The sequence below is a fragment of the Avrilella dinanensis genome, from assembly GCF_002807015.1.
Taxonomy (GTDB): Bacteria; Bacteroidota; Bacteroidia; order Flavobacteriales; family Flavobacteriaceae; genus Flavobacterium; species Flavobacterium dinanensis.
In genome coordinates this window covers 1,725,570-1,956,255 of sequence record NZ_NIPO01000001.1, presented here as the reverse complement: position 1 = coordinate 1,956,255, position 230,686 = coordinate 1,725,570, and the positions used below count along the sequence as shown (strand labels likewise).

233 protein-coding genes, 5 tRNA genes, 1 rRNA gene and 2 pseudogenes (2 of these 241 only partly in view) are annotated in these 230,686 nt (G+C 37.9%); 95 read left to right on the top strand and 146 right to left on the bottom strand.

Annotated elements, in window-relative coordinates; genetic code table 11:
* The 41 genes and pseudogenes from CDL10_RS09440 to rpsL form a co-directional block, all read right to left on the bottom strand.
* Positions 1–229 carry the 5' end (the start) of an acyl-CoA dehydrogenase gene (locus tag CDL10_RS09440; protein ID WP_100678300.1) on the bottom strand. It extends 911 nt beyond the left edge of the window, so only the first 229 of its 1,140 coding nucleotides appear in the window; its start codon is at positions 227–229; its stop codon lies beyond the left edge, outside the window.
* Positions 230–244: 15 nt separating this feature from the next.
* Entirely contained in the window at positions 245–1,084 is an 840-nt protein-coding gene (locus tag CDL10_RS09435) for a helix-hairpin-helix domain-containing protein (protein ID WP_100678299.1), read from the bottom strand.
* A complete protein-coding gene (locus tag CDL10_RS09430) occupies positions 1,074–2,348 on the bottom strand; it encodes a DUF2851 family protein (protein WP_100678298.1) in 1,275 nt (424 codons plus the stop codon). Before CDL10_RS09430 ends, CDL10_RS09435 begins: the two co-directional genes overlap by 11 nt.
* A gap of 102 nt (positions 2,349–2,450) precedes the next feature.
* On the bottom strand, positions 2,451–2,852 hold the full coding sequence (locus CDL10_RS09425) for a hypothetical protein (RefSeq protein ID WP_100678297.1): 402 nt from the start codon (positions 2,850–2,852) through the stop codon (positions 2,451–2,453).
* Positions 2,853–2,973: 121 nt separating this feature from the next.
* Positions 2,974–3,951: pseudogene (locus CDL10_RS09420) on the bottom strand (PLP-dependent cysteine synthase family protein); the annotation flags it as partial.
* A 100-nt stretch (positions 3,952–4,051) separates the two neighbouring features.
* Positions 4,052–6,100 carry a putative porin gene (locus CDL10_RS09415; RefSeq protein ID WP_100678296.1) on the bottom strand — a complete coding sequence of 683 codons (2,049 nt, stop codon included), beginning with the start codon at positions 6,098–6,100 and terminating at the stop codon, positions 4,052–4,054.
* 228 nt (positions 6,101–6,328) lie between these two features.
* Entirely contained in the window at positions 6,329–7,621 is a 1,293-nt protein-coding gene (eno, locus tag CDL10_RS09410; protein WP_100678295.1) for a phosphopyruvate hydratase, read from the bottom strand.
* 96 nt (positions 7,622–7,717) lie between these two features.
* Positions 7,718–8,311, bottom strand: coding sequence for a hypothetical protein (locus CDL10_RS09405; RefSeq protein ID WP_100678294.1), 594 nt, complete (start codon positions 8,309–8,311; stop codon positions 7,718–7,720).
* Between the two features lie 118 nt (positions 8,312–8,429).
* Entirely contained in the window at positions 8,430–9,542 is a 1,113-nt protein-coding gene (gene carA, locus CDL10_RS09400; RefSeq protein WP_100678293.1) for a glutamine-hydrolyzing carbamoyl-phosphate synthase small subunit, read from the bottom strand.
* An 89-nt stretch (positions 9,543–9,631) separates the two neighbouring features.
* On the bottom strand, positions 9,632–10,144 hold the full coding sequence (gene rplQ / locus CDL10_RS09395; RefSeq protein ID WP_100678292.1) for a 50S ribosomal protein L17: 513 nt from the start codon (positions 10,142–10,144) through the stop codon (positions 9,632–9,634).
* A gap of 32 nt (positions 10,145–10,176) precedes the next feature.
* On the bottom strand, positions 10,177–11,169 hold the full coding sequence (locus CDL10_RS09390) for a DNA-directed RNA polymerase subunit alpha (RefSeq protein WP_100678291.1): 993 nt from the start codon (positions 11,167–11,169) through the stop codon (positions 10,177–10,179).
* 24 nt (positions 11,170–11,193) lie between these two features.
* Positions 11,194–11,799 carry a 30S ribosomal protein S4 gene (gene rpsD, locus CDL10_RS09385; RefSeq protein WP_100678290.1) on the bottom strand — a complete coding sequence of 202 codons (606 nt, stop codon included), beginning with the start codon at positions 11,797–11,799 and terminating at the stop codon, positions 11,194–11,196.
* Positions 11,800–11,882: 83 nt separating this feature from the next.
* The gene (gene rpsK, locus CDL10_RS09380; protein ID WP_100678289.1) at positions 11,883–12,266 is read right to left on the bottom strand and encodes a 30S ribosomal protein S11; all 384 of its coding nucleotides are present in this window, start codon (positions 12,264–12,266) and stop codon (positions 11,883–11,885) included.
* 12 nt (positions 12,267–12,278) lie between these two features.
* Entirely contained in the window at positions 12,279–12,653 is a 375-nt protein-coding gene (rpsM, locus tag CDL10_RS09375; protein ID WP_100678288.1) for a 30S ribosomal protein S13, read from the bottom strand.
* A gap of 2 nt (positions 12,654–12,655) precedes the next feature.
* A complete protein-coding gene (gene ykgO / locus CDL10_RS09370) occupies positions 12,656–12,772 on the bottom strand; it encodes a type B 50S ribosomal protein L36 (RefSeq protein ID WP_100678287.1) in 117 nt (38 codons plus the stop codon).
* Between the two features lie 12 nt (positions 12,773–12,784).
* Positions 12,785–13,000, bottom strand: coding sequence for a translation initiation factor IF-1 (infA, locus tag CDL10_RS09365; protein ID WP_010519234.1), 216 nt, complete (start codon positions 12,998–13,000; stop codon positions 12,785–12,787).
* A 7-nt stretch (positions 13,001–13,007) separates the two neighbouring features.
* On the bottom strand, positions 13,008–14,354 hold the full coding sequence (gene secY / locus CDL10_RS09360) for a preprotein translocase subunit SecY (protein ID WP_100678286.1): 1,347 nt from the start codon (positions 14,352–14,354) through the stop codon (positions 13,008–13,010).
* A 14-nt stretch (positions 14,355–14,368) separates the two neighbouring features.
* Complete coding sequence (gene rplO / locus CDL10_RS09355; RefSeq protein ID WP_100678285.1) at positions 14,369–14,821, bottom strand: 50S ribosomal protein L15; 453 nt, start codon at positions 14,819–14,821, stop codon at positions 14,369–14,371.
* Positions 14,822–14,832: 11 nt separating this feature from the next.
* A complete protein-coding gene (rpmD, locus tag CDL10_RS09350) occupies positions 14,833–15,012 on the bottom strand; it encodes a 50S ribosomal protein L30 (RefSeq protein WP_100678284.1) in 180 nt (59 codons plus the stop codon).
* Between the two features lie 11 nt (positions 15,013–15,023).
* Positions 15,024–15,548 carry a 30S ribosomal protein S5 gene (gene rpsE / locus CDL10_RS09345; RefSeq protein WP_100678283.1) on the bottom strand — a complete coding sequence of 175 codons (525 nt, stop codon included), beginning with the start codon at positions 15,546–15,548 and terminating at the stop codon, positions 15,024–15,026.
* A gap of 6 nt (positions 15,549–15,554) precedes the next feature.
* On the bottom strand, positions 15,555–15,908 hold the full coding sequence (rplR, locus tag CDL10_RS09340; RefSeq protein ID WP_100678282.1) for a 50S ribosomal protein L18: 354 nt from the start codon (positions 15,906–15,908) through the stop codon (positions 15,555–15,557).
* Between the two features lie 10 nt (positions 15,909–15,918).
* Positions 15,919–16,461, bottom strand: a complete 543-nt coding sequence (gene rplF / locus CDL10_RS09335; protein ID WP_100678281.1) for a 50S ribosomal protein L6 — start codon at positions 16,459–16,461, stop codon at positions 15,919–15,921.
* 18 nt (positions 16,462–16,479) lie between these two features.
* Positions 16,480–16,878, bottom strand: coding sequence for a 30S ribosomal protein S8 (gene rpsH / locus CDL10_RS09330; protein WP_100678710.1), 399 nt, complete (start codon positions 16,876–16,878; stop codon positions 16,480–16,482).
* Positions 16,879–16,941: 63 nt separating this feature from the next.
* The gene (gene rpsN, locus CDL10_RS09325; protein WP_100678280.1) at positions 16,942–17,211 is read right to left on the bottom strand and encodes a 30S ribosomal protein S14; all 270 of its coding nucleotides are present in this window, start codon (positions 17,209–17,211) and stop codon (positions 16,942–16,944) included.
* 5 nt (positions 17,212–17,216) lie between these two features.
* The gene (gene rplE / locus CDL10_RS09320; RefSeq protein ID WP_100678279.1) at positions 17,217–17,768 is read right to left on the bottom strand and encodes a 50S ribosomal protein L5; all 552 of its coding nucleotides are present in this window, start codon (positions 17,766–17,768) and stop codon (positions 17,217–17,219) included.
* A gap of 2 nt (positions 17,769–17,770) precedes the next feature.
* On the bottom strand, positions 17,771–18,091 hold the full coding sequence (rplX, locus tag CDL10_RS09315) for a 50S ribosomal protein L24 (protein ID WP_100678278.1): 321 nt from the start codon (positions 18,089–18,091) through the stop codon (positions 17,771–17,773).
* A gap of 11 nt (positions 18,092–18,102) precedes the next feature.
* On the bottom strand, positions 18,103–18,471 hold the full coding sequence (gene rplN / locus CDL10_RS09310; protein ID WP_100678277.1) for a 50S ribosomal protein L14: 369 nt from the start codon (positions 18,469–18,471) through the stop codon (positions 18,103–18,105).
* Between the two features lie 2 nt (positions 18,472–18,473).
* Positions 18,474–18,731 carry a 30S ribosomal protein S17 gene (gene rpsQ / locus CDL10_RS09305; protein ID WP_100678276.1) on the bottom strand — a complete coding sequence of 86 codons (258 nt, stop codon included), beginning with the start codon at positions 18,729–18,731 and terminating at the stop codon, positions 18,474–18,476.
* Between the two features lie 12 nt (positions 18,732–18,743).
* Positions 18,744–18,941, bottom strand: a complete 198-nt coding sequence (gene rpmC / locus CDL10_RS09300) for a 50S ribosomal protein L29 (protein WP_100678275.1) — start codon at positions 18,939–18,941, stop codon at positions 18,744–18,746.
* Positions 18,942–18,954: 13 nt separating this feature from the next.
* Positions 18,955–19,374, bottom strand: coding sequence for a 50S ribosomal protein L16 (rplP, locus tag CDL10_RS09295; RefSeq protein ID WP_100678274.1), 420 nt, complete (start codon positions 19,372–19,374; stop codon positions 18,955–18,957).
* 19 nt (positions 19,375–19,393) lie between these two features.
* Entirely contained in the window at positions 19,394–20,113 is a 720-nt protein-coding gene (rpsC, locus tag CDL10_RS09290; RefSeq protein ID WP_100678273.1) for a 30S ribosomal protein S3, read from the bottom strand.
* An 8-nt stretch (positions 20,114–20,121) separates the two neighbouring features.
* A complete protein-coding gene (gene rplV, locus CDL10_RS09285) occupies positions 20,122–20,532 on the bottom strand; it encodes a 50S ribosomal protein L22 (RefSeq protein ID WP_100678272.1) in 411 nt (136 codons plus the stop codon).
* 9 nt (positions 20,533–20,541) lie between these two features.
* On the bottom strand, positions 20,542–20,820 hold the full coding sequence (rpsS, locus tag CDL10_RS09280; RefSeq protein ID WP_100678271.1) for a 30S ribosomal protein S19: 279 nt from the start codon (positions 20,818–20,820) through the stop codon (positions 20,542–20,544).
* Between the two features lie 13 nt (positions 20,821–20,833).
* Positions 20,834–21,658 (bottom strand): 50S ribosomal protein L2, encoded by an 825-nt coding sequence (gene rplB, locus CDL10_RS09275; RefSeq protein ID WP_100678270.1) that lies wholly within the window; start codon positions 21,656–21,658, stop codon positions 20,834–20,836.
* A gap of 5 nt (positions 21,659–21,663) precedes the next feature.
* A complete protein-coding gene (gene rplW / locus CDL10_RS09270) occupies positions 21,664–21,951 on the bottom strand; it encodes a 50S ribosomal protein L23 (protein WP_100678269.1) in 288 nt (95 codons plus the stop codon).
* A gap of 8 nt (positions 21,952–21,959) precedes the next feature.
* Positions 21,960–22,589, bottom strand: a complete 630-nt coding sequence (gene rplD / locus CDL10_RS09265; RefSeq protein ID WP_100678268.1) for a 50S ribosomal protein L4 — start codon at positions 22,587–22,589, stop codon at positions 21,960–21,962.
* Positions 22,589–23,206 carry a 50S ribosomal protein L3 gene (gene rplC / locus CDL10_RS09260; RefSeq protein WP_100678267.1) on the bottom strand — a complete coding sequence of 206 codons (618 nt, stop codon included), beginning with the start codon at positions 23,204–23,206 and terminating at the stop codon, positions 22,589–22,591. The genes rplD and rplC overlap by 1 nt, the downstream gene beginning before the upstream one ends.
* Before the next feature lie 97 nt (positions 23,207–23,303).
* Positions 23,304–23,609 (bottom strand): 30S ribosomal protein S10, encoded by a 306-nt coding sequence (gene rpsJ / locus CDL10_RS09255; protein WP_100678266.1) that lies wholly within the window; start codon positions 23,607–23,609, stop codon positions 23,304–23,306.
* A gap of 11 nt (positions 23,610–23,620) precedes the next feature.
* Positions 23,621–25,756: an elongation factor G gene (gene fusA, locus CDL10_RS09250; protein ID WP_100678265.1), complete on the bottom strand. Its 2,136-nt coding sequence runs from the start codon at positions 25,754–25,756 to the stop codon at positions 23,621–23,623.
* A 13-nt stretch (positions 25,757–25,769) separates the two neighbouring features.
* The gene (gene rpsG, locus CDL10_RS09245; RefSeq protein ID WP_100678709.1) at positions 25,770–26,246 is read right to left on the bottom strand and encodes a 30S ribosomal protein S7; all 477 of its coding nucleotides are present in this window, start codon (positions 26,244–26,246) and stop codon (positions 25,770–25,772) included.
* A 118-nt stretch (positions 26,247–26,364) separates the two neighbouring features.
* Positions 26,365–26,748, bottom strand: coding sequence for a 30S ribosomal protein S12 (gene rpsL / locus CDL10_RS09240; protein ID WP_100678264.1), 384 nt, complete (start codon positions 26,746–26,748; stop codon positions 26,365–26,367).
* A gap of 160 nt (positions 26,749–26,908) precedes the next feature.
* On the opposite strand from rpsL, the gene CDL10_RS09235 reads away from it, so the two are divergent.
* Complete coding sequence (locus CDL10_RS09235) at positions 26,909–28,564, top strand: BamA/TamA family outer membrane protein (protein ID WP_133119483.1); 1,656 nt, start codon at positions 26,909–26,911, stop codon at positions 28,562–28,564.
* A gap of 2 nt (positions 28,565–28,566) precedes the next feature.
* Here the strand turns inward: CDL10_RS09235 and CDL10_RS09230 are convergent, their stop codons facing one another.
* Entirely contained in the window at positions 28,567–28,998 is a 432-nt protein-coding gene (locus CDL10_RS09230; protein ID WP_133119482.1) for a hypothetical protein, read from the bottom strand.
* Between the two features lie 197 nt (positions 28,999–29,195).
* Between CDL10_RS09230 and CDL10_RS09225 the strand changes: the two genes are divergently transcribed.
* Both CDL10_RS09225 and CDL10_RS09220 read left to right on the top strand, forming a co-directional pair.
* Positions 29,196–30,134 (top strand): 2-hydroxyacid dehydrogenase, encoded by a 939-nt coding sequence (locus CDL10_RS09225; protein ID WP_100678261.1) that lies wholly within the window; start codon positions 29,196–29,198, stop codon positions 30,132–30,134.
* A gap of 38 nt (positions 30,135–30,172) precedes the next feature.
* Complete coding sequence (locus tag CDL10_RS09220) at positions 30,173–30,505, top strand: TM2 domain-containing protein (protein ID WP_100678260.1); 333 nt, start codon at positions 30,173–30,175, stop codon at positions 30,503–30,505.
* Between the two features lie 197 nt (positions 30,506–30,702).
* Here the strand turns inward: CDL10_RS09220 and CDL10_RS09215 are convergent, their stop codons facing one another.
* A complete protein-coding gene (locus CDL10_RS09215) occupies positions 30,703–31,836 on the bottom strand; it encodes a DNA polymerase III subunit (protein WP_100678259.1) in 1,134 nt (377 codons plus the stop codon).
* Positions 31,837–32,170: 334 nt separating this feature from the next.
* On the opposite strand from CDL10_RS09215, the gene CDL10_RS09210 reads away from it, so the two are divergent.
* From CDL10_RS09210 to CDL10_RS09200, 3 genes are all read left to right on the top strand, one after another.
* Complete coding sequence (locus CDL10_RS09210; RefSeq protein ID WP_100678258.1) at positions 32,171–33,361, top strand: phosphoglycerate kinase; 1,191 nt, start codon at positions 32,171–32,173, stop codon at positions 33,359–33,361.
* Between the two features lie 16 nt (positions 33,362–33,377).
* Complete coding sequence (locus CDL10_RS09205) at positions 33,378–34,835, top strand: lytic transglycosylase domain-containing protein (RefSeq protein WP_100678257.1); 1,458 nt, start codon at positions 33,378–33,380, stop codon at positions 34,833–34,835.
* A gap of 122 nt (positions 34,836–34,957) precedes the next feature.
* Positions 34,958–35,944, top strand: a complete 987-nt coding sequence (locus CDL10_RS09200) for a DUF4837 family protein (protein WP_100678256.1) — start codon at positions 34,958–34,960, stop codon at positions 35,942–35,944.
* Between the two features lie 116 nt (positions 35,945–36,060).
* Here the strand turns inward: CDL10_RS09200 and CDL10_RS09195 are convergent, their stop codons facing one another.
* Entirely contained in the window at positions 36,061–36,624 is a 564-nt protein-coding gene (locus CDL10_RS09195; RefSeq protein ID WP_100678255.1) for a CvpA family protein, read from the bottom strand.
* 59 nt (positions 36,625–36,683) lie between these two features.
* On the opposite strand from CDL10_RS09195, the gene CDL10_RS09190 reads away from it, so the two are divergent.
* Complete coding sequence (locus tag CDL10_RS09190; protein WP_100678254.1) at positions 36,684–37,043, top strand: hypothetical protein; 360 nt, start codon at positions 36,684–36,686, stop codon at positions 37,041–37,043.
* 61 nt (positions 37,044–37,104) lie between these two features.
* Positions 37,105–38,124: a phenylalanine--tRNA ligase subunit alpha gene (pheS, locus tag CDL10_RS09185; RefSeq protein WP_100678253.1), complete on the top strand. Its 1,020-nt coding sequence runs from the start codon at positions 37,105–37,107 to the stop codon at positions 38,122–38,124.
* Positions 38,125–38,285: 161 nt separating this feature from the next.
* Here pheS and CDL10_RS09180 read toward each other — a convergent pair whose 3' ends face one another.
* The 6 genes from CDL10_RS09180 to CDL10_RS09155 all read right to left on the bottom strand — a co-directional run bounded on the left by CDL10_RS09180 (position 38,286) and on the right by CDL10_RS09155 (position 43,070).
* Positions 38,286–39,062 carry a TPM domain-containing protein gene (locus CDL10_RS09180; protein WP_100678252.1) on the bottom strand — a complete coding sequence of 259 codons (777 nt, stop codon included), beginning with the start codon at positions 39,060–39,062 and terminating at the stop codon, positions 38,286–38,288.
* The gene (locus CDL10_RS09175) at positions 39,063–39,500 is read right to left on the bottom strand and encodes a TPM domain-containing protein (protein WP_100678251.1); all 438 of its coding nucleotides are present in this window, start codon (positions 39,498–39,500) and stop codon (positions 39,063–39,065) included.
* A 19-nt stretch (positions 39,501–39,519) separates the two neighbouring features.
* Complete coding sequence (locus CDL10_RS09170; protein WP_100678250.1) at positions 39,520–40,104, bottom strand: LemA family protein; 585 nt, start codon at positions 40,102–40,104, stop codon at positions 39,520–39,522.
* Between the two features lie 9 nt (positions 40,105–40,113).
* The gene (locus CDL10_RS09165; protein ID WP_100678249.1) at positions 40,114–40,443 is read right to left on the bottom strand and encodes a MerR family transcriptional regulator; all 330 of its coding nucleotides are present in this window, start codon (positions 40,441–40,443) and stop codon (positions 40,114–40,116) included.
* A 143-nt stretch (positions 40,444–40,586) separates the two neighbouring features.
* Positions 40,587–40,913: a phosphoribosylpyrophosphate synthetase gene (locus CDL10_RS09160; RefSeq protein WP_100678248.1), complete on the bottom strand. Its 327-nt coding sequence runs from the start codon at positions 40,911–40,913 to the stop codon at positions 40,587–40,589.
* A gap of 3 nt (positions 40,914–40,916) precedes the next feature.
* Positions 40,917–43,070 (bottom strand): M3 family metallopeptidase, encoded by a 2,154-nt coding sequence (locus CDL10_RS09155; RefSeq protein ID WP_100678247.1) that lies wholly within the window; start codon positions 43,068–43,070, stop codon positions 40,917–40,919.
* Positions 43,071–43,193: 123 nt separating this feature from the next.
* Here CDL10_RS09155 and CDL10_RS09150 point away from each other — a divergent pair, with 123 nt between their 5' ends.
* The 4 genes from CDL10_RS09150 (at position 43,194) to CDL10_RS09135 (ending at position 46,714) form a co-directional block, all read left to right on the top strand.
* The gene (locus tag CDL10_RS09150) at positions 43,194–44,381 is read left to right on the top strand and encodes a PepSY-associated TM helix domain-containing protein (RefSeq protein ID WP_207760150.1); all 1,188 of its coding nucleotides are present in this window, start codon (positions 43,194–43,196) and stop codon (positions 44,379–44,381) included.
* 70 nt (positions 44,382–44,451) lie between these two features.
* Positions 44,452–44,862, top strand: coding sequence for a BrxA/BrxB family bacilliredoxin (locus tag CDL10_RS09145; RefSeq protein ID WP_100678246.1), 411 nt, complete (start codon positions 44,452–44,454; stop codon positions 44,860–44,862).
* An 80-nt stretch (positions 44,863–44,942) separates the two neighbouring features.
* A complete protein-coding gene (locus CDL10_RS09140) occupies positions 44,943–45,674 on the top strand; it encodes a lysophospholipid acyltransferase family protein (protein ID WP_100678245.1) in 732 nt (243 codons plus the stop codon).
* Between the two features lie 35 nt (positions 45,675–45,709).
* Positions 45,710–46,714: an acyl-ACP desaturase gene (locus tag CDL10_RS09135; RefSeq protein ID WP_100678244.1), complete on the top strand. Its 1,005-nt coding sequence runs from the start codon at positions 45,710–45,712 to the stop codon at positions 46,712–46,714.
* Between the two features lie 54 nt (positions 46,715–46,768).
* On the opposite strand, the gene porT is transcribed toward CDL10_RS09135, so the two are convergent.
* Entirely contained in the window at positions 46,769–47,485 is a 717-nt protein-coding gene (gene porT, locus CDL10_RS09130; protein WP_100678243.1) for a type IX secretion/gliding motility protein PorT/SprT, read from the bottom strand.
* The gene (ubiE, locus tag CDL10_RS09125; protein WP_100678242.1) at positions 47,482–48,213 is read right to left on the bottom strand and encodes a bifunctional demethylmenaquinone methyltransferase/2-methoxy-6-polyprenyl-1,4-benzoquinol methylase UbiE; all 732 of its coding nucleotides are present in this window, start codon (positions 48,211–48,213) and stop codon (positions 47,482–47,484) included. Before ubiE ends, porT begins: the two co-directional genes overlap by 4 nt.
* A gap of 269 nt (positions 48,214–48,482) precedes the next feature.
* On the opposite strand from ubiE, the gene CDL10_RS09120 reads away from it, so the two are divergent.
* The 4 genes from CDL10_RS09120 to alaS all read left to right on the top strand — a co-directional run bounded on the left by CDL10_RS09120 (position 48,483) and on the right by alaS (position 53,392).
* On the top strand, positions 48,483–49,022 hold the full coding sequence (locus CDL10_RS09120) for an RNA polymerase sigma factor (protein WP_317045746.1): 540 nt from the start codon (positions 48,483–48,485) through the stop codon (positions 49,020–49,022).
* The gene (locus CDL10_RS09115) at positions 49,006–49,662 is read left to right on the top strand and encodes a hypothetical protein (RefSeq protein WP_100678240.1); all 657 of its coding nucleotides are present in this window, start codon (positions 49,006–49,008) and stop codon (positions 49,660–49,662) included. Before CDL10_RS09120 ends, CDL10_RS09115 begins: the two co-directional genes overlap by 17 nt.
* Positions 49,643–50,662, top strand: a complete 1,020-nt coding sequence (locus tag CDL10_RS09110) for a hypothetical protein (protein WP_100678239.1) — start codon at positions 49,643–49,645, stop codon at positions 50,660–50,662. The genes CDL10_RS09115 and CDL10_RS09110 overlap by 20 nt, the downstream gene beginning before the upstream one ends.
* Before the next feature lie 93 nt (positions 50,663–50,755).
* Positions 50,756–53,392 carry an alanine--tRNA ligase gene (gene alaS / locus CDL10_RS09105; RefSeq protein WP_100678238.1) on the top strand — a complete coding sequence of 879 codons (2,637 nt, stop codon included), beginning with the start codon at positions 50,756–50,758 and terminating at the stop codon, positions 53,390–53,392.
* Positions 53,393–53,626: 234 nt separating this feature from the next.
* On the opposite strand, the gene CDL10_RS09100 is transcribed toward alaS, so the two are convergent.
* On the bottom strand, positions 53,627–56,020 hold the full coding sequence (locus CDL10_RS09100; RefSeq protein WP_100678237.1) for a zinc-dependent metalloprotease: 2,394 nt from the start codon (positions 56,018–56,020) through the stop codon (positions 53,627–53,629).
* A gap of 131 nt (positions 56,021–56,151) precedes the next feature.
* Between CDL10_RS09100 and CDL10_RS09095 the strand changes: the two genes are divergently transcribed.
* Both CDL10_RS09095 and CDL10_RS09090 read left to right on the top strand, forming a co-directional pair.
* Positions 56,152–57,087 (top strand): bifunctional riboflavin kinase/FAD synthetase, encoded by a 936-nt coding sequence (locus tag CDL10_RS09095; RefSeq protein ID WP_100678707.1) that lies wholly within the window; start codon positions 56,152–56,154, stop codon positions 57,085–57,087.
* On the top strand, positions 57,074–58,456 hold the full coding sequence (locus CDL10_RS09090) for an HTTM domain-containing protein (protein WP_100678236.1): 1,383 nt from the start codon (positions 57,074–57,076) through the stop codon (positions 58,454–58,456). Before CDL10_RS09095 ends, CDL10_RS09090 begins: the two co-directional genes overlap by 14 nt.
* On the opposite strand, the gene CDL10_RS09085 is transcribed toward CDL10_RS09090, so the two are convergent.
* The 3 genes from CDL10_RS09085 to CDL10_RS09075 are packed head-to-tail and all read right to left on the bottom strand — an operon-like array spanning position 58,356 to position 60,394.
* Positions 58,356–59,168 (bottom strand): UDP-2,3-diacylglucosamine diphosphatase, encoded by an 813-nt coding sequence (locus CDL10_RS09085; RefSeq protein ID WP_100678235.1) that lies wholly within the window; start codon positions 59,166–59,168, stop codon positions 58,356–58,358. The genes CDL10_RS09090 and CDL10_RS09085 overlap by 101 nt on opposite strands.
* Entirely contained in the window at positions 59,169–59,621 is a 453-nt protein-coding gene (locus CDL10_RS09080) for a 6-pyruvoyl trahydropterin synthase family protein (RefSeq protein WP_100678234.1), read from the bottom strand.
* Positions 59,622–59,632: 11 nt separating this feature from the next.
* Positions 59,633–60,394 (bottom strand): enoyl-CoA hydratase/isomerase family protein, encoded by a 762-nt coding sequence (locus tag CDL10_RS09075; protein WP_100678233.1) that lies wholly within the window; start codon positions 60,392–60,394, stop codon positions 59,633–59,635.
* 100 nt (positions 60,395–60,494) lie between these two features.
* Between CDL10_RS09075 and CDL10_RS09070 the strand changes: the two genes are divergently transcribed.
* The 3 genes from CDL10_RS09070 to dnaG all read left to right on the top strand — a co-directional run bounded on the left by CDL10_RS09070 (position 60,495) and on the right by dnaG (position 65,273).
* Positions 60,495–61,943 (top strand): hypothetical protein, encoded by a 1,449-nt coding sequence (locus CDL10_RS09070; RefSeq protein WP_100678232.1) that lies wholly within the window; start codon positions 60,495–60,497, stop codon positions 61,941–61,943.
* A gap of 56 nt (positions 61,944–61,999) precedes the next feature.
* Positions 62,000–62,839, top strand: a complete 840-nt coding sequence (locus CDL10_RS09065; RefSeq protein WP_100678231.1) for a porin family protein — start codon at positions 62,000–62,002, stop codon at positions 62,837–62,839.
* 448 nt (positions 62,840–63,287) lie between these two features.
* A complete protein-coding gene (gene dnaG, locus CDL10_RS09060; RefSeq protein ID WP_100678230.1) occupies positions 63,288–65,273 on the top strand; it encodes a DNA primase in 1,986 nt (661 codons plus the stop codon).
* A 99-nt stretch (positions 65,274–65,372) separates the two neighbouring features.
* Here dnaG and CDL10_RS09055 read toward each other — a convergent pair whose 3' ends face one another.
* Positions 65,373–65,642: a helix-turn-helix domain-containing protein gene (locus tag CDL10_RS09055; protein WP_100678229.1), complete on the bottom strand. Its 270-nt coding sequence runs from the start codon at positions 65,640–65,642 to the stop codon at positions 65,373–65,375.
* Between the two features lie 187 nt (positions 65,643–65,829).
* Between CDL10_RS09055 and CDL10_RS09050 the strand changes: the two genes are divergently transcribed.
* The 6 genes from CDL10_RS09050 to CDL10_RS09025 all read left to right on the top strand — a co-directional run bounded on the left by CDL10_RS09050 (position 65,830) and on the right by CDL10_RS09025 (position 72,048).
* Positions 65,830–66,150, top strand: a complete 321-nt coding sequence (locus CDL10_RS09050; protein ID WP_100678228.1) for a hypothetical protein — start codon at positions 65,830–65,832, stop codon at positions 66,148–66,150.
* A gap of 51 nt (positions 66,151–66,201) precedes the next feature.
* Entirely contained in the window at positions 66,202–67,029 is an 828-nt protein-coding gene (locus CDL10_RS09045) for a GLPGLI family protein (protein ID WP_100678227.1), read from the top strand.
* A gap of 56 nt (positions 67,030–67,085) precedes the next feature.
* A complete protein-coding gene (locus CDL10_RS09040) occupies positions 67,086–67,856 on the top strand; it encodes a GLPGLI family protein (protein ID WP_100678226.1) in 771 nt (256 codons plus the stop codon).
* On the top strand, positions 67,856–70,507 hold the full coding sequence (locus CDL10_RS09035; RefSeq protein WP_133119481.1) for a TonB-dependent receptor: 2,652 nt from the start codon (positions 67,856–67,858) through the stop codon (positions 70,505–70,507). The genes CDL10_RS09040 and CDL10_RS09035 overlap by 1 nt, the downstream gene beginning before the upstream one ends.
* 149 nt (positions 70,508–70,656) lie before the next feature.
* Positions 70,657–71,316, top strand: coding sequence for a hypothetical protein (locus CDL10_RS09030; protein WP_100678224.1), 660 nt, complete (start codon positions 70,657–70,659; stop codon positions 71,314–71,316).
* 15 nt (positions 71,317–71,331) lie between these two features.
* Complete coding sequence (locus CDL10_RS09025; RefSeq protein WP_100678223.1) at positions 71,332–72,048, top strand: hypothetical protein; 717 nt, start codon at positions 71,332–71,334, stop codon at positions 72,046–72,048.
* A 131-nt stretch (positions 72,049–72,179) separates the two neighbouring features.
* On the opposite strand, the gene hppD is transcribed toward CDL10_RS09025, so the two are convergent.
* From hppD to CDL10_RS09010, 3 genes are read right to left on the bottom strand one after another with little or no spacing between them, the layout of a single operon-like run.
* A complete protein-coding gene (gene hppD, locus CDL10_RS09020) occupies positions 72,180–73,343 on the bottom strand; it encodes a 4-hydroxyphenylpyruvate dioxygenase (protein WP_100678222.1) in 1,164 nt (387 codons plus the stop codon).
* 48 nt (positions 73,344–73,391) lie between these two features.
* On the bottom strand, positions 73,392–73,751 hold the full coding sequence (locus tag CDL10_RS09015; protein WP_100678221.1) for a four helix bundle protein: 360 nt from the start codon (positions 73,749–73,751) through the stop codon (positions 73,392–73,394).
* Between the two features lie 57 nt (positions 73,752–73,808).
* On the bottom strand, positions 73,809–74,966 hold the full coding sequence (locus CDL10_RS09010) for a homogentisate 1,2-dioxygenase (protein WP_100678220.1): 1,158 nt from the start codon (positions 74,964–74,966) through the stop codon (positions 73,809–73,811).
* Between the two features lie 316 nt (positions 74,967–75,282).
* Here CDL10_RS09010 and CDL10_RS09005 point away from each other — a divergent pair, with 316 nt between their 5' ends.
* From CDL10_RS09005 to CDL10_RS08980, 6 genes are all read left to right on the top strand, one after another.
* Positions 75,283–77,211 (top strand): peptidylprolyl isomerase, encoded by a 1,929-nt coding sequence (locus CDL10_RS09005; protein ID WP_100678219.1) that lies wholly within the window; start codon positions 75,283–75,285, stop codon positions 77,209–77,211.
* Between the two features lie 167 nt (positions 77,212–77,378).
* On the top strand, positions 77,379–77,753 hold the full coding sequence (locus tag CDL10_RS09000; RefSeq protein WP_100678218.1) for a helix-turn-helix domain-containing protein: 375 nt from the start codon (positions 77,379–77,381) through the stop codon (positions 77,751–77,753).
* 154 nt (positions 77,754–77,907) lie between these two features.
* On the top strand, positions 77,908–78,663 hold the full coding sequence (locus CDL10_RS08995) for an SDR family oxidoreductase (protein WP_100678217.1): 756 nt from the start codon (positions 77,908–77,910) through the stop codon (positions 78,661–78,663).
* A gap of 69 nt (positions 78,664–78,732) precedes the next feature.
* On the top strand, positions 78,733–79,080 hold the full coding sequence (locus CDL10_RS08990) for a DoxX family protein (RefSeq protein ID WP_100678216.1): 348 nt from the start codon (positions 78,733–78,735) through the stop codon (positions 79,078–79,080).
* Between the two features lie 92 nt (positions 79,081–79,172).
* The gene (locus CDL10_RS08985; RefSeq protein WP_100678215.1) at positions 79,173–79,550 is read left to right on the top strand and encodes a GxxExxY protein; all 378 of its coding nucleotides are present in this window, start codon (positions 79,173–79,175) and stop codon (positions 79,548–79,550) included.
* Between the two features lie 77 nt (positions 79,551–79,627).
* Entirely contained in the window at positions 79,628–80,059 is a 432-nt protein-coding gene (locus CDL10_RS08980) for a nuclear transport factor 2-like protein (RefSeq protein WP_100678706.1), read from the top strand.
* Between the two features lie 208 nt (positions 80,060–80,267).
* On the opposite strand, the gene CDL10_RS08975 is transcribed toward CDL10_RS08980, so the two are convergent.
* Positions 80,268–80,612: a hypothetical protein gene (locus CDL10_RS08975; RefSeq protein WP_100678214.1), complete on the bottom strand. Its 345-nt coding sequence runs from the start codon at positions 80,610–80,612 to the stop codon at positions 80,268–80,270.
* A 187-nt stretch (positions 80,613–80,799) separates the two neighbouring features.
* Between CDL10_RS08975 and CDL10_RS08970 the strand changes: the two genes are divergently transcribed.
* Positions 80,800–81,138, top strand: a complete 339-nt coding sequence (locus tag CDL10_RS08970; RefSeq protein ID WP_100678213.1) for a single-stranded DNA-binding protein — start codon at positions 80,800–80,802, stop codon at positions 81,136–81,138.
* Positions 81,139–81,488: 350 nt separating this feature from the next.
* On the opposite strand, the gene CDL10_RS08965 is transcribed toward CDL10_RS08970, so the two are convergent.
* Positions 81,489–84,293, bottom strand: coding sequence for a T9SS type A sorting domain-containing protein (locus CDL10_RS08965; RefSeq protein ID WP_100678212.1), 2,805 nt, complete (start codon positions 84,291–84,293; stop codon positions 81,489–81,491).
* Between the two features lie 121 nt (positions 84,294–84,414).
* Here CDL10_RS08965 and CDL10_RS08960 point away from each other — a divergent pair, with 121 nt between their 5' ends.
* Positions 84,415–85,275 carry a glycosyltransferase family 2 protein gene (locus CDL10_RS08960; RefSeq protein WP_100678211.1) on the top strand — a complete coding sequence of 287 codons (861 nt, stop codon included), beginning with the start codon at positions 84,415–84,417 and terminating at the stop codon, positions 85,273–85,275.
* 185 nt (positions 85,276–85,460) lie between these two features.
* On the opposite strand, the gene CDL10_RS08955 is transcribed toward CDL10_RS08960, so the two are convergent.
* Positions 85,461–87,479 carry a M3 family metallopeptidase gene (locus CDL10_RS08955; protein WP_100678210.1) on the bottom strand — a complete coding sequence of 673 codons (2,019 nt, stop codon included), beginning with the start codon at positions 87,477–87,479 and terminating at the stop codon, positions 85,461–85,463.
* A gap of 121 nt (positions 87,480–87,600) precedes the next feature.
* Here CDL10_RS08955 and CDL10_RS08950 point away from each other — a divergent pair, with 121 nt between their 5' ends.
* The 4 genes from CDL10_RS08950 to CDL10_RS08935 all read left to right on the top strand — a co-directional run bounded on the left by CDL10_RS08950 (position 87,601) and on the right by CDL10_RS08935 (position 91,517).
* Entirely contained in the window at positions 87,601–88,332 is a 732-nt protein-coding gene (locus tag CDL10_RS08950; RefSeq protein ID WP_100678209.1) for an SIMPL domain-containing protein, read from the top strand.
* Positions 88,333–88,661: 329 nt separating this feature from the next.
* Complete coding sequence (locus tag CDL10_RS08945; protein WP_100678208.1) at positions 88,662–89,531, top strand: sce7726 family protein; 870 nt, start codon at positions 88,662–88,664, stop codon at positions 89,529–89,531.
* On the top strand, positions 89,513–90,454 hold the full coding sequence (locus CDL10_RS08940; RefSeq protein WP_100678207.1) for a sce7725 family protein: 942 nt from the start codon (positions 89,513–89,515) through the stop codon (positions 90,452–90,454). The genes CDL10_RS08945 and CDL10_RS08940 overlap by 19 nt, the downstream gene beginning before the upstream one ends.
* A 52-nt stretch (positions 90,455–90,506) precedes the next feature.
* Positions 90,507–91,517: an RES domain-containing protein gene (locus CDL10_RS08935; RefSeq protein ID WP_165773001.1), complete on the top strand. Its 1,011-nt coding sequence runs from the start codon at positions 90,507–90,509 to the stop codon at positions 91,515–91,517.
* Positions 91,518–91,524: 7 nt separating this feature from the next.
* On the opposite strand, the gene CDL10_RS08930 is transcribed toward CDL10_RS08935, so the two are convergent.
* Entirely contained in the window at positions 91,525–92,166 is a 642-nt protein-coding gene (locus CDL10_RS08930) for an RteC domain-containing protein (RefSeq protein ID WP_207760149.1), read from the bottom strand.
* Between the two features lie 114 nt (positions 92,167–92,280).
* On the opposite strand from CDL10_RS08930, the gene CDL10_RS08925 reads away from it, so the two are divergent.
* Together CDL10_RS08925 and CDL10_RS08920 are read left to right on the top strand one after the other, a co-directional pair.
* Entirely contained in the window at positions 92,281–92,529 is a 249-nt protein-coding gene (locus CDL10_RS08925; protein WP_207760148.1) for a helix-turn-helix domain-containing protein, read from the top strand.
* On the top strand, positions 92,529–93,422 hold the full coding sequence (locus CDL10_RS08920) for an integrase core domain-containing protein (protein WP_100678205.1): 894 nt from the start codon (positions 92,529–92,531) through the stop codon (positions 93,420–93,422). The genes CDL10_RS08925 and CDL10_RS08920 overlap by 1 nt, the downstream gene beginning before the upstream one ends.
* 21 nt (positions 93,423–93,443) lie before the next feature.
* Here the strand turns inward: CDL10_RS08920 and CDL10_RS08915 are convergent, their stop codons facing one another.
* Positions 93,444–93,653: a hypothetical protein gene (locus tag CDL10_RS08915; protein ID WP_100678204.1), complete on the bottom strand. Its 210-nt coding sequence runs from the start codon at positions 93,651–93,653 to the stop codon at positions 93,444–93,446.
* 58 nt (positions 93,654–93,711) lie between these two features.
* Between CDL10_RS08915 and CDL10_RS08910 the strand changes: the two genes are divergently transcribed.
* The gene (locus CDL10_RS08910; protein ID WP_100678203.1) at positions 93,712–93,894 is read left to right on the top strand and encodes a hypothetical protein; all 183 of its coding nucleotides are present in this window, start codon (positions 93,712–93,714) and stop codon (positions 93,892–93,894) included.
* A gap of 126 nt (positions 93,895–94,020) precedes the next feature.
* Here CDL10_RS08910 and CDL10_RS08905 read toward each other — a convergent pair whose 3' ends face one another.
* From CDL10_RS08905 to CDL10_RS11535, 7 genes are all read right to left on the bottom strand, one after another.
* Entirely contained in the window at positions 94,021–96,066 is a 2,046-nt protein-coding gene (locus CDL10_RS08905) for a heavy metal translocating P-type ATPase (RefSeq protein ID WP_100678202.1), read from the bottom strand.
* Positions 96,067–96,127: 61 nt separating this feature from the next.
* Positions 96,128–96,550, bottom strand: coding sequence for a Fur family transcriptional regulator (locus tag CDL10_RS08900; protein ID WP_100678201.1), 423 nt, complete (start codon positions 96,548–96,550; stop codon positions 96,128–96,130).
* Between the two features lie 11 nt (positions 96,551–96,561).
* Positions 96,562–97,842, bottom strand: a complete 1,281-nt coding sequence (locus CDL10_RS08895; protein WP_100678200.1) for an efflux RND transporter periplasmic adaptor subunit — start codon at positions 97,840–97,842, stop codon at positions 96,562–96,564.
* 8 nt (positions 97,843–97,850) lie between these two features.
* Positions 97,851–102,209: a CusA/CzcA family heavy metal efflux RND transporter gene (locus CDL10_RS08890; protein WP_100678705.1), complete on the bottom strand. Its 4,359-nt coding sequence runs from the start codon at positions 102,207–102,209 to the stop codon at positions 97,851–97,853.
* Between the two features lie 133 nt (positions 102,210–102,342).
* Entirely contained in the window at positions 102,343–102,723 is a 381-nt protein-coding gene (locus CDL10_RS08885; RefSeq protein WP_243389324.1) for a DUF6660 family protein, read from the bottom strand.
* A gap of 645 nt (positions 102,724–103,368) precedes the next feature.
* On the bottom strand, positions 103,369–103,971 hold the full coding sequence (locus CDL10_RS08875; RefSeq protein WP_243389323.1) for a LinF: 603 nt from the start codon (positions 103,969–103,971) through the stop codon (positions 103,369–103,371).
* Entirely contained in the window at positions 103,965–104,138 is a 174-nt protein-coding gene (locus CDL10_RS11535; protein ID WP_243389322.1) for an aminoglycoside 6-adenylyltransferase, read from the bottom strand. The genes CDL10_RS08875 and CDL10_RS11535 overlap by 7 nt, the downstream gene beginning before the upstream one ends.
* Before the next feature lie 309 nt (positions 104,139–104,447).
* On the opposite strand from CDL10_RS11535, the gene CDL10_RS11420 reads away from it, so the two are divergent.
* Positions 104,448–104,609: a hypothetical protein gene (locus tag CDL10_RS11420; RefSeq protein ID WP_165773000.1), complete on the top strand. Its 162-nt coding sequence runs from the start codon at positions 104,448–104,450 to the stop codon at positions 104,607–104,609.
* 58 nt (positions 104,610–104,667) lie between these two features.
* A complete protein-coding gene (locus CDL10_RS08870; RefSeq protein ID WP_100678704.1) occupies positions 104,668–106,233 on the top strand; it encodes a recombinase family protein in 1,566 nt (521 codons plus the stop codon).
* Here the strand turns inward: CDL10_RS08870 and CDL10_RS08865 are convergent.
* Positions 106,193–106,265: transfer RNA gene (locus tag CDL10_RS08865), tRNA-Met, on the bottom strand. The two genes, CDL10_RS08870 and CDL10_RS08865, sit on opposite strands and share 41 nt — an antisense overlap.
* A gap of 112 nt (positions 106,266–106,377) precedes the next feature.
* On the opposite strand from CDL10_RS08865, the gene era reads away from it, so the two are divergent.
* The 3 genes from era to CDL10_RS08850 all read left to right on the top strand — a co-directional run bounded on the left by era (position 106,378) and on the right by CDL10_RS08850 (position 111,596).
* Positions 106,378–107,262: a GTPase Era gene (era, locus tag CDL10_RS08860; protein WP_100678197.1), complete on the top strand. Its 885-nt coding sequence runs from the start codon at positions 106,378–106,380 to the stop codon at positions 107,260–107,262.
* Positions 107,263–107,312: 50 nt separating this feature from the next.
* Positions 107,313–108,623, top strand: coding sequence for a ribosome biogenesis GTPase Der (gene der, locus CDL10_RS08855; RefSeq protein ID WP_100678196.1), 1,311 nt, complete (start codon positions 107,313–107,315; stop codon positions 108,621–108,623).
* A 207-nt stretch (positions 108,624–108,830) separates the two neighbouring features.
* Positions 108,831–111,596 (top strand): outer membrane beta-barrel protein, encoded by a 2,766-nt coding sequence (locus CDL10_RS08850; protein ID WP_100678195.1) that lies wholly within the window; start codon positions 108,831–108,833, stop codon positions 111,594–111,596.
* Between the two features lie 110 nt (positions 111,597–111,706).
* Here the strand turns inward: CDL10_RS08850 and CDL10_RS08845 are convergent, their stop codons facing one another.
* The 9 genes from CDL10_RS08845 to CDL10_RS08805 form a co-directional block, all read right to left on the bottom strand.
* On the bottom strand, positions 111,707–112,108 hold the full coding sequence (locus tag CDL10_RS08845) for a hypothetical protein (RefSeq protein ID WP_100678194.1): 402 nt from the start codon (positions 112,106–112,108) through the stop codon (positions 111,707–111,709).
* Between the two features lie 72 nt (positions 112,109–112,180).
* On the bottom strand, positions 112,181–112,789 hold the full coding sequence (locus CDL10_RS08840; RefSeq protein WP_100678193.1) for a YiiX/YebB-like N1pC/P60 family cysteine hydrolase: 609 nt from the start codon (positions 112,787–112,789) through the stop codon (positions 112,181–112,183).
* Positions 112,790–112,800: 11 nt separating this feature from the next.
* Entirely contained in the window at positions 112,801–113,508 is a 708-nt protein-coding gene (gene truB / locus CDL10_RS08835; RefSeq protein ID WP_100678192.1) for a tRNA pseudouridine(55) synthase TruB, read from the bottom strand.
* Positions 113,509–114,324, bottom strand: coding sequence for an undecaprenyl-diphosphate phosphatase (locus tag CDL10_RS08830; RefSeq protein WP_100678191.1), 816 nt, complete (start codon positions 114,322–114,324; stop codon positions 113,509–113,511).
* Positions 114,325–114,342: 18 nt separating this feature from the next.
* On the bottom strand, positions 114,343–114,582 hold the full coding sequence (locus CDL10_RS08825) for a DUF3098 domain-containing protein (protein ID WP_100678190.1): 240 nt from the start codon (positions 114,580–114,582) through the stop codon (positions 114,343–114,345).
* A gap of 1 nt (position 114,583) precedes the next feature.
* Positions 114,584–115,459 (bottom strand): cell division protein FtsX, encoded by an 876-nt coding sequence (locus tag CDL10_RS08820; protein ID WP_100678189.1) that lies wholly within the window; start codon positions 115,457–115,459, stop codon positions 114,584–114,586.
* A 123-nt stretch (positions 115,460–115,582) separates the two neighbouring features.
* Positions 115,583–115,864 carry a hypothetical protein gene (locus CDL10_RS08815; protein WP_100678188.1) on the bottom strand — a complete coding sequence of 94 codons (282 nt, stop codon included), beginning with the start codon at positions 115,862–115,864 and terminating at the stop codon, positions 115,583–115,585.
* 123 nt (positions 115,865–115,987) lie between these two features.
* Positions 115,988–116,821, bottom strand: coding sequence for a hypothetical protein (locus tag CDL10_RS08810; RefSeq protein WP_100678187.1), 834 nt, complete (start codon positions 116,819–116,821; stop codon positions 115,988–115,990).
* A 9-nt stretch (positions 116,822–116,830) separates the two neighbouring features.
* Positions 116,831–117,661, bottom strand: coding sequence for a CvfB family protein (locus tag CDL10_RS08805; protein ID WP_100678186.1), 831 nt, complete (start codon positions 117,659–117,661; stop codon positions 116,831–116,833).
* 189 nt (positions 117,662–117,850) lie between these two features.
* On the opposite strand from CDL10_RS08805, the gene CDL10_RS08800 reads away from it, so the two are divergent.
* Positions 117,851–118,321: an META domain-containing protein gene (locus CDL10_RS08800; protein ID WP_100678185.1), complete on the top strand. Its 471-nt coding sequence runs from the start codon at positions 117,851–117,853 to the stop codon at positions 118,319–118,321.
* Positions 118,322–118,388: 67 nt separating this feature from the next.
* Here the strand turns inward: CDL10_RS08800 and CDL10_RS08795 are convergent, their stop codons facing one another.
* From CDL10_RS08795 to CDL10_RS08770, 6 genes are all read right to left on the bottom strand, one after another.
* The gene (locus CDL10_RS08795; RefSeq protein ID WP_100678184.1) at positions 118,389–119,108 is read right to left on the bottom strand and encodes a GIN domain-containing protein; all 720 of its coding nucleotides are present in this window, start codon (positions 119,106–119,108) and stop codon (positions 118,389–118,391) included.
* A gap of 5 nt (positions 119,109–119,113) precedes the next feature.
* The gene (locus CDL10_RS08790) at positions 119,114–119,461 is read right to left on the bottom strand and encodes a hypothetical protein (RefSeq protein WP_100678183.1); all 348 of its coding nucleotides are present in this window, start codon (positions 119,459–119,461) and stop codon (positions 119,114–119,116) included.
* Positions 119,462–119,466: 5 nt separating this feature from the next.
* The gene (locus tag CDL10_RS08785; protein WP_100678182.1) at positions 119,467–119,661 is read right to left on the bottom strand and encodes a hypothetical protein; all 195 of its coding nucleotides are present in this window, start codon (positions 119,659–119,661) and stop codon (positions 119,467–119,469) included.
* Positions 119,662–119,749: 88 nt separating this feature from the next.
* On the bottom strand, positions 119,750–120,658 hold the full coding sequence (locus CDL10_RS08780; protein WP_100678703.1) for an NAD(P)/FAD-dependent oxidoreductase: 909 nt from the start codon (positions 120,656–120,658) through the stop codon (positions 119,750–119,752).
* 88 nt (positions 120,659–120,746) lie between these two features.
* On the bottom strand, positions 120,747–121,370 hold the full coding sequence (locus CDL10_RS08775; RefSeq protein ID WP_100678181.1) for a class I SAM-dependent methyltransferase: 624 nt from the start codon (positions 121,368–121,370) through the stop codon (positions 120,747–120,749).
* A 10-nt stretch (positions 121,371–121,380) separates the two neighbouring features.
* The gene (locus CDL10_RS08770; RefSeq protein ID WP_100678180.1) at positions 121,381–121,626 is read right to left on the bottom strand and encodes a hypothetical protein; all 246 of its coding nucleotides are present in this window, start codon (positions 121,624–121,626) and stop codon (positions 121,381–121,383) included.
* Positions 121,627–121,727: 101 nt separating this feature from the next.
* On the opposite strand from CDL10_RS08770, the gene CDL10_RS08765 reads away from it, so the two are divergent.
* Both CDL10_RS08765 and CDL10_RS08760 read left to right on the top strand, forming a co-directional pair.
* Entirely contained in the window at positions 121,728–122,114 is a 387-nt protein-coding gene (locus tag CDL10_RS08765) for a Fur family transcriptional regulator (protein WP_100678179.1), read from the top strand.
* Positions 122,115–122,205: 91 nt separating this feature from the next.
* Entirely contained in the window at positions 122,206–122,697 is a 492-nt protein-coding gene (locus CDL10_RS08760; protein ID WP_100678702.1) for a DinB family protein, read from the top strand.
* Positions 122,698–122,791: 94 nt separating this feature from the next.
* Here CDL10_RS08760 and CDL10_RS08755 read toward each other — a convergent pair.
* The 5 genes from CDL10_RS08755 to tamL all read right to left on the bottom strand — a co-directional run bounded on the left by CDL10_RS08755 (position 122,792) and on the right by tamL (position 127,625).
* A tRNA-Leu gene (locus tag CDL10_RS08755) sits at positions 122,792–122,877 on the bottom strand.
* A 13-nt stretch (positions 122,878–122,890) separates the two neighbouring features.
* Positions 122,891–122,963, bottom strand: a tRNA-Gly gene (locus CDL10_RS08750).
* 127 nt (positions 122,964–123,090) lie between these two features.
* Positions 123,091–123,954, bottom strand: coding sequence for an acetyl-CoA carboxylase, carboxyltransferase subunit beta (gene accD / locus CDL10_RS08745; RefSeq protein ID WP_100678178.1), 864 nt, complete (start codon positions 123,952–123,954; stop codon positions 123,091–123,093).
* A gap of 14 nt (positions 123,955–123,968) precedes the next feature.
* The gene (fbaA, locus tag CDL10_RS08740; RefSeq protein WP_100678177.1) at positions 123,969–125,036 is read right to left on the bottom strand and encodes a class II fructose-bisphosphate aldolase; all 1,068 of its coding nucleotides are present in this window, start codon (positions 125,034–125,036) and stop codon (positions 123,969–123,971) included.
* A 48-nt stretch (positions 125,037–125,084) separates the two neighbouring features.
* A complete protein-coding gene (gene tamL, locus CDL10_RS08735) occupies positions 125,085–127,625 on the bottom strand; it encodes a translocation and assembly module lipoprotein TamL (protein WP_243389321.1) in 2,541 nt (846 codons plus the stop codon).
* A 26-nt stretch (positions 127,626–127,651) separates the two neighbouring features.
* Between tamL and CDL10_RS08730 the strand changes: the two genes are divergently transcribed.
* The gene (locus CDL10_RS08730) at positions 127,652–128,377 is read left to right on the top strand and encodes a TrmH family RNA methyltransferase (RefSeq protein WP_100678176.1); all 726 of its coding nucleotides are present in this window, start codon (positions 127,652–127,654) and stop codon (positions 128,375–128,377) included.
* A 19-nt stretch (positions 128,378–128,396) separates the two neighbouring features.
* Here the strand turns inward: CDL10_RS08730 and CDL10_RS08725 are convergent, their stop codons facing one another.
* From CDL10_RS08725 to hemA, 9 genes are all read right to left on the bottom strand, one after another.
* Positions 128,397–128,789 (bottom strand): c-type cytochrome, encoded by a 393-nt coding sequence (locus tag CDL10_RS08725; protein WP_100678175.1) that lies wholly within the window; start codon positions 128,787–128,789, stop codon positions 128,397–128,399.
* Between the two features lie 77 nt (positions 128,790–128,866).
* Positions 128,867–129,865, bottom strand: a complete 999-nt coding sequence (gene hemB / locus CDL10_RS08720) for a porphobilinogen synthase (protein WP_100678174.1) — start codon at positions 129,863–129,865, stop codon at positions 128,867–128,869.
* A gap of 38 nt (positions 129,866–129,903) precedes the next feature.
* Positions 129,904–130,842, bottom strand: a complete 939-nt coding sequence (locus tag CDL10_RS08715; protein WP_100678173.1) for a DUF4421 family protein — start codon at positions 130,840–130,842, stop codon at positions 129,904–129,906.
* Positions 130,830–131,735, bottom strand: coding sequence for an oxygen-dependent coproporphyrinogen oxidase (gene hemF / locus CDL10_RS08710; protein ID WP_100678172.1), 906 nt, complete (start codon positions 131,733–131,735; stop codon positions 130,830–130,832). Before hemF ends, CDL10_RS08715 begins: the two co-directional genes overlap by 13 nt.
* Before the next feature lie 44 nt (positions 131,736–131,779).
* A complete protein-coding gene (locus CDL10_RS08705) occupies positions 131,780–132,139 on the bottom strand; it encodes a hypothetical protein (protein ID WP_100678171.1) in 360 nt (119 codons plus the stop codon).
* A 144-nt stretch (positions 132,140–132,283) separates the two neighbouring features.
* A complete protein-coding gene (hemE, locus tag CDL10_RS08700) occupies positions 132,284–133,318 on the bottom strand; it encodes a uroporphyrinogen decarboxylase (protein ID WP_100678170.1) in 1,035 nt (344 codons plus the stop codon).
* 78 nt (positions 133,319–133,396) lie between these two features.
* Complete coding sequence (locus CDL10_RS08695; protein WP_100678169.1) at positions 133,397–134,071, bottom strand: uroporphyrinogen-III synthase; 675 nt, start codon at positions 134,069–134,071, stop codon at positions 133,397–133,399.
* 125 nt (positions 134,072–134,196) lie between these two features.
* Positions 134,197–135,120 (bottom strand): hydroxymethylbilane synthase, encoded by a 924-nt coding sequence (hemC, locus tag CDL10_RS08690; protein ID WP_100678168.1) that lies wholly within the window; start codon positions 135,118–135,120, stop codon positions 134,197–134,199.
* Entirely contained in the window at positions 135,120–136,346 is a 1,227-nt protein-coding gene (hemA, locus tag CDL10_RS08685; protein ID WP_100678700.1) for a glutamyl-tRNA reductase, read from the bottom strand. The genes hemC and hemA overlap by 1 nt, the downstream gene beginning before the upstream one ends.
* Before the next feature lie 258 nt (positions 136,347–136,604).
* On the opposite strand from hemA, the gene CDL10_RS08680 reads away from it, so the two are divergent.
* Positions 136,605–137,462 carry a helix-turn-helix transcriptional regulator gene (locus tag CDL10_RS08680; RefSeq protein WP_100678167.1) on the top strand — a complete coding sequence of 286 codons (858 nt, stop codon included), beginning with the start codon at positions 136,605–136,607 and terminating at the stop codon, positions 137,460–137,462.
* 1 nt (position 137,463) lies between these two features.
* Here the strand turns inward: CDL10_RS08680 and CDL10_RS08675 are convergent, their stop codons facing one another.
* Positions 137,464–138,726 carry a MutS-related protein gene (locus CDL10_RS08675; protein ID WP_100678166.1) on the bottom strand — a complete coding sequence of 421 codons (1,263 nt, stop codon included), beginning with the start codon at positions 138,724–138,726 and terminating at the stop codon, positions 137,464–137,466.
* A gap of 326 nt (positions 138,727–139,052) precedes the next feature.
* Here CDL10_RS08675 and CDL10_RS08670 point away from each other — a divergent pair, with 326 nt between their 5' ends.
* The 8 genes from CDL10_RS08670 (at position 139,053) to CDL10_RS08635 (ending at position 152,615) form a co-directional block, all read left to right on the top strand.
* Entirely contained in the window at positions 139,053–141,104 is a 2,052-nt protein-coding gene (locus CDL10_RS08670; RefSeq protein WP_100678165.1) for a dipeptidyl-peptidase 3 family protein, read from the top strand.
* 264 nt (positions 141,105–141,368) lie between these two features.
* Positions 141,369–142,520 carry an efflux RND transporter periplasmic adaptor subunit gene (locus tag CDL10_RS08665; protein ID WP_100678164.1) on the top strand — a complete coding sequence of 384 codons (1,152 nt, stop codon included), beginning with the start codon at positions 141,369–141,371 and terminating at the stop codon, positions 142,518–142,520.
* Positions 142,521–142,530: 10 nt separating this feature from the next.
* Positions 142,531–145,674, top strand: coding sequence for an efflux RND transporter permease subunit (locus tag CDL10_RS08660; RefSeq protein ID WP_100678163.1), 3,144 nt, complete (start codon positions 142,531–142,533; stop codon positions 145,672–145,674).
* Positions 145,667–147,064, top strand: a complete 1,398-nt coding sequence (locus CDL10_RS08655; protein WP_100678162.1) for a TolC family protein — start codon at positions 145,667–145,669, stop codon at positions 147,062–147,064. The genes CDL10_RS08660 and CDL10_RS08655 overlap by 8 nt, the downstream gene beginning before the upstream one ends.
* Before the next feature lie 257 nt (positions 147,065–147,321).
* Positions 147,322–151,824 (top strand): DNA polymerase III subunit alpha, encoded by a 4,503-nt coding sequence (dnaE, locus tag CDL10_RS08650; protein WP_100678161.1) that lies wholly within the window; start codon positions 147,322–147,324, stop codon positions 151,822–151,824.
* Between the two features lie 58 nt (positions 151,825–151,882).
* Positions 151,883–152,242 (top strand): thioredoxin, encoded by a 360-nt coding sequence (gene trxA / locus CDL10_RS08645; protein ID WP_262483261.1) that lies wholly within the window; start codon positions 151,883–151,885, stop codon positions 152,240–152,242.
* A 157-nt stretch (positions 152,243–152,399) separates the two neighbouring features.
* Positions 152,400–152,473 (top strand) — tRNA-Asp (locus tag CDL10_RS08640).
* A 68-nt stretch (positions 152,474–152,541) separates the two neighbouring features.
* Positions 152,542–152,615 (top strand) — tRNA-Asp (locus CDL10_RS08635).
* A 319-nt stretch (positions 152,616–152,934) separates the two neighbouring features.
* Here the strand turns inward: CDL10_RS08635 and CDL10_RS08630 are convergent.
* Positions 152,935–154,332, bottom strand: coding sequence for a sigma-54-dependent transcriptional regulator (locus CDL10_RS08630; protein WP_100678159.1), 1,398 nt, complete (start codon positions 154,330–154,332; stop codon positions 152,935–152,937).
* Between the two features lie 182 nt (positions 154,333–154,514).
* Here CDL10_RS08630 and galE point away from each other — a divergent pair, with 182 nt between their 5' ends.
* Complete coding sequence (galE, locus tag CDL10_RS08625) at positions 154,515–155,522, top strand: UDP-glucose 4-epimerase GalE (protein WP_100678158.1); 1,008 nt, start codon at positions 154,515–154,517, stop codon at positions 155,520–155,522.
* Between the two features lie 100 nt (positions 155,523–155,622).
* Here galE and CDL10_RS08620 read toward each other — a convergent pair whose 3' ends face one another.
* A complete protein-coding gene (locus CDL10_RS08620) occupies positions 155,623–155,844 on the bottom strand; it encodes a T9SS type B sorting domain-containing protein (RefSeq protein ID WP_100678157.1) in 222 nt (73 codons plus the stop codon).
* 59 nt (positions 155,845–155,903) lie between these two features.
* Here CDL10_RS08620 and rrf point away from each other — a divergent pair.
* Both rrf and CDL10_RS08610 read left to right on the top strand, forming a co-directional pair.
* A 5S ribosomal RNA gene (gene rrf, locus CDL10_RS08615) occupies positions 155,904–156,015 on the top strand.
* A gap of 413 nt (positions 156,016–156,428) precedes the next feature.
* The gene (locus tag CDL10_RS08610; protein ID WP_100678156.1) at positions 156,429–157,505 is read left to right on the top strand and encodes an endonuclease/exonuclease/phosphatase family protein; all 1,077 of its coding nucleotides are present in this window, start codon (positions 156,429–156,431) and stop codon (positions 157,503–157,505) included.
* Between the two features lie 107 nt (positions 157,506–157,612).
* Here CDL10_RS08610 and CDL10_RS08605 read toward each other — a convergent pair whose 3' ends face one another.
* Both CDL10_RS08605 and CDL10_RS08600 read right to left on the bottom strand, forming a co-directional pair.
* Positions 157,613–158,011 carry a VOC family protein gene (locus CDL10_RS08605; protein ID WP_394363833.1) on the bottom strand — a complete coding sequence of 133 codons (399 nt, stop codon included), beginning with the start codon at positions 158,009–158,011 and terminating at the stop codon, positions 157,613–157,615.
* A 176-nt stretch (positions 158,012–158,187) separates the two neighbouring features.
* A complete protein-coding gene (locus CDL10_RS08600; RefSeq protein WP_100678155.1) occupies positions 158,188–159,435 on the bottom strand; it encodes an ABC transporter permease in 1,248 nt (415 codons plus the stop codon).
* Positions 159,436–159,581: 146 nt separating this feature from the next.
* Here CDL10_RS08600 and purH point away from each other — a divergent pair, with 146 nt between their 5' ends.
* The 6 genes from purH to rodA all read left to right on the top strand — a co-directional run bounded on the left by purH (position 159,582) and on the right by rodA (position 166,829).
* Entirely contained in the window at positions 159,582–161,114 is a 1,533-nt protein-coding gene (purH, locus tag CDL10_RS08595) for a bifunctional phosphoribosylaminoimidazolecarboxamide formyltransferase/IMP cyclohydrolase (protein ID WP_100678154.1), read from the top strand.
* A 168-nt stretch (positions 161,115–161,282) separates the two neighbouring features.
* Entirely contained in the window at positions 161,283–162,311 is a 1,029-nt protein-coding gene (locus CDL10_RS08590; RefSeq protein ID WP_100678153.1) for a rod shape-determining protein, read from the top strand.
* Positions 162,312–162,319: 8 nt separating this feature from the next.
* Positions 162,320–163,153, top strand: a complete 834-nt coding sequence (mreC, locus tag CDL10_RS08585; RefSeq protein ID WP_100678152.1) for a rod shape-determining protein MreC — start codon at positions 162,320–162,322, stop codon at positions 163,151–163,153.
* On the top strand, positions 163,146–163,652 hold the full coding sequence (locus CDL10_RS08580) for a rod shape-determining protein MreD (RefSeq protein ID WP_100678151.1): 507 nt from the start codon (positions 163,146–163,148) through the stop codon (positions 163,650–163,652). Before mreC ends, CDL10_RS08580 begins: the two co-directional genes overlap by 8 nt.
* Positions 163,649–165,568 (top strand): penicillin-binding protein 2, encoded by a 1,920-nt coding sequence (gene mrdA, locus CDL10_RS08575; RefSeq protein ID WP_100678150.1) that lies wholly within the window; start codon positions 163,649–163,651, stop codon positions 165,566–165,568. The genes CDL10_RS08580 and mrdA overlap by 4 nt, the downstream gene beginning before the upstream one ends.
* Positions 165,569–165,572: 4 nt before the next feature.
* On the top strand, positions 165,573–166,829 hold the full coding sequence (gene rodA / locus CDL10_RS08570; RefSeq protein WP_100678698.1) for a rod shape-determining protein RodA: 1,257 nt from the start codon (positions 165,573–165,575) through the stop codon (positions 166,827–166,829).
* A 7-nt stretch (positions 166,830–166,836) separates the two neighbouring features.
* Here rodA and miaA read toward each other — a convergent pair whose 3' ends face one another.
* The 10 genes from miaA to CDL10_RS08520 form a co-directional block, all read right to left on the bottom strand.
* Entirely contained in the window at positions 166,837–167,754 is a 918-nt protein-coding gene (gene miaA, locus CDL10_RS08565) for a tRNA (adenosine(37)-N6)-dimethylallyltransferase MiaA (RefSeq protein ID WP_100678149.1), read from the bottom strand.
* Positions 167,747–168,610 carry an ion transporter gene (locus CDL10_RS08560; RefSeq protein WP_100678148.1) on the bottom strand — a complete coding sequence of 288 codons (864 nt, stop codon included), beginning with the start codon at positions 168,608–168,610 and terminating at the stop codon, positions 167,747–167,749. The genes miaA and CDL10_RS08560 overlap by 8 nt, the downstream gene beginning before the upstream one ends.
* Positions 168,588–169,895 (bottom strand): exonuclease domain-containing protein, encoded by a 1,308-nt coding sequence (locus tag CDL10_RS08555; RefSeq protein ID WP_100678697.1) that lies wholly within the window; start codon positions 169,893–169,895, stop codon positions 168,588–168,590. The genes CDL10_RS08560 and CDL10_RS08555 overlap by 23 nt, the downstream gene beginning before the upstream one ends.
* A gap of 104 nt (positions 169,896–169,999) precedes the next feature.
* Positions 170,000–170,824 carry a PDDEXK family nuclease gene (locus tag CDL10_RS08550; RefSeq protein WP_100678147.1) on the bottom strand — a complete coding sequence of 275 codons (825 nt, stop codon included), beginning with the start codon at positions 170,822–170,824 and terminating at the stop codon, positions 170,000–170,002.
* A complete protein-coding gene (locus tag CDL10_RS08545) occupies positions 170,824–171,840 on the bottom strand; it encodes a DNA cytosine methyltransferase (protein WP_100678146.1) in 1,017 nt (338 codons plus the stop codon). The genes CDL10_RS08550 and CDL10_RS08545 overlap by 1 nt, the downstream gene beginning before the upstream one ends.
* A gap of 39 nt (positions 171,841–171,879) precedes the next feature.
* A complete protein-coding gene (locus CDL10_RS08540; RefSeq protein ID WP_100678145.1) occupies positions 171,880–172,542 on the bottom strand; it encodes a YggS family pyridoxal phosphate-dependent enzyme in 663 nt (220 codons plus the stop codon).
* A gap of 9 nt (positions 172,543–172,551) precedes the next feature.
* Positions 172,552–173,763, bottom strand: coding sequence for a DUF1015 domain-containing protein (locus CDL10_RS08535; RefSeq protein ID WP_100678144.1), 1,212 nt, complete (start codon positions 173,761–173,763; stop codon positions 172,552–172,554).
* 132 nt (positions 173,764–173,895) lie between these two features.
* Positions 173,896–174,786 (bottom strand): 3-hydroxyacyl-CoA dehydrogenase family protein, encoded by an 891-nt coding sequence (locus CDL10_RS08530; protein ID WP_100678143.1) that lies wholly within the window; start codon positions 174,784–174,786, stop codon positions 173,896–173,898.
* 173 nt (positions 174,787–174,959) lie between these two features.
* Positions 174,960–176,552 carry a peptide MFS transporter gene (locus tag CDL10_RS08525; protein WP_100678142.1) on the bottom strand — a complete coding sequence of 531 codons (1,593 nt, stop codon included), beginning with the start codon at positions 176,550–176,552 and terminating at the stop codon, positions 174,960–174,962.
* A 54-nt stretch (positions 176,553–176,606) separates the two neighbouring features.
* Entirely contained in the window at positions 176,607–178,778 is a 2,172-nt protein-coding gene (locus CDL10_RS08520; RefSeq protein ID WP_243389319.1) for a S9 family peptidase, read from the bottom strand.
* Between the two features lie 326 nt (positions 178,779–179,104).
* Between CDL10_RS08520 and CDL10_RS08515 the strand changes: the two genes are divergently transcribed.
* Genes CDL10_RS08515 through CDL10_RS08505 form a run of 3 tightly spaced genes read left to right on the top strand, consistent with a single transcriptional unit; the run spans position 179,105 to position 181,634 of the window.
* Positions 179,105–181,003 (top strand): LysM peptidoglycan-binding domain-containing protein, encoded by a 1,899-nt coding sequence (locus CDL10_RS08515; RefSeq protein ID WP_165772999.1) that lies wholly within the window; start codon positions 179,105–179,107, stop codon positions 181,001–181,003.
* A 2-nt stretch (positions 181,004–181,005) separates the two neighbouring features.
* On the top strand, positions 181,006–181,410 hold the full coding sequence (locus CDL10_RS08510) for an OsmC family protein (RefSeq protein ID WP_100678139.1): 405 nt from the start codon (positions 181,006–181,008) through the stop codon (positions 181,408–181,410).
* Positions 181,398–181,634 (top strand): DUF3820 family protein, encoded by a 237-nt coding sequence (locus CDL10_RS08505; RefSeq protein WP_262483256.1) that lies wholly within the window; start codon positions 181,398–181,400, stop codon positions 181,632–181,634. The genes CDL10_RS08510 and CDL10_RS08505 overlap by 13 nt, the downstream gene beginning before the upstream one ends.
* A 43-nt stretch (positions 181,635–181,677) precedes the next feature.
* On the opposite strand, the gene CDL10_RS08500 is transcribed toward CDL10_RS08505, so the two are convergent.
* From CDL10_RS08500 to CDL10_RS08465, 8 genes are all read right to left on the bottom strand, one after another.
* A complete protein-coding gene (locus tag CDL10_RS08500; RefSeq protein WP_100678138.1) occupies positions 181,678–182,100 on the bottom strand; it encodes a DUF2147 domain-containing protein in 423 nt (140 codons plus the stop codon).
* A 2-nt stretch (positions 182,101–182,102) separates the two neighbouring features.
* Positions 182,103–182,993 carry a YihY/virulence factor BrkB family protein gene (locus CDL10_RS08495; RefSeq protein WP_100678137.1) on the bottom strand — a complete coding sequence of 297 codons (891 nt, stop codon included), beginning with the start codon at positions 182,991–182,993 and terminating at the stop codon, positions 182,103–182,105.
* A 12-nt stretch (positions 182,994–183,005) separates the two neighbouring features.
* A complete protein-coding gene (gene nadC, locus CDL10_RS08490) occupies positions 183,006–183,869 on the bottom strand; it encodes a carboxylating nicotinate-nucleotide diphosphorylase (RefSeq protein WP_100678136.1) in 864 nt (287 codons plus the stop codon).
* Positions 183,870–183,918: 49 nt separating this feature from the next.
* Positions 183,919–184,524, bottom strand: coding sequence for a hypothetical protein (locus CDL10_RS08485; RefSeq protein WP_100678135.1), 606 nt, complete (start codon positions 184,522–184,524; stop codon positions 183,919–183,921).
* A gap of 74 nt (positions 184,525–184,598) precedes the next feature.
* On the bottom strand, positions 184,599–184,994 hold the full coding sequence (locus CDL10_RS08480) for a hypothetical protein (RefSeq protein WP_133119480.1): 396 nt from the start codon (positions 184,992–184,994) through the stop codon (positions 184,599–184,601).
* 185 nt (positions 184,995–185,179) lie between these two features.
* The gene (locus CDL10_RS08475) at positions 185,180–185,854 is read right to left on the bottom strand and encodes a LytR/AlgR family response regulator transcription factor (protein WP_100678133.1); all 675 of its coding nucleotides are present in this window, start codon (positions 185,852–185,854) and stop codon (positions 185,180–185,182) included.
* On the bottom strand, positions 185,851–186,852 hold the full coding sequence (locus CDL10_RS08470; RefSeq protein ID WP_100678132.1) for a sensor histidine kinase: 1,002 nt from the start codon (positions 186,850–186,852) through the stop codon (positions 185,851–185,853). Before CDL10_RS08470 ends, CDL10_RS08475 begins: the two co-directional genes overlap by 4 nt.
* On the bottom strand, positions 186,852–187,808 hold the full coding sequence (locus CDL10_RS08465; protein ID WP_100678131.1) for an isopenicillin N synthase family dioxygenase: 957 nt from the start codon (positions 187,806–187,808) through the stop codon (positions 186,852–186,854). Before CDL10_RS08465 ends, CDL10_RS08470 begins: the two co-directional genes overlap by 1 nt.
* Before the next feature lie 227 nt (positions 187,809–188,035).
* On the opposite strand from CDL10_RS08465, the gene CDL10_RS08460 reads away from it, so the two are divergent.
* Positions 188,036–189,163 (top strand): TlpA disulfide reductase family protein, encoded by a 1,128-nt coding sequence (locus CDL10_RS08460; RefSeq protein WP_100678130.1) that lies wholly within the window; start codon positions 188,036–188,038, stop codon positions 189,161–189,163.
* Between the two features lie 69 nt (positions 189,164–189,232).
* Positions 189,233–190,408 (top strand): GlmU family protein, encoded by a 1,176-nt coding sequence (locus tag CDL10_RS08455; protein WP_100678129.1) that lies wholly within the window; start codon positions 189,233–189,235, stop codon positions 190,406–190,408.
* Here CDL10_RS08455 and CDL10_RS08450 read toward each other — a convergent pair.
* Both CDL10_RS08450 and CDL10_RS08445 read right to left on the bottom strand, forming a co-directional pair.
* Positions 190,403–192,253, bottom strand: coding sequence for a BamA/TamA family outer membrane protein (locus tag CDL10_RS08450; protein ID WP_207760146.1), 1,851 nt, complete (start codon positions 192,251–192,253; stop codon positions 190,403–190,405). The two genes, CDL10_RS08455 and CDL10_RS08450, sit on opposite strands and share 6 nt — an antisense overlap.
* A gap of 2 nt (positions 192,254–192,255) precedes the next feature.
* Positions 192,256–192,699 (bottom strand): DUF4268 domain-containing protein, encoded by a 444-nt coding sequence (locus CDL10_RS08445; protein ID WP_100678695.1) that lies wholly within the window; start codon positions 192,697–192,699, stop codon positions 192,256–192,258.
* A 99-nt stretch (positions 192,700–192,798) separates the two neighbouring features.
* Between CDL10_RS08445 and CDL10_RS08440 the strand changes: the two are divergent.
* Positions 192,799–193,056, top strand: a pseudogene (locus CDL10_RS08440) (DUF1456 family protein); the annotation flags it as partial.
* 19 nt (positions 193,057–193,075) lie between these two features.
* Here the strand turns inward: CDL10_RS08440 and CDL10_RS08435 are convergent.
* From CDL10_RS08435 to CDL10_RS08420, 4 genes are all read right to left on the bottom strand, one after another.
* Positions 193,076–193,426: a DUF488 domain-containing protein gene (locus tag CDL10_RS08435; protein WP_100678126.1), complete on the bottom strand. Its 351-nt coding sequence runs from the start codon at positions 193,424–193,426 to the stop codon at positions 193,076–193,078.
* A 2-nt stretch (positions 193,427–193,428) separates the two neighbouring features.
* A complete protein-coding gene (gene ric / locus CDL10_RS08430; RefSeq protein WP_100678125.1) occupies positions 193,429–194,151 on the bottom strand; it encodes an iron-sulfur cluster repair di-iron protein in 723 nt (240 codons plus the stop codon).
* Positions 194,152–194,297: 146 nt separating this feature from the next.
* Positions 194,298–195,491, bottom strand: a complete 1,194-nt coding sequence (gene sucC / locus CDL10_RS08425; protein ID WP_100678124.1) for an ADP-forming succinate--CoA ligase subunit beta — start codon at positions 195,489–195,491, stop codon at positions 194,298–194,300.
* A 77-nt stretch (positions 195,492–195,568) separates the two neighbouring features.
* Complete coding sequence (locus CDL10_RS08420) at positions 195,569–197,056, bottom strand: aminotransferase-like domain-containing protein (RefSeq protein ID WP_100678123.1); 1,488 nt, start codon at positions 197,054–197,056, stop codon at positions 195,569–195,571.
* A gap of 156 nt (positions 197,057–197,212) precedes the next feature.
* Between CDL10_RS08420 and CDL10_RS08415 the strand changes: the two genes are divergently transcribed.
* Positions 197,213–198,193, top strand: coding sequence for a LuxE/PaaK family acyltransferase (locus tag CDL10_RS08415; protein ID WP_100678694.1), 981 nt, complete (start codon positions 197,213–197,215; stop codon positions 198,191–198,193).
* Between the two features lie 77 nt (positions 198,194–198,270).
* Positions 198,271–199,299 (top strand): T9SS type A sorting domain-containing protein, encoded by a 1,029-nt coding sequence (locus CDL10_RS08410; protein ID WP_100678122.1) that lies wholly within the window; start codon positions 198,271–198,273, stop codon positions 199,297–199,299.
* A gap of 76 nt (positions 199,300–199,375) precedes the next feature.
* On the opposite strand, the gene CDL10_RS08405 is transcribed toward CDL10_RS08410, so the two are convergent.
* Positions 199,376–200,227 (bottom strand): OmpA/MotB family protein, encoded by an 852-nt coding sequence (locus tag CDL10_RS08405; RefSeq protein WP_207760145.1) that lies wholly within the window; start codon positions 200,225–200,227, stop codon positions 199,376–199,378.
* Positions 200,228–200,338: 111 nt separating this feature from the next.
* On the bottom strand, positions 200,339–202,240 hold the full coding sequence (locus tag CDL10_RS08400; RefSeq protein WP_100678120.1) for a S9 family peptidase: 1,902 nt from the start codon (positions 202,238–202,240) through the stop codon (positions 200,339–200,341).
* A gap of 191 nt (positions 202,241–202,431) precedes the next feature.
* Between CDL10_RS08400 and CDL10_RS08395 the strand changes: the two genes are divergently transcribed.
* The 3 genes from CDL10_RS08395 to CDL10_RS08385 all read left to right on the top strand — a co-directional run bounded on the left by CDL10_RS08395 (position 202,432) and on the right by CDL10_RS08385 (position 204,428).
* The gene (locus CDL10_RS08395; protein WP_100678693.1) at positions 202,432–203,133 is read left to right on the top strand and encodes a DedA family protein; all 702 of its coding nucleotides are present in this window, start codon (positions 202,432–202,434) and stop codon (positions 203,131–203,133) included.
* 3 nt (positions 203,134–203,136) lie between these two features.
* Positions 203,137–203,826 (top strand): monofunctional biosynthetic peptidoglycan transglycosylase, encoded by a 690-nt coding sequence (gene mtgA, locus CDL10_RS08390; protein WP_100678119.1) that lies wholly within the window; start codon positions 203,137–203,139, stop codon positions 203,824–203,826.
* Positions 203,827–203,909: 83 nt separating this feature from the next.
* On the top strand, positions 203,910–204,428 hold the full coding sequence (locus CDL10_RS08385; RefSeq protein ID WP_100678118.1) for a hypothetical protein: 519 nt from the start codon (positions 203,910–203,912) through the stop codon (positions 204,426–204,428).
* 50 nt (positions 204,429–204,478) lie between these two features.
* Here the strand turns inward: CDL10_RS08385 and trmD are convergent, their stop codons facing one another.
* The gene (gene trmD, locus CDL10_RS08380; RefSeq protein WP_100678117.1) at positions 204,479–205,153 is read right to left on the bottom strand and encodes a tRNA (guanosine(37)-N1)-methyltransferase TrmD; all 675 of its coding nucleotides are present in this window, start codon (positions 205,151–205,153) and stop codon (positions 204,479–204,481) included.
* A gap of 145 nt (positions 205,154–205,298) precedes the next feature.
* On the opposite strand from trmD, the gene CDL10_RS08375 reads away from it, so the two are divergent.
* From CDL10_RS08375 to CDL10_RS08345, 6 genes are all read left to right on the top strand, one after another.
* Positions 205,299–205,643 (top strand): hypothetical protein, encoded by a 345-nt coding sequence (locus CDL10_RS08375; protein ID WP_133119478.1) that lies wholly within the window; start codon positions 205,299–205,301, stop codon positions 205,641–205,643.
* 87 nt (positions 205,644–205,730) lie between these two features.
* The gene (locus CDL10_RS08370) at positions 205,731–206,741 is read left to right on the top strand and encodes a TQO small subunit DoxD (protein ID WP_100678115.1); all 1,011 of its coding nucleotides are present in this window, start codon (positions 205,731–205,733) and stop codon (positions 206,739–206,741) included.
* A 183-nt stretch (positions 206,742–206,924) separates the two neighbouring features.
* A complete protein-coding gene (locus tag CDL10_RS08365) occupies positions 206,925–208,016 on the top strand; it encodes a sensor histidine kinase (RefSeq protein ID WP_100678114.1) in 1,092 nt (363 codons plus the stop codon).
* Positions 208,009–208,686 carry a response regulator gene (locus CDL10_RS08360; protein WP_100678113.1) on the top strand — a complete coding sequence of 226 codons (678 nt, stop codon included), beginning with the start codon at positions 208,009–208,011 and terminating at the stop codon, positions 208,684–208,686. The genes CDL10_RS08365 and CDL10_RS08360 overlap by 8 nt, the downstream gene beginning before the upstream one ends.
* A 419-nt stretch (positions 208,687–209,105) precedes the next feature.
* Complete coding sequence (gene tatA, locus CDL10_RS08350) at positions 209,106–209,285, top strand: twin-arginine translocase TatA/TatE family subunit (protein ID WP_100678111.1); 180 nt, start codon at positions 209,106–209,108, stop codon at positions 209,283–209,285.
* 5 nt (positions 209,286–209,290) lie between these two features.
* Complete coding sequence (locus tag CDL10_RS08345) at positions 209,291–211,252, top strand: KUP/HAK/KT family potassium transporter (protein ID WP_100678110.1); 1,962 nt, start codon at positions 209,291–209,293, stop codon at positions 211,250–211,252.
* 151 nt (positions 211,253–211,403) lie between these two features.
* On the opposite strand, the gene CDL10_RS08340 is transcribed toward CDL10_RS08345, so the two are convergent.
* From CDL10_RS08340 to CDL10_RS08330, 3 genes are read right to left on the bottom strand one after another with little or no spacing between them, the layout of a single operon-like run.
* Positions 211,404–212,894, bottom strand: coding sequence for a malate:quinone oxidoreductase (locus CDL10_RS08340; RefSeq protein ID WP_100678109.1), 1,491 nt, complete (start codon positions 212,892–212,894; stop codon positions 211,404–211,406).
* Between the two features lie 23 nt (positions 212,895–212,917).
* Entirely contained in the window at positions 212,918–213,346 is a 429-nt protein-coding gene (gene ruvX, locus CDL10_RS08335) for a Holliday junction resolvase RuvX (protein ID WP_243389318.1), read from the bottom strand.
* Positions 213,336–214,511, bottom strand: a complete 1,176-nt coding sequence (locus tag CDL10_RS08330) for an AIR synthase related protein (protein ID WP_100678108.1) — start codon at positions 214,509–214,511, stop codon at positions 213,336–213,338. Before CDL10_RS08330 ends, ruvX begins: the two co-directional genes overlap by 11 nt.
* 291 nt (positions 214,512–214,802) lie before the next feature.
* On the opposite strand from CDL10_RS08330, the gene CDL10_RS08325 reads away from it, so the two are divergent.
* A complete protein-coding gene (locus CDL10_RS08325) occupies positions 214,803–215,411 on the top strand; it encodes an LURP-one-related/scramblase family protein (RefSeq protein ID WP_133119477.1) in 609 nt (202 codons plus the stop codon).
* Between the two features lies 1 nt (position 215,412).
* On the opposite strand, the gene CDL10_RS08320 is transcribed toward CDL10_RS08325, so the two are convergent.
* The 5 genes from CDL10_RS08320 to CDL10_RS08300 form a co-directional block, all read right to left on the bottom strand.
* Positions 215,413–216,708: an anthranilate synthase component I family protein gene (locus CDL10_RS08320; protein WP_100678106.1), complete on the bottom strand. Its 1,296-nt coding sequence runs from the start codon at positions 216,706–216,708 to the stop codon at positions 215,413–215,415.
* Complete coding sequence (locus CDL10_RS08315) at positions 216,701–217,240, bottom strand: NADPH-dependent FMN reductase (protein WP_100678105.1); 540 nt, start codon at positions 217,238–217,240, stop codon at positions 216,701–216,703. The genes CDL10_RS08320 and CDL10_RS08315 overlap by 8 nt, the downstream gene beginning before the upstream one ends.
* The gene (locus tag CDL10_RS08310) at positions 217,230–218,264 is read right to left on the bottom strand and encodes an RluA family pseudouridine synthase (protein ID WP_243389317.1); all 1,035 of its coding nucleotides are present in this window, start codon (positions 218,262–218,264) and stop codon (positions 217,230–217,232) included. Before CDL10_RS08310 ends, CDL10_RS08315 begins: the two co-directional genes overlap by 11 nt.
* Before the next feature lie 10 nt (positions 218,265–218,274).
* Positions 218,275–218,895 (bottom strand): PASTA domain-containing protein, encoded by a 621-nt coding sequence (locus CDL10_RS08305; protein ID WP_100678104.1) that lies wholly within the window; start codon positions 218,893–218,895, stop codon positions 218,275–218,277.
* Between the two features lie 70 nt (positions 218,896–218,965).
* Positions 218,966–220,387, bottom strand: coding sequence for a protein adenylyltransferase SelO (locus CDL10_RS08300; protein WP_100678103.1), 1,422 nt, complete (start codon positions 220,385–220,387; stop codon positions 218,966–218,968).
* 72 nt (positions 220,388–220,459) lie between these two features.
* Here CDL10_RS08300 and CDL10_RS08295 point away from each other — a divergent pair, with 72 nt between their 5' ends.
* From CDL10_RS08295 to CDL10_RS08280, 4 genes are all read left to right on the top strand, one after another.
* The gene (locus tag CDL10_RS08295) at positions 220,460–221,443 is read left to right on the top strand and encodes a D-alanine--D-alanine ligase (RefSeq protein WP_100678102.1); all 984 of its coding nucleotides are present in this window, start codon (positions 220,460–220,462) and stop codon (positions 221,441–221,443) included.
* A 2-nt stretch (positions 221,444–221,445) separates the two neighbouring features.
* Positions 221,446–221,898: a pantetheine-phosphate adenylyltransferase gene (coaD, locus tag CDL10_RS08290; protein ID WP_100678101.1), complete on the top strand. Its 453-nt coding sequence runs from the start codon at positions 221,446–221,448 to the stop codon at positions 221,896–221,898.
* A 3-nt stretch (positions 221,899–221,901) separates the two neighbouring features.
* Positions 221,902–222,285: a VOC family protein gene (locus CDL10_RS08285; protein ID WP_243389316.1), complete on the top strand. Its 384-nt coding sequence runs from the start codon at positions 221,902–221,904 to the stop codon at positions 222,283–222,285.
* Positions 222,286–222,372: 87 nt separating this feature from the next.
* Positions 222,373–222,582, top strand: a complete 210-nt coding sequence (locus CDL10_RS08280) for a hypothetical protein (protein ID WP_133119476.1) — start codon at positions 222,373–222,375, stop codon at positions 222,580–222,582.
* A gap of 16 nt (positions 222,583–222,598) precedes the next feature.
* On the opposite strand, the gene CDL10_RS08275 is transcribed toward CDL10_RS08280, so the two are convergent.
* The gene (locus CDL10_RS08275; protein ID WP_133119475.1) at positions 222,599–223,213 is read right to left on the bottom strand and encodes a hypothetical protein; all 615 of its coding nucleotides are present in this window, start codon (positions 223,211–223,213) and stop codon (positions 222,599–222,601) included.
* Between the two features lie 4 nt (positions 223,214–223,217).
* Positions 223,218–224,672, bottom strand: a complete 1,455-nt coding sequence (gene rpoN / locus CDL10_RS08270) for an RNA polymerase factor sigma-54 (protein WP_100678098.1) — start codon at positions 224,670–224,672, stop codon at positions 223,218–223,220.
* Positions 224,673–224,889: 217 nt separating this feature from the next.
* Here rpoN and CDL10_RS08265 point away from each other — a divergent pair, with 217 nt between their 5' ends.
* The 4 genes from CDL10_RS08265 to CDL10_RS08250 all read left to right on the top strand — a co-directional run bounded on the left by CDL10_RS08265 (position 224,890) and on the right by CDL10_RS08250 (position 228,415).
* Entirely contained in the window at positions 224,890–225,258 is a 369-nt protein-coding gene (locus CDL10_RS08265; RefSeq protein ID WP_243389315.1) for a hypothetical protein, read from the top strand.
* A gap of 108 nt (positions 225,259–225,366) precedes the next feature.
* Positions 225,367–226,191: an MbnP family protein gene (locus CDL10_RS08260; RefSeq protein WP_100678096.1), complete on the top strand. Its 825-nt coding sequence runs from the start codon at positions 225,367–225,369 to the stop codon at positions 226,189–226,191.
* 223 nt (positions 226,192–226,414) lie between these two features.
* Positions 226,415–227,467, top strand: a complete 1,053-nt coding sequence (locus tag CDL10_RS08255; RefSeq protein WP_317045745.1) for a cytochrome-c peroxidase — start codon at positions 226,415–226,417, stop codon at positions 227,465–227,467.
* 6 nt (positions 227,468–227,473) lie between these two features.
* Complete coding sequence (locus CDL10_RS08250) at positions 227,474–228,415, top strand: transporter family protein (RefSeq protein WP_100678094.1); 942 nt, start codon at positions 227,474–227,476, stop codon at positions 228,413–228,415.
* A 123-nt stretch (positions 228,416–228,538) separates the two neighbouring features.
* Here the strand turns inward: CDL10_RS08250 and asnS are convergent, their stop codons facing one another.
* Together asnS and CDL10_RS08240 are read right to left on the bottom strand one after the other, a co-directional pair.
* Positions 228,539–229,972, bottom strand: a complete 1,434-nt coding sequence (gene asnS / locus CDL10_RS08245; protein WP_100678093.1) for an asparagine--tRNA ligase — start codon at positions 229,970–229,972, stop codon at positions 228,539–228,541.
* Positions 229,973–230,201: 229 nt separating this feature from the next.
* Positions 230,202–230,686, bottom strand: the end of a protein-coding gene (locus CDL10_RS08240; protein WP_100678092.1) for an AMP-binding protein. Its footprint extends 568 nt past the window's final position; 485 of the gene's 1,053 nt are visible here — the last part of the coding sequence; its start codon lies beyond the right edge, outside the window; the stop codon is at positions 230,202–230,204.

Genomic DNA, 230,686 nt, shown 5'->3' with positions numbered 1-230,686 from the left:
AGATTTCTTCCACTACCGTGATATATTCGTGATAACCCAATCCGGAACCACCCAATTCTTCAGGAACCAATACGCCCATAAAGCCCATTTCGCCTAACTTATGGAAAAGCTCTACCGGAAAAATCTGTGATTCGTCCCATTCCATGATGTTCGGACGGATATGTTGTTCTGCAAAATCTCTGATAGACTGTGCTATCATCTTCTGTGTTTCGTTGTATGAAAAATCCATATTTGTAAATTATCTTTATTTAGAAGTCCCCAAATATAAACTAATTATCTCAAATTTGTCAAGCGGAAAGCCGGGAATCTGTCGTAAATCTTTTTCTTCTATTGGCTTATCCTGCTTACTGCGGTACACAACGATACTTCTGGCGATTTTATAATTAACATAAGGAATTTGTTGTAAATCATTGATGTTTGCCCGATTCAGGTCTATTCTTTGAATTGTCGGTCTTTTAGTTATATGAAAATTTTTCTCTAACAAATCATATACATTTGAGGGTAGATTTTCGATAAACCGAAATTGTTTTATACTGACAAATTCGCCAAATTTATCCCGTTCAGCAATAATTTTTCGGGCAGAATAATCTCCGATTCCGCTGATGGTTATCAAATCTTCATATGAAGCCGTATTGATGTCTTTCCGAATAATTTTCGTTTCCGTTTTCTGTTTATCCGGACGGGCAAAATCCGGAAATTTAAAATATTGTTGATATCTGCCTAACCATTCGTCTGATACTTGGGTAATTTGTTGAAATTCTTTAGCCGAATTCACATATTTTCCTTGTTCTCTGAAACGATGCAAGCGGTCGATTTGCTCTTCCGACATGCCCAGAACATAGCCACGGTAATCGGTAATAAAATTCGGATTGAACGAAGTCAGGACAAATTCCCTCGATTTTGCCAAGCTATCTAATTCTTTCTCTATCCGCAACATCTCCGCCCGGTCAATGTTTTTCATTGTAGGTTTTGGATTCCGCAAAAAATACAACCCGATTTGCAAAGCAGCAATCACAACAATTAAAGAAAATATCGCCATTCGTTGCGATTTCGTATAATATGGGAAAATCCGCTTACCGCTCATGATTCAGGATTTGGTTTCCGATTGCACAATGCAGACAGCGTTTCGGGTCGCAGTAATTTTGTTTAAGATGAATCAGCGTTTGTGAATCTAAAGCACTTTCGACCGGAACGGCTAATTTCTCAAAAAGTTCAACGATATGATTTTTTTCGGGCATCAAATGCCTATAAGCCTCGATGATATCTTCAAAATCGGTTTCACCGGTGTAACTTCTATGCACAAACCGAAAAGGAAAAACGGTATTAATCAACAATAAATCAATAAAATTCGGCGTCAGTTTTTTGGTACTTTTTTGGCTTTCTTTGCCTAAAACAAAATGAGTTTTCCAATAATCTGAAGGCGAAATTTGCAAATTTTTGACCCAACGCTCAGCACGAATCGGCTCGACCACCAACTCATGAAACAAATGTTCATTCTGATGTAGCAACTGTGCCAGCTGAGCCAAACGAATGGTCGGAAAATTAGGCGGACGCAACCGGAAAAATTGTGGCTTTCCTGATAAATTATCCTCCAATTGGTGTTTGACTTTCAAATATTCATAAGTTTTTCGCAACTTTTCGGTGTATTCGTCCGATGAATTATCCAGCAAATTCGCCATTCCGAAAAACAATGCTTCGAGGTGTTGCACTTCGTGCCGTTCTTTTTGAATAACCGAAAAAGGAATTCGTTCCGCCAATTCTGCGAAATATTTTCCGTTGGCTTTCAAACCAAAATTCCTGACCACAAATTGATAAAAAACTTCTTCCCAATGATGGTTGGTCGCCAGCAGTTTCTCTTTCATCGGTTCGGATTTATATGCCAATCGCTCGACCAGCAACCGCTCTTTCCAGGATAACCAAACAATCGGTTTGATGTCAGAAATAAACGACTCGCAGTTCAAATATTTTTTGGTCTGAAATAGATTTCGGTAATTCTCAAACGCTTTTTTATTAACATATTCCGACAAAACCAAAGTAGGCAAAAGCGTTTCGTCTTTGCGGAAAATCGGCACATCATCTTCCCAGACAACATGCAGAATCACATTGTCATAAGCCGCATCTTTTTCGTGATTATGCCCATACCAACTTGAGCTTTTTATGTGCATTTCGACATTGCCAGCCCATAATTGCCCGTCAATCCGGATTCTGGCATTAAAGAAATCCGGTCCGTCGGTTTGTAAGTAATCGCCAAAGTGAATAATCTCCACCGGCTTGTTATCTGTGGTAAGCATCTGGCACATCGCCATAGCCTTATTCCTCCACACATAATGCAGAAAATCCTCTTTCATAGCTAAAGATTTCGTATAAAATTATAAATTTTTATGAATTAACCAAAAAAAACCTTCCAAAAAAAATCTGGAAGGTTTGTAATAAATAGGGCAATTATCTTATTATTTCTCGCTTTTCTTCACGTCCATTACCGGCAATAATCCGTCTGACGGAATGTAGATAATTTGCGGCAAACTGCCTTTATCTGCCAGTTTCTCCAACGTGCGGATAAACAGATACTGGTTGTAGGTTTCGTTCAACGTTCCGTTTTCCACCTGCATGGCTTCTGCCATTCCTTTTGCTCTTTCGATTTCTGCCTGAGCATTAAGTTTTTCAGCTTCCAAACGGGCTTTTGCTTCTTCGACCAAGATTTTACGGTTTTGCTCGGCTTTTGCCATTTCTGCCTTACCTGCCATTTCCTGTTGCCATACATTATATTTCGGTAATCCGAACATTAATCCGGCAATAATAAGAATACCAAAGATTAAAACGCCTATTACGGCTGATACATTGATTGTTTTCATCTGTTTATATTTATTGTTTTTTTATGGTCAGATGGAATGCCTTAATTATCATTTTCGGTTGGTTTGCTAATCCTGTGATAGGCATTTCATCGTTTTTTTATTTATTATTAGACAATAGTTAATCCAAATATCCCATTTCTTTCATCCAGTCGTCATTAAAGATTTTGGCTACATACCGCGAGCCTGAATCATGGAACAAAACTACGACTACATCATCAGGTTTGAAATGTTCCTTAAACTGTAAAACACCTTTAATCGCCGAACCTGCCGACATACCAACAAACAACCCTTCTTCTTTTGCCAAACGACGTGTGTAAACCGCGGCGTCTTTGTCGGTTACTTTTGTAAAGCCGTCGATGATAGAGAAATCTACATTTTCGGGCAGAATGTCCTCGCCGATTCCCTCAGTTACATATGGATAAATTTCATTTTCGTCAAAAACACCGGTTTCGTGATATTTTTTAAACACCGAGCCATAAGTATCGACTCCCCATATTTTCACATTCGGATTTTGTTCTTTCAAGTATTTCCCGATTCCGGATATGGTTCCGCCAGTTCCTACACCCACTACAAAATGCGTTATGCGACCTTTGGTTTGCTCCCAGATTTCGGGACCAGTTTGCTCATAGTTTGCCTGTGTGTTGGACGGATTGTCGTATTGATTCACATACCACGAATTAGGCGTTTCTTCCGCCAATCGCTTAGAAACCGAATAATACGAACGTGGGTCTTCTGGTTCAACATTGGTAGGACAAACCACCACTTCTGCTCCGACAGCCCGCAGAATATCCATTTTTTCTTTGGATTGTTTGTCTGAGATTACGCAAATCAGTTTATAACCTTTCACAATGGCTGCTAAAGCTAAACCCATTCCGGTGTTGCCTGATGTACCTTCGATGATAGTTCCTCCCGGCTGTAAACGCCCGTCTTTTTCGGCATCTTCAACCATTTTTAAAGCCATGCGGTCTTTACAGGAATGCCCCGGATTAAAATACTCAACTTTTGCCAATACCTGACAAGGCAGTTCTTTGGTAATATGATTGATTTGCACCAAAGGCGTGTTACCAATGGTTTCCAATATATTTTTTGCGTAGTTCATCATCTTATGCTTTAATGTGGGCAAAGGTAATAAGAATCTGCTTAAATTCCTCTTTCGGTTATTTTATGCGTGGTTTTTACTTCAGAATAAAGGATTTTTCTTAACTAAAGAAATCCCATATTATCCCGATGCGGATTGTCATATCACGGTACGGATAACCCGGTGCAGCGTAATGCTTGTTCTTTTTCATCAGTTTCTGGTTGAAGTTTTCAACTTTAAGAAACACCCTCGCTGTACGGATTTTGGCATTAAAGAAAAAATCCAGCACCGGGTAATTCCCAATTTTGCTGTGAGTTTGGGTATAGAAATCTCCGATAACCGGCAGATAACCGTCTGCATAATATTCAGTAAAATACTGGAAAGTAAAACCTGTTTGCAGAAACAATGCTTTGTCAAACCAATAGTCGGAATAATAAAGCGTGTTTCTTATTGTAAACTTAGGCAGGTTCAACACGCTTTCTTCTTGTGTAACCACCTGATACAATACGGTATTATCTAAAGCGAATTTCCCGAATGTAAATTCCTTCTGTAATCTGATTCCCAGATAATTTATCGCTTTGCTGTATTGTTTTGGAGCGAGAACAACCTGACGGATTCTGTTTTGGTCATCAACCGGAGGATTATCCAGGCTAAAATACACTTTGTCGTGCAACAGCTGATAATCGGCACCGATATTCAACCAAGGTGTTTGAATATTCGCCTGCAAACGATTAATCTTTTCGTTGTTGAATTCGTTGTACCAATTGTATTCCACATAGTTACTCTGGAAAAGCTGTTGGGTAAAACGAGGTTGCTTACTGATGAATTCATACTTTGCCAAAACCTGTATTTTTTCCCAAGGCTGATAGGCAAATAATCCGCTCAACTCGCTCAACGTGTTGCCTACTATGGATTGACGAGCAGAAAAATCGGCATCTACTTTACTGGTTCTCAACTGATAATTACCGACTACGCTAATCATATCGACCTGCAACGAATTGGGTACTAAGACTTCACCGCTTTCGCCAAGCATTTGAGAATGATAGTAATAATTATAACCAAAATGTTCTATTCCGAAAGACAATTCGCCTAATTTACCATTATCGTAACTCAATGCCAATTGATTGTAAAGGTTCCGGTTACGCACTTTGTCATTGATGTTACTGGAAAAACTTTTGCCATAATAATTTTCAATCCGGTTAGATTCCGGCTGGGTTCCGTCGTTTTCTGTAAAATAATTATCGGGATTGGTATTGCCCTGCGTGAAGGAATTGGTCAGATATTCATAGCGAAAAACATGTTTCAATGCCATAGCATTATCATTTTCGGTTTGAACAAAATTAAACCGATGCTGTAAATATCCTCTGAATCCTTTATACAAGGAAGTGGCATCTCTGAAAAACACGTTTAAACGTTCACGGTTGGAATAAATATCCTCGCTACTGAGGAACAAATCCAGGTCGGTAATTCCGCCGTTTTCCTGTGTAGAAATATCCTGAACGGCAATATGCGTTTTCAGTCGGTATCTATTGTTTTTAGAGAGATAAGAACCACCTATTTTGAAATTTCCGTTACTCGTCAGTTGGTTGATATATCTTCCGTTGGAACGAAGTCCTTTGTAGCCGATAAAAACATTCAACTGTTCGTTTAAATTGGTGGTAAAAAGAGCGTCTAAAGTCTGTCCTTGCTGAATTGCCGAACGGTAATACAACTCAGACGCTGGCGTGGGAACATGATAATAATTGACATCTTCCGCCTGCTGATAGGCAAACTGTCTTGCTCCAAACCCGATAACGGGATAAGCCTGATACTGCCTGATACCGAAATCTAATGTATTGTAGGTTTGTCCGTCGTTGGCAAAAGGCAGCAATCCGAATTCATCTCTGCGAAGATAATTGACTGCGTAGTGTTTTTGAATGGTCAAAGTCGTGTCGAAAGTCGTCAGATAATCCTGATAATCTTTGATTAAATAGCTTTCTATCGGCGGGATACTGTCTTGCAGTTGCGTCCGGATTCCTTTTACGCTATCTGTGCGAATGGCATTATTCCCGAATTGTATTCCTCTTGATTCTACTTTCTGTAAATCAGTTCCGCCAACGCCTCGCAACGGTTTTCGCTGAGCAAAAACCGAAACAGACATCAACAAAAAAATAAGCAGCCATTTTTGCATAGACCATTTTTTTACAAAGGTAACTTTTTTCTGTAATGTTAGAGGTCAATAGATAATATTCAAAACGTTGAATTCAACGATATTTTGAATTCAACGTTTTATTCGTCATGCTGTAAGCATCTTTACAGAGATTCCTACGGAATGACAAGCGTCATGTTTAAATACCTTTACAAAGTTTAAAAACACATAATTATTATGACCTCAAAAAATTAAATAGACTCTTTACTATTATCTACTTACTTTAAAAGCTTTTTCCTGCGGATAGTATGCCACGTCACTCAATTCCTCCTCGATGCGAAGCAACTGGTTATATTTTGCCATACGGTCTGAACGTGACGCCGAACCGGTTTTGATTTGTCCGCAATTTAACGCCACCGCCAAATCAGCGATAGTATTGTCTTCGGTTTCGCCTGAGCGGTGTGACATCACTGAGGTGTATCCGGCACGATGAGCCATTTCTACTGCCGCAATGGTTTCTGTGAGCGTGCCAATTTGATTTACTTTAATCAGAATAGAATTTGCCGTATTTTCATTGATTCCTTTTTCCAAGCGGCGAACATTGGTTACAAACAAGTCGTCGCCTACCAACTGCACATTATTTCCGATTTTATCTGTCAATGATTTCCAACCTTCCCAATCGTCTTCCTGCATACCGTCTTCGATAGAGATAATCGGGTATTGCTCACAAAGCTGTGCCAGATATTCCGCCTGTTCTTCAGCAGTACGCACCACGCCTTTGTCACCTTCAAATTTGGTATAATCGTATTTTCCGTTTACATAAAATTCAGAAGCGGCACAATCCAAAGCAATCATAATATCTTCCCCGAAAGTATATCCGGCATTTTCCACCGCTTTTTTGATGCTGTCCAAGGCATCTTCGGTTCCGTTCAATGTCGGAGCAAAACCACCTTCATCGCCTACTGCCGTGCTCAGATTCCGGTCGTGTAGCACTTTTTTCAAATGATGAAACACTTCTGTTCCCATCTGTAAAGCTTTGGAAAAATTATCGGCTTTTACAGGCATAATCATAAATTCCTGAAACGCAATCGGTGCGTCGGAGTGTGAACCTCCATTGATGATATTCATCATCGGCACCGGTAAAGTGTTGGCAGATACTCCGCCAATGTAGCGATACAACGGCAGTCCCAGCTCGTTAGCTGCAGCTTTGGCAACCGCCAGAGAAACACCCAGAATAGCATTCGCTCCGAGGTTGGATTTATTTGGTGTACCATCAAGGTCAATCATCACCTGATCGATGGTATTTTGTTCAAAGACACTATGCCCTACAATGTTTTCTGCAATAATGGTATTTACATTATTTACCGCATTCAATACGCCTTTACCCATGAAATTTTTTCCTCCGTCTCGAAGTTCAACCGCTTCATGTTCTCCGGTAGATGCTCCGGAAGGGACTGCTGCCCTGCCCAATATGCCGTTTTCTGTAACTACATCTACTTCAACGGTCGGATTTCCGCGTGAATCCAGAATTTGTCTGGCGTGAATTTTTATAATGGTGCTCATCTAAAATTGTGTTGTATGATTTAGTTCTGCAAATGTAATTATTTTTTTGGTTTTTAATCTTAGGCAGACGGATTTCAGCCATCAGAATTTGAATAGTTATTTCAAGCCGGTCTGGCAAGTTTTATAACATAACTTTGTTTGAGAAAGGTTATTCACGAACCTTATTTCCAAACACTCTTTTTCTAATTCTTTTGACAGAATATCTTTTACCTGAGTTACGAGTTCGCTGGCGTCGTATTCCTGACCGCCAGACCAACCTTCCGGGCATTTCATAAACGGAAATTCTGGTTTGGCAGGATACGGAATAACTTCAATAGGTGTTTTGGTTTGGGCATTCCAAAATACTAAATCTGTGATGAACATTTTTGTGTTTATATGATTCAATTTGTATGTGACCAGATTTACTTCCGGAGCATTTTCCTCCTTTATAAATTTATAGCCATCGATTAAGCCTTTAACTTCATTGTCAAATTGTTCTAGAATCTGAATATTTTGGTTCAGGTCAGCTATTTTATTCGTTTCAAATAATGGTATGGTATCTGTCCTGATTGTATCAAAAAAATTAATATTAGAAGCAAAATTAGTAATCGCTTCCTCGCTCAATATCGGCTCTTCTATTTTTTCTGTTTGTTCATTTTTACAAGAATAAAAAACGGCAAAAATGGTTAATAAAACAACTATTTTTTTCATGATATTTATTTTTATTCTTCACAATATCGCAACAATTATGAGTTAAAACAAATTTTTAGAAAAAAACAACTTACAGAAAAACAAAAAAACCGGAATTTCTTCCGGCTTTACATATTATTTACCCTTGTTTTTGTGCTTTCATATTTTCTACAAAATCATCAAACAAATAACGGGAATCATGTGGTCCCGGACTGGCTTCTGGATGGTATTGTACCGAAAAGACCGGTTTGTTTTTCAACCGGATTCCTGCCACGGTATTATCGTTGATATGGTAGTGAGAAATCTCTAAATCAGCGTGGTTTTCGACCTCTTCACGCACTACGGCAAAACCGTGATTCTGAGAAGTGATTTCGCCTTTTCCGGTGTTGATGTTCATTACCGGATGGTTGATTCCGCGGTGGCCGTTAAACATTTTATAGGTGTTCACGCCATGAGAAAGTGCGATGAGCTGATGTCCCAGACAGATACCGAAAACCGGCTTGCTTGACTGGATAATTTTGGTTACTTCTTTAACCACCTCGGTCAGCGGCTGCGGGTCGCCCGGTCCGTTAGACAAGAAATATCCGTCCGGATTAAAGCTGTCGAGTTGCTCTTTGGTGCTGTTGTATGGAAATACTTTGACATAACAATCTCTTTCTGCCAGACATCTCAATATGTTTGTTTTGATACCAAAATCCATCGCAGCAACTTTGTAAGTCGCATTTTCTTCTCCGAAGAAATAAGGTTCTTTGGTAGAAACTTTTGACGCCAATTCCATACCCTCCATACTTGGCACTTCTGTCAATAATGCTTTCAACTCTTCCACAGACTTTCCGTCGGTAGAAATGACAGCATTCATCGCACCGTTATCGCGAATATGGGCAGTTAATGCTCTGGTATCAACATCAGAAACGGCAACCAATCCTTTTTTCTCAAAATAATTGTACAAAGAATCTGTGGCCGCGGGTCTGGAATAGGTATAGCTAAAGTTCCGGCAAACTAAACCTGCTATCTGAATGTCTGACGAATCGGTATCGACATCGGTTACGCCATAATTCCCGACATGTGCAGTGGTCGAAACCATGATTTGTTTGTAATAAGACGGGTCTGTAAAAATTTCCTGATAGCCGGTTACTCCGGTATTGAAACATATTTCCCCGAAAGTTGTTCCTTCAATACCTACTGATTTTCCGTAGAAGATAGTACCATCTTCGAGTAATATAATCGCTCTTTTTCTGTGTTGGTATTTCATATCTTATTTTTGATTGTTCAAATTTTGGCAAAAAAAAGGACAAACATTAATTGCGTTTGCCCTTTTCTTATTTTAAAAACCAATAATCATTATTCTTTGGTTTCTTTAGTTTCAGTATCGTTTGCTTCTTCTACTTTGTTTTCCACTTCAGTAGTTTCGGCTACAACTTCTTCTGTTTTTGTAGATTTTCTTCTACCTCTACGTGTTGTTTTCTTCGCTTCTTTTTTGTCAGCGTTGTACAACTCGTTGAAATCTACGAATTCAATCATTGCCATCTCAGCGTTGTCGCCAAGACGATTCCCTAATTTGATGATACGTGTGTATCCTCCCGGACGATCACCCACTTTTGGAGCAATTGTTCTGAACAACTCAGTAACCGCATGTTTATCTCTTACATAAGAGAAAACTACTCTTCGGTTATGTGTGTCGTCAGTTTTCGCTTTGGTCACCAAAGGTTCAACGAATTGCTGAAGAGCTTTAGCTTTGGTCAAAGTAGTATTGATACGTTTGTGTTCAATTAATGAACTAGACATATTTGCCAACAACGCACGTCTGTGTCCGGTTTTTCTTCCTAGTTTATATACTTTTTTTCCGTGTCTCATTTTCTTTTGGAATTAGGACTTTATAGTCCAACTTATTCTTTATCTAATTTATATTTTGAGAGATCCATTCCGAAATCTAATCCTTTGACTTCAACAAGTTCTTCCAACTCTGCCAAAGATTTTTTTCCGAAGTTTCTGAATTTCATCAAATCGCTTCTGCTAAATGTTACTAAGTCGCCTAAAGTATCTACTTCGGCTGCCTTCAAACAATTTAATGCTCTCACAGACAAGTCCATATCAACTAGTTTAGTTTTCAATAGCTGTCTCATGTGTAATGATTCTTCGTCGTAAGAATCTGATTGAGCAATTTCGTCAGCTTCAAGTGTTATTCTTTCGTCAGAGAATAACATGAAGTGATGAATCAATGTTTTGGCTGCTTCAGTCAAGGCGTCTTTTGGGTGGATTGACCCGTCTGTAACAATGTCTAAAACCAGTTTTTCATAGTCTGTTTTTTGCTCCACACGATAGTTTTCGATTGCGTATCTAACGTTTTTAACAGGAGTGTAAATAGAATCTACGAAAATTGTTCCAATAGGAGCGTTGGCTTTTTTATTTTCTTCGGCCGGAACGTATCCTCTACCCTTTTCTATGGTAAGTTCCATAGATAAATTTACTTTTTCTTCCAGGTTACAAACCACTAAGTCGGGGTTAAGCACTTGGAATCCTGAAATAAATTTTTGGAAATCACCAGCAGTAAGCTGATTTTTACCTGAAAAAGAAATGCTTACCGATTCATTATCTACATCATCGATTTGTTTTTTCAAACGAATCTGTTTTAGATTCAGAATGATTTCGGTTACATCTTCAACCACTCCGGCAATAGCAGAGAACTCATGCTCAACGCCTTCAATTTTTACAGATGTGATGGCGTATCCCTCAAGGGACGACAAGAGAACTCTTCTCAGTGCATTACCAACGGTCAACCCATATCCTGGTTCAAGAGGTCTGAATTCGAATTTCCCCTTAAACTCAGTTGAGTCAATCATGATAACTTTATCGGGCTTTTGAAAATTAAATAATGCCATATTGTTTAGACTAAATGTCAATTATTATTTGTTGTATAACTCTACGATTAGCTGTTCATTGATGTTTTCAGGAACTTGTAATCTTTCAGGTATGTTCACGTATGTACCTTCTTTAGTGTCATTATTCCATGTTATCCACTCATATACTTCGTTGGAAGCGGAAAGAGCGTTTTGGATAACTTCTAATGTTTTAGATTTTTCGCGGACAGCTACTTTGTCTCCGGCTTTCAATTGGTATGACGGAATGTTTACTACTTCTCCGTTCACAGTAATGTGTCTGTGTGATACCAACTGTCTTGCACCGCGTCTGCTTGGAGCAATTCCCATACGATAAACTACGTTGTCTAATCTTGACTCACATAGTTGAATCAATACTTCACCTGTAACTCCTCTTGCTGCAGATGCTTTTTTGAAAAGACCACGAAATTGTTTTTCCAATATTCCGTAAATTGCTTTTGCTTTTTGTTTTTCCTGCAACTGAATAGAATATTCAGATTTTTTACCTCTTTTACGAGCCAAACCATGTTGTCCCGGAGGGTAATTTTTTCTTTCGAGTGATTTGTCATCACCAAAAATCGGTTCACCGAATCTTCGGGCGATTTTAGTTTTTGGACCAGTATATCTTGCCATTTTAAAATTAATTTAGACAGGGATTATGAATTCAGGTCAATCCTCCGATAATCTTAATCCTGTCTGGTTTATACTCAAATAAATTATACTCTTCTTCTTTTAGGAGGACGACAACCGTTGTGCGGAAGTGGTGTTACATCGATAATTTCAGTAACTTCTACTCCACTATTATGAATTGAACGGATAGCTGATTCTCTTCCGTTACCCGGACCTTTAACGTACACTTTTACTTTTCTCAATCCTGCTTCGAATGCTACTTTTGTACATTCTTCGGCTGCTAACTGAGCTGCGTATGGTGTATTTTTCTTAGAACCTCTGAATCCCATTTTACCGGCAGATGCCCAAGAAATCACTTCTCCTTTTTTGTTTGTCAAAGAGATGATAATATTGTTAAAGGTAGCACTGATGTGTGCCTCGCCTGTAGCTTCAATAACAACTTTGCGTTTCTTTGTATTTGCTTTAGCCATATTTACTACTTATTATTTAGTTGCTTTTTTCTTGTTAGCAACAGTTTTTTTCTTACCTTTTCTTGTTCTTGAATTGTTTTTAGTGCGTTGTCCTCTCAATGGCAGACCAATTCTGTGTCGGATACCTCTGTAACAACCGATATCCATCAAACGTTTGATGTTCAATGAAGTTTCTGAACGCAATTCTCCTTCAATAGTGTAGTGAGATACTGCTTCACGAATTCCGGCGATGTCATCATCATTCCAGTCTGTTACTTTTTTATCTTCACTAACGTTTGCTTTTGCTAAAATCTCTTTTGCTCTGCTGGAACCAACTCCGTAGATGTATGTTAAAGCGATGATTCCTCTTTTATTTTTAGGTAAATCTACCCCTGCTATTCTTGCCATAATTACCCTTGTCTTTGGTTAAATCTAGGATTTTTTTTGTTTATTACGTAAACTCTTCCTTTTCTACGTACCACTATACAATCGGCACTTCTCTTTTTTACTGATGCTCTTACTTTCATTATTTTTCAGCTTTAATATCTATATGTTATACGTGCTTTGGTCAAATCGTAAGGACTCATTTCCAACTTTACTTTATCGCCGGGCAAAAGCTTAATGTAGTGCATTCGCATTTTCCCCGAAATATGTGCAGTTACTATGTGACCGTTTTCTAATTCTACCCGGAACATCGCATTTGACAATGCTTCAATGATGGTTCCGTCTTGTTCTATTGCTGGTTGTTTTGCCATAAATCAATTATAATGACCTTCTGTTTTTTCCTGTTCTCATCAATCCATCATACTGTTTATTAAGCAAGTACGAATTTACCTGTTGAATGGTATCTATCGCAACACTTACCATAATCAATAATGATGTTCCTCCATAAAACATTGCCCAACCTTGTTGAACGCCGAGCAAAGATACGGCAATTGCCGGAAATATTGCAACAAAAGCTAAAAACAATGAACCCGGAAATGTAATTAAAGACATTATTCTGTCCAGATAGTCTGCTGTATCGGCACCAGGTCGTACACTTGGAATAAATCCTCCGCTTCTTTTCAAATCATCTGCCATCTTGTTTGTCGGTACAGTAATTGCTGTATAGAAATAGGTAAAGATGATGATCAATAAAGCGAAAACAACATTGTATTCCCACCCGAAAATGTTACCGAACGTATTAGAAATATACTGTGCAGTATCGGAAGATGATAGTCCTGCTAATGCAGGCGGTACAAACATAATTGCCTGAGCAAAGATGATTGGCATTACTCCCGAAGCATTCACTTTGAGCGGTATCCATTGTCGGTTACCTGACACTGATGCGGCATCATAAGTTCCGGACGCACTGCGTCTTGCATATTGCACCGGAATTCTGCGTACTGCTATGGTAAGGTAAACACATGCCAGAATAAGTAGTAACCAGATAATGATTTCTAATACAATCATCATGGCTCCTCCGTTTCCTCCGGCAGCAGTTCTGGTTTGAATTTCCTGTACGAAAGAGATAGGCATTCTTGCTATAATCCCTACCATGATGAGTAGTGATATACCGTTACCGATTCCTTTGTCAGTAATTTTCTCTCCCAACCACATCGCAAAAACAGTACCTGTTGTCAAAATCAACACTGATGAGAATAAGAACGAAAATGAGTTAAACCCGAGCAAAAATGCGTCGGAAGGTAACTGTGCATATAGGTTATAGATATATGCAGGACCCTGAACCAAGGTAATAGCAATGGTTAGCCACCTTGTGATTTGGGTCATTTTTTTTCGTCCGCTTTCTCCGTCATTCTGTAGTTTTTGCAGATACGGTACAGCGATTCCCATCAATTGAACAATAATGGATGCAGAGATATAAGGCATAATCCCTAATGCAAAAACAGAGGCTTGCGAAAATGCTCCTCCGGTAAATGCGTCTAATAATGCACCCAAACCTTGTTCGGTTTGACTTGACAGGCCTTGTAATTTGGTCGCATCTATACCTGGCAAAGTTACTTGTGCACCGAAACGATACACAAGTAACAATCCGAGTGTGAATAAAATTTTATTCTTTAACTCTTCAATTTTCCAGATATTAGATAATGTTTCAAAAAACTTCTTCATAAGTTTTAAAGATATTATACGGTTACTGCTTCTCCACCTGCGGCTTCAATAGCTGCCTTAGCCGAAGCAGTAAATTTGTGAGCTGTTACTTTCAATTTTGTTTTTAGCTCTCCTCTACCTAAAATCTTTACTAAGCTATTTTTTGAAGTAATTCTGTTGTCCACTAAAGTTTCGATATCAACAGTATCAGTGATGATTCCGTTGTCAACCATAGACTGTAATGTGTCTAAGTTGATTCCTACATACTCTACTCTGTTAATATTGTTGAAACCGAATTTTGGTAATCTACGTTGTAAAGGCATTTGCCCTCCTTCAAAACCAATTTTTCTGGAATATCCTGAACGTGACTTGGCTCCTTTGTGACCTCTTGATGCTGTGCCACCTTTTCCGGAACCTTCTCCTCGTCCTAATCTTTTATTTTGGTTGTGTGTAGAACCTTCAGCTGGTTTTAAGTTGCTTAAATTCATTATTCGTTATTTTAATTAGTTTCAACAGAAACTAAATGTTTAACTTTATTTACCATTCCTTGAATTGTCGGCGTATCATCATGCTCAACAACTTGTCCGATTTTTTTTAATCCTAAAGCTGCCAAAGTTCTTTTTTGGTTTTCAGGACAATTAATCTTACTTCTGACTTGTTTTACTCTAATTTTTGACATAACGCTTACAATTAAGATTTAAACACTTGTTCCAATGTAATCCCTCTTTGTTTTGCGATGGTAGCTGCACTACGCATATTCAACAAAGCATCGAAAGTAGCTTTCACTACGTTGTGAGGGTTTGACGAACCTTGAGATTTTGTCAATACATTATGAACCCCTGCTGATTCTAACACGGCACGTACTGAACCACCTGCAATCACCCCGGTACCTTTCGATGCCGGCATTAAAAGAACTCTCGCTCCGGAGTATTTTCCTTTTTGTTCATGCGGGATAGTTGAGTCGTGTAATGGCACACGTACTAAGTTTTTCTTAGCATCTTCCACGGCTTTAGCAATCGCTTCAGAAACATCTTTGGATTTACCCAATCCGTGTCCTACCACTCCATTTCCGTCACCTACAACTACAACGGCAGCAAAACCAAAAGCTCTACCTCCTTTTGTTACTTTGGTAACGCGGTTTACACTAACCAAACGGTCTTTAAGTTCAAGTCCGCTGGGTTTTACAAATTCTACGTTTTTATAACTTTTAAACATAATTTCTTAGAATTTTAAGCCGGCTTCTCTTGCACCGTCTGCTAATGATTTAACTCTTCCGTGATACAGATATCCACCTCGGTCGAAAGATACTTTTTCGATTCCTGCTTTCAGGGCTTTTTCTGCGATGGCTTTGCCTACTGCTACTGCCATTTCGGTTTTAGTCCCCTCAGCATTAACCTCTTTGTCTCTTGATGAGGCAGCTGCCAATGTCACTCCGTTCACATCATCTATGATTTGTGCATAGATTTCTTTATTACTTCTGAATACAGACAAGCGTGGTCTTTCGGCTGTACCGTCCACTACTTTTCTAATTCTGTATCTAATGTTTTGTCTTCTTTCGGATTTCTTAAATGCCATAACTCAAATTTTAAGCTGATTTACCTGCTTTTCTTCTTAGTTGTTCTCCAACAAATTTAACTCCTTTTCCTTTGTATGGCTCAGGCTTACGGAAAGATCTGATCTTTGCTGCAACCTGCCCTACCAATTGTTTGTCGGCAGAAGACAATTTCACGATTGGGTTTTTCCCTTTTTCTGAAACTGTTTCTACTTTCACTTCAGGAGCAATCTCAAGAACGATATTGTGAGAGAATCCCAATGCCAAATCTAATTTCTGACCTTGGTTTGAGGCACGATAACCTACTCCAACCAATTCGAGTTCTTTTGTAAATCCTTCTGATACACCCACAATCATATTGTTGATAAGACTTCTGTACAAACCGTGCTTAGCTTTGACTTGTTTTACTTCAGATGGTCTTTCAACGATTACGGAACCGTCTTCTACTTTCACGCTTACGTCGTCGTAAGATTGTGAAAGCTCTCCTAATTTTCCTTTAACCACTACTTGGTCTGCAGTAACTTCTACAGTTACTCCTTCCGGTATAGCGATTGGATTATTTCCTATTCTTGACATTTCTTAAGTCTTTATATTTTAGTATACGTAACAAACAACTTCTCCTCCAACATTAAGCTGTTTAGCTTTTTTACCGGTCATCAACCCTTTTGAGGTTGACACAATAGCGATACCTAATCCGTTAAGGATTCTTGGTAAATCTGCAGAGGAAGAATATCGACGCAAACCTGGTTTACTGATTCTTTGAATTTCTCTGATAACAGGCTCTTTAGTGTCTTTGTCATATTTCAAAGCGATTTTGATGACACCTTGTACGGAAGAATCATCAAACTTGTAGCTCAAAATATAGCCTTGTTCGAACAAAATTTTTGTGATTTCTTTTTTGAAATTAGATGCTGGGATTTCGACCACTTTGTGGTTTGCTCTCGATGCATTTCTAATTCTTGTCAGATAATCTGCAATTGGATCTGTATACATAAAAAATGATTTGCGGTTATGGTTTTCAATTTTTGAACCTTTAACCAATTAAAATTTAATTTATTACCAGCTTGTTTTTCTAACTCCTGGTATAAGTCCTTGATTAGCCATTTCACGGAAAGTTACCCTTGAGATACCAAATTGTCTCATATAACCACGTGGTCTTCCTGTTAATTTGCAACGGTTGTGCAAACGAACCGGAGAAGCATTTTTTGGTAATTTTTGTAACCCTTCGTAATCGCCGGCTTCCAAAAGAGCTTTTCTTTTAGCTGCATATTTAGCAACCAATTTTTCTCTTTTTGCCTCGCGGGCTTTCATTGATTCTTTAGCCATATCTCTTAGTTCTTTTTAAATGGTAATCCTAACTCTGCTAATAATGATTTTGCCTCTTGGTCTGTATTAGCACTTGTTACAAAGGTAATATCAAAACCGGCAATCTTATTTACTTTGTCGATATCAATTTCAGGGAAAATGATTTGCTCGGTAACTCCAAGGTTGTAATTTCCTCTACCGTCGAAACCGTTAGCTTTAATTCCGCCGAAATCTCTTACGCGTGGTAAAGCAGAAGTTACTAAACGGTCTAAAAATTCGTACATTCTTTCTCCTCTAAGCGTAACTTTTGCTCCAATTGGCATTCCTTTTCTTAGTTTGAAAGTTGCTACATCTTTTTTAGACAAAGTCGCTACGGCTTTCTGTCCTGAAATTTTAGTCAATTCATCTACTGCGTAATCTACTAATTTCTTATCAGATACGGCAGCACCTACTCCTCGGCTGATAACAATTTTTTGCAACTTTGGAACTTGCATTACGTTGTTGTAACCGAATTCTTCTTTTAGAGCTGCGATTACGCGCTCGTTATATTCTTGTTTAAGTCTTGGTAAGTAAGCCATAACTATAATTCTTGATTAGATTTTTTAGAAACTCTCACTTTTTTATCGCCTTTTACCTCAAAGCCTACACGTGTAGGTTGTTTGGTTTTCGGGTCAATCAACGCTACATTGGAAATATGTACCGGAGCTTCTTTTTTAACTATACCTCCCTGAGGGTTGCTTGCACTTGGTTTAACGTGTTTGGAAACTACGTTGTAACCTTCTACGACAACCTTGTTCTCTTCTTTCAATACGCGTAAAACCTTACCTTCCACTTTGTCTTGACGACCTTTTCCGGTAACGATTCTCACGGTATCTCCTGTTTTTATCTTTAGCTTTGCCATCGTATATTGATTTAAAGCACTTCTGGTGCTAGTGAAACAATCTTCATGAATTGTTTATCACGAAGTTCTCTTGCCACAGGTCCAAAAACACGAGTTCCTCTCATTTCGCCTGCTGCGTTTAACAATACACATGCATTATCATCGAAACGGATATAAGAACCATCAGCTCTTCGTACTTCTTTTTTGGTACGAACAACTACTGCTGTTGAAACAGTTCCTTTCTTAACGTTTCCGTTTGGTGTAGCTTCTTTTACAGTAACCACAATTTTATCTCCGATAGACGCATATCTACGTTTTGTACCTCCTAACACACGGATTGTCAATACTTCTCTTGCCCCGGTGTTATCTGCTACTTTTAATCTTGATTCTTGCTGTACCATAATTATTTAGCTCTTTCAATGATTTCAACTAATCTCCAACATTTGGTTTTTGACAATGGTCGTGTTTCCATAATACGAACAGTGTCACCAATGTTACAATCGTTTTTGTCGTCGTGTGCAACATATTTTTTAGTTCTCAACACGAACTTTCCGTATAGAGGGTGTTTTTGTCTTTTCGTCTCAGTAACAACGATAGACTTGTCCATTTTGTTACTGGTCACAACACCGATTCTTTCTTTTCTTAAATTTCTTTTTTCCATCTTAACTGGAGCTTACAATTGTTGTAATTCTATTTTTCTTAGTTGAGTATTTACTCTTGCGATAGCTCTTCTTGTATTTCTGATTTGAAGAGGGTTTTCAATTGGTGAAATCGCATGTGCAGATTTTAGTTCTGCATAAGTATTCTGCAACTCACTAAGTTTGTCTCTTAATTCAGTTTCAGATAGATTTTGTATTTCTGATTGTTTCATGATGATTCAAAAATTAAGCTTGAAAATCTCTCGCAATTACAAATTTAGTTTTAACAGGTAATTTTTGTGCCGCTAAGCGCAAAGCTTCCTGTGCCACTTCTCTTGGTACTCCTCCTACTTCAAACATGATTCTTCCTGGTTTTACAACTGCTGCCCAATGGTCAACAGCCCCTTTACCTTTACCCATACGTACCTCTAATGGTTTTGATGTGATAGGTTTATCTGGAAAAATTTTGATCCACAATTGTCCTTCTCTTTTCATATAACGGGTTGCTGCGATACGAGCTGCCTCAATCTGACGAGAAGTAATAAATGAATAGTCTAAAGATTTGATACCAAACATACCGTTAGAAAGTTGATTTCCTCTTTGAGACAATCCTTTCATTCTACCTTTCTGTACCTTGCGGTATTTTGTTCTTTTAGGTTGTAACATTTTTCTTTAGTGTTTTTAATTACTTTCTTCTTCTTGGTTTTCCTGCTGCTGATGATCTTCCTGAAGATTTAGATTTTTGTTTCTCTAAACCAGCTAACGGAGAAAGATCTCTTTTGCCATATACCTCACCTTTCATGATCCATACTTTGATACCCATTCTACCGTAGGTAGTGTGAGCTTCAGCCAAAGCATAATCAATATCGGCACGGAAAGTAGAAAGTGGAATTCGACCATCTTTGAAGTTCTCTGAACGAGCCATTTCTGCTCCATTCAAACGACCGGAAATCATTACTTTGATTCCTTCCGCATTCATACGCATTGCAGCCGCAATAGCCATTTTGATAGCTCTTCTGTATGAAATACGGTTTTCGATTTGTCTTGCGATGCTTGTTCCTACTAAAAAGGCATCAAGCTCCGGACGTTTAATTTCAAAAATATTGATTTGAACCTCTTTTCCGGTCAACTTTTTAAGCTCTTCTTTTAGCTTGTCTACCTCCTGACCGCCTTTTCCGATGATGATACCGGGACGAGCCGTGGTGATAGTAACGGTTACAAGTTTCAAAGTTCGCTCAATAATTATCTTTGACACACTAGCTTTGGATAAACGAGCATAGATATACTTTCTGATTTTTGCATCTTCAGCAAGCTTATCTCCATAATCATTTCCACCGTACCAGTTAGAATCCCATCCTCTGATGATTCCTAAACGATTTCCGATTGGATTAGTCTTTTGTCCCATACTCTTTATTAATTGCTTTGTGTGTTATTATTTGACCCTAATACGATTGTTACGTGGTTAGAACGTTTTCTGATTCGGTGTGCACGACCTTGCGGTGCAGGACGCAAACGTTTCAACATTGTTCCACCGTCAACACGTATTTCTTTAATAAACAAATCTGCTTCTTCGATATTTGCTTCTTCGTTTTTAGCTTGCCAGTTAGCGATTGCCGAAAGCAATAATTTTTCTAATCGAATTGAAGCTTCTTTAGTGCTAAATCTCAATATGTTTAGAGCTTGTTCAACTTGCTTACCTCTTACCAGGTCTGCTACCAGACGCATTTTTCGAGGCGAAGTTGGGCAATTATTCAGCTTAGCGAAAGCCACCTGTCTGTTAGCTTCTTTTATCTGCTCAGCTCTTTGTCTTTTTCGAACTCCCATAGCTTCTTATTATTTTTTACCTTTATTTTTAGCTCCCGCATGTCCTCTAAAAGAACGGGTTGGCGAGAACTCTCCTAATTTATGTCCTACCATGTTTTCTGTAACATATACAGGAACAAACTGACGACCGTTGTGAACAGCAATAGTTTGACCTACAAAGTCAGGCGTAATCATTGACGCTCTTGACCATGTTTTGATCACTGCTTTATTTCCGTTTTCTGCGTTCGCTAAAACTTTTTTCTCAAGTTTAAAATGAACGTAAGGTCCTTTTTTTAATGAACGTGCCATACTCTTTACTTAATTATTTCTTTCTACGTTCGACGATATACTTATTACTATACTTAACACGAGAGCGTGTGCGATATCCTTTTGCAGGAATACCGTTTCTTGATCTCGGGTGACCTCCTGATGAACGTCCTTCACCACCTCCCATCGGGTGATCAATCGGGTTCATAGCTACTGGTCTCGTACGTGGTCTTCTGCCCAACCAACGTGATCTACCTGCCTTACCTGAAACAAGTAACTGGTGATCGTGGTTAGATACAGATCCAATAGTTGCTACACAAGTCAATAGCACCAAACGAATTTCTCCTGATGGCATTTTAACTGTTGCATATTTACCGTCTCTCGCTACTAATTGAGCAAATGTACCTGCTGAACGTGCAATCAAAGCTCCTTCTCCCGGACGCAATTCAATACATGAAATTACTGTTCCTAAAGGAATGTTTGCCAACGGCATAGTATTACCTACTTCCGGTGCTGCATCTGGACCGGAAACTACTGTTTGCCCAACCTGTAACCCGGAAGGAGCAATAATGTAGCGTTTCTCTCCGTCAGCATAAGCCAACAATGCAATAAACGCAGTTCTGTTTGGATCGTACTCAATCGACTTAACTGTAGCCGGTACGCCAAACTTATTTCTTTTGAAATCGATTAAACGATATCTCTTTTTATGACCGCCTCCTTTGTAACGGACAGTCATTTTTCCTTGACTATTTCTACCTCCTGAGCTTTTTTTCGGTGCTAACAATGAGCGCTCCGGCTTATCAGTTGTAATAGCGTCAAAACCATTAACAACTCTAAAACGCTGACCCGGGGTAATAGGTTTTAATTTTCTAACTGACATTTTTCTTAGATATTATAAAAATCTATGGTTTCTCCCTCTTTTAATTGTACTATTGCTTTTTTGTAAGCATTAGTTTTTCCGCTAATCATCCCGCTTTTTGTGTATTTCACAGAACGGTTAGCTCTATAGATCATGGTATTTACTTCTAATACCGTTACATCATAAGCACTTTCAACAGCTTTTTTAATCTCTACTTTGTTGGCTCTTTTATCAACAACAAAAGCAAAACGATTAAACAATTCACCGTCTTTAGTTACTTTTTCTGTAATTATAGGTTTGATTAATATACTCATTTTCCCTATTATTTACTTAAATTTTCAACAATTCCTTCTACAGAACTCTCGGTAATTACCAATGAATTTGCATTCATAACATCGTAAGTACTTACACCTGAATCTGTTACAACAGAAGCTCGTCGCAAATTACGAGAAGACAAATATACGTTTTTATTTGACTCTCCCAACACCAACAACGATTTTTTATTTTCTAAACCTAAAGCTTTCAACACATTAACAAACTGTTTAGTGCTTGGAGCATCAAAGTTGAAGTCTTCTACAACAACCAGATTAGACTCTTGAGCTTTCAAAGAAACTGCTGATTTTCTTGCTAATCTCTTCAGGTTCTTATTCAATTTGATTGAATAATTTCTTGGACGTGGTCCGAAAACTCTACCTCCACCTCTGAACAAAGGGTTTTTGATTGATCCTGCACGTGCAGTACCAGTACCTTTTTGTTTTTTGATTTTTCTGGTTGAACCGGTAATCTCTCCACGCTCTTTTGACTTGTGCGTTCCTTGACGCTGTGCAGCCAAATATCTTTTTACATCAAGATAAATTGCGTGTTGGTTAGGTTCGATACCAAATACAGAATCCGAAAGTTCAATTGTTCTTCCGGTTTCTTTACCGTTTATATCTAATACTTTTACTTCCATTACTTCTGAACGATTACGTAAGAGTTTTTGTGTCCCGGAACTGCTCCTTTTACTACTAAAAGGTTTTTATCCGCAACTACTTTTAAAACTCTAAGGTTTTGAACTGTTACTTTCTCGCCTCCCATTCTTCCTGCCATACGCATACCTTTAAATACACGTGAAGGCGTAGAAGACGCTCCGATAGAACCCGGTGCTCTCAAACGGTTGTGCTGACCGTGCGTCGCTTGTCCGACACCGCCAAACCCATGACGTTTTACCACACCCTGGAATCCTTTACCTTTAGACACACCTTGTACATCTACAAAGTCGCCTTCGTTAAACAAATCTGCAGTGATTACATCACCTAATTTGTATTCCGTTTCAAATTCTTGAATTTCAACGACTTTTTTCTTTGCAGATGTTCCAGCTTTCTTAAAGTGACCTAGCTCAGCTTTGATCGCTCTTTTATCTGCTTTGTCATCGAAACCAAGTTGCAACGCTTCATACCCGTCTACCTCTTTGGTTCTGACTTGGGTAACGACACAAGGACCTACTTCAAGGACTGTACATGGTATATTTTTACCATTCTCGTCAAATAAGCTGGTCATGCCGATTTTTCTTCCAATTAACCCAGACATAATGATTTATTAATTAATTATTTACTATACAAAATTTTCAAGCATCGGCAAAAGTAATACCAATGCTTGAAATAAACAAATTTTTATTAACTTAAGATCAAACTTTGATTTCAACCTCTACTCCTGAAGGTAATTCCAACTTCATCAAAGCATCGATAGTTTTTGATGAAGAAGAGTAGATATCTAACAATCTTTTGTATGAACTCAACTCAAATTGCTCACGTGATTTTTTGTTCACGTGTGGAGAGCGTAATACTGTAAAGATTTTTTTGTGAGTCGGCAAAGGTATTGGTCCTGTTACCACTGCTCCTGTACTTTTTACAGTTTTAACGATTTTCTCAGCAGATTTATCTACCAAGTTATAATCGTATGATTTTAATTTTATTCTGATTTTTTGACTCATTTTTATTGTAATTAAGCGTTACCTTTAGCATTTTTGATTACCTCTTCCTGAATATTGGAAGGAGTTTGTTCGTAGTGAGAAAACTCCATAGTAGATGTCGCTCTACCGGAAGATAATGTTCTCAATGTTGTTACATATCCAAACATTTCAGAAAGCGGAACAAGAGCTTTTACTACTTTTGAACCGGCTCTGTCGTCCATAGAGCTGATTTGTCCGCGACGACGGTTCAAATCTCCTACGATATCTCCCATGTTTTCTTCCGGAGTTAATACCTCTAACTTCATGATTGGTTCCAAGATAATAGCACCCGCAGCTTTTGCAGACTCTTTATATCCCATTTTAGCAGCCAATTCGAACGACAAAGCATCTGAATCCACCGCGTGGTATGAACCATCAACTAAAGTAACTTTTAATGAATCCATTTCGAATCCAGCTAAAGGACCTTGTTTCATAGACTCACGGAAACCTTTTTCTACAGCAGGAATGTATTCTTTTGGTACGTTACCACCTTTTACTTCGTTAACGAACTGTAATCCAACGAATGGTTTACCATCAACTTCGTCAGCTGGACCAATTTTGAATACGATATCCCCGAATTTACCACGTCCACCAGATTGTTTTTTATAAACCTCACGGTGATCTGCGATTTTAGTGAATGCCTCTTTGTACTCAACCTGAGGTTCTCCTTGGTTTACTTCCACTTTGAATTCACGACGCATACGGTCAACGATGATATCTAAGTGCAACTCCCCCATACCAGAGATAATTGTTTGTCCGGAAGCTTGGTCTGTACGAACAGTGAATGTTGGATCTTCTTCAGCCAATTTAGCTAATGCCATACCCATTTTATCAACGTCTGCTTTTGTTTTAGGCTCAATCGCGATACCAATTACCGGATCAGGGAAATCCATAGATTCTAACACAATTGGGTGTTTCTCATCACATAATGTATCTCCTGTTTTAATATCTTTAAACCCTACAGCAGCACCAATATCTCCAGCTTCAATTCTTTCGATAGGATTTTGCTTGTTAGCGTGCATTTGGTAGATACGAGAGATACGTTCTTTGTTACCAGAACGTGTATTCAACACGTAAGAACCTGCATCTAATCCTCCTGAATAAGCACGGAAGAATGCTAAACGACCTACGAATGGGTCGGTTGCGATTTTAAATGCCAATGCTGAGAACGGCTCATTTACTGATGGTTTACGAGCAATTGGTTCGTCTGTATCAGGGTTTGTTCCGTCAATCGCTTCTTTATCTGTTGGTGCCGGTAAGTAACGACAAACGGCATCAATCATGAATTGAACTCCTTTATTTTTGAAAGAAGATCCGCACATCATCGGAATGATACTCATATCCAAAGTAGCAGCTCTTAAAGCAGCATTGACCTCGTCTTCTGTAATAGAGTTTTCATCTTCCATGTACTTCTCTAACAAGTTTTCGTCATACGCTGCGATTTCCTCAATAAGCTTTCCTCTGAATTCCTTTACATCATCAACCATATCTGCAGGAATATCAACGATATCAAAAGTAGATCCGTGGTTTTCCTCATGCCATACAATAGCACGGTTTTTTATCAAATCCACAACTCCTTTGAAATCTGCTTCATCTCCGATTGGTAAAACGATTGGCACTGCATTTGAACCCAACATTTCTTTAACCTGATTACAAACATTTAAGAAGTTAGCTCCCTGACGATCCATTTTGTTTACGAATCCCATACGAGGAACTTTATAGTTGTCTGCTAATCTCCAGTTGGTTTCAGATTGTGGTTCAACCCCATCTACTGCGGAGAACAAGAACACTAATCCGTCCAATACACGTAAAGAACGATTTACCTCTACGGTAAAGTCAACGTGTCCCGGAGTATCAATGATGTTAAAGTGGTATTTTTGCGTCTCAGGAGTCGGTTTTCCGTTTTCCATCGGAAAGTTCCACTCTACTGTTACAGCAGCAGAAGTAATGGTAATACCACGTTCTGCCTCTTGCTCCATCCAGTCGGTTGTTGAAGACCCTTCGTGAGTTTCTCCAATCTTATGATTTTTTCCTGTATAAAAAAGGATACGCTCTGTTGTTGTTGTTTTACCCGCATCAATGTGGGCAGCGATCCCGATATTTCTAGTTAATTTTAAATCTCTTGCCATTGTTTTATCTGTTTTAGAATCTAAAATGTGAGAAAGCTTTGTTAGCCTCAGCCATTCTATGAGTATCTACACGTTTTTTAACCGCAGCGCCTTCTTCTTTGGAAGCCGCCAAAACTTCAGCTGCTAATTTAGCTGCCATTGATTTCTCATTTCTCTTTCTCGCATAAAGAATCATCCACTTCATTGCCATAGAGATTTTTCTGTCTGGACGAATTTGCATCGGAATCTGAAATGAAGCTCCACCTACACGACGTGAACGCACCTCTACATGAGGCATCACGTTAGTTAAAGCGTCTTTCCAAATTTCAAGAGCAGTTTTTTCTTCATCTTGTTTTTTCTCTTCAACGATCTCCAAAGCATCATAAAACACTTTGAAAGCTACTGACTTTTTACCGTCCCACATTAGGTTATTCACAAAACGCGTAACCAATTGATCGTTAAACTTCGGATCCGGTAAAAGAGGTCTCTTTTTTGCCTGTTTTTTTCTCATTTCTTCTGTTTCTTTTAAAAGTTTCAAGTTTAAGATTTCAAGTTCAAAGCTTTTGTGACATTAACAGACACATCAATCTTTTCGACTTTTTACTTCCCACTTTTCGACTTAAATTAAATTACTTTTTAGCTTCTTTTGGGCGTTTTGCTCCGTACTTAGATCTTCTTTGTGTTCTACCGCTTACTCCGGCAGTATCCAAAGCACCACGAACGATGTGGTATCTAACCCCTGGCAAATCTTTTACCCTTCCGCCTCTGACTAATACTATCGAGTGCTCTTGAAGATTATGTCCTTCTCCAGGGATGTATGCGTTCACTTCTTTACCATTTGTCAAACGAACACGAGCAACTTTACGCATTGCCGAGTTTGGTTTTTTTGGTGTAGTCGTGTAAACACGTGTACAAACCCCTCTACGTTGAGGACAAGAATCCAAAGCCATCGATTTACTCTTCTTAGTCAATCGAGTTCTTCCTTTTCTTACTAATTGTTGAATTGTTGGCATAATGTTTAATAAAATTTTTAAATATTTTCACCTTCCCAAACATTTTTTTTGGGGACGCAAATATATAAATAATTTTTCTCAAACCAAACACAATTGATTTATTTTCAAAATTATATCGTTTTATTTGCTCATCTGCATGGTTTGTTTCAAATTTGCTGATATGAAAAATTTGTTTGTTTTCGGGTTGCTGTTTTTCGCTTCGTTGGTGGGTTTTGCTCAGCACAACCTGAGTTTGCAGACGATTTTTACTCCCGAAAAAAACGATATTCCGGAAAGTTATAAAACCGAAAAATCTTTTTCCAATGCCAAAGGCATAACAGAATATGCACAGCAAACTTCTGATTTTCTCACGCAACAAGGTTATCTTTCTCATCGCAGCCGGCTCGAAAAAGCCAACGACAGTCTTTATCTGTTACATGTAGATTTGGGCAACCCCATCAGATATACCAAAATCTCTCTGCAAAATCTCTCTGACGATGCTGCTCAGATTATGGCTAACGAAAAATCGCTGCTTGTTCCTTATCCCGAAACGGAAAATTATTTACAGAAATGGTTACATCTGTTTGAATCCAAAGGTTACCCGATGACAGAATTTCAGTTGAGCAATCAACAGATTTCCAACGACACTATAGCTTTTGATTTAGACATTACGATGAACAACCCTCGGACACTCGATGCTATCACGATACAACCTTATGAAAAATTCCCGAACGGCTACCGGAAACAATTAGAAAAAAGATTTTTGGGCAAGCCGGTTTCTTCCGAAAACCTGAACGCTGTGAATGAAATGATTGAGCAATATCATTTTGTACGAACGCAAAAACCTGCCGAAATTTTGTTTATGGAAGACCAGACTGCTCTTTATTTATATCTGGAAAAAGCAGGAAACAACCGATTGGAAGGAATCATCGGTTTTGCTACCGACGAAGAAGAAAAAGTGCGTTTTAACGGTAATGCCGATATCGAACTGAACAACATACTGAACTGGGGCGAGCGTTTTAACATTTATTGGAAAAGCGACGGCAACCAACAATCTACTTTCAAAGCTGATATTTCGGTTCCGTATATGTTCAAATCTTCTTTAGGGATAGATGCCGGTATGGAAATTTTCAGACAAGACAGCACACAACAAAACACCAAACTCAATATTGCGGCTTTGTACCATATAAATTATCGGAACAAAATCGGGGTGGGTTATCAGAGTACATCATCAGTGGTGGGCGAACAAAATCTCTATGCAGCCGAAAACTACACCAACAGGTTTGTCACGCTGAATTATCAGTTTCATCATTACCGCAATCACTTTTTATTTCCGCTCAAGACAGAAATCCGGTTTGTTTCCGGAATAGGAAACCGGCAAACAGATACCCAGTCCAACGCCGGGCAGTATTTTGTTCAATTGAATGCTCAGCATATTTTAGACCTCAATCAAAGGAATAATATTTTGTTGAAATCAGAGATTTATTACCTGCAAAGTGATGAATATCTCTATAATGAACTGTATCGTTTTGGTGGCATTCACTCCATTCGTGGTTTTGCTGAAAATAATCTCACTACGAATTTATTAGGCGGAATCTACACCGAATATCGTTATTTACTGACCGGACAGATTTATGCCCACACCATCACGGATTTTGCCTACTACAACGACCCGATGGCAGATTTCAACGGCTTGCTTTATAGTTTCGGACTTGGTATCGGCATCAATACCCCAGGCGGATTATTCAATCTGATTTATGCCAACGGCATACAACCCGAAAGTGCTTTCAAACTCTCGAATTCTATCGTACACCTGAGTTATAAAACCCGTTTCTGAAACTATTGCTCTACAAAAACGACCTGTTTACTGCTTTTCGGCATGCTTACTACGTGATAAGGCTGGGAAATAACCGTTGTTGCATCTAAAACAATCTCATAATTTACCACAATATTACTTGCAGTTTCTTCTATTGACAAAATGGTTACTTCGCTACCGGAAGTCTGCACTTCAGCCACAACAGCAATCGCCTGACGGGTATCAAAGTCCACAGTAGTGGTGGTAAAGTTATGTAACTGAGATTCCATTTCATCAAGAAAGTCTCCCCAATTATCTTGGTTTTGAAAAACAGAAGTCTGTGATTCCACACCTTCAGAACCATTTAATGTTCCCTTTGCAATTAAATCAGTAGTTACCTGACCCAAGTCATCATCGTTACAATCACATGATGCAAACAAAAAAACTGACAAAAAAGTTAATACAATTGCTCTCATAATATTCTGATTTCTTTCAAAGATAAAAAAATAAATGAATATAACCATTTTTAACACACTAAACATCAATAGGTTCTATATCGAATGAAAAATTAAATAGTGGATAATCGACTTAAACCTTTTATCAGAAAGTTTTTTATTCTTTATCTATTTTTAAAATAGCTGTAACTTTGTCTTTCTTCTAATCATACAGAAATATGAAAATACTCCATATCGACCGTAACCACGCTTTGTTACTCGACCAACTCAATCAGGCTGGATTTGTAAATGAAGAAGATTACATTTCCGGCAAAGAAGAAATCGAGCAAAAAATTAATCATTACGACGGTATTGTTATCCGCAGCCGGTTCGCAATTGACCGGACATTTCTCGATGCTGCCACTCAACTGAAATTCATCGCCCGCGTGGGTGCCGGACTGGAAAACATTGATTGTGAATATGCCCGACAAAAAAATATACAGCTGATTGCCGCCCCCGAAGGAAACCGCACAGCCGTTGCCGAACACGCTATGGGCATGCTGCTTAGCCTGATGAATAAGCTGAAACAGGTTGACCGAGAAGTACGAAACGGCATCTGGAAACGTGAAGAAAACCGCGGTATCGAAATCGAAGGAAAAACCGTTGGGCTTATCGGTTACGGAAATATGGGAAAAGGTTTTGCCCAACGGCTGAAAGGTTTTGACTGTGAAGTAATTTTTCATGATATTATACCAGAGTTGAGTGATGAAAATGCCCGGCAAGTCAGCTTGGAAGAACTTCAACACAAGGCAGATATTATCAGTTTGCACACACCGCAAACTCCCAAAACTTTTCATCTGATTGACCAACAGTTTATCGACAACTGCCGTAAACCTTTCTGGCTGATTAATACAGCGAGAGGAAAATCGGTAAATACCTTCGATTTGGTCAACGGACTGAAATCCGGGAAAATTCTCGGAGCGGGGTTAGACGTACTGGAATATGAAAAATCATCTTTCGAAAATATGTTTGCCGACAATGAACTTCCCGAAGCCTTTCAATATCTCATCAATGCCGACAATGTTTTGCTGTCGCCCCACATCGCCGGGTGGACTGTCGAAAGTAAAGAAAAACTTGCTCAGACAATTGTCAATAAAATTGTCGCTCATTTCAAATAATTTTTTATTTTTACAACAAACAAATCTGACAATAAATTATGGAAAATCAACAAAGCAATTACCAAACTCGACCTAACAACCAAAATCCTAACTATTTGCAGGAAGCCAACAGCAAGAAAGTTTTAGCCGGAATATTAGGAATTATTTTCGGTAGTTTGGGTGTACACAAATTTGTATTGGGCTATAACAACGAAGGCATTATTTTACTGATTGCCACAATAATAGGTTATGCTACTGCATGTTTTATTATTGGCTATTTTATTTTGTTAGCTACAACGGTTATCGGTTTGGTTGAAGGAATCATTTATCTTACAAAAACTGATGACGATTTTTACAACACTTATATGAAGAACAAAAAAGCGTGGTTTTAGGAACTGAAATCATTTAACCTTTTTCTGATTATATTCCGAGGAGCATTCTGTTCATAGAAAATGATGTTTTTAGATAATTTGCTTATTTGCTAATTCTATGAACAATTGTCCCGGTGGGACTTTTCGGTTTTATAAATCAAATTAAAGAAAACTTAAACATGCTATTGCTGACTATTTAACTAATCGCTTTTGCCTATTTACTTTTTGTGAATCAACTTAGTTAATTGCAGACTCAAATCTCCGAAAATCATTTTAGGATTACCATTACGTTCAATATGATAGTACGCTTCAGAAAGCGCGTCAAAAATCTCAAATATATTCGCCGGATTAACGAACGGGGCAAACTTACTCAGGTCAAAATTTTCTTCTTTCGTTTGGATATAAACCAAATCGTTCACGCCATAATTCAGCATAAAAGCCTGCCGGAACATTTCAATGCAATACTGCAAAAATCGTTTTTGATTTTCTCTTCCAATTCCTGCTAATTCCTCACTCCAATTCAGCAAATCTACTACAACTTTGGTTTTCTTTTTAACCAGAAAGGCCTGGCGAACCCACTGAACAAACCATTTTTCAAAAGGCATCTCGGCATCATCAGCGGCTAATATGCTCAATGCTTTGTGCAGACTTCCGTTAGACTGTTTGGCAATCATCATCGCTTCAGAGGTATCACAGCCCTTGGCTTCGAGAGCTTTCTGAATATCCGTCTCCGACAAAGGAGCAAAACGAATTAGCTGACATCTGGAAGTAATCGTTTGCAAAAGCTGTTTTTCGTCTTCGGCAATTAAAATAAACAATGTTTTCTGAGGTGGTTCTTCGAGCAATTTCAGAATCTTGTTGGCAGCTTCGGTATTCATTCTTTCCGCCATCCAAATAATCATTACTTTATATCCACCTTCCACAGATTTCAATGCCAGTTTGCGTGCTATACTTGTCGTTTCATGCACGCTGATTAATCCCTGTTTCTGCGTCAGTCCGATTTGGTTATACCACGCCGACAAACTTCCGTAGGGCATTTCGAGAATAAACTTTGCCCAATCGTCCCAAAAATTATCAGACGTTTTTTTATCGGCAGCATTAACCGGAAAAACGAAATGCAAATCGGGGTGCTGTAGTTTGTTAAATTTCAGGTTACAGCTTGCGTTGCCTCCTTCATTATCTTCGGTTGTATTTTGGCAAACCACATATTGAGCATAGGCAATCGCCATTGGCAAAGTGCCGCTGCCCTCCGGCCCGACAAATAACTGAGCATGAGGAATCCTTCCTTCCTGAGCGGTTTTTATCAGATGTTTCTTTACGGACTCCTGCCCTATTATATCAGAAAAGTTCATAAGGCAAAAATAAGGTAAAAGTTATGAAGTTGAAAGTTATGAAAGTAAAATCTGCCTATAGGTTTTCAGCTAATGTGTCAATTTGCGAATGGGCGAATTTGCGAATTGTTATGTTGAGCTTGCCGAAACATCTTTTTTTGAGATTCCTCGGAATGACACAGAATGACAAAACTTCTATTAGCTTTTGGTTCTTTACTTTTGCCTCTTAGCCATTGCCTGATGCCTTTTAGCAACTTATCTGAAAAAAATCATAAAAATTTCCAAACAAAAAACTAATAGCCAATAAATTGTATATTTGCATATTAAGAGTATTTCAACCACATCAAAAACAACAATGAAAACAATCAGTGATTTCAATTTCAGCAATAAAAAGGCTATTATTCGTGTAGATTTTAACGTACCTTTAAACGAGCAGTTTCAGGTAACTGACGACAATCGTATTACAGCCGCCAAGCCAACTATCGACAAAATTGTGAATGATGGTGGCGTAGCGATTTTAATGTCGCACCTCGGCCGTCCTAAAAACGGTCCGGAAGACCAATTCTCTTTAAAGCATATCGTGTCGAAAGCAGAAGAAGTCTTAGGCAAAAAAATAACTTTTGTCAGTGATTCTATAGGTTCGGAAGTTGAAAAAACAGTAGCCAATGCACAACCCGGCGACATAATCCTACTGGAAAACTTACGTTTTTACAAAGAGGAAGAAGCCGGCGATAAATCTTTCGCTGAAAAAATAGCCAAACTGGGCGATATATATGTAAACGATGCATTCGGAACTGCACATCGGGCTCATGCTTCAACAGCCATCATCGCTGATTTTTTTCCGGAAAATAAATGTTTCGGTTATTTGCTCGCCAAAGAAATTGAAAGTATCGACAAAGTATTGAACGATTCGCAAAAACCTGTGGTCGCAGTTTTGGGCGGTTCAAAAGTTTCTTCCAAAATAACGATTATCGAAAATATTCTGGATAAAATCGACCACATGATTATCGGTGGCGGTATGATGTTTACCTTTATCAAAGCACAGGGCGGACATATCGGAAACTCAATTGTGGAAGACGACAAGCTGGATTTGGCATTGGAAATTCTAAAAAAAGCCAAAGAAAAAAATGTTCAGATTCACATTCCGGTTGACGTTATTGCTGCCGACGCTTTCGACAATAATGCCAACACACAAACCGTTGATGCCGATAATATTCCGGCTGGCTGGCAAGGACTGGACGTGGGTCCGAAAACACTGGAAGAATTTAAGCCTGTAATCCTCAATGCCAAAACTATTCTCTGGAATGGACCATTAGGCGTGTTTGAGATGGAAAAGTTTGCACAAGGCACCATCACTTTAGGCGATTTTATTGCCGAAGCGACAAAAAAAGGTGCTTTCTCATTAGTTGGCGGCGGCGACTCGGTGGCTGCCGTGAAACAATTCGGGTTAGAAGATCAGATGAGCTATGTATCTACCGGCGGCGGTGCAATGCTGGAAATGCTGGAAGGAAAAACCTTACCCGGAATCGCCGCTATTTCAAAATAAATTAAACCCCAGAACGATGAAAAAATTATCCCTGGCTTTTGTTGTTTCGTTTTTCAGCCTGGCTATGTTTGCCCAGCAAAAAAGTCCGGAGCAATATTTAGATTCCATCAAAGGTACGTTTGACAAATATACTGCAGCACAGAGAGTTGATAAAAAATGGCTGACAGAATTGCTTAACAGCGAACTGTTTGCTGAGATGGAAAGTGACGTGGAAAGAATTTCCTATCAGGACGAAGTAGATTTTTACATTCCGAAAGATACTTTGGTCAAAAGACTCAACGAGCTTAACGCTAAATCTGCCTTTCAGATAGAATATTCTGAATCATTGGAAAAGGTTATCAAAAAATTTATCAAAAATCGATCGAGGTCATACGAAAGGCTAATGGCGTTGTCTGAATACTACTTTCCGATGTTTGAGGAAAAACTTGCCCAACATAACTTGCCAATGGAACTGAAATACCTAGCGATTGTCGAATCGGCACTGAACCCAAAGGCTCGTTCGCGAGTTGGCGCAACTGGTTTGTGGCAGTTTATGTACCCAACCGGAAAACAATACGGACTGGACGTAAACACTTTTGTTGACGAACGGTCTGACCCTATTAAATCCACTGAAGCAGCAGTGCAATATTTGTCCGAATTATACAACTTATTTGGCAACTGGGAGCTGGCTCTGGCATCATATAATTATGGTCCGGGCAATGTATCGAAGGCTATCAGACGTTCGGGCGGCAAAACCAACTATTGGGAAATACGGAGTTATATGCCCCGGGAAACACAAGGATATGTTCCTGCCTTTCTGGCGACTATGTATATTTATGAATACCACAAAGACCACAACATTATTCCGATGCGTGCAAACATTCCGTATGTGCAAACCGACACGGTTATGGTTAAAGAGTCTATGAAATTCGACGCGATTGCTAAGCTACTGGATATGAATATCGAGGAGTTGCAACTGCTTAATCCTGCCTACAAATCAGATATTATTCCTTATTATCAAGGCAAACAGTTCAGCCTGAGATTACCATTGGACAAAATCGCGGTTTTTACTGCTAATGAAGAAAAGATATACGACTATTTCGCTTATGAAAAAACGTTCAGCAAAGAATCACCTATCGAGCAGCTGATAGAGGAATCGAATGCTATTGCAAGCACGTCTTCATCGAATCGCTATCATACAATTAGACGAGGGGAAAGTTTAGGCAAAATTGCTCAAAAATACGGCATGTCTGTGACTCAGCTCAAAAAACTAAACGGCATAAGAGGAAATACTATCGTTGCCGGCAAAAAGCTAAAAGTCAGCGGAACACAAGTTGCTTCGACTTCCTCCAACAGATATTATACCGTACGAAGAGGAGATACATTATCTTCTATTGCCAAAAAACACCGCAACGTATCGGTTGCCCAGCTGATGAAAAAAAATAATATCAAAAACGCCAAGTCAATCCGTCCAGGAATGAAACTAAAAATATGATTGTTTAAAGTTTATAAAGTTAGAAAAAGTCAAAGTTGGACTGAGTATTGAAAGCTTAAAAAAAATTGAATAATTTGGAATTTCGGACGTGAAATTACAACTTTAAACAAACTCAATATAACGTGAGGAATTTCGGATACATACTTATCTTTATTTTCCTGCTCACAGCCTGCAGAAAAAAGGAAATACAAATCGGTAAGATAGACCCGTCTTCCGGTGCGATAAACGAGGTCACAATCGTGATTGAAGATAGCTTGTGGAACGGAGCTACCGGCGACAGTATCAGGAAGGTACTTGCTGCACCTATCGCGGAAATTTCTGCTCCGGAACCTATTTTTGATTTGGCACAATATTCTCCGAAAAACTTCGGACGTCGAGCGAAAATGTCGCGGAATATCATTTTGTTTTCGGAAAATGAATCACATCAGTTTGTGCTGAAAAAAAGTCTGTATGCCACTCCGCAGAATTTCTTTTTTATCCGGGGAAAAAATCCGGAAGAAATGACCAAAACGTTTATTTCTCAGGCAGATTCTATTATCAAAACTTTTAAACAGACGGAACTGAATGAACAGCAGCTTTTTATTGCCAAAAATCCGCTACAGGCGATTGATTCAGTCAAAGAATGGTTTGCCATGACCATCAAAGTGCCCGAAACCTATCAGGTTAAAGAAAATATCAAAAATGAGATTGTCTGGTTTCAGAAAGATTTACACTCCGGCGACGTCAACTTGCTGATTTATGAAGTTGCTATTCCGGAAAATCATGTGGAAATCAACCATAATATTAATGAAATTCTTGAAATGCGGGATTTGATTATTGAGCAATACATCTACGGTAACCAACCCGATTCGTATATTTATACCGATTATAACTTCGTTCCGGTCGTGTATATGAGAAATCAGAAGAAATTACCCGCGGTAGAAATCCGTGGAAAATGGGCTATGGAGAACGATTTCATGACCGGTCCTTTTATTTCGCTGGTTATCAAAGATGATTATTACGGAAGATATTTATTTCTGGACGGATTTGTGAACAATTCTTTCCAAAACAAAAGGAATCAATTACTTGAATTAGAAGCGATTATCAAGTCGATTAATTTTTATGAGTGAGGGAAAAAGTTGGGTACTGAGATACTTCCTTCATCAACATGACAAGATTGACAACTGATTTATTTAGAATGACAATATCATAAAATTTTCCTTTGTAAGCTTTGCGGTTTTATCCCCTAATTCGCTGACTCCTCAGAATCTGGCAAATATTCCTCCAGAAAAGCATGATAAAAAACGGTCAATCTTGGAAAAACCCACTCTGCCAGATTATTAACGGTACTATACAATATTGATTCATTCATTTTTTCTTCGGGCACAATCCAATTATTATGGTTAATATTCCGGAAAAAGCCAAACAATACGCTCATAATTAATATCGATTTCAGTCCACTGAACAAAGCTCCGGCAATTTTATTCAACAATCCTAAATGTAGCGTTTTGATTAATCTGGTGGTAAATTTCCCGATGAAATAAACCGCCACCAACACACCAACAAAGGTAATCACAAACGACAGCAAAGCTATCATTCCTTCATCTATATCAGAATGACTGAATAATTGACTACCCACCCAATCCGAAAACCGAAGTGAGCAGTACAGCCCGGCAATCAATCCGAGCAAAGACGCTACCGACGCGACAAAACCTCTGCTAAATCCCTGATAGAGATTCCATGCGAGATATAAACCAATAAAAACATCGAGAATATTCATGTGCGTAAATATCTGAAAAAAATAATTCATATTACGGCAAAAAAATATTTTTAAAAATCGACTATCTTTGTACCTTGAACACAACAACAATGGCAAGAGACGAGAAGTTAAAAGAACAATGGGAAATGGTCAGTCAAAAGATATCGCAACAATTCGGCGATGGCGAAATGATTGACCTCGAAGGAATTATATACCTCATCGGAGTGCAAGAACTCGGAAATTTCAAAAAGAAATTCAAGAAAGACGACAAAGTCAATCTGATGCATATTGCTATCTGCCGGCTACTCGAGCCTTATGGCTACTACGAATTTTCTCATTTCGACGACGATGGCTGGCCACACTACACTGTGAAAGAAGAACTTCCGCCACTCAAAGCCGGCGAACAATCTGTGTTGATGAAAGAAGCGATTGTTCATTATTTCATCGAAAGCGGATATATTAAAGTCTGACTGAAAGCGGTTTATTTCGACAAAAAACTGTAAATTTGCCTCCCAATTACACGACCAACAGATGACTGAACGAATAGAAAAACTGATAGAAGAAGCCAAGGCTTTCTCTGCCGAAAGCAAGGAAGCCTTAGAAGCATACCGCATCAAATTTTTATCTAAAAAAGGTATTTTGAACGAGCTGTTTGCTGAATTCAAAAGTGTGCCTAACGAACATAAAAAAGCCTACGGACAAGTTGTCAATACGTTGAAAAACACCGTAGAAGAAAAAATTAAGACCATTCAGGATTTTTTAGAGGAAAAAGAATCTGTATCAAACCTGCATGATGATTTGACTCGTCCTGGCTTTCCGGTAAATATCGGCAGCCACCACCCTATTACCTTGGTCAAAAACCAAGTTATTGATATATTTTCCGGTATCGGATTTAATGTTTCCGAGGGACCAGAAATTGAAGACGATTGGCATAACTTCGAAGCACTCAACTTTCCGGAACACCACCCGGCAAGAGATATGCAGGACACCTTTTTTGTGGAAATGAATCCTCAGCACTTGTTGCGTACGCATACCTCATCGGTGCAGTCGAGATATATGGAAAACAACCAACCGCCGATACGGACGATTTCGCCCGGACGTGTGTTCAGAAATGAAGCTATTTCGGCTCGTTCGCACTGTATTTTTCATCAGGTAGAAGGTTTATATATCGACAAAGAAGTATCTTTTGCCGACCTGAAACAAACCTTGTTGCATTTTACCAAAGAGATGTTCGGCAAATCGGAAATACGTCTCAGACCGTCTTATTTCCCGTTTACCGAGCCGAGTGCAGAAGTTGATGTATATTGGGGATTGAAAACAGAAACCGATTACCGCATCACAAAAGGAACCGGCTGGTTGGAAATCATGGGCTGCGGAATGGTTGACCCGAATGTTCTGACCGCCAACGGAATTGATGCCGCCAAATACTCTGGATTTGCTTTTGGAATGGGCATCGAACGCATGGCTATGCTACTTTACCAAATCGGGGATATCAGAATGTTTTATGAAAATGATATTCGCTTTCTGGAACAGTTTAAAGCGAATTTTTAGATTATTGAGAAAATATTAATCATAAAAAAATCCCGGGGGAAAAAGATTTCTTTTCTCCGGGATTTTTTCTGTCAAATTGTAAGGTTTATTATTGACAGAGAATCTTTATTACATTAATTACTCCCATTATCTTATTTCACTAATTGTCTGTCTAATTACCTTTACCAACTTCCGCCGGCTCCACCTCCGGAAAAACCTCCGCCTCCGAAACCTCCTCCAAAGCCGCCACCGCCCCAACTACTTCCGCCACCCCACGAGCTGCGTCCACCTCCAGAAAGGATTATCGGACCGCCCCAATCTCTGCGGTAACTGCCACCTTTACCTCCGCCTTTTCCTAACTTACTCATGATAATCAGAAAAACGATAACAAAAATCAAAAGGATAAAAAATGAGCCCCAGCCAAAGTCTTCCTGAGCATAGGTTTGATTGTTTTGATAAGTCCCGGCAAACAGCTCTATCAAAGCGTCTGTACCGGATTGCAAACCATCGTAATAATCACCGTTTCTGAAATATGGAAGGATATCGTTACGAATAATTTCGCCACTGATTCCGGCAGTAAGGATATGTTCCAAGCCATAACCAGGCGATATCCAGATTTCCCGTTCCTGCAATGCCAATAAGATAAATACGCCGTTATCTTCTTTTTCTTGTCCTATGCCCCATTCGTGCCCCCACTTGGGCGTGAGTGTCCCGATATTTTCTCCTTTAATAGTCGGTACTATCGCAATAACAATCTGTGTCGAAGTGCTGTCGGCATAGTTGAGTAATTTTTGCTCCAAACTGCGTTTTTGCTCGCCCGAAAGCAACTGAGCATAATCATACACACTGCTCTGCTGGGCTTTTGGCGGAAGTTTCGGGATATCAAACTGGGCAAATGCTGAGTGAGCAAATGTCAACAATATAATAACCGAAAAAACAAAATGTTTGTAAAAACGCATTTATGATTTAGAAATTTCGTTGGGTAGTTCGTCTATATCGTTTTTCGATACCGGAAAATATTTTTTGAGCTGTTCGCCGGCATTCAAAACTCCGGCAATCAGCCCTTTTTTATATTGTTTTTGTTTAAAATGTGTAATGACCAAATCTTTGGTACACTCCCAAAAATCTCCTGCCACCACACGGTTGATGCCTTCATCGCCCAGTACCACAAAGCTGTGGTCTGCCACGCCAACATAAAACAGCACCCCATTTCGGGCTTCGGTTTTGTGCATATCCAATTGTTCAAACACTTCTTTTGCCCGCTCCAAAGGTAGCAAGTCGGTGTGAGCTTCCAGGTGTACACGAATTTCTCCCGAGGTCAGGTCTTCGGCTTGCCGGATAGCTCCCACCACGGCTTGTTCTTCGTCGTCGGTAAGGAAATCTTCGGTTAGTGACATGGGTATAATCCGTTACATTTTAAAAATTAAACTCTACTTCCGGAGCATTTTCTGCACCTTCTTTGGCCTCAAAATATGGTTTTTGGTCAAATCCGAAGAGCTTGGCAGTAATATTACTCGGGAAACGTCTTACTTTTCCGTTATAGCCTTGTACTGCTTCATTAAATCTCGTACGTGCCGTTAAAATCTGGTTTTCTGTACTGGATAATTCGTCCTGCAATTTCAGAAAATTCTGATTAGTTTTTAATTCCGGATAACGCTCAACTGTTACCAGCAAGCGACTCAAAGCACTACTTACTTCGCCTTGTGCTTCCTGAAATTGTGCAAACTGCTCCGGCGTAACATTTGACGGGTCAATTTGAATAGATGTGGCTTTGGCTCGTGCATTAATCACGGCCTCCAAAGTCGAACGTTCAAAATCGGCAGCTCCTTCAACAGTTTTGACCAGATTCGGTATCAAATCGGCACGGCGTTGGTAGGCAGTTTCTACATTTGCCCATGATTGGTTTACATTTTCGTCCAGATTTACCAATGTGTTATACGAACAGCCTGACAATGATCCCAGTCCAATGATAACCAACAAAATAATAATCCACTTTTTCATACTTTAATTTTATAAGTTGTTTTTAATATTAATCAGTTCTTTTTTTATGTTTTCTAATTTAAGGATAATATCTGTAGTGTTCAGCGGTTTCTTTTTCGCTTGTTTCAGATACTCCTTAGCTCCGTCGAGCGTATAGCCTTTTTCTTTAACTAAATGAAAAATCAGTTGCAGATTTTTAATATCTTCGGGCGTAAACATTCGGTTTCCCTTAGCATTTTTGCGAGGCTTAAGCACATCAAATTCCTTCTCCCAAAAACGAATAAGCGAAGTATTTACCTCAAACGCTTTGGCGACTTCTCCAATGCTGTAATACCTTTTCTCGGGCAAATCAATCTGCATGAATTTTTGTTTATTTAAACGAAGATACAATTTTTATTTTTTCAAAAATATTTTTTAACGCATAAAAGAGCAGTTCTGTTTCACGAAGACCTTCCAGCTTTTTTAATCCGGAAGGTCTGAAAATCAAAAAACTAAATTTTTATTTACTCTCCTTTTTTTCTCAATTTTTTGACCAACTGAGACGCACGATAGCCGAAATCGGCTCCGTAACTGTTAATGATTAATCCTTTGAGATTGTGTTTGTCTGAAGAAACAGCATATAAAATACTTTCATCGCCCGGGTCGGTCATTCCTTCAAATCGGTACACTTCGTCAATGCAAAACTCGTCAGGCGACAACTCCAGCGTTCCCTGCATACATAAGAAACAATCTTTTTCTTCGCTTATCAGAAAATCAGTTGTATAACCTCTTTTTTGTAAGTCATTGACGGCTTCGCTCAATGTTTCGTAAGAATAGGCTGCATTTTCCATAATCTATAATTTTTTAAGGTTAATTTCGGGTTGTTTATCTTTAATTTCAATATCCAATCCTCGTTTTTTAAGCAACGGTTCTATGCTTGGTTTTTTTCCTCTGAAATTCACATAGAGTTCTTCAGGGTCTTGCGTGCCGCCTCTTTCCAAAATGTTTTTTCGGAACGATGCTGCATTTTCCGGGTCAAATAACGAGGTTGATTTAAAAGCTTCGAAAGCATCACTGTCTAAAACCTCAGACCAGATATAGCTGTAATATCCTGCCGAATATCCGCCTGAAAAAATATGATTGAAATAGGTACTTCGGTATCTCGGAATGATAGCATCTGTCAGTCCGGCTTGTTTCATACTGTTGATTTCATACGAAACCACATCGCCTTCAAGCGGTTCTTCGATGGCGTGATACATCATGTCGAGAATAGACGCTGCCAGATATTCGGTAGTGGCAAATCCTTGATTAAACGTTCCGGTTGCTTTCATTTTTTCAATCATTTCGTCCGGAATGGTTTCGCCGGTCTGGTAATGTTTGGCAAACATTTTCAGCACTTCCGGCTCTTCTGCCCAATTTTCCATAATCTGCGAAGGCAGTTCTACAAAATCTCTCGGAACGCTTGTTCCTGCCAGGCTTTCGTATTGCACATCAGACAATAATCCGTGTAAAGCATGTCCGAATTCATGGAAAAATGTGGTTACTTCATCGAATGTCAACAAAGCCGGCGTAGAATCTGTCGGCTGTGTGAAATTACACACTATCGAAATAATTGGTTTGATTCTTTCCCCGTTCACGGTACTTTGCGGTCGGTAGGAAGTCATCCATGCACCACCGTTTTTGGTTGCTCTCGGATGCATATCCATCAGAAGAACACCAATTTCCCTACCGTCTTTTTCAGTCACTTTCCAGGCAGTTACATCTTCGTGATAGACCGGAACATCATTGAGCTGCTCAAATTTTAACCCATATAATTTCTCGGTAACCATAAAAATCCCTTCTCTGGTGTTTTCCAGACTGAAATATGCCTGCATCTGGTTTTCATCAAAATCATATCGCTGCTGGCGGATTTTTTCTGAGTAATATCGCCAGTCTGCCGGTGTAACATCACCCTGAATGCCGTCTTGTTGCATTAATTTTTGGATATCTGCCGCTTCGTTTTTAGCTTTTTGCAAAGCCGGCTGCCAAAGCTGATTCAGCAAATCCATTGCTCCTTCAGGTGTTTTTGACATACTTTCTTCCAACACATAAGCCGCGTGCGACTTATACCCCAGAATGTTTGCTTTTTCCAACCGAAGATTGGCAATTTTCAGTAAAGATTCTTTGTTGTCATAGGCATTATCGTTATTACCTCGCAACTGATAAGCATTCCAGATTTCCTGACGCAGCTCACGGTCTTCGGCATATTGCAGAAACGGCATCACAGATGAGTTGTTCAACGTAAACACCCATTTGCCTTTCTGATCTCTGTTTTCTGCCTCTTTGGCGGCGGTCTCAATCAGCGGAGTCGGTAATCCTGCCAACCGGCTTTCGTCGGCAACAACCAAAGTGTAATTATTGGTTTCGTTGAGTACGTTGTTACCAAATTTTAGTGTCAGCAAGGCGATTTCACTGTTGATTTTTCTTAATCTTTCCTTTTTTTCTTCCGGCAAATTAGCTCCGTTCCGAACAAATGATGTGTAGGTTTTTTTCAATAATTGTTTTTGTTCCGGTTTAAGCTGGCTGGTTATTTCTCCGTTTTCGTTTACCGATTTGATTCTGGCAAATAATTTCTCATTCAGGAAAATATCATCTGAATTTTTGGATAAAACCGGTGCTAATTCTTCTGCGATTTTTTGCAGTTCTTCATCACCATTGGCATTTTTCACATTGTAAAACACCCGTGTGATGCGTTTTAAATCTTTTCCGGAACTTTCCAATGCTTCTATGGTATTGGCAAAATCAGGTGTATCGGCATTTTCTGCAATGGCTTTGATTTCTTCTTGTTGTTTCTCAATAGCTTCTTTAATTGCCGGCTGATAATGCTCATTTTTGATTTGGTCAAACGGGGGCATCTGATAAGGCGTATTCCATTCGGCAAGCAGGGGGTTACTCTGCTTTTTTTTGTTATCACATGAAACAAGGCTTACACCAACTAACGTCAGAATGATTAAAACATTTTTTTTCATTGAAGTAAGATTATTTAGGTTTTGCCACGAATATACTAAATTTTAACGAATCTAAATAATTTAATTTGAAGATATCAATGTTTGCTTTATATTTGCTCTTTTAAATTAATCTAAATAAATAAAATGTCTGCCAAGAAACAGAAAAAGTACGGATTCAGAAAGTTCATGAACGACCTCCATCTTTGGCTGGGTGTGGCGAGTTCTCTGGTGCTGTTTGTTGTTTGCTTTACCGGAACGGTTTATGTATTCAAAACAGAGATTGAAGAATGGTTAGAGCCTGATAAATATCAAGTAGAAAATGTTTTAGACCAAAAACTGACTATCGACGAATTGGCTCAGATTACGGCTGACGAAACGAAAGGCACAATCAACCGCATTACATTTACCAATGACGAAAAGCGGACTTATAAAATAAACGCAAGCACCAATCCGGAAAACCGCCGGGGCGAAACTTTTTTGGTTGACCCTTATACCGGCGAAATCAAAGGCGGAACGAAAGGTGTAGCTTCCGAGTTTTTCATGACAATGTTCAAACTGCACCGCTGGCTGATGCTCGATACAGAAATCGGCAGACCTGTTGTCGGAATTGCCACGATTATATTCATTATACTGTGTTTTTCAGGATTCATCTTATGGTTTCCAAAAAAAATCAAAGGTTTCAAAAGCCTTAAACCCGGACTGAAAATAAAATGGAAAGCCAACTGGAAAAGAATCAACCACGACCTGCACGTCACTTTGAGCTTTTATAGCTTGATTTTATTGCTGATAATGGCATTTTCCGGTTTGTTCTGGTCGTTTGACTGGTATAAAAAATTCCTATCGGTCACACTTGATGCCCAAGTGGGGAAATATCCAGCACCGTCATCGCTGAAAAACGGAGAATCACCGGAGAAATCAAACAAAAAGAAGAAAGAAGAAAACGCAAAACCGAACATTGTGATTTCGTACGAAAAAGCGTTGCAAATCGCACAGAAAGAATTACCGTATCACGGTCAGGTTTCGATTGGTTCACCGGAAAAAAATGGTATTTATTCTGTCACAAAATATAACGAAAACCGTTTTAATGCTACGGCATACGACCAAATCAGCATTCATGCAGAAACAGGCGAAGTAACCGAAAAAAAACTGTTTGACGATTATCGTTTCGGCGAGAAAATCGCCAAGCAAATCAAAGCCATTCATATGGGAACTATTTACGGCACTTTCTCAAAATGGCTGTATTTTATCTCTTGCCTGATAGCCACTTCGCTACCTTTAACCGGTATTTTCATCTGGCTGAACAAAATGAAAAAGAAACCGAAAAAGAAGTGATTTTTAAGAAATTATTAAGTCTGTAAATTAAAGTTTTTTTGTAAATTTGTGGAATTAAAATAATTAGACTATGTATCCAGAAGAGATTGTAAAACCAATGAAAGAAGAATTAGTTTCGGCTGGTTTTAAAGAATTATATACAACAGAAGATGTAGAAAGTGCATTGTCACAACAGGGAACAACTTTGGTGGTTATCAATTCGGTTTGTGGTTGTGCAGCACGCAACGCCCGTCCAGGAGCAAAAATGAGTTTGGAAAATGCTAAAAAACCTGACCACATCGTTACTGCATTTGCAGGTGTGGACAGAGAAGCTGTTGATGCAGCACGGGAAAAAATGTTTCCGTTTCCGCCATCATCACCATCTATGGCATTGTTCAAAGACGGCGAATTGGTACATATGCTGGAAAGACACCACATCGAAGGACACCCGGCTGAAATCATCTCTGAAAACCTGAAAGCGGCATACAACGAATATTGCTAAGCAAGAAAAAAGGTTGAGAAAAAGTAAGAAAACCACCAAAATTTAAGGTGGTTTTTGTTTATATTTGAAAAAAGACAAGCGTGGTAAAGATATTATCCTATCCGATAACCGTTATATTTTACATTTTTTTCGGGTTGAGCTTATTGATTTTTCACCCGATACAATGGGTTTGCCTGAATTGGTTTGGTTACCGGGCACACAAAAAAAGTGTGGATATACTTAACTGGTTTTTGTTGCGTTGCGGTAATCTGTTAGGAACAACTTATCAGACACAACACATATCAACGATTCCGGAAGACGTGCCTGTGATATTTGTATCCAATCATCAGAGTATGTACGACATAGCGATGAAAATATGGTATCTCAGAAAAAAACACCCGAAATTCGTCAGCAAAAAAGAACTGGGAAAAGGAATCCCAAGTGTATCGTTTAATTTAAAGCATGGTGGCTCGGTGTTGATTGACCGGAAAGATTCAAAACAAGCTCTGGTAGTCATAAAAAAATTAGGACAATATATAGAAAAGCACAATCGAAGTGCAGTAATCTATCCCGAAGGCACCCGTTCTCGAACGGGTAAGCCGAAAAAATTTTCAGAAAACGGACTGAGAATTCTTTGTAAATATGCACCAAATGCTTATATTGTACCTGTAACCATCAACAATTCGTGGAAAATATTCCGATACGGAATGTTTCCGTTGGGGTTAGGAGCCAGTTTGTCAATGTATATTCACCCGGCAATGAAAATAAGCGAGTACAGTTTTGAGGAAATTTTTGAGAAAACACATACCGCAATTCTGTCAGAAATAAAGTAAAACAAGCCTTAGCAATAAGGCAAAAAACAATTGTTATGTCAATAAAAAATGTACGTCTGGAAGTAATGCAGTTTCTGGAAAAAAACATCAATGATTTTGTCCAGAAATATCTGATTCCGGTGGAAAAAATCTGGCAGCCGTCAGACTTACTGCCCGATTCAGAGAACGAAGAATTTCTGGAAGAAATAAAAGAACTGAGAGAGCTGGCAAAAGAATTGCCTTATGATTTCTGGGTGGTTTTGGTTGGCGACACCATTACCGAAGAAGCCTTACCTACCTACGAATCATGGCTGATGGACGTTGAAGGTGTGAACCAGAAAGCCGGAGAAGAAGATCCAGGCAATGGTTGGGCAAACTGGATAAGACACTGGACGGGAGAAGAAAACCGACATGGAGATTTGCTAAATAAATACTTGTATCTGTCTGGCAGAGTAAACATGAAAGAAGTGGAGATATCTACCCACCACCTGCTCAATGATGGTTTTGACCCGGGTACGGACAGAGACCCTTATAAAAATTTCGTGTTTACCAGTTTCCAGGAGCTGGCAACTTATATTTCCCATAACAGAGTAGCTCAGCTGGCAAAACAATACGACAATCACAAGTTGTCCAGAATGTGTAAACTGGTTGCCGGCGATGAGATGAGACATCATCATGCTTATTCGGAATTCGTGGACAGAATTTTCCAGGTTGACCCGTCTGAAATGATGAAAGCTTTCCATTACATGATGAAAAGAAAAATTACCATGCCTGCCAATTTAGTCCGGGAATCGGGTGGAAAAATCGGTGAGGCATTTCATCAGTTTTCAGAATCTGCACAGCGAATCGGAGTTTACACTTCGATGGATTATGTAGATATTCTCAATAAACTAATCAACCGCTGGCAAATTGATAAAATTGACAACCTGACCGACGAAGCGGAAAAAGCTCGTGATTATCTCATGAAACTTCCAGACAGATTAACCCGCCTGGCAGACAGAATGAAAGTGAGCGAAGAATCACACGTTTTCAAATGGGTAAATCCTGCTTTGGTTAAATAAACAACAAAGCCTTTCTGGAATCAGAAAGGCTTTGTTTGTATTGTATTCTATGACCTAATGAAAAGTAAAGTTGATAAACACCGCTCTGGTTTTCATAGATTCGATATATCCCGTCCATGGACTGTTTTCGTTGTAATCCCTGATTAATTCGTCCTGCATTCCGAATGAGCCACGCAAAGAAGTCGATAGTTTAAAGTGTGGGAAATAGAAATCTATTCCGACACCCAGCTCATAATTGTGTGTGAGCCGTTTCATTCGGAAAGTTCCTTCATAGTTATCTTCTTTAGAATTCTCATTACTGCTCAGGTTAATATTCTGAGAAAAACCACCCATAATAAACGGTCTGATATTCCCGGTTCTCACTGCGGAATATTTGAGCAACAACGGAAAATGCAGATAAGTCGTGCTGACTTCTCTTCTGGCTTTTCCCGGGTCAATGATATGAGGAAAAATCAAATCGCGTTTGTTGTATTCGAGATTCGGTTCAAAACGAAGGTCAAGCGATTCCATGATTCTCAGATTTCCGACCAATCCGACGGCAAAACCAAAACTGGTTTCGGTCAGTATTTCCTGACTGCCTCGGTTTTTCAGATAATCTTCGTTATATTTAAATTTAAAATCATAGGTATTCAATCCAATGGTATAACCCCAGTGAATACGCTGCTCGTCCCACGATTGTTGGTTCCGGTAAGGATTTTTTCCGAAAATCCATTGTGCCGAACCCGATACGGAAATCAGCAGAAAAACGACAATAATCAGTATTTTTTTCATTGTTTTGATGCGGTATATATTGTTGCCACGCCCATGGTTTGTGGCAAGTGTTTTACATTAGAAAACCCAATTTTACGCAAAATATTGTTCAATTCCTCCCCAAAAGGGAAATTTTTTGCCGATTCGGATAAATATGTATAGGCTTTGCGGTCTTTGGAAAAGAGTTTCCCCATTAACGGCATAAAGGTTTTCATATAAAAATTATACCCTTGTTTGAAAGGAAATCTGGTCGGAACAGAGGTTTCCAGGATCACAAAAATCCCGTTAGGTTTCAATACACGTAAAATTTCATCTAATCCTTTTTCCAGATTTTCAAAATTCCGCACACCGAACGCTACGGTAATCGCGTCAAAAGAGTTGTCTTCAAAAGGCAGGTTTTCCGAATCGCCCTGAATCATTTCTATTCTATTCTGCAAACCCAAAACTTTTACTTTCTCCTTGCCTACTTCGAGCATTCCGGCTGATAAATCCAATCCGACGATACGTTCAGCATCAGATTTCGACAACAAAATTGCCAAATCTCCCGTACCAGTGGCGATATCCAAAATAGATTCCGGATTGGTATCAGAAACCAATTTCAACACATGACGTCTCCAACCTTGATCGGTTCCCAACGAAATCATACGGTTCAGGTTATCGTAATTCCCCGAAATGGTATCAAACATTTGTTCGACCTGTTGTTTTTTACCTAATTTAGAATCTTTATAAGGTTGGATTTGCTCTGCCATTTTTGAATTATTTCTACAAATATAAGGATATTCTCAAAGATAGAATTATTTCTGTCTTTTTGAAACAACCCTACATTGATTTTTTTATTGTTTCATCGTAGATTACACAAGTTGTAATTTTTCCTACAAAATTATTTCTATGTATAAATATAGCTTCAGTACATTGTTTTAACTATTTTTGGTACTCAACAGAAAAAGTTTACCCCACTTTACAACCATTTTTGCTTTTCATACGTCTATATAATTAAAGAACCGAAAAATTGAAGTCATTGGCATTAAAATTTTCCGAAGTTCAGCTAATTGAACAGGTTATCCAACAGAATCGTTTGGCACAAAAACAGCTTTTTGAGCATTTTTCGCCAAAAATGCTGGGTGTTTGCCGGCAATATACCAAAAATCTTCATGATGCGGAAGAAGTTATGTTACATGCATTTATGAAAATTTTTCAGCATATCGGACAATTTAACAACGATGGGAGTTTTGAAGGCTGGATTCGCCAGGTTATGATTCGCGAATGTATTTCATTTCTGCGTCAGAAAAAAAAGCTGGCTTTTGTGGACGACATCAATCCGAATCTTCTAACCAAACTGCACAGCGAGCAGGACCATTCGGAAGATTATCAGGCTTTGATTGACGCTTTGCCCAATGGATGTAAACACATATTTATATTGTATGTCATAGAAGGATACAAACATCACGAAATCTCAGAGATGTTACACATATCGGTCGGTACGTCCAAATCGCAGCTGGCTTATGCAAAAAAGATTTTAAAGAAACATATAAAAAATACAGATGATGAAAGATTTTGAAAAAGACATAAAAAAGCATTTTCATCAGCGAGAAATACAACCCTCAGCAGATGCCTGGGAACGCATGGAAATACTTTTAGACAAAAAACAATCTAAAAAACGGAAATCTTATGGTTATTTATGGTCGGCAGCAGCATCGGTAATTTTGATGATAGGATTATGGTCAATCCTTAAAGAACCGGAAGAAGATCTGCGGAAGGCTGTTGAACAGCCTGTTATTGTCGAGGACGCACCCACACAAAAAACAACATCGAAAACAGAAAAACAAAAAGTTGTATCAAATCAATCAACCGTACAGAAACCCGTAAAATCCGCAAAACAAAAAGCACAACCACAATCTACTTCAACAGAAGAATATGTTGTTGCGGAAGAAGAAAATCCGAAAAAGAAAACTGAGGAATTATCTACCGATTTTAATATCGTTTATCCGTCGGAATACAACAAAGAGGAAAAGTTTTTTACAGAAAGAAAGCAGGTCGAAATCTATGTAAATCCTGAAAAGTTATTACACAATGCAGAAATCGAACGCCAGATGGAAAACATTTATACCGATGGACAAAATCTTTGGCGAAAAATAAAAGAAATAAACGCATCAGTTGAACACAATAAAATGACAGAAAATGAAGAAAATAATTTTTAGTACCGCACTTATATTACTGGGTACAGGTTTTGCAAATGCTCAAAAAACCGACGAAAGTCAAGAAAATACATTTTTCACACGAAAGATCAATGATATTTCGTATGATATTGATATCATAATCAAAAAAAATAAAGAACAGCTGAAAAAAGAGCTGAACGATATTGAGAAAAAACTCGAAAACAACGAGCTGACTAAAACCGAAGCAGATTCTATCCGAATTGTCAAAGCGGAATTTTACGCACGCCAAATCGAAGACGAAACCAAACTGCAGGAAGACCGAATCAAAAAATTGATTAATGAAAAAATTGAAAACAATATTCATTTCAGCAGTGATATGAGTACTTACCAAAAAAAATTGATTGAAAAGAAAGTGCTTGCATCAGCGGAATACGCTTTCGGTCACAGTATGATATTAGCTGATGGAAAAAGTAATCACGATTATTATTCGAGTAATGTATTATCGTCATTCGGGGTAGGAATCGGAGCTAAAACCCGCTTGGGCAAAGAAACTTCAAGCTGGTATTGGAAGTCAAATTACGACGTTCTATTTCATTTTTTTAAATTAAGCAACGGCAAGACATTTGAGAACGTAAACAATGAAACTATCTTAGTTGATTTAGATTTTCCTGTAAAACGGTCGAGAATGAATCTTATTGACATTAAATTGTCTAATTATCTGGAATACGATTTTTCCAAACCGAAATTTGATGAATTCGGAAACCCTATCATCAGATCACGTCAATCATTTTATGTGGGAGCAGGTTTCTTTCTTGGCTATAGTCAAATAAGCCGATCTCTCGTTTATGAAAAAAACGGCGAAGAATATAAAGAAAATACTCAGGCAAAATTCAACGCTAACCATTTTATCTATGGCGTAAGTGCCTATGTCGGATACAAAAACTTCAGCCTTCGGGGTACATACAACCTCAACCCGATATTTAAAAGGTCATTTGCCGACCAAAATATTCTGAACGTAGCACTTGTACTGGAATTGCTGTAAGCTATACGAAAAAGGAATAAACAGATTGTTTGTTCCTTTTTCTTCAGATAAAATATTGTATTTTTGTCGGTTGTATCAAATTTTGTTAAAACTATGCAATCCAAAGATATCCGAAGAAGCTTTTTAGATTTTTTCAAAAGCAAAGACCATTTAATTGTTCCATCTGCACCGATTGTTTTGAAAAACGACCCTACATTGATGTTTAACAACTCGGGAATGGCACAGTTCAAGGAATATTTTTTAGGTAATGCTGTGCCGAAAAGCAAACGTATTGCCGATACCCAAAAATGTCTGCGTGTGTCGGGTAAGCACAACGATTTGGAAGATGTAGGTTTTGACACCTATCATCACACCATGTTTGAAATGCTGGGCAACTGGTCTTTTGGAGATTATTTCAAAAAAGAAGCAATCGCCTGGGCTTGGGAATATCTGACTGAGGTATTGAAAATCGACAAAGACCGGTTATATGTGTCTGTATTTGAAGGAAATGAAAGCGAAAACGTTCCGTTTGACCAGGAATCATTTGATATCTGGAAACAATATGTGAGCGAAGACCGCATCATTCACGGAAACAAAAAAGATAATTTTTGGGAGATGGGCGACCAGGGACCTTGTGGACCGTGTTCTGAAATTCATGTAGATTTACGTCCCGACAGCGAAAGAGCCGAAATTCCCGGTCGTTCACTTGTTAATGCCGACCACCCTCAGGTCGTTGAAATCTGGAACAACGTTTTCATGGAATTTAACCGAAAAGCAGATGGAAATTTGGAAAAACTTCCGGAAAAACACGTCGATACCGGCATGGGATTCGAGCGTTTGTGTATGGCAATTCAAGGCGTGACGTCCAATTACGACACTGATGTTTTCACACCGCTTATTGCGAAAGTGGAAGAACTTTCGGGCTATAAATACACCAAAAATGATATAAAAAACATCAGTGAGGAACAAAACAAAATAAACATTGCCATTCGGGTAATCGTTGACCATGTTCGTGCGGTAGCATTTGCCATCGCCGACGGTCAGTTGCCGTCCAACAACGGTGCGGGATACGTCATCAGACGGATTTTGCGTCGTGCTATCCGCTACGGATTTACGTTCCTTAACCTCAAAGAACCGTTTATCCATCAATTGGTAGCGGTTTTATCCAGAGAAATGGGCGAATTCTTTCCGGAAATCATTACTCAGCAAGATTTGGTTACCAACGTAATCAAGGAAGAAGAAACCGCCTTTTTGCGTACGCTTGAGCAAGGCTTACATCTGCTTGATGAAGAAATAAAGAAAAGCACTTCCAAAAATTTTGCAGGCGAAAAAGCATTTGAATTATACGACACTTTCGGTTTCCCGGTTGATTTAACCGCTCTGATTTTGAGAGAAAACGGTTTTAACCTCGATGAAGATGGTTTTGAAAAAGCCATGCAGGTACAGAAAAACCGCTCAAGAGCCGCATCGGAAGTTGCTACAGACGACTGGCAAATTCTTATCGACGGTAATACCGAAACATTTGAAGGTTACGACCAAACCGAAAACGAAGTGAAAATTACCCGCTGGAGGAAAGTTTCTTCCAAAAAAGATGGAATTTTTTATCAAATCGTTTTAGACCATACGCCTTTTTATCCGGAAGGCGGAGGACAAGTTGGCGACAAAGGGGTTTTGGTTTCTGCCAACGAAAATATTGATATTATTGATACCAAAAAAGAGAACAACCTTATTCTGCATATTACTAAAAAACTTCCGGAAAGCGTTCAGGGAAGTTTTACCGCAAAAGTTAATGTGACATTGCGGAATGCAGCTGCCAAAAATCATTCGGCCACGCACTTGCTACATCAGGCATTGAGAGCTATTTTGGGCACACATGTTGAGCAAAAAGGTTCGTTAGTTTCGCCGGATTACTTGCGATTTGACTTTTCTCATTTTGCCAAATTAACCGATGATGAAATCGGACAAATAGAAACATTTGTCAATCAAAGAATTGCAGACAAACTGCCTTTGGTTGAACGAAGAAATATCCCTTACCAGCAGGCTATCGATGAAGGAGCAATTGCTTTGTTCGGCGAAAAATATGGCGATGATGTTCGTGCTATTAAATTTGGCGAATCTATGGAATTGTGCGGTGGAATCCACGTGAGCAACACGGCTGATATTTGGGCGTTCAAGATTATTTCGGAAGGAGCTGTTGCAGCCGGAGTACGAAGAATCGAAGCGATTTCGGGTGATGCAGTAAGAGAGTTCTACAAAAAGCAGGAAGATACGCTAGCTGAAATTAAACTTTTACTAAAAAATCCTCAGGACAGTTTCAAAGCTATTGAGCACCTGCACAGCGAAAACGAGCAACTCAAAAAACAGATTGAAGGTTTACTGAAAGACAAAGTAAAAGCATTAAAGTCTGAATTACTGAGTGAAATCAGTACTGTTAATGATATACAATTCTTAGCAAAACAGGTTGATTTGGACGCCAACAGCGTAAAAGATTTGGTGTATGAAATTGGCAATACAGCAGATAATTTCTTTATTCTGTTAGGTTCTGTCAATAATGGTAAACCGACACTTACTTGTTACATTTCCAAACCCTTAACTACTGATAAAAACCTGAATGCCGGACAAATTGTTCGCGAATTAGGCAAACATATTCAAGGCGGTGGTGGCGGACAAGTGTTTTTTGCTACCGCCGGAGGTAAAAACCCGGACGGAATAACAGCTGCTTTAACAGCTGCGAAAAATTATATTGAGTAATTTACCAAGTGACTAACAACATAAAATCCTGTTTCGCAACTGAAACAGGATTTTTTTGGATTATATAAAAAGAAGGTGCCCAAAAAATGTCATTGACCTGAGCTTACAAATTGGCGAAGCAATTTCAAGATATTGATTATCAAAGATTCCTCCTTCGTCGGAATGACAAAAAAAATCCGGACTGAAAATTTTTCAGCCCGGATTTTATTTAAACTTAATTGTGAATAACTACAATTATTTCTTTACTACTTGCTTAGTCATCGTGTGAGAACCGTCTTTGATGTTCAACAAATATACACCTGTTGCCAATTGGCTTAAATCAACGGTAGCTTCTACTTGTCCCTTGTTTTCTACTGATTGTGACTGGATTTCTCTACCAGTATAATCGTATAGTTTAAACGCCACATCTTGCATGGTTTCTGATGTAAAGCTTACGGTGATTCTGTCGCTTGTCGGATTAGGATACAATTTGAAATCAGCTAGTTCAAACTCTTCAGCAGCAACATTTTTACCATACATTCTGATTCTTTTTGATACCGTATAGTAAATATTTCCAACAGCCTCAATTTTTATTCTGAATGCACTTGTTGTGTTATCCAGTTCCGGTGTCATAATCTGTGCCGAACCTGTGTTAGCAAATGCTCCGGGAATATTCGGGTTGGCATTACCTTCAAAAGCAGTCCATGTTGAACCGTTATTGATTGTATAACTGATTTTCACATAAGCAGTATTGATTTCGTTAGCATCTGTTCCTGCTACGTCCCAAGTAATGGTTTCAGGTTGGTTAGCATACCAGGCAACTTGTCCTGTTTCCGGAATATTATCCGGGTAAGTAATTACGAATGGCCCTGCATCTCTGGTTTCAACTACGGCGGGGAGTGAGTTTTTCGTTTGACCTCCATTCATCACGTTATTATCTCTTACAACTACACCGAAAGTATATATTCTGTTTGGTAGATTAGACAGCACTTCCCATTCCGAACCTACTACTCCGGCAGCTTCAATCGTAGAACCATCCATTACTACGGTTTCAGAAGGGAATGAACGGTAGTTTCTTCCTGTGAAATTATACAATCTGAAGTTTGGTCCCGTTTCGCTTGTAGCAACCGGCGGTTGTACTGCTAAATTATTTCCTACCAATGCCGGGTCAATTTGCTCCCAGCTATAGGTAAGTGTAGTTGGGTTATTTGCATCAGTTGCCTCAGCTGTTAAAACGAATGGCGTGGAATGTGGTATTCTTTTTGGTAAAATAGGAGCAATATTCGGTGCCGGATTTCCTGAATTCACAGATTCTCCACAATCAGTTGCCCCAACTACTGAGCTCATTTGTGCTAAACTCACATAATGATAAAATGGGTATTCCATAAGTTCATAATCAAATGGTGCACATAACCCTGTATATGCCATAATAGTCACACCACTACCTACTTCTACCTGAGTAGGAGCGTCTGTTTCCATATTTCCAACACAAGAACCTCCGTTTCCACTACCTTCCTCTTCTTCTTCAACTTCTTCATTAACACTAAAAGTATGTGTCGCTCCTAATTGATGTCCTATTTCATGAGATACAATAGTAATTACAAAACCTGCTCCCTCAGGTTGTTGTGTTCCTGAAGCTCCACTTGCTTTTTGTCCTTGCACACAGATAGATGCCAACGCGGCTAGCCCCCCTCCGGATTCGAATCCGAACACATGACCGATATCGTAATTTGCATTTTGTATTACATTATCCACATTGGTCTGGTTTTGACCAATCATTTGTTGGGTATCACTATCAGTATAGCCTCCTCCTTCTAAATAAATTAAGTTATTAGTATTAGCAACCAAAACCAATCTTAAAGACATATCTCTCTCCAATACACCGTTGAGCATACTTACTGCATTATTGAAAGCATTTCGAACTGCTTGCTTCTTTTGTGCATCGGTTCCATCTTCAACACCTGCTTGTGTCACGTGATATGCTGCATACTCAGGTGTACAGGCCAAAGCCAAACGAAACGTTCTGAATTTGCTGTCACTCATTAAAGGCTGAATCAAATCGCCTTCTGATTGAATTTGCATATCCATTCCCGAAGAAAGCATATCCGAAGTTACTCCACACTCGAAATGACGACCTGTTATGTCTTCATAATGGTAAGTCATATAGGTATTCAAATCTTTAGTCAAGGCCTTAACGAAATACATCTGACCTTCCATATTATATCCCATCAGGCTTAACCCGAAATAATCTCCGGCAACCAAATGAATAATATTTCCCGGATTCTTTACATCAACCCCTTTATAGCTGCGAGTGTGCATATAACCGTTTTCTTTTTCTTCTTCCGAAATAGCAGAATAAAAAACGTAAAAACTTGAAACTCCTCCGTCTATTGAAGGTAAGCTAACCCGAATTCCTTGTTCCGGAGAGGAAATATATTTCTCATCAGGAGCCTGTTCCAATTGTAACACCAACTGGTGATAATCAGTCTGATACATCTGGTATTCTGACGGAGCATCGCTCGGCTCAAACAATTCCTTTCCAGAAAGTTCCCGTTCGCTTTGCAGCAATTTCCATCCTGCGTCTTGTGCTGATGCCTGATAACCAAAAAGTAACAAGCAAAACCAAAAAAAGAGTCTTTGTATTCTCATGCTGTAACAATGTTTTTTAATATTTATTCCGTAAATATATAAAAAAATATAAAATTCATATCTTAAAATTCAATAATATGATTTTAAAAGTAATTTTGTTACTCGTACCTTTGCAGACAAAGACATTTGTTTTGAGAAAATATTTATCCATAGACCAATTTCACAACAGTAAAGAAAATGTAGTGACCCTGGGCATGTTCGATGGTGTCCATCGCGGGCATCAATCCATTTTAAACCGGCTGACAGAAATAGCCAACAGTAATAATCTGGATAGTTTGGTACTTACTTTTTTTCCGCACCCAAGAATGGTTCTTACGCCGGACAATGCACCAAAACTGCTCAACACCATTGAAGAAAAAAGTATGTTGCTGAAAAAAACCGGCATCAATCATTTGGTTATTCATCCTTTTAGCATGGATTTTTCGCAGATGGACGCAGAAGATTTCGTAAAACGGATATTGGTAGATAAGCTGAAAACAAAAAAAATCATCATCGGATACGACCATCGATTTGGCAAAAACCGTTCGGCAGATTTTAATGATTTAGTCCGATTCGGCGAAAAATATGGCTTTGACGTAGAAAAAATTTCTGCACAGATGGTTGACGAAATTTCTGTTAGTTCCACCAAAATACGAACCGCACTGGAAAAAGGCGATGTTCATACAGCAAAGGAATATCTCGGCTATGATTATTTTTTCTCGGGCACGGTTATTCATGGTAAAAAAGTAGGCAGAACCATCGGTTTTCCTACTGCCAATTTTGAGATAGACGAAACGTACAAACTCATTCCCGGCAACGGAATTTATGTAGTTTATTCCTATATCAACAACAACAAAGTGTGGGGAATGATGAGCATCGGCACTAACCCAACCTTAGGCGATAATCCACAAACCATAGAAGTCAATTACCTGGGTTTCAATGAGGATTTGTACGGGCAGAATCTGACTGTTTTTATGGCAAATAAAATTCGTGAGGAAGAAACTTTTGATTCTTTAGACAGTCTGAAAAATGCTTTGAATCAGGATTTATTATACACCAAAAATTATATCCAATATGTGGCTAAATAAAATTTTTCGTCCTATCGACAACGCACAACTGATTCTGTTCCGAATTTTCTTCGGCTTGGTTTTCATTTTCGAAAGCGTCGGAGCATTACTTACCGGCTGGGCAAGAACCAATACCGTTGAGCCAAAAGTAAATTTCACTTTTATCGGTTTTGAATGGTTGCATTACCTGATGGGACCATATATGTATGTTCATTTCGGAATGATGGCTGTTGCGTCAATCGGTGTTATGCTCGGTTACAAATACCGTTATAGTATTATTTCACTGACTGTTTTGTGGGCTTGTGTTTATTTTATGCAAAAAACGTCCTACAACAACCATTATTATTTAATGTTGTTGATTTGCCTGTTGATGTGCTTTTTGCCTGCCAACAAATATGCCGCTTTTGACATAAAAAATAAACCGGAAAAAAGAACTTATGCCATGCCGGAATGGATACGGTTTTTATTTATCTTTCAGGTCAGTTGTGTCTATATTTTTGCGACTATTGCCAAGTTTTATCCAGGCTGGTTGGACGGCTCTGTTACCGCAATTATGTTCCGGAATATGAATGTTCCGGAGATAGTTAAACCCATGTTCAAATCGGAAAACTTTCATTTGTTTATCGCCTATACCGGTATTGCCTTTGATGGATTGATTATTCCGGCTCTTTTGTGGCGAAGAACACGCTGGATTGCAATTATCGCTTCGTTAATTTTTCATATTTTCAATTCTATCACACTAAAAATCGGCGTGTTTCCGTATTTTGCCTTAGCTTTCAGCATTTTCTTTTTTCCTCCCGACCAAATCAGAAAATTCTTTTTCCGCAGAAAGCCTGTCTTGACTGACGAGTTGGCGGAAATAAATTACAACCCATACCGGAAAACTTTTTTTGGGTTCATGCTTCCGTATATGATTATACAATTCGCTCTGCCGTGGCGACATCATTTTTTCAAAGGAGATGTGCTGTGGAATGAGGAAGGACACCGACTGAGCTGGCGAATGATGTTGCGTTCACGCTCTGGCGAAGCTCGTTTCAAAGTGGTGGATAAAAACACTGGCGAAACCAGTTTTTTTGACAATTCCGAATTACTCAACAGAAAACAACGCCGACGCCTGAATACGCCCGATATGATTTGGCAAATGGCTCAATTCATTAAAGAATACTACGCTGAAAAAGGAGCTGATGTTGAAGTTTACGTTTACAGAAGTCAGGTTTCTATCAACTCAAAGAAATCAAAAAGACTGATTGACTCTGAAGTGGATTTAGCTGCTGAAAAATGGTGTCATTTTAGTCATCACGATTGGATATTGGACGAAAACGATGAACGAACCCTTCCTCCGAAAACGAAAATAATGAAAAGTTTGTTTGATAAAACTTACCAAAAGTAAAATAGCTAATCCAATCTCCCAGATTAATATATTGTGCATTGTCCGACAAATGAATAATCATCGGCAAGTGTCGGTGTCCGAAAATGTAATATTGACATCGGACTTCGGGGTGTTTCCGTTTAACATATTGTACCAGCCATTCGTTTTCCTCACCCAGAAATTTAGCATCTTCATCACCCGAAATCAACTTGTTTTTGGTGGAAAGATACTGTGCCAGTTTAACACCAACATCGGGGTGCAACCACCTGAACAGCCATTTGGAAAAAGGATTAGTAAATACTTTTTTCATTCGTTTGTAGCCTTTGTCGCCCGGTCCCAAACCATCGCCATGCCCGACAAAAAGCTTGGTTCCGTTGATAGTAAATTGCTGCGGACGATGAAAAACCGGTATGCCTAATTCTTTCTCAAAATAATCGGACATCCACAAATCGTGATTGCCTACGAAGAAATATATTGGCAATCCATTGTCTTTCATTTGAGCTAATTTACCCAAAATACGCACAAAACCTTTTGGCACAACAGTCTGATATTCAAACCAAAAATCAAATAAATCTCCCAAAAGAAATAAAGCACCGGCTTCAGGCTCAATGGTTTCCAGCCATAACAAAAAACGCTTTTCCCGAGGCACGCTGGAAGCGATGTCGGGAGCACCAAAATGCTGGTCGGAGGCAAAAAAAGCCGATTTATCCTCTGGAAAATTAATTGTTATCATTTATTCATTATCTGATTGAAACCATTCGGCATAAGAACTCTCTGTTTCCTGCAAACGCAAAGAAAACAGTCCGATATTTTCAGGTAAGCGACTTTTGATACGTTCAGCAAAATCAATAACCATATTTTCGCTGGTAGGCTGATAATCGACCAAAATCACATGGTGTCCTCGGTCTTCCAGTTCTTTTGCCAGTTCAATATGCGGGGTATTTTGATTAAAAACAGTCGCATGGTCAAATTTCAACACGATTTCTTCCTGCACGATTTTTTTCAAATCGGAAAAATCAATGACCATACCATATTTTACATGATTAGCATCTTCGATAGGCTTCCCGATTACTGTTACCGACAATTTGTAGCTGTGTCCGTGCACATTCCGGCATTTGCCATCGTAACCGTACAAAGCGTGACCGGTTTCAAAATTAAACTGTTTGGTAATTCTTATATAGCTCATAAGCGTTTCGGTTATTTTTGTTTAAACTTAGCCAAAGCGTTTCGGGTAAAATCAGACAAAACTAACCTGCCTGATATTTTTGCTCTTTCGATAAGCAAATCGTCCCAATGGTCGGTTCCTTGCCACATGGCTTTTTTCATTTCGTACAACGCCTCCGGATTGTATGCCGATAATCTGTCGCAAAAAGCGTTGAGGGCTTCGTCCATTTCCGAAATTGACGTGAAAAGCTGTGTGAAAAGCTTATTGTCTTTCGCCCACTCGGCGGTTTTCCAGGTTTCGGCTTCAAGTGTCATCTCGCTCATTGCCGGCACACCGATTTTCCGGCTTACGGCAGGTTCAATTACAAATGGTCCGATGCCAATCGCCAGCTCAGACAATTTCACTGATGCCGATTCGACAGCGAAAACATAATCACAAGCCGCCACCAAACCTACTCCGCCACCAACTGCTTTGCCTTGCACACGACCGATGATGATTTTTGATGATTTACGCATGGCATTAATCACGTTGGCAAAACCACTGAAAAACTTTTCTCCGGTTTGTTCGTTATCTACCTGCAATAATTCGTCAAATGAAGCTCCTGCACAGAAAGCACGTTCGCCTTCACTCTGCAAAACAATAAGGTTTACATCATTGTTATCATTCAGATTGCTAATCGTTTGTGTTAGTTCAGCCAACAGATGCCCGGGAAAGGAATTGCTCGCCGAATGATAGAAACTCACGAAAGCGGTATGGTTTTTAATATGTAGCCAGATATGCCCTTGCTCACTCATAAAATCAAAGTTTTCGGTAAAATTATTTCATTATTCAGTAATTATCAATTAAAACCACTATTTTATTTTAAATTTGCACCTTGATAATTCATTATCATCTATGAAAACACATTTGTTCAGATTACTTTTGTTCTGCATAACAATCCATTATGCAACGGCTCAGCAGAAAACCACTTTTGCTGAAGTACCGCCTTTGTATATTCAGAGCAAAACCGAAAAACCGAAAAATCCAGCTCAGGATTTTGGCTATAACGTCCATGTTTCCCCAGTCGAAAAACTCAACAGCAATTATTATCTGTGGGTAGATGACCATTGGTATGAAGTGGTTAATTCCGAAGAAGTTTTTATCAAAGATATAGACACCCCCTTACTTTTTGAAATCAAAGATATTGACAACACCGTTTTGAAAATCAAAGATTCTCTGGACGTTGTTTATACCTACCCGATACTGGCGATATCATCAAATTTTATTGACCAGAAAACTTATCAGTCCAAAGACCGGAAAAAACTGATGGCACAGGCAAACCAACTGATTGAAAGCCATATTCCGCAACCGGTATCAACAGAAGTTGAAATACAGGATATCGTTTCTTCCGTTCCGGTAACTGTTACAGACACCGTTGTTAAAAGCCCTATATTAGACGTAATTGACATCAAAGAAACAACCGTCAAAACGGTTAAACCTTTTGAGCTGAAGACAAACAAGAAAAACGAACTCCCGATTGAAGTATTGACTGACAAAGAATTGAATATCGAGCAAATCAGTTCAGGCGTAAAAACTGAAACAAAAAAAGACGACAAGCCTAAAAATGCTTATGAACAAGCTGTTGCTGACGGTTTTGAAGGGACAGTAACCGAGTGGATTGAGTGGTCGATAAAAGAAAAGAAAGTTAATCCGTATGACGAAGCGGTCAAAAAGGGTTTTGAAGGAACAGAAGATGAGTGGAAACGCTCATTATGGGGTTCCAACGTAATTCCGGAAATCGAAGAGCGGGAAAAAACCACTTCTATCGTCATGAAATGGATGGATGAATTGAGTTCTGCTGATGGTTATTCGCCCTATGAAAGAGCTTTGCGAAACGGTTTTTACGGCACATTTACCGAATGGGTGGAATCTGTTATCGGCACCGAAGGCGAAAAAGCCTATGAAGCTGACAAAGAAAACGGATATACAGGTAGTTACAAAGAATGGATAGAAGAAAAACTCAACGCTTCGAATGAGGAAGTGATGCGAAAAGACCGGTTGAGAAATACCAATTTTATACTTGTTCCGAATGTTCGGATTGAAATGCCAAAGTATGCTGAGGATATTGCTGAATTTAACCTTTTTGATTATTACCAGAAATATTACGGCAGCTCGGTAATCAGCAGTTCGGGGCAGAGTTCGAGTATAAACATTAAACCAACCGATTTGGAATACCAGATTACGTGGTATGATGCCGAGGCGATTAAAATTATTGAGCTGACACCAGAAGGAATCATCAGATATCAGTGCGTTTCAGACGCAGAAAGCACTTCTTTTAATATCAGATATGTAGTAAAAAATTAAAAAAACTGTAACAAAAACAGTAGCTAACACACATATAACATATAAATATAATCATTATGAAACTAAAAATCACTTTAGCCTTATTTTTAGGCACACTAACAGCGACTTACGCTCAGGTTGAAGAGGAGGTCATTAAAGAAGAAGCTCCTGTGGAAATAGAGGTAGTGCCAGTGGAAGCAGAGGCAGAAGCGGACTATGATTTCGATTTTTCATTCTTCGAACCGACAGAACAAGATACTGTGGTAAAATACCGCACACAATCGTTTCCGTTTATTGCAGGTGGTTTCGGGAACGTTTCTAACGATGGGGCTTTTGCCAATTCTGATTTCGGTTACCTTCGTTCCTCTTTTTTCGAATGGGGATTAGCTTTCAGACGTCCTTTCAACGAGGATAAAAATCTGTTGGGACTTCGTTACGGAATCTCTTTCAGCTACAACTCGATTACACCTACCCAAAACAACATTTTGGTTGATAACGGTAACGGAGAAACGGTATTAGCCGATTCCGGAATTGCAGATATGAAAAGAAACGGTACTTACTTCAGAAATTCATACATCAATATTCCAATCGCTTTGGATTTTGATTTCAGTACCAAAACCTATAATCACGCCAACCGCAGATTTAAAACCAATCCGGGAATCAATTTCGGTATCGGAGGTTATGTAGGCTACAACATCAACTCTAAACAATTTATCCGCTACAAAGAAGACGGATATAAATATACGGTTAAAGAACACGGTAAATGGAATGTGAATGACTTCAATTACGGCGTGATGGCTTATGTGGGTTACACCAACCTTAAACTATATGCCAAATACGACTTGCAACCTGTTTTCAAAAACAACCCGACAGACCAAAAATTTTGGAGCTTAGGCTTGATGATTGATTTGAGGTAATGATATTTTTTTTATTGAAAACCGTCCGAAAGGGCGGTTCTTTTGTTCATTCGAGAAAAGATCCCCTTCACAAAACCAATATTCCTCAACCTTAATCAACGATTTACAGGTGATTAACAAACACTTACACAAATTACAACTTACTGACAATTAATAACTTATTTTATACCACAGATGCACAGATAAGTATTTTAACAAGAAAAATCCGTGCATCTGTGGCTTTCTATAAAACGCACTATGAGTTAACAACCATAAGCAAAGACTTCTCGATACAAAATTCCTTTCACTGCGTTACAGAAATTTCACTCGAAGTGACGATTAATGACAACTTTTTATAATCCAGCAATGATTTTTTACAATGCAGTGCTTCTTCTTTCTTCTTTTCTCTTTCTTCTATTTTCTTTCTTCTTTCTTCTTTTCTCTTTCTTCTAATCTCTATATTTGCACTATGATATCCAAAAACACCATAGACGCTATTTTTGATGCCACTCGCGTAGAGGAGGTTATCGGTGATTTTGTATCATTAAAAAAATCCGGAAGCAACTACAAAGGATTGAGTCCATTCAGCAACGAAAAAACACCTTCGTTTATGGTGTCTCCCGCCAAGCAAATCTGGAAAGATTTCAGTTCGGGCAAAGGCGGAAATGCGATTTCTTTTCTAATGGAACACGAGCATTTTACCTATCCGGAAGCCCTGCGTTATCTCGCCAAAAAATACAATATCGAAATCGAAGAAACCGAGCAGACCGATGAAGACAAACAGCTCGTCAACGAAAAGGAAAGCCTGTTTCTTGTTTCTGAATTTGCCAAAAAATATTTTGAAGAAATTCTTTGGAAAACCGATGAGGGTCAGGCTGTCGGATTGAGCTATTTCAAAGAAAGAGGTTTTAGTAAAAACACGATTGAAAAATTCGGTTTGGGCTATTCCCCCGACCGCTGGGACGCCTTTACAGAAGAAGCCCTCAGCAAAGGTTACAACCTCGATTATCTGGAAAAAACAGGGCTGACCGTCGTTAAGGAAGATAAAAAATTCGACCGTTTTAAAGGCCGGGTAATGTTCCCGATACAGAGCTTGTCGGGGCGCGTGTTGGGTTTTGGCGGACGTATTCTGGGTAACGACAAAAAAATGGCGAAATACCTCAATTCGCCCGAAAGCGATATCTACCACAAAAGCAAAATCCTCTATGGTATTTATCACGCCAAACAAGCCATTTCCAAAGAAGACAACTGTATTCTCGTTGAAGGTTACACCGACGTTATCCAGATGCACCAGGCAGGTATCGAAAACGTGGTTGCCTCGTCCGGAACTGCTTTAACACCCGACCAAATCAGGCTGATTCAGCGACTGACACAAAATGTAACCGTACTGTTTGATGGCGATGCAGCCGGAATGCGAGCCTCTCTGCGGGGTATCGACCTCATTCTCGAAACCGGCATGAACGTGCGGGTATGTGCCCTGCCGGAAGGAGAAGACCCCGACAGCCTTGCGAGAAAACTGCCTGTGAGCGAACTGCAGGAATTTCTGCAAAATGAAGCGGTAGATTTTATCCGTTTCAAAGCCAACCTGTTGATGCAGGAAACGAAAAACGACCCGATTGAAAAAGCGAATGTTATCCGTGATATGGTCGGTAGTATTTCCAAAATTCCGGATAGAATTCAGCAAGAGATTTATGTGCAGGAATGTGCCAGAATTATGGATATTTCGGAGGAAGTTTTGTTCAGTACGCTGGCACAAATCGGCAAAAAACAACTGCAGGAAGCCAACAAAAGACACAATCAACAGCAGAAAAGTCTGGAGGTTATCAAATCGACAGAACCGTCCGAAGTAAAGAAGACACAAGTCAATATCAAAGAATTGCTGGAACAACGGATTATTGAAATTCTGTTGCTCTATGGCAATTATGAAGAATATTTTGAAGAAGTCGTCTTGGTTGCCAATGAAGAAGATGAAAAAATCGATGAAATTATTCAGCGGGTAAAACGAAAAATTATCGAACAGGTTTATCTGAGTCTGCATCAGGACGAAATGGAGTTTACCAATGAGCTGTTCAAAGATATTTACCAGCATATTATTGCCTTTTATCAGCAGCACGATTATTGGAGCCTGGAAAGTTATTTACCTACTTTGTCGCCCGAAATGTCGGAGGTAATTACGTCGATTGTTATGGACGATGAAAAATATCAACTCGACAATTGGGAGGGGAAAAATATTTTTGTCAAAGCCAAAACCGACACGCTGTCGCAATATGTTACCGAAAATATCTACACCCTGCGGTGGTATCTGATTAATGATTATATCAATCAGCAAAAAAGTGATTTGTTACAGAAAAAACAACCGGAAGAATCTACAGAAATTCTGGAAGAAATCACAGAACACACCAAGACCATTAAAATGATTGCCGACAAGCTGGGTAGAGTGCTATCAAGGTTTTGATATTGATGTTATAACCTCCTTTAATTCTTTGATGTTTTCTTTCAGTTGTTCGATTCGCTCCTCATATTGTTCAACAAGTTTTTCAGAAAGTTGTGTCATTTACAGATTTTGACTAACCTCATCATTTTCTTTTGGTTCAATATTTTCCTGCGTAATATCAAAAGTATTTTTTACCAATTCTTCGGGAGCAATTTCAAAAAAATCACAAAGACTGTCAATATAGTTAGCCCAAGACATTCCCATGCCATTTTCTATTCTAGCATATACTGGCTGCGAAATATGTATAGAATCAGCAACTTGTTCCTGCGTAAGCTCTTTTTGTTTACGCAGTGCAAAAACTTTTTTACCAACTACTTCTGCTATTGTCATTTTTCTTATTTTTGTATCTTTAATAAATCGTTCTTTTATATTAGACCTGTTTTTGCAAAAAAGTCACATAAAAAATTAGTTTATTCTAAATTAGAATAAGATTATTCGTTTGCAGAATAAGGTTTTTTTCATACGAACCTTAAGTTTACACCATTAAACTTATTATTAACAAACAAATTTATTTCGTATGAAAAAGTTACTTTTTAGTGCATTAGCTTGCGTGGCTTTTGCGGGAAGCGGTTTTGCTTCCAATGAGATTGTTGTAGATTTACCTTCTGTACCAGAAGAAAAATCTAAAGTCGTAGATAAAGAAGTTGAAGAAGGTGGATTTGGTATTTGTAATACGACTTATTACGGCTATTATCAGACATATCAAATTACCCAAAGTACAGGTTTAGATGGTGTAACACGAATTCATGTATTTTCGGTTTTTAGAACAACTGGTGGCTGTGAAACATGTCATTATCTTGGAGGTTCTACAACAGAATGTTGGGGATTTGGGTATTAATTTTAATGTGGTATATTGTTCAAACATATACCACATATTTATTGTATTTTTATGAAACTATTTTATTTATTAGCCTTTTGTTTATTCTATGTACACGTGTTTTCACAACAAGTGGTTGTAGAATATTATGAGAATGCCATCATTAAAAACAAATCAGAGATTGAACAGTTGCCCAAATCAATTCAAAAGAACTATGAACCTAATCGGTTTTCCTATACCTTGACCTATAATGACGGTTACTCGATATACGAAAATCAAGACTACAGTCACTTCTTGGAAGAAGAAACAGAAGAAGAAGTAGAGGAAATTTTAGAATTAAGTGATGGAGAGCAAGTGGAATTTGTAGGAAAATCAATCCCAGACCCTAATCAATTTAAAAGGTTTGAAAAGATTTTTTACAAAGATTATTTTAATAAAAAAATCTATGCAGAGTTAGTTATCAACGAAAAAAAACAAGTTGTAGATGATTTTTTTGATTGGAACTGGGAGATAACCGATGAAGAGAAAAACATTAGTGGTTACTTGTGTAAAAAAGCAATTACGAGAATACAGGGCTATTATTTTGAGGCATGGTTTACTCAGGATATTCCCATAAGTGCAGGTCCCGAAAAGTTTGATGGCTTGCCAGGATTAATATTATATGTAAACACTGGTGGTGTTGAGTTTGTAGCGAAATCTATTAAATTTCCCGAGGGACCAATCGATATAGAAAAACCTAGTTTTCTAGGAGAAACCTATACATTTGATGAGGTATATACAAGAAAGGTTAATCATAAACCAACCATCACTGTAAATAGAGTTTTAGAATTCCAAAATGGTCCAAACAAAGGAGAGAAAAAATCAGTACAAAGAGTGAGCCAATCTACTTGGAATAATTAAGAACTTATTGTAAAAGTGTTTATAGATAATTTTAACAGGTGCTAAGCTAAGACAACATGAAAAAGATATTTCTTTTATTATTATTTATAAGCTGCCAGGCTTTTGCCCAAAACCTTGAGGTCAGGTATTTTGAAAATCCAAGGATAAGTCAAACTGAAATAGACAAATTACCTGAGTTTATAAAAAAAGACTTTTTGCCCAACAGATTTTCCTATACTTTAAAATACAGCAACGGTATTTCTTATTATCAGCATGATGATTTTTTGAGTTTATTTGCAGATGACGACACTGTTTATGAAGAAGAGAACACTATAATTGATGGAGAATCTACGACTTTCAGAGGAAAAGTGGTGTATGATGAAAATGTATTTAAGTTTAAAGAAAAAACTTATTACAAAGAATTAGTAAATAAAAAAGTTTATTATACCGAGAATGGTTATCATGTTATCGACGAACCTATAGATTGGCAATGGAAAATAACAGACGAAACCTCAGAAATTGCTGGTTATACATGCCGAAAAGCTGTTTCTAATTTCATGGGTGGAACATTTGAAGCTTGGTATGCAGAAGATATTGCGATAAATGCAGGACCTGATAAATTTGACGGCTTGCCTGGTTTGATACTATTTGTGCGTACAAGTGGCATGGAAACTATCGCACAATCTGTCAAAAACTTAGACGATCCGGTAACGTTTGAAAAACCTGTTTTTGAAGGAAAAATCTATACATTTGAAGAACTATACACAAATCCTCAACCCACAAATTCTCAATCCACCCCTCAATCAGTACCATCAAATACGAGAACAATCATCATTAAGAGCAATTAATGCGAATATTTTTATTTTTGTTTCTTTTTTCGATTTGCAATGGTTACGCACAAACCGTTACTGGTGTTGTGCAGGACATCGATGAAAATAAAATTCCTTTGGCAAACGTGCAATTGCTTAATCCGGATACCGGAAAAATCATTTCTTTTACACAATCTGACAAGAACGGAGCATTTACTATTTCCGCCAATAATGTTTCGTTCCCTCTAAAAATAAAACTAAGCCATTTATCGTATGAATCCCGAGAGTTGTTGCTGAATGAACCCGGAAAAGTGCAAATCATTTTAGAACCAAAACTTAACGAACTCGAAGAAATAATCATTGAAACCAAAGCCTATGATGTGATTAAACGAGGCGATACATTGAGCTATAATTTGGTTTCGTTACTCGATGGTTCTGAGTTGAAACTCAAAGATGTGATAGATAAACTGCCGGGATTAGCTATCGACGAAGACGGAAAAATAAGATACAATGGCGTGCTTATTGACCATCTTTTGTTTGATGGAAATGAGTTCTTCGACAAGAATCATCAAATTGCCAATGAAAACATTACGGCAGAAATGATTCAGAAAATTGAATTGCTGACGAATTACCAAAACCTGTCCAGCATGAAAGATTTTGAAAATTCCGGAAAAACAGCTTTAAATATCGGCATAAAAGAGGATTATAAACATCGTTTCAAAGGAAATATTGACATAGAGGCAGGAATAAAAAACCGTTATAATGCACACGGAAATTTATACAATTTCGGAGAAAAAACGATGTTTAGTTTGATCGCAAATACCAATAATATCAATTACAGTGTGCTGTCTGTCAAAGATTATCTGGATATTCGGAATATGAATGGTAAAAATATGGTTCGCGAACAACTTCCGAAAGTAGGCAGCTCGGTATCAAGCCAGAATTTACCTTCTTTTTTGTTTGCTCAAGATGATGTACGATCACGCCGATTGACCAATTATACACTCAATCTTGCTCATAAATTTAATAAAAACGAACGACTCGAATTTATTTCTACGTTTAATGTTTTGAACCAGTCAGAGCAAACGATTAACCAACAGACTTTTTTTGATGATCAATCAAATAATATCCAACGCACCGACGAAATCGAAGGGAAATCTGCTTACGCATCAAATGTATTGAAATACGAGAAAAAATTTAAAAACAATGCCTATTTCAAAATCAATGCTTATTCCCTTTGGTCCAAAGACCAACAAAATCAATCCATAGCATCGGTTTTTCTGTCTGATGTTCCAAATTTATCTTTTGACAATGATGTAAAAGTAAAAACCAACAACCTTGGCATCAATGCGATATATAAAAATCGTTTAAGTAAAAATCTGTTGTTGGACGCCATCGTTTTTTATGATTACAGTAATGCCAACACAGATAAGGGTTTTCATTCCTCAGAAATGTTTTCGTGGTTTGGCAGCAATCAATTTGATTTACAACAGCATACCAAAGTAAAAAACAATCACGCCGGAATATCCGGAACAGCTACCTGGAAATTGGGCATGAATAACCTTATTTTTCAGGCATATTCAGGTTGGGAAAATGAACATTTAAGCAATCACATAACCGAATTATCATCATTTCAACTGAATGATAAATATGAAAAAAAAGAACACAGTTTTAGCTTGCAATACCAAGGAACTTTAAAAAATTCAGGTCTCAGTTACAATTTAGGTTTACAATATAATGACACAAATCATTTTCTTTACAATCATTCAAAAAAATCGATAACGGCTATTTTGCCAAATGCAAGTATTTCTTATGGGTTAACCAAGAACAGTACTGTTTTTGGTTCGTATAATTCCAATTTGAACGGTTTTTCTGTTAATCAATTTCTAACTGGCAATATTATTGAAGATTACCGGTCTTATCTGAAACCGTCATTCTTAAATCCGGAAAGAATGATTACTGATGCCTACAGCGTCGGAATGGTGTATATTGTTCCGGAAAAAAATATTTTTTCTACTGTTTCGCTTTCTTACAGCAAGGCAAGAAAAAAGCTGGAGAAATCGTATATTAATACCGAATTGGTCTCGGAGCAACAGTTTCAGTACCTCGATGTAAATTCCACAACATCTGCCAATATAACTTTCAATAAAAAATTCCGTGAAGTTCCTTATGGTATAAAGTTTAATTCATTTGGAACAATTTCTCAATTACAAACGATTTTGAATAATATGCCAAGCGACAATACAAATTACAACCTATCCGCAAATTTGACCATACAGTCTTACTACAACGACAGTCCTTTCAATTTCAATGCGGGAATTAATTATATGAACAATGTGAGCGAAAATGAAATAAATGCTGAACGTAATTCTGCCAAATTAGAAAGAATAACACCATTTGTTTCCCTGACTGGATTAGCCCTTGATAAAAAACTGAACTGGAATGTAGATACAAATTATTATTTGTATCAATCGTCATCAATGCGTTCACAGAACATTTTCGACTTAGGTTTCCGAGCACAATACAATTTTAGTAAAAACATACAGTTTTATCTGAATGCGCAAAATATGTTGAATATACGAAACGATAATACCAAAAACAACTTGATTATAACGCCTTATTACACACAGGAAATCATTATGAGAACTTTGTCCGGATTTGTCAATGCCGGAGCAATTTTTTCTTTTTAACTTAGAGCCTGTTTTTTCAAAAAAGTCACATAAAAAATTAGTTTATTCTAAATTAGAATAAAATTATTCGCCTTTAGAATAAGATTTTTTTCATACGAACCTTAAGTTTACACCATTAAACTTATTATTAACAAACAAATTTATTTCGTATGAAAAATTTTAAGAAAATCGCATTAAGCATTTTAGGTGTGGCTTTTATTGCCACAGGGTTTGTCGCTTGTAGCTCAGATGATTCAGGTAATAAAATAGAGAGCGTGAACGAAACCGAACAAAACTCTATAAAATCTACATCGTCTGTTGATTATGCTAGATACGCTAAAGATTTTTATAAAAAGGATTTTACAGAAGGACGAACTATCGACATTGATTCAGGAGAAGGAGATTTGATTCAGATTAAAGAACTTGTTGTCGATGGAGAAGCTAGAGGTTACGTAGTAAGCGATTTGAACAACGGAGATTTTTTATATTTCGCAGATGTGGATAGAAACAATGATATTTTGACTATCTTTGACTCAAAAGAAAGCAAAACTAGTTCATTTAATAATCTAAGGACTTCAAATGATTATTTAGTTACTGATAAATTTGATTTTATTAAATATTCAAATGATTATGTAACAGTGGCTTCAAAAAAAGACTGTGGTTTTTGGAAAAAAGTTTGGGGTAATTGTACTAAAAAAGTTGAAAGACCTGTATATGGGGCTGATGGAGAAGTAACAGGTTGTATAACATACTGGACTAAGACTAAATATTTTTTAGGAATGGTAGCAGATGTAGATTATGATATTTCAGGGATACATCCTTGTTCCTAAAAATTAGATTATAATATGTTACTTCTTAAAGGTTATATTGTGTCAAGAAAATACTTTGTCATTTTGTTTTTAGCAATTACCGGTGCTTTACACGCCCAATCAAATTCTATCGCCAATGAAGTAGAAGATACTACATTAGAAGAGTTGATTATACAAATTGAAAAAATAGATTCGAAATGGACAAAAATTTTTAAGAAGCCAAAAATTGCTGATTGGAGTAATTCGATGCATAATTATCCTATACATCAAGGTAGTCAAGTTGTTACCAAATACATACCTAATAAAGATATACGATTTAATGGTGTATCATTTATATTGCTTACCGCCGGAAATACTACTGCTATCAAGAAAGCACTCAGACCGATTATATATCAAATAAGTCCTTCAAGTGATACAATTTCCTTAGTATACGACAACTTTATTCAAGTTAGAGATATGAAAAGTGGAGTATCATTATTTAAAAAAAAGGGTAGCGAAGTAACCTTTGAGTTTAATTATGTTGTGGAAATAAATAAAGATGAGCCTGTTTACATAGGTTTTGAGTTTTTAAATACTGACGAATCAGAGGTTTTGCATGATGCTATTATTTCTGGACCTTTACGAGAAAAACAAAAACCGATATTAGAAACCAAGATAGTCAAAGGCAAATCTCACAATGGTAAGTATTTTCTTTATAAAGACGAGGTGGAATTTATGAACGGTTTGTATTTTGAGTTAAAAGTAGTGAAGTAATTCTGCTAGCTACCACAACTGCACAATATTTTAAAACGATAGCTCTGCTATCCTTTGAAAATTTGCCTTGTTCTATCTCAAAAATAACCTATAAACATTTTTACAATACAAATTTAAACAGGCTCTTAATTTTACAACGTTCCGCGTTTTTCTTGCTCTCTTTCGATAGATTCAAACAACGCTTTGAAGTTTCCTGCTCCGAAACCTCTGGCTCCCATACGCTGAATTACTTCAAAGAATAGAGTCGGGCGGTCTTCTACCGGCTTGGTAAAAATTTGTAACAAGTAACCTTCGTCGTCGGCATCAATCATAATTCCAAGTTTTTGCAATTCGTTGATGTCTTCTTTGAATTTATCCATGTGGTCTTTCAAACGCTCAGGAATCGCATCATAATATGTTTGTGGAGGAGTAGAAAGGAATTCTACACCACGACTTTTCATATCAGCAACGGTCTTAATAATGTCGTCTGTTGCCACAGCAATGTGTTGTACACCTTCTCCTTCGTAGAAATCCAGGTATTCTTCGATTTGAGATTTTTTCTTTCCTTCTGCAGGCTCGTTAATCGGAAATTTGATACGCCCGTTTCCGTTTGCCATTACTTTTGACATCAAAGCCGAATATTCTGTGGTAATCTGCTTGTCATCGAATGAAAGGAAATTCACGAATCCCATGATATCCTCAAACCATTTTACCCAGACATTCATTTGATTCCAGCCTACGTTTCCTACCATGTGGTCCACAAATTTCAGACCTACCGGCTCCGGATTGTAATCAGTTTCCCATTTTACATATCCCGGTAAAAACAAACCATTGTAGTTTTTACGTTCTGTAAATAAGAAAACCGTTTCGCCATACGCAAAAATACCTGCCTGAACGATTTCGCCGTTTTCGTCTTTGGTTACGGTTGGTTCCATAAACGATTTTGCACCACGCTTAACGGTTTCTTCGTAAGATTTCCGGGCATCTTCCACCCACAAAGCAATAACTTTTACGCCGTCTCCGTGTTTTTTAACGTGCTCTCCGATAGGAGATTGTGAGTTTAAAGCGGTCGTTAATACCAAACGGATTTTATCCTGTTTGATAACATAAGACGCTCTGTCTCTTACACCCGTTTCTAAACCTGAATAAGCTTCAGACTGAAAACCGAAAGCTGTTTTGTAATAATGTGCTGCTTGTTTAGCATTTCCTACGTAAAACTCTACGTAATCTGTTCCTAAAATCGGAAGGAAATCTTGTGCTCCTTCAAATATTTTATCTAATCCGTATTCTACTGATTTTAAATCTTGTTGTGACATAATTATTGTTGTTTAATTTATTAGCGAGTTAGCCAATTAGCGGATTTGCTAATTTTGTTTGGAACTGCTAATTATTTTGTTTAATAGTTTTAATACTCCGTTTAATTTCTCTAATAAGCCCACTGGGTTGGGATAACTTTCTAAATTTTCACATATAAAAAGCCAATATTCCGTTTCGTCTGCTTCTTTTAAGGCTATTTTCATCTTATGGATAAAATCTGCTTTACTTTCGGCATTTTGGGCTTCCTTGACATTCGCACCGATTGATGTACCTGTAAGCTGTTTAGCGATTACGAATTTATGATTTTTCTCTAATAATTCCGTGTAATTAACAATCATGAGAGCTAACTCAAAAGTTTCTTTAAGAACTGGATTGTTTTGATATTTAGGACTATTAGTAAAATTCATTTAAATTACTTCTATTGCATTCGCTAATTCGCACATTGGCTAATTATCTAATTAACATTACTCCAACCACGACTGATAATATTGTTCGTCGGCAATCTTCATCGCTTCTGTTGTTACCATCAACGGTTTGAATGTATCCACCATTACAGCTAATTCCTGCGTATCGACTTTTCCGATACTTCGTTCCATTGCTCCCGGGTGCGGTCCGTGTGGGATTCCTGCCGGGTGTAACGAAATATGTCCGGCTTCGATATCGTTTCGGCTCATAAAATCTCCGTCCACATAATACAACACCTCATCAGAGTCGATATTACTGTGATTGTATGGTGCCGGAATAGAATCCGGGTGATAATCATACAAACGTGGCACGAACGAACATACTACAAACGCATCGGTTTCAAAGGTTTGGTGTACCGGTGGCGGTTGATGGATTCTTCCCGTAATCGGTTCGAAATCGTGGATTGAAAACGCGTAAGGAAAGTTATATCCGTCGTATCCGATAACATCAAATGGGTGCGTAGCATAAACCATATCAAAGATTTCGTCCTGTTTGCGGACTTTTACCAGAAACTCGCCTTTTTCGTCATAGGTTTCCAACTCTTCCGGACGGCGGATATCGCGTTCACAAAACGGCGAATGTTCCAATAACTGCCCGAACCAGTTGCGGTATCTTTTAGGTGTGTAAATCGGACGACGTGATTCTACAATAAACAAACGATTATCGTCGGTATCAAAGTCGATTTTATAGATAATTCCACGAGGAATTATTAAATAATCGCCGTATTTGAAATCCAGATTTCCTAAAAACGTACGCAGTTTTCCCGTTCCTCTGTGAATGAAAATCAACTCGTCAGAATCGGTGTTTTTATAAAAATAATCCTGTGTTTTGTTCGTAGGTGCCGACAAAGTAATCGTACAATCGCTGTTCGTCAACATCGGTTTTCTGCTTTCCAAAAAATCAGGTGTTTTTGGAACTTGAAATCCTCTCAGACGATAAGACTGAATATTGTTGGCACGTGCAATTTCAGGTTTTACGCTGTAAGAACCTTTGATTTCCTTAACCTGTGTCGGACGGTGCTCGTGGTACATATTGGTGGACATACCATCAAAACCTACGGTTCCGAACAACTGCTCGTAATAATAATCTCCGTTGGGTTTTTTGAAAATGGTATGGCGTTTTGGCGGAATATTTCCTAATTTATGATATAAAGGCATAACCTGTTTGTTTTAAGTTAAACATAAAAATAAAGAAAAACAACCCGTTTCATTCAGGCTTGCGCTTGATGAAGTATTTGAGTTGTGCTAAAAGTCCTTCCCAATATTTCATTTGTTGTCTTTATCTGTCTATGGTTAAATGGAATTCGTCATCATTCTTTAGATAAAGTGCTATGACTCATTTCGTAACTTCAAATATCTTAATTTTTTCGCAGATATAAAAACTTGGTTTAAAAATTAACAAATCCTATATCTGTTTTGAGTTGACCAACCTCTCAAAAAAATATGTATTTTTGTTTTTCAAAAATTTCAATTTATGTACAAACAGATTTTAGCTTTAGTATTTTCGCTTTTATTTACAACGGTTTATGCACAGTCGCCCAACGAGGTGCTACTAACCATCAACAACCATAGTTATTCTGTTGATGATTTCGAGCGGGTATATACCAAAAACCTCGATTTGCTCAAAGATGAAAACCAGAAAGATTTGGATAATTATATGGATTTGTATGTGCTTTATCAGCTAAAAGTGCAGAAAGCCTATGCGTTGGGATTAGACGAAAAAGAGAGCTATAAAGAAGAGTTGGCAAAACACCGCAAAGAGCTGGCAGAGAAATATTTCACAGACGAAACCCGTTTGGACGGACTGATAAAAGAAGCCTTTGATCGCTCATCATTCGAACGTGAAGCCTCACATATTCTCATTCGCATTGACCAGTTTGCCTCGCCGCAGGATACTTTGCAGGCTTATGAAAAAGCGATGAACGTGTACCAAAAAGCTCAGTCAGGAATGGATTTTGGCGAGTTGGCAGTCGAATATTCCGAAGACCCGTCAGCAAAACAAAACAAAGGTTATTTGGGCTATTTTACTGTTTTCAGAATGGTTTATCCGTTTGAAAGTGCGACTTTCAAAACACCTGTTGGCGAAGTTTCTGAGCCGGTTCGTTCGCGTTTTGGCTACCATATCATAAAAGTAACTGACGAAAAACCAATTCGTTATTATCGTTCGATTTCGATGATTCGCATCAATGAGGCGGATTTCGCCGACGCAGCTCAGGCAGAGGAAATGATTAAGAAAGCCTATACCGAACTGCAACAGGGAAAACCTATCGAAGAAGTATCTGAACATTATGTGTATGGGGCGAAAAATGGTTTCAGAAAAATAGAAAAATTTTATCCGGGTTCATTGAGCGTTCAGGGAATCGACGATAAAGTCTATGAGATGAGTGAAGGACAGTTTACCCAACCTTTTTCGGACAAAGGTTCGTGGTACATCGTGCAGTTAGACAAAATTCTGCCGATGCCAACCTACGAAGAATCATATGCCAATATCCGCAGGCGAGTGATTTCCGATTCGCGGGCTCAGGTGCTGCAAAAGGATTTGAACAAGCATTTGCAGGAAAAATATCATTTTCAGCCTCAACAAAAAGCGTTGCAATCGCTTGTGAGTCTATATAAAGGTAAAACGAACAGCAAAGATTGGAATCCGACTGTGCTGAAAAATGCTGATGAGGTTATTGGCTCGTATGACGGCGGAGAATTTACCGCCAATCAGTTTGCTGATTTCCTGAACAACCGACTAAAACTAAAAGCCGATTTTACAATTAGTGAAACCTATCTTTCTAACGAATGGGAGGAATTTATTTCTCGTAATCTGAAACAAATCTATGACGAAAATCTGGAGGAAATGTATCCGGAATTCAAACATACGGTTCAGGAATATCGCGAAGGTTTGTTGCTGTTTGATTTGATGGAACAGGAAATCTGGACAAAAGCCAAGCAAGACACAATTGCTCAGCAAAATTATTTTAAAGCAAATGCTGAAAAATATCAGGAACCTTCAAAAATTGTCGGAGGATTACTGATTTATGATACTAAAAAACAAGCTGAAAAAGCCATGAAATTCTACCAAAAGAATCATTCTTACGAAAAAACGGTAGAAAAACATCAGCCGGAAACCTGGTACAAAGGCGATATTGCGGAAACCGACGAGCGATTGAAAAACAGTAAAAATCATCATAAAGGCTCGGTACAGGTATTTCCTGTGAAAAGTAAATATGCTGTTTTGGTTATCGATGATTATGTTTCTGCGAGAATTCCGGGTTGGGAAGAAGTCGAGAACAGAGTAGCATATGATTACCAAAGTTCTTACGAAACGGAATGGAACAATCAACTGAAACAAAATGCTGAAATTGTTGTGAATCAATCTGCGTTTGACCAGTTGAAACGAAAATATAAGCAGTAAATTGACCAATAAGTTTGATTAGTTAATTAGCGAATAGTGTTAACCACAGAGGCACAGAGTTTACAGAGATTTTTTTGTGTCTTTGTGGTTAAAAACACCCGAAAAGTTCACCATAAATAACTTATCAAAAGTTCTGACCTTTGTAATATTTATTTAATTGAGACCTAATGAGTGAAACCAACAAATATTTATTAACGAGAAGCAAAGAAATTACCGAAAACTATTTTCAGTTTTTAGACAAACATATTGCTGATGTGGTTTCGGGTAAGGTTGAGGAATTTATGGAAATCAATCAGATTGCAAGTGAATTATTTATTTCCCATAAACATTTGACTGATACGGTTCAGAAAGAAACAGGAAATCATCCTTGTCATTTTTATGACCTCAAAATTATTGATAAAGCCAAACAAATGCTTTCCGAAAGTGATAAATCAATTTCTGAAATTGCAAAAATATTGACTTACGACCCGTCCAATTTTTCCAAATTCTTCAAAAAGTTTGTTGGACAAACGCCTGGACAATTCCGAAAATCGACTAAATAATTTCCGTTTTCACCTCTCCAAAGGAGAGGTGAAATTTGTTGTGAAACAGATTTGGGTGAGGTAAAAATGAAAACTTCCGAAAAGTTCACCACAAAATATATTTTCTAATCTGCCAATTTTGTATTCAGTTATAAACATTTAAAAATCAAAAAAAATGGCAAGAAATGATTTAAACGGAAAAGTAGTTTTAATTGCAGGAGGTGCAAAAAACTTAGGCGGATTATTGAGCAGAGATTTTGCTTCAAAAGGAGCAAAAGTAGCGATTCATTACAATAGCAACAGCACAAAAGCAGAAGCGGAAAAAACTTTGGCAGACATCACAAATGCAGGAGGACAGGCATTTTTGTTTCAGGCAGATTTGACAGATGTAAAGAACATTACCAAACTTTTTGAAGAAACCAAATCCAAATTCGGAGGTATTGATATTGCAATCAACACGGTAGGAATGGTGTTGAAAAAACCTTTCTTGGACACAACCGAAGAAGATTACGATACGATGTTTGACATCAATTCAAAAGTGGCTTATTTCTTTATTCAGGAAGCCGGAAAACACCTGAACGACAACGGAAAACTTTGCACGATTGTTACCTCACTTTTAGCAGCTTACACAGGATTATATTCTACCTATGCCGGAGCAAAAGCACCTGTTGAGCATTTTACGAGAATGGCTTCAAAAGAGTTCGGACACAGAGGAATTTCCGTAACAGGTGTTGCTCCCGGGCCTATGGATACGCCTTTTTTCTACGGACAGGAAAGCGATGACGCAGTAGCTTACCACAAATCTGCTTCTGCTTTGGGAGGATTGACCGATATTAAAGACATTGCTCCATTGGTAGAGTTTTTGGTAACAGACGGTTGGTGGATCACAGGACAAACTATTTTCGCAAATGGTGGTTATACAACAAGATAAAAGAAAATTTACTATTTTTGAAAGGCAAATGACTTGGTTGTTTGCCTTTCATTTTAAAATTTTAAGATTATGATTTTAAAAATCCTAAATACAATTTTAATTCTTTTTGCTGTGTTTATGGGAACAAAACACGGTTGGAATATGCTTACTGCAAAACCCGAGATGCTGGAAATGTTTGGTAAATGGAATTTCAGTAAAAATGCAGTTATGATAAACGGAGCAGTAACATTGTTGGCTTCGGTTTTAATTCTGTTTCCAAGAACTTTTGTTTGGGGAAACTTCCTGATGGCAGCAGGAATATTGATGATTATCTGTCTGCAATTATTGAACAGAGATTTGAAAGGCGTTGCGATAGAAATTCCATTTTTATTGCTTAATCTGGTTATTATCTACTTACAGCACCCTTTGAAGAATTGATTAAAAAGCCACAGATACACAGATGAAAAACGCATTATCTGTGCATCTGTGGCAAAAAATATCTGTGGCAGAAAAAATAAAACGTAAAAAATATGGAACATTTTCCTTTAAAAGAGGAAACTTACAAAATCATCGGTATTTGTATGGAAGTCCACAACCAGTTAGGTGCGGGATTTTTGGAAATAGTGTATAAAGACGCTTTGGAATTGGAATTTCAACGAGCAGGGGTTCCTTATGAAAGAGAAAAAGAATATCCGGTCAATTATAAAGGTGTGATTTTACCACATAAATTTTATGCAGATTTTGTAGTTTTTGACAATGTAATATTAGAGATAAAAGGAATAAGAAAAGAAATTGCTGAAGAGCATATTGCTCAAGCCATCAATTACCTGAAAGTATCACAATGCGAAATTGCCCTCGTTGTGAATTTCGGAGAACCTAAACTTCAATACAAACGAATTATAGTTTAGTAGCCACGATACACAGATGTTATTTTATCTGTGTATCTGTGGCAAAAAATATCTGCGACAGAAAAAAAGATGAAAAAATGAAAAAACTATTTTATTTAATTACCTTAACGGTTTCGCTCACTTCGTGCGGACAAACACAGAAAAACAATCAAACAGAAACTCAAAATTCAGAAAAAATGCAAGACAAAACCCTATTAAACCCCGTAAAAGCATTGATGGAAGCAATGCAATCAGAAAATGCAGAATTGATTAGAGCTCAATTTTCAAAAACCGCTACACAAGCTTATGGAGCTGACGGAATAATGAAAACAGCAGAAGAAACCCGAAAATGGTTAGAAAGTGACATCATCAGTCGTCAAGGTAAAGTTGCGAATCCCCAATATACCGTGATCAACGAAAATGAGGTTGTTGTTACGGGTCAATATTCGAGTCAGGGTTATACCAACAAAGCTAACTTTTTATTTACTGTTGAAAACGGACTGATAACCAGTTGGAGAATGAGGTATTAATATAAAAAAAGACTGCTGATAGATGTAGTTTAGCAAAATGACGGGGTTTTACGGTTAATTGAAACTTTCTGCAAATAATATCCGCCAAATGCTGTGAGCAGGGGCTTTTTTTTAATTTAGTCAACGACTCACAGGTTACTGCTAAATTAAATTTTTGCCCAATTTATCCGCATTTCACCAAGCTTTGCGGTTAAAAACACCCGAAAAATTAATTCTTCACAATCAAAATCCAGTCGTTTTCCAGAAATTTATAACCGATATCGTACACAAACCGATATTCTGCACCGTTTTTATACACTTTGAAATGCGTGAAATAAGTGAAATCAAACCCGTCTATGGATAAATTTTGACGAGTTGTTTTAGCTTTTCCGTCCGTGAATGATTGGTCGGACAAAATCCGGTAGTTTTTCCGAAGTTTATTATTTACATTCCGCATCAGGTTTGATGCATCTTTGTTTTGTTTGTTGTTATAGGCGTTCCTGCATGAATCGTTACAGAATTTTTTATCTGAACGACCGATGATTTTTTCGCCGCATTCTAAACATTTATTCATTTTTCTGCAATTTTTTTATTTTTATAAAACATTCAAATATAACAATTTATCCGTTTACAAATAATTACAATCGAAAGTAATTGTATAACTACCGACTAAACTTTGGCTTTTGCAGAATCTTTGCACCAGAGATTCGGGAAAAATCGAACGACCCGGATTTGATTGTTTAATTTAAATTTATAGTATTATGTCGGTACGAAACAAAGTAGGTCTTATCGGACGCACAGGAAAAGATGTGGAAGTGGTAACTTTCGAGAACGGTGGAATAAAAGCCAGCGTAACTCTTGCCACAAGCGATTATTACACCAACGCACAAGGCGAAAGAGTGGAAGACACTCAATGGCACAATCTGGTTGCTTTTGGAAAAACGGCAGAAATCATGCAAAAGTATGTCACTAAAGGAAATCAAATTGCTGTTGACGGAAAACTCACTTACCGGAGTTATGATACACAAGATGGTCAAAAGCGGTATATCACGGAAATCAGGGTGGAAGAAATCCTGCTTTTGGGGAGTGGTAATAAGTGATTTAGCTTGTTGTATAGAAACAATTTGCCAAAGCTAAAGTTCCGATGAGGTAATTAGCGAATGAATGAACCACTAAGGCACAGAGTGCACAGAGATTTCTTTGTGAACTTTGTGTCTTTGTGGTTAAATAAACACCCAACATCAGACATCTAACATTCATCTAATTCTTCACAACCAAAATCCGGTCGTTTTCCAGAAATTTATAACCGATAACGGTGGCAACTTGAACCCCTAAACTTCGTTACTTAGTCACAGGTTCACTCCATCACACTCATTCACTTTACAGAAAAAAACAATCCGCCCGGAAGATGTACTCCTCCGGGCGGATTTTATGAACTATGTATTACAAATTACTTTTTAACAATTTTTACTTGTTGTTTCAAGCCATTGGCGTGTAGTATCAATATGTAAGAACCATTGCTAAGGTGGCTTACGTTGAGAGATACATCGTTAGACTCAAAGTTTTGTGTTATTACTTTTTGTCCTAACAAGTTGTACACTTCCACTTGGTTGATGGTATCAGTGTAAGATATATTCAATTCGCCGTTAGTCGGGTTTGGATACACCTTAAGTTGGGTAGTATCAAACTCAGACAAGCTCAAAGTAACAGTAATCACTACTTCCGTTGCTTCACTTGTACAGTCTCCAACAGTTTGTGTTACGAAGAAGGTATATTCTCCTTCAGTAAGTGCTTCTGAAGTATCTGCTGTTTCAGTCAAATCTTCATCGGTGTACCAGGTTAGGTTTTCGCCTTCTGTTACTACTACATCAGCCAAAGTTTGTCCTTCATCAAGTGATTGTGGCGACTCGATTTCCGGTGTTGTAATCCCGTCGCATGGGTTGGTTACGTTTATAACTACTTCTACAGCTTCACTTGTACAGTCTCCAACAGTTTGTGTTACAAAGAACGTATATTCTCCTTCAGTAAGTGCTTCTGAAGTATCTGCTGTTTCAGTCAAATCTTCATCGGTGTACCAGGTTAGGTTTTCGCCCGCTGTTACTACTACGTCAGCCAAAGTTTGTCCTTCATCAAGTGATTGTGGCGACTCGATTTCCGGTGGTGTAATACCGTCGCATGGGTCGTCGGTAACAACATCTATGGAAATGTTGTCCAAATGTAAGTAAAATTTATCTGCGTCAGAATAAGCATTAAACCCGAAATAGTAAACTCCGGAAGTCGTTGGAGTAAATTCTACCTCATTGTTGGTTGGAGTTTCATTGACTACATTAGTATGGTCTGCCAAAACAGTAGTCATAGAAACTGAAGAAGGAGAATCTCCGTAAGCTACTTTTAGTTTCTCAGGAAATGTTGTGCCTGTTCCTCCATAATCATAAGATACTTTGTATGTTGTTTCTGCTTCTAATTCTATTCCCTGAGTATAAAACCAAGAATTAGCATTATTACTGGAATTCCAACTGTATCTCAAATGATTTTCTGTAAATCCATAACTCGAACTGCTATTAGTAACCCAGTTATTTCCAGAGCCTGCATTTTCAACAGAGGTACATGAAGGCATATCAGGTACAGCAGCAGAGTCGAAATCCTGAACATAAGGTACTGTTGTAGGAAGACAAGGAATGGTAAAACTATAAGGACCTGTCCAGTTACTTTCTCCTGTATCACAAATCTGGCGCACCCAGAAATCGTAGTTTCCTCCTTCTGTAACAGTGAGTTCATATGAGTTAGAGTTAATGCCGGTTACGATAGTTCCGTCTGTGCTTCCTTGTACAAAATCTTGTACTCCCCATTCCACTTCAAAATCATTTCCATCACTTGTCCAGCCTAAAGTAGCACCTTGTGTGGAAATATCTGTAGCTGTTAAAGAAACTGGGTTAGCACATAATAATTGAGTGATTTCAAGAGTATATGCCGTTGTTTGCGGACTTGCCCAAGTTGAAATTACAAAATAATATGTTTCGCTATCTTCAACATTCAACTCGAATTCTGCTGTTCCTCCTCCTAGATATCCGTTGACTGCTCCCCCGATACAGGCTGTACCGATATCATCACAACTTGCATAAGCAAATATTCCGCTATAATCTAAAACTCCTGAAATATTTACTATAATCGTTCCATCGGAATCAGCAGTGTAAGAATAAACAACATCATTTCCGTTCAAATAAGAACTTGTTGTACCACAGCCAGATGCTCCCGGAGAACCTTCAATATTAGGATTGTCTGAATAATTGGCAGTATCGTCTGTAGTGGTATAAGGTAAAGCATCAATAGTAATAGGAGCCGAACAATCATCTCCCAATACAAATACATGAAAACTAAAAGGACCTGCCCAAGTACTTTCTCCACTATCACAAATCTGACGTACATAGAAATCGTAGTTCCCTCCTTCTGTAACAGTGAGTTCATATGAATTAGTGTTAATGCCGGTTACGATAGTTCCGTCTGTACTTCCTTGCTCAAAACCTTGTACTCCCCATTCCAGTTCAAATTCATCTCCGTCGCTTGTCCAACCTAAAGTAGCTCCTGTTAGAGAAATGTCTGTAGCTGTTAATCCTGTTGGTGGGAAACAAGGAGCGTCGCCCTGACTTATTTGTATGTCATCAAGATAAATCAATATATCTTCATACTCATCTAATAATTCAGAATTAAATCTAACATATAAGTCTCCTGTTCCAGGGGTAAAGGTTAAATTAACAGTCGTACAATCCGAAGAAGGCGTGTGGTTGTCTTCGTCTATTGTGTAAAATGTTGTCCATGGTCCGGAACTGGAGTTGGCCCATTGTAATTCCATTTCAAAAGCATCTGCGTTTGCGGCAGTTCCTCCACCATAGTTTACCGCCTTATAAAGAAAACTCATTGATGCCTCTGTACCATCAGATGTACCTATATTTGGAGAAGTTAGAGTGTTCGGAGAAACATATACTATACCACCACCCCACCAGTCTTCATACGTATACATATTAAGTTGTATTCCGGAAGCTCCTCCACATTGTCCACTAGTGGTGGAATAGAACTCGGCATCGCCGGAATTTACCCAACCTTGGAGTGTTTCATCATCAAAGTCATAACTTTGAGCTATTTGAGCAAAAGCTGTTTGCCCGCCAAAAAGCGTGGCACAAAACGCCAGCATTCCCAGCCATCGTTTTGTTTTTCGTGTTCGATTCTGGTATGAATCGGTAAAAGTAATCTTGTTCATAATTAATATAATTTGTGTTAATAGACGTTTAATTTATATAAAATTTTCCAAACAGAAAAATTATTTTTATTTTTTGTTTGTTTTTCTTTACTTTTTATCTTTGCCATTAAGCATTTTATCTATGAACTATAGTGTGATTATTCCGGCATACAACGAGGAAAAATATATCGCAGATACTTTAAAAAGTCTGGTTTCTCAAACATTGCTTCCTTATGAAGTAATTGTCGTTGATGACAGCTCAACCGATAATACACCTCATATAGTTGAAGGATTTACCCGGCAGTATGATTTTATTCGTTTGATAACTAATCAGGCGGAAGCCAAACATTTGCCCGGAAGTAAAGTAATCAAAGCTTTCAATGAGGGATTAAAACATTTACAAAAAAGTGTTGATTTTATCGTTAAATTAGATGCTGATTTGATTTTGCCGGAAAATTATTTTGAAATGATTACCGTAAAATTCCGTTCAGATGCTGAAATTGGAATGGTCGGAGGTATGGCATATATCCAAAAAGGAAACGAGTGGCAATTAGAAAGCCTGACCGACAAAGACCATATTCGCGGAGCGTTCAAAAGCTACCGGAAAGAATGTTTTGAACAAATTGGCGGATTGCGTCCTGCGATGGGTTGGGACACGGTTGATGAATTGCTGGCAAAATATTATGGCTGGAAAGTGGTTGTGTTGCCCGAATTAAAGGTTCAACATCTCAAACCGACCGGAGCGGTTTATGACCGGGAAGCAAGATATAAACAAGGAAAGGCTTTCTATCGTTTGGGATATGGCTTTTGGCTTACGTTGATTGCTTCCGTAAAATTGGCTTTAAAAAAAGGAAAACCAAGATTATTTTGGGATTATATGCAAGGTTACCAAAAAGCAAAAAAGCAACAAACTCCTTTGCTTGTGACTGCTAAACAAGCCCGATTTATCCGAAAATATCGTTGGCAGAGAATTAACTCAAAGCTAACGGGAGCTAAGAGCTAAGAGGCAAAAGCTAAGAGCCAAGAGGGAAAAGTCAATAGTCGTAAGTCTGTGGGGTTTTAGCTTGGTCACTTGACCTCTGAATCGAATAAACCACAAAGACACAGAGAACACGGAGTTTTTCTTTGTGACCTTTGTGCCTCTGTGGTTTTTAACACCCAACATCTAACACCCGACATCTCCCGCTTTTACACCAATCCTGCTCTTTCCAGCAAAGCTTCCGGATTGGGTTCTTGTCCTCTGAATCGTTTGTATAATTCCATCGGATTTTCTGTTCCGCCTTTGGATAAAATGTGGTCTCGGAATAGCTGTCCGGTTTGGCGGTCGAAAATACCATTCTCTTTGAAAAAGGCAAACGCATCGGCATCTAAAACTTCTGCCCATTTGTAGGAATAATAGCCGGCAGAATAACCTCCGTTGAATATATGCGAAAAAGAAGGGCTCATCGCATTGTCTTTCACGTCAGGATACATTTGTGTTGATGCAAATTGTCGGTTTTCAAATGTTTTTAAATCACTGATTTCTGACGGGTTTTGTGCGTGCCAGCCCATGTCTAACAACCCAAAACTTAGTTGTCGCACGGTTGCCAGCCCTTCAAGAAAATTCGCACTCTCTTTGATTTTGTTTACATATTCCATCGGAATGATTTCTTCGGTTTGGTAATGTTTGGCAAACAACTTTAAGGCTTCTTCTTCGTAGCACCAGTTTTCCATAATTTGGGAAGGCAATTCAACAAAGTCCCAGTACACAGACGTTCCGGACAGTGAGGGATAAACCGTATCTGCCAGCATACCGTGCAAAGCGTGTCCGAATTCGTGAAACAATGTAGTTACTTCGTTGAATGTCAGTAGTGAAGGCTTGGTTGTTGTTGGTCGGGTAAAATTACAAACAATCGATACGTGCGGGCGTTCGTTAATACCGTTTTTGGTGTACTGTGATTTGAACGAAGTCATCCACGCACCGTTTCGTTTACCTTTTCTCGGGAAAAAATCTGTATAAAACAAAGCCAGATAAGAGCCATCTTCGTCATACACACGATAGGTTTGTACTTCCGAATGATAAACGTCCACATTGTTTACTTGCTTAAATGTGATTCCGTATAATCGCCGGGCTACTTCGAAAGCTCCGTTCAATACGTTGTTTAACTCAAAATAGGGTTTAAGCAACTCATCATCTAACTGAAATTTTTGTTTTTTGAGTTTTTCGGCATAATAGGACGAATCCCATTTCTGTAACTGACTGATTCCGTCTGTTTGCTGAGCGAAATCGGTTAATTCTTTTAACTCTTTTTCGGCAGCTGGTTTAGATTTTTCCAATAATTCGTTCAAAAAACGCTGTACATTTTCCGGATTTTCAGCCATGCGTTCTTCCAATACAAAATCAGCATGGGTTTTATATCCCAGTAAATTAGCCCGTTGATGTCGCAGCTGAACGATTTTTAATACGATTTTTTCATTATTATGCTGGTTCTGCTGAAAAGCTTTTCGCCCGTTGGCACAAACAATTTTTTCACGGAGTTCTCGGTTTTCGGCATAAGTAACAAAAGGCAGATAACTCGGATAATCCAACGTGAAAAGCCAACCGTCTTTGCTTTCGGCACGTGCCAGTTGTTCTGCTGCTTCCAAAGCACCTTCGGGCAAACCTTTTAGTTGCTTTTCGTCGGTAATGTGTAAGCGGTAAGCCTGTGTTTCAGTTAAAACATTTTCGGCAAATTTCAAGCTTTCAACTGCTAATTCCGCATCAATTTCCCGCAGTTTCTGCTTATCGGTTTCGTTGAGCAATGCTCCGTTACGGACAAAATTCCGATAGGTTTTCTTTAATAAAGTTTGCTGTTCTGCGGTCAAATTTAATTTTTCTCTTTGCTCATACACATTTTTGATTCGCTCAAACAATTTCTCATTTAAGATTATATCATTGTTGAAAGCTGACAATTTCGGTGCTGTTTTTTGTGCAATCTGCTGAATTTCATCATTGGTTTCGGCAGAATGCAGGTTGAAAAATACACTGGAAATTCTGTCTAACTGCATGCCGGAAAAACTTAACCTTTCCAGTGTATTTTCAAATGTAGGCGATTCAGTATTAACGGTAATTTCTTCAATCTCTGTTTTTGCGAGTTTGATTGCCTCATCAAAAGCCGGTTCAAAATCGGAATTATTTATTTTGGAAAAAGGAGCTTCGTCAAATGTGGTTAAAAGAATATTTTGCATAGTCGTATTTTTATTAAAGGCATAAATTTACTGCTTATATGGAAACTTTACAACAAATCTGTAAACAGAATGATGCCCGGAATTATTATTTTTGCTACATTTGGTATAAATATTTTAAGAAATGAAAAATTATATCACGGCAATAATTATCGGTATTTCGCTGGTGGTTTCCACAGCATTGCTGACCAATGCGTTCAAAAACCGGCACACAAGCGAAGAAACAATCAGCGTAACCGGGTCGGGAAGTACAGATTTTGTGTCTGATCTGGTTGTTTGGAAAAGCTCGTTTTCCAAAGTCAGCCATGATATGAAAACGGCGTATGCATCATTGGAAAGCGACCGGAACAGTTTGAAAGATTATCTGAAATCCAAAGGGATTAATGAAGATGAAATTGTGTTCTCGTCTGTGAATATCAGCAAGAATTACGACAATACTTATGACCAGAATTACAATCTGCGTTCACAGGTTTTTACCGGATATACATTACGGCAAAATGTACAAATTGAAAGTAAGGAAGTGGAAAAAGTGGAAAGTATTTCCAGAGAAGTGTCGGAATTAATCAATTTGGGAATAGAGTTAGATTCCTATTCGCCGGAATATTATTACACCAAATTGGCAGAGTTGAAACTTCGTATGATTGCAGAAGCCACGCAAGACGCCAAGGCCCGTGCCGAACAAATTGCTGAAAATGCCGGTGCAAGATTAGGCGATTTGAAAAAATCTGAAATGGGTGTGTTCCAAATTATTGCCCAGAATTCGTCTGAGGAATATTCGTGGGGCGGTTCATTCAATACCAGTTCCAAAAACAAAACAGCAACCATTACAATGAAACTGATTTATAAAATTAAATAATTTTTTCATTAAGAAAACAAAAACAAAAAAGAGAACCAATTTCTTGATTCTCTTTGCTCTTAGTAGCCGAAACCGAACAAATCTCGAAACATTTTTTGGAAGATTTGGAGCGGTTAAACTCGTTAAGTCACGAAGCTACTACCTAAAAGCATTAAGTAGAACCCTAATGAAAAAATATATTTGTTGATACTGTTTTATAATGTTAAAGTATATGTTGGTACATTTTTTTGACTAAATTTATAACCTATTTAAGCCACGAAACCGAATTATCAAGCATTATAATAGTTATCTTTTTGTAATTTGTTACCTTTGTAGTGTAAAGAAGTAGTATGAAAACTATACAAAAGTTGAGAGTATTATCACAAATTTTCTCCCCGCCTATGTTCCAAAAGATAGTACGGGAAGACGATTATGTGCTATTTCAAAAACAAATAGATAAATACTTCAACACTACCTCATACGAAACCAACTTAGATATAATTAAGTCGTTATATAAGTCGTTACAAAAGCAATATAGATGTGAATACATTTATAAAAATAATTTGATTATTGATATTATAAAAACTCATAGCTTAAAATCAACATTAACGCTTAATGAACTAAAAATTGGTGCTTCAAAAGCCGACTTGGTTATGTTGAACGGTGCTGTAAGAGTCTATGAGATTAAAACGGAACTTGACGGATTAGAAAAGTTGGCAAAACAAATAAATGACTACCGAAAATTTGCCAACGAGGTACATATTGTTACAGATGAAAAGTACGCCAAAAAGCTCCAAGTTGAATACCAAAACACGAGCATTGGTATTATTGCATTAAATACCAAAAATAAATTGGAAACGATGAAAGAGGCAGATGCAAATAAATCTTTCTTCGACTTTGAAACTATTTTTAAAATATTGAGAAAGCAAGAGTATCTTGATTTAGTTGCTGTTAATTTTGGTTCTGTTCCTGATGTTCCTAATACAAAAATTTTTAGAGCTTGTTACGAACTACTTGCCACAATTGATATAGTTGATTTTCAAAAGCAGGTTTTGAATAAATTAAAAGAAAGAAAGTTATTGAACCCCGACTTGCTGAAATCATCTAAAACCCCAAGAGAACTAAAGCACATTTGTAATTCTTTGGATTTTAATGAGCAGGAATATCAAAGATTGTATAATTTTTTAGCAACTAAAAGCGTATGTATCAACCGTATATAAGAGGAAAACAGTTTGAGTTGATAGGAATAAGAGAATTAACTAAACCTGTTCTTTTTCCAAATAAAGCCAAGGTATCTCCTATTATTGAACCTGTCAAGGATTCTTCTACTTTAAAGACTACAATAAAAGAATTAGCAAGTCATGATATCAATTTTACAGTTGTTGTTAATCCACAAGTAGGAACATTCAAAGATACCAATGCAATCTTTAATACTATTAGTAGTTCAGTTGGAGATTATACAAATTATCAGATAGGTGTTATTTTCCATAATAGGATAGACCATTCAAAAGCTATTGGCATTTTACAACAATATACAAAAGCTATTCCTGCTCTAAGTATTATTCATAATGCCGTGTTTGATAACATTTCGGATATTCTTAAATCATATCAAGAACATTTTGCTATTAGGTATAATGTAATCAATCTATCATCAACAAGTAGAAGATATTTTAGAAATTTTGAAAGAAATACCCTGATTGAACTTGACGATTATTTCAATGCTCAAACAAAGAATGCTGATTATTTGCAAGTAGATGAAAGCAATTTTTCAGAAGAACATATCTATTACAAAGACGAAGGATTTGAAGGTTTTTCAGACTATCTTTCTATTGGAGAGGAATATTCGGAAACAGGGTTTTTGCCCTACGCTGTTGCGATACATTTATCTTATGCGGAAGCACAAACAAATAGAATAAAAGTGAAGCATTTTGTTTCTGACTCAAACGATGACACATCGGATATTGCAGGAAAGTTTGCTGAGGCTTTAGATAAACTCATTGCTTGGTGTGACCAAACAGGCTATAACTCTATTGCTATACCTGAATTTAGACGTTTTCACGAGAACGGACACTTTCCGGGATTAGGGACATTAAAGAAACTTTCCTTAATGAACCATATAGATTTAGTATTGAAATTGATTTAGTATGAATTGTTGCACAAATTGTTTTGAGAGCAGTTATATAAATGCTATCATTTTGGGTAACAAGACAACAGGTAATTGTGATTATTGTCTGTCCGAAAATGTGAGTATCTATGAGGCTTCCGAATTAAACCCTTTCTTTCTTGGGATTATTGACTTGTATGAAGTTGATACTGCCAATGGAAAACCATTGGAAATTCAAATTATTACGGATTTTCATAAAAAAGTATTTACGCAAAAACTAATTGATACAAATAATATAAAACAGCTCATCGCTGAAATTATTAAAGATGACATTGCCAATTATCAAAATGTTTTAGATAATCCTGTACGATTAAGGTTTCATAATACAGGAGCAGAGGAAGACGTTACTCAACCTCTTTTCCTTTCTTGGGATAAGTTTTCCGAAGAAATAAAAACTGTAAATAGGTTTCATTTTGTAAATGCTTTGGATTTGGAAAAATTAAAATCCTTATTCAAACATTTTCAGAAAGATTACAAAAAGGGAAAGAAATTTTACCGAGCAAGAATTAGTAATAACCCACAAGGGTATCCTCTCGAACAAATGGGTAATCCCCCTAATGCATTAGCCAAAAGCGGAAGAGCCAATCCGAATGGTATTTCTTATCTCTATATTGCCAATGACATAACAACAACTTTGTATGAAGCAAGAGCAAGTTTATTTGATTATGTTTCTGTCGGTACATTTAAACTCGAAGAAGACATAAGAGTAGTTAATTTAAGTCGCTCCACATACGATGTATTCAGGCTTGCAGAATTAGAATCTTTAGAGGAAGTTATGTTACACGGTTCTTTCATTGATAAATTGGAAGAAGAACTTTCAAAGCCAAGAAGAAAGAATGACAGCGAATTGGATTATCTGCCAACGCAGTATCTTTCAGAACTGATAAAATCAATGGGATTTGACGGTATAGAATTTAGAAGTTCATTATATTCGCAGGGTTATAATGTTGCAATATTTTATCCTGAAAAATTCAAGTGTATTGAAACTAATGTCTATGACATTGAAAATATAAATCTTGAATACACCCAAGTAAATACTTAAATAACTTCTACTTACCGTCCTGCTCGTCCATTTTCTTTATCAGGGCTTCGCACAGGCTGTCAAGGAATTTCGTTCGGTTAATTTTACGGGCTTTCAATTCCATAAACGTATGATAGAAATCGCCCAAATCAATATTAAAGGTGCTTTCAAATGTTTTGGCAATTAGTTTTATATCGGCATTTCCGTTGTTGAACACACCTTGTTCATAAAGTGCGTATATTAACTCGGTTAATGCCGTTTTGCTTCCCGTCCAATTGAGCGAAGTATTATTAAGGGGCTTTTTATGATTATTGTTTAGCTGGTTTTCAAGATATGCTTGTATCAAATCATTGGCTAATATTTTGGCAACCTTATAATCGTGGGAGGTACAAAAACGATGGTCTGCTTCAAAATAATATGTATCTAACCATAACCTTATATCGTGTTTTCCTCGCATAAAGAAATTCTCGTCGAGAAAGGAATTGTTACAACGGTAATATTTGTAAAAATCAATGTTGTTGTCAAAGAATTTCTTGAGTTTACTCAATTCTTTGTTAAGAAATTTTTTTATTTGTTTCCCTCCGTAAGGCTTTTTGGTTTCGATTTTATAAACAGCGTTATAGTAAATCAATTTGGAAACAAGGGCAGGTTTCTGGTGTCCTAATAGCATAGTTAATACCTGGACACAAAATTAAGTAATAGTTTTAAATTTGTGTTATGAGTTTACATCGTAAAAAATGGTCTCTAAAAGAGAAGGAAGACGTTTTATTATTCACTGAAGAGCATGGTATCACACGGAGCTTCAAGAGAGTTTAACGTGTCAACAGCGACGATTTACGGCTGGAAGAAGCGTTATGAAGAGTTGGGTGTTGAGGGTTTGTCAAAAGGAGCTAAGACAGCTGTAGAACTGGAGTTAGCGCAGCTTAAAAGAGAAAACAATGAACTCAAAAAGTTGGTTGCAGAAAAGGAACTTGCAATCCGGGTAAAAGATTCTCTTTTAAAAAAAAGCAGCCTTCGAAACTCGAAAAAATAATGGTCGTAGAAGATTTTAAGGAACAAGGCTATCCGGCCGATAAACTTTTGAGAATAAATGGTTTAGCTCGAAGTTCCTATTATTATAAATCTACCGGAAGCAAGGCAGGTAAACGAAAATCGTCTTACTTTTATAAAGATGGCATGACGGTTAGTAAGGAAATATTGTTGGAGGACATCAAAGAACTTTTGTCGGGAGAATTCGTTGATTATGGCTATTTTAAGACCTATAAATACTTGAAAGAAGAATTAGGTTATTCCATTGGATCTACTCGAACTTATCGAATTATGAAGGAGAATAACTTGTTGAAATTTCAAAGAAACAAAGGCAAGTCTCGAAATCGAAATTGGGTGAAAGAATTGGTTCCCAATGTTGAAAAACCGTTTCAGTTTTTTGAATTCGATATTAAGTTTGTTTATGTCCAGGGCAATCGAACCAACGCAATGATTCTAACTGTTTTAGATGTTTATAGTCGATGGAATATGGGACAGTATATTGCATATAATATCGGGAAAGAAGATGTAATTCAGTTATTTGAGCAAATTATTTCACGCTATAAATTACCCGCTAATTTTATCGTGAGAAATGATAATGGCAGTCAATTTATTGCTTCGATAGTTCAAGAATATTTTGTTGAAAAAGGTGTAAGTCAGGAGTTTACCAAGCCTGCCACACCAGAACAAAATGCACATATTGAAAGCTATCATTCAATCATGGAAAGTGCTGTTTGTCAAAGATTTGAATTTGAAAATTTAAAAGATTTAAAAACAACAATGAGTCGTTTCAGAAAATTTTATAACTTTGAAAGAATTCATGGTGGATTGGGTTATTTATCACCACTCAAATATCTAAAGAAAATAGGGGTTAATTGTGATAATTTAATCCATGAATAGGTAGAAAAAAGTGTCCAAGTTTTAGCGTTTAAGCCAGTGTTTGAAAAAATAAATTTCTTCCTGTTGGTTTTTAAACCCTACATCCAGCACGTGTTGCTTTAATTCAGAAGTTTTTGCTAAAATGAGTTTAATAGCTTTCTCATAAGAAACTAATAAGTCGCTCTGTTCAAAGTGCAACTTATTTATTTCTTCTTCTAAATTTTCGATTGCTTGTTTGTAATATACTGTCATTTAACTTTATGCTTGATTTGATAAAATGCTACTCAAAAGAGAGTAACGCATTTTTGGATTGCCTACAACTCTGTATCTACCGTATCAAAAAAAATCTCTAATCTGCCATTTCAACGATGATGGTGATGTTGGTGTTGATGGTGTTGAAAATTGCCTATATAATGATGATAAATATGACGGACAACAGCAAAAATTAGGAATATCAATATGGCAGAAAGGAAAATCAGCATTGTCCAATTAAGTATTCTATGATGCAATCTTTCTACCCTTTTTACAGGCTTACTTGATTGAGAAATATGCCGATTAGGGATATATTTCTTTTTGCGTATTTTCTTTTTCCTTTTCAAAACTCATAAATTGAAGTGGTTTAAAATTTCATTCGCTGTATTCTTACCGCATTCAAAATAGCCAATAACGCTACGCCAACATCCGCAAAAACAGCTTCCCACATTGTCGCCAATCCACCTGCCCCAAGTACGAGTACAATCGCTTTTACTCCAAATGCCAATGTGATATTCTGCCAAACGATTTTCTTTGTCTGTTTACCGATGTTGATTGCTATAGGTATTTTACTTGGCTTATCGTCCTGTATGACCACATCTGCAGTTTCGATAGTGGCATCGCTTCCCAAACCACCCATTGCGATACCTACGTCGCTCAATGCCACAACAGGAGCATCGTTTACACCATCGCCCACAAAAGCAACGCTTTCGCCTTTGGCTTTGATTTCTTTAACCCTGTTTACTTTGTCTTCGGGCAATAAATCTCCAAAAGCATTGTCTATCCCTAACTGCTCCGCCACATATTTTACAACGGTACTTTTATCTCCGCTAAGCATCGTTGCTTTAACATTGAGCTTATGCAATAAGGTAATGGTTTCCTGTGCATCTTCTTTGATACTGTCGGCAATCGTGATGTAACCGACAAATTTGCTGTCGTAAGCAACGGCAATCGTTGTATAAACGATGCTGTTCGGGTCTAAGTCGTATGATATGCCGAACTTATCCATCAGTTTGAAATTCCCGACCAATAAATCCTTGCCGTTTACCGTTGATTTCAAACCGTGTCCGGCAATTTCCTCCGTATTTTCTAATCGGATTTCATTATTCGGTTTCCCCACGTATTCGTGAATAGCAGTTGCTACGGGGTGTGTGCTATGGCTTTCCAAAATGTTGACTAATTCCAGAATTTCAGCTTTATCAAATTTGGGATTGAAATTGACTTCCTGAACCTTAAAAACGCCCTCTGTCATTGTGCCTGTCTTATCCATCACTACGTTTTGGATATCGGAAAGAGCATCTAAAAAGTTACTCCCTTTAAACAATATTCCGTTTTTGCTCGCAGCACCAATACCACCGAAATAACCTAACGGAATGGAAATAACCAACGCACAAGGGCAGGAAATAACCAAGAACACCAAAGCTCTGTACAGCCAATCTCTAAACTCATAATTTTCCACAAAGAAATAAGGCAGGAGGCAAATGGATATGGCTAATAGTACCACAATAGGCGTATAAATTTTTGCAAATTTCCGGATAAATAATTCCGTTGGTGCTTTTTGTGTTGTGGCATTTTGTACCAATTCCAAAATTTTGCTCAACTTACTGTCGGTGTAAGCTGTCGTAACTTTTACCTGCGATACGGTGTTGAGGTTTATCATCCCTGCCAAAACGGTTTCGCCTTTATTCTTTGTGTCGGGTTTGCTTTCGCCTGTTAAAGCCGATGTATTGAACGATGATGTTTCGGACAACAGTTCTCCGTCTAAGCCTAATTTCTCTCCCGGTTTCAGTTGTATGATTTCGCCAATGGTAACGGTTTCTGCCTTTACTGTTTGCGGTTTATTGTTTTTTAAAACCGTTACTTCATCGGGTCTTTGGTCAAGCAACGATTTGATGTTTGATTTTGCCCTCGACACAGCCATTGTCTGAAAAACCTCGCCAACAGCATAGAACAACATTACCGCCACACCCTCGGGATATTCGCCAATTGCAAATGCCCCAATAGTGGCAATGCCCATCAAAAAGAACTCCGAGAAAATCTCGCCTTTACGAATACTCTCAATCGCTTCTTTAAGTACAGGCAGTCCAACAGGAGCATAAGCCACCACGTACCAAATAATTCGTACCCAATCGGTAAACCACGTTTGCGGAAACCAATTATCCATTGCGATACCTGTAAGCAAGAGCGTAAGGGAAATAATGGCGGGAAGAAACATCTTGAAAATATTGTCAGTACCTCCCGAATGCGAATGGTCGTGTCCGTCATCATCGCTGTGATTTTGATTATGCTTTTGTGTACTGCAACAATCGTCGTCCTGTATCAAATTCTTTGCACCTGCTTTGGTGTAGATTTTTTCTTCCTGTGTGCAACAAAGCTGTTTGCCCTGTGCATCGTAAGTATGCTTATGTTCCATATCTGTTTTATTAAAATTGATATATATTTATAACAAAGTTACACAGGGAGAGTCTGCAATGCTATTGCAAACTCTCCTTTAAACACTTCTCACAAATACCCTTACCAAACAGTTTTATCTCGTCAATCCTATATTCCTGGTTCGTATCCTGTGGTATTATAAAATCCTCCTTACAGGTCGTCTGCTTGCAAATCTTACAGTAGAAATGCAAATGCCAATCCTTATGGGTTTGTTCGTCGCATCCATCGTGGCACAAAATATATTTGGTAGTCGTGTTTTCCTGAATACTATGTACGATGCCTTTTTCCTCAAAAGTTTTTAAAGTTCTGTAAATTGTAACCCTGTCTGCTTTGTAAAAATGACTTTCGATTTCAGATAAGGACATAGCTATTTGTTGTTGCTCCAGGAAATCATACACCAAAATCCTCATACTGGTCGGATTAGTGTTCTTTGACAACAGCTTTTGTTCAATGTTTTTTTTCATTATTCAATAGTTTAGTGAGCGTGTTCTCCTGTATCATCCATTTTTGCATTCACAAAAAATGCACTTTTTACCACGATATGTGTACCGTGTGGAATTTCACTTACAGGCGTTATAGCCGTATAATCCAATTGAGAAGCACCTTTAATGACTTCTATTCTTACAAATCGAGTTCCCTTTTCAGAACCGTGGTCGTGAGCCTCCTCTTCTTTGTGGTCGTGAGCTTCTCCCTCTTTATCCTCGTGGGGTTCTTCTGCTTGCTCCTTGACCAAAAAGATGTAATACTTTCCGTCTGCATTGACAATAGCATCGTTGGGTACAGCCGTACTTAATACATCATCTAAACTTACCATTCCGGTTATACTCATTCCGTCAATCAACCCTGTTTTATCTCCTGTAATTCTGCTGTGAACAGCAATGGTTTTACTCTCTCCGTTAAAAGATGAACCGATACTGTACACTTCGGCAGAATAGGTCTTATTGGGATTGTTGGTTACCACAAAATCTATTTTCTGACCTATTTTGATTAAAGGAATGTCCTTTTCATAGACCTGTAAGTCCAAGTGCAGGGCTGTGTTTTCTATTATTTCAGCAATAGGCGAAGACACATCTACATAACTTCCGATTTTGGCAAAAACATTACTGATAGTACCGCTTATCGGACTTGTAACGACCAACGAGGATTTAAGGCTGGAATTTGACAAGGAAGCCGGATTAATGCCCATCATTTGTATTTGTTGGTTCAAAGAAGACTTCCGTGTTCTCAACGTGTTCAGTTCAGTAGTGGCACTTTGCAGGTTTTTCTTTGCTCCGACATTTCCCTCGTTCAGCTCTCTTTGCCTTACAAGCTCCTGTTCTGCAAATTCTATCCGGCTATTGATGCTTAGGTATTCTTCCTGCAACTGTATGAATTGCGGATTGGAAATAGTAGCGATGACCTGACCTTTCCTTACGAAATCGCCTATCTCCACATTAAGGGATTTGATAACACCACCAAACAACGAGGTTGCATTCGCCTTGTTGCTGTTGGGAACTCTCAATGCACCATTGGCTTTCAATGTTGCGGATAATTGCTTCTGTTCAATTGAACCGATTTCAACCCCCACGGCTTTCATCTGCTCATCGGTCAGCACTGCAACATTTTCTTCTTCTTCGTGTTCGTCCGTTGTTGTTTCTGCTTCCGTTCCGTGATTATGCCCATCGCCCTCTTTATGATTATTTGTACAGGCGTTGAAAGCAAAGGATGCTACGAGGACAAGAACGCTAAAAACTATATTATTTATGATACGTTTCATATATTGTATTATTTACTGATTAATGAATGGATAAGCGTTACAGCCTCATTGATTTGCTGAATGCTATTTAAATAATTAAGCTGAATGTCTGCTGTTGTCTGCAAGGCAAATAGGTACTCCACATAAGAAATATCTCCGGTACTGTAGCCCAGTTTTGCGGCATTGATAATTTCATTAGCATTCGGAAGTGCCTGCTCCTTGAAATAGGTAAACTGCGCTACATACTGTTCGTATTGTTTCAAGGCGTTTGCCAATTCCGTTTTAAGCTGTTGTTCCTGCCATTGAGCATTTAATTCCAATGATTGTTTCTGATAATCAAGCGAGCGAATTTTTGCTTTGGTGGTTGTAAAAATTGGGATTGTAATACCCACATCAACAAAACTAAACCGCTGTCCTCTGCCATAAAATTGCTCTACACCATTTTTACTGTGCATTCCTATCAGCGATATGTTATTATAACCGAATGTAAAATCAGGCAGGCTGTTTGCCCGTTCCAATTTCTTGTTCTGTTCGGCGATTTTCGCCTCTTGGTACAATAGCTGGATGCTCGGATGATTTGCAACAGCCGAACTGTCAATGAAAGAGCTTAACAGCAATGGCGTATAATCCGATTGGGGTTCTATGGAAAAGTCTTCCTGTGTCTGCATCAGATTTTTAAGGCTCTGATAGGCGTTCTGCCTTAAAACCTCGTTCTGTTGATACAAAAGACTTATTTCCCCTTTCTTGGTAGTTGCTGTATTAACGTCTAATTTACCTATATCTCCCGTTTTATACCGCAGTTCTGCCACACGGATAAAGTCTGAATAAATACTATCAAGATACTTTAAAACCGAAGCATTATGCTCCAAATATTCCGATTGATAATAATAGGTTCTTACCTGCTTTTTCAGTTCGTTTTCTGTAAGTGCCTTTGCCCATTCCTGACCTTTGACTTGCTCTTTGACAAGGTTTTTCTTTGCCCCAAAGAGTGTCGGGAAGGGTATGGTTTGCGAAATTTGGAAACCGTCATTATATTCAAATCCCTCATTATTCCCATATTGGAAGTTTACATCGGTCTTCGGCAATTCAAATGCTGTTTTGCTAAGACTTTGGACAGATTGAATATCCAAATTTTTGGAACGTAGCTGAGGGTTGTTCTCCACAGCTACTTCAATAGCTCTATCTATACTCATCGGAGTTTGTGCCTTACCGTTTTGAGAAAAACACAAAAACACAAACAGCAACAGCACAGGTGCTATGGCTTTCATTTTACTATTTTTCGGAGGTTTTTGGTTTCTCATAAATACGAGGTACAGCAATGGCAGAACGAACAATGTCAGGGCAGTTGCCGAAATCAGTCCACCGATAACCACCGTTGCCAACGGTTTTTGTACTTCTGCACCCGCACTTGTACTTAATGCCATTGGTAAAAAACCTAAACTTGCTACCGATGCTGTCATCAATACAGGTCTAAGCCTTGTTTTAGCTCCCTCGATAATTCTCGGGATAATCTCGTTCCAACCCTCTTTTTCCAGTCTATTGAACGTGGCAATCAGTACAATCCCGTTCAGAACAGCAACACCAAACAGGGCGATAAATCCGACACCTGCCGATATGCTGAATGGCATATCCCGTAATAATAGGGCAAATACACCTCCAATGGCACTCATCGGGATAGCTGTATAGACCAAAACGGCTTCCTTAAACGAATGGAATGTGAAGTACAATAGGATAAAAATCAAAAGCAATGCGATAGGTACTGCTATGAGCAATCTGTCGGTAGCTTTTTGGAGGTTCTCAAACTGACCGCCATAGGTAAAATAACAACCTGTTGGGAGCTTAACCTGTTCAGCCAATTTATCCTGAATTTCATTGACAACACTGGCTACGTCCCGTCCCTGCACGTTGAAGCCGACATATATCCTGCGTTTACCGTCTTCACGGCTGATTTGTGCGGGTCCTAATTTGTAATCAATGTTTGCAACCTGTGAAAGCGGAATTTGGTCGCCGTTTGGTAGTGGGATAAACAGATTGCTCACATCTTCAATGGAACTGCGGTGGGCTTCATCAAGCCTTACCACCAAATCAAATCTTCGTTCGTTTTCATAAATCACGCCTGCTGATTTACCTGCGAACGCAGTGCTGACAATATCATTTATCTCCTGTACATTCAAACCATAGTTGGCTATTCGGGTACGGTCGTATTCGATATTGATTTGGGGAAGACCTGCTACCCGTTCTACCTGCGGAGCGGTCGCACCTTCTACTGTTTGAATAATGGCATTCGCTTTATTGGCATAAACCAACAAACTGTCGAGGTCTTCTCCGAATATCTTAACAGCTACATCCTGCCTGATACCTGTCATCAGCTCATTAAAACGCATCTGTATCGGCTGATTGGCTTCAAAAAATACACCGGGAATAACTTCAAGTTTCTCCATCATTTCATTGGAAAGCTCGTCATACGATTTTTTTGTTTTCCATTCGTCCTGCGGTTTCAGAATAATCATCAGGTCGGTGGCTTCGGGAGGCATCGGGTCTGTCGGTACTTCGGCAGCACCTGTCTTTCCTACGACCATTTTCACTTCGTCAAATTCCTTGATGATCTTCGATGCCTGCATAGAGGTTTCCAGACTTTGGCTTAAGGATGTTCCTTGTGGCAGGATACAGTGGAAAGCAAAATCGCCCTCGCCCAATTTTGGCAGGAACTCTCCACCCATCCGTGAAAAAAAGAATATACTTATGGTAAACAGCCCAACGGCAACCGCAATAACCACATATTTTATCCGAATGGCTTTTTCCAATAACGATTTATAGACCCCTTGAAGATAGTCCATCATTTTGTCTGAAAAATTCTTTTTGGTAATCGGCTTTTTAGACAAACACAAAGCACTCATCATCGGGATATAGGTAAAGGACAAAATCAATGCTCCCAAAATGGCAAAACTTACAGTCTGTGCCATTGGCGTAAACATTTTACCCTCTATACCCGCCAAAGTAAGGATAGGAATATAGACAATGAGGATGATAATTTCGCCAAATGCGGCACTCGTACGAATTTTCCGTGCAGATTCATACACCTCTTCGTCCATTTCTACCTGCGTAAGTTTTTGTGTGGATTTTCGTAAGCCCAAATGGTGCATTGTGGCTTCAACAACAATCAGGGAACCGTCCACTATCAATCCGAAATCAATAGCCCCCATACTCATCAGATTGGCACTCACACCAAATAGCCTCATCATTCCCAATGCAAAAAGCATTGATAACGGTATAGCTGATGCTACGATTAAACCTGCCCTGAAATTCCCTAAGAAAATAATTAATACAAATATTACTATTAATGCCCCTTCAATAAGGTTTTTTTCGACAGTACTTATCGCTCTATCTACCAGATTCATTCTATCTAGATAGGGTTCTATGACCACGTCTTCAGGTAGAGATTGTTGGATAACCGGAATTTTCTCTTTGATGTTGTTTACGACAGTGGCAGTGTTTTCTCCCTTTAGCATCATAACTATTCCACCCACGGCATCTACTTCTCCGTTATAAGTCATCGCTCCGTAGCGGGTAGCGTGACCAAATTGTACTTCTGCCACATCTTTGATAAATACCGGAACGCTACCTGTATTTTTAACGACGATATTCCCTACATCTTCCAATGAACTAACCAGACCAATCCCGCGAATAAAGTAAGCATTGGGCTTCTTGTCGATATAAGCACCTCCGGTATTTTGGTTATTGTTTTCGAGTGCGGTAAAAATATCAGAAATACTAACGTCCATTGCCTTGATGCGGTTTGGCTCGATAGAAACTTCGTATTGTTTAAGCAGACCACCGAAACTATTGACTTCTGCAATTCCCGGAGTACCGTAAAGTTGTCTGGCAACAATCCAATCCTGCATTGTCCGCAAATCCATTGCGGAATATTTGTCTTCACTCCCTTCTTTGGGATGAAGAATATATTGGTACACTTCGCCAAGACCTGTACTGACAGGAGCAAGTTCAGGTGTTCCAACCCCCTCAGGTATCTGGTCTTGTGCTTCTTTCAGCTGTTGGCTTACTAACTGTCTTGCAAAATAAATATCAACATTGTCTTGAAAGACAACGGTTACAACAGATAATCCAAATCTTGAAACACTTCTTATCTCTTCTACTTTTGGAAGATTAACGATACTTTGCTCTACGGGAAATGTAACTAATTGTTCTACTTCCTGTCCTGCTAATGTAGGCGACAGGGTAATAATCTGAACCTGATTGTTTGTAATGTCAGGTTGGGCATCAATGGGGATTTGTTTGGCACTCCATACCCCCCAAATGATGAGTAATAAGGTCATTAAGCCTATAATGAACTTATTCTTTATAGAGAATTTTATAATACTATTTAACACTTCTATTGTGATTAATGATGAATAATTAATGATAAATTGCAATGAAGATAGCCTTAGGAAATACGAAGTATGCCCCAAAACATTTAGCTTATTGCTGTACGCAAAAAAGCTATAATCATTAAAACATTAAAAATTATGCATTAATCTTTGGCGGTTGCCAAATTCCCCCCAGATAGTGGGATATAAAGGTAGATTTATAGTAAACTTTAGGCTTTGACAGGTCAAAAGTCTTTACCTTGCCTATATTAAACACGTTCCATTGAAGAACTACTCCGGAAACTATTCCACAACAACCACATAAACAAAAAGGTGTACATAAATCGCTATCAGTATGTTCGTGGTTGTCCTGATGTGTTATTTCTGTAGAATGTTTCTCATTATTCACTAAATCCTTTTTATACATATCAGCACAAGGCATTATAAATAATGCCATCATAAAAAGTGCCAGTATGGAAGAAAAGACTTTCATATTCTTTTGCAAAGTTAGTAAAAAAGTAATGCAATGGCATTGCATTGTTTATTGCAATCGTATCTTTTTCTTCTTCATTCGATTAGCAAACTGTTCAATAACTATATCCATTTTAAATTCACACAAAAAACTGACTTCGGAAGTTTTTTCTGCCCTCTGCAAGAGCAAGTAGTTTTGAGGCACTAACTTCAGTTTTGAGTGCCTCAAAACACAACTTGCCGTGTTGCTGTGAACACAATAATCCGCTCTTCGAGACGGATTGAAATTAGCAGAAAAAAGTAGTTCAAAACTGCTTCTCATTCTGTCCATAGATACTTTGCTTTGTAGATAAAAACGTACATAGATAGATACATACCAACGCTCAAAGTAGATGTTTTTCTTCCTCTTAAAATTGTTTCCAAAAGAAAAAAACAGAAAAAAAAGAAAGCCATTTTAACAAGGCGGACAGGCGGAAAACCAAAAGGAAACGGAATAAGTCCCGAAGGGTGGTAGGGCAACTGGGCAACTCGGCGAAGCCATCATATTTGCCCTGTCATTATGCCGTAGTCTTTTGGTTTGGTTGGGCGGTGCGGTGGGTGTCCGCCTTACCTTTGCTACCTTTTTATTCTTTTTTGGGGAATGGTTTTAATCTCTTTTAAATATAAAGCCTTTCAACAACTTGCTGAAAGGCTTTGTTTTGAGAATGGGACTTTATCCAATTCTATTTAGCAATCGTTTTAAGTTTGCTGTAACACTTAATTCATCAAATAGCTTTTTGGATAAGTTCAATGAATTTTCGAAAGCTGTTTTTAAATTGTCAGTATCCAAATCAGATGTTGTCAATCTAAATTCTGAATACCAATCTTTGTCAATATCTTTCTCTAAACTTTTTGTCGGACTTTCCCAATGATTGGTTTGATTTATTGCTATTCGGATTAACCAAAGTAAATACTTTTGCACGTTTGACAGACTTTGGTAAGCGTGAGCGTACTCCTGTCTTTTAAGCAAATTGTTTGTTGTCAATAATACATTCAGTAATGATTGACTTAAAAATAAGATGTTTTCATTTGTAGTTCGGACGGGCGATTTTGTTTTTATTTGATTAAGCGTTTCAGTCAAAAGACCGTCTTTGTCAATCAAGTTCATTTGGTCAAAATCACTGAACGCCACAAAGCCCTCCCACGATTTTATAACGTCAATCTCATTTACTGTTAAAAAATGAAATTCGCCTCTAATCAGGTTCTCAAAAATTGCAACTTCACTTCCGTATTCATTCGTAAAATATAACGCTGTCGGATAAATCTGATTTACCACTTTTCGGCAGAAAAATTTTCTTTGTTTTTCAGGAAGATATAAAACTCGATGTCAGAATATTGGTCTCCCTCATTTTTGGTAAACGAACCATACATTAAAACTGCGGAAACATTTTCGTCTCTCTGAGCTATTGATTTGGTAGTATCAATCATTTGTAACTGTGTCATTGTAATAAATTTAAAGTTTGTAATACATTTCTTCGCCACTTATACAAAGTGATGAATTATCATTTCTTTCTTGGACAGTTATTTATAGCTTCATCGGAGTATATATCTTAATTTTTGTCAGAAACAAAATTACAAAAAACACCTTTCAGGCTACAAAAACATTGTTTTTATTGTCTTTGATTAGCACAAAAAACAACAACGAACCAAAACAATTTGGCATCTGAACGCCAAATGAGACCTCTGACTGCAACATTGAAAGTCCGACTTGCTTATCCGACTAATTTAGTCAGGACAAAACCGAGTTAGGCGATGCAGGAGAGAAAGGAAATAGAGAAAATACCTATCGAAGAAGCAATGGAGCTTCTCCGTGAGGTCGGTATTGATGTGGAACAGGAAAAAGCCGAACTGATTATGGAGTTTCTATACAACTTCACGATGATAATTATTCGTGAATGCTTTGATACCGAATGATTTATTTCGTACTTTAGCTAATCCCACACAACATTAATAACCATTTAAAAGATTAGCTATGAAAAGAGCCGATTTATATATACGTGTTTCCACAGACGAACAGGCAGACAAGGGATATTCACAACGTGACCAAGAGGAACGCCTGAAAAAATACTGTTCGATCAATAAGATTACAGTCGGACAGGTTATCTATGAAGACTATTCCGCCAAGACCTTTAACCGTCCTGAATGGACAAGATTACTGAACAATCTTAAAAAGAAAAGTTCAAAGACTGACCTTGTTCTTTTTACCAAATGGGATAGGTTTAGCCGTAATGCAGGTGATGCCTATCAGATGATTAGCACACTTAACAAACTTGGCATAGAACCACAAGCGGTAGAACAGCCTTTAGACCTTTCCATTCCCGAAAACAAGATGATGCTTGCGATATATCTGTCCGCTCCCGAAGTGGAAAATGACCGCAGGGCATTGAATACGTTTTACGGTATGCGTAGGGCAAGGAAAGAGGGACGTTTAATGGGCAGAGCTCCTTTTGGATACATCAACAGAAGCAAAGAGGACGGACGAAAATACGTCGCTCCAAAAGAACCTGAAGCAACAGCTATGCGTTGGGCTTTCAACGAAATAGCTAAAGGTGTGTTTGCCTGTGACCAAGTACGACAAAAAATGAATATGTTGTACAATACAACTATAAGCCGAAGTGCTTTCCACGTAGCCATACGTAATCCTCTGTACTATGGAAAGATATTCATTGCCAAATTCAAGGACGAAGAAGCACATTTGGTACGGGGTCAACACGAACCACTTATATCCAAAGAGCTTTTTGATAGGGTGCAACTGATTTTGGACGGAAACAAAAGGGTAGAACGTCCCAATACGAAAATACTTTCAGACGAGAACCTGCCTTTACGTGGTTTCTTGGTATGTCCCGAATGTGGTCGTAACCTAACAGGTAGTGCTTCCAAAGGAAGAACAAGCCGTTATTACTACTATCATTGTGTCTCATCCTGTGGCTTCCGCCAAAAAGCCGAATTAGCCAACGATATTTTTGAAAAGAGTATGCATCATTTTACGTTAAACGGTACTGCTCAAATAGTGAAAAAACTATTGTTAGACAACTACAAAAAATTCGTAAATAATCCATTTGACGAAAAGAAACAGATTGCACAGGAAATAGATAAACTGAATGCAAGGTTATCAGTAGCACGCAACAAACTGTTATCTGAAATTATTGATGATGAGGAATACCTCGAAATCAAAGATGAGTGTAAGAAACGAATTGAAAGTCTGGAAGAACAGTTGAGCAAGGACGGTTCTGATACCAAGAAAATCAATATAGATAAATCTTTGGACAGGGCTTTAAAGTACATAGAAAACATTCCCAAAATGTACAGTGAGGGCGAAATCAACACAAGGAGAGGTATAATTGGTTCGATATTCCCTGAAAAATTGGAGTTTGACGGAAAAACTTATCGAACCGCCCGAATGAACGTAATCGCAAACTATATCTTTCAGATAAACAATGGTTTAGTCCAAAAAAAGAACAGAACAAACGAAAATAAACTTCATCTGTCCTGTTTAGTAGCGGGAACTGGACTCGAACCAGTGACCTTCGGGTTATGAGCCCGACGAGCTACCTACTGCTCTATCCCGCGCTATTGTGGTGCAAATATATAACGACTTTTTGGAATACACAAAAAAACCGCAAAAAAAATAGTTTATTCTTTCGGCAGATATAGCTACCTTTGTGGCTTAGAACGAAATAGTATGACACATAAAGCAGGTTTTGTAAACATTATTGGTAATCCGAATGTGGGTAAATCCACATTAATGAATGCTTTTGTCGGCGAAAGACTGTCGATTATTACCTCTAAAGCACAAACCACGCGACACCGAATTTTTGGTATTGTGAACGGAGATGATTTTCAGGTGGTTTTTTCAGATACTCCCGGTGTCATCAAACCGGCTTACCAGTTGCAGAATTCAATGATGGATTTTGTGAAATCTGCCCTTGAAGATGCCGATGTTTTCCTGTATATGGTTGAGGTCGGCGAAAAACAACTCAAAGACGAATCCTTTTTCAATAAGCTAAAACATACCAATATTCCGGTGTTGTTGCTATTGAATAAAATTGACAAAACCGACCAGGATTTTCTGGAAGAGCAAGTTGATTATTGGAAAGAAACCCTGCCCAACGCCGAGATTTACCCCATATCGGCATTGAATAATTTTAATGTAAAAGAAGTTTTTGACCGCATTTTGGAATTACTTCCCGAGTCGCCGCCTTATTTCGACAAAGATAGTTTGACGGACAAACCCGAACGGTTTTTTGTTAATGAAATTATCAGGGAAAAAATTCTGTTGAATTACAGCAAAGAGATTCCTTATTCCGTTGAGGTGGTAACCGAAGAGTTTAAGGAAGACGAAGATATTATCCGCATTCGTGTAGTGATTATGGTTGAACGCACAAGCCAGAAAGGAATTATTATCGGACATAAAGGAGCTGCCATCAAAAAAGTAGGCATCGAAGCCCGGGTCGATTTGGAAAAATTCTTCGGCAAACAAGTGCATTTAGAAACCTTTGTCAAAGTAAACAAAGACTGGCGTAACAATAACAATCAGTTGAAACGTTTCGGATACAGCAATAAATAATAATTAAATGGCTTATAGCTCACTGCTTACAGCCTAAGCAAATAAATAAAATGAATAATATAGTAGCCATAGTAGGAAGGCCAAATGTGGGAAAATCAACCTTGTTCAACCGCTTGATACAGCGGCGTGACGCCATCGTTGATTCTGTGAGCGGGGTAACCCGGGACCGTAATTACGGCAAAAGTGAATGGAACGGACGTTCTTTCTCTATCATCGACACCGGAGGATATATTGAAGGTTCAGATGATATTTTTGAAGGCGAAATCCGTAAGCAGGTAGAACTGGCAATTGACGAATCCGACGTGATTCTGTTTGTGGTTGATGCCGAAGAAGGTTTAACACCGTTAGACGAAGAAGTCGCCAAACTGTTACGCAAGGTAACCAAGCCTGTATTACTGGTTGTGAATAAAGTAGATAATGGTAAACGCCTGCAAGATGCTTACGAATTCTATAATTTAGGATTAGGCGAATATTATCCGGTTGCCGGAATGAGTGGTAGTGGAACAGGAGAGATGCTTGATGCTTTAATCGAAGCTTTGCCGCCCGAACAAAATGACGAAAAAGAAGATGAAGAACTGCCGAGATTTGCTTTTGTCGGACGACCGAATGCCGGAAAATCAAGTATTATCAATGCGTTGATTGGAGAAGACCGTTTCGTAGTAACAGACATTGCCGGAACAACCCGCGATGCTATCGATACAAAATATAACCGTTTCGGATTTGATTTTTATTTGGTGGATACCGCCGGAATCCGGAAAAAATCCAAAGTGAAAGAAGATTTGGAATTTTATTCCGTGATGCGTTCGGTGCGGGCAATTGAGCATGCTGATGTGTGTGTACTGGTAATTGATGCTACACGCGGATTTGAAGGGCAAGACCAAAGTATCTTCTGGCTGGCACAGAAAAACAAAAAAGGAGTTGTAATCCTTGTCAACAAATGGGATTTGGTAGAAAAAGACAATCAAACCACCAAAGAATACGAAAAACGAATCAGAGAGCAAATTGCACCGTTTGACGATGTGCCTATTTTGTTCGTTTCTGCTCTGACCAAACAGCGTTTGTTAAAGGCGTTGGAAACCGCTGTGGAGGTTTTTGAAAACAGAAAAAGCCGTATTTCTACTTCCAGACTCAACGAAGTGATGTTGCCGATTATCGAAAATAATCCGCCACCAGCAGTCAAAGGAAAATATATCAAAATCAAGTTCTGTATGCAGTTGCCGACACACACACCGCAGTTTGTGTTTTTTGCCAATCTGCCGCAATACATCAAAGACCCATACAAGCGTTATATCGAAAATAAATTGCGGGAAAACTATAATTTTTCGGGTGTGCCGATTGAAATATTTTTCAGACAGAAATAAATACAGTAGAATAAAAAAAATGATAAACCGTTTTTAGCTTATATCAGAAAGAAACAGATTTCTGATATAAGCTATTTTTATTGTAACAAACTCTCTGTTTTCTCTACTTATTAAGGTATTGTTACTTGGATAACATAATAAAAAAGGCACAAAATTTGTTATCATCAGTACAACCATAATTTAACATAACGATAAACACTACTTTTTATGCGATTACTTCCTTTATTGATTTGTTTGTTCGGGCTTTCGGCGATGGCTCAGGTTAAGGTAAGCGGAAAGTTCTATGATGAATTCAACGAACCTGTCAGCGACGTAACCGTTCTGGCGATGAAATCCAAAGATTCCACCATGATTGCCTATACATCTTCGAAAGAAGCGGGCGATTTTTCCCTAAATTTTCAACCCGTAAAAGATTCTGTCAATATCACTTTCTCTTTGTTTGGTTATGAGGAAAAGGTATTGAAATATCCGAATATCAGCGAAAACATCAGTCTGGGAAATATTTTATTGAAAGAAGATGCAGAACAGTTAGACGAATTGGTTATCGTGGCAGATATTCCGATTCGGGTCAAAAGAGATACATTGGAGTTCAATGCATCGTCGTTCAAGGTTCGTCCGGACGCAAATGTGGAGGCTTTGCTGAGAGAGCTGCCCGGCGTTGAAATTGATGCAGAGAAAAATATTACTGTGAACGGAAAAAAAGTAAGCCAGTTTCTGGTAAACGGTAAACCGTTTTTTGACCGTAACGGAAGTGTGATTTTACAGAATCTTCCGGCAGATTTGATTAACAAAGTACAGGTTTCCGATAAGAAAACCAAAGCCGAAGAATTCTCGGGACGAAGTGCCCAAAGCGACGAAGCGAGCATCAATTTTACCATTGACGAAGATAAAAACAAAGGTTTGATGGGGCGTGTTACCGGCGGATATGGCACTGACGAACGTTACGAAGCAGCCGGTTTGATTAACTATTTTCAGGGTGACCGAAAAATCAGTTTGATGGCATCGTCTAATAATATCAATTCGTCGGGTTTTTCGATGGACGAGATTTTTGATAATATGGGCGGTGGGCGTAGTTCGTTTTTCAGCTTTGGTGGTCGTAATATGTTTGGAAGAGCGATTGGTATCAGCCGAAATGATTTGATAGGCGTGAATTATTCCGATTTGTTTTTTGATAAATTAGACACCAATGTGAGTTATAATCTGAATAGAGAAATTAATGATAACAACAACCGTTCGACGACGATTAACTTATTACCAGACGGTGAATTTACTACCAATTCGGAAAGTTCAAGCCGAAGGGAGAATACGCAACACAACGTAACTACCGATTTTGAGCTGAAGCTCGACGAAAACACCAAGGTTTATTTCAATCCGTCTTTCCGGTCGAATAAAAATATAAACATTAACGAGAACAAGTCGATTACTTTTGATGAAAACGGCGGAATCCTGAATGAAACTGACGGTACGTCAACCAGCGATATTACCAGTAATTCATTTGACAACTCTATTCAGTTTACTAAAAAACTGGACGATAAAGGGAAAAATTTCAGCCTTTATATTGAAAGTACGAATTCAGTGACTTCCGGTGGTGGATTTACGCAGTCCGAAACTTTATTTTATGCCGATGACAGTACACCCGATGATATCCGGAATCAGGAAGAAACTACCCGCTCGACCAATGACCAATACAGCATACAGGCAAAATATTCTCAACCGATTCAAAAAGATGTTTTTTTAGATTTTAATTACGATTGGAAATATGATTCGCAAACCGATAAGTTATTCACTTATGATTTTGATGAATTAACAGGGCAGTTTTCAGAATTCAACGACCGATTATCAACCAATACCAAAATATCTTCTATAAGTAACAGCCCGACAGTTGGATTAACTATTGATAAAGAAAAACTTAAACTTTCCATAGAATCAGGGGTTGTTATTACTAATCTGAATGCCACTGCCGAATATATGAGCAATAATTATAACATCGACAGACAGTTTGTAAATCCGTTTGTAGCTGCGAATGTTCGCTATCGCCAGGAAAACGGCTTGTCGGTATATGCCAATTATCGCTACTATACGAATAATCCTTCGGTAATGCAGATGATGCCTTATGAACGTATAAATGACCCTTTGAATACAATTATCGGAAATGAGGAGTTAGACCAAACCAAGACGCACAGGATATTCGGAGGATTGAACAAGTATAATTTTCAGATGCGTACCGGTTGGAGCATTTGGTTGCACGGTAGTTACAATACAAATTCAGCAGCAACTTATTCTTTGTTTGATGAAAATAGAAAGAGAACCACTACTTACCGCAACATTGGAGATACTTATAACGTGAGTTTTTCTGGTAATTGGAATAAGTCCTTGAAATATGACGAACATACATTGAGATTTGGTGTTAGTGCAAGTATTCGCTACACGAAAGATAAAGGATTTACCGATGGCGAATTATTTGAAGGCGACACTTACAGCATTTCGCCAAATGCAGAAATCAGTTGGACTTATGGCGAGTTATTAACCATTACACCATCGTATGAATTAGGATTTAATCAGACAGATTATACCAACTATCAAATTAGCAGAAGAGATAATGTTACCCATAATTTATCGTTGCAAACGACTTCCTACTGGCCGGAAAACTGGACATGGGGAAATGATTTCGGATACACCTACAACTCTAATCTCGGAGCAGGTTTCCAACGCGATTTTTTCTTGTGGAACACCAGTCTTTCCTATACTTTCCTGAATAAAGCAATGACAGCCAAAGTAAAAGTTTACGATATTCTGAACCAAAATGTAGGTGCGTCCAGAATGATTACTGCAACTTCTATCGTTGACCAGGAAAATTTGGTACTCAAACGATATGTGATGTTTTCACTAACATACAAATTTGACAAGTTCGGAGGAAAAAACAACAGCAATAGTTCGCCAAGAAGAGGGGGAAGGAGAATTATTGTGATGTAATTCTTTTATAATTGGAAAACTAAAAGCACAACAAAATATGAAATTGTTGTGCTTTTTTTATGCTTTTGATTATCTATCTTTGGAGGTAAATTCGATAAAATGTACTTTAACTACTGCGGTAATACGTTTTTTAGAAATTCAGTCATTTGGTCAAACAAATCTTTAGGCGATTCATACAAAATATGAAAATTGCCCAATGCTGCCATCAGTTTTTCCACTTTAGCTTCGGTGTGCTGTATATAAACTATCGGTTTTTTTCTGGCTTTGGCATAACTCAATTCGATACATGAAAGTACCGACGGATGCGTAGCTTCAGTAATCACAAAATTGGACGCATCAATCTGTTGCATGGCATGGGCAAGGTATTCCTGCTCTCCATCTTCCTGGCACTGGTGTTTGTCTGTAAAAATATAAGCATCTGTATTGGCACCACTCAGTGCCATGCCAAGAGCAATGAATTCCTTGCTTAATTTTTTTCGGTAATCAGGGGAAACAGATATGTATGCACGCATAAAATGAATTTAAACTACGAAAATACTAAAAATATCAACAGCTTTATTGAAATAAATGTGAAAGATGGATTGCTAAAGGCTAAATTTCTTTAACTCAATTTTCTTATCCAGACTCATGCCGCCGGGGTTACAACCTAGTAGTCCTTCAGGAATATCAATGCCTTGTTGTTCAAAGTGCTCTACCCAAACCGGAAAAAATTCATCAGAATCCGGTTCTTTGTAAGTCATCGGAAATAGCTGAAAAAACGGCTGGTTGTCGTTGGCATACAAAAAGCAATCATAAATCAGTTCAGAACAATAATATTTACCGTTATCATACAGAAAATCATTGTCATACGGCATGCCGATTTGTTGTAAACCATAAGTAACCGCATTGTCAATCAGGTGTTGATGTTCAGGCAAAAGTCGTCCTACATACATCGATTTTTCGGTACGCTCGGAAAACTTTTCCCATGGCGTGAGTTTTACCTCCTCGCCCGAAGCCTCCAGGATAAATATGTTGTCGTTTTGGCTGATAACCATTCCCATGTGGTTAAAATCACGTCCTTCAAAACCTTCGGTTACAGCATTGATGGCTTCGCACATCGCTCCGCAGCTGATATTTTGGAAAATCAAATCGCCGGTTTGTAATTGCTGGGCAAAAATTATAGCGGGAAAGAACAGCAGTATCAGTTTTTTCATTTTAGTTATTTTTATAAATCCAATTTATATATTTTCTCAAAATCTAATGGTTCGACCGCATTATCAACAGAAAAATTCCCAATTTTTGTTCGTCGCAAAGCGGTCAGATGTGCACCTGATTTCAAAGCTTTCCCAAAATCATAAGCCAATGAGCGGATATAAGTTCCTTTGCTACAAACCACACGAAAATCAATTTCGGGTAGTTCTATACGGGTAATTTCAAATTCGGAAATTTCTATTTTTCGTGATTGGATTTCGATTTCTTCGCCTTTTCGTGCGTGTTCATACAATCGTTTTCCGTCTTTTTTGATAGCGGAAAAAATTGGTGGAAATTGCTCAATCGTCCCGATGAATTGCTTTTTTATTTGCTCGATGAGTTCAGCAGTGATGTGTGTTGTCGGAAATGTTTCGTTGATTTCTGTTTCCAAATCATAGGACGGTGTGGTTGCCCCAACTGTTATCGTTCCGGTATATTCCTTGATTTGTCCTTGTAGTTCAGATAGGCGTTTGGTGAATTTTCCTGTACAGATAATTAATAAACCTGTTGCCAATGGGTCGAGCGTTCCGGCGTGTCCGATTTTAAATCTTTTGGGTAAATCGAGGTTTTTAATCAGTGTATATTTGATTTTGTTTACTGCCTGAAACGAACTCCAAGTCAACGGTTTATCAATCAATAAAATTTGCCCTTCAAGGAATTGTTCTTTGGTTAATTTTTCCATTTATTTGGTATAGAAATAAATCAATAAAATAATTCCGATAACAATGCGGTACCAGCCCCAGAATTTAAAACCGTATTTCGTGAGAACAGCAATAAAAGTTTTGACAGCAATCAGTGCCACAACAAATGCCACAACATTACCTATGATAAACAAATTAATATGGTGCTGGTCTTGCAAAATCATTTCATAGCCTTTCATTTCGGCAGCAGTTCCTTTGCCCCATGTTTTTACGAAAATGGAATAAACCGTAACGGCGAGCATGGTTGGAACGGCCAAGAAAAATGAAAATTCGGCGGCAGCTTTTCGGCTCAACCCTTGTGTCATTCCTCCGATAATGGAGGCTGCAGAGCGTGATGTTCCGGGCATCATTGCTAAACATTGCCAAAAACCAATAATTACGGCTTTTTTGATACTGATTTCTTTTTCGTCATGGATTTTAGGGTTTTTGAACCATTTGTCCACAAACAATAATACAATTCCTCCCAAAACCAAAACAGAAGAAATCGCAATTTGGTTGCCTAAAACCGCTTCAATTTTATCGTCAAACAAATAACCCAATGCTAATGCCGGCAAAACGGCACAGACTAATTTGATATAGAAACTGAGATTTGAAAAGTCAAAAAACTTTTTCCAATATAAAACCACGATGGATAAAATGGCTCCGAATTGAATGGAAACCTGAAACATTTTCAGAAATTCTGATTCTTCCATTCCCATAAGTGCAGCGGTAAAACCCATGTGTGCAGTAGAAGAAATAGGTAGATATTCGGTCAGTCCTTCGATGATGGCAATAATGATGGCTTGGATTAAATCCATTAAGATGATTTTTTGAAGTTATTCTTTGTTGTTTTGTTTTTTAGGCGTGTAGAAAATTGAGTAAACACATACACCAAACCCGATGAAAATCACGGTTGGTGCCAAACGAATGCGTCGAAAACTGAATACTTCTTCATTGAAAATATTCGGGTCATAGCTTTTTCCACCTGCCATTAAAATAAACCCTAATGCGATGATGAAAATTCCCGCAAGCAGGATAATATAGTTGGTTTTGTTAAATAAAAAGTTATTTTTCATATTAATATAATTCGTCAGATTTCAAATTCAAAAAGCGTTGTGTAGCAAAATAAGTACTGATGTAAGCAATCAGAATTCCCAACAAGAAAACGCTGATACAAACAATTGCCAGTGATTGATAGCCCGAGAGTAGTTGCAAATCGGGTAATTTATTGTTTACATATGTTGCCAGTGATATGATGGCGATAATGGCGACCAACGCACCAACCATTCCGAGTTTGATATTTGTCCAGATAAATGGTTTCCGGATAAATGATTTGGTGGCACCAACCATTTGCATAGTTTTGATAATAAACCTTTTAGCGTAAATGGACAAACGCAATGAGCTGTTGATAAGCAAAATGGATATTAAGGTAAAAAATCCGCTGATAACCAGAATCCAGAAACTTATTTTCTGGATATTGTCATTGACCAAATCCACCAGTTGCCGGTCGTAAACCACATCGTCGACCAAAGGATTTTCTTTGAACGACAATTCAATATTTCTGATAGAATCCTGTTGCACATAAGCCCCGTTAAAGTGCATATCGAAAGAGTTTTGCAACGGATTAAAGTCTAAGAAATGAACAAAATCTTCGCCGATAACTTCCTGGTGCTGAGCCGCAGCGGAATCTTTGTGTACGAAAGTAATGTCTTTGATATAGTCGCTTTCTTTTACTTTTTGTTCAAATTCGTCTAAATCTTTCTGCTTGGCATCGTCTTTGAAATAGACCGACATTGGGATATTTTCCCTGAAATTGTCTGAAATCCGGTCGTAATTGATGACAAATAATCCCAGCGAACCCAAGAGGAATAATACTAAAGATATGCTGAGAATGACCGAAAAATAAGAGGTTATCAACCTTCTTTTTTGGTGTTTTTCGAAAGATGTCGCCATGCTTTGTTTGTGAGTTTGATTCAAAAGGTAAAAATACTAAACTATTTGCAAAAGTGATGCAACTATCAGAGGAAAATAAAAAATCCGGCAATTTGCCGGATTTTTTGATATTATATTGTTGTATTATAAAATTCTGTGGATTCTGTGAATCGGAATAATTACGCCTTTTTTCAATACGATACGCTCGGGAGTTACCGCCCACACGGTCGTATTAACAACCAGTTTTTCTTTGTTATCTTCAAAGAAAATCTGAATTTTGACGTGCTCGGTATTCCCTAAAGCCATGGCTTTTTCCAAATCTTGTTTTCGTTGCCTGATTTCCTGCTCGTCGGTCAAAACATCTGATTCCGGGAATTTCAAGCCTGCTATGTTTTCCTTCTCAATTGGATTGAATACTGAGTCCATAAATTTCTGTTTAATATCGTTCTGAAAAAATTACGCAAATATATCGTTTTTTTGAATAAACCATTAACGTTTTCATCGAAATTTTTCGACACCGTTTTTTGGTCAGTGAATGACTGTCAGAGCCTATTGTTTGGTAAATTTTAGTGTGGTGTCAAAATTCAGATTTTGGTCGTCCACCATTACTTCGCCTTTGTTGTTGTGACGAAGAAAATTGTAATTGATGATTTTTTCTTTAGCTTCAAGCGATTGGATATACAATCTTTTTTTGGCGTTTAATCCGAATTTTATCCGCAATAATTCTGCCTGATAAATCCAGTTTTTCTGAAACATAAATTTACCGTTTTTGGACTGAGAATGGTTGATAGGGTAGGGTTCGTCCAGCTCAAATTCGATTTCTGTCAAGTTGTATTCACTGTCGTGTATGAAGTAGCCGTAATATAAACCGGGGGCACTGAAATCGACCCGGATATTTTTCCCAGACCGGCTGCGGTCGTAATGGTAATCCTGCACGTTGATAAAGAAATCCAACTCGACAACATTCACGTATTTTCTCAGTACAAATTCAGAAAGCCAGTAAAGTGGTGAATCGTTAGCACCAGGGTAAAGCGAAAAATAATTAGGATTGAGATTTTCTTTATTTCCCTCTGATTTTACTATCGATTTGTTGATTTTTTTCTGTTTTAAATCCAGTTGCACATTGTATAATAAACGAATGTTGAACAAGCTGTCAGTACAATCGTCAATCTGAATCATAGATTGGTTTTCAACCAGATAATGGTAATGTTCGGTAGCGTAATTGTTGTATAATTTTTTGCGAATTTCCCGGATAACATCAGCGATATTCTGCTTAGACATTCTTTCGATAACCAACTCGTCCAACTCCGTGTCTTCAATCTGAGCATACAAATTGCCGTTGATAAAAAATATAGTGAGTAATATGAGCCAAAGCCGTTTCATAAATTCTAATTATTTAAGCAGATAAACCCCGTCCGGGCGTAAATCTACTTTTTTTTCTTTATATAAAATACCAATCGCTTTTTTGAACGACTTTTTACTCATCTCTAGCAAGTCTTTGATTTCCTCCGGATTACTTTTGTCTGTGAGTGGTATAAATCCTTTATTTTGTTTGAGATAATCATACACTTCCTGAGCTGATTGCTCAAGGTTTGCTACGCCCAGAGGACGGCGCGAAACATCTATTTTTCCGTCCGGACGGATTTTTTTGATATAGCCGATAATGCGGTCGCCGGTTCTCAAATCTTCAAACACTTCGTTTTTGTATAACAAACCTTTGTGTTTCTCATTGATAATAACATTAATGCCGGCTTCGGTAATATGTGTAACGATTAAATCTGCCTCATCGCCTTCGGAAACCGTCAGATTTTTATTGTCCAGAAATTGATTCAGCTTGGACGAAGCTACTAACCGACCAGTTTTTTCGTCGAGATACATGTATACGACATACCACTTGCCTGCTTCCATTTTCCGGGCTTGTTCCCTAAATGGTACAAACAAATCTTTTTCTAAGCCCCAATCCAGAAATGCTCCGATTTCATTGACATAATTCACTTTGAGCAAAGCAAATTCGTTGAGGTAAATTTTCGGTTCGAGCGTGGTGGCGACCTTGCGTTCCTGCTGGTCGAGATAAACGAACACAGTAATTTCTTCGTCCATATCGATTCTGGCAGGAATATATTTATTCGGCAAAAGAACATCTTCATTGCCGTCTGTTAAATACAGTCCGACAGTAGTTCTCCGGTCTATTTTTAGCGTATTGTATTCGCCTGTTTTCATGATTTAATTTTTACAAAAATACAAACTTATGTATGGTTTAACCGACAAAGCGGCTAAATTATTATATATGGTACAAATATCGAACCATAATTCATTTTTAGGAAATGAACCGCTTTTTTATTTTTAGCGAATAAGTTTTGTTAACTTTGTTGTGATAATTAATGGTATTAGTATTAATAATATTTTTGAGTTATGAAAAAATACATTTTTATTGTTGCATTGGCAACGACAGTAATGGCTTGTAATAACAACAAGCAAAATGAAGAGGCTGACAATATGGCTACTGAGCAATCGGTGGATAATCAATCCGCAAGTCTTGATATTTATGACAAGGAATGGAGATTAACCGAGTTGGGTGGCGAGGTTATTGTTCTGGATTCGACATTTAACAAAAAACCGCATATTATTTTTCAGGAAGATAATCGTGTTTCCGGAAACTTAGGTTGTAATAATTTTGGTGGAAATGTTGAAATGTTTGACGACAACGGAGTGAGATTTACTGGTGTCGGTGCGACACAAATGGCTTGTCCTAATCTGGAAGTAGAACAGGGGTTTTTAGAAGCATTGAATAATGCAAAAAGTCTTCATGCAGAAGGAGATGCGTTAACATTGAGCAACGACAAAGATGTGGTTACTGCCCGTTTTGAAGCGGTGGCGGAATGAACCAAACAATAAACCTCACAAGTTTTAAAATCTGTGAGGTTTGTTGATTTCGTATAAAATCAATAAATTAAAAGAAACGCAATGCTTTTCCGGTACCGTTTTCTTCTACGCTGACAGTTTTAGTTACTTTGTAATAAATGTTTCCGCTACCGTTAATATTTCCGTCAATTCCGTTGAGGGTATTGGTGTAAATATTTCCGGAACCGTCTACAGTGATTTCTGAGAAAAAGACCGACATTTCTTTGCCATCAATCACACCGGAGCCGTTATTTTTAAACGTTGCCGTGTTGCTGCGTCCTGACAAAACGATTTTTCCGCTACCTGTCAGGTTAATAGTACTGTTTTGCGTTTTGATGTTCAGCTCAAGTGAGCCTTCGCCCGTATTGCTCAACACGAGATTTTCTGCTTCTATAATGCCCATATTCCGTACTACCCCACTGCCGGAATTGGTTATTTCAACTACCGAACGGGTAGGAATAGTCACTTTCAACGGAACGGTTTGTTCGAGAATTTCCACCTCACCTTTGTATCCGATGGATAGTACGCCGTCTTCCACCTTGGCTAGAATCAAACCTTGAAGGTTGGCATCGCCGTGCATAACAATTTTTTTATCAAACTCGTTATTGAGAAAAACCACTTCAAAGTCCCCGTCGATTTTTACTTTGTCGAATTCCGGAATTCGCCTTTCGCGATCAATAACATTACCGTTTCCGCGGGCTTTTCTTTGTGCATAAGCTGAGCCGGCAACGGCAAAAGTAAGTACCAATAGTACAATCAATTTTTTCATAATAATCAGGTATGAGGTTCAAAAATATTTTCTGTAAAATCTAATACCTCCGAAGGTACGAAATTTTTTTTGAAATCCTCCAAGGCTTTTTCCATTCTTAACAAGGTATTAAACTTTCGGCTCTTAAAAATGACTTCTTCGTCGAGTTGCATCTGAAAATAATGCTGGTCTTTTGGGGTTCTCAATGAAGAAATGTCTGCACGATGAAAATCTTGTTTGAATTCATCAATGACCAAGAAACATTCTTCTTTTGATTCTAATGCCCCGCCGACAGCGATAGCGGTGCCTTTGTAATCGTGGTAAGCCAGTTTATATTTACCGTGTGCGTTTTTAGTAATCACAAAAGTTGCCATAGCGATTATTTCTCTTTTTTAAATGCTTTATCAATTGCAGGTCGAACAAACAGTTCAAACAAAAACATACTAATTCCGAAAGTAATGGAATAGCTAAAAAAATCTTTGGTGTTTTTGACCAAATCCATAAAATAAAGAATGGCTCCAAACCCGAAACCAATGATTAAGCAGGCGATAAATAAAGCTGTTTTTTCTTTCATAATCTATAATTTTAGCTGGCGAAAATTTGCACGAAGTTACAAAAATATATTGATGTTTAGTAAGAAGATAACCAAGTAGAAAAAGAATTTAAAATTCTTCTGCTGTTATCTCATGGTTGACCATTGCACCTGTTAAATTTCCTGTAGCTACGGCATTCGCGACCGAACGCATGGGGCTGGAATTATCTCCACAGGCATACATACCGGGAATTGTCGTTTTTTGAAACAGATCTACTTTGATATGCCCCATTTCAGTGATTTCACAACCTAAATCCAATGGAATTTTGCAATGTTGCTCAAACGGAATTGACGCATACACCGCACTTACATTTTCTTTTGTCCCGTCTTTGAAAATCAGAGCTTCTACTTCTCCGTTTTGATGTTTAATTTCGGCTACTTCCTTTTCAATAATCTGGATTTTATTTTTCTGTAATTTTATTAATTGCTCTTCTTTAAAATCGGGGTTTCCTTGTGTAATAATGGTAATTTTGTCTGTAAGATTATTGACCAAAGCCGCTACGTGAAAAGCCCGTTCACCGTTAGCCAGAATAGCTGTTTTTTCTCCTTTAAATTCATAACCGTGGCAATAGGGACAATGAATTACGGTCTTTCCCCAACAATCTTGAAAACCTTTTATATCGGGAAAAATATCTTTTACTCCGGTTGCGAAAACAAGTTTTTTAGAAGAAAATTTTTCGCCTGAATCTATGGTTATTTCAAAACCGTTTCCTGTTTTCTTTCCACTGACAGCCATACCCTGATGAAATTTTACAGTATCGTATTTCAAGACTTGTTCTTTAGCTTTAGTAGTAATTTCAGCTGGTACGGCTCCGTCTTGTGTAATAAAATTATGCGAATGTGGTGTGTAGCGGTTGCAAGGTTTTCCGCTGTCGATAATCAAAACATTTCTCATTGAACGGCCTAATGCCATTGCTGCAGAAAGCCCAGCATAGCTCCCGCCTATGATGATTACATCAAATTCTTTATTATCTTTCATATTGTCAAGTTTTGTAAAAGTTGTTAATGGTAGTGCCAATGCCGTTAAAGCAAGCCCTCCTTGTTTGATGATTTCACGTCTGGTTATTTTATTGCTCATATTTGTTAATGTTCGTTTTTTGGCATTTTATCAAATAGAAAGGATAATTTTCGTTTACTTCTGTAATTTCAAGCAAGCCGTATTGTCCGAATTCTTCCTGTATGGTTTCTTTGTCATAAAAGAATAGTTGCACCCCGCCAAACATTTCGAAGCGATCTTTTCCGATTTGTTTTCCCTGTCCGTAAGTTTGGGCTTTTTTCGTGATCGTTGTAAAAATCATATAACCGTTTTCGGCTAATTGGCAGTAGCAATCAGCTATTAGTTTTGCTCTTTCTTTACTATCTAATAAGTGAATTAACGCATAACAAAATATCCCGTCGTATTGGTTATTGTCAAAAGGCATATCCGTTACAGAACCGTGGTGAATGACCATTTCCGTTCCGTAATGTTTTTTTGCCAGTTCAATAGCGGTTTTGGATATTTCAATTCCTGATACGTCCATTCCGTTTTCTCTGAAAATTTGTGCATTCCGCCCATAACCAATCCCGGGGATAAGGACGTTTTTAATAGCTTTTTTTACAAAGAAATCTTTTGCCAATACAGCGGACTTTGCCGGTTGAAATCCCCACATTTCCTGTTTGTCTTTAAAGGCTTCTTCCCAAAATTCAATCATAGTATATGTGTTAATTACAAACTTTATCTTCCAAAATATCGCACCTAAATCCTGATCTATTTACGATTGACAGTACTTTTTCTACATTTATTATCTTTCCCTCAATTCTTAAAATTGTATGTCCGCAAGGGTAAGGAAGATTGGTTTCATTCAGATCAAAATTGATTTTTTGTTCAGGGAAATTTTTTTCCAGTATTTCTAATACGCGGATTGCCTGAATTTCACTTTGAATATTTGTGGTAAAAACTTCTATCATTTTTTTTAATTTAGTTAGTAAATTCACTAATGCAACTCTATTGCAAAAATATATATTATATTTGTAAATGCAACTTTGTTGCGTAAATAAATAATATTAAAATGAAAAAAAGTAGAAATACAGCCGCTAAGACCAAGATACTTAATATTATAACTGATTCAAAAACGGCATTATCACATTCGGAAATCCACGAGTTTTTAGACGATTTTTGTGATAGAGTGACAATTTATCGGGTATTAGACCGATTGATAACCGAAGGTTTCATACATAAAATTGTCAATATTGATGGTGTGGTTAAATATGCTGCTTGTCACGATTGTTCCTCTGCCGATCATCATCATCATCATAACCATATTCATTTTAGCTGTGAACAATGTCATGCAGTAACTTGCCTTGAAGAGGTTGAACCTTCTTTTAAATTGCCGGAAAAGTATAAGATGCACAGCGTTAATTTTACAGTGTCAGGGGTTTGTCCTCGGTGTTGCTAGTTTTTCTGGAAAGAATTTTTTTAATGGTTTCAAGGGGGGAATTTAAACTGCATAAATGATTAACTTTGATAAAATTCAATTCAAAATAATTATGAGCATTCAAAAAGCATTACAGATTGAACTAGAGCGTGAAAAAGACAACACGCTACGTATTTTAAAAAACCTGAGAAATGATGATTTTGGCTGGAAACCTCACGAAAAATCAATGACTTTGGGGCAATTGGCAAATCATATTGTAGAATTGCACGATTGGGTGGAATTTGCACTTACCAAAGATACTTTTGATTTTCATACCGATTATGTACCTTCAGCCTTAACAACAGTTGATGAACTGATTGAAAGATTGAACAAAGGTTTTGAAAGAAACAAAGAGATAATAGCATCGATGGACGAGAAAATCGTTTTCGATCCGTGGACGTTAAAAGCAGGTGATCATATCATAGCTCAAATGCCTAAAACAGCAGTATTGCGTTTCATTGTAACCAATCATTTGATTCATCACAGAGGACAACTTACCGTTTATATGCGATTACTCGACATTCCTGTACCCGGAATTTACGGCCCTTCTGCCGATGAAAAGTAAAAGGTAATCGTTGGTTCGAGTCGAAAGAGACTTATTTAGTATTATACCAAAAATATAAACAAAAAAGCCTGATGAAAAATCATCAGGCTTTATGTACTCGAGGCGGGACTTGAACCCGCACGAACATTACTGCTCACTGGATTTTAAGTCCAGCGTGTCTACCAATTCCACCACTCGAGCGTGAAATAAACAGAGCGAAAAACGGGATTCGAACCCGCGACCTCCACCTTGGCAAGGTGGCGCTCTACCAACTGAGCTATTTTCGCAAGATGTCTTAGGACTTATTTTGTGACTGCAAATCTATAATATTTTGAATCACTGGCAAACTTTTTTTAAATAATTTTTGCGAATTTTTGTCCCGGGTTCGGGACAAAAAACGCTATTTGCTCACAATTAGTTTCTTACCGGTCTGTTTAAAACCAGGTCGAGGTATAAATTTACTTTATTTTTTAGTTGTTTGCGGTGTACAATTTGGTCTAAAAAGCCATGTTCCAACAAAAATTCCGAAGTCTGAAAACCTTCCGGCAAGTCTTTTCCGGTGGTGTCTTTAACCACGCGAGGACCGGCAAAACCAATCAAAGCTCCCGGTTCTGCGATATTGATGTCGCCCAGCATAGCAAAAGAAGCGGTAATTCCTCCGGTTGTCGGGTCGGTACAAAGCGAAATGTACGGAATTTTTGCTTCGTCCAACCGGGCAAGTTTGGCAGAAGTTTTCGCCATTTGCATCAAAGAATAAGCAGCTTCCATCATTCTTGCTCCTCCCGATTTGGAAATCATCATAAACGGAATATTGTTTTGTAGCGAATAGTCAATAGCACGGGCTATTTTTTCCCCGACAACAGCTCCCATCGATCCTCCGATAAAGGCGAAATCCATAGCGGCAACGACCAACTCTTTGCCTTTGGATTTCCCTACGGCAACTTTAACGGCGTCTTTCAGTTTGGTTTTTTTCTGTGCCTCTTTCAGCCTTTCGGTATATTTTTTCGTATCCTGAAACTTTAATGGGTCTTTGGATTCAATATTGGCAAATAACTCTTTGTACTTATTGTCATCGAACAAAATCTGGAAATATTCCCGGCTGCCAATTCTCACATGGTAGTCATCTTCGGGACTAACCCAAGAATTTCCTTCCAACTCGTCGGTGTCGATGACCTTGCCCGTTGGTGTTTTGTGCCAAAGACCTTTCGGCGTGTCTTTTTTACTCTCTGTAGGGGTTGTAATCCCTTTATCCTTTCGTTTAAACCAATCTAATGCCATAGTAGTCTTTGTTTTTATAATGTATTGATATTATTCAAATCAGCAAAAGATTCTTCTAATCTTTTTACGAATGATAATTCAGCGTCTCTCAGCCAGATTCTCGGGTCGTAATATTTTTTGTTCGGCAAATCATCGCCTTCCGGATTACCGATTTGTGTTTTTAAATAATCGATTTTATTGCTGATGTAATCTCTTGCACCGGCAGTGAAAGCAAATTGCAAGTCGGTGTCAAGGTTCATTTTGATGACACCATACGAAATAGCTTCGCGAATGTCTTCAACCGTTGAACCGGAACCGCCGTGAAAAACAAAATCTACCGGATTTTTACCGGTGTTGAATTTGTTCTCAATATATTTCTGTGAATTGTCTAATATTTTCGGGGTAAGTTTTACATTTCCGGGTTTATACACGCCGTGCACATTTCCAAATGCTGCCGCAATAGTAAACCGGGCAGAAATTTTCTTTAATTCTTCGTAGGCATAAGCTACTTCTTCCGGCTGGGTATATAGCTTGGAAGAATCTACATCGGTGTTGTCCACACCGTCTTCTTCGCCTCCGGTAATTCCCAATTCGATTTCGAGGGTCATACCTAATTTACTCATTCTTTCTAAATATTGTTTAGAAATCTCAATATTTTCTTCAAGCGGTTCTTCCGATAAGTCAATCATGTGAGAAGAAAAGAGTGGTTTGCCGTTTTGCTCAAAATATTTTTCGCTGGCATCAAGCAGTCCGTCAATCCAAGGCAATAGTTTTTTGGCACAATGGTCGGTATGTAAAATAACCGTTGCTCCATATAATTCTGCCAATTCATGCACTTGCTTGGCACCGGCAATAGAACCTGCTATGGCAGCTTGCTGGTTGTCGTTGCTCAAACCTTTTCCTGCCATAAAACAACCTCCGCCATTTGAAAATTGAATGATAATAGGCGAATTGAGTTTAGCAGCGGTTTCCATTGCTGCGTTGATGGTGCTGGAACTGGTTACGTTCACTGCCGGAAGGGCAAAACCTTTTTCCTTTGCATAGTTAAATATTTCCTGAACCTGATTTCCGGTAGCAACACCGGGCTTAATATTATGAGCCATACCTATGAGAAAATAAATTTATTTGTTTTTACAAAAGTAAGAATTTTATTAAAAAGGATGATTAATTCCGATATTAAATACTGCCTTGCTCAAATTGAGCTCTCTGAACCATTTTTCGCCTGGGTCTTTGGCGGGATTGTAGGTTTTGAAACCAACGTCGAGGCGGATAATAAAGAAGCTAAGGTCATACCGAAGCCCGATTCCACTTCCGACAGCCAAATCCTGCAATGAGCTGAATCCGTTGAAAGTCATTTCAGGGTCGTCCACATTATCGAGTACGTTCCAGATGTTTCCGGCATCGACAAAGAGTGCCAGATTCCATGGTCCGGCAACGTTAAAGCGGTATTCGGTGCTCAATGCCAGTTTTAAGTTTGCCTCGTTAAAATCGTTGACTCCTCCGCTACGTCCCGGCCCTAAATTATATGACTGCCACGCTCTGTTGTCGTTGGTTCCTCCGGCAAAATAACTTCGTGAAAACGGAATACTGTTGGAATTGCCGTACGGAATAGCGATACCTCCAAACGCTCTGAATGCAAATACTTGTTTATTATTGATTTTAAAGTATTTAACAAAGTCTAATTCTGCTTTTACATACTGAGAATAAGCAATATCCAGAAAAGTCTCGGTTCCGTCTTCCCGCTCTTTTTTAGCAATGAGGTTCATGAAATTTCCTGCACTTTCCAGTTTGGCTCTGAGAGTATAAAAATCCTGGTCGTCCAGGTTGTATCTGGTTGAACGCGTGAATGTCAGGCTGCTTGCGAGAATCAGGTTGTTTTCAGATAACCTGTCTTTTCTTTCGGAAATACTCCGAACAGCATTATAGTCATTATTATTTAACGGAATTTCGCCTGCCAAAACGTCGTCAATAAAATGGTCGGTTCCGCCGTCAGAAATGTTCAGGTTTCCGTTTTCGTCAAAATATTCCGGGGCGGCACTCGAACCTTCGGCAATTTCATTCAATCGGTTGTATGACGAACGATAGACATTAAAGTAATTATCCGGGTTCAGATTTTGTACATATTGCAGATTGAGTACATCAAAACTGAAACCATTCTGACGGCTCGGTGTCCAGCTGTAATTAAATACCGAAGTCAGGTTTTGTTTATCCAAACCAATATTCCGCTGACTGGAATACCCCAGACTGATATGTGTGGTAGGAAACATTCTTCTTGGCAGAATTTTATCTGTTCCGCCAAAAAACAAAAATCTCGGGAAACTTAATCTGGCATCAGCACCATATTCCAAAATGTCAAAAAAGGTATTCCGTCCGCCGCGGTATCTGCTGGCAGATGAACCGATGTTGCCGTGAACGCTGAGGTTCAGATTTTCGGCTCCGCGAAAGACATTTCTGAAAGTAAAGCCAAGTGAACCTTCCAGCCCGACCTGTTGAATGTTGGAATGAGTGGCATTCAAAGCTGGGTTGAGCTGTCCTTTTTTCAGTGGAATTAATAATATTCTGGCATCTAAAAGCGTACCGGTTGTGTCGCCGGGCGTTTTAATAAATTCTATTCCCGGATAACTGAATGACTGCAATGCAGCGAATGACCGGGAAGTCATATTCCGGCTGAAATCGCTGAATTTAGCATTAGGCTGAATGAAATTAGCATTAACGATAGTCTTGGGTTTAAACCTCAGCGGTCCGTCTGAGTAAATATGTACACCTTGATAATAGGTGCTGTCTGAAAGGTTATTTCGGTTTGTTGGATTTTGGGTAATATGATAGCTGACTTTGTTGATGGTGTACAATCGGAAAGGCTGCGTGGCTATCGTGTCGCTGGTTCTTATTGATTGATTTTCAATCAATACCATCAAATCGGCTTTGTTGTTTTGTTTGAGCGAGTCGATTTCATAATTGATATAGTTTTTCTGAAAATCATACGCTCCGTTATTTCTGAAAAAACCGGCAATCCGGTCTCTTTCATCGTCTAACGTTGCCGCATTATATTGCTCGCCACTTTTAATGAGACTATATTTTTGCGTTCTTTCATACAGTTTTAACAGTTCCGGTGACTGCACTTTATAACTGATGCTATCAATGAAAAAAGGTCTTTGAGTATTTATCTCATAACGGACTGTAGCTTTTTTATATTCGGTGGTATCTGTGGAAGACTCGACCGTCGCATTAAAATAACCGTTGTTGTGATAATAATTCTTCAATCGCGTAACTGACCTTTCTGTACGTTCTTCGTTCAGGATTACAGGTGCTTCGCCTAAACTTTTAAGTATATTGCTGAAACCGGAAATGAGAAAAGAGTTTGCCATTCTGTCGGTTTGCTTGGCAGAAATCAAGCTGGTAAGCCGGTCTCTCTTTTTTGGATTTTCGTCCAGCCATTTGCGATAAAGCGAATCCGGCTGGTCTTTTGCCATGTTGTAGAGTTGCAAACGCAGCTTTGTACCCAATACTTTTCCGTTGGGTTGTTGGTACAACAATCCGGTTAGTTTATCGCTGCTTTCTTTTTTACCATTGACAATAAGTTCGTTATTATCCAGTAAATATTTGCCGTCGGGTACTTTTTTGACGACAGAACAACCGACGAATAAAAGGCTTATTCCGATTAAAATTATTATTTTTGGGACAAAGTTTCTCATACAGTTGGTAAAAATACAATCTTTTTATGCTTAGTAAAAATCAAATTAAATTTATAACAAATTTAAAACAAAAAAAGTACAGAAACGAACACCTGCTTTTTGTTGTCGAAGGTATAAAAGGAGTGGAGGAGTTGCTGTTGTCTGATTTGGTTTTGTACCATTTATATACGACTAAAGATGTACATTTTGTAGCCCCTCAGCATAAGGTAACGTTAATTACCGAACAGGAATTGAAAAAAATCAGTTCACTGACGACACCAAACACTTGTCTGGCAATTTTTGAACAGAAAAAAACACAACCGATTCCCGAAAACGGACTCACAGTTGCTTTAGACGCCGTTCGTGACCCTGGAAATCTGGGTACAATCATTCGTTTGTGCGATTGGTTCGGAATTGAGCATTTGCTGTGCAGCCCCGAAACGGTTGATGTGTATAACCCGAAAGTGGTACAATCGACAATGGGTTCTGTCACGAGAGTGAATATCGTTTATGACCATTTACCGGATTATCTGCAAAAAACACCCCGCCCGGTTTACGGCACATTCATGGACGGAAAAAACGTTTACCAACAATCGTTACCGAAAGAAGGCATTATCGTAATGGGCAACGAGGCCAATGGTATTTCGGAAGAAATTGAACGATTGGTAACCGAAAGAATTTCGATTCCGCGTTTTGGCAATATACAGCAAACCGAAAGTCTGAATGTAGCTACTGCTACTGCGATTGTCCTGAGTGAATTCAGAAGGGGATAAAAGAAAAAGTGTTTTGAGTTTACTCCAAAACACTCATCATATATGCTTCCAATGATTTTATTTCTTCGTCGCTCATTGTTTTTAGAATGGCAAAATTGGTTTCCATAACACTATATTGTGACGGGTCAACAATCGGGTCGGCTTGTTTGCGTAAAAAAGCAATCATATCACCGTTTTGTTCTTTGTAAATTTTTGCAATTTCCTTGATACTTGGTCCAATCACTTTTTTATCCGGTTGATGACATGAAAAACAAGCTGCTTTGTTGCTGTTGAAAAGATTTTTTCCATCGGCAATTAATTGTTCTTCAGGAGTTAAAACCTTTTCCGGATAAAGATTTTCTTTTTTTTCTTCTTTGTTACCGCAAGATATTAATCCCGCGGTGAGTAAGCCTAAAATGAATAGTTTTTTCATTGTTGTTAGTTTTGCGTAAAGATACGGAAATACAGAGGCTTGTGAAAAATAAACTGGGTGTGCTAACGAATTTTTAACTATTGGTTACGTAACAACACCGCCGCCTCTTTCGCAAAATAGGTTGAAATCAAACTTGCACCCGCACGTTTAATACACATTAATTGTTCCATCATAATTTTATCGTGATCTAACCAGCCTTTTTCTGCCGCTGCTTTAATCATCGCATATTCGCCCGAAACGTGATATACCGCAACCGGAATGTTTACAGCATCTTTCACTTCACGGACAATATCCAAATAAGCCGTTCCGGGTTTTACCATAACCATATCCGCACCTTCTTCGGCATCCCAAACAGCTTCTTTAATCGCTTCGATGCGGTTGGCGTAATCCATTTGATACGTTTTCTTGTCTTTTGGAACAACTTCTCCCGTTTCTTTTGGAGCTGAATCCAACGCGTCACGGAAAGGTCCGTAAAATGCAGATGCGTATTTGGCGGAATAACTCATAATGCCCACATTTTGGAATCCTGCTGCGTCCAATCCTTCGCGTAAACGTAAAACTCTGCCATCCATCATATCGCTTGGTGCAACAAAATCAGCTCCGGCTTGGGCGTGCGAAACCGCCATTTTTACTAAAGCATCTACGGTGGAATCGTTTTCAACTTCTCCGTTTTTAATGATACCGTCGTGTCCGTACATAGAATACGGATCTAAAGCTACATCGGGCATTACAATCATTTCAGGAACTGCTGCTTTAATGGCACGAATGGCACGTTGCATCAATCCATCGGGGTTCCACGCTTCTTTTCCTGTATTGTCCTTTAAATCGTCGCTTACTTTTACGTAAATATTTACAGCCCGAATACCTAAATCAAATAATTCTTGTACTTCTTTTACGGTTAAATCTATCGAACGGCGAAAAATTCCGGGCATTGACGGAATTTCGATTTCTTGATTTTCGCCCTCAACGATAAACATCGGGAACATAAAATCTGCCGGACTTAAATTGGTTTCACGAACTAAACTTCTTATGGATTCGTTTTGTCTTAATCTTCTGCCTCTGTGTAATGGGAACATAGTTTTTTATTTTTATCTGACTGAAACATAATTTTAAATTAAAACCCAATTTTTCGGGTTATATCATCATAAACTTTTTTTACCTTTTTGGGTGGATCAAATCGGTAACCAACTGCTAATTTTAAATCAGAAAATGAGTCGTTTAATTGACTTTTATCTTCTTCTTGAAAAAAGCTCGTGCTGTTTATTCCTAAATAGGTAAAAAACGAATTAGTATTGTAACCCAATTTAATATTTGTTGATATTTCATACAATGGCGTTACGTCTTTACCTGAAACACTTATTCCTGCACCAACTAGCAAACCTGCCGAAACCAAAAATTTTTGACCAATCACCCAATTATAATGATAAGATGGAGCCAGCGAAAATGTGTACATATCAATATGCAAATGTTCGCTTGTTTCTTTTGATGTTAAATTGGTATAATAAACCGAAAAGTTTGGCACAAAACTCCCGGCACTTTTTAGTTGCCACTGATTTTGATTGAAAATGGTTTTGTATGAAAATTTATCGTTGAATACATACGAGGTAGTTCCACCAATTTTTGTAGAGCGAAAACGAGGCATGTAAAACCTTTCAAAATCTTTATAATCTACAAAAAAACCTTTCTGATTGATGAATGTTAACGATTGATACCATTTTTTGTAATTGAATCGAAAGCCTAAATTAAAATTATTCGATTCTAATTTTGACCCATCGTTTTTCATGAAATTTGGTGTATATCCAAACGAAACGTCAATCATTTTATAGGTTAAACCCGCAACCAATCGTTGCTGTGTATTAGGAATAAACTCGGCTTTGTAGGAATCTGCATCTTCAGCATAATTTATAAAAAAAGTATTGGAACTGTTTTGATAAGTGATACTCGCCACTACTTTTTCATCATACGAAACGGCATAAGTATTCAACGTATCATTCTGAGCAACAACACGTAATGAAAAAAGCAAAAAGAGACAAAACCAAATTAATTTATCCATTCTTTAGGATTTTCTAACACATTTATTAATTTTTCTTCTTCTGAACCTGGTTCTGGATGATAATCATAAATCCATTGAACATGCGGTGGTAAACTCATCAAAATACTTTCAATTCTTCCGTTTGTTTTTAGTCCGAATAACGTTCCTTTGTCATGTACCAAATTGAATTCTACATAACGACCACGACGGATTTCTTGCCAATTTCGTTGTGCTTCGGTGTAAGGTAAATCTTTTCTTCGTTCTACAATTGGAACATAACTTTCTAAAAAGCTGTTTCCGACTTCGGTAACAAAATTGTACCAATCTTCCATTGACATTGTTTCGTTTTCCACTAAATGATCAAAGAACAAACCACCAATTCCGCGAGCTTCGTTACGGTGTGCATTCCAAAAATATTCGTCGCACGTTTTCTTGTATTTTGGGTAAAACTCCGGATTGTGCTTATCGCAAGCGGTTTTACAAATTTGATGAAAATGTGTGGCATCTTCTTCAAACAAATAATAAGGTGTTAAATCTTGTCCGCCGCCAAACCAACTGTTAATTACATTTCCGGCATTGTCATACATTTCAAAATAACGCCAATTGGCATGCACCGTAGGCACCATCGGGTTTTTGGGATGAATGACCAAACTCAATCCGCAGGCAAAAAAATCGGCTTCGCCCACGTTGAACATCTTTTGCATACTTTCTGGCAATTTTCCGTGAACGGCTGAAATATTTACGCCGCCTTTTTCAAAAACGTTGCCATTTTCAATCACACGGGTTTGTCCGCCGCCGCCTTCTGGGCGTTCCCAAATATCCTCGCGGAATTTAGCTACACCGTCAACTTCCTCTAATTTAGAAGTGATGGTATTTTGTAATTGTTGAATGTAATTATAAAATTTTTCTTTCATATTTTTTTGTTTTTACAAGTTTATTAAATGTTTGCAGGAAATTCCTACAACTTTCCCATCTTATTCATAATCTCAAAGGAAAACATTTTACTTTCGTCTTGAATGAATTGATACAAATGTTTAGCTCGTTCTTTAATTGCTTGATTGGGTTGATGGCTATCTAAAGCTACCAGAATATCAGCTAACTTTTCCATTTGTTCCCAAGGGAATTGCAAATCGACCAACTGTTGAAAAAACAAGTTTTCTTCTTGTTCCAACACATCATATTTTGATAAACCAGCTTCTTCTATCGTTGTCCAAAAAACATCTTCTTTCCAATTTTCAGGCATAAATGTAATTCCCGAGAGTTTTTCCAAAATGGAATTTAAACGTTGTTGTATTTCGTCTTTTTTACTTGTGAGCATATATTTTGTTTAAGGTTTAATGTTCAAAGTTGATGAAGTTTTTTAAATACGTCACTTCGAGTAGATTTTTGAAAAAAATCATATCGAGAAGTTCTCGATACACTTCGTTACTCGAACTGACGAATCTATTGACCACTTGTACTCCTAAAACCTTGTAGGAGTGTATTCCTTAACCGCTTCAATAAACGCTTTGGCGTGGTCAACAGGAATGTTAGGTAAAATTCCGTGCCCGAGATTTACGATATATTTGTCTTTTCCGAATTCATCAATCATTTCATTTACCATTTTTTTAATAGTCGGAATTGGCGAAAGCAATCTCGATGGATCAAAATTTCCTTGTAGGGTAATATTTCCTCCTGATAAATAACGAGCATTTCGAGCCGAGCACGTCCAATCAACACCTAAAGCAGATGCTTTTGATTTTGCCATATCGTTTAAAGCAAACCAACATCCTTTTCCGAAAACGATTACTTCGGTTTCATCTGCCAATGCTTCCACAATCTGATTGATGTATTTCCACGAAAATTCCTGATAATCAACCGGAGAAAGCATTCCGCCCCACGAATCAAAGATTTGAACGGCATTTACACCTGCTTTTACCTTTTCTTTTAAATATAAAATAGTGGTATCGGTAATTTTCTGCAATAAAGCGTGCGCTGCTTCTGGTTGTGAGAAACAGAAGCCTTTGGCTTTATCAAATGCTTTAGAACCTTTTCCTTCCACGGCATAACAGAAGATCGTCCACGGAGAACCGGCAAAACCAATCAGTGGAACTTCATCGTTCAGCATTTCTTTGGTTACTTTAATGGCATCCATAACATAACCCAACGTTTCCTCGATATTTGGAACGATAACCTGCTCAACATCAGCCGCCGAACGAATAGGATTTGGCAACCAAGGTCCTACGTTTTCTTTCATTTCTACTTCGATGTTCATCGCTTGTGGAACAACTAAAATATCCGAAAATAAGATCGCGGCATCGGGTTTTACAATTCTGATAGGCTGCACCGTGATTTCAGCAGCAATTTCGGGCATTCTGCAACGGGTAAAGAAATCGTATTTGTCACGTAACGCTCTAAATTCAGGCAAGTATCTTCCTGCCTGACGCATCATCCAAACTGGCGGACGCTCTACGGTTTCGCCTTTTAAAGCTCTTAGAAATAAATCGTTTTTTATCATTTTTTTATTTAGCTTTAGGCTTTAAGCTCTATGCTTCAAGCCAAATTGTTTGTGTTAATTTTGCTTATGGCGTTCTGCCTAAAGCTTATTGCTATAGTAATTGATACATTGAATAATTACATTTTCTACCGTTTGTTGATTAGCAATTACAATGTTTTTTGTGATGTCTTTCAACGCATCGGCGGTGGTTGTGCCGATACAAAAACACATTTGATGGGTAATTGTATTTTGTTTTAAATAACTTTTAATACCCGACGGACTAAAAAACAGAATACCATCGGTTTTTGCTTCAATTTTAACGGAAGATTCTTCGTTTTGATAGACTAAATATTCATCAAAATCAATGTTGGTTTGGTTCATAGCATCAGGTAAAACATTTCTACTTAAATTTCCCGCAAAAAAAGCGATATGCTCTTTAGAAAAATCTTTCTGAATAATTGGTGCTAATCGCTGTGCGTATTCTTCCATTGCCAAAACACGAAAACCATTTTTCTCTAAAAGTTGCTTGGTTTTTATTCCTACACAAATAGCCGAAATTTCTTTTAAATCATCGACTTTTTCATTGTTTAATACACTTTGTACAGCATTTTGTGAAGTGAACAACAACAAAGTTGGTGTGTTTTTTAATTGAAATGGGAGTATGGAAATTTTAATAAAATCTGCCTCAACAATAGAAAAACCGGCATTCAATAGAAAATTCTTTTGATTGCTTTTGAGTTTTTTTGTTGATAATATGCAGATTTTGGATTTCATTTTATTTGCGTTTTTTTGTCAAACTGTTCCGATAGCTATCGGAATTGTTTCAGCTTCTCATTCATTATCTATTCAGATAAATTTATAAGATTCCGAAACAAGTTCGGAATGACAAACAAAAAACATTACTTCTTTAATTGTTCTTTTAATTCCTTCATCAAAGTTTCGCCACCATTTTCCAAAATTTCTTTAGCGGCGAAGAAACCTAACTTTTTCCATTCGTCAATCGGAACATCTTTTTGAATTTCAAACTTTTGTTTTCCATCTAACGAAAGTAAAATTCCTTTGAAATGAATGGTATCGTCGTGTTCGTTGTATTGAGCAATAGCACCGATTGGTGCTGTACAACCGCCTTCTAAAGTTCGTAAAAACTGTCGTTCTATATAGGTTGTAATTTCTGTTTCTATATCATTGATTTGGCATAAAATATCCAACAATTCAGCATCATCTGTTCTGGAAACTACCACGATTGCTCCTTGTGCCGGTGCGGGAATCATCCAGTCCAATTCGGTATAATCCTGTGGCAACAGATTGATGCGTTCCAATCCGGCTGAGGCGAAAATCGCTCCGTTCCAGTCGCTTTCGGCTAATTTTCTCAATCTTGAATTGACATTTCCACGCAAATCATCTACTTCGTGATTGCCAAATTTGTGCAACCATTGGGCTTTTCTGCGTAGCGAACTGGTTGCTATCTTATAAGGTGCGTTTTTTTCGGGTAGCAAACCTTTATGAACCAAAATGTCTTTTGTGTTTCCTCGTTGAAGCACAGCAGATTGCGTGATTCCCTGCGGTAAGGCTGTAGGTACGTCTTTCATCGAGTGAACCGCCACATCAATCTCGTCTTTGAGTAGGGCGACGTCCAGCGTTTTGGTAAAAACACCGGTTATGCCCAATTCATATAAAGGTTTGTCGAGAATAATATCTCCGGTAGATTTGACCGGAACCAAAGTCACGTTGTGTCCGAGATTTGTCAGTAATTTTTCAACGGTTTGGGCTTGCCACATGGCGAGTTCACTATCGCGTGTGCCGATGCGAATAGGTTTGTTCATTATTCGGTTATTTGTAGTTGAAATACCTGCGAAATCAATGCCATACTTTCGTCCACGTCGGTGGTTTCGTCTTTGAGATGATTCGCAAAATGGGTGGTTATTTTTTGAATGAGTCTGTTGGAAATAATTTCGGCTTGCTGCTCGTCAAAATCAGGAATTTTCTTTCTCTGATAATTCAGTTCATTTTCCTTGATTTCCTGTAATTTGTTTTTCAGAGCCAGAATTGCAGGGGCAAATTTTCGTTCTTCAACCCAATGGATAAATTCCGATTTCAGCTCATCAATGATTTCGAGTGCTTGCGGAACATATTTTTTTCTGTTTTCCAGCGTATCATCGGTCATTTGAGATAAAATATCCAGGTCAATTACCTGAAATTCAGGCTGATTTTTAACAGATTCGTGTACATTTTTCGGAATAGACAAATCCAGAATAGTCATCGGGTGGTTTTTCGGTAAATTATCTAAAGTGATAGTCGGATTGTTCGCTCCGGTTGCTACAAACAAAATGTCGGTTTGTGCCAGTTCCTGCACCAGATTATCATGGTGTTTCACTTCGATTTGTAACTTTTGAGCAATTTCTTCCGCCTTTTCCAACGTTCGGTTAATAACGGTCAGATGGTTTTCCGGAACGTGTTTAACCAGATTTTCACAGGTGTTCCGACCGATTTTCCCGGTGCCATACAGTAAAATATTTTTCTCGCTGATATTTTTGACGTTATTCAGGATATAATGAACCGAGGCAAAAGCTACAGAAGTCGCTCCGGTACTGATTTCGGTTTCGTTTTTGATGCGTTTACTCGCTTTGATAACTGCATTAACCAAACGTTCGAGGTAATTATCAATAAGATTTTTTGATTTGGAAAGCCTGAACGATTTTTTGAGCTGACCGATGATTTCAAAATCGCCCAAAATCTGGCTGTCCATACCGGTTCCGACCATAAAAAGATGAGCAACAGCATCGTTATTTTTGTGCACGTAACCCACTTGTTGAAAATCATCAACAGTGCCGTTGCTGTACTGACACAAAAGTGAAATCAACACAAACGGGTGTTCGGCAAAACCGTATATTTCGGTGCGGTTACAAGTCGATATAACCATCATGGAACCAGATTGTTGTCGCTGTGCGTCGTTGAGCAAATTATCTATCCTGTTTTCGGACAAACTGAATTTACTCCGCATTGAAGTATCGGCTTTTTTGTAACTGATTCCTATAACGTAAAATGTCATATTTTTGTTGGCATTAAATAAATAATCTGGATTTACTTTATCCAAAAACAAGACAAAGCTACTATTTCCTGTAAATAAAAAATAACGCTGTAGGGACTAATAATAACGCTTTGTATTTTTTAGTCCAAAAATAGAAGATATTAATCCGAAAAAGCTTACTTTTGTTGGATATAAGCGAGTTTAAGGGTTTGTAATTTAGAATAATTTTAAATAGCAAAAACCAATATGCTTTTCCGGAAAACTTAAAAAAATGTCGTTATGAGTGCCAATGATTTTTATGCTGTTGATGAAGGTATATTTTGTTTGAAAATCAAAAATGATACTGATGAAAAACAAACGATTATACGCAATCATTCTTTAGGATTTATTCAGTTTCACTTTTTGCTGAAAGGCAAGGCTTTGTTTCTTTTTAATGAAGGAAATTACAAAATGCCTTTAGAAGAAAATTTCGGACTGACGCTGTATAACCCGAAAGATGCGTTGCCAGTGCATTTGCAGCTTGAACCGCATTCTTGGCTGGTTTCTGTGATTATTTCCGTCCAGCGGTTTCACGGATTGTTTTCGGACGAAGCCAATCTGATTTCATTTATCAATACCGACAAAAAGCATTATGCCAAAGACGAAATTACCGCTTCAATGATGGTGGTGCTTCATCAGATTTTGCAATTTAATTTGCATCAATCGGTACAAAAATTGTTCTATAAAGCCAAAATATACGAGCTTTTCAGTTTGTTGCTCAACACCAGCGACGACGTTTTGTTGGACAAATGTCCGTTCATTAATGACGATGACCAGGTGCAAAAAATCAAACAGGCAAAAGATATTATCGTGCATCAAATGACCGAACCGCCGACTTTGCAGGAATTGGCAGACCGGGTTGGGATTAACGTTAAAAAACTCAAAGAGGGGTTTAAACAAGTGTATGGCGATACGGTGTATGGCTTTTTGTTTGAATATAAAATGGACATTGCCAAAAAACTACTCGACACAGGTACATACAATGTGAATGAAGTCGGCAACAGAGTAGGGTACAGCACTGCAAGTCATTTTATATCAGCATTTAAGAAGAAATATGGTACCACGCCGAAAAAATATTTGATGTCAGTAACAGGGTAGATTATTCGAGTAATTTATTCAAGCCTTCTTTTTCAAACAAAATTCGTCCCACTTTGATGTCAGACCAGCCTTTTTTTAGTTGATAAGTGAAAGTCGGATTGTTGTTAATTAACTTGCAATCAATATAATAGTTAGCCGTTTGCTCGTTGGTGACGTTTTTTAATTCCTGAATGTGTGTGGAAATAAAGAAAAACGAATTGTCAAATTTGCTTAATCCGTTGATAGTTGTTTTACAAATTTCAAAACCGTCTTCGACATTGGTACCGTTAAAAAGTTCATCAAAGACCGCAAAACATCGTTTGCCCGAAGATGCCTGTTCAATCACATTTTTGAGATGTAAAACTTCGGTCATAAAATGACTGTAACCATTCATGATGTTGTCGCGCCGATTTATTTCTATGGAAAAATAATCACAAAACGGAATTTCACCCGTCGTTGCCGGAATTCCGATTCCCAAATGAGCAAAATACACACAGAGTGCTACTGCTTTCAGAAAAGTCGATTTTCCTGACATATTCGGACCATTCATTACGATTACACGACGGTTGGTTTCAAAATTATTTTTTACAGGATTAGTCAGCAACGGGTGGTAAAAATCGGATAATTTAATGGAGTTGTCAGTAAATTTCGGAAATGAAAAATCATTATTCAGTATGCTGAAATGAATAGAAAGATAGGCTTCAAACAGAAAAAAATCTTCCCAAAAAGTTTGAATTAATTCCTCTTTTTGAAGGTTGGCGACTTTTTTCGTTAGTTCGATAATGTGTTTGTCTTGTAATCTTTTTTCACGGATAATATATTCATATTTATACAGTTCAAAAAGAGATAAAAAATGTAAAATACGCTGAATGCTCGAACTGTATTCTTTAGGAAAAGATTCTAAATTTAACCTTGTGAAATATCTCGATTCTAACCGGAAAAAGAATAAAATAAGCTGATTGAATTTGCTGAGGTATTTTGTTTTCTCTTGTCGGGACGCGAATAGTTTGTACCGCCATTTCTTTTGAGATAAATCTTCGATTTTTTCGTTATTGAGAAAGAAATAAACCTCATTCACGAACAAAACAGTATAGGAATAATCTTTCAGGATTTTATGGTTTTCGGCAAATCCTTTCAGTATGTTTTGGCGTTGGGTAATTTCTCCTACCGAAGATAACGGATTAGATAAAATATCCAGAATTTTTTTCTTTGCAAACGCATTCAGCGAATGGTCAAACAAAGGCAAAATTTCTTTTTCGATATTCAGGTCTTTCAGATTATTCATGCTACATAAGTTTCATCATCAAAACATCTTCGATAAGCAATTTATCGTCGTTGCTCTGATGCATTTGTTTGAAAGACTTTTTTCAGCCTTTTCTGGAAACAGATATTGATTATAGGAATTTCCATATAAAAATTTTATAATCACAAAGTAATTACTTTTTTAAGAAAGAAAAGCATTTTAACGCCTTTATGTTGGGATACTTTTTTCACGGGTAATATAATTGGTGTAGATACTTTGTGCTAAAAAACCAAAAACGAGTTCAAAAGAATCAGTTAGCCGAATTCTTTGTATATTTGTTTGATAAGTAATGAAAACGCATAATAATCATGAATAAAAAATCAGTAGCATTGGCGATTTTGCTGGGGGCAATGACTTTTACTTCTTGCTCAGACAAAAAAAACGCCCAAATCGATGACAATATGAAAGCAGTAGTGGATAGCTTAAAATCTGTAGAATTTCAGACAGAGAAATTTGCTGATATCCAGGTAATTAATTATGAAGTGCCAGGCTGGGACAAACTAACCCTGAAAGAGAAAAAATTAGTATATTATCTATCCGAAGCAGGCTATGCAGGTCGGGATATTTTCTGGGACCAAAACTATAAACACAACCTTAAAATCAGGGCGGCACTGGAAAATATTTACCAGAAATATGACGGCGACAAAACCACCGAAGACTGGAAAAACTTCGAAATATACCTGAAAAGAGTGTGGTTTTCAAACGGCATACATCATCATTATTCCAACGATAAAATCAAGCCGGATTTCTCTCAGACTTATCTGGAAGAACTTTTAGCAGCCACTAAAACCAGCTTGGACGGAACAATTGTGGAAATTTTGTTTAACGATGTTGATGCGAAAAAAGTGAATCTCGATGAATCTAAAGGATTGGTACAGGGGTCTGCGGTAAATTTTTATGGCAAAAATATTACGGCAAAAGATGTGGAGGATTTTTATTCCGCCAAGCAAAATCCAAACCCGGATAAACCATTGTCCTGGGGTTTGAACAGTAAACTGATTCGTAATGCCAATGGACAAATCGAGGAAAAAGTGTGGAAAAGTGGCGGAATGTATGGTGCAGCTATCGACAAAGTGATTTATTGGCTGGAAAAAGCAGTTGAGGTAGCAGAAAATGGAGCTCAGGCTGATGCACTCAAGCTGTTGATTGACTATTACAAAACTGGAGACTTGGAAAAATGGGACGAATACAACATTGCCTGGGTAAACGCTACAGAAGGAAATATTGATTATATCAATGGTTTTATCGAGGTGTATAACGACCCGCTGGGGCATAAAGCAACTTTTGAAAGTACGGTGCAAATCAAAGATTTTGATATGTCTGCCAAAATGGAAGTAGTGTCTGAAAATGCCCAATGGTTTGAAGACCATTCGCCGTTGATGGACAAGCACAAAAAAGAAAATGTGGTCGGGATTTCCTATAAAACCGTAGTGGTAGCGTCTGAAGCAGGCGATTGTTCACCATCGACACCAATCGGTATCAATCTGCCTAATGCAGACTGGATTCGTGCTGAACATGGTTCAAAATCAGTTTCGTTGGGGAATATTATTGAAGCATACAACAAAACCGGGGGAAGCGAAAAACTGAAAGAATTTGCTTTTGATGACGAGGAAGTACAGCTTACTGAAAAATATGGCGAAATTGCCGATAAGTTGCACACGGCTTTGCATGAAGTGATAGGACATGCATCCGGAAAACTTAATCCGGGTGTGGGAACACCGAAAGAAACGTTGAAAAGTTATGCTTCAACTTTGGAGGAAGGACGTGCCGATTTGGTGGCTTTGTATTTCTTGTATAATGAAAAAATACAGACTTTAGGCTTGGTTGACGATTGGAAAAGTATGGCAAAAGCCGCTTATAATGATTATATCCGAAATGGCTTGATGACCCAGTTGGTGCGTATTGAACCGGGAAATGACATCGAGGAGGCACACATGCGAAACAGACAATGGGTAAGTGCGTGGGCGTTTGAAAAAGGTCAGGACGAAAAAGTGATTGAAAAGATTAAGAAAGACGGAAAAACCTATTTCAAAATTAATGATTATGACAAGCTACATGAGATTTTCGGGGAGTTGCTCAGAGAAGTGCAACGTATTAAATCCGAAGGGGATTATGAAGCAGGAAAATTGTTGGTGGAAAATTACGGGGTAAAAGTTGACCAGGAATTACATAGAGAAGTATTAGAAAGAAATAAGAAATTCGATACACCACCATACAGAGGATTTGTGAATCCGGTGCTTTATCCGATGACTGACAAAGACGGAAATATTGTGGATATCGTGGTTACCTATCCGCAGACTTTTGCAGAACAAATGCTGTATTATTCTAAGAATTACAGTTTTCTGCCTTTGGAAAATTAAATTGAAATAAAAACCGGTTAATGCCGGTTTTTTTATTGGTTTGTGAATGCACTTATAAACTGCCTAAAATTCGAAAACTCGGGTTTTTACTCTTTCAGAATGATAAACGATTCACTATGTCTAAAAACAGGTCTTTAGATTATCTTTATTAAGAAAAAATTAATACAAGAACTTATTTTTCCCCATTAGCAATGGTTAATTTTGTCCGTTAAGTAAAATAAGAATATGTTTGGTGAGCATATTCTTAAACAAAACCAATAATTTATGAACAAATATATACAGCAATTAGGGCTTGTTTCCGCTTTATTCGCCATGGTCGGGTGTGCAGAAAAGCAACAAGCATCGGCTCCGCCTGCCCCTCAGTTGGAAGTGGTTGAGGTAGCGACAAGAACGGTAACCGGTTATCAGGATTTTCCGGCAAATATTCAAGGGAAAATCAACAATGATGTCCGGGCAAAAATTCAGGGTTATGTACAGAAAGTGTATGTCGATGAAGGACAGAAAGTAAAAAAAGGACAGCCTTTGTTTCAGTTAGAGGCAAACACTTTTGCTGAAACTGCCAACGCTGCAAGGTCAGGAATTGCTGTTGCTGAGTCGAATGTAAACGTCGCTCAGGTAGAGGTAGATAAGCTAAAACCATTGGTAGAAAAAGGAATCATCAGCAGTATTCAACTGGAAACTGCCAAAGCGAATCTGGCTTCAGCGAAAAGCGGACTGGCACAGGCGAAGGCCAATTATCAGAATGCCAATGCCAACCTGGATTATGCTATTGTACGCAGCCCGATTGACGGAGTTGTTGGTAGGATAGCATTCAGAGAAGGGAGTTTGGTTGGACCTTCAGACCAGACACCACTTACTAACGTGGCAGACATAAGCATGGTTTATGCTTATTTCACGATGAATGAAAAACAATATATTCAGTTTCTTAATCAGCTGGACGGTAAAAGTTTGTCTGAAAAAATAAAGAATATTCCATCAGTAAAACTTCGTTTGGCTGACGGTTCTGTTTATCCGCACGAAGGAAAAGTAGAAACCATCAGCGGACAGATAGACCCGGCTACCGGAACAGTTCAGTTTAGAGCTTCTTTCCCGAATCCGGACAATATGCTGAGCAACGGAAACAGTGGTTTGGTCATGTTGCCAAGAGTTTATGACAATGCCGTTGCTGTTCCGTCAGTTGCCACATTTGAACAACAAGGGAAGTTTTTGGTGTATAAAGTGGTTAATGATACCGTGGTTTCCACAATCGTTGATATTCAGGACAGGATAAACAACACAGCGATAGTGAATCAGGGTATAGAACCCGGTGAGCAGGTAGTGATTACCGGCTTGGGGACGCTGAGAAACAGAACAGCTATTCAGCCTAAAAAAGTCGATTTCGATTCGGTAGTACAATCTATTAATCCGGTATTTTAAAGAGTGAATTATGCTTAAAACTTTCATAGAACGTCCGGTTTTATCTACCGTAATATCTATCATTATTGTGATTTTGGGGATATTAGGGTTAAGCACATTACCGGTCACACAATATCCGGATATTGCACCGCCGTCGGTACAGGTTTCGGCTTCTTATCCGGGAGCGAATGCTCAAACGGTGTTGAACAGTGTCGTTATTCCTATTGAAGAACAGGTCAACGGGGTAGAAGGAATGGATTATATCACTTCCACGGCAAGTAATGACGGTTCAGCATCGATTCAAGTGGTTTTCAAACAGGGAATTGACCCCGACATTGCTGCAGTAAACGTGCAAAACAGGGTATCAAGAGCAACACCTTTACTACCGGGAGAAGTAACCCGTTCAGGAGTAACAACCACCAAGCAACAAGGAGGTTCGTTGATGTTCCTTTCTTTTTATGCTGATGGTGATTTGTATGATGATACCTATATTCAGAATTATTTGAATATCAATGTTATTCCGGAAATAAAACGTATCAACGGAGTAGGAGATGCTAATGTTTTCGGTGCGAGAAATTACTCGATGAGAATATGGCTCGACCCGGTTAAAATGGCAAACTACGGATTGGTTCCGGCTGATGTTTCCGCAGCGATTAATGAACAATCATTGGAAGCAGCTGCCGGTCAGTTGGGAGAAAATTCCGGAGAAGCTTTTCAGTATATAATCCGTTATAGCGGTAAATATCAAACCGAATCTCAATATGAAGATATTGTAATCAAATCATTGGCAAATGGTCAGGTGTTGAGGCTGAAAGATGTAGCAGACATTGAGTTGGGCTCACAAACTTACGCCGGGCGTGCTGAATTGGACGGGCAACAAGCGGTGTCAATGGCAATATATCAAACACCTGGTTCCAATGCCCGCGAAATTATTGAAGAGGTTAAAAATGAATTGGTAATAATAGGCGAAAATTTACCGGAAGGAATAAAATACCGAATCAATATGGACTCGAATGAATTCCTTGATGCGTCCATATCCAAAGTGGTTACCACGCTTATCGAAGCCTTTATATTGGTTTTTATAGTAGTATATGTGTTTTTGCAGGACTTTCGCTCCACATTGATTCCGCTTATTGCTGTGCCGGTATCTATTATCGGAACTTTTTTCTTCCTGAATCTTTTCGGGTTTACGATTAACCTTCTGACATTGTTTGCATTAGTCCTGGCAATCGGTATTGTTGTGGACGATGCAATTGTCGTCGTCGAGGCGATTCACGCCAAAATGGAAAAAACCGGCGAAGATGCCATGACGGCATCTAAAAGTGCGATGAGTGAAATATCCGGAGCGATTATATCCATTACTTTAGTAATGTGTGCGGTATTTATTCCGGTAACGTTTATTACTGGTCCGACGGGAGTTTTTTATAAGCAATTCGGGATTACACTAATTGTTGCGATTGCTATTTCGGCAGTTAATGCACTGACGCTGAGCCCTGCATTGTGTGCTTTGTTTCTGAAACCTCATCACGAAGATGAACAAAAGCAAAAAGGATTACTCAGAAAGTTTTTTAATAGTTTTAATACCGCATTCAATGCAATGACGGCAAAGTACGGTCGGGCATTCGGATTCCTTTTCCGTCACAAATGGGTTACGGGGTTAATTCTTTTAGGCTGTATGGCAGCAATTTATTTGACCAATAAAGCCATGCCTTCCGGTTTTGTACCGAGTGAAGACAGAGGATTTATCATGGGGAATATTGAGTTGCCTTCAGGAGCATCAATGGATAGGGTATATCAACTGCAGAGAGATTTCTCGGCGAGAGCAGAAAAACTTCCGGGCGTGGAATTTGTTACTGTGATTTCCGGACGAAGTTTGATATCCGGAGCAGGGTCCAACTACGGATTCATGATGGTACGGATGAAAGATTTTAAAGAACGAACCACCGAAGAAACTTCTACAGATGCTGTAATCGGAAAGCTGTTTGCTATAGCAAATAAAGATTTTCCTGAGGCAAAAATGATATTTTTCCAGCCACCAAGTATTCCGGGATTCGGTTTTTCCGGCGGATTTGATATGAAATTGTTAGACCGCAGTGGTGGCGATATTAAAGATTTTGACCAGGTAGCTCATGATTATATTCAGGCTTTGACTGAAAGACCGGAAATCATGTATGCTCAGACTTCATTTGATACATCTTATGCTCAGTATGAAATTATTTTAGATGTTGTGCGGGCTAAGCAATCAGGAGTTTCCGTGCAGGATATTTTTTCTGCATTGCAGGGATATATCGGAGGAAATTATGTGTCAGATTTTACCCGTTTCGGTAAACAATACCGGGTAATGTTACAATCGCCGCCCGAAAGCAGAACCGACCAGCGAAGCCTGAACAGTATGTTTGTACGAACAGCGAGCGGAGCGATGGCACCATTGAGTCAGTTTGTAGATTTACAAAGAGTTTACGGTCCGCAGTCGATAAACCGTTTCAATTTGTTTACGTCGGCAAATATTTCGGGTGCACCAAGTCCGGGGTATTCTTCGGGCGATGCTATCCGGGCAATTCAGGAGGTGGCTTCGAGCAGTTTGTCGCGTAATTATAGTATAGATTTTTCCGGACTAACTCGTGAAGAAATCAACGCAGGTTCGCAAACCGTAATGATTTTCTTTTTGTGTCTGGTTTTTGTATATTTCATTTTGGCTGCACAATATGAAAGCTATATGTTGCCGTTCGCCGTATTACTTTCTGTTCCGACAGGAGTAATGGGGGCATTCTTAGCCCAATATCTGGCAGGTTTGGAAAACAACATCTATTTCCAGATTGCATTGGTTATGCTAGTAGGATTATTGGCGAAAAATGCTATTCTGATTGTAGAGTTTGCTTTGCAACGCCGCCAACAGGGAGATACCATCGCAAGAGCGGCTATTGAAGGAGCCAAGGCGAGATTACGTCCTATCCTCATGACATCATTTGCGTTTATATTAGGATTAATGCCATTGGTTTTTGCCGGAGGAGTAGGTTCTATTGGTAACCGTTCAATCGGAACTGGTGCTGCTTTCGGATTATTGGCAGGTACTATTATCGGAGTGTTTGTTATTCCGGTTTTGTATGTGATATTCCAGTATTTACAAGAGAAAATTAAACCTGTCAAATTTAATCAACCCGTTGATAATGAATAGTTTTTATAAGTTTTCAAAATATATATTATTACTGATAATTGTTGTAGGATTACAGTCGTGTGTTGCTACAAAAAGTTATCAAAAACCGGAGTTACCAAACGGATTCCTGACAGATACTTTTGTGGACAGCTTACCCAAACAAGTTGCCTGGCAGGAATTCCTGACCGACAGTTATTTGCAGGAACATATCCGGACAGCTCTCAGCAATAACAATGATATTCGTATCGCTTTGCAGAATATTGAGCAATCCAAAGCCTATTTGATGCAAGGAAAAGCTGCCTATTTGCCAACTTTGAACGTAGGGGCAAATTATTCTCATTCGGTCAATTCAACTAATACCATGATGGGAAGTCTGATAGGACAAAGGCGGCATATTGACCAATATGATTTGACAGCGACAGTAGGCTGGGAACCGGACATCTGGGGAAAAATTACCAGTCAGAAAAATATGGCTGAGGCATCTTATCTGCAAACCCTTGCGGCTCATCAGGCAGTGAAAACCGAGCTGATTGCCATGGTTGCTTCGACTTACTTTGAATTATTAGCATTGGACGAACAGAAAAAAATTGCTGAAGCGACCATCGCCAATCGTGAACAAAGCGTTGAAACCAATCAGGCACTAAAATCATCAGGACGGATTACCGAAGTAGCTGTCAAACAGGCTGAAGCCCAATGGCTCAGTGCACAATCGTTGCTTATTGATATTAATAACAGCATTAAGCTGAAGGAAAATGCGTTCAATATTTTGTTAGGAAAAATGCCTTCTGAAGTAGAAAGGTCGGCTACTTATTCAGGCGAAATATCGACAGATTTGGTTCGTGAAGTACCGACGGAATATGTGTTTAACCGACCAGATGTAATCGCTTCAGAAATGGTTTTTCGTAATGTTTTTGAACAGGTTAATGTGGCCCGGACAAACTTTTTTCCGACGTTAAATATCACGGCAACGGGCGGATTCCAGACAGTTGATTTTTCCAAAATTTTTGATGTAGGCTCGCTGTTCGGAAATGTGTTGGGCGGATTGACCCAGCCGATTTTCAACAAACGCCAGATAAGAACACAATATGAAGTAAGCTTGTCTGAGCAGGAAAAAGCTTTGTACAGCTATCAGCAAACGTTATTGCTGGCATCTAAGGAAATATCCGATGCAATGGACACTTTTCAGTCAAACGAAAAGAAATTGTCTTTAAAAGAGAAAGAGTTTAAGGCATATTCTGATGCAGTAGAATATTCCGAAGAACTACTCAACAACGGTATGGCGAGTTATATTGAAGTGCTGACCGCCAAAGAAAGTCAGCTTTCTGCCGAATTGAGTATTGTAAATACACAGTTGGCGAAGCATCTCGCATTAATAAAATTGTATAAATCTTTGGGTGGTGGCGTAAATTAATGCCACTCAAATACTTGCATATTTAAAAGCAGTAGAATTTTTCTACTGCTTTTTTTGTTGTAAATTTAGAGCCTGTTTAAATTTGTATTGTAAAAATGTTTATAGGTTATTTTTTGAGGCAGAACAAGGCAAATTTTCAAAGGATAGCAGAGCTATCGTTTTAAAATTTAAAGCGGTTATGACCAAAAAGAAGCATAAACAAATTATTAGATAAATTTTAAACAGGCTCTTATACTTTGAAAATTCACAATAAAACTATGTATTTAATCTTCGATACCGAAACTACAGGGTTACCCAAGAGCTGGAACGCACCCATCACAGATACGGACAACTGGCCGAGATGTATTCAGATTGCCTGGCAGTTACATGACGAAATGGGACGTGTAGTTGAACACAAAGATTTTCTGATTAAGCCTGAAGGTTTTGATATTCCGTATGATTCCGAGCGGATACATGGAATTTCTACACTTTTAGCGACAGAAAAAGGTGTTGATTTAGATTTTGCTTTGAGCGAATTCAATCAGGCATTGCAAAAAGCAAAGTTTGTTGTTGGGCAAAATGTAGGTTTCGACGTAAATATTATGGGGTGCGAGTTTTACAGAAAAAGCTTTGAAAATACGCTGACTGAAAAACCGGTTTTGGACACTTGTACAGAAACCACCGCAGAATTGCTGAAATTACCCGGAGGTCGCGGAGGTCGGTATAAACTACCGACTTTGACCGAATTGCACGAATATTTATTCGGACAACCTTTTGCTGAGGCACACAATGCTACTGCCGATGTAGAGGCGACCACACGCTGTTTTTTCGAGCTGATGCGTAGAGAAGTTTTTAGCGAAGATGAATTGCAGCAACCGAATGGTTTTCTGAGAATTTTTAAAGAAAACAATCCGAAATCAATTGAATTAATCGGACTCAAACACATCAATCTCAAACAAGAGTCCGAACAAATCCGAAAACAATTAGAAAAAGCGGGAGTCATTTCCGATGATATGATCGAAGTATCAGAAAATGATTTAAAAGCATTGGAATCGGCGGTGTTTTCTCATTTGCACAATCATACCCAGTTTTCGATTCTGCAATCCACCATATCTGTCAATCAGTTGGTCGGATTGGCAACGAAACAAAAAATGCCAGCCGTGGCGATGACTGATTTAGGTAATATGATGGGAGCGTTTCAGTTTGTCAGTGCGATACTTTCGCATAATAAATCTGCAGAATCGAAAAACAAACAGTTGGCAGAAACCGGGGAAGAACCTACTGAAGCGATAATTAAACCAATCGTTGGTTGTGAGTTGAATGTTTGTGAAGACCATACCAACAAAAAAGTCAAAGACAACGGCTACCCGGTAGTTTTTCTGGCTAAAAACAAAAAAGGATACCACAATTTGGCAAAAATGACATCGCTGGCACACACCAACGGATTTTACTATGTGCCACGTATCGACAAAACGATTGTAGAAAAATATAAAGAAGATATTATCGTGCTTACCGGCGGAATGCAGGGCGAAGTACCGTCAAAAATCCTTAACATCGGAGAAAGACAGGCGGAAGAAGCTTTGCTTTGGTGGAAAACCCAGTTTGCTGACGATTTCTACATTGAGCTGATGCGTCACGACCAGGAAGATGAAAACAGAGTCAATCAAACGTTGATGCAATGGTCGGTGAAACACGACATAAAGGCTGTCGCTACCAACAATGTTTTTTATGCGGAAAAAGAAGATGCCAATGCACACGATATTTTACTTTGTGTAAAAGACGGCGAAAAGAAAGATACACCGATTGGTCGTGGTCGTGGTTTCCGGTTCGGAATGCCGAATGACAATTATTATTTCAAATCGGCGGAAGAAATGAAAACGTCCTTTCGTGATTTTCCTCAGGCAATCATCAACATACAAGATATTGTCGATAAAATAGAAATTTATGCCCTGCACAGAGATGTATTACTGCCAAAGTTTGCCATTCCGGAAGAATTTCAGGATTTGGAAGACGAAAAAGACGGCGGCAAACGTGGGGAAAATAACTACCTCAGATACCTCACTTATGAAGGGGCGAAAAAAAGATATAAGGAAATTACGCCGGAAATTTCTGAAAGATTAGATTTTGAACTGGCGACGATTGAGCGTACCGGTTATCCCGGATACTTTTTGATTGTTCAGGATTTCATTGCAGCGGCTCGTGAAATGGGCGTTTCCGTAGGGCCGGGTCGTGGTTCGGCGGCAGGTTCGGCGGTTGCATATTGTTTAGGAATTACCAATTTAGACCCGATTGAATACGATTTGCTTTTTGAGCGTTTCCTGAATCCGGACAGGATTTCCATGCCCGATATTGATATTGATTTTGATGATGAAGGCCGGTCAAAAGTCATGCAGTATGTGATTGATAAATACGGTCAAAATCAGGTTGCACAGATTATTACTTATGGTAAAATGGCGACCAAATCGGCGATTCGTGATACGGCGAGAGTGCTGGATTTACCTTTGTTTGAGGCAGATAAACTGGCAAAATTAATTCCGGGTATGATGCCGTCAAAGTGGAATCTGGCAAGATTCCTGAATGAGCAGGAAGATGAAGTGAAGAAAGCCCTGCGTTCAGAAGAATTTGATAAAGTTAAAGAGCTGATTCAGATTGCCAGGAAAGATGATTTGGAAGCACAAACAATCAATCAGGCTCAGGTACTCGAAGGTTCTTTGAGAAACACTGGTATTCATGCTTGCGGTGTAATTATTACACCAGATGATATTACCAATTTCGTTCCGGTAACTACGGCAAAAGATTCAGATTTATATGTAACCCAATTCGACAACTCGGTGGCGGAAAGTGCCGGATTGCTCAAGATGGACTTTTTGGGATTAAAAACATTAACATTAATCAAAGATACTTGTGAAATTATTCGTTTGCGTACCGGCGACGTGTTGAATCCAGATGAATTTCCGATTGATGATGTCAAGACTTATGAGTTGTTCCAAAGAGGGGAAACCGTCGGGATTTTCCAATACGAGTCCCCTGGTATGCAAAAATATATGCGTGAGCTGAAACCTACTGTTTTTGCCGATTTGATTGCCATGAATGCTCTGTATCGCCCGGGGCCGTTGGAATATATCCCGTCATTTATCCGCCGTAAGCACGGACAAGAACCAATTACCTACGATTTAGATGCTTGCCAGGAATATCTCGAAGAAACCTATGGAATTACGGTATATCAGGAGCAAGTAATGCTTTTGTCACAAAAGCTGGCAGACTTTACCAAAGGTGAAGCCGACGTATTACGTAAGGCAATGGGGAAAAAACAACGTGACGTACTCGATAAAATGCGTCCGAAGTTTATCGAGCAGGCAAAAGCTAAAGGACATGATGAACAGGCACTGGAAAAAATCTGGAAAGACTGGGAAGCATTTGCAGCGTATGCGTTCAACAAATCCCATTCTACTTGCTATGCATGGGTGGCGTATCAAACGGCCTATCTCAAAGCACATTATCCGGCAGAATATATGGCGGCAGTGCTGTCCAATAACATGAATGATATTAAACAGGTAACCTTTTTTATGGAAGAATGCCGTCGTATGGGATTGGCGGTTTTAGGTCCCGATGTCAATGAATCTCAATATAAATTTGCCGTAAATGACAAATACGAAATCCGTTTTGGAATGGGAGCAATCAAAGGCGTTGGGGAAGGAGCTGTGCAGACTATCGTAGAGAACCGTGCAGACAGTAAATACAAATCGGTATTTGATTTGGCAAAACGTATTGATTTGAGAGCTGCCAACAAAAAAGCTTTTGAAAATATGGCATTGGCAGGTTGTTTCGACTGTTTTGAAGGAATACACCGGGCTCAATATTTTCATGAAGAAAATGACGGTGTGCCGTTTCTGGAAAAAGTGTTGAAATATGCTGCCCGATTTAAGGAAAATGAAAATTCGGCACAGGTAAGTTTATTCGGCGAGGCAAGCGAAGTGCAAATTCCCGAGCCTGAAGTCCCTCAATGTGAGGAATGGGGAACAATGGAAAAACTGGCACGGGAAAAAGAAGTTGTCGGCATATACATCTCCGGGCACCCGTTAGATGATTTTAAATACGAGATGAAAGGATATTGCAGAACTAAGCTCATTTCGCTGAAAGATTTAAAACCATTGCTGGGCAAAACCGTTAGTTTTGGAGGAATGATAACCGAAGAAGATCATCGGACTTCAGCAAAAGGCAAGGCGTGGGGAATGTTTACCATCGAAGGATATGACGAAAGTTATCAGCTGCGGCTGTTTAATGACGATTATCTCAAAAACAGACATTTGCTGTTCAAAAATAATTTTGTGTATGTAAAAGCCATTGTCAGAGAAGGTTGGCCGGATAAACGTACCGGGCAGCCAGGCGAACCTAAATTGCAAATCGTTGATATCAAATCGTTGCATGAAGTAATGGAAAATTACGCCAAAGAACTGATGCTGAAACTGGATATCAAAGAGATTGATGCCGGAAAATTAGAAAAAATCCGTGATTTGCTTGAGCAAAATAAAGGCAAGCGAAAGGTGGTTTTTGAAATTTCAGAACTGGATTCTGCACAAACTATCACGCCAAATATACCGGAAATACCAGATGATATGATAGATTCAAGCGAAAATGAAGAAGTGATGGTGGCTGAGCCGGCGGTAGAATATAAAGTTAAAAACAAGATTGTGATGCCAAGCCGGAATACACGTGTGGACATTACTACAGATTTGCTGGAAGAGCTAGAACAATTAGGCGTAACATTCGAGATTAATTGATAAAATCAATAGTGGAATAATGAAAACTTATTAAAGGGAGTAGTTTTTCAATGAAAATATCTGTAAATTTGTTGAGTTAAATAACCAAAATAAGAGAATTATGGCATTAGAAATAACAGATGCTACTTTCGAAGAAGTAGTTTTAAAATCAGACAAACCGGTAGTGGTAGATTTTTGGGCGGAATGGTGTGGACCATGCAAAATGTTAGGACCGGTAATCGAGGAAATCAGTTCAGAATTTGACGGAAAAGCAGTAGTAGGAAAAGTTGATGTGGACGCAAACCAGGATTTTGCTTCACAGTACGGGATTAGAAATATTCCAACCGTTTTGGTTTTCCATAACGGAGAAGTAGTTGCACGCCAGGTTGGTGTGGCACCGAAACAAACCTATGTGGACGCTATCAACAATTTGTTGTAATTGTCAGATTCAGAGAGAATAAAAAAAGTCGGAAAACATTGATTTTTCCGACTTTTTTTATGTGATTCCGGTCGTATGAAAAATAATGCATAAAAAACAATAAATATATTTGTAGAAATAAAAAACAGTTATATATTTGCACCGCTATACAGCGAACGGTTTGGTAGTTCAGTTGGTTAGAATGCCTGCCTGTCACGCAGGAGGTCGCGGGTTCGAGTCCCGTCCAGACCGCTAAGTAGCAAACCTCTGTTTCGTCAGGGATTTTTAAGCTCTTTTTATTTATAAAATTTTTTGTTTTTGGTTTGGTAGTTCAGTTGGTTAGAATGCCTGCCTGTCACGCAGGAGGTCGCGGGTTCGAGTCCCGTCCAGACCGCAAAAACATTTTTTTAAAACCTGTAATTTCATTGAAATTGCAGGTTTTTTTGTTTTACACGCTATCCAAAATTTTCAAATTACTTGTAATTTAACGCCTGTTTAGAATTATGAACAACCACTAAGTGGTGCAATTATGATAGAAAATTTCAGGCAAAAAGAGCCTGTTTAAAATTTATCTAATAATTTGTTTATGCTTCTTTTTGGTCATAACTGCGTTAAATTTTAAAACGATAGCTCTGCTATCCTTTGAAAATTTGCCTTGTTCTACCTCAAAAATAACCTATAAACATTTTTACAATACAAATTTAAACAGGCTCTTAAACTTCTATATCATACAATTTAATTTTATTATACAAGGTTTTTCGGTCGATTCCTAATATTTTAGCAGCTTTGGTTTTGTTGAATTTGGCTTTTTCTAACGCTAATCGAATGGTTTTTTCTTCGCTTTTAGAGGAATATAATTTTAAATTATCTTCTTGAGAATTGCTTTCATATTCTATATCTTCATCGTCAAAATCATTAGTACGGTCAAAAATTTCGGAAGGCAAAACATCGATGCCAACCACATTATCAACGCACAAAAGAACGGCTCTCTTAATGATGTTTCTCATTTCCCGTAGATTCCCCGGCCATTCGTATTCCAAGAAGAACGATTGAACTTCGGGCGAAAACCCTCTGACATTTTTGTTCAAGTCGCTGTTAGACTGATGCAAAAAGAAATCAGCAAAAGACAAAATATCTTCTTTACGTTCCGCCAGCCGCGGTGCCTGAATCGAAAATTCATTTAACCGATGATATAAATCTTCCCTGAATTTGCCATCTCTCACTGCCTTTTGCAAATCTTCATTCGTTGCCGCAATCACGCGAATGTCCACATCTATTTCTTTACTACTTCCCACCGGTTTCACTTTTCGCTCCTGCAACGCCCGTAGCAATTGTATCTGCACATCATAAGAGAGATTACCTACTTCGTCCAGAAAAACTGTTCCGCCGTTTGCCGCCTCAAAATGTCCTGTTTTATCATTCGCCGCTCCGGTAAATGAGCCTTTAACATGACCGAAAAACTCACTCGCTGCTAAATCTTTAGGAATAGCTCCGCAATCCACTGCAATATAGGGTGCTTGTGCTCGTTCACTTTTTTTATGGATAGAATAAGCAATATTCTCTTTTCCGGTACCGCTTTCGCCAATAATCAACACAGAAATATTAGTCGGTGCGACTACGTCAATGAAATGGTGCAATTGCTTCGATTTCTCGCTTTTCCCTTTGACATAATCCACATTACTCACTTGTTCAGATGAATTTTCTCTGGCAGCAGTCCTCGGTTCTGAAACCGTACGTTTATCGGTACTTTTCGATAATGCTTGCTGAATGGTATCTAAAATCTGGTCTGAGTTTATCGGCTTGGCAACATAGTCAAATGCTCCCAGTTTCATTGCGTTTACCGCCGTTTTGATATCGGTATAACCCGTCATCAGAATAACCTGAATCATCGGATTTTCTTCTTTGACATATTTAAGGATTTCCACACCATCGCCATCAGGCAGCCTGACATCAGTAAGAATCAGTTGAAACTTTGTCTGGTCAAACAATTGTTTCGCCTCTTCAATGGAATAAGCCGTAGAAACAGCAAATCCTTTTCGGGTCAAAAAAGTGTTTAATAGCATGCAAAACGATACATCATCGTCGATTACTAATATATTATTTGTAGCCATTGTGTTTTTCAAAAAATAGTATTTTTGGATTGTCTGATTGAATGAGGTAAAAATACTTCAAATTTTTCCTTGTTTCAAAAGATAAACGATAAAATGAACTTTCCATTGCAACATTTAACAAACAATTATCTCTATTTTACTTATCAGACGATTTATTTAATCTTTATTTTTATCTTTGGATTATGAATATATTAGTCACAGGAGGCTTAGGATACATAGGCTCACACACAGTGGTTGCGTTGCAGCAAGCAGGTTTTCAGGTAATTATTATTGATGATTTATCTAATTCTGATAAAAGTTTTTTAGGCAAAATAGCAAAAATAACCGGCGTTACACCCAAGTTTTATCAGATTGATTTAAAGGACAATAAAGCAGTTACAGAATTGTTCAGAAAAGAATCTGTGGACGGAATTATTCATTTTGCGGCATACAAAGCTGTGGGCGAATCTGTACAGCAACCTTTAATGTATTATAGGAATAATTTGTTGGGTTTGATTAATTTGCTGGAAGCAATGACCGAATCCGAAACAGACCATTTTATTTTTTCATCGTCATGCACTGTTTACGGACAAGCAGACCGAATGCCGATTGATGAAAACACCCCACTGAAAAGACCGGAATCTCCTTACGGAAAAACCAAACACATGGGCGAAGAAATTATTTCAGATTTCGTACAAGCCGAACAAAAAAATGCCATATCATTGCGTTATTTCAATCCTGTGGGGGCTCACCCATCTGGTTTGATTGGCGAAATTCCAAAAGGAATTCCAAATAACTTACTCCCTTATATTACCCAGACAGCTGCTGGTATCCGTGATTCTTTAGGGGTTTTCGGAAATGATTATACCACCCGTGACGGAACAGCCATTCGCGATTATATCGACGTAAACGATTTGGTTGATGCCCACGTAAAAGCTTTAAATTATTTATTAAACAAAGAGAATAAAAAGAATCTGGAATGTTTTAATCTGGGTTCTGGCAAGGGGTCAACTGTTTTGGAAATAATTAAAGCTTTTGAAAACGCTAACAACTTAAAAATCAACTACAATATTCTTCCTCGTCGTTCCGGCGACATTCAGGAAGCCTATGCTGATTTCAGCCAGGCGAAAAACAAACTAAACTGGGAACCTACAACTTCGTTACAGGAATCTATGAAAACAGCATGGGAATTTCAGAAAAAGTTGTTGTAAATATCTTTATCAACAACAACCTATTTCCATAACTCTTACCCAACAAAAAAGCTGCTCTTTTCAGAGCAGCTTTTAGTTTTATTGAGTTGGTTTAACGATTTTATCGTTTTAATGTAAAATGTCCTCTAAATTCTTGATGTAATCCTGTGTTGGGTTCGATGTACTCCACCCGGAACCAGTAATCCGTTGATGGTAATTCTCTGCCGTTGAATGTACCGTCCCAGCCTTCGCCGTTTGGACTGATCTGTTTCAACAACTTCCCATGACGGTCAAAGATATAAATTTTTGACTCAGGTTGGCTCTGTAAGGTCCAAATANCCAATAGCTAATGGGGGGTAAAAAGCTAATGCCTTATGGCTAATGCCTCTTGCCTGAAAAGCTTAAGGTGGTTATAGCATCGGGGCTCACCTCTTCCCATTCCGAACAGAGAAGTTAAGCCCGATTGCGCAGATGGTACTGCAATACCATGCGGGAGAGTATGTCGCCGCCTTGTTTTAGTGAAGCCTGTCTTGAAAAAGACAGGCTTTCTTTTTTTATAAGAACGGCGTGTCCCTTCGGTCGATTGCTTCGCCAATTCGCAAGCTCGGGTCGCCGCCTTGTTTTAAAAGTCCTTTACAGAAATGTAAAGGACTTTTTGTTTTATAGAAAGTAACGAATATCTGATGATTACTTTGAAAATTTGGTATCTTTGATTGATAAAACCAAACACCATTAAATATGCCAAAGTCACCCGAGCAAAAAATTATGGAGCTTGAAGCCTAGGGAAAACTTTTATTGAAAAACCAATAATCAATAAAAATAAATGTAGTTCATTTAATGCCGGGGTATGTATATTTTAAAAATTAAGATAGATGGTAATGTCTATTCATAAATATAAATAAATCAGACAATGAAAATCTGTGTGATATGACCATAGCTTTACTGATAGTATCGATACTGTTGATTGTACTGAGCGTACTGCCGTTTATCCAAAATCAGCATTGGGTGTTCCGTGTGTCCGAATTTATGAAATTGCAGATTTTTGTATTGCAGATTATCGTGTTTACTGCTGTTTTCTTTTATGTGAAAGATGCTCAATGGTTTTGGATAATTCAATCAATACAAGTGGTGCTGATAGTTTACCATGCGATTATTCTGATACGTTATACGAAGTTCTGGCGGAAAACGAAGTTTGAACAGACGGGAAATATGTCGGATAAAATTAAGATTATTTCCTGCAATATATATCAGTTCAATACAGAATATCAACGTTTTGTAAATTTGATTCAACAAGAACAACCTGATATTTTCCTGACGATGGAAAGCAACAGCGATTGGGAACAAGCGATGCGGGTTTTGGAAAAAGATTATCCGAATTATGAAAAAGTAACGTTGGAAAACACCTACGGAATGCACTTTTATACCAAGCTGAAAGTCTGCAAAGTGCAAACGCATTATTTCGTTGCTGATGATTTACCAAGTATAGAAGCTGAACTCGAAACCCGGGACGGATACCGTTTTGTGTTTTTTGGCGTACATCCGCCACCGCCAAGTCCAACGGAAGAAGTGAATTCCAAAGAACGGGACGGCGATTTACTGAGTGTTGCAAAACGTGTAAGAGATTACAAACTTCCTGTGGTGGTTACAGGCGATTTCAACAATGTGGCTTGGGCAAAATCTTCTGTATTATTCCGAAAAACGAGTCGTTTGATTGATGCACGTATCGGGAGGGGAGTCATATCAACCTTTCACGCCAAATACTGGTTTTTCCGTGTTCCGCTAGATTTGTTATTTCACAGTCCCGGTGTTTTTATCGACGAACTTTTTACGTATCAGTCCGTTGGTTCCGACCATTTTCCAATAGGTTGCACGTTCCATATCGACCGTCATTCCGATGAGCAGGAAGAAGAAGTAGAAAACCTTGAAAAAGGCGAAATGCAAGAAGTCAACGAATTGATTGAAGAAGGCAAGGAAGAGGAAAGCGACAACAGAGAAGATGTGTAATTTTTATTCTCGATTGCTTTATAGAATAATAGCGAAAACACGAGTATATTCTCGTGTTTCTTATTTATATAATGTATTGAAAAATGGTTGTTTAGTTTTTGGAAAAATTAATCTATCGCTTCCCACAACTGTACTTTGTTGCCTTCCGCATCAAGAATATGAACAAACTTACCGTAGTCGTAAGTTTCGATTTTATCGACAATGGTTACGCCTTCTTTTTTCAATTCTTCTACAAGTGCTTCCAGATTTTCGACCCGATAGTTTATCATAAAATCCTTGTCAAAATATTTGGAATCTTCTGCAAAAGGCGTCCATTGTGTTTGTGCTTTTGTTTTGCTGTCGGGTTTTTCATACCATTCAAAAGTCGCTCCGTAAGGATTTGTTTCCAATCCAAGATGTTTTTGATACCATTCTGTCATTTTCTTTGGGTCTTTGCATTTAAAAAACACACCGCCAATACCTGTTGCTTTTTTCATATTATTGCTGATTTTGTTATCTGTTGTCATTGTTTTAAAAGCGAAACCAAGGCAAAAAGTTGTCATAAGTGCCGCAGTGATAAAGTTACCGCTTGCTTATCATTTAGTTATTGTAAAATTGCAAAAAAAGATTATTTGATTTATGTTTTCTTTTTTTCAACGAGTAAAAAGACTGTATTGAACCGTTTTTGATTAACCTAATTGAGTTATATTCCGGTTCGGATAGCTTCGACCGGGTCTAATTTAGAGGCAGAAATTGCCGGTAAAATTCCGGATAATAATCCGATGAATCCCGCCAGTGATATTCCGATGAGGATATTGCCAAAGCTCAACACGAAAGCAAAATCAACCATAGCCGAAACGCTGATAGCTATCAGCCATACCATAAATATACCGACCAATCCGCCGATGATAGACAGAATTACAGCTTCAAACAAGAACTGATAAAGAATAAAGTGATTTTTAGCTCCTAATGATTTCTGAATGCCGATAATATGTGTACGTTCTTTTACCGAAACAAACATAATATTGGCAATTCCGAATCCGCCCACCAAAAGAGAAAACCCGGAAATAATCCAACCGACAATATTCAGGTTTAAAATAATAGAATCTACAAAACTCGTTAATCCGGAAAATTCATTGAGGAAAAAATTATCCATATCATCGGGTTTCAATCCGCGGTAATTTCTGAGCCTTTGAGTGATATTGTCTTTGAACAGCTGCTGGTCATAATCTTTTTGTGGTTTAATACAAACCGCTGACGTAAAATACCGGTTGTTTTGTCCGTAGTTATTGCGGATAAAATTACTGGAAATATAAGCCAAGCCGTCTTTACTTTGTCCGAAAGGGCTGGCACCTTGCTTTTCAATTACCCCGATTACCGTAAATTTTTTACCCAGTAACCGAACTGTTTTTCCGATAGCATTCTGATTGTCAAACAAAGTATTTTTTACCTCATGTCCGATAATGATTACCTGACTTCCGGAAGCGTCTTCAGCTTCATTAAAAAAACGTCCTTCGGCGATTTTGAGATTTTCAATATAAGCATAATCGGCACTGCATGGCGTCAGATTTATTGACTTGGCGGTATTATCTTCGTATTTAATATTGTATGCCCCCATGAAATAATTGAACGATATTTTGTCGATGCCGTCGCTGCTTCGTTTAAACATTTCATATTCGTCATAAGTCACGTCCGGAAATTGTTTTATTTTCCATGCGGGAACTTCGCTGGGACCAAAAGAATACCGCGAAACGAAAAGCATATTACCGTCAAGATTGGAAAGTTCACTGCGAATACTTCTGTCCATGGAATCTACCGCGGCCAAAACGGCTATAATGGAAAAAATACCGACTGTTACACCAAGTAAAGACAAAAGTGTTCTTAATTTGTTGTTTTTTAATGCGTTGAGTGCAAATAGCAAACTTTCTTTAAGCAGTCTTAAGTATAACATATTTCGTATATATCTTACTCAATCAGTAGCGAAAAGAATACATTTGTTACAAAACAGCTAAAAAACTTTTCTGTAAATTGTTTTAAAAAATCATTGTGTTAATTGCCTAACAAACATTAATTTTGCATTTTTAAATCCAAATAATTATGTCAATCAACAAAACGATTCAGTCAGCTTTAATTTCTGTATTTGACAAAACAGGATTAGAGCCGATAGTTAAACAACTTCATCAAAACAATGTAACAATTTATTCAACCGGAGGAACGGAAACTTTCATTAAAGAATTAGGAATTCCGGTGGTTGCGGTAGAAGATGTGACTTCGTATCCGTCTATTTTGGGCGGCAGAGTAAAAACCTTGCACCCAAAAGTTTTTGGTGGAATTTTGAATCGTCAGGACAATGAACAGGATAGGAAAGAAATGGCTGAATATGAGATTCCTCAGTTAGATTTGGTTATTGTGGATTTATATCCGTTTGAAAAAACAGTGGCTTCCGGAGCATCGGAGGCTGATATTATTGAAAAAATAGACATCGGCGGAATTTCTTTGATTCGTGCCGCTGCCAAAAATTATAAAGATACGGTTATCGTTCCGTCTGTAGACGATTACCAGTTGTTTTTGGACATTATTCAAAATCAGAACAGCAGTACAACTTTGGCACAAAGAAAATATCTCGCAGCAAGAGCATTTGCTATTTCTTCGAATTATGATACAGCAATTTTCAATTATTTCAACCAAACAGAAAATCAATCTGCATTAAAAATCAGTGAAGCAAAAGGGCAGGAGTTGCGTTATGGCGAAAATCCGCATCAGAAAGGATATTTCTTCGGTGACTTTAAAGTAATGTTTGAACAAAGACATGGTAAAGAATTGTCTTACAATAATTTATTAGACGTAGATGCAGCAGTTAATCTAATGAATGAATTCAAAAATGAAGCACCTACATTTGCTATTTTAAAACACAATAACGCTTGCGGACTGGCACAAAAACCAACCATGAAAGAAGCGTATCTGGCGGCCTTGGCAGGTGACCCGGTTTCGGCATTCGGAGGAGTTTTGATTGCCAACGGAACGATTGACGAGGATACGGCAAAAGAAATCAATCAGTTGTTTTGCGAGGTTGTGATTGCTCCGCAATTCACAGATGAGGCGCAAACGATTTTGAAAGAAAAGAAAAATCGTATTTTACTGGTTTTGAAAGATGTGGAATTGCCTCAAACACAAGTGAGAAGCTGCTTGAATGGTTATTTGGTTCAAGACAAAGATGCTAAAACTGATGTTGCAGAAGATTTAACTACGGTAACTAAAGTTGCTCCAACTCAGGAACAGGTGGCAGATTTGTTATTTGCGTCAAAAATCAGTAAGCATACGAAATCCAATACGATTGTTTTGGCGAAAGGCTTGCAGTTATGTGCCTCTGGAACCGGACAGACTTCACGTGTAGATGCTTTGCGTCAGGCAATTGAAAAAGCACAGAATTTTGACTTTGATTTGAACGGGGCAGTAATGGCAAGCGATGCCTTTTTTCCTTTTCCGGATTGTGTGGAAATCGCTCATAATGCGGGAGTTAATGCGGTTATCCAACCCGGAGGTTCGATTAAAGACCAGCTGAGTGTTGATTATTGCGACGCTCATAAGATGGCTATGGTTACTACCGGAGTAAGACACTTCAAACACTAAGAATTAGATTAATTTCAATATTTATTACCCAAAATTGTTGAATTTTTCAGCGTTTTGGGTAATTTTTCCTTTAAAAAAATATTAAATAAGATTAGTATATTTCCCGGCTTTTTATCTTAACTTTGTGAGGCATTTATTTAACCTAATTTTTTAATGCATAGTTAGTTTATGGGATTTTTTGATTTTATGACCGAGGAGATTGCCATGGACCTCGGAACCGCAAATACACTTATTATTCACAATGGAAAAGTAGTTGTTGACAGCCCTTCCATTGTGGCAAGAGACAGAATGTCCGGCAAAGTAATTGCCGTTGGACAGGAAGCCAATTTGATGCAAGGAAAAACGCACGACAATATAAAAACAATCCGTCCGTTGAAAGATGGAGTAATCGCCGATTTCGACGCTTCGGAAAAAATGATTAGCCTTTTCATAAAAAGTATTCCGGCTCTGAAAAAGAAGTTGTTCACGCCGGCATTGAGAATGGTTGTATGTATTCCGTCCGGTATCACAGAAGTAGAAATGCGTGCTGTGAAGGAATCTTGCGAGCGGGTAAACGGAAAAGAAGTATATCTGATTCACGAACCTATGGCAGCTGCTATCGGTATTGGTGTAGATATTATGGAGCCGAAAGGAAACATGATTGTTGACATAGGTGGTGGAACTGCTGAAATTGCCGTGCTGGCATTGGGCGGTATCGTTTGTGATAAATCGGTAAAGATTGCCGGAGATGTGTTTACCAACGACATCGTTTACTATATGCGTACGCAACATAACCTTTTTGTTGGGGAAAGTACAGCAGAAAAAATAAAAATACAAATCGGTGCAGCTATCGAAGATTTGGACCAAGGACCGGAAGACATGATGGTACAGGGGCGTGATTTGCTGACCGGAAAACCAAAACAAATCAATGTTTCTTACAGAGAAATAGCTAAAGCGTTGGACAAATCCATACAACGAATTGAAGATGCCGTTTTGGAAACTCTATCACAAACACCACCCGAATTGGCAGCTGATATTTACAATACCGGGATTTATCTTGCAGGTGGCGGTTCACTGCTTCGTGGATTGGACAAACGGATTTCACAACGAACCGATTTGCCGGTATTTATTGCGGAAGACCCTCTACGAGCTGTTGTGAGAGGAACAGGAATGGTTATTAAAAACATCAATAAATACAAAAGTATTTTGATTAAATAAGATAATCCATGCAGCAAATAATCAGATTCTTGACAAGGAACAGTATTACGATACTGTTTTTGCTGCTTTTTGGCATAGCATTTTTTTTGACCATAAAATCACACAATTACCACCAGAGTGTGACGGTGAATTCGTCTAATAAAGTTTCCGGTTTTGTCTATGACAAAGTGAACGGGGTTAAATCATATTTCGGACTGAAACAAGAAAACGAACAGTTGGCAAAAGAGAATGCTTATTTGCAGCAATTGCTCTATAACAGCCGGGTAATCATTGATTCGGCTTTTACGGTCAATCCTGAACTGCATTTAGACGCAGATTATCAGGTGCTGCAAAGTCTGGTTATCAAAAATTCTTATTCAAAAAAACGTAATTATCTGACTATCAAAGGTGGGCAGGAAAATGGAATCAAAACCGATATGGGTGTGATTAATTCCAACGGAGTTATCGGGATTGTGGAAAATGTGTCTGACAATTATGCTGTTGTTCAGAGTATTCTTAATCTTAAAACGAGAATAGCCGCGAAAGTATCAGACACAGAACATTTCGGAACTGTTGTTTGGGACGGAAAAAATGCCGGATATGTCCAATTGATTGATATCCCTAAATTAGCCAACCTGCACAAAGGCGATACAGTGGTAACAGGCGGAAGCTCAACCATATTTCCGGAAAATATTCCGATTGGTTTTGTAGAGCAGGTTTTTACTTCCGAAACATCTAATTTCTATACGATTAATGTCAGATTATTTAATGATATGACCCGATTGCAGTCTGTTTATTTAATAGAAAATACTGGATTAGAGGAAATTATAGAATTAGAACAAAATACCGGGCAAGATGAATAATGATGTTGTAAAAATTGTTTTGCGTACTTTGCTGCTGATTGCTTTGCAAGTTGTTTTGTTTGACTATGTTGAACTTTTCGGGTATATCTCCGTATTTCCGTACATCTTGTGCATTTTGTTGTTTCCGTTACAATCAAATCGTTATTTTTTACTGATTTACGCTTTTTTTCTCGGATTGTGTATTGATATATTCAATAATTCCGGAGGTGTTCACGCTGCGGCTTGTGTAACTTTGGCATATTTCAGAGAATCTTTGATTAAATTTGCTTACGGATTCAGTTACGAATATCACTTACTTCGCTTAACCGACAAAATAGGAAAAGAATTGATTACTTATACGGCAATTGGTGTTTTAATCCATCATTTTGTATTGTATATTTTAGAAGTTTTCAATTTTAATTTCCTGCCCGAAATATTACTGAGAATTTCAGGCTCAACTGTTTTCACGATAGTTGTCATATTGATAATGATTGCATTAGCAAAACCGGTCAAAAGATGAGAAAATTACTATTTCCTTCAGTAATTATTTTGACAGCATTGATTTTGCTGGCGAAGTTGTTTTATTTGCAGATATTAGACGATTCCTATATCAAACAGTCAGATAACAATGCCCTTAAAATCGTTTATGATTATCCCGAAAGAGGATATATCTATGACAGAAATAATAGCTTGCTGGTCGCCAATCAGCCGAGCTACGACATTATGGTCATTCCTAATGACATCAAAAATATTGACACACTTGAGTTGTGTAAAATACTGGATTTGTCCCGCGAAGATTTTGACGAAAAAATGAGAAAAGCCAAGGTTTATAGTCCGCGGTTACCTTCTGTTTTTTTAGCACAGCTGACCAAAAGGGAATTTTCTGCTTTTCAGGAAAAACTCAGGCATTTCAAAGGATTTTATGTACAAAAAAGAAACCTGAGAGATTATCAGGTCGATTACGGAGCTAATATTTTCGGATATATCCGGCAAGTGAATGAGGCAGAAATCAAACGAAATTCCTATTATCGGAGTGGAGATTTAATTGGCATACAAGGCATCGAGCAAGCTTATGAAAAAGACCTTCGCGGAACGAAAGGTGTGCGTTATATACAACGGGATAAATTTAACCGTGAAATCGGATCTTTCAAAGACGGGATTTACGATACAGCAGTAATCAAAGGTAGAGATATTCATATTACGATAGATGCTGAATTGCAGCGATATGGTGAAGAATTGATGAAGAATAAACGAGGTGGTATTGTGGCGATTGAACCTAAAACGGGCGAAATATTGGCTTTGGTTACCGCACCGTATTACGACCCAAGTTTGATGGTCGGGCGAAATCGTTCGAGAAACTATATAGAGATAGAAAGTCGTCCCGGTCAGCCGATGTTTAACCGCAGCTTGCAGGGGAGTTATGCCCCAGGTTCGCCATTTAAAATATTTACCGGACTTATTGGCTTGCAGGAAGAGGTGATTGATACACACACTTCTTTTGCTTGTAGCCACGGATTTTATTACGCTCCGGGAGCTTTTATGAAATGTCATGATGCAGGTAATTGGTCTCTGCATAACGCGATTGCTTTGTCGTGTAACACTTATTTCAGCCAGACATACCGGAAAATTATTGGAAAATTCAACAATTCCAAAATGGGAATGGACACTTGGTATAATCATTTACGTAGTTTTGGTTTTGGTGATTTCTTGGGTTATGATTTACCTGTCGGCACCAAAGGGCGTATTCCTGATGCTGATTATTATGACAGATGGTATCCGAGAGGCTCATGGGGCGGAACGACAACGATTTCCAATGCTATCGGACAGGGTGAAGTAGAAGTTTCACCGATTCAGTTGGCGAATGCTGTCTGTGCCGTTGCTAATCAAGGTTATTATTTTACGCCTCACATCATTAAATCTATCGAAGGAAAAGACATCGACAAAAGTTTTGTACAGAAAAAAACAACAACCATAGACCCACAGTATTTTCAGCCGGTTATCGAAGGATTACATCAGGTTTACAAAACCGGAACGGCAAGAAGATTGCAGGTAGAAGGGATTGAAATATGTGGGAAAACCGGGACGGTGGAAAATTTTATCACATTTGAAGGCGAAAAAACAAAATTAAAAGACCACTCGGTGTTTGTGTCTTTTGCCCCAAAGGAAGACCCGAAAATTGTGCTTTGTGTGTTTATTGAAAACGGAGGATTCGGAGCGACATGGGCAGGACCAATTTCTACATTGATGGTAGAAAAATACCTGAAAGGCGAGATTTCTAAAATTGATTTAGAAAAACGAATGTTGGAAGGAAGTCTGGAAGAAAATTACGTTTTCAAAGACCAGGTAGAAGAAAAGAAGAAAGAGAAAGAAAAACTCCAAAGAGAAATTTCTAAAGCGTTTAACCAGCAAATTCAGTTAATCAGTGGCAAAAACTAAGCATTTGGCTAATCAAAGCGTCTTGCAAAACCTCGACTGGTTTTGTGTATTACTGTATGCACTTTTGGTTTTTGCAGGGTGGTTAAACATCTATTCAGCATCGTTGCCACTTGAACCAGCGGGTATATTTGACCTGAACCAGATATATGGCAAACAATTACTTTTCATTATTTTATGTGTTCCGCTGATAATTGTTTTACTATCTATTGAAGCTAAGTTTTATGAAAAATATGCTGTCGTTTTCTATGCCGTCGGTATCATTGCTTTAATGGGGCTTTTTGTTTTCGGTAAAACCATCAAAGGACAAACCAATTGGTATCAGTTTGGTGGATTCGGATTACAACCTTCGGAGTTTATGAAAACTGCCGTGGCTTTGTTGTTGGCGAAGTATATTACCGATTCGCAGACGCATTTTGAAACGCTGAGAGAACAAGCTATCGGTATCGGAATTATCTTATTTCCCGTTCTTCTGATTTTGTTACAGCCAGATGCCGGTTCGGCGATGATTTTTCTGTCTTTGTTTTTGCTTTTGTACCGGGAAGGTCTGCCTTCGTGGTATTTATGGACGGGTGTCATAGCCATTGCGTTATTTTTGCTTTCACTTGTCATCAATCCTGAATATTTGGTTGGGTTTACTTTATTGGGCTTGGGCATTCATTATTTTTTAAACAAATCTATTAAGAGAAATCCGTTTTTTTATTTGTTTCTGGGCATTATGATGAGTGGTTTTGTGTTTTCGGTAGATTATGTTTATGACGAGGTGTTAGAACCCCATCAGAAAGAAAGAATTGACGTGCTTTTCGGTAAAGATGTCGATTTGAAAAGAGAAGGTTATAATCTCAATCAATCCAAAATTGCGATTGGCTCAGGAGGTTGGTTTGGACGTGGTTTTCTCGAAGGAACGCAAACCAAAGGCGGTTTTGTACCTGAGCAACATACTGATTATATTTTTACCACAGTAGGCGAGGAGTGGGGCTTTGTTGGTTCGTTGGTAGTCATCGGTTTGTTTGTAACACTTTTGTTGAGAATTTGGTATTTGTCTGAAAAACAGAAAACCAGATTTCCAAGAATTTATGGTTATGGCGTTGTCGCTTTTCTGTTTACCCACTTTTTCATGAATATTGCCATGCTGATAGGCTTGTTTCCGACTATTGGTGTGCCGTTGCCTTTTTTCTCATATGGAGGCTCGAGCCTGATAGCTTTTACCATTATGTTATTTATTTTTCTGAAATTAGATGCCAACAAAGTTAATGAATGGTAGAAAATAGCTATAAACTTTCTTTTATGTAATCTAAAATAGAAGAAACCGGTGTATTGCAGTCAAACCATCTGATAGCATCATTTCGGTTGAACCACGTTAATTGTCTTTTGGCAAATCTTCGGGTATTCTTTTTGATTTCTTCGATAGCTTCTTCAAACGATAATTTGTCCTCAAAAAAGTCAAATAATTCCCGATAACCAACTGTTTGCAGGGCATTATTATCTTTATATGGATAAAGATTTTCTACTTCTTTCAGCAAACCATTGTTTATCATGATATCTACTCGTTGATTAATTCGGTCGTAGATAACTTCTCGGTCTGCCGTCAGTCCGATATAAATTGGTTTGAAACTACGCTGTGTTTTTTCTTTTTTGAGGTAAGTAGAATAAGGTTTGTTTTCGGCCATACAAACACTTACATAACGTATCATACGTTGCGGATTTTGCAGTGTTTGCGGATTTTCCTGCGCGATTTTTGTATAAAACGAAAAATCTCTTTGTTTTAATTCATTTTGTAAATAAACCAATCCGGATTGTTCATAATTTCGCTGAACCTGATTTTTGATATTTTCATCAACTTTCGGAAAATTATCCAATCCTTGCGTGACCGCATCAATGTATAAACCCGAACCTCCAACCATAATTTGCATTTGATTTTTTTCAAACAAACTATCCAGACAAGACAAAGCATCACGTTCAAACTGACCGACAGAATAACTATCGTTTATGGAAATATACTGAACGAAATGATGTTTCACAGCCGATAATTCTTCCGCTGACGGAACCGCTGTACCGATAGTCATTTCCTGATAAAACTGTCGGCTGTCTGCCGATATTATCTCACAGCCAAAATGCTTAGCCAGCTCAATGGCTTTGGCTGTTTTTCCGATAGCTGTCGGACCAACAACGATGATAAGTTTATTCATCGGTCTGGAGTTTTTCAGTATTTAGGAGTTTTGCTCCACAATTGCTGCAAAAGTTGGCGTCTAAATCATAAATGAACGAAGTACATTCCGGGCAAACAATTCTTGTTTTCAACTCCGAATTGTTGTATTTCAGATTGGTATATTCCGCTGTCACAATCCCGGTTGGCACCGCAATAATTCCGTATCCCATAATCATAATAAAAGAGGCAATGGTTTTTCCTACATAAGTAATCGGAGCAATATCCCCATACCCTACAGTGGTCATTGTTACTATACACCAGTAGACACTATTGGGAATATCAGTAAATCCGTTATGTCCACCTTCGATAATATACATTAATGTGCCCAAAACGATGGACATCACAATCATGAAATACATGAAAACGATGATTTTGTGCTTGCTTGCATTTAATGCCAATTTGAGATGTGATTGTTGACCGATAATCGGCATTAAATCCAATATCGCAAAGAGTCTTAATAGACGGATTGCCCGGAAAGCAATCAAGAAACTCGCTTCCGGAAAGAAGTACGACAAATACATCGGTAATAATGAAATCAAGTCAACGATGCCGTAAAAACTGAATACATATGAAAGTGGTTTTTTATTGCAAAGTAACCTTAGGATATATTCTAAAGTAAAAAAAACAGTAACAACCCATTCGCCGTAATATAAAAAATTATGGTATTTTGGGTCAACGCTTTTAACGGAATCTATCATAACCATTGCAACGCTGAGCAAAATAACCAGCAAAAGAACAAGGTCAAACAATTTACCTTCGGGGGTATTCGATCCGTAGATGACGATATAAATCTTTTGCCTTAAAATTTCGTATTTAGACTTTAATCTTTTCATTATCGGGTTGTTGTAGCGGAATTATTTTGTAATTATTTTTTTTACAAAGATAGTCAATTAACCATTCGTAATAATTTTTGCTTTCAGGAACCGGAATAATAATTTGTTTTAGGATTTTATGTTCCGAAATCTGATAGTTCAAACCAGCGTAACCATAGCCTTTTACGGTATTATTTTCTACCATTATAATTCCTTTTTCGCCATTTTTTCTGCCTTTTAATACAAGTATGGAATTATCAATAGCAGGAATTTTTTCGGTTATAATCTGTTTGACTGACAAAGCGAGTGAAATGCTTTCAGAATCTGATTTTTCCTGAGCTTCACGCAAGGTTTCTTCAATAAATTTTTGTGCTGATTTTTGTTTTTTAAATGTCCGGATAATCGTTTGGCTGCTGTCTGTTTTTCCTACTTTCAACGGTTGCTCATCATTGCCGAAAAATACCGCCCATTTAGATTCGATGTATAAGTTCCGGGTATTGTTATATTTAGGTTTATGCTTTTTAATTTCGATATCTTCCTTAATCTTGGCAATAATTTCGGAGCCGGTGGTTTCAAAGGAAATATCAAACACTTCCTGTTGTATTTTCTGATAAATTCTTTGCTCGCCGGTAAGTATCGTCAAGGCTTTTTTATAAATATTTGTCGCTTTAATGACGTAAATCAGCTGTTGGTTTTTGTTATAAAAATAAACAATTCCGGTCGAATAAGGCAGTTTTTCGGTAATGCTAATCCATTTCGGGGAAATACCGAGCGATAACTCATTTTTGATATGGTTTTTTACGATGGTTTTGTCTTCATCTTTGGCCAACAGTAATTCAAATAATTTTACCGTAGCCAATGCGTCTCCGCTCGCCCGGTGCCGGTCGGCAATCGGAATGCCCAATGAACGTACCAGTTTGCCTAAACTGTATGACGATGCGTCTGGCAATAATTTTTTGGAAAGTTCTACCGTACATAAAGTCGGCATATTGAAATTATAACCCAATCGATTGAATTCGAGCTGTAAAACGCGATAGTCAAAATTGGCATTATGAGCAACGATAATGCAGCCATCGATAATTTCGATAATCCGTTTGGCGATTTCGTAAAATTTCGGTGCGGCTTTCAACATCGGTTGTCTGATACCGGTTAGTTTTTCCACAAATGGTTGAATCGGTCGTTCCGGATTAACCAAACTGATAAGTTGGTCGGTAATTTCGATGCCGTCAAACCGGTAAATTGCGATTTCGGTAATCCCTTCCTGATTGAAGGCTCCTCCTGTGGTTTCTATATCTATAATTGCGTACACATACTCTGTTTGGCAGTCGGGTATCAAACCCGAAACTGATTTTTACGAGGGCAAAATTACGAAAAATGGAAAAGGTTAGTGTGAAATGTCAATGAATTGTTTTATTATTCTTTTTCGGGAATAGATTCAAATAAGTCTAAAGGATTTAATTTAAATTGCAAACTTTTCGGGTCAGGAGTGCCGCCTTTTCTTTGTGCTGTCATACGTCCAATCTTTAGATTACCTCTTTTTGTAATTTCTACATTGCCTTTGGCAAAAAAATTACAAACAAAGTTGATGTCTTTTAAAACCCAATCAATCTTATCTTCTTTTTTTCGGGTAACGAGCACCCAATCAGCAGCTAAAGCTCCTCTGCCTCTTAAAACATCATTGAAAATCAAAGTTTTGTTTTCGGTGAAAAAATCTAATAATTCGTTTGTTTTGATTTTGTCGATTTCATCTAAAAACATTCTTCGATTATCTCTTAAATTATTAGGGGTTATTGGAGGAATTTCTCCAGTGTAAAGTTTTAGTGTTTCACAAACAGATTCTGGAATATTCCAAAAAGCTCGATATTTATCTACGGGTCTTTTATCCACTTGATTATAACCCGCACCGATATTGGCTTTTTTTAGTGATATATTCTCGATATAATATATTTCGTTAATAATTACTTCTAATTTAACTTGAATATCTGCTTTTTTGAAAATCATTGTTTCTTCGTGATTTTCTTCGGTTACTCCTAAACTTAAAGCTTTTGTTTTATTTATTTTTGGAGCTATTTGAACGGCTGTTAATTGCTGTATTTTTTCGGGATTATATCCCATAATTTGAAGCCATAACTTGGCATCTTTATCATTTTTATAATTGTTGAATTTCAGAACAATATCTATCTCGTTTTTAAATCCACCTTTTGCGGTATATGAACCGATTGTTTGTTTGTAATCCATCAAAGCACTTTTGTTATTTCTTTAATTATTTCTTTTAAGACGTTGACCGCAACACTATTGCCAAATTGTTTATACGCTCGATTTGCTTTATCATCGATATGAAACCAATCGGGAAATCCTTGTATTCTGGCACATTCTCTAGGACTTAATTTTCTAAGTACGCCATTTATCAAGTAAATACCTGTTTTTGAACCGACTCCACCACCATAAGCAGAAAGTGTACAAGCATGCCCATAAGGACTGTATATTCTCTCTCCTTGTCCTCCCTTATTTACGATACCTATTTGTATAGGCTTGTTAGATATTTCTATCTCTCCAAAAATATTGAGCTGAGGTTTAGCTTCTTTATAGATATTTATGTCTGGTCTGTTTATTATTTTAGCTTCTGGATTTGTCTCAAGAATATCATTGAGAGAAACAGCTTTGTTGATGGGAGCGGGAAAATTAAAATGGGTAATTTTTAAATCCTTTCTAAAACAAACAATAAATATTCGTTCTCTGTTTTGAGGTAATCCATAATCACTTGCGTTAAGTACTTTGTAATACACATCGTACCCCAAATCAGTAATTGTGGTAATAATTGTTTTTAATGTTTTTCCTTTATCGTGCTTTTCCAGATTTTTAACATTTTCCAGAAAAATAATTTTAGGCTTGTGATGCTTTACTATCCTTGCAATGTCAAAAAACAAAGTTCCGCGAGTATCTTCGAATCCTTTTTGTTTTCCTGAAATAGAAAATGCCTGACAAGGAAAGCCACCACATAAAATATCATGCTGTGGAATATCTTTTTCGTTGATTTGTGTAATATCGCCTTTCGGAATAAGCCCAAAATTTTTTTCATATACTTGAGCGGCAGACTCATCCCATTCAGAAGCAAAAACACATTCGGCATTAAAATGATTCATTGCCAGATGAAAACCACCAATACCAGCAAATAAATCGATATATTTATAGTCTTTTAGTGCTTTATTACTTTTTGTTTTTTCTGTTCTTAATGAGGAGACTAATGTTTCCATTTCAAATCAATTTGATTATTTCAAAGTTACAAAATAAAACTACTCTCTTCTCCCAAAAATACTACTTCCGATTCTTACCATTGTACTTCCGCATTCGATAGCGATTTTATAATCGCCGCTCATTCCCATGGATAAATGTTCAAAATGGCAGTTAGGAAGCTGATACGGTTTTACATAATCAAAGATATCTTTCAGCGATTGAAATTCTTTACGGATTTTGTTGTTATCTTCTGTAAATGAAGCCATTCCCATCAATCCGACAATTTTGATGTTTTCCATTTCCTTGAATTCATCAGAATGAATCAACTGCAATAATTCGTCCTGTTCCAAACCGAACTTGGTTTCTTCGGTCGCAATATAAACCTGCAATAGGCATGGAATCACACGATGCCATTTTTTCGCCTGTTTGTTGATTTCTTTCAATAGTTTCAGGCTGTCCACACCGTGAATCAACGATACATATGGAGCCATATATTTGACCTTATTCGTCTGTACGTGTCCAATCATGTGCCATTGGATATCCTTGGGCATTTGTTCCCACTTTTGGGTCATTTCCTGAATCTTATTTTCGCCGAAAACCCGTTGCCCGGCTTCATAAGCTTCCATTAAATCACTGACGGGTTTGGTTTTGGAAACTGCTACGAGGGTTATATTTTTAGGTAAAATATCTTTGATTTTCAGTAAATTAGAACTAATTGACATCATAAAAAATTAAAATTCATAAATCATTAATCCGTTTCGGAGTTTCGGTTCGATATAAGTGCTTTTTGGTGGCATAGTCAAGTTATTGTGTGCCAGATATTTAATTTCATCGATAGAAGGCGGAAATAACGTAAACCCGACTTCATATTCGCCGTTATCTATTTTTTTAAACATCTCGATAACACTTTGATTTCCGGGAATATAATCAATGCGACTGTCGGTTCGTAAATCGCCTATTCCCAGTATTTTGTGTAATATTTTGTCGTACAAAATCTGAGCGTCCAACACTTCTAATCCTTCATTGGCTTCAGGTAGGTTTTTAAGTTTCAGGCTATAATACACATTGTTGAGGTACATACCGAACTCAAATTTTTGTGAAGGTTTCCACAATTGTTGCTTACGAGGTTTCAAGATAAAATCTTTTTCGAGTAAATACAGGAATTCTTCTGTTGTATGACCGTTTAAATCGTGAATAACCCGGTTATATTCATTGATTCGGATAGATTTTTCGGAAACGAGATAACTCATAAAATACCGCAGCAACGGGTTTTCCGTATTTTCATCATGTATCATTTCTGATGCAGCCGAACGATGATGGCCGTCGGCGATATAAAGGTGTTCAAAACCTTTGAATATCTGTGTAATGTAATCTATATCTGTTTGATTATCAACTTTCCAAACAGTATGTTTTTGTTTGTTGGTAGTTGTGAAATCATAGATAGGTGTGTTGTTTTGATAATTTTCTATCCATTTATCCAAATCCGGGTTGTCGGGGTGCATCATCAAAACAGGCTCGGTGTTGAAACCCGAAATCTTAAAATAATCCCGCAAGGCCAATACCCGGTAATCTAAAGTATTTTCATGTTTTTTGATGAGTTGAGATTTGTAATCTTCGATTGACGTACCCGCCATAATCCCGATAAAACTATAATTCCGGGCAGCAATCCGGTATAGATAGTAAGCTGGGTTTTCGTCCTGAATAAAAATCCGGTCGCGTTTGAAATCTTTATATTTGGCAGCTACGATTCTGAAACGTTGTTCCACCCCGATTTTCTGCTGATTGACATACGCCGGATTGATGATATGCAAAAAAGAAAACGGATTAAAATCCAGCCACGAAGCCAGCTCGGTCGCTGAATATTCATCGTATGCCAAAGTGGTTACCAACGAGGCTTTGTCGGGTGTGGGGCGTGTTGCCCTGAAAGGAATAATATCTGCCATAATGATTTTATAGTCAAAGGTTTTAAAGTCGTAAAGTCGAAAGTTATAAAGTCAAAAGTCCGTATTTGTCAAACTGAACTTGTTTCAGTTTCTAAAGACATTCGGACTTTAAGACATTCGACATTTTGAACTTTATGACAAAAACTGCTTCGAAACTTTCTCGGCTTTTTTGCTTTCGCTGTAATCGTAAAAACCTTCGCCTGATTTTACCCCAAGTTTTCCTGCCATTACCATATTAACCAATAGCGGGCATGGTGCGTATTTCGGATTTTTGAATCCGTCGTACATTACATTTAAGATAGATAAACATACGTCCAATCCGATGAAATCAGCCAATTGTAACGGCCCCATCGGGTGTGCCATTCCTAATTTCATTACTGTGTCGATTTCCTCTACGCCGGCAACACCATTGTATAAGGTTTCTATAGATTCGTTAATCATTGGCATCAGAATGCGGTTGGCTACAAATCCTGGATAGTCGTTTACTTCGGTAGGTGTTTTGCCCAAAGCAAGGGACAAATCCATAATAGCCTTGGTCACTTCATCGGAAGTGTTGTATCCGCGAATGATTTCAACCAATTTCATAATCGGCACGGGATTCATAAAGTGCATACCAATCACACGTTGCGGAGCATTGACTACGGCGGCAATTTGTGTGATAGAAATAGATGAAGTATTGGTGGCTAAAATTACATTTTCAGAACAAAAATCATTTAATTGTCTGAAAATATTCAGTTTCAGGTCAATGTTTTCTGTAGCAGCTTCAACCACTAATTCCACACCGGAAACACCTTGTTTCATATCGGTAAAGGAAGTGATGTTGTTTAATGTCTGTTGCTTGTCGGAATCAGTAATTGTACCTTTGGCTACCATTCTGTCCAGATTGGTTGTGATGGTGCCGATTCCTTTTTCAAGAGCTTTTTCGCTGATGTCTATAAGGTTTACCTGAAATCCTTTTTGTGCAAAAGTGTGAGCAATTCCGTTACCCATTGTTCCTGCACCAATTACTGCTATATTCTTCATATAATATTTATTGATTTTGTGGTGTAAAAGTTTATGCGAATATACGGCTTTTGGTTGAAATAATTCTCAAATTTATTGTTTTTGGTAGAGACAGGGTATGTTTAAAAAAAATGAAGCTCTTTCGTTGTAAATAGCGAAAGGGCTTCATTTTTTATATAATTTGTATTTTTTGATTAATTAATCCCGTGCATTTTCTTTTTAAGCATTGGGTTAAGTATTATCAATATCAATGCGGTTATTCCTGGTATGATGGCAAAAATCATAAAGAAATAAGACATGGAATGTTCGGAAACAATTTTATCAATAGTAGAACCTAAAAATCCTCCTATTAGATTTGCAATGGCAGAGGCACAAAACCAAAATCCGAATAATAATCCCAATAATTTTTTAGGGGATAGTTTACTCACGTAAGATAAACCAACGGGTGATAAACATAACTCTCCGGTGGTATGGAAGAAGTAAGCAATAATCAGCCATATCATACTTACAGAGGCGGTTTTGGCTCCTTGCGGAATTGAACTTGCTCCGTAAGCCAAAGCGGTAAATCCGATACCTACTAAAATTAACCCTAAAGCAAATTTTATGGGACCTGAAGGATTCCATACTTTTTCCCAAAACTTGCTGAAACTTGAAGCTAAAGTAATGATGAAAAATGAGTTTAATATTTGGAACCATGACGCACCAACTTCTGTTTCTACATTGCCGAATTCTCTCCAAACTTTCCATAATCCCAATCCCCAGATGATTAAAAAGGATATAGCTGTGAAGATAATCGTGAGCGGATATTCCTTAAAAAGTTTTTTAGCTAAACTCGCCAGAACAATCGTTACAATAGCTATCGGAACAATGGTTAGTATAGCATCAATCCATTTGAAAGTTACTGCGGCACTTCCGTCGAGAACACGTTGTGTATAGTCTAATGCAAAAATAGACATGGAACCTCCGGCCTGTTCAAAAGCCAGGAAGAAAACGATACTTGCTAACATCAGCACGGCTACAACAATTAAACGGTCTCTGACCACGTTGGAAGGAGTTTCTTCTTCCGGTTCTTCTTCGTGGTTGGCTATTTTCTTGTCGTGGAATTCCTGCATATTTTTCGGACTCTCGCCATTGATACCAAATACTTTTTGACCAAAATAGAATTGTAACATTCCGAAGAACATAAATACTCCGGCTAATCCGAAGCCCCAATGCCAACCAACTTTTTCGCCGATATATCCACACAATAACATTCCTAAAAATGCTCCGGCGTTGATTCCCATATAAAAAATGGTGTAGCCTGCATCTTTTTTGACACTTGTATCAGGATAAAGGTTTCCGACCATGGAAGAAATATTTGGTTTAAACATACCATTCCCCAAAATCATTAACGCTAATCCTATAAAGAAAAAGCTTTTATCAAAAATTTCTAATGCCATTGAAGCATGACCTAAAGTCATAATCAAAGCACCCCAAAGAATCGCTTTTTTAAATCCTGTAAAACGGTCGGCAATCATTCCGCCGATTAGTGGTGTTAAATAAACTAACCCAGTATAATAAGCATATAGTTGCATTGAATCTTCTCTTGTCCATTCCCAGCCTCCGTCTGCCAATGAACTGACGAGAAACAATGTTAATAAAGCCCGCATTCCGTAGTAGCTGAAGCGTTCCCACATTTCGGTAAAGAAAAGAACAAACAAAGAAGCCGGGTGTCCTAATACCGTTTTTGTGTCAGCACCTTGTTTTTCAAGGTGTTTTGTTAATTCTAAATCGTTTGATTGATTCATTATATGTAAAGTTTTGTTATTTTAATTTCGTAAAAGTAATTTTTTTTTCTTTAACTACAATTTTTCCAAAAGATAATTCGTCATTTTGGTATATAATTGCTCACGGGTTTTGCCACCATAAATTCCGTGGTTTTTATCGGGATAAATCAACCAGTCGAAATCTTTATTTAGGTTTACTAATTTATTAATCAGAACCATAGAATTCTGAACGTGTACATTGTCATCTGCTGTTCCGTGGATTAACAAGAAGTTTCCTTTCAGTTTATTGGCGTGGGTAATCGGCGAATTGTTGTCGTAACCCGAAGCATTTTCCTGTGGCGTGGTCATAAACCGTTCGGTATAAACCGAGTCGTAAAATCGCCACGAAGTAACCGGTGCCACAGCAATCGCGGTTTTAAACACCTCGTTCGCCTGAAACAGACAGTTGCTCGACATAAATCCGCCAAAGCTCCAACCCCATATTCCGATGCGATTTTCATCGATAAAAGATTCTTTAGCCAATTGTTTTGCTACATAAATTTGGTCTTCGACTTCGTATTTTCCTAATTCTTTCTGCGTAACTTTTTTAAACTCCGCACCCTTGAAACCCGTTCCACGTCCGTCCACACAAACTATAATGTAACCTTTTTGGGTCAGCATAAAATGCCAGTAATCATTGGAATCAAACCATTTATCGGCTACTTGTTGTGAACCCGGTCCCGAATACTGATACATCAGCACCGGATATTTTTTTTTCGGGTTGAAATCTTTCGGTTTAATAATATATGCGTTTAAATCATCGCCGACTTCGTTTTTAAACGTCGTAAATTCTTTTTGAGGCAAATCAAACTTTTTTAGTTTATTTTCTAAATCGTCGTTGTTTAAAATTTCTTTGACCTTTTTACCTGAAGCGGTTTCCACCAATGTATAAGATGGTGCTTTAGTCGTTGATGAATGATTATTGATGAAATACTGATAATCAGGACTAAAAGTAGCATTATTCGTTCCAATCAAAGAAGACAATTGTTTTTTGTCCGAACCATTCAGGCGGACGCTGAACACATCGCGTTTGGTAGAACCGTTTTCAGTGGATTGGTAGTAAATCGTCTGATTTTCTTTGTTATAGCCGTAATAATTGGTCACTTCCCAGTTTCCGCTCGTTACTTTATTATTTAATGTTCCGTCGTTATTATAATGATAGATATGGTTGTAACCGTCTTTTTCGCTTGTCCAGATAAAGCTATTATCGTTCAGAAAAGTCAGGTTATCGGTAACATCAACATACGCTTTGTCGGTTTCGGTAAGAATGTTCGTTGTTTTTCCCGAATTTGCATCAACAAACAAGAGATTCAGTTGGTTTTGATGACGATTCAATGTCTGAACGCTCAAAACATTGGCATTATTGGTAAATTTGATTCGCGGAATATAATAATCCCGTTCGGCATTCAACGCAACATTTTTGGTTATTTTTTTAGCTGTATCGTATAAATGCAGACTTACTTTTGCGTTGTTTTCGCCCGCTTTCGGATATTTGAAAACCTGTTGTTGCGGATACAATTCTTCTCCATAGATATCCATTGAAAATACCGGAACGTCTGATTCGTCAAAACGGATATAAGCTAATTGCGTTCCGTCGGTATTCCAGTCAAACGCCCGTACAAACGCAAATTCTTCCTCATAAACCCAGTCGGTAATACCGTTGATAATGTGATTCTTATTGCCGTCATTGGTAATCTGAACCGTTTTTTTAGAAGCTACGTCAAAAACGTACAAATTGTTTTCAAAAGCATAGGCAATTTTCGTTCCATCGGCATTCAATAAAGGTTCCTGAATAGCATTTTCACTGATTTTGGTCAGCGTTTTCGTTGTGATATCGAACAAATAATAAACCGATGTAAACGAATGACGGTAAATAGGATTGTAATTCGTTGCAATCAGAATTTTGTCGTCGGTTTTGTTGATGGAATAGTCCGAAATTCTTTTAATTTCAGGAAATTCAGCACTACTGAATAAGGTCTGAACTTTCTCCAAGGTAGTAAAATCAAACGCATCAATCGTAAATGTACCCATATTTCGGTTATAATCCAAAACACTATATTGGTTCTTTGTGTGTAAGGTATTTAAAGCATTGAGCTGATTGGTTCTGAATGTTCCGTCCCAAATGGTTGAAACTTCAATTTTTTGCTGGGCTTGTGTGGTAACCAGCGGTGCTGTGAGCAAGCCTACCCACAAGAAAATATTTTTCATTTGCATGGAATAAAAAATTAAACCAGCAAATTAGTTATTTTTTTCGGATTGTGAAAATGTTATCTTATTTATGATTAAGAGCTTGTTTAAAATTTATCTAAAATTTGTTTATACTTCTTTTTGGTCGCTTTTACCTGCTCAGTAGGAATGTTAAATTTACAAACGATAGTTCTTCGTGTCATTTCTTTAATTCCGTTTAATCGCACAAAGTTGAATTAAATACCGATTACCACAATGATAATATGTTTTTTTAATCAAACAGCTAACTGCTACTCTTTTTTATCTTTAAATTCAAACAAATGCAACAAGTTTTTTATATTTGTAATATGAAAAAAATTATTTTTACCTTATTGTTTTTGTTTAGTGTAAGTGGTATTTACGCTCAGGTTACTTATAAAACGCACACTGTAGAGAAGGGCGAAAATCTCACGCAGATTGCCAAAAAATATTACACTACTGCTGATGATATTCGCCGGTTAAATCCGGATATTATGAGTGAATTAAGTACCAATCAGCAGATAAAAGTACCTGACAGAGACGGTGCGAAACTACATGAAGTTCAGCCGAAAGAAACGCTTTATGCCATTTCAAAAAAGTATAAAATAACCATCAATCAACTTAATGATTGGAACCCGGTTTTGCTGACAGACGGACTTCAATCCGGGCAAACTATCGTTGTTTCCCCGGCAAATGCTATAACTTCCAAACCGAGTGAGAACGGAAAATATACGGTACAAAAAGGCGAAACAATTTACAGTATCGCTGTCCGTCATAAGGTAACAGTATCTGAAATTTATGAGGCGAATCCGGGACTTTCGGGAACTAAAATAAATGAAGGCGATGAAATCGTGTTACCCGCAAAAGCTGTAGTATTATCGGATAATCCTGTTCAAAAACCTAAAGAAAATAATAAGGAAACTATACAGGAAGAAAGCACTCGTATTGTTGAGGTTCAACCTAAACAAACAATTTACAGCATCTCGAAAGAGAATAACATTTCGATAGAAGACTTGGTTAGACTAAATCCGGAAATCAAAAATGGCTTAAAACCCGGAATGAAACTAACTTTACTTTCTTCAGATTCGGAAGAAATTATCCCGATACAAGAAGAAAAAGAGGAATCTGTCGTCGTTACCGAGCAAAAAAATCAGATTAAAGAATCGATTATTGCCAAAGCTGAGAAAGAAGTAGTTTTTTTACTACCGTTCAATAACAGCTATGAAAATATTACAGAAAATAAACCGGTGCTGGACAGCAAATTGCAAAAAGATGTTTTCCTGAATATGACACTCGATTTTTATTCCGGTGTGTTGCTGGCATTGGATTCTGTGCAAAAACTGGATTATCCCGTCAATGTAAAAATCATAGACTCCAAAGAAAGTAACCGTAGTATGAAAATCAATCAGCTGTTGCGGGAAAACGATTTTAGCAATACCGATGTAATTATCGGACCGTTTTTCCAAAGTAATGTTGATGCTTTGTCTGAGGCATTGAAAAATCAGCCAACTTATGTGGTGTCGCCGTTATCTACTGATGAGGGTAAAGGTTTTATGAATCAGGTTCATGCGATGCCAACTAATAATTTGTTGAAACAAGGAATGATGAATCATCTGTTGAGTAAAGGAAAAAATATTGTATATCTGTCTCATAAACAGGAAAATATTGATTTCAAAAATTCTACAGGAACAGTTTTTGCCATCAACCAGAAAGGGAATGACATTACTGCCCAGCAATTAAAAGATGTGCTCAAAAAGTACAGCGGAAATTATGTGGTGCTGGATTCCGAATCGCTGGAAGCAGCTATCAATGTAACGAATATTCTGCATGGTTTGCGAGGCGAATATGATATCCAGCTGGCTCTTTTGGACAGGTCGTCAATATTGGATACATCTGAAATCAGTGTGCAGACGCTGGCAGACCTTAAAACTACTTTTCCTTCCGTAACTGCCGATTTTGACAATTATAAATACAACGAGTTTTATGATAAATTTTATCAGAAATATAAGCGTTCGCCAAATCGTTTTGCCATACGAGGCTTTGATATTACGTTAGATGTGTTGCAGCGATTACACCAAACTAATGTGAATGATTCGGGGATATTTGACAGGAATTCCGAACAAATTGAAAACGCTTTTGAGTACAGCAACTTGGAAAACGGAATTTACAACAACGGAATTTACATCTTGTATTTCGACACAGATTTATCCATCAGAAACGCTTATTAATTATGACTTCAGAAGTAATTTATTTAGGCGATTTGCGTACAAAATCGACGCATATCGCTTCGCAATCAGAGATATTGAGTGATGCACCGATAGATAACAATGGCAAAGGTGAGGCTTTTTCGCCAACCGATTATGTAGCAAATGCACTGGCGAGCTGTATGCTGACTATTATGGGAATCAAAGCCCGTGAAATGAACGTGGATATTAGTCAAAGCAGGGCAGAGGTAACCAAAATAATGCAGTCTGAGCCGAGAAGAATTGGCGAAATAGAAGTGAAAATATTTATGTCGTTGCAGGCAGATATCAAAACGAAAACAATTTTGGAAAATGCTGCCAAAGCTTGTCCGGTAGCTAAGAGTTTGCACCCGGATATTGTGCAGAAAATTGAATTTATTTGGAAAAATTAGACACCTCCCGAAAATTTTTGGAAGAATTGGCAGTAGCCAAAATGCCTTTCGGTAAATATAAAGACCGGTTTTTGATTGAACTGCCTGAGCCTTATCTGGTGTGGTTTTCCCGACAAGGTTTTCCGAAAGGAAAACTGGGGCAACAACTCGAAGCTATGCTCGAAATCAAAACCAACGGTTTGGAACCAATCATTTATGAAATCAGGAAAATAATGAAGAAGTAAAATAAAAAAAACCTATGAGACTCATAGGATTTCCAACTTTCAACTATTTTATTCTTACCCAAGTTTGTGTTCTACCCAAAGCCTGAATGCCGATGTATCCACGAACGTCTAACTTGTCAGAACCATTGAGTTTGATGGCACATTTGTATTCCTTGCCCGAATTCGGGTCGGTAATCGTTCCGCCTGAATAGGACGAACCGTCTTTTTTTAGTCCTTTGATGATAACTAATCCTTTAATCGGCTTACCTTTGTCACTACCTTTGCACTTGTCACATTTGGCATCTTTTTTATCAGTTAGAATCTCAACGACTTTACCATATAATTTGCCGTTTTGTTCATAAATTTCAACGATAGATTTTTCTTGTCCGGTTTCGTCGTCAATCGTTTTCCATTTTCCGGTAAAACTTTGGCTGAATGCTCCTAATGAACACAGCATCAATACGAATAATGCAATTGTTTTTTTCATAATTACGATTTTTTATTGTCACTAATATACGAATTATTTTTTTTCAAACGATGAATGGACGCATTAAGTTCGAATCCGAGAAGTAAAATCATACAATTTATCCAGATATAAATCATAAAAACCAACAGCGTTCCGATGGAACCATACAGTTCGTTATATTGGGCAAAACGTGTGACGTATATTCCGAAACCGTAGGAAGTAATAATAACCAGTAGAGTGGTAAAAAAAGCTCCTATGCTGAAAAAATGTATTTTTTTGGTTTCTTTAGCTCCATATTTGTATAAAATACAGGATATCAGAAAAATCATACTTACAATAAACACATACCGGATTACTCTCGCTAAAACCGGGTAGTCTGAAAAGTGCATATACACTTCAATAGTCAGGAAAACTGCCAGCGAAAACAATAGCATCACTGACATGATGAGCGACAATAACAAAGCAACAATGTATTGCCTGATAAAATTACGGGTGTTCGAAATGTGGTAAGACGATTCAAAACCGCTGACAATCGCATTCACTCCGTTTGACATCAAAAAAATAGACATCAGTACCCCGGTCGAAAGCAAGCTTTTGTAACTGTTGTTCATGATGTCTATCAAAATAGATTCGACAGCTCCGTATGTGCTTGGCGGAACGCTGGTTTCGACGAACGACAGAAAATCTTCCTGAAAATTTTCAATCGGTATATACGGAATTAAATTCAGGATAAACAAAGCAAACGGGAACAACGCCATAAAAAAACTAAATGCAATCGAGCCTGCCCGATAGGTAAAAGCACCTTCAATGATTCCTTTGATGTATAGTGTGCCAAGGTCATAGAGGGTCAGCCCTTCGAGTCGCGGGAGTTTGATTTTTCTGGTAAAACCGATTGTTCGCTGAAAAATATTCACTTTGTTTTCAGGTTATTCCACAACTGCTTTCAGGCTCAAATCCATATTGTAAACCGAGTGGGTCAATGCACCGCTCGAAATGAAATCTACCCCGCATTCAGCATAATTGCGAATGGTTTTTTCGTTAATATTACCCGAAGATTCCGCAAAACATTTTCCGTTTATCATTTCTACGGCTTTTCGGGTATCTTCATAATTAAAATTATCAATCAGAATCTGATAAACCCCGTCATTCTGCAAAATTTCTTCTATTTCGTTCAAATCACGAGCTTCAACAATGATTTTCAAATCTTTGTTGTTTTCTCTCAGATAGGTTTTGGTTTGGTTAATCGCTGCTGTGATTCCGCCAGCAAAATCAATGTGGTTGTCTTTGAGCATAATCATATCGTACAAGGCGAAACGATGATTTTCGCCGCCACCGATTTTTACTGCCCATTTTTCGATAGCCCGGATTCCGGGTGTGGTTTTTCGCGTATCCAAAACTTTAGCTTTTGTTCCGGCTACTAAATCCGTAAAATACCGGGTTTTTGTAGCGATGGCACTCATTCGTTGCATGCAGTTCAGCACCACGCGTTCGGCTTTCAATATCGACTGAGATTTTCCGGTTACATAAAATGCGATGTCGCCGTATTTTACTGGTGCTCCGTCTTCAATCAGCACTTCGACTTCCATATCGGAATCGACGTAATTAAAAACCATTTTGGCAAATTCAACGCCGGCAAGGATTCCGTCGTCTTTTACCAGTAATTTTGCTTTTCCCGTAGCATCAGCCGGAATACAGGCTAATGAACTATGGTCGCCATCTCCCACATCTTCGCGGATTGCGTTTTCTATAATAAACTGTAACTCGTTGTCAAATTGTTCCTGGCTAATCATTTTTCTTTTTTTGGCTAAAGTACGAATTTATACTGTTTTACGGATTGATTTAATACCGATATTTGGCAAATTTGAATGCAATTTTGGCTGAAAGGAAATTGTAATTATTCAGATATTTTTCCCAATTCGGGTTGGTCGTTGCTCTCAGTTTGCTGATAGTATATTTCAGCCCGAACAGCACAAACATATTATTTCCTGTATGATACTCAAAATCTAATCCGATTCCTAATCCATCGCCGTCAAACCTGAGTTCTTTTCTGCCTGATGTTCCTGTATATTCAGAATAATCATACGATATATGAGGTTCCAAAATCATATCGTCGGCTATGGGTTGATAAAAACTCACGTAAGGCCCGAAAGTGTAAAAATTAGTACGTTTGAAAAGTCCGTAATATTGTGGGTCTTTGACTCGCATTCTTGACAAACTTCCATGCAGTCCCAAAGAGAATTGCTTGTAATGTACAATTCCGATTTTAGCAAAAGCGGAAAGCTGACCGGACTGGTGTGCGTCGCCCATCATACTTTCGTTGGGCACGAGGTTTGTGATTCCTCCGCCGAGTTCAAAATCTTGTCCGAACCACAATTCTTTTTTGATGTTTTGAGCAAAACTCAGTGATGAATATAAAAATGTAGTTAAAAGTATTAGTTTTTTCATCTATATGCAATTTATAAACCATTGATTTGGTTTTATTTATTCTTTATTAATGCTTGTTATGGGCTTTCATAGGACTAAAAATTAAGTGCCCCGACATTGATATAATAATCTGTTACGTTATATTCGGAAATATATCCATAATATTTTGTGGTATGACCTTTTTCTATCCTAATGTAATAAACGTCGTTGCTTTCGTTTTTTGGGAAACTCAGACTGAAATTACCGTTTTGGTCAGTTTTGGTGTATGAAATGGCATTTGCTGAATTCGGATTCTGGAAATCTAACTCTGAAATATTGCTGCTTTCAGGAAGGAAGGAAGTAGGAAAAACCATAATTTCTACACCGTTTACGGCGGTTTGCCCGGATACCACACGCCCTTCCAGAACAGTGCGTTCTTCGCCGGTGTAGTGGTCGGTTGTACAGGCTGTCAAGCTTGTTACTGCCAGAAAAATCAAAATAATTTTCCTCATATTTGAACGAATTGTGTTACTGAAATCAATGTTTAACGAAGTAAATATAAATGTTTGTCCTTGCAATTCCTAATTTTACGTTAAGATAAAAAAATAAGCGAGAGAACCACCTCTCGCTTGTAACCAAAAAAACACTTATGAAACCCTCGGTATAAAACCGAAGTTAAAGCAAAACTAATAAATAATTATTGATTTTCAAATTTTTTGAGTACATTTTCCCGAAAAGTTTCTCCGACGGGCAAAGTAATTTCGGGTAACACAATCTGTTTATTTTTAATTGATTGCACGCGGGCAGTCGGGATAATATACGAACGGTGTATGCGGATAAACATTTCAGACGGCAGTTTTTCAATGATGTTTTTCATTGACATTCTTGCGATGATTTTGCTTTTGCTGTTTAAATAAATCTGAATATAATCGTCTAAACTTTCGATGTATAAAATTTCAGAATAATCTACTTTATACAACTTGTAATCAGCCCGAATCATCAGGTAATCCACCACTTTTTCCAGGTAGTTCTTTGTCTTTTCTACTGCTGTCTGAAATCTGTCGAGGCTGATAGGTTTCAGGATATAATCCACCGCATTCACATTAAATCCTTCAATGGCATAATGGTCGTAAGCCGTTGTGAAAATAACCGAAGGTTTGACGGACAGAGATTTGTAAAAATCCACGCCGTTTTGCTGGGGCATTTCTATGTCCAGAAACAACAAATCAACCGGATATTCTTCCAGATATTTATAGGCTTCCTGCAAGTTGGTAAACGTTTTTTCCAGTTTGATGCCGGCCGTTTTTTTGCAATGGTGTTCGATTACTTTCAGTGCCAGCGGTTCGTCGTCAATCGCTATTGCTTGTATCATTCTACATTTATTTTAAGATAAACATGAAAAACATCTTCATTATCAGTGATTTTCAGTTTATGCTGGTTTGGGTAAATATACATCAACCGTTGTCTGGTATTTTGTATGCCGGTATTACTTTTTTTATGATTTTTTGGATAATTACCTGATTTACTGTTCTTAATATCCATTTCAACCGAAGTCGGAAAAATATTGATATTGATGTGAATAAAAGATTTTTGGCTTGTACTCAGTCCATATTTAAAAGCATTTTCGATAAACGGAATAAAAATCAACGGAGTAATAATTTGATTGGAAATTTTTCCGGAAATTTTCAGCTGAAAATCCGTGTTGCCGCCCACACGTAGTTTTTGCAGTTCGATATAATTCTGGATATAATTGATTTCTTTCCGCAATTCCACTTTTTCGTTACTACTTTCTATAACCACATACCGCATGATGTCGGACAATTTCAAAATGGCTTCCGGAGCTTCGTCTGATTTTTCTAACGTCAAGGCATACAGGCTGTTGAGTGTGTTAAATAAAAAATGCGGATTGATTTGAGCTTTGAGATAAGCCACTTCCGATTTAAGTTTTTCCTGCCCGATGATGCTCATTTGTTTGTTAAGCGTGAGTAATATAGCAATCAATACCGAAATCAGAAATTCATAAAAAGTTTTGTCGGAAATAAGCTGGTGCCAGAAAGTAGGATTTTTGACCGAATAACCGACTTCCGGAAAAATAAGATGTGGAGCACGAACAATAATGAATCCGAATATGGCAACAATAAATAAATATACCCAAAAAGTTCCTTTGTTGTGCAGTCTTGGAATGAGATAATAATAGTTGAAATAGAAAAAAATGACCACGAGCAATGTTCCGCAGAATTTCTGTAAAAAATCGACAGATTGCAAAGGCGATTTTCCGGAATAAATCTCGACCGAGCTCAATATCGGTACGGCGATAAATATTACCGAAACTAATATAATCAACAAGGTTTGCTTGTCCGGAAATTTCATTATTTTTCTTTTTTAATCAAACCTAATTCAATCAACCGCTCAGTCAGAAATTCGCCGGCGGTAATATCATCATATAATTTCGGGTGGTTTTCATCAATACAATTTTCAAGCACATTAAGCGAAGTGTCGGCTTTAGGGTGCATAAAAAAAGGAATAGAGTAACGCGAACTTGCCCACAATTCTCTCGGCGGATTAACCACCCGGTGAATAGTAGATTTTAGTTTATTATTGGTCAATCTCGACAGCATATCGCCGACATTAATCATCAATTCGTCTTCTTCGGCAATCGCATCCACCCATTCGCCTTCGTGGTTCTGAACCTGTAACCCTTTTCCTTGAGCACCCATCAGCAGCGTAATCAGATTGATGTCGCCATGTGCAGCCGCACGCACCGCATCTCTGGGTTCTTCGAGAATGGGAGGATAGTGTATCGGTCGCAAAATAGAATTTCCGTTTCGGACAAGGTCGTCAAAATAAAACTCGTTCAAATCGAGATATAAAGCCAATGCCCGTAATACATAAACGCCTGTTTTTTCAAGCATTTTATAGGTTTTCTTTCCAATTTCGTTGAATTCCGGTAGCTCCTCAACAATAACATTCTTCGGATATCTGGCTTCGAGCTCAGCATCGTTTTCTACATACTGACCAAAGTGCCAGAATTCTTTCAAATCAGCAGTTTTAAAGCCTTTAGCAGTTTCTTTTCCGAACGATACATATCCTCTTTGCCCACCGATACCAGGTATTTCATACTTAGATTTTGTTGCTGCCGGCAGATTGAAAAATGTTTTTATTTGCCGATATAAATCATCTACTAATTGTTGGTCTAAAAAATGACCTTTCAAAGCAACAAAACCGATTTCTTCGTAGGCTTTTCCAATTTCACTGACAAATTTTTGCCGTCTGTTTTCGTCGCCTGATAAAAAATCTTCCAGGTTTACGCTAGGTATTTTTTGCATCGCTATTTACTTTAGTGTAATAATTAGCCGAAATTTAGCAAATAAAAAACATTTGAACAGAATAATATAAAGAAAAAATAGAAATATTCGGGCACAATGGGATTGGTTGAGTGTAATTCTTTGGGTTATTTTATTGGTAAATTGGTCGATAGTGATAAAATAATCTAAAATATTCTCAGATAGACTATATTTTTTATAAATTAGCCCCTTAAACAAAAGACAAAAAAATGAAAAAGTTTTTATTTGCCTTAGGGGCAATGGCGATGCTGATTTCTTGTGAGCAAAAACAAGAAGGATTTACGATTAACGGTACTGTGACAGGTTTTGCGGACGGAACGATGGTGTACATCAATAGTGCCGACGAAAACTCAGATACTGGTTTGACCAAAATAGATTCTGTTGCAATAACAGAAGGAAAATTCACATTTGCCGGTAAGGCAGACGAAATTGATATGAAATATCTGGAGTTTGGTCAGGAACAAATGTACTATCTTCCTTTTATTTATGAAAACGGAGAAATAACAGTTGTTTACGATAAAGATAAAACCGAAAACACCAAAGTTACCGGTACTGAAGGCAATGATTCTTTTATGACATTCAGAGAGCAGACTAAACCGGTTGAGGAAAAAATAAAGCGTTTTGAGGAAGAAAATAACGAAAAAATGATGCAGGCTCGAATGAGCGGAGACGAAACCGTTATGAATGAGCTGAGAGAAGAATACATGAAGATTGCCGATGAATTGGGTGAGGTTTCTAAAAATTTTGTAAAGAATAATAAAAACTTCGCTTCTCTGATGATGTTGAGTCAATTGCACCAAAACAAACAAATTACTGACGAAGAGCTGATTGAAATCTATAATGGAATGGACGATTCGCTTAAGGCAACTAAGGTGGGTAAAGATATACAGGAATTGGTTAATAATGCGGCTAAATTAGCTATCGGACAACCAGCACCAGACTTTTCAGCACCAACACCTGAAGGAACAGAGGAATCTTTGAAAGAAAACTTAGGTAAAGTAACCGTGATTGATTTCTGGGCAGCCTGGTGTGGACCTTGCCGAAAAGAAAATCCGAATGTGGTTAGAATTTATGAGAAATATAAAGATCAGGGATTAAGTATTATCGGTGTTTCTTTAGACAGAGATAAAGACGCTTGGTTGAAAGCTATTGCGGACGACGGGTTGACTTGGACACAAATTTCTAATCTTGCCTATTTCAGCGACCCAATTGCTAAAGAATACAATATTAACGCAATTCCGGCTACTTTCATTTTAGATGCTGACGGAAACATTGCAGCCAAAGATTTGAGAGGACAGGAATTAGAGGATAAAATTGCTGAATTATTAGCAAAATAATCTCAACCAAAGATTTCGTTTTATAAAAATGCCTTACATTTGTTAAGGCATTTTTTTTATTTGATAGATATGAATTACATTTTATTTGATGGGGCATACAGAGATGCTCTTTTACCGTTTACATTTACCCGTCCGGTGGCAGATATAAGAGTCGGGATATTGACCATTCGCGAAAAATGGGAGTATCACCTCGGGTGTACGACCTCGACGGTTACTGAAGATTATCTTGCAGAGAAATATCCGATGGTAGAAATGGAGGAAAACGTGTTTATTAATTCATCTTATCTGCCAAATGAAAATTTAGTAGAATCTATCAAAAATCTGCAACCCAACCAGGCTTTGTTTCATGATGATGAGATAGTTGCTTTTTATGCCTATGAAAATCAGGAAGAAGTGGATTTCGATACCTACGAACAAATCCTTTTTGAGCAAGAATGTACAGTAATCTGTAAGCCTTATGATATTTTTGGAAAAAATGATATTGCATTGCGTGCTGATTTTGATTTGATTACTGAAGGTAGGGACTCAGAACCTATTCCGGATACTGTGCAATATCTCAGCAAAGAAAATATCTTTATTGAAGAAGGAGCTGTGCTTAACTTTGTTATTCTGAACGCTTTGTCCGGACCGATTTATATCGGGAAAAATGCCGAAGTAATGGAAGGAAGTGTTATCAGAGGGCCATTCGCTTTGGGCGAAGAATCTCAGGTTAAGTTAGGAGCAAAAATATACGGAGCCACGACCATAGGACCACATTGCAGAGTGGGAGGAGAGGTAAACAATTCTGTGTTATTCGGCTATTCTAATAAAGGACACGATGGTTTTCTGGGAAATTCAGTGCTGGGCGAATGGTGTAATATCGGTGCAGACAGTAATAATTCCAACCTGAAAAATAACTATGATGAAGTCAAATTGTGGAGTTACGAAAGCGATTCTTTTGAAAAAACAGGATTACAGTTTTGCGGATTGATGATGGCAGACCATAGCAAATGCGGTATCAATACGATGTTCAACACCGGAACTGTAGTCGGGGTGAGTGCAAACGTTTTCGGTGCAGGATTCCCAAGAAATTATATTCCGAATTTTACTTGGGGAGGCCCTCAAGGTACACAAAGTTATATGATTAACAAAGCTTTACAGACAGCTGAGATTGTGATGAAACGCCGTCATCAGGAGCTTACTCAGGACGATAAGGATATACTCACACATATTTATAACGAAACAACCGAGTGGCAGAAATCATAAATAAGGCACGGTTTGAGGTGTTCCATATCTGAAATCCTGCAATCCAAAATTACTATTTCGGATACGATTGGTGTGGATAATGTGATTTCCTACACCGGGCATTTTCGGGTAATAACTGATAGATAGCTGAATTTTACTCACATTCAAAAAATCGTTGGTAATCATCACACCCAATGTAACAGAAGTGTAAAGTTCACTGTCGAATAAATTTTCCCCATGGTCTGAAATTAATCCTAATGACCCGGAAAGAAAAGGACTGAAACGAAATCCAAACCATGAATTTGGTGCATAGGACTGGGTCTGAAAGTTAAGCAATAATTTTTTCGTTCCTCTCAGATTATAACTGTCAAAACCATCAATTCCATACGTGCCGTTGAGTGTAATCTTGTCTTTGAAATAATCTAAACGATTATATCCATACACCAGCTCAGGATTAACAAATTGCCGAAAAAGCCAGTTGCCTAAACTGAACGTGCGCGTGAAATAAATCCCTTCCAACCGGAAAACACTTTGTTCGGAGTGGTTTTTATGAAAATAACTCCCCCATTGTACTTCCCCGCCAAAATAACCGGATTGAGTATATTTGCCTAAAGCAAACCGGGCTCCTAAATATGTCCTTGTCCGGTCGTCTAACTGTTGAAAACCTGAAGTAATCGAGAAAATTTTTCCGACAGCAATATCCTCAATCCGGTCGTGCTCGTAAATATATCTGTCCTGCATATAATTCAGTGAGTTGATACCTACACTAACCAAAAAACGCTTGCTGTCCGAATAATAATTATAAGGATTGTATTGTGGGTCAGGCTTTTGCAGATGGTCGACCCCTGTGAACCGAACCGAAGTAACCAGATTGGTAATGACTTTATTTACCGTTTCTTTTTCTGTTAATTTTATGGCATATCCCCCCCAAACGTCAATATTATTGTATTTTAACTCATGTCTGATGGATTCACTATTAATGTTATATACCGAATCTTTATAGTGGTACTGTCCTACCGAGAAACCACCTGCCCATTTGGTAAGCGGCGAGTAAAAAGGTCGCTCGGCGTAGAGTGTTTTTGAGATATTATTATCCAAATCGTCCCGGTAGCTGATACCTGCCGTAATGAAAGTATTGGCAATATTGTTTAGCTGATATTGTGAAGCATAACCTTGTCTGCCTTCATTAAACCGGGTGCGATATTCGTTGGAAAAATAATGTCCGAACCCGCCGAAATTATATGACGCCATTCGCAGACGCATACTTGATGTGGAAATACTGCCGGTCGGATAAATACTCCAGGAGTCCAACACACGGATATTGATATCCACCGAATCAGGATTGTTGGCAATTTCTTTCGGGTTGATAATTACTCTGCGGATATATCTTTGCGAACGGATAATACGTTCACTCTCTTTGATTTGTATAGAATCAAAAGACTTATGTTTTTTAAATAATAATAGATTTTTGATAGTAAATGCTTTGGTTTTCAAGTGAAGACTATTCCCGATTTTATCTATGGTTTTTGTCGGAACACGAGTAGTGTCTTTTTCTGAATATCCAAAAGGGTCTAAGGTTTCAATATTTATATTTCTAATAATTTTACCCTGAAATTTTTCAAAATCTTTGTCAATTTCATTTAGATTAACTGCTTGAATATTAGTTTGCTGTGTTTGTATTCTCTTGGGTTTAAATATGGTTTTCCGCAACCATCGCGTAAACTTGCTTTTTGAAGTGAGTTCTTCGAGTTTTTCCCTGTCTTGCGGAGCTCTGTCCACAATAGTGTCCTGAATTTGTCCGTTCACACCATGTGTAATCAGACAAAACAGCAACAAAAGACCATATATTTTTAATCGGAAACTCAATGTCAGGTATTGATATCTAAATCTTTGATATAATCTTCAAACTCGTAGAAAAATAATTCAAATTCATTCATATTATCGTGGAAAAAGACAAAAATGTCGTCCCATGTTTTTGGATTGTTTATAGAAACACCGTCTTTTTCGACCCATATACGGCTAATCAGTTTGCCGTTATCCAGGTAATAATTTTCTTCAAAAATAACTCCCGGCAGATGATTTTCAGTGAGAATATTTTTTAAAGATTCTATTTTCTGATAATAAATTTTTCTTAGCTCATCGTCTTTTTGCTCCATATCGAGCATTACGCAGGCTTTTTTGTTATCTGCATAAAATTTGAAGGAAAAATCTTTTATTTTGGTTTTATGTAACAGCCATTTCCTTGGATAAGTCTGCCCGAATTCTGTCCAAAACCGCTGTTTGATTAATTTAGTCTCTTCTTTTGAATACATTTCCGTCCGTTTGTTATCAACCAATAAATATAGGGAAAATAAATCTTTATTGGTCAGTAATAATAAATATATCATTATTTTTGCACGTAAAGTATGATTATGACGAACAATGATGTTTTAAAAAAGCTGAGAGTTGCTTTGCAGTTGCGTGATGATGAGATAGTTAATATTTTGTCTTTGGTAGATTTCAGAATTTCAAAAGGCGAAATAGGCAATTTTTTCCGCAACGAAGACCACCCGAAATATGTAGAATGCAAAGACCAGATTTTGCGTAATTTCCTGAACGGGTTAGTTATATACCTGAGAGGAAGCAAAGAAAATCCCAAAAATCCGGGAGAGGTATTACTCAACCGAAAATTTGGGAAAAAGTAGTAATTTAGGCTATATTGTTTTCCAAAACCTTTTTGAGAACAACAGCATGATTTATTTCCGGATTTTTTGCGGCATATAGCAACGTCAGATTTTGTTTTTTGGCAATATCCCGCAATTTGTTTAATTCATCTTGATGGTTTTCCAGCTCAGATTCATAATGTTGAGAAAATTCCTCAAATCGTTCGGGACGATGACCAAACCATTTTCTCAAATCGGTTGATGGTGCAACAGATTTATTCCACTCGTCAAGATTGGCTTTTTCCTTGCTCATTCCCCGAGGCCAAAGTCTGTCCACCAGCATTCTGTACCCATCTTCGGAAGATGAATCTTCATAAATCCGTTTGATGCTAATCATTTTTATTGTAATTCATTTTCTAATTGCATGGCTTTAGGGAACAAGATATTATTTTCCAGATGAATATGCAAATGTAAATCTTCTTCAAATTCTTTCAGCAGTTGAAATGTTACCCGATAAGTATTGCACGCATCGCTTGGCAGGGTGTAATTGTCGGCAAGTTGGGCTATCTGTCTGAAACGTTCGCCTTCCGTGTCGTGTTCGTGCATCATTTGCTGGATTGGGTTAGCAACTGTTCCGAACGGTGGGGCAGGGATAGCACCATTTTCTTTTGCTTTTACCAGATTTTTAATATACGGAAACAACATCAGCTCTTCTTTTTTCATGTGTTTGGTTAATTCGCCGGAAGTTTCCTTGAATAGTTCGGCTATTTTTTCCAGTTCAGGGTGGCGGTTGCCGTGAACGGACACAATTTTATGGATTAGTGGCTGAATTTCCGGTATTTTTTCTTCCACGTATCGGTGGTGTTTTTTTTCTACATAATCCGCCAGTAAATCTATCGGCCAACTGTTGTAATCTGTAGCAGCAGAATTTTCTGTAGATTGTACACGGTTAAGTTCTTCGATGATTTTTGCTTCATCAATGTTTTGTGATGCACAGGCGTCTGCAATCGTTCTTTTGCCGTTACAGCAGTAATCAATGTGATTATCTTTGAATATTTTTGCCGTTTTGTAATTTTTGGCGACGATTTCGCCTACGATGTCTTTGGTTGAAAAGCTTTCCATATTTTTTTTGATTTTAATGACTGAACAAATATAAGATAATTTTTTATTTCAGACAAATTTGTCGCAAATAAATATACGGAATAAAAAAAACGGTTTTTATCATGATAAAAACCGTTTTTGAACAATTATAACAAGTTATTTATTAATTATGACAAAGCATTTTTAACTTGGTCGGCAGCTTCCTGAAATTCGATAGCAGAAAGAATTGGCATACCTGATTCATCAATGATTTGTTTTGCCAAATCAGCATTGGTTCCTTGCAAACGAACGATGATAGGCACATTGATGTCGTCTCCCATGTTTTTATAAGCATCAACAACACCTTGGGCTACGCGGTCGCAACGAACGATTCCTCCAAAAATGTTAATCAAAATTGCTTTTACATTCGGGTCTTTCAGAATGATACGGAAAGCTGTTTCCACGCGTTTGGCATCAGCAGTTCCACCAACGTCCAAGAAGTTTGCAGGTTCAAAACCGGCATATTTAATCAAATCCATGGTTGCCATTGCCAGTCCGGCTCCGTTTACCATACAACCAACAGTTCCGTCGAGGTCAACATAGTTTAATCCGGCTGCTTTTGCTTCTACTTCGATAGGTCTTTCTTCTGTGATATCACGCATTTCAGCATAATCCGAGTGACGGTACAAAGCGTTGTCGTCTAAGGTAACCTTAGCATCTACCGCAATAATTTTATCGTCTGAAGTTTTTAATACCGGGTTGATTTCAAACATTGAAGCATCACAACCAACATAAGCTTTATACAAAGCATCAACGAATTTTACCATTTCTTTGAATGCTGCTCCGGATAGTCCTAAGTTGAAAGCTATTTTACGAGCTTGGAAACCTTGTAATCCGACAGCTGGGTCAATTTCTTCTTTGAAAATCAAATGAGGTGTTTTTTCGGCAACTTCCTCGATGTCCATTCCTCCTTCGGTGGAATACATAATCATGTTTCGTCCTTTTGAACGGTCTAACAAAACAGACATATAAAATTCAGAAGGCTCATTGTCGCCCGGATAGTAAACATCTTCCGCAATCAAAACACGGTTTACACGTTTACCGGTCGGAGGTGTTTGCGGCGTAATCAAATCCATTCCGATAATCTGACCGGAGATTTCTTTAACTTCGTCTAAGTTTTTTGCCAGTTTCACACCGCCGCCTTTACCGCGACCACCTGCGTGAATCTGAGCTTTGATTACGTGCCAGCCTGTGCCGGTTTCTTCAGTTAGTTTTTTGGCAGCTTCTACCGCTTCTTCTGCTGTGCTGGCTACATTTCCGCGTTGCACACGCACACCGTAGCTGGCTAATATTTGTTTGCCTTGAAATTCGTGTAAATTCATTATAAATTTTTTTCTGATTTAGATTAAAGTAAATTGTGACGCAAAAATAATAAATTGGTTTGTAATTGCCTAACAAATTAGTTTTTAACTTTTGTTGATTGCTCTGTTATCGTTTCTTTGAGAATTTTTAAACATTTTTCTGCTTCTTGTTCATTCAGATGTCCGAATCCCAATCGCATTGCACTTTCTTTTTGATTTTGATACAGCAAATTGGGTGGAATATATAATTTGTTTTCCAGACATTTCTGACTGATTTTCATTAAATTAAACTGTCTGTTTTTAGATTCCAGCCAAAATGCTAATCCGCCGTGAGGAAAGGAAAAATCAAAATCTTCCGAAAACCATTCATTGAGCAGATACCCAAAATAATCCCGCCGTTGTTGATATATTTTTTTCGATTTTTTGATATGTTTTTGGATTTCACCTTCTTCGAGCATCTCAGCAAGAGTCATTTGCATCAGTACATTTTCACCTTGAGTAAAGGTATGTGAAAACTGTTCGAGGGTTCGAATCAGATTTTCGTTACCGGTAATAAATCCTGTCTGATAACCCGGAATCAGATTTTTACCGATTTCACCAATATATATAACTCTGTCGTTGTCGTCTGCACTATACAAAGGCAGGCTGCTCATTTTTTCATACTGCAAATCATAATCCCAATCGTCTTCGATAATGATAAAATCGTATTGTCGGGCAAGATTCAGCAATTTCAACCTTCTGGTTTTACTCAGCGAAACAGTGGTCGGGTAGTGGGCGTGAGGCATCACATACACCGCTCTTATTTGACTTTCTTGACAGATTTTTTCCAGTTCATCTATGTTCATGCCTTCCTTATCTGTCGGAATAGCTTTTACTTTTGTTCCGTTTTTCTGGAAAATCATATTGGCTTTATAATAATTTTTTTCAGCCACTGCGATAGTATCTTCTTTATCCAGTAAAATTTCTGTGAGAAGATAAAGGCTCATACCGGCATTTTGAGTTATCAGTAAGTTATCGGAAGAAATTCGGAGTCCCCGGGTGATGTTGAGGTAATTGCTCAGTTGGGTGTGTAGCGGTTTGCGATGAGGCAGATACCATTTTTGATTGTTCCACACGGTTTTTCGCCGGGCGGTTGCTGTATAGTATTTTTGCCATTGTTGCACTGCATTTATCCTGATATCAGGTGTTCCGTCTGTGAAGAAATAATCCGTTTTTTGGGGATAATCCGGCAGGTCAAACAAATGCGTTTGCTTAAACGAAAAAGAAGGTGGCGTAAATTTTTTGGAATAATTGGATTTAAGCGGACGTTGTTCTGCGAGGTTATTTTCTATGACGTAAGTTCCTTTGTTCGGATAAGTTTTTACCCAATCCTGTACATTGAGTTCCTCAAAAGCTGCCACAACGGTTTTTCTGTGCACACCGATAATTTGAGCAATTTGCCGCGTTCCGGGTAGTTTGCTTCCGGCGGGTAAAATGCCTCTTTGAATAGCATCTGTGATTTGTTGTGCAATTTGAATATAAATCGCCTGAGATGTATCAGGTTGAATATCAATTGTTTCAAAAAAATGTATAACCGGACTACTCATAATATAAAAAATGGCTCATTCTAATCGTCCGGAAAGATACTAATTTTGGCATTACCAAAAAACACTGATGATAAAATTTTATCGCTTGTAACCAAAACCAAAACGACCTTTTCCGGTCGTTTTTTTTGTACTTTTGCATTCTATAATTTTCAGGAAGTGATACAGCAAGACCGCATATTTTCAATTAGCCATTCAGCTGATTTTACCACATTAACTTTGGAAGTTTTTGATTGGCAGTATCATCACAATGCTGTTTATCGGGAATTTTGTGATTATCTGAACAAAAATCCTGATAATGTCAGTCGGATTTATGAAATTCCATTTTTGCCGATTACTTTCTTTAAGTCCAAATCAATTATTACCGGCAACGGAAATCCTGAGAGGATTTTTACCAGTAGCGGTACAACCGGAAGTGAAGTCAGCCAGCATTTGGTAACAGATATTTCAGTGTATGAAAACAGTTTCCGGAAAGGATTTACCTATTTTTACGGAAATATAAAAGACTATGCAGTGCTGGCATTGCTACCGTCTTATTTGGAACGCCAAGGTTCGTCGTTGATTTATATGGCAGAAGATATGATTCGGCAGTCGGAACACCCGTCGAGCGGATTTTATTTACATAATCTGGACGAACTTGCGGAAACACTTTCACGCCTTGAAGAACAAAATCAACCGACTATATTAATAGGTGTGAGTTTCGCTTTGTTGGATTTGATTGAAAAATATCAATTTGATTTAAAGCATACCATAGTAATGGAAACCGGCGGAATGAAAGGTCGGCGAAAAGAAATGATTCGTGCCGAGCTACACGAGGTACTGAAAATAGGTTTCGGGGTACAACATATTCATTCCGAGTACGGTATGACCGAATTATTGTCACAGGCGTACTCCAAAGGAAATGGTGTTTTTGATTGCCCACCTTGGATTCAAATGCTCATTCGTGATACCGAAGACCCTTTGACTATTTTACCCGACGGAAAGGCAGGCGGTATCAATATTATTGATTTGGCAAATATCAATTCGTGCTCATTTATTGCTACACAAGATTTGGGCAGAAAATACCCGGACGGGCAATTTGAAGTGCTTGGACGTTTTGATGATGCAGACATCAGAGGGTGTAATTTGTTGTTAGGGTAGGCAACTTTGTTTTTTATGGTTTTTTTGTAAAATGTAGTTAATTTTTGTATTTTTGAGAAAATTAAACTTCTTATCTTATGAAAAAAATAATAGACATAAAAAAGATAGCATTATTCGTAATAATAATGATTAGCTTTTCCGTAAAAGCACAAACTACAGCTATACCTGACCCGCATTTTGAACAAGCGTTAATTGATTTAGGTATAGACTCAGACGAGGAAATCAACGGGCAAATATTAACAAGCGACATAGAAGGCATTACCGAATTAACACTTGACATGGATAATTTTTATATTAATGATGAAGGAATTGATTTTACAGGTATCGAGGGTTTCATTTCCTTGGAAAAATTAAGTATAAGCTTTGTTGTTATTTCTCATATTGACCTTTCTCAAAACACGCAACTAAAAATATTAAATCTCGTACATACAGGATTGGGTGAAGAAGGAATGATTGACCCTATAAATCTGTCAGCCAACACTTTGTTAGAAGAATTTTATGGAGGTAATCCAGGAATTGATATAGGACCGTTTAACTCTATTGAAGAATTAGACTTTAGCAACAATCCGAATATCAGAATAGTTGATTTGTACAATATGTCCTCAATTAAGTACATCAATTTAAAGAACGGCAATAACAATCCGGATATGTCTATTGACATAAGTCTTTTTCCATGGTGGTCGCAGTTTGAAGATCCAACCGATGACGGAGGTATTATCAATTCTGTTTGTATTGAAGTAGATGATGTTAATGCTGCTCAAAACCAAGAATCTCTTTACGCTGATTGGATAATCCTCAGTGAAGACAGAGTCGAGTATCATTTTGTTGATAATCCTATTGATTGTACGGCTTCTACTCAGGCATTTGATGAATCGTCTATAAATATTTTCCCAAATCCGGCATCTGACTATGTATCTGTTCAACAAAAAGAACTTGATGACATTCAACTCAGAGCTGTTCAAATATTGGATAACTCGGGGAGATGGATAAAATCAGTCAAAGATAATTTTACCCATATTTCGGTTTCCGATTTAAGTAAAGGTGTTTATTTGTTCGTCATTCAAACAGATAAAGGTAATAAAACAGAGAAGATAATTATTGAATAGGCTTTGTTCTAAAAAATGCAAAGGCTCGGGTTTAATAAATCCGAGCCTTTTATTTCTTATGTTTTGGGTTGGCTATTTACTCTTCACTTTCAGGAGCCTGGTCAATCAAGTCCATAAACTCGTCTAACTTTGGAGTAATAATAATTTGTGTTCTTCGATTGCGTTCTTTCCCTGCTTCGGTAGAGTTTTCAGCAATCGGGTTGTATTCCCCGCGTCCGCCGGCAGTCAATCGTTTCGGGTTCACACCATATTGATTTTGCAATGCCTGAACCACAGATGAAGCACGAAGTGTACTCAAATCCCAGTTGTTACGGATATTTTCACGTGAAATCGGTACATTGTCGGTGTTACCTTCAACTAATACATCATAATCGCTGTAATCATTGATGATTTTAGCCACTTTGCTCAGCGTTTCACTCGCCCGATCAGAAATTTCATAACTTCCTGATTTATATAGCATATTGTCTGCCAGTGAAATATAAACAACTCCTTTCAGTACCTGAATATCTACATCGTTTAACTCTTCACGACTCAACGAACGGGTAAGATTGTTGGTCAATACTATATTTAAAGAATCACTTTTGTTTTTGGCATTAACCAAGTGCTGAATATACTTGTTGCTCGCATTGATTTCGTCCACCAGCTTGGAAATGTTTACATTACCTTGCGTAATACTGTTGTCTAACGAACTTTGTAAAGAGGCCAGTGCCTTTTTCAGACCGTCGTTGGCTGCCCGTTCCTGAGCCAGCATATCTTCTAAACTTTGTACGCGGGTATTACACGAACTCAAATCAACCTGTGATTTGTTGTAATTGTTTTGAAGTGTTGCATAGCTGCTTTCTAACTGAGCATACTTCTTTTTGGAAACACAACTTGTCAGGGTAAGTGTCCCCAAAATAATAGTCGGAATTAAAACTTTTGTTCTCATAATTATTTATTTTTAAGGATAAAGGTAAGGAAATAAATAAAAAAACACTCGTTTTTTAACGAGTGTTTGTGATATAATCATAAAGTAATGTAAAAACAAATTGTAATTATTTTATAGTGTTTCTTTCAGCCAGCGGAAGAATTCGCCTTGCCAAACCAACGCATTTTGTGGCGACAACACCCAATGATTTTCTTCCGGGATATATACAAATCTGCTTTTAATGCCTTGTAATTGAGCAGCCTGAAAAGCTTCTTGCCCTTGTCCGATTGGTACGCGGTAATCTTTTCCACCGTGGATAACCAACATCGGTGTATCCCATTTGCTTACATTATTAATCGGGTTAAATTCATTGTAAGCCCGTTGAGCATCTTCGTTATCCGTGTCCCAATAAGCTCCGCCTGTGTCCCAATTCGGAAAAAAAACTTCTTCGGTAGTTCCGTACATTGATTCCAGATTGAACACACCGCAATGTGCGATAAAAGTCTTGAAACGTTTTTCATGTATTCCTGCCAGATAATAAACCGAATACCCGCCGTAACTTGCACCAACTGCCCCGAGGCGGTTGCTGTCCACATATTTTTCTTTGGAAATATCGTCAATAGCAGAAAGATAATCTCTCATCGGTTGCCCCGCCCAATCTTTGGAGATGGCTTCGTTCCATTCTACGCCAAATCCGGGTAACCCTCTACGGTTTGGTGCAACGATAATATAACCTTGTGCAGCCATTACCTGAAAATTCCATCGGAAAGAGTAGAACTGAGAAACCGGCGATTGCGGCCCTCCCTGACAATATAGAAGTGTAGGGTATTTTTTGTTCGGGTCAAAGTTTGGCGGATAAATAATCCATGTCAGCATTTGTTTACCGTCTGTAGTTTCTACAAAGCGTTTTTCTACCTTACTTTTCGTAATTTTGGCATACATTTCATCATTAACTGAAGTAATTTTTTTCCAGTCTTTTTTTCCGAAATGATATTGATAAACTTCGGTGGCGGTATTATAATCTGTACGGGTTAAAACCGCTTTGTCTTCAAATATTTTTACAATTCCCGTCACATCAAAGTCGCCTTCTGTGAGTTGTTTTACCGTTATGGCTACCTGCGTCATTGCCGGAAAATTAACTTCAAACAGCTGCGTAGTTCCGTTCACCGGAGCGGTAAAATATACTTTTTTGCCGTCTTCACTCCACACATAGCTGTTTACTGTTCCATTCCATTGGGCGGTAAGATTCATGTCAGAGCCATTGTATCGAACGATAATATCGTTTTTATCTGCTTCATAACCATCGCGTTTCATCTGTAACCAGGTTAAATGACCATTTGGCGAAAACGACGGATAAGTGTCATAACCTTTGTTGTTTTCGGTCAGGTTTATTGTTTTTCCGGTTTTGATGTCATATTCATACAAATCGGTGTTGGTACTCAGTGCATAAGCTGTGCCTTCTACTTTTTTGGCTACATAAATCACTTTTTTTCCGTCCGGGGAAAAAATATAATCACTGCTGCCGCCAAATGGTTTTTGTGGAGAATAATAAGGTTCGCCTTCCAGCAAATCAACCTTTTTTTGTGATTGGTTATCCGTTAAAATAACGTGGCTGTATGTGCCGTCGTTCCACGTATCCCAATGGCGGTAGTCCAAACCGTCATATACATATACGTCAGATTTATCCAGATTTTCATAATAATCTGCACCTAAAACTTTTTTTACTTTTACCGCTTCGTGGCTAAGTGTATATTTTCCGTCGGCAGTAGATTTTTCTTGTTTAAGAGCCGGATTGTCTTTGTCTATTTCTTTCAGTCCTTTTCCGTCGAGTCCGATTTGGTAATAATCCGTCCGGAAATCATCTTCTGCTACGTTGGGCGTGGTTACTGAATAGTAAAGCATTTTGTTGTTGTCAGATACTTTTATCGGGCTGACTCTTCCCAATTTCCATAGTGTTTCCGGGGTCATAACCTGTGTTTGTGCCTGAACGGAAAGACCGACTACCGACAGACATAAAATCGTGATTTTTTTCATTGAAATTATTTTGTTTTGTATTCTTTGATTTGAAAATTCTTATTCTGGCCTCCAAATTAATCCAAAAAAATGATAAAAAAAACTTAAATGTGCAATTAAACTGATTTTTCACTACGCTGATTGCGGAATAAATGAGTAATTTCACGCACGGAAAAAAATACATTAATTGTTATACAGAAAATTACATATTTATGGAAGATTTTAGATGGGCAGATTTGATTAATCCTGAGTTTTATATCAATCTGGAAATTGCCGGACATCAGATAGGAATCTACGTTGTTTTATTTATTGTATTTGCAGAAACAGGTTTGTTGGCCGGATTTTTCCTCCCGGGCGACAGTTTATTGTTTTTATCCGGAATATACAGCACTGCTCTGATGGCAGAATTTGTTTACATTCCCAACGATTTTCTAAATGTGTGTGCTTTGGCAGGACTGGTTTCACTTGCCGGAATCATCGGAAACAGTTTTGGATATTGGTTTGGCTCAAAAAGCGGTAATTATCTTTTTAACAAAGAAGACAACTGGTTGTTTAAGAAAAAATATCTGGAAGAATCAAGAATTTTCTTTGAAAGACACGGCGGAAGAGCGATTATTTTTGCCCGATTCTTGCCTGTAATACGAACTTTTGTGCCTATCATTGCCGGTGTTGCCCGCATGGATATCCGACGGTTTATGCTATTTAATGTACTGAGTTCCATCATGTGGTCTTTTTCATTAATCCTTGCCGGACATTATCTTTACAAAATTCTCTTAGATAGTTACGGATTTGATTTGACGCATTATATCGAATATATCATACTGATAATTATTGCCATTACGACGGTTCCTTTCGTAGTGAAACTGATTAAAAACAGACAAGAAAAAAAGAGAAAAAGAGCAATTCAGGAATAAGATATGTTCAGGAAATTAGTCAAGTGGCTTAAAAGGATTTTTTTATACTTTTTTCTGTTTTCCGTTCTATGGGTAATTGCCTATCGGTTTGTGCCTGTGCCTTATACGCCGTTGATGGCTGTCAGAAGCTTTCAGCAATGGCATGACGGTAAACCGGTTACCTGCCGTCACGATTGGATTTCTATAAAAGATATGCCGGTAAATATCCAGAAGGCAGTCATAGCCAGCGAAGACGGACATTTTAGTACCCATAATGGTTTTGACTGGAAAGCGATAAAAAAGGCTTATGAGCAGAATCAAACTAAGGGAAGAAAAAGAGGTGGAAGCACGATTTCGCAGCAAACCGCTAAAAATGTTTTTCTTTGGCAAGGCAAAAGTTATTTCAGAAAAGGGCTGGAAAGCTATTTTACCATATTGATTGAGATTTTTTGGAGCAAGGAACGCATCATGGAAGTATATCTGAATTCTATCGAAATGGGCGACGGCGTGTATGGAATTGAAGCGGCATCACAGTATTGGTTTAATAAAAATGCTGCCCGACTTACTGATTATGAAGCAGCAAGTATAGCTGCTATTTTGCCTAATCCGTTAAAATTCAAAGCTAAAGGCGGAACACAATATACAGAAAAAAGAAAGCGTTTTATCTTACGGCAAATGCGTTTGTACAACAAACCGGACTATTTAAACGAATAAGGTAAATGATAAACTTTTATTAAATAGCCGGCGTTTTTGCATATTTATCAGTAATTTTACACCAAACAAAATTTAGTTTAGTTATGAAAACAACATTTTTAAGTTTAGCAGCTATCGGATTATTAGCATTTACCTCATGCAAAAACGAAACAAATTCCGAAGCTCCTATCGAAGATCAGATTGAAACTGAAGAACAATTAACAGTTTCCGAAGAAGCAAACATTGAGTTACAAGCAGAACTTAATGAAGCTGAAGCAAAATTGAAACAAGCTGAAAAAGATTTGGAAGAAGCCAAAGCTAAAGGCGACAAAAAAGCGGAAGAAGCTGCTCAAAAAGTAGTGGAAGAATCCAAAACAGCATGGGAAAACCTGAAAGACAAAACCAGCGAAGTAGCTAATGATGTTGAGCAGGGTATCAACAATGCTGTGGAAGACACCAAAGAAGCGGCTAACAAAGCAGGCGAAAAAATCGACGAAACTGCTAAAGACGCTAAAGAAAGCGTGAAAAAAGCAGGCGAAAATGCTAAGGAAAAAGCCAAAGAAGCTTCTGAAGATGCTAAAAAAGAGTACAACAAGGCTTTGAACAAACTTAAAGCTGAGTAGTTAAATCTTATTTTAACAAATGCGAATCCCCGAATTTATTCGGGGATTTTTTATTCCAGCAAATCCGGACGTCGGTTTTTGGTATGTTCATAGGCTTTTTCTTCCCGCCATTTTTCAATTTCCGGAAAGTTTCCGCTTAGCAGAATGTCCGGGACTTTCATTCCGTTATATTCTGCCGGACGAGTGTAAATAGGTGGTGCCAGCAAATTATCCTGAAAACTGTCGGTCAGGGCAGAGGTTTCATCGTTCAGCACGCCCGGAATCAAGCGGATAATAGCGTCAGAAAGTACAGCTGCTCCCAGTTCGCCGCCGGACAAAACATAATCACCAATTGAAATTTCTTTGGTAATCAAACTATCGCGAACTCTTTGGTCAACACCCTTGTAATGTCCGCAAAGGATAATAATATTTTCTAGCATAGACAAACTATTAGCGATTTGCTGATTGAGTGTTTCGCCGTCTGGGGTCATATAAATCACTTCGTCATAGTTTCGTTCCGATTTTAGAACCGATATACACTTGTCAATCGGTTCAATGCTCATTACCATTCCTGCACCACCGCCGTATTGATAATCGTCCACATTTTTGTGTTTGTTGGTGCTGTAATCCCGCAAATTGTGAAAATAAACTTCAACCAAGCCCTTAGAAACTGCTCTTTTCAGGATTGAGGCTTCAAACGGACTTTGGATTAATTCGGGTAAAACGGTAATGATATCGATACGCATGATTCAAATTATTTTTGCAAAATTACAATTTCTTTTGCCAACGCCTAAGAAGTTTTAAATATAGATTAACGAATGACTTTATACAGGTAAACAAATTAATCCTATATTTGGAAAAATGTTGAAGTCAGCAAATCATATCAAAAAATTGAAAAACATCATATTGATGTTTTTTGTCGTGTTTTCACTGAGTCCCTGTCCTGTGAAAGCTGTGGTTTTTGGTGCTGTAAATATTGATTATTCTCAACCGCTCAATAAATTTAAAGTTTCCGGGCAGTTGAACAGCTGTCAGTTTTCTTCTCAGGACAATCAGCAGATTTCAGTTGCGGAAAAAGCAAAATTCAATCGACATAAAGAACCTGATTATCATGTTGAAAATCCGTGTTATGACGGTTTTTGTGAAGTAGCTTTTATCAATTATTCTACAACTTTCTCAGGAAACGACCCACCCAAATATATTTTATATAAACGATTGAAACTTGATGTAGCTTAATTGAGGTGCAGACAACTCATATTTTTTAGAGATTTGTCTGTGTATGATTCATTTATATCATTTTTATCTTTAATAAAATATCAATTTATGAAAAACACATTTATTGACGACACAGCCAATAAGGCTGGTCTGTTTACATTATCATTGCGTTGGGTTATCGGCTGGACGTATTTCTCGGCATTTTGGCGACGATTAATCTTAGAAAACAAACTTATCCCTGAAGAAGCAGGATATATAGGCGAAAAATTCAACCATTTCTTACCCAATGCTTTAGGGATTAAACCAATTATAGAATATTTGGTTTCCAATCCAGAAGCTCTGCAAACAGCTATGATTGTATTTACGATAGTCGAAGCGATTGTAGGTTTGTTTATCATTCTTGGTTTGTTCACACGCCTGATGAGTATTGGTGTTTTCTTTCTGGCAATTGGAATTCTTTTAGGTTCGGGCTGGATAGGAACGACTTGCCTAGACGAATGGCAAATCGGGGTGTTGGGCGTGGCAAGTGGCTTTACCTTGTTCCTGACCGGTAGTGATTCTTATTCGCTGGATAATTATTTTATGCGAAAACAAAGCCGGTTTACGAAAACAAAATGGTTTAGGTTTTTAGGGTCAGGAGCACTTGCAATCAAAAATCTGGCACCGAAAGTTCTAATTATGTCCATATTAATTTTTGGATTGACTTTGTTTACTAACCAATATTTTCACGGTGGAGTTTTTGGCACACTTCACAATAAATCGGTTAAGCCTAAAGTTGAAATTTCTAATATCCATTATAATAATTCTCAGCTTTCATTTGAATTATTTAGGGTAGAAGGAGCTGATGTTTATGGCTCATTTCTGATTGGAATAGAAATTTTAGATAACAATAATCAGGTTATAAAAACGATTGACCAAAATGAATTGGCGAAATTTCCTGAGGATAAAATCAATAATCATTATGTAGCCAAAATCAAACCCGGGAAACATAGTTTGGTTTTGCCGCTTGGTGCCAAAGCTGATATAACCATTGATTTGGAAGAAATATCTCTGAGTGAGAATTATACCGTCAGATTAATAGATATAAGCGGTGCAGAATGGACGGCCAAGATTAAATAGTGAAACAGCTGTCACAATTGTGACAGCTGTTTTTATTTTGGACTATGTCCCGTCCTGAAATAGCAATACACAAAAGAAATCGTTATTATGGAAGAAAGAAGTATTTCGGTTACTATTAATAAATTTATAATTCAAATAAATTATTTTATAAAATATTTATATCTAAACAGCTATTTTTGTAAAATGATTTTATTTCAAAACAAATTGATTACTGCAAAAGATACGAAGATTAAACAATATGTAGTTAGTGTTACTCTTATTTTTGGGTTATCACTATTTTGTTATATTTTTAAATCTTTTGTGGATTATAGAATTGTAGCCTTAGTTTTACTATTGGCTGTTTCTATTTTAGCTATTTTGTATGATATTATACCTGTGATGCTGTCAGCAGTTTTGAGTTCTTTAATTCTCAATTTTTTCTTTATTCCACCTATTCTTCATTATAAAATTAATGATTCTGAAGATATATTGTTGTTTTTTATTTTCTTGTTTATTTCTTCCGTAAATGCTTTTCTAACGAACAAAATCAGGAAACAGGAAAATAAAATAAATGAAAAGGAAGAAAAAGAAAAAATATTAAAATTATACGAAACTATTCTGAATTCTCTTTCGCATGAATTAAGAACGCCTATTTCAACCATTATTGGCAGTGTGGATACTTTAAAATCGTATAACGATGTTTTTTTGACTCAGCAAAAAGACGAATTGCTTTCCGAAATAGAAAAAGCAAGCATGCGGTTAAATAGACAGGTAGAAAACTTACTGAATATGAGCCGTTTAAAATCGGGGAATTTTAAGCTGAAAAAAGACTGGACAGATGTTAACGAGCTGATTTTTATGGCTATCGGAAAAATAAACGAAACCGTAGAAAGGAATATTATTTTTACTCCTGATGAAGAACTGCCTTTGTTTAAAATTGATGAAGGTCTGATGATTGAAGTTGTGCACGGATTATTACACAATGCTGTTATTCATAACACTCCGGATACAATCATAAATATAGAGGCTGCTTATGAAAATGAAAAACTCAAAATAATTATCAGAGATAACGGAAAAGGATTTCCTAAAGAAGAGATTCCCAAAGTTTTTGATAAATTTTATCGTCTGCCTCACAGCAAGTCAGGCAGTTTGGGATTGGGACTTTCGATTGTAAAAGGCTTTGTGGAAGCTCACAACGGAACTGTTTCACTAAACAGTAAGCAAGATGAAATGTCGGAATTTACGATTTATATTCCCTCTGAAACATCATTCATTAAAAATCTGAAAAATGAATAAAACAGAAATACTAATCATTGACGATGAGCCTCAAATTCAAAAGCTTCTGGAAATCAATCTTTTGGAAAATGGATTTAAAATACATCAGGCACTGACAGGAAAAGAAGGACTTCTGTTGGCTGCCAATTATTCGCCAGATGTTATCCTTTTGGATTTAGGGCTACCCGACATAAACGGACATCAGCTTCTGAAAGAATTAAGACAATGGTTTACCAAGGCAATCATCATACTTTCTGTTCAGGACTCTGAAGAAAATATTATTTCTGCTTTGGATAACGGAGCTACCGATTACCTGACCAAACCCTTCAGAACAGGGGAATTGCTGGCTCGTATAAGAGCTGCTGTAAGAAGAAATAACATAACCGAAGACTTACCCATCATAGCTGTTGATAATATAGAAATTGACCTGATAAACCGTATCGTTAAGCTAAATGATGAAAAACTGAAATTAACCGTAACCGAATACAATTTGTTGGTTTTATTGGCTAAAAATGAAGGAAGAGTGCTGACACACCAGTATATTCTAAAAGAAATCTGGGGAATAGGCTATCAGACAGAAACACAGTATTTACGGGTTTTCATTTCGCAATTACGAAAAAAAATAGAATTGAATCCCAATCAACCGAAACATATTCTTACCGAAAGTGGAATAGGATATCGTTTTCAGTAATCTTTATATTTTTTTTACGGGAACCCGTCTGTTATTTATAACTTACTTATAAATTCCTTTCCACTTTTGCATAATAGTAATTCTATGCAGGTGTATGGGAAATAAAAATTTAGACATAAAAATTCCTGTTCTTATAATTGCCTTCGGAATAATGTATTCTGATTTGGGAATCCATTATTTTCTGGATATTAAAGCCATTGGAATTAACCAAACAGGTATCATTATAATTTCTGCCGGATTTCTTTATTTGCTTATGAAGCTGCTGAAGTATGCTCTCAAAATGAGAAAAGCCTGTAAGAAAATTAAAAATACACACAACTGATTTTCTTTATAAAATCTTTATATATCTCTGTTCTATTTTTATAACCTGTTTACAGATTTTGACCCAACTTTGCACCTAGTAACCAAATTTTATATTTATGGGAAAAATAGGTGCATCAGAGATATTAATAATTCTCGTTATAGTTGTATTGCTTTTTGGAGGAAAAAAAATTCCGGAATTGATGAAAGGTTTGGGAAATGGCATAAGAGAATTTAAAAATGCCTCAAAAGAAAGAGAATCCACTATGTATAAAAACGATTTAGCCCGAAAGGATTGATTTCTATGAAACAGGACAAAAAAAACATCTCAAAAGTAGGTTTTGCATCTTTGCTGATTGCTCTTGGAATTGTTTACGGAGACATTAGTACAAGTCCGCTTTATACATTCAAAGCAATTATAGGAACTAAAGAAATTAACGAAATGCTGGTTTTGGGTGGTCTGTCCTGTATTTTCTGGACATTAACCTTACAAACTTCCCTGAAATATGTTTGGCTGACACTGAAAGCGGATAACGAAGGAGAAGGAGGAATCTTCTCTTTGTATTCGTTGGTAAGACGTTACGGAAAAAAAATAATTATTCCAACTATGGTAGGTGCAGCCGCATTACTGGCAGACGGAATAATTACTCCTGCAGTTACAGTAACTTCTGCCATTGAGGGGCTGAAAATGATTAAAGGATTAGAAAATATTTCGGTTGCCCCGATTGTAATTTTTATAATTTCAGTTATATTCTTCTCACAGCGTTTCGGGTCTCAAAAAATAGGAAAAGCATTCGGACCTATAATGTTCATCTGGCTCACAATTTTGTTGATTTTCGGCTTGACTCAAGTTATTCATTTTCCTTCTGTGATTAAAGCCCTGAATCCTTATTATGCTTATAATTTACTGGTACATTACCCACAGGGATTCTGGATTTTGGGAGCTGTTTTTCTATGTACCACAGGAGCTGAAGCTTTGTATTCCGATTTGGGACATTGCGGAAAAGAAAATATTCGCATTAGTTGGATATACGTAAAATCCTGTTTGGTTATCAATTATTTAGGACAAGGTGCTTGGGTTTTAAATGAAAATATAACAGTTCTTGATGGAAAAAACCCATTTTTTGAGATGATGCCTTACTGGTTTTTGTTGCCCGGCATTATCATTGCTACTTTGGCTGCAATCGTAGCTTCTCAATCTTTGATAAGCGGTTCGTTTACTTTAATTAGTGAAGCAATCAACCTGAATTTTTGGCAGCGTGTCAATATAAAACAACCTACCGAAATCAAAGGTCAGGTATATATTCCGAGTGTAAATTTGCTTTTATGGGTAGGGTGTATTTTTGTTGTTCTCTACTTTCAGACCTCTACACGTATGGAAGCCGCTTATGGTTTGGCAATCACTATAACGATGATGACCACTACTTTCCTGCTGTCTTATTTTCTGACCTATAAGCTGAAATGGAATAAATTTTTCATCTTGCTCCTGTTTGTTTCGTTCTCGGTTATAGAAATATCCTTTTTCATTTCTAATGTTATGAAATTCACTCACGGCGGATATATTACTATATTTTTGGGAGGGGTTTTCTTTTTTGTGATGTATATCAGTTATTTCGGGAGAAAAATCAATGACCGTTATACAAAATATGTTGATTTGGTTAAATATTCAGAAAAAATTACAGAGCTCAGCAATGACAACTCTGTGTCTAAATTTGTAACACATCTGATTTATCTGACAAAATCCGAGAGAAGAGACCAGATTGAAGAAAAAATTATTCAGTCGATTTTTGCTAAAAAACCTAAAAGAGCTGAAGTATATTGGTTTTTTCATATTAATCGCACGAACAGTCCTTATACACTAAATTATGACGTAAATGAATTGGTTGATGACAAAATCATAAAGATTACCGTAAATATAGGTTTCCGCATACGTCCAAGAACAGAATTATATTTTACCCGAATCATTCAGGATTTGATTTCCAATCAGGAGCTGAATTTACATTTAAAGAATCACGGAACCACAAAGTACAATCCGGGTATAGATTATAAATTTATTATAACCGAAAAATTTCTCTCTGTAGAAAATGAATTTTCGTTAAGAGATGGATTGGTGCTTAAAACTTATTTTTTGCTAAAACGTTTTGGGCAAAAAGATACAGATGCTTTCGGATTAGACAAAAGTGTAGTTGTCATGGAGCAGATCCCATTAGTCTATCAACCAATTAAGTCTATAAATCTTGTAAGAATCAACGGAAAAAATAAGTAATCAGAAAATAATAAGCAAAGTTATGGATTATCATAAATAGACCAATATATTTGATTAATAACTTTGACCATTACTTAAATTCATGAACAATATTCAATTACAACGTTGTACTCAATAGTGTGTATGAATTTAGTTAGTAATGCTTTTAAAATTAATATTCTAATTCCAGCGTTTCTGAAGTCTTTTTCCGAACTTCTTGTAACAATTCTTCGTTATCGTTGAGTTTAATTCCGAACGACGGAATCATATTTTTTAGCTTTTCCTGCCAGTCGTTATTGAATTGTTGATTAAAGCAGCGTTCAAGTAAATTCAGCATAATACTTACGGTAGTTGACGCTCCAGGCGATGCCCCCAACAAAGCAGAAAATGAACCATCTGCCGAACTGACAACTTCGGTGCCAAAAGCCAAAACAGCTTTTCCTTTGGCATCTCTTTTCATAGTTTGTACACGCTGCCCGGCAGTTTCTAGACGCCAGTCTTTTGCCTGAGCATCAGGGAAATAATTTTTTAATGCTTCGACACGTTTGTTTTGTGATTGCAGAACTTCCCCGATTAAGTATGCTGTCAAATCGATATTTTTAACTCCTGCCCCCAACATAGTGGATAAATTCGAGAAATTAATCGACTTGAACAAATCACAATATGAGCCGTTTTTCAGAAACTTGGTCGAAAAACCAGCATAAGGACCAAAAAGCAATGATTTTTTACCGTCGATATATCTAGTATCCAAATGTGGTACCGACATCGGCGGTGCTCCCACAGAAGCTTTGCCATATACTTTAGTTTGGTGCTGTTCGATGAGTTTTTCGTTTTGGCATATCAGCCATTGACCGCTTACCGGAAATCCTCCGTAATGCTTGCCTTCGGGAATCCCTGATTTTTCTAACAATAATATGGACGCTCCGCCTGCACCGACAAAGACAAACTTGGTCAGGATAGTTTTTTTCTCGCCTGTTTTTAAGTCCTTGATCATTACTTCCCATCTGCCATCAGATTGTTGTTTTACGTCATATACTTCGGTGTTAAAAGTAACTTCTGTACCACTTTGCCCAGCCTGATATGCAATCATTTTCCGGGTTAATGTGCCAAAGTTGACATCAGTGCCATATTTCATAAATGTTGCCGCTACCTTATCATCGGAACTTCGTCCCTGCATAATGAGTGGTGCCCATTTTTTGATTTGGCAGGCATCTTCAGCAAATTCCATATCAGAAAACAACGGGAGATTTTTCAATGAAGCGTATCGCTTGTTAAGGTAAGTTACGTTCTCATCACCCCAGACAAAACTCATGTGCGGAACGGAATGAATAAAATCTTTCGGATTTTGGATAATATTTTTCTCTACCAGATAAGCCCAAAACTGACGGGAAATCTCGAATTGCTCACAGATATTTACCGCTTTGGTCACATCAATAGCACCGGTTTTGGTTTCGGGTGTATAGTTGAGCTCACAAAACGCCGAGTGACCAGTTCCGGCATTGTTCCAGGCATCGGAACTTTCGACGGCGGCCTCGCTTAATCTTTCTACAATTTTAACTGACCAATCCGGGTTTAATTCTTTGAGCATCAACCCCAGGGTTGCACTCATTATTCCGGCTCCTATTAAAACAACATCAGTTTCTGCGGGTTGATTTATAGACATTATTGTGAAATTTTTGTGCTAATTTAAAACATTTTTCCGGTTAAATAATCCTGCAGCAAAACGGTTGCGGCAATTTCATCTACCAATCCTTTATTTTTTCTTTGTTTTTTCTTCATTCCGCTGTCAATCATGGACTGAAAAGCGATTTTGGACGTAAACCTTTCATCGAGTGTTTCGATAGGAATGTCCGGGTATTTTTGTTGGAAATCACTGATGAATTTTTCTATCTGCGGGGCGATTTCCGAAAGTTCATTATTCAACCTTTTGGGCATTCCGATGATGACTTTGCTCACGCCTTCTTCCTGAAAATAGCTGTCCAGAAAATCGAATAATTCGACAGTAGAAACGGTCGTCAGACCTGATGCGATAATCTGCAAAGGGTCTGTAACGGCTAATCCTGTGCGTTTCGCACCGTAATCAATGGCTAATATCCGGGCTGATTTAATAGTCAAAAGTTCCGTATTCTGATTGAATGGTTAGACGTTTTTCTTCACTATTTTCTACACGTCCGATAATTTGTGCATCTACATTAAACGACTGTGAAATTCGGATAATATCTTCCGCAATTTCCGGCGAAACGTAAAATTCCAATCGGTGTCCGCAATTGAAAACCTGATACATTTCCCGCCAGTCTGTTCCGGATTGTTCCTGAATGAGTTTGAACAATGGCGGTACGGCGAATAGATGGTCTTTAATTACGTGATGTTGGTCGATAAAATGCAGAATTTTGGTTTGTGCACCTCCGCTGCAATGAATCATACCATGTATTTGTGAAGCATTATATTTTTCTAATATTTTTTTGACAATCGGAGCATAGGTTCTTGTTGGTGAAAGCACGAGTTTTCCGGCATCTAAAGGTGTGTTTTCTACCTTGTCGGTCAGTCGTTTTTTTCCGGAATAAATCAATTCTTCCGGTACAGACGAATCATAACTTTCCGGATATTTATTTGCTAAATCGTGAGCAAAAACATCATGTCGGGCAGAGGTCAGTCCGTTACTGCCCATTCCACCGTTATATTCATTTTCGTAAGTCGATTGCCCGAAAGATGCCAAACCAACAATCACATCGCCTGGTTGAATGTTGGCGTTGTCAATCACATCACTGCGTTTCATGCGGGCTGTTACTGTGGAATCAACGATAATGGTGCGTACCAAATCGCCTACATCGGCGGTTTCGCCTCCGGTAGAATGAATGGTTACACCGTGTTTTTTTAAATCCTGAATAAGTTCTTCCGTACCACTGATAATGGCTGAAATCACTTCTCCCGGAATCAGATTTTTGTTTCGCCCGATGGTGGAAGAAAGCAAGATGTTGTCGGTGGCTCCAACGCAGAGCAAATCATCAATATTCATAATCAATGCGTCTTGTGCAATACCTTTCCAGACAGACAAATCACCGGTTTCTTTCCAATACATATATGCCAACGATGACTTTGTACCGGCACCATCTGCATGCATAATCAAACAATAGTCGTTGTCCTGAGAAAGATAATCGGGAATAATCTTGCAGAATGCTTTTGGAAAAAGGCCTTTGTCTATGTTTTTTATCGCACTGTGAACATCTTCTTTCTGGGCAGATACACCACGAAGTGCATACCTGTTATTTTCTGGTTTCATATAACATTGATTATGACCACAAAGTTACAGTTTAAATCAATGCTACGCAAAAGGAAATTTTATTGCTTTTGAAAAAAAATGGAATGACCGATTGTGCATTACATATTAGCTACAGATGTAAAGTTATACACCATAAAATATAAAATGTATGTAGAACATTTATTTGTTCCTGTCATGAATCACATATTAATCAATATAAATCATATTTTTACCGGTAAGTTTTTAGTGAAAGAATTCAATAGTTTTCCGTAAATTGCGTTCTGATTAAAGCTATATTTTACGAGAAAAAATATGAAAAGTATGTCTGTTATTGAATTCCGGTATCCGCTGAATTTTCTTTTTAAGATAACCACCATTTCCAATGATTTTACGGCAAAAGATGCTTCGGGTAAAACTATTTTTTATGTGAGAGAAAAAATTTTTAAGCTTCGCGACCACATTAAGGTGTTTCGTGACGAATCAAAGAAAGAAGTTATGTATGATTTTGTTTCCAATAAAATCATTGATTTTCAGCAGACTTTTACCATGACAAATGCTCAAAAACAGGTTGTCGGGAAGGTGCGTAAGAAAACTTTGCGTTCGTTTATTAAGGCTACTTATCATTTGCAGGACGCAGATGGTAACCATATTTATACTATTAGAGAACGCAATGCCGCCGTCCGGGTTTTAGACGCTTTTTTTGATGAATTACCGCTGATAGGAATGTTATCGGGTTATGTTTTTAATCCGAAATATGTAGTAACAGATTTGCAAGGAAATGAATTAATGGAAATGAGCAAAAAGCCTTCTTTCTGGGGACGAAAATTCGACATTCGAAAATTGTCCAATCAGCCTTTTAACGAAGAGCAGGTGGTTTTGAGTTTGGCTTTAATGGTTATTCAGCAAAGGGATAGAGGGTAATTTATTTCCCAACAACCTTTTTCATCGCATTAGCTTTCAGCAGGCATTCTTGATATTCTTTGTCGGCATCGGCCAAATCAGTAATGGCACTACCTACCGAAAAAGACAGGTATTGCTCTTTGCGGTTATACAAAATCGTCCGGATTATCACGTTAAAGTCAAAATCTCCATCGGGTGTGAGATAACCGACAGAACCGCTATACAATCCACGTTTAAAATCTTCGTGTTCCTCAATCAGTTGCATGGCAGACAACTTGGGCGCCCCTGTCATACTGCCCATCGGAAAAGTGGTTGTTAGTATATCTTTGCGTGTCGTGTTGGATTTGAGTTCGGAAGTAATGGTCGAAATCATTTGATGAACCTGCTCATAGGTATATACCTCGCAGAGTTCTTCAACTTTCACCGTATTTTTTTCGGCAGTTCGTGATAAATCATTGCGTACCAAATCAACAATCATGATATTTTCTGCTCTTTCTTTGGGGTCGGTTTGCAGATTTTTTTTCAGCAGAATATCTTCTTCACGTTTTGTCGAACGTTTTGCTGTTCCTTTAATTGGTTGAGAAATGAGCTGATTGCCTTTTTTCTTTAAAAATCGTTCAGGCGATGCAGACAAAGCATAATTATCGCTGATTTTCATATAAACAGAAAAAGGCGGAGTCGAAATATCATTTAGCTGATGATAGGTTTCCAACGGATTAATGTTTGCTTGTTTTGCGTAAAATTCCATACAGTAATTCACTTCGTAAATATTCCCCAGTCGAATGTGACTCTGCAAAGATTCCACTTGTTTTACATATTTTTCGTAGGGCGTTCTTTGTTGTATTTGAACAGCATTTTCTGTACGAGAATCAGTTGAAACAGTTTGATTTTTAATAATTTCTATATCTTCCAAAACCTCGTTTCTGCAAAGATTCATGTACAGGAAAGTAATTTGATTTTGTTTTTGCAGTAAGATTTTTTTCGGTTGAAAAAAACAAATATCCGGAAACCCGAGTCCGTCATAATTGTTTGACGACAGTTTTTCAATACCGTTTTTCAAATCATAAGACAAATAGCCAAAAAGCCAGTCTTTGGTTTGCTGATAATATTCTTCCAAATCATCAAACGCCGAGAACGAATCGGTTTGCATCAAAGTGAACGCATCAAATGCCAGTGCCGAATCAAAACTGTGAAAATTATCTTGCTGATTGTTGTTGTTCAAAAAAACGACTTCCCGCTCTGCATCTGCCCATTGCAACGCTTGTTGCATGAAAAGTTGCGGATTTTCTACCGTTATGTGATGAATAAATCTATTCATCAGCACGAAAACTTAATAATGCTTCTTTGATTTGTTTCTCTAAATCGGGTTGCAAAATCTGTCCGTTAGCGGTATCAAAATTATCATTAAAAGACGGAAATGTTACCGTAGTAATCCGCCTTGCCTGCATTCTGGAAAAATAAGTGTGCAGGTAATCATTGGCAGCTTTACCACCCATTCTGCCTGTCGAGGCAGTGATAATCAAAATGTTTTTATCTTTAAAAGTATCAAAATCAATACGTGAAATCCAATCCAGAATGTTTTTAAAAAAAGCGGAAACCGTGCGATTATGCTCGTTTGAAACGATGAGATAGCTATTATAATTACTTATTGTTTGATGAAGTTCCTTCAAAGTTTCAGGAAATCCTTCGTTTTTTTCAATATCTATGCTATAAATCGGCAAATCAATATTTTGGATAGCTATATTGTCTATGTTTTTGGCTTCGTCAAACCGCAAAATGCTGTTCAATAGCTGTTTATTGATTGAATGAATAGAATTACTTCCTAACAGTGCTAAAGTTTTAGTTTTCATAATCCAGGTTATTGAAGTTAGAATAATTTCGCCATCGTTCTATGACCGTTTGCATATCTTCCGGAATGTCGGAATCAAAACGCATCGGTTTTTTTGTGGTAGGGTGTACGAAACCTAATGTTTTGGCGTGCAAAGCCTGTCTGGGTAATATTTTAAAACAATTGTCCACAAACTGTTTGTACTTAGGAAAGGTAGTTCCTTTTAGGATTTTCTCGCCACCATATCTTTCATCATTAAATAACGTGTGTCCGATAGATTTCAGATGTACGCGAATCTGATGGGTGCGACCGGTTTCTAATCGGCATGAAATCATCGTAACATAACCGAATCTTTCTATTACTTTGTAATGCGTAACGGCGTGCTTGGCACCGGTACTGTCATCTTCAAATGAAGACATTTGCATACGGTCTTTCACATGCCGCCCGATATAGCTTTCGATAGTTCCTTCGTTTTCATCTACATTTCCCCAAACCAATGCAATGTATTCTCGTTCGGTGGTTTTTTCGGCAAATTGCTGCTGCAAATCGGTCATTGCCTGTTCGGTTTTGGCAACCACAAGCAACCCTGTGGTGTCTTTGTCAATCCGATGTACCAAACCAGGACGTTCGGAACTGTTTAATGGCAGATTTTCAAAGTGATAGGCAAGGGCATTCACGAGTGTTCCCGTATAATTCCCGTGACCGGGGTGCACGACCAATCCTGCTGTTTTGTTTACCACAAGCAAATCATCATCTTCATAAACGATATTCAGCGGAATATTTTCCGGAATAATGATATTTTCAAACGGTGGCTGTTCCATCAGCACACGCACCACGTCGTTTGCTTTCACTTTGTGATTAGATTTTACCGCTATTTCATTAACAAAAATATTTCCGTTTTCCGCTGCTTTTTGGATTTTACTTCGGGTAGCATTCTCAACGAGGTTCATTAAAAATTTGTCCACGCGAAGTGGTTTTTGTCCACTTCCGGCAACAAATTTATAATGTTCGTGAAGTTGTTCGTTATGATTGTCTTCTGTATTCAAATCGGGAATTTTAGTATATGGAATCAATTGCCGGTGCAATATCTTCAAACATTTGATTGATAGAATCTCTGCGTTTATAGCTTAGTGAACCGTCGCCCAAAAGGAAGTCAATCGAAGAATGCTTCAGCACTTTGTCGCCTTCTTTCAGAATACGTCCGTTTTGTTCAATCTGGATAACCACGTCTTCTGCCAGGTGGGGTTCATAGCGTACATTTCCTTTGACCAATCCCAGCCCCTCAATACGCGAAACAGCATAGCGGAATGTATTGTCCACCAAATTCGGCAAGGTTACTGAGGCATAATTTTGTGCATTGATTTTAACGTAAATCGTTCTGCCATCTTTTACTTTGGCGTCTGCTTTCGGGTCTTGTTCCACGATACTCAATGGTGGGAAATCTTTGTTGAAATCCATCGTATCAACAACAACCATTTCCAATCCTATATTTTCCAATTGTAATTTGGCTCTGTCCGGGTCGGTTTTGGCTAAGTTAGGAACAGTTATTTCTTCTCCGTGACGCGTATAAACACTCAGGAATTTCAGGGAAATAAAAGCGATTACAATTAAAATAACCACAGCGATTGCTACCGAAATCCACAGGCTTTTACTTTTTATAAACTGGATAAATGTCATAATTTCATTTTTGACAAAGATAATAATAAAATGTGTAAAACTTGAAAGTAAAGTTGGGCTGATGTATCAACTAAGTTCCGCAAAAAGTCTGATAACCGTTGTCATCAACCGGAAGTAAATATTCAGAACTCAGCTTTCTTCTTTCATAAGGTTTTTCCAATATTTTGTGCAATTCATGGAATGTCGTAAAATCGTTCTTTTCCCGAACATCATTCAGGGCTTTTTCCACCAAATGATTTCTTGGAATAACCAGCGGATTAACCTGTGTCATAAGCTGTTTGGCATCGTCAAAACTAAGATTTTCCGATTGCAGTATTTTCTTCCATTTTTCCTGCCACGACAACAGCTCTTGGTTTTCATTGATGAGGTTGCGACAATCGTCAGATATATGCAAAAAGGTGTTGGTGTAATCCAATCGGTTGATTCGCATAATTTTTAACAGCTCTTCAATCAGTTGCTTGATTTCGGGAGAAGTTTGTGTAAACCCTATTTTATTTGCCATCATTTGCCAGTATTGCTTTTCAAACAGACCCGGATAACTGTTCAGAATCCGTTCTGCCATATCAATAGCAATTTTCTCATTTTCATGAATCAAAGGTAACAAAGTATCTGTGAGACAACTCATATTCCATTGGTCGATAAAAGGTTGGTTGCCAAAAGAATATCGTCCTTTTTCATCAATCGAACTATACACAGTTTGCGGATAATAAACGTTCATAAAAGCACAAGGTCCGTAGTCAATGGTTTCGCCGGAAATTGCCACGTTGTCGGTGTTCATCACACCGTGAATAAACCCCACTCGTATCCAGTTTATCATTAGCTTAATTTGCCGTTGCATTACTGTCTCCAAAAAAGAAATAGCCGGATTTTCTGTTTCTACAAGATGCGGATAATGCCGGTTTATGGTATAATCAAACAAAGCCTGAAGTTTGCTATCGTCCAAAAAATTGTATGCAAATTCAAAAGTTCCCACCCGAATAAAGCTTGACGCTGTGCGAGTCAGAACTGCAGATTCTTCCACATATCGTCGGACTATTTTTTCACTGCCTCCAACTACGGCCAAACTCCTCGAAGTCGGGATTTTCAACGCAAACATCGCCTCACTGATTAAATATTCCCGCAACATCGACGATAAGGTGCCTTTGCCGTCGCCTCGCCGTGAAAAAGGCGTACGTCCAGAGCCTTTCAGCTGTATATCTACTGTTTTTCCGTTGGTGGACAATTCGCCCAAAAGCAAAGCCCGCCCATCTCCCAGCATGTTAAAATGCCCAAACTGATGCCCGGCATAAGCCATTGCCAAAGGCGAAGTTTCGGGATAGATTTTGTTTCCGGAAAAATATGCAACCTTTTCATCTTCTGATAATTGTATGCCGAGTTCTTTGGCTAATGAATCGTTCCATAAATGAATTTTCGGATTAGCTACCGGTCTTGGAGTTACTAAACTGAAAAATTCTTCGGGCAAGTTGGTATATGATGTTTGAAAGTCAATCATTATTTTTTCTCTTTAAGCGAAGATAACAAATGATTGTTTAACTTTACAAAAATATAATTCTAATTGCAGGAAATGAAAAAAGTTGGTATCATCATGGGCGGATATTCCAGTGAATATGAAATATCGCTAAAGAGTGGGGAAGTGGTTTATCAGTATCTCGACCGAAATTTATACGAACCTTATCGCATACATATTTTCAAGGATAAATGGGTGGTTGTTTTGGACGACCGAAGTGAGTATCCGATTGACAAAAACGATTTTTCGGCTGAAATCAACGGACATAAAGTTCAGTTTGACGTGGTGTTCAATGCTATTCACGGAACGCCGGGCGAAGACGGTCTGATGACGGCTTATTTTGATTTAATCAAACAGAAACACACTTCTTGTTCCTATTATCAGTCGGCAATTACTTTCAACAAAAGAGATTTGCTGTCGGTAGTCAAGCCTTATGGAATCAAAATGGCGATTTCTTATTACCTGAATAAAGGCGATGTGATTGATACGGACAGAATTATTCAGCGTGTCGGGCTGCCGTGTTTTGTAAAACCCAACCGCTCGGGGTCGAGCTTTGGTATTTCAAAAGTCAAAACCAGCGAAGAACTGATTCCGGCTATAGAAAAAGCCTATCGGGAAGACCATGAAATCATCATCGAAAGTTTTTTGCAAGGTACCGAAGTTTCTGTGGGAGTTATCACTTATCAAGACGAAATTATGGTTTTGCCGATGACGGAAATTGTTTCGGAAAACGAATTTTTTGATTACGAAGCGAAATACGAAGGAAAATCGCAGGAAATCACACCTGCCCGGATTTCTGACGAGGAAAAAGCCCGTGTGGAAGATGCTGCCAAACGCATATACAAAATATTAGATATGAAAGGTTACTCACGCAGCGAATTTATCCTGATGGACGGTATTCCGTTTTTCCTTGAAATGAACACCATTCCGGGATTGACCGCAGAAAGTATATTGCCCCAGCAGGCGAGAGCTGCCGGAATCTCATTAACTGAATTGTTCGGCGACACGGTAGAAGCGGGATTGAACCAAAAAACAGATTAATCATGAGAAGAGCTGTATTTCCGGGGTCTTTTGACCCGATTACCAACGGGCATGTCGATATCATCAACCGGGCATTGCCGTTGTTTGACGAAATTGTTATCGCTATCGGAATCAATACCGAGAAAAAATATATGTTCGATTTGGAACACAGAAAAAGGTTTATCGAAGAAACTTTTGCTCACGAACCCAAAGTGGTGGTGGACACTTATTCCGGATTGACCATAGATTATTTTTACGAAAAACAAGCTAATTTTCTGTTGAGGGGTTTGCGAAACCCAGCCGACTTTGAGTTTGAAAAAGCTATTGCTCATGCCAATCGTTTTGTAGCCGGAATTGAAACGGTGTTTTTACTCACGTCGGCAAGTACGTCTTTTATCAGTTCAAGCATCGTCCGGGATTTTATCAAAAATAATGGTGATTATAGTAAGTTGGTTCCATCGGTGGTAAAAATTTAAGATATGATGAGTAATAGTTCTTCTTTGAATCTTACGGTACAATCACTCAAAACGTTTGTTCCTGCCAAGGATTACACAATTGCTTTGGAATTTTATCAAGCGATTGGTTTTGAGTTAGTATGGAGTAATGAGCAGTTGTCATTAATGCGTTGTCAAAACTTTAGTTTTTTGTTGCAAAATTTCTATGAACAAACGTTAGCAGAGAATTTTATGATGCACCTTTTGGTAGGTTATGTGGATGACTGGTGGCAGCATCTAACTCGTGTTTCTTCTCAATTTTCACACCCTTTGCAACTGACTCAACCAGAAAATAGAGCATGGGGTATGCGTGATTTTACGTTCGTTGATCCTTCAGGTGTATTGTGGCGTGTCGCTAGTGAATTGTAAATAATTAAATGATGGAAAAAAGAAATAAAAATTTATTAATCGCTACATTAGTGTTTTTAACTTACTGGATGATAACCAAAGTTGTTGATGTTTATAATACACCCTATGGCTGGTGCGATTTATGAATTGACATCAATTTTGGCAGTCTTGGCAACTTTTATTTTGCCGATTGTAGCCATTGTGTTTTGGGCAAAAGGCAAATTTGCCTGGGAAAAGCAATATATTCTTCCATTAATCATTTCGATAACCACTATTTTTGTGATGATTTTTATGCCTTTTTTACATACCCAAAAGTAAACTTTATTATTATGCCTTAAAACAAACTGCCCAAATAAAAAATCGCCAGTTGAGGTATAAGCCCGATAATCATTCCCTGTACAATTTCAGTATGCGTGTGAGCCCGCAAAGATAGCCGGGAACTTGCAACAATACCGGTTAATAAGATAACCAAACTCAACGTGAGCAATGGAAAATGCTTTACTGCAATGGAAGTATTCATCACAAACGGAATCATAGCGACAAAACTGAGCATGTGGATACTCACTTTTTTCTTTAGCATCACAAATCCGAAAGCAATAATATAGGAAAAACTGTAAGCAATCAGGTACTTTTTTAGCTCCAAATTAGGGTTAGACTTTAGGATAACAAACACCAGAAAACCGATTAACAGCACATTCATCATTATGGGCAACAAACGCTCGGTATTGCGTTTTACCATAATGCCTGATTTGAGAACTCTGGTAGATTTCAGGAATAAATAAACAGATACCGGTAGTAAAAAAGTTGTGACAAATACTTGAAAAAGAACAATTAACAATTCCTGAGCCGGATAATAATACCGGGTAATATAAAAATAAAATCCTGTGGTAATGGTTGGCATCAACACAGGATGAAACAAATAGGAGAATATGTCGATTATCTTTCTCAAGGAATCATATTTTTTTACGCATTCTTGCCACCGGTATGTTCAGTTGTTCGCGATATTTCGCTACTGTTCGCCGGGCAATCGGATAACCTTTTTCTTTCAGTAATTCTGCCAGTTTATCGTCCGGGAGCGGTTTTTGTTTATCTTCGTCGTCAATGATATTCTGCAATGCCCGTTTGATTTCGATAGTCGAAATTTCCTCGCCCTGGTCGTTAATCATTGCTTCCGAGAAAAAGTCTTTCAGTAGTTTTGTTCCGTAGGGCGTTTCCACATATTTGCTGTTTGCCACCCGGGATATGGTCGAAATATCCAATCCAACACGGTCTGCAATATCTTTTAGAATCATCGGACGGATTTTAGTTTCGTCGCCATCTAAAAAATATTCTTGCTGATAATCCATAATCGCGGTCATTGTTACATACAGCGTTTCCTGCCGTTGCTTGATGGCTTCGATAAACCATTTGGCACCGTCGAGTTTTTGCTTAATAAACTGTACGGCATCTTTCTGCGATTCCGATTTATTGCTCGATTCTTTATAAGCCTCAAACATATTCTGGTATTCCCTCGATACGTGCAATTCCGGAGCGTTACGTCCGTTGATGGATAATTCCAGCTCGCCATCTATAATTTTGATGGTAAAATCGGGAATAACGTGTTCAATGATTTTGTTGCTCGAATACGAACTGCCGGGTTTCGGGTTGAGCTTTTCGATTTCATTAATTGCTTCCCGTAACTGTTCCTGTGAAATTTCGTATTTGCTCAGCAGTTTGTCATAGTGCTTTTTGGTAAACGCTTCAAATTGATTTTCAACAATATCCGTTGCTGAATCTATGGACAGACTTGGTGTTTTCCGTTTGAGTTGCAACAGCAAACATTCCTGCAGATTTCTCGCTCCGACTCCTGCCGGCTCAAGCTCCTGAATATATTGTGTCAATATTTCTTCTACTGTTTTCTCATCGGTATAAACACCTTGTGTGAACGCCATATCATCGACAATATCCTGAATATCCCGGCGAAGATAACCCGTGTCATCAATACTACCAATTAGAAATTCGGCGATTTCAAACTTTCGGTCGTCAAGCACAAATGTATTCAGCTGATTCAATAAATCCTGATGAAAACTTGCCTGTGCAACTATTGGAGTGAAAGTGTCTTCGTCATCATCGCTGTAATTATTGGTTTTGTATTTATAATCGGGTGTTTCGTCATCGCTCAGGTATTCGTCAATGTTGATATCTTCGGCATCAATGCGTTCGCTGTCGTAATCTTCATACTCCTGCTCGCCGAAATCGTCTGTATTTTCCTGTTCTTCTTTACCCGATTCCAACGCCGGATTTTCCACCATCTCTTCTTTGAGCCTTTGTTCAAAAGCCAAAGTAGGCAATTGAATGAGCTTCATCAATTGAATTTGCTGTGGCGACAGCTTTTGGGCTAATTTTAATTGTAAATTTTGTTTTAACATACAGTGCTACCTATAAATATGTGTATTTTCCTAAGCTAATTATCTTCCCAAATTTAGCAAAAAATAAATGTTGTGGAATATTTAAAACAAGCATTAACACTTTTTTTTAATTTATCTATTTTGAGTAAGATTATTGCGGTTAAATTTTTTTGTATTTTCCGCTAAATTTTTGCTGTAAAAGCTGACCCTCAATTATAATTTATGTAATTTTGTACACGTGAAAAATTTTATAGTCATATTAGCGTGGTTTATGCTTTTTAAACCGATACTACCGCTTGTGGAGTATGTGGTTTTTTATGATTATATTAAAAATGAACTTTGCGTCAATAAAGACAAACCCGAATTAAAATGTAACGGAAAATGCCATTTGATGAAAGAAATGGCAAAAGCTTCAGACAATCCTGAAAGTGGTCAAGATAAAAAACATTTTTCAGTAGAAACAAATATCATATTTCTTGATGAAGCGAAAGAAATTTGCATAGAACACATTTTTGTTTCAGGGTTGCAACCTAAAATAAATTCGGCGTACAATAATCTTTATTTATATACTGAAACGATTTCGGTCTTTCATCCTCCCGTTGTTTGATTTTTTAATTTAAAACTGAGTTGTAAACTCATCTTTTGTGAAGCATTGTTTTTCAATCTGTTTCACACGAATTATCATATCATTTTTTAAAATTAAACATACATTAAAATGAAATCTATCATAAAAAATATATTTACGGCTACGGCTTTTTTCGGATTATTAACTTCTTGTTCTTCTGACGATAATTCGGGAGGAAATGTTGACGGAACTTTCGGAGAGGCAGAACTTTATTTTGATAACGGAGTAAACGGAGATGCTCTTGTTTTAGGAAGTTCTTACACGAATTCAAACGAAGAAACACTGACTATCAATCGTTTTAACTACATCATCAGTAATATTGTTTTTATAAAGGCAGACGGTAGTGAGTTTGTTTATCCGAAAGAAAAAAGTTATTTTGTAGTCAGTGAAGAAAGCAACATCAATACATTGCATTTAGAGAATATTCCGAGTGGAGATTATACTAAAGTGAAATTCGGAATCGGCGTTGATAACCAAAGATATTTGGAGGGCGAAACAGCCCAACAGGAATTTTGGAATTATGCTTCACAACATCATCTGACTTGGACTTGGAGTACGGGATACCGTTTTATCAATTTTGAAGGAACATTTACTTCGTCTAATAATTCCGAGCCAAAAAACTTTCAGATTCATCAAGGGAGCAATACCGCTACGGACAATTACAGAGAAGTTACGCTTGATTTACCGACAACGGCAAGAGTTCGTCAGGACGAAAAACCGAGTATTCACATAATTACCGATGCCAATAAAATTGCCGACGGAGTAAACAAAATTGTTTTGTTTGATAATCTGAATCCTGCAGGAACCAATGCGAGTATAATGGGAGGCGAAAATCTCATTAAAATTGCAGAAAACACATTGCAGATGTTTGTTGTTGACCACGTTCATAACGGTTCAGGAAATCATCACGACTAATTGATTTTTCAGGAAACTTCACGGGTTTTCAAAATCCGTGAAGTTTAGAGCCTGTTTAAATTTGTATTGTAAAAATGTTTATAGGTTATTTTTGAGGTAGAACAAGGCAAATTTTTAAAGGATAGCAAGAGCTATCGTTTTAAAATTTAACGCAGTTATGACCAAAAAGAAACATAAACAAATTATTAGATAAATTTTAAACAGGCTCTTAAAACTAATGAAAATGAAAAAGATAAAATTTTTAATTCTGTCGTGTTTTGTTTTTCTGTTTTTTTCGTGCAATAATGATGATTATCAGGAAATACCTGCAGATTATCCGTTTGATTTGGTAATTCCGTCAAACTTTCCTGATGTTCTTCAGGATGTTGACAATAATTATCCTACCGAAAACGGGGTGGCTTTGGGAAGAAAGCTGTTTTATGATGCCCGATTATCGAGAGATAATACTATTTCTTGTGCTTTTTGCCACGAACAACAGAACGCATTTACACATCACGGACACGATTTCAGTCACGGAATAGACAATTTAATCGGTACAAGGAATACTCCTGCTGTTCAGAATATGATTTTTCAGTCGGAATATTTTTATGACGGAGCCTCCAACAGCATTCAGATGCTTTCGATAGTTCCGATTCACAATCCTGTGGAAATGGACGAAAACTTATCGAATATTATTGCGAAACTGAAACAGGATTCGCAATACGTCAGAATGTTTAAAGGAGCTTTTGAAAATGAAGAAATAACTTCCGCTAATTTGTTGAATGCTTTAGCTCAATTTATGACCGTAATGATTTCGGCTGATTCCAAATATGATAAATATGTCCGAAACGAAACGGGAGGAAGTCTTACTTCGCAGGAATTACAAGGTTTGGCTCTGTTTCAGAATCATTGTGCTTCGTGTCATTCGACAGATATTTTTACGGATAATTCTTTCCGAAATAACGGACTTCCTATAAATCCGAATTTGAACGATTTAGGAAGGGAAACCGTAACGGGATTTCCCGAAGACCGTTATAAATTTAAAGTTCCGAGTCTGAGGAATGTGGAGCTCACAGCTCCGTATATGCACGACGGACGTTTTGGCTCATTGGAATCGGTTTTGAACTTTTATTCTAACGGAGTTCAGAACACCCAAAATCTTGACCCGCTTATGCAACAGCACCAAACACCTGGGATTCCTTTGACTCAAGAAGAAAAAGAGGCGATTATTTCGTTTCTGAAAACATTAACTGATGAAAAATTCATCAATAACCCACTTTTTTATCATCAAACATAAATCAAAATGAAAAATATTTTTTTATTGATACTTTTTTGTATCACATTTAACGGATATTCCAATAACGACAATCCTTATCCGAAATACAAAAATCCTGAATTTCTCGAAGATTGCGATGCCTGTGGCTGTTCTGCAAGCGGAGGAAGTATGGGGTTCAATTCAATGTTAAGCGAAAGATTTGCAGGCGTTCGCTATATGTATCAAAGTTATAAAAGTCGCGATGGCGTATTCAATAATTCTCCTTGGATAGATGAGAATTTCAATACAATTCAGCTTTGGGGAAGAATTCCTGTAACAGAAAAAATTGAAGTTATGGCTTTGGTTCCCTACCACTTTTTAGGTAGAGAAAAAGCAACAGCCTCTCAAAGTTTAAACGGAATTGGAGATATGACAATTATAGCTTTCTACAATGTTTTCCAGACCAAAAATGACAGTGCGGTTTTTCAGCACAAAGTATTTGTAGGAGCAGGGTTGAAACTTCCGACAGGTAAATACAACAATACAAATAACGGGAGTGTCAATCCGAGTTTTCAGTTAGGAACAGGAAGTTGGGATTATAACTTGGCAACCGAATACATTATCCGAAAAAATAAATTCGGATTAAATACTACTTTAGGTTATATTTTCAAAACTGAAAATGACAAAAATTACCAATTCGGAAATCAGTTTAATTACGGAAGTACGTTGTTTTATAATACGACTATTAACAATTTGATGATTGTTCCTCAAATTGGAATTGCAGGAGAAACGTACCAAGCTAATCAGGATTACAAAGAAGATGTGCCATTTACGAAAGGAGATATTCTTTTTAGTAAACTTGGAGTTGAGGTTGGATATAACAAATTTTCGTTTGGCGTAAATGCAATGTTACCGATTTCTCAAAATTTGACAGGAGGGCGTGTTGAAGCAAATTATCGTCTGGCTTTTAGTCTGAATTATAGTTTGTAAATAATTTAGAATAAAGCAATGCCATAAACAACTTAAAAATAGAGCTTACAAAGCTGTTGAAAACTTTACGGTTGGTAACGAAATAAAAATCCCTTCTTATTTGAGAGAAGGGATTTTATTATTTTAGAACTCAGCATTTTTTGGTGTTCTCGGATAAGGGATAACATCTCTGATATTAGACATTCCGGTTACGAAAAGCACCATTCTTTCAAACCCCAATCCGAAACCTGAATGAACGGCTGTTCCGAATTTCCGGGTATCGAGATACCACCACATTTCTTCTTCGGGAATGTTGAGGGCTTTCATTTTTTCTACCAAAACATTGTAGCGTTCTTCTCTTTGCGAGCCGCCAACGATTTCGCCGATTCCCGGAAAAAGAATATCCATCGCCCGAACGGTTTTTCCGTCTTCGTTCAATCGCATATAGAAAGCTTTGATATCTGCCGGATAATCAAACAGAATTACCGGACATTTAAAGTGTTTTTCTACCAGATATCGCTCGTGCTCGCTTTGCAAATCTGCTCCCCAATCTTCAATGATATAATTGAATTTCTTGTTTCGATTCGGTTTTGATGATTTTAAAATATCAATCGCTTCGGTGTAAGAAACCCGTTTGAAATTATTTTCAACCACAAACCGTAGTTTTTCGGTCAGCGTCATTTCACTTCGCTGGTTTTGAGGTTTTGATTTTTCTTCTTCGATAAGTCTTTTTTCCAGAAAATCAATATCGTCTTTGCAGTTTTCCATTACATAACCAACAACTGATTTAATGAAGTCTTCTGCCAAATCCATATTGTCGTCCAATGTGTTGAAAGCTACTTCGGGTTCAATCATCCAGAATTCAGCCAAATGGCGGGTTGTATTAGAATTTTCTGCCCGGAATGTCGGTCCGAAAGTATAAACTTTGCCCAATGCCATCGCATAGGTTTCGGCTTCAAGCTGCCCGGATACCGTAAGATTGGTTTCCTTTCCAAAAAAATCTTCCGAATAGTCTATATTTCCATTTTCATCTCTTGGAGGGTTTCCGACTTCTAAAGAAGTTACCTGAAACATTTCGCCGGCACCTTCGGCATCAGAGCCAGTGATGATTGGCGTGTTTACATAGAAAAAACCATTTTCCTGAAAATATTTATGCACGGCAAAAGACAAGGTGCTGCGTACACGCATGATGGCACCAAAAGCATTTGTTCGCACACGCAAATGTGCATTTTCTCTCAAAAACTCTAATGAATGTTTTTTCGGTTGTATGGGGTATTCTTCAGGATTAGACTCGCCTAAAACTTCTAATTCTTTTACGTGAATTTCAAACTTTTGTCCTTTGCCTTGGCTTTCAATCAAAGTTCCTTTTACGGCAATAGCAGCTCCTACACTGATTTTTCTGATAATTTCCTCAGCAAAAGCGTCTAGTTCGAGAACACATTGAATATTATTGATTGTAGAGCCGTCATTCAAGGCGATAAACTGATTGTTTCTGAAAGCTCTTACCCAGCCTTTTGCTGTAACTTCCTGTAATAACTGAGTTCCTTCCAACAAATCAATGACATAACTATGTTTCATGTATATGATATTTTAATCTTTGCTAATTTACAAATACCTGCAAAGGTAATTATTTTTTTGATGTGATGTGAATATACTTTAAAATAGCTTGTTGTTGGTTGTGACATTGTGACCGAGTGACATTGTAACGGGATAACGATTGTGACACTGTGACGAAGTAACGCCTGTGACAACTCTTGCTTTGTTCATGCTGATGCAGAAAGCATCTCATTCGCTAATTCCGAATTTACTAAAGCTCTTGCCTAATCACTAATTCGCTAATTTCTTTCCGTTTAATTTTTCCCGTTGGGGTTTCGGCAAATTGGTCAACAAAAAAGATTTCTTTTGGTTTTTCATACTGGTGCAGCGATTCAAAATAATCGTCTGTAATAGAATAGGGCATACCTTCTATAATTAAGGTAACTTTTTGTCCTAAATGCTTATCAGGTAATCCTGCGATAAAAAACCGCTGGTTGATTTTTTCGGCTAAGATGTTTTCAATTTTTTCAGGAAAAATCTTTACTCCGCCACTGTTGATGACATTGTCGATTCTTCCTAACCATTCAAAATGGTTGTTGTCAATCAAATCAACAATATCGTTAGTAATAATTAGTTTTTGGCTTACGTTCGGAGCGTTAATTACCAGACATTCTCGGTCGTCGATGGAAAAAGTAACATGAGGCAGAGCTGAGAAATAGTGTTCTTCAATTTTTTTGGCAGCAATATGCGTGATAG

Excerpts from the sequence above, each read along its gene's own strand:
- CDL10_RS09435 (WP_100678299.1), bottom strand. The coding sequence starts at position 1,084 with ATGAGCGGTAAGCGGATTTTCCCATATTATACGAAATCGCAACGAATG.
- CDL10_RS09430 (WP_100678298.1), bottom strand. The coding sequence starts at position 2,348 with ATGAAAGAGGATTTTCTGCATTATGTGTGGAGGAATAAGGCTATGGCG.
- CDL10_RS09425 (WP_100678297.1), bottom strand. The coding sequence starts at position 2,852 with ATGAAAACAATCAATGTATCAGCCGTAATAGGCGTTTTAATCTTTGGT.
- CDL10_RS09415 (WP_100678296.1), bottom strand. The coding sequence starts at position 6,100 with ATGCAAAAATGGCTGCTTATTTTTTTGTTGATGTCTGTTTCGGTTTTT.
- eno (WP_100678295.1), bottom strand. The coding sequence starts at position 7,621 with ATGAGCACCATTATAAAAATTCACGCCAGACAAATTCTGGATTCACGC.
- CDL10_RS09405 (WP_100678294.1), bottom strand. The coding sequence starts at position 8,311 with ATGAAAAAAATAGTTGTTTTATTAACCATTTTTGCCGTTTTTTATTCT.
- carA (WP_100678293.1), bottom strand. The coding sequence starts at position 9,542 with ATGAAATACCAACACAGAAAAAGAGCGATTATATTACTCGAAGATGGT.
- rplQ (WP_100678292.1), bottom strand. The coding sequence starts at position 10,144 with ATGAGACACGGAAAAAAAGTATATAAACTAGGAAGAAAAACCGGACAC.
- CDL10_RS09390 (WP_100678291.1), bottom strand. The coding sequence starts at position 11,169 with ATGGCATTATTTAATTTTCAAAAGCCCGATAAAGTTATCATGATTGAC.
- rpsD (WP_100678290.1), bottom strand. The coding sequence starts at position 11,799 with ATGGCAAGATATACTGGTCCAAAAACTAAAATCGCCCGAAGATTCGGT.
- rpsK (WP_100678289.1), bottom strand. The coding sequence starts at position 12,266 with ATGGCTAAAGCAAATACAAAGAAACGCAAAGTTGTTATTGAAGCTACA.
- rpsM (WP_100678288.1), bottom strand. The coding sequence starts at position 12,653 with ATGGCAAGAATAGCAGGGGTAGATTTACCTAAAAATAAAAGAGGAATC.
- ykgO (WP_100678287.1), bottom strand. The coding sequence starts at position 12,772 with ATGAAAGTAAGAGCATCAGTAAAAAAGAGAAGTGCCGATTGTATAGTG.
- infA (WP_010519234.1), bottom strand. The coding sequence starts at position 13,000 with ATGGCAAAACAACCAGCAATAGAACAAGACGGAACCATCATTGAAGCA.
- secY (WP_100678286.1), bottom strand. The coding sequence starts at position 14,354 with ATGAAGAAGTTTTTTGAAACATTATCTAATATCTGGAAAATTGAAGAG.
- rplO (WP_100678285.1), bottom strand. The coding sequence starts at position 14,821 with ATGAATTTAAGCAACTTAAAACCAGCTGAAGGTTCTACACACAACCAA.
- rpmD (WP_100678284.1), bottom strand. The coding sequence starts at position 15,012 with ATGTCAAAAATTAGAGTAAAACAAGTCAGAAGTAAGATTAATTGTCCT.
- rpsE (WP_100678283.1), bottom strand. The coding sequence starts at position 15,548 with ATGTTTAAAAGTTATAAAAACGTAGAATTTGTAAAACCCAGCGGACTT.
- rplR (WP_100678282.1), bottom strand. The coding sequence starts at position 15,908 with ATGGCATTTAAGAAATCCGAAAGAAGACAAAACATTAGATACAGAATT.
- rplF (WP_100678281.1), bottom strand. The coding sequence starts at position 16,461 with ATGTCAAGAATAGGAAATAATCCAATCGCTATACCGGAAGGAGTAACT.
- rpsH (WP_100678710.1), bottom strand. The coding sequence starts at position 16,878 with ATGTATACAGATCCAATTGCAGATTATCTGACAAGAATTAGAAATGCA.
- rpsN (WP_100678280.1), bottom strand. The coding sequence starts at position 17,211 with ATGGCTAAAGAATCAATGAAAGCCCGCGAGGCAAAAAGAGAAAAATTG.
- rplE (WP_100678279.1), bottom strand. The coding sequence starts at position 17,768 with ATGGCTTACTTACCAAGACTTAAACAAGAATATAACGAGCGCGTAATC.
- rplX (WP_100678278.1), bottom strand. The coding sequence starts at position 18,091 with ATGGCAAAGCTAAAGATAAAAACAGGAGATACCGTGAGAATCGTTACC.
- rplN (WP_100678277.1), bottom strand. The coding sequence starts at position 18,471 with ATGGTACAGCAAGAATCAAGATTAAAAGTAGCAGATAACACCGGGGCA.
- rpsQ (WP_100678276.1), bottom strand. The coding sequence starts at position 18,731 with ATGGAAAAAAGAAATTTAAGAAAAGAAAGAATCGGTGTTGTGACCAGT.
- rpmC (WP_100678275.1), bottom strand. The coding sequence starts at position 18,941 with ATGAAACAATCAGAAATACAAAATCTATCTGAAACTGAATTAAGAGAC.
- rplP (WP_100678274.1), bottom strand. The coding sequence starts at position 19,374 with ATGTTACAACCTAAAAGAACAAAATACCGCAAGGTACAGAAAGGTAGA.
- rpsC (WP_100678273.1), bottom strand. The coding sequence starts at position 20,113 with ATGGGACAAAAGACTAATCCAATCGGAAATCGTTTAGGAATCATCAGA.
- rplV (WP_100678272.1), bottom strand. The coding sequence starts at position 20,532 with ATGGGAGTTCGAAAAAGACAAAGAGCTGAGCAGATAAAAGAAGCTAAC.
- rpsS (WP_100678271.1), bottom strand. The coding sequence starts at position 20,820 with ATGGCACGTTCATTAAAAAAAGGACCTTACGTTCATTTTAAACTTGAG.
- rplB (WP_100678270.1), bottom strand. The coding sequence starts at position 21,658 with ATGTCAGTTAGAAAATTAAAACCTATTACCCCGGGTCAGCGTTTTAGA.
- rplW (WP_100678269.1), bottom strand. The coding sequence starts at position 21,951 with ATGAGTATATTAATCAAACCTATAATTACAGAAAAAGTAACTAAAGAC.
- rplD (WP_100678268.1), bottom strand. The coding sequence starts at position 22,589 with ATGGAAGTAAAAGTATTAGATATAAACGGTAAAGAAACCGGAAGAACA.
- rplC (WP_100678267.1), bottom strand. The coding sequence starts at position 23,206 with ATGTCTGGGTTAATTGGAAGAAAAATCGGCATGACCAGCTTATTTGAC.
- rpsJ (WP_100678266.1), bottom strand. The coding sequence starts at position 23,609 with ATGAGTCAAAAAATCAGAATAAAATTAAAATCATACGATTATAACTTG.
- fusA (WP_100678265.1), bottom strand. The coding sequence starts at position 25,756 with ATGGCAAGAGATTTAAAATTAACTAGAAATATCGGGATCGCTGCCCAC.
- rpsG (WP_100678709.1), bottom strand. The coding sequence starts at position 26,246 with ATGAGAAAAAAACAGGCAAAAAAGAGACCTCTTTTACCGGATCCGAAG.
- rpsL (WP_100678264.1), bottom strand. The coding sequence starts at position 26,748 with ATGCCAACAATTCAACAATTAGTAAGAAAAGGAAGAACTCGATTGACT.
- CDL10_RS09235 (WP_133119483.1), top strand. The coding sequence starts at position 26,909 with ATGAAAAATTTGTTTGTTTTCGGGTTGCTGTTTTTCGCTTCGTTGGTG.
- CDL10_RS09230 (WP_133119482.1), bottom strand. The coding sequence starts at position 28,998 with ATGAGAGCAATTGTATTAACTTTTTTGTCAGTTTTTTTGTTTGCATCA.
- CDL10_RS09225 (WP_100678261.1), top strand. The coding sequence starts at position 29,196 with ATGAAAATACTCCATATCGACCGTAACCACGCTTTGTTACTCGACCAA.
- CDL10_RS09220 (WP_100678260.1), top strand. The coding sequence starts at position 30,173 with ATGGAAAATCAACAAAGCAATTACCAAACTCGACCTAACAACCAAAAT.
- CDL10_RS09215 (WP_100678259.1), bottom strand. The coding sequence starts at position 31,836 with ATGAACTTTTCTGATATAATAGGGCAGGAGTCCGTAAAGAAACATCTG.
- CDL10_RS09210 (WP_100678258.1), top strand. The coding sequence starts at position 32,171 with ATGAAAACAATCAGTGATTTCAATTTCAGCAATAAAAAGGCTATTATT.
- CDL10_RS09205 (WP_100678257.1), top strand. The coding sequence starts at position 33,378 with ATGAAAAAATTATCCCTGGCTTTTGTTGTTTCGTTTTTCAGCCTGGCT.
- CDL10_RS09195 (WP_100678255.1), bottom strand. The coding sequence starts at position 36,624 with ATGAATTATTTTTTTCAGATATTTACGCACATGAATATTCTCGATGTT.
- CDL10_RS09190 (WP_100678254.1), top strand. The coding sequence starts at position 36,684 with ATGGCAAGAGACGAGAAGTTAAAAGAACAATGGGAAATGGTCAGTCAA.
- pheS (WP_100678253.1), top strand. The coding sequence starts at position 37,105 with ATGACTGAACGAATAGAAAAACTGATAGAAGAAGCCAAGGCTTTCTCT.
- CDL10_RS09180 (WP_100678252.1), bottom strand. The coding sequence starts at position 39,062 with ATGCGTTTTTACAAACATTTTGTTTTTTCGGTTATTATATTGTTGACA.
- CDL10_RS09175 (WP_100678251.1), bottom strand. The coding sequence starts at position 39,500 with ATGTCACTAACCGAAGATTTCCTTACCGACGACGAAGAACAAGCCGTG.
- CDL10_RS09170 (WP_100678250.1), bottom strand. The coding sequence starts at position 40,104 with ATGAAAAAGTGGATTATTATTTTGTTGGTTATCATTGGACTGGGATCA.
- CDL10_RS09165 (WP_100678249.1), bottom strand. The coding sequence starts at position 40,443 with ATGCAGATTGATTTGCCCGAGAAAAGGTATTACAGCATTGGAGAAGTC.
- CDL10_RS09160 (WP_100678248.1), bottom strand. The coding sequence starts at position 40,913 with ATGGAAAATGCAGCCTATTCTTACGAAACATTGAGCGAAGCCGTCAAT.
- CDL10_RS09155 (WP_100678247.1), bottom strand. The coding sequence starts at position 43,070 with ATGAAAAAAAATGTTTTAATCATTCTGACGTTAGTTGGTGTAAGCCTT.
- CDL10_RS09150 (WP_207760150.1), top strand. The coding sequence starts at position 43,194 with ATGTCTGCCAAGAAACAGAAAAAGTACGGATTCAGAAAGTTCATGAAC.
- CDL10_RS09145 (WP_100678246.1), top strand. The coding sequence starts at position 44,452 with ATGTATCCAGAAGAGATTGTAAAACCAATGAAAGAAGAATTAGTTTCG.
- CDL10_RS09135 (WP_100678244.1), top strand. The coding sequence starts at position 45,710 with ATGTCAATAAAAAATGTACGTCTGGAAGTAATGCAGTTTCTGGAAAAA.
- porT (WP_100678243.1), bottom strand. The coding sequence starts at position 47,485 with ATGAAAAAAATACTGATTATTGTCGTTTTTCTGCTGATTTCCGTATCG.
- ubiE (WP_100678242.1), bottom strand. The coding sequence starts at position 48,213 with ATGGCAGAGCAAATCCAACCTTATAAAGATTCTAAATTAGGTAAAAAA.
- CDL10_RS09115 (WP_100678240.1), top strand. The coding sequence starts at position 49,006 with ATGATGAAAGATTTTGAAAAAGACATAAAAAAGCATTTTCATCAGCGA.
- CDL10_RS09110 (WP_100678239.1), top strand. The coding sequence starts at position 49,643 with ATGAAGAAAATAATTTTTAGTACCGCACTTATATTACTGGGTACAGGT.
- alaS (WP_100678238.1), top strand. The coding sequence starts at position 50,756 with ATGCAATCCAAAGATATCCGAAGAAGCTTTTTAGATTTTTTCAAAAGC.
- CDL10_RS09100 (WP_100678237.1), bottom strand. The coding sequence starts at position 56,020 with ATGAGAATACAAAGACTCTTTTTTTGGTTTTGCTTGTTACTTTTTGGT.
- CDL10_RS09090 (WP_100678236.1), top strand. The coding sequence starts at position 57,074 with ATGTGGCTAAATAAAATTTTTCGTCCTATCGACAACGCACAACTGATT.
- CDL10_RS09085 (WP_100678235.1), bottom strand. The coding sequence starts at position 59,168 with ATGATAACAATTAATTTTCCAGAGGATAAATCGGCTTTTTTTGCCTCC.
- CDL10_RS09080 (WP_100678234.1), bottom strand. The coding sequence starts at position 59,621 with ATGAGCTATATAAGAATTACCAAACAGTTTAATTTTGAAACCGGTCAC.
- CDL10_RS09075 (WP_100678233.1), bottom strand. The coding sequence starts at position 60,394 with ATGAGTGAGCAAGGGCATATCTGGCTACATATTAAAAACCATACCGCT.
- CDL10_RS09070 (WP_100678232.1), top strand. The coding sequence starts at position 60,495 with ATGAAAACACATTTGTTCAGATTACTTTTGTTCTGCATAACAATCCAT.
- CDL10_RS09065 (WP_100678231.1), top strand. The coding sequence starts at position 62,000 with ATGAAACTAAAAATCACTTTAGCCTTATTTTTAGGCACACTAACAGCG.
- dnaG (WP_100678230.1), top strand. The coding sequence starts at position 63,288 with ATGATATCCAAAAACACCATAGACGCTATTTTTGATGCCACTCGCGTA.
- CDL10_RS09055 (WP_100678229.1), bottom strand. The coding sequence starts at position 65,642 with ATGACAATAGCAGAAGTAGTTGGTAAAAAAGTTTTTGCACTGCGTAAA.
- CDL10_RS09050 (WP_100678228.1), top strand. The coding sequence starts at position 65,830 with ATGAAAAAGTTACTTTTTAGTGCATTAGCTTGCGTGGCTTTTGCGGGA.
- CDL10_RS09045 (WP_100678227.1), top strand. The coding sequence starts at position 66,202 with ATGAAACTATTTTATTTATTAGCCTTTTGTTTATTCTATGTACACGTG.
- CDL10_RS09040 (WP_100678226.1), top strand. The coding sequence starts at position 67,086 with ATGAAAAAGATATTTCTTTTATTATTATTTATAAGCTGCCAGGCTTTT.
- CDL10_RS09035 (WP_133119481.1), top strand. The coding sequence starts at position 67,856 with ATGCGAATATTTTTATTTTTGTTTCTTTTTTCGATTTGCAATGGTTAC.
- CDL10_RS09030 (WP_100678224.1), top strand. The coding sequence starts at position 70,657 with ATGAAAAATTTTAAGAAAATCGCATTAAGCATTTTAGGTGTGGCTTTT.
- CDL10_RS09025 (WP_100678223.1), top strand. The coding sequence starts at position 71,332 with ATGTTACTTCTTAAAGGTTATATTGTGTCAAGAAAATACTTTGTCATT.
- hppD (WP_100678222.1), bottom strand. The coding sequence starts at position 73,343 with ATGTCACAACAAGATTTAAAATCAGTAGAATACGGATTAGATAAAATA.
- CDL10_RS09015 (WP_100678221.1), bottom strand. The coding sequence starts at position 73,751 with ATGAATTTTACTAATAGTCCTAAATATCAAAACAATCCAGTTCTTAAA.
- CDL10_RS09010 (WP_100678220.1), bottom strand. The coding sequence starts at position 74,966 with ATGCCTTTATATCATAAATTAGGAAATATTCCGCCAAAACGCCATACC.
- CDL10_RS09005 (WP_100678219.1), top strand. The coding sequence starts at position 75,283 with ATGTACAAACAGATTTTAGCTTTAGTATTTTCGCTTTTATTTACAACG.
- CDL10_RS09000 (WP_100678218.1), top strand. The coding sequence starts at position 77,379 with ATGAGTGAAACCAACAAATATTTATTAACGAGAAGCAAAGAAATTACC.
- CDL10_RS08995 (WP_100678217.1), top strand. The coding sequence starts at position 77,908 with ATGGCAAGAAATGATTTAAACGGAAAAGTAGTTTTAATTGCAGGAGGT.
- CDL10_RS08990 (WP_100678216.1), top strand. The coding sequence starts at position 78,733 with ATGATTTTAAAAATCCTAAATACAATTTTAATTCTTTTTGCTGTGTTT.
- CDL10_RS08985 (WP_100678215.1), top strand. The coding sequence starts at position 79,173 with ATGGAACATTTTCCTTTAAAAGAGGAAACTTACAAAATCATCGGTATT.
- CDL10_RS08980 (WP_100678706.1), top strand. The coding sequence starts at position 79,628 with ATGAAAAAACTATTTTATTTAATTACCTTAACGGTTTCGCTCACTTCG.
- CDL10_RS08975 (WP_100678214.1), bottom strand. The coding sequence starts at position 80,612 with ATGAATAAATGTTTAGAATGCGGCGAAAAAATCATCGGTCGTTCAGAT.
- CDL10_RS08970 (WP_100678213.1), top strand. The coding sequence starts at position 80,800 with ATGTCGGTACGAAACAAAGTAGGTCTTATCGGACGCACAGGAAAAGAT.
- CDL10_RS08965 (WP_100678212.1), bottom strand. The coding sequence starts at position 84,293 with ATGAACAAGATTACTTTTACCGATTCATACCAGAATCGAACACGAAAA.
- CDL10_RS08960 (WP_100678211.1), top strand. The coding sequence starts at position 84,415 with ATGAACTATAGTGTGATTATTCCGGCATACAACGAGGAAAAATATATC.
- CDL10_RS08955 (WP_100678210.1), bottom strand. The coding sequence starts at position 87,479 with ATGCAAAATATTCTTTTAACCACATTTGACGAAGCTCCTTTTTCCAAA.
- CDL10_RS08950 (WP_100678209.1), top strand. The coding sequence starts at position 87,601 with ATGAAAAATTATATCACGGCAATAATTATCGGTATTTCGCTGGTGGTT.
- CDL10_RS08945 (WP_100678208.1), top strand. The coding sequence starts at position 88,662 with ATGAAAACTATACAAAAGTTGAGAGTATTATCACAAATTTTCTCCCCG.
- CDL10_RS08940 (WP_100678207.1), top strand. The coding sequence starts at position 89,513 with ATGTATCAACCGTATATAAGAGGAAAACAGTTTGAGTTGATAGGAATA.
- CDL10_RS08930 (WP_207760149.1), bottom strand. The coding sequence starts at position 92,166 with ATGCTATTAGGACACCAGAAACCTGCCCTTGTTTCCAAATTGATTTAC.
- CDL10_RS08925 (WP_207760148.1), top strand. The coding sequence starts at position 92,281 with ATGGTATCACACGGAGCTTCAAGAGAGTTTAACGTGTCAACAGCGACG.
- CDL10_RS08920 (WP_100678205.1), top strand. The coding sequence starts at position 92,529 with ATGGTCGTAGAAGATTTTAAGGAACAAGGCTATCCGGCCGATAAACTT.
- CDL10_RS08915 (WP_100678204.1), bottom strand. The coding sequence starts at position 93,653 with ATGACAGTATATTACAAACAAGCAATCGAAAATTTAGAAGAAGAAATA.
- CDL10_RS08905 (WP_100678202.1), bottom strand. The coding sequence starts at position 96,066 with ATGGAACATAAGCATACTTACGATGCACAGGGCAAACAGCTTTGTTGC.
- CDL10_RS08900 (WP_100678201.1), bottom strand. The coding sequence starts at position 96,550 with ATGAAAAAAAACATTGAACAAAAGCTGTTGTCAAAGAACACTAATCCG.
- CDL10_RS08895 (WP_100678200.1), bottom strand. The coding sequence starts at position 97,842 with ATGAAACGTATCATAAATAATATAGTTTTTAGCGTTCTTGTCCTCGTA.
- CDL10_RS08885 (WP_243389324.1), bottom strand. The coding sequence starts at position 102,723 with ATGCAATGCCATTGCATTACTTTTTTACTAACTTTGCAAAAGAATATG.
- CDL10_RS11535 (WP_243389322.1), bottom strand. The coding sequence starts at position 104,138 with ATGACACAGTTACAAATGATTGATACTACCAAATCAATAGCTCAGAGA.
- CDL10_RS11420 (WP_165773000.1), top strand. The coding sequence starts at position 104,448 with ATGCAGGAGAGAAAGGAAATAGAGAAAATACCTATCGAAGAAGCAATG.
- CDL10_RS08870 (WP_100678704.1), top strand. The coding sequence starts at position 104,668 with ATGAAAAGAGCCGATTTATATATACGTGTTTCCACAGACGAACAGGCA.
- era (WP_100678197.1), top strand. The coding sequence starts at position 106,378 with ATGACACATAAAGCAGGTTTTGTAAACATTATTGGTAATCCGAATGTG.
- der (WP_100678196.1), top strand. The coding sequence starts at position 107,313 with ATGAATAATATAGTAGCCATAGTAGGAAGGCCAAATGTGGGAAAATCA.
- CDL10_RS08850 (WP_100678195.1), top strand. The coding sequence starts at position 108,831 with ATGCGATTACTTCCTTTATTGATTTGTTTGTTCGGGCTTTCGGCGATG.
- CDL10_RS08845 (WP_100678194.1), bottom strand. The coding sequence starts at position 112,108 with ATGCGTGCATACATATCTGTTTCCCCTGATTACCGAAAAAAATTAAGC.
- CDL10_RS08840 (WP_100678193.1), bottom strand. The coding sequence starts at position 112,789 with ATGAAAAAACTGATACTGCTGTTCTTTCCCGCTATAATTTTTGCCCAG.
- truB (WP_100678192.1), bottom strand. The coding sequence starts at position 113,508 with ATGGAAAAATTAACCAAAGAACAATTCCTTGAAGGGCAAATTTTATTG.
- CDL10_RS08830 (WP_100678191.1), bottom strand. The coding sequence starts at position 114,324 with ATGGATTTAATCCAAGCCATCATTATTGCCATCATCGAAGGACTGACC.
- CDL10_RS08825 (WP_100678190.1), bottom strand. The coding sequence starts at position 114,582 with ATGAAAAATAACTTTTTATTTAACAAAACCAACTATATTATCCTGCTT.
- CDL10_RS08820 (WP_100678189.1), bottom strand. The coding sequence starts at position 115,459 with ATGGCGACATCTTTCGAAAAACACCAAAAAAGAAGGTTGATAACCTCT.
- CDL10_RS08815 (WP_100678188.1), bottom strand. The coding sequence starts at position 115,864 with ATGGACTCAGTATTCAATCCAATTGAGAAGGAAAACATAGCAGGCTTG.
- CDL10_RS08810 (WP_100678187.1), bottom strand. The coding sequence starts at position 116,821 with ATGAAACGGCTTTGGCTCATATTACTCACTATATTTTTTATCAACGGC.
- CDL10_RS08800 (WP_100678185.1), top strand. The coding sequence starts at position 117,851 with ATGAAAAAATACATTTTTATTGTTGCATTGGCAACGACAGTAATGGCT.
- CDL10_RS08795 (WP_100678184.1), bottom strand. The coding sequence starts at position 119,108 with ATGAAAAAATTGATTGTACTATTGGTACTTACTTTTGCCGTTGCCGGC.
- CDL10_RS08790 (WP_100678183.1), bottom strand. The coding sequence starts at position 119,461 with ATGGCAACTTTTGTGATTACTAAAAACGCACACGGTAAATATAAACTG.
- CDL10_RS08785 (WP_100678182.1), bottom strand. The coding sequence starts at position 119,661 with ATGAAAGAAAAAACAGCTTTATTTATCGCCTGCTTAATCATTGGTTTC.
- CDL10_RS08780 (WP_100678703.1), bottom strand. The coding sequence starts at position 120,658 with ATGAAAGATAATAAAGAATTTGATGTAATCATCATAGGCGGGAGCTAT.
- CDL10_RS08775 (WP_100678181.1), bottom strand. The coding sequence starts at position 121,370 with ATGATTGAATTTTGGGAAGAAGCCTTTAAAGACAAACAGGAAATGTGG.
- CDL10_RS08770 (WP_100678180.1), bottom strand. The coding sequence starts at position 121,626 with ATGATAGAAGTTTTTACCACAAATATTCAAAGTGAAATTCAGGCAATC.
- CDL10_RS08765 (WP_100678179.1), top strand. The coding sequence starts at position 121,728 with ATGAAAAAAAGTAGAAATACAGCCGCTAAGACCAAGATACTTAATATT.
- CDL10_RS08760 (WP_100678702.1), top strand. The coding sequence starts at position 122,206 with ATGAGCATTCAAAAAGCATTACAGATTGAACTAGAGCGTGAAAAAGAC.
- accD (WP_100678178.1), bottom strand. The coding sequence starts at position 123,954 with ATGGCATTAGATTGGTTTAAACGAAAGGATAAAGGGATTACAACCCCT.
- fbaA (WP_100678177.1), bottom strand. The coding sequence starts at position 125,036 with ATGGCTCATAATATTAAGCCCGGTGTTGCTACCGGAAATCAGGTTCAG.
- tamL (WP_243389321.1), bottom strand. The coding sequence starts at position 127,625 with ATGAGAAACTTTGTCCCAAAAATAATAATTTTAATCGGAATAAGCCTT.
- CDL10_RS08730 (WP_100678176.1), top strand. The coding sequence starts at position 127,652 with ATGCTTAGTAAAAATCAAATTAAATTTATAACAAATTTAAAACAAAAA.
- CDL10_RS08725 (WP_100678175.1), bottom strand. The coding sequence starts at position 128,789 with ATGAAAAAACTATTCATTTTAGGCTTACTCACCGCGGGATTAATATCT.
- hemB (WP_100678174.1), bottom strand. The coding sequence starts at position 129,865 with ATGTTCCCATTACACAGAGGCAGAAGATTAAGACAAAACGAATCCATA.
- CDL10_RS08715 (WP_100678173.1), bottom strand. The coding sequence starts at position 130,842 with ATGGATAAATTAATTTGGTTTTGTCTCTTTTTGCTTTTTTCATTACGT.
- hemF (WP_100678172.1), bottom strand. The coding sequence starts at position 131,735 with ATGAAAGAAAAATTTTATAATTACATTCAACAATTACAAAATACCATC.
- CDL10_RS08705 (WP_100678171.1), bottom strand. The coding sequence starts at position 132,139 with ATGCTCACAAGTAAAAAAGACGAAATACAACAACGTTTAAATTCCATT.
- hemE (WP_100678170.1), bottom strand. The coding sequence starts at position 133,318 with ATGATAAAAAACGATTTATTTCTAAGAGCTTTAAAAGGCGAAACCGTA.
- CDL10_RS08695 (WP_100678169.1), bottom strand. The coding sequence starts at position 134,071 with ATGAAATCCAAAATCTGCATATTATCAACAAAAAAACTCAAAAGCAAT.
- hemC (WP_100678168.1), bottom strand. The coding sequence starts at position 135,120 with ATGAACAAACCTATTCGCATCGGCACACGCGATAGTGAACTCGCCATG.
- hemA (WP_100678700.1), bottom strand. The coding sequence starts at position 136,346 with ATGACATTTTACGTTATAGGAATCAGTTACAAAAAAGCCGATACTTCA.
- CDL10_RS08680 (WP_100678167.1), top strand. The coding sequence starts at position 136,605 with ATGAGTGCCAATGATTTTTATGCTGTTGATGAAGGTATATTTTGTTTG.
- CDL10_RS08675 (WP_100678166.1), bottom strand. The coding sequence starts at position 138,726 with ATGAATAATCTGAAAGACCTGAATATCGAAAAAGAAATTTTGCCTTTG.
- CDL10_RS08670 (WP_100678165.1), top strand. The coding sequence starts at position 139,053 with ATGAATAAAAAATCAGTAGCATTGGCGATTTTGCTGGGGGCAATGACT.
- CDL10_RS08665 (WP_100678164.1), top strand. The coding sequence starts at position 141,369 with ATGAACAAATATATACAGCAATTAGGGCTTGTTTCCGCTTTATTCGCC.
- CDL10_RS08660 (WP_100678163.1), top strand. The coding sequence starts at position 142,531 with ATGCTTAAAACTTTCATAGAACGTCCGGTTTTATCTACCGTAATATCT.
- CDL10_RS08655 (WP_100678162.1), top strand. The coding sequence starts at position 145,667 with ATGAATAGTTTTTATAAGTTTTCAAAATATATATTATTACTGATAATT.
- dnaE (WP_100678161.1), top strand. The coding sequence starts at position 147,322 with ATGTATTTAATCTTCGATACCGAAACTACAGGGTTACCCAAGAGCTGG.
- CDL10_RS08630 (WP_100678159.1), bottom strand. The coding sequence starts at position 154,332 with ATGGCTACAAATAATATATTAGTAATCGACGATGATGTATCGTTTTGC.
- galE (WP_100678158.1), top strand. The coding sequence starts at position 154,515 with ATGAATATATTAGTCACAGGAGGCTTAGGATACATAGGCTCACACACA.
- CDL10_RS08610 (WP_100678156.1), top strand. The coding sequence starts at position 156,429 with ATGACCATAGCTTTACTGATAGTATCGATACTGTTGATTGTACTGAGC.
- CDL10_RS08605 (WP_394363833.1), bottom strand. The coding sequence starts at position 158,011 with ATGACAACAGATAACAAAATCAGCAATAATATGAAAAAAGCAACAGGT.
- CDL10_RS08600 (WP_100678155.1), bottom strand. The coding sequence starts at position 159,435 with ATGTTATACTTAAGACTGCTTAAAGAAAGTTTGCTATTTGCACTCAAC.
- purH (WP_100678154.1), top strand. The coding sequence starts at position 159,582 with ATGTCAATCAACAAAACGATTCAGTCAGCTTTAATTTCTGTATTTGAC.
- CDL10_RS08590 (WP_100678153.1), top strand. The coding sequence starts at position 161,283 with ATGGGATTTTTTGATTTTATGACCGAGGAGATTGCCATGGACCTCGGA.
- mreC (WP_100678152.1), top strand. The coding sequence starts at position 162,320 with ATGCAGCAAATAATCAGATTCTTGACAAGGAACAGTATTACGATACTG.
- CDL10_RS08580 (WP_100678151.1), top strand. The coding sequence starts at position 163,146 with ATGAATAATGATGTTGTAAAAATTGTTTTGCGTACTTTGCTGCTGATT.
- mrdA (WP_100678150.1), top strand. The coding sequence starts at position 163,649 with ATGAGAAAATTACTATTTCCTTCAGTAATTATTTTGACAGCATTGATT.
- miaA (WP_100678149.1), bottom strand. The coding sequence starts at position 167,754 with ATGAATAAACTTATCATCGTTGTTGGTCCGACAGCTATCGGAAAAACA.
- CDL10_RS08550 (WP_100678147.1), bottom strand. The coding sequence starts at position 170,824 with ATGGATTACAAACAAACAATCGGTTCATATACCGCAAAAGGTGGATTT.
- CDL10_RS08545 (WP_100678146.1), bottom strand. The coding sequence starts at position 171,840 with ATGGAAACATTAGTCTCCTCATTAAGAACAGAAAAAACAAAAAGTAAT.
- CDL10_RS08540 (WP_100678145.1), bottom strand. The coding sequence starts at position 172,542 with ATGTCAATTAGTTCTAATTTACTGAAAATCAAAGATATTTTACCTAAA.
- CDL10_RS08535 (WP_100678144.1), bottom strand. The coding sequence starts at position 173,763 with ATGGCAGATATTATTCCTTTCAGGGCAACACGCCCCACACCCGACAAA.
- CDL10_RS08530 (WP_100678143.1), bottom strand. The coding sequence starts at position 174,786 with ATGAAGAATATAGCAGTAATTGGTGCAGGAACAATGGGTAACGGAATT.
- CDL10_RS08525 (WP_100678142.1), bottom strand. The coding sequence starts at position 176,552 with ATGAATCAATCAAACGATTTAGAATTAACAAAACACCTTGAAAAACAA.
- CDL10_RS08520 (WP_243389319.1), bottom strand. The coding sequence starts at position 178,778 with ATGAAAAATATTTTCTTGTGGGTAGGCTTGCTCACAGCACCGCTGGTT.
- CDL10_RS08515 (WP_165772999.1), top strand. The coding sequence starts at position 179,105 with ATGAAAAAAATTATTTTTACCTTATTGTTTTTGTTTAGTGTAAGTGGT.
- CDL10_RS08510 (WP_100678139.1), top strand. The coding sequence starts at position 181,006 with ATGACTTCAGAAGTAATTTATTTAGGCGATTTGCGTACAAAATCGACG.
- CDL10_RS08500 (WP_100678138.1), bottom strand. The coding sequence starts at position 182,100 with ATGAAAAAAACAATTGCATTATTCGTATTGATGCTGTGTTCATTAGGA.
- nadC (WP_100678136.1), bottom strand. The coding sequence starts at position 183,869 with ATGATTAGCCAGGAACAATTTGACAACGAGTTACAGTTTATTATAGAA.
- CDL10_RS08485 (WP_100678135.1), bottom strand. The coding sequence starts at position 184,524 with ATGAAAAAACTAATACTTTTAACTACATTTTTATATTCATCACTGAGT.
- CDL10_RS08480 (WP_133119480.1), bottom strand. The coding sequence starts at position 184,994 with ATGAGGAAAATTATTTTGATTTTTCTGGCAGTAACAAGCTTGACAGCC.
- CDL10_RS08475 (WP_100678133.1), bottom strand. The coding sequence starts at position 185,854 with ATGATACAAGCAATAGCGATTGACGACGAACCGCTGGCACTGAAAGTA.
- CDL10_RS08470 (WP_100678132.1), bottom strand. The coding sequence starts at position 186,852 with ATGAAATTTCCGGACAAGCAAACCTTGTTGATTATATTAGTTTCGGTA.
- CDL10_RS08465 (WP_100678131.1), bottom strand. The coding sequence starts at position 187,808 with ATGCAAAAAATACCTAGCGTAAACCTGGAAGATTTTTTATCAGGCGAC.
- CDL10_RS08460 (WP_100678130.1), top strand. The coding sequence starts at position 188,036 with ATGAAAAAGTTTTTATTTGCCTTAGGGGCAATGGCGATGCTGATTTCT.
- CDL10_RS08455 (WP_100678129.1), top strand. The coding sequence starts at position 189,233 with ATGAATTACATTTTATTTGATGGGGCATACAGAGATGCTCTTTTACCG.
- CDL10_RS08445 (WP_100678695.1), bottom strand. The coding sequence starts at position 192,699 with ATGTATTCAAAAGAAGAGACTAAATTAATCAAACAGCGGTTTTGGACA.
- CDL10_RS08435 (WP_100678126.1), bottom strand. The coding sequence starts at position 193,426 with ATGATTAGCATCAAACGGATTTATGAAGATTCATCTTCCGAAGATGGG.
- ric (WP_100678125.1), bottom strand. The coding sequence starts at position 194,151 with ATGGAAAGCTTTTCAACCAAAGACATCGTAGGCGAAATCGTCGCCAAA.
- sucC (WP_100678124.1), bottom strand. The coding sequence starts at position 195,491 with ATGAATTTACACGAATTTCAAGGCAAACAAATATTAGCCAGCTACGGT.
- CDL10_RS08420 (WP_100678123.1), bottom strand. The coding sequence starts at position 197,056 with ATGAGTAGTCCGGTTATACATTTTTTTGAAACAATTGATATTCAACCT.
- CDL10_RS08410 (WP_100678122.1), top strand. The coding sequence starts at position 198,271 with ATGAAAAAAATAATAGACATAAAAAAGATAGCATTATTCGTAATAATA.
- CDL10_RS08405 (WP_207760145.1), bottom strand. The coding sequence starts at position 200,227 with ATGAGAACAAAAGTTTTAATTCCGACTATTATTTTGGGGACACTTACC.
- CDL10_RS08400 (WP_100678120.1), bottom strand. The coding sequence starts at position 202,240 with ATGAAAAAAATCACGATTTTATGTCTGTCGGTAGTCGGTCTTTCCGTT.
- CDL10_RS08395 (WP_100678693.1), top strand. The coding sequence starts at position 202,432 with ATGGAAGATTTTAGATGGGCAGATTTGATTAATCCTGAGTTTTATATC.
- mtgA (WP_100678119.1), top strand. The coding sequence starts at position 203,137 with ATGTTCAGGAAATTAGTCAAGTGGCTTAAAAGGATTTTTTTATACTTT.
- CDL10_RS08385 (WP_100678118.1), top strand. The coding sequence starts at position 203,910 with ATGAAAACAACATTTTTAAGTTTAGCAGCTATCGGATTATTAGCATTT.
- trmD (WP_100678117.1), bottom strand. The coding sequence starts at position 205,153 with ATGCGTATCGATATCATTACCGTTTTACCCGAATTAATCCAAAGTCCG.
- CDL10_RS08370 (WP_100678115.1), top strand. The coding sequence starts at position 205,731 with ATGAAAAACACATTTATTGACGACACAGCCAATAAGGCTGGTCTGTTT.
- CDL10_RS08365 (WP_100678114.1), top strand. The coding sequence starts at position 206,925 with ATGATTTTATTTCAAAACAAATTGATTACTGCAAAAGATACGAAGATT.
- CDL10_RS08360 (WP_100678113.1), top strand. The coding sequence starts at position 208,009 with ATGAATAAAACAGAAATACTAATCATTGACGATGAGCCTCAAATTCAA.
- tatA (WP_100678111.1), top strand. The coding sequence starts at position 209,106 with ATGGGAAAAATAGGTGCATCAGAGATATTAATAATTCTCGTTATAGTT.
- CDL10_RS08345 (WP_100678110.1), top strand. The coding sequence starts at position 209,291 with ATGAAACAGGACAAAAAAAACATCTCAAAAGTAGGTTTTGCATCTTTG.
- CDL10_RS08340 (WP_100678109.1), bottom strand. The coding sequence starts at position 212,894 with ATGTCTATAAATCAACCCGCAGAAACTGATGTTGTTTTAATAGGAGCC.
- CDL10_RS08330 (WP_100678108.1), bottom strand. The coding sequence starts at position 214,511 with ATGAAACCAGAAAATAACAGGTATGCACTTCGTGGTGTATCTGCCCAG.
- CDL10_RS08325 (WP_133119477.1), top strand. The coding sequence starts at position 214,803 with ATGAAAAGTATGTCTGTTATTGAATTCCGGTATCCGCTGAATTTTCTT.
- CDL10_RS08320 (WP_100678106.1), bottom strand. The coding sequence starts at position 216,708 with ATGAATAGATTTATTCATCACATAACGGTAGAAAATCCGCAACTTTTC.
- CDL10_RS08315 (WP_100678105.1), bottom strand. The coding sequence starts at position 217,240 with ATGAAAACTAAAACTTTAGCACTGTTAGGAAGTAATTCTATTCATTCA.
- CDL10_RS08305 (WP_100678104.1), bottom strand. The coding sequence starts at position 218,895 with ATGACATTTATCCAGTTTATAAAAAGTAAAAGCCTGTGGATTTCGGTA.
- CDL10_RS08300 (WP_100678103.1), bottom strand. The coding sequence starts at position 220,387 with ATGATTGACTTTCAAACATCATATACCAACTTGCCCGAAGAATTTTTC.
- CDL10_RS08295 (WP_100678102.1), top strand. The coding sequence starts at position 220,460 with ATGAAAAAAGTTGGTATCATCATGGGCGGATATTCCAGTGAATATGAA.
- coaD (WP_100678101.1), top strand. The coding sequence starts at position 221,446 with ATGAGAAGAGCTGTATTTCCGGGGTCTTTTGACCCGATTACCAACGGG.
- CDL10_RS08285 (WP_243389316.1), top strand. The coding sequence starts at position 221,902 with ATGATGAGTAATAGTTCTTCTTTGAATCTTACGGTACAATCACTCAAA.
- CDL10_RS08280 (WP_133119476.1), top strand. The coding sequence starts at position 222,373 with ATGTTTATAATACACCCTATGGCTGGTGCGATTTATGAATTGACATCA.
- rpoN (WP_100678098.1), bottom strand. The coding sequence starts at position 224,672 with ATGTTAAAACAAAATTTACAATTAAAATTAGCCCAAAAGCTGTCGCCA.
- CDL10_RS08260 (WP_100678096.1), top strand. The coding sequence starts at position 225,367 with ATGAAATCTATCATAAAAAATATATTTACGGCTACGGCTTTTTTCGGA.
- CDL10_RS08255 (WP_317045745.1), top strand. The coding sequence starts at position 226,415 with ATGAAAAAGATAAAATTTTTAATTCTGTCGTGTTTTGTTTTTCTGTTT.
- CDL10_RS08250 (WP_100678094.1), top strand. The coding sequence starts at position 227,474 with ATGAAAAATATTTTTTTATTGATACTTTTTTGTATCACATTTAACGGA.
- asnS (WP_100678093.1), bottom strand. The coding sequence starts at position 229,972 with ATGAAACATAGTTATGTCATTGATTTGTTGGAAGGAACTCAGTTATTA.